Annotated in this window: 179 protein-coding genes and 4 pseudogenes (2 of these 183 cut by a window edge); 103 read left to right on the top strand and 80 right to left on the bottom strand. The window is 34.1% G+C overall.

The window, feature by feature from the left end:
• The 7 genes from ABDW27_RS11455 to ABDW27_RS11425 all read right to left on the bottom strand — a co-directional run.
• A protein-coding gene (locus tag ABDW27_RS11455; RefSeq protein WP_343696025.1) for a PhzF family phenazine biosynthesis protein crosses the window boundary here: on the bottom strand, window positions 1–79 show its start. Its footprint begins 821 nt before the window's first position; 79 of the gene's 900 nt are visible here — the first part of the coding sequence; the start codon lies at window positions 77–79; its stop codon lies beyond the left edge, outside the window.
• A gap of 73 nt (window positions 80–152) precedes the next feature.
• Complete coding sequence (locus ABDW27_RS11450; protein WP_343696024.1) at window positions 153–710, bottom strand: YdeI/OmpD-associated family protein; 558 nt, start codon at window positions 708–710, stop codon at window positions 153–155.
• 182 nt (window positions 711–892) lie between these two features.
• The gene (locus tag ABDW27_RS11445) at window positions 893–1,225 is read right to left on the bottom strand and encodes a hypothetical protein (RefSeq protein WP_343696023.1); all 333 of its coding nucleotides are present in this window, start codon (window positions 1,223–1,225) and stop codon (window positions 893–895) included.
• 8 nt (window positions 1,226–1,233) lie between these two features.
• Window positions 1,234–1,512 carry a hypothetical protein gene (locus ABDW27_RS11440; protein WP_343696022.1) on the bottom strand — a complete coding sequence of 93 codons (279 nt, stop codon included), beginning with the start codon at window positions 1,510–1,512 and terminating at the stop codon, window positions 1,234–1,236.
• Window positions 1,513–2,043: 531 nt separating this feature from the next.
• Window positions 2,044–2,733, bottom strand: coding sequence for an outer membrane beta-barrel protein (locus ABDW27_RS11435; RefSeq protein WP_343696021.1), 690 nt, complete (start codon window positions 2,731–2,733; stop codon window positions 2,044–2,046).
• A gap of 11 nt (window positions 2,734–2,744) precedes the next feature.
• On the bottom strand, window positions 2,745–3,335 hold the full coding sequence (locus ABDW27_RS11430; protein ID WP_343696020.1) for a hypothetical protein: 591 nt from the start codon (window positions 3,333–3,335) through the stop codon (window positions 2,745–2,747).
• Window positions 3,336–3,337: 2 nt separating this feature from the next.
• Complete coding sequence (locus tag ABDW27_RS11425; protein WP_343696019.1) at window positions 3,338–3,844, bottom strand: hypothetical protein; 507 nt, start codon at window positions 3,842–3,844, stop codon at window positions 3,338–3,340.
• Between the two features lie 403 nt (window positions 3,845–4,247).
• On the opposite strand from ABDW27_RS11425, the gene ABDW27_RS11420 reads away from it, so the two are divergent.
• From ABDW27_RS11420 to proC, 12 genes and pseudogenes are all read left to right on the top strand, one after another.
• Window positions 4,248–4,790, top strand: a complete 543-nt coding sequence (locus ABDW27_RS11420) for a hypothetical protein (RefSeq protein ID WP_343696018.1) — start codon at window positions 4,248–4,250, stop codon at window positions 4,788–4,790.
• Window positions 4,791–4,935: 145 nt separating this feature from the next.
• Complete coding sequence (locus tag ABDW27_RS11415) at window positions 4,936–6,480, top strand: patatin-like phospholipase family protein (protein WP_343696017.1); 1,545 nt, start codon at window positions 4,936–4,938, stop codon at window positions 6,478–6,480.
• A gap of 91 nt (window positions 6,481–6,571) precedes the next feature.
• Entirely contained in the window at window positions 6,572–7,468 is an 897-nt protein-coding gene (locus tag ABDW27_RS11410) for a hypothetical protein (RefSeq protein ID WP_343696016.1), read from the top strand.
• A 25-nt stretch (window positions 7,469–7,493) separates the two neighbouring features.
• Window positions 7,494–8,903: a T9SS type A sorting domain-containing protein gene (locus ABDW27_RS11405; RefSeq protein WP_343696015.1), complete on the top strand. Its 1,410-nt coding sequence runs from the start codon at window positions 7,494–7,496 to the stop codon at window positions 8,901–8,903.
• Between the two features lie 153 nt (window positions 8,904–9,056).
• A complete protein-coding gene (gene serS, locus ABDW27_RS11400; protein ID WP_343696014.1) occupies window positions 9,057–10,328 on the top strand; it encodes a serine--tRNA ligase in 1,272 nt (423 codons plus the stop codon).
• An 89-nt stretch (window positions 10,329–10,417) separates the two neighbouring features.
• The gene (locus ABDW27_RS11395) at window positions 10,418–12,199 is read left to right on the top strand and encodes a tetratricopeptide repeat protein (protein WP_343696013.1); all 1,782 of its coding nucleotides are present in this window, start codon (window positions 10,418–10,420) and stop codon (window positions 12,197–12,199) included.
• A 141-nt stretch (window positions 12,200–12,340) separates the two neighbouring features.
• Window positions 12,341–12,652 (top strand): DUF4286 family protein, encoded by a 312-nt coding sequence (locus tag ABDW27_RS11390; protein WP_343696012.1) that lies wholly within the window; start codon window positions 12,341–12,343, stop codon window positions 12,650–12,652.
• A 36-nt stretch (window positions 12,653–12,688) separates the two neighbouring features.
• Window positions 12,689–13,009: a hypothetical protein gene (locus ABDW27_RS11385; RefSeq protein WP_343696011.1), complete on the top strand. Its 321-nt coding sequence runs from the start codon at window positions 12,689–12,691 to the stop codon at window positions 13,007–13,009.
• A gap of 13 nt (window positions 13,010–13,022) precedes the next feature.
• Complete coding sequence (locus tag ABDW27_RS11380; RefSeq protein WP_343696010.1) at window positions 13,023–13,214, top strand: hypothetical protein; 192 nt, start codon at window positions 13,023–13,025, stop codon at window positions 13,212–13,214.
• Window positions 13,215–13,336: 122 nt separating this feature from the next.
• A pseudogene (gene rsmA, locus ABDW27_RS11375) lies at window positions 13,337–14,121 on the top strand (16S rRNA (adenine(1518)-N(6)/adenine(1519)-N(6))-dimethyltransferase RsmA).
• Window positions 14,105–15,454, top strand: coding sequence for a magnesium transporter (mgtE, locus tag ABDW27_RS11370; RefSeq protein ID WP_343696009.1), 1,350 nt, complete (start codon window positions 14,105–14,107; stop codon window positions 15,452–15,454). Before rsmA ends, mgtE begins: the two are co-directional and overlap by 17 nt.
• Before the next feature lie 115 nt (window positions 15,455–15,569).
• Window positions 15,570–16,347, top strand: a pseudogene (gene proC, locus ABDW27_RS11365) (pyrroline-5-carboxylate reductase).
• Window positions 16,348–16,424: 77 nt separating this feature from the next.
• Here proC and ABDW27_RS11360 read toward each other — a convergent pair.
• The 3 genes and pseudogenes from ABDW27_RS11360 to nhaA form a co-directional block, all read right to left on the bottom strand.
• Window positions 16,425–16,673: pseudogene (locus ABDW27_RS11360) on the bottom strand (c-type cytochrome); the annotation flags it as partial.
• A 192-nt stretch (window positions 16,674–16,865) separates the two neighbouring features.
• On the bottom strand, window positions 16,866–17,405 hold the full coding sequence (locus tag ABDW27_RS11355) for a hypothetical protein (protein ID WP_343696008.1): 540 nt from the start codon (window positions 17,403–17,405) through the stop codon (window positions 16,866–16,868).
• A 46-nt stretch (window positions 17,406–17,451) separates the two neighbouring features.
• Window positions 17,452–18,597 (bottom strand): Na+/H+ antiporter NhaA, encoded by a 1,146-nt coding sequence (gene nhaA, locus ABDW27_RS11350; protein WP_343696007.1) that lies wholly within the window; start codon window positions 18,595–18,597, stop codon window positions 17,452–17,454.
• Window positions 18,598–18,810: 213 nt separating this feature from the next.
• Here nhaA and ABDW27_RS11345 point away from each other — a divergent pair, with 213 nt between their 5' ends.
• The 5 genes from ABDW27_RS11345 to ABDW27_RS11325 all read left to right on the top strand — a co-directional run bounded on the left by ABDW27_RS11345 (window position 18,811) and on the right by ABDW27_RS11325 (window position 22,206).
• Window positions 18,811–19,758, top strand: a complete 948-nt coding sequence (locus ABDW27_RS11345; protein ID WP_343696006.1) for a 2-hydroxyacid dehydrogenase — start codon at window positions 18,811–18,813, stop codon at window positions 19,756–19,758.
• Between the two features lie 208 nt (window positions 19,759–19,966).
• Entirely contained in the window at window positions 19,967–20,338 is a 372-nt protein-coding gene (locus tag ABDW27_RS11340) for a DUF805 domain-containing protein (protein WP_343696005.1), read from the top strand.
• A gap of 24 nt (window positions 20,339–20,362) precedes the next feature.
• Window positions 20,363–20,641: a TM2 domain-containing protein gene (locus ABDW27_RS11335; RefSeq protein ID WP_343696004.1), complete on the top strand. Its 279-nt coding sequence runs from the start codon at window positions 20,363–20,365 to the stop codon at window positions 20,639–20,641.
• A 67-nt stretch (window positions 20,642–20,708) separates the two neighbouring features.
• Window positions 20,709–20,948 carry a TM2 domain-containing protein gene (locus ABDW27_RS11330; RefSeq protein WP_073415405.1) on the top strand — a complete coding sequence of 80 codons (240 nt, stop codon included), beginning with the start codon at window positions 20,709–20,711 and terminating at the stop codon, window positions 20,946–20,948.
• A 247-nt stretch (window positions 20,949–21,195) separates the two neighbouring features.
• Entirely contained in the window at window positions 21,196–22,206 is a 1,011-nt protein-coding gene (locus ABDW27_RS11325; RefSeq protein ID WP_343696003.1) for a suppressor of fused domain protein, read from the top strand.
• 66 nt (window positions 22,207–22,272) lie between these two features.
• Here ABDW27_RS11325 and ABDW27_RS11320 read toward each other — a convergent pair whose 3' ends face one another.
• Window positions 22,273–24,075 carry a lysophospholipid acyltransferase family protein gene (locus ABDW27_RS11320; RefSeq protein ID WP_343696002.1) on the bottom strand — a complete coding sequence of 601 codons (1,803 nt, stop codon included), beginning with the start codon at window positions 24,073–24,075 and terminating at the stop codon, window positions 22,273–22,275.
• A gap of 119 nt (window positions 24,076–24,194) precedes the next feature.
• On the opposite strand from ABDW27_RS11320, the gene ABDW27_RS11315 reads away from it, so the two are divergent.
• The 3 genes from ABDW27_RS11315 (at window position 24,195) to ABDW27_RS11305 (ending at window position 27,331) form a co-directional block, all read left to right on the top strand.
• Window positions 24,195–24,956 carry an exodeoxyribonuclease III gene (locus ABDW27_RS11315; RefSeq protein WP_343696001.1) on the top strand — a complete coding sequence of 254 codons (762 nt, stop codon included), beginning with the start codon at window positions 24,195–24,197 and terminating at the stop codon, window positions 24,954–24,956.
• A gap of 140 nt (window positions 24,957–25,096) precedes the next feature.
• The gene (locus ABDW27_RS11310) at window positions 25,097–26,041 is read left to right on the top strand and encodes an OmpA family protein (protein WP_343696000.1); all 945 of its coding nucleotides are present in this window, start codon (window positions 25,097–25,099) and stop codon (window positions 26,039–26,041) included.
• Between the two features lie 252 nt (window positions 26,042–26,293).
• Entirely contained in the window at window positions 26,294–27,331 is a 1,038-nt protein-coding gene (locus ABDW27_RS11305) for an aldo/keto reductase (protein WP_343695999.1), read from the top strand.
• Between the two features lie 88 nt (window positions 27,332–27,419).
• On the opposite strand, the gene ABDW27_RS11300 is transcribed toward ABDW27_RS11305, so the two are convergent.
• The 4 genes from ABDW27_RS11300 to ABDW27_RS11285 all read right to left on the bottom strand — a co-directional run bounded on the left by ABDW27_RS11300 (window position 27,420) and on the right by ABDW27_RS11285 (window position 32,006).
• A complete protein-coding gene (locus ABDW27_RS11300) occupies window positions 27,420–29,060 on the bottom strand; it encodes a DUF4139 domain-containing protein (RefSeq protein WP_343695998.1) in 1,641 nt (546 codons plus the stop codon).
• A 61-nt stretch (window positions 29,061–29,121) separates the two neighbouring features.
• Window positions 29,122–29,745: a murein L,D-transpeptidase catalytic domain-containing protein gene (locus ABDW27_RS11295; protein ID WP_343695997.1), complete on the bottom strand. Its 624-nt coding sequence runs from the start codon at window positions 29,743–29,745 to the stop codon at window positions 29,122–29,124.
• A gap of 21 nt (window positions 29,746–29,766) precedes the next feature.
• A complete protein-coding gene (locus ABDW27_RS11290) occupies window positions 29,767–30,930 on the bottom strand; it encodes a vWA domain-containing protein (RefSeq protein WP_343695996.1) in 1,164 nt (387 codons plus the stop codon).
• Window positions 30,931–31,037: 107 nt separating this feature from the next.
• The gene (locus ABDW27_RS11285; protein WP_343695995.1) at window positions 31,038–32,006 is read right to left on the bottom strand and encodes an SIMPL domain-containing protein; all 969 of its coding nucleotides are present in this window, start codon (window positions 32,004–32,006) and stop codon (window positions 31,038–31,040) included.
• Between the two features lie 146 nt (window positions 32,007–32,152).
• Between ABDW27_RS11285 and ABDW27_RS11280 the strand changes: the two genes are divergently transcribed.
• Window positions 32,153–33,979 (top strand): histidine kinase, encoded by a 1,827-nt coding sequence (locus tag ABDW27_RS11280; protein WP_343695994.1) that lies wholly within the window; start codon window positions 32,153–32,155, stop codon window positions 33,977–33,979.
• Window positions 33,976–34,725: a LytTR family DNA-binding domain-containing protein gene (locus tag ABDW27_RS11275; protein WP_343695993.1), complete on the top strand. Its 750-nt coding sequence runs from the start codon at window positions 33,976–33,978 to the stop codon at window positions 34,723–34,725. The genes ABDW27_RS11280 and ABDW27_RS11275 overlap by 4 nt, the downstream gene beginning before the upstream one ends.
• 220 nt (window positions 34,726–34,945) lie before the next feature.
• Here the strand turns inward: ABDW27_RS11275 and ABDW27_RS11270 are convergent, their stop codons facing one another.
• From ABDW27_RS11270 to panC, 6 genes are all read right to left on the bottom strand, one after another.
• Entirely contained in the window at window positions 34,946–35,401 is a 456-nt protein-coding gene (locus ABDW27_RS11270; protein ID WP_343695992.1) for a DUF4262 domain-containing protein, read from the bottom strand.
• A gap of 10 nt (window positions 35,402–35,411) precedes the next feature.
• Window positions 35,412–37,379, bottom strand: coding sequence for a biosynthetic peptidoglycan transglycosylase (locus ABDW27_RS11265; protein ID WP_343695991.1), 1,968 nt, complete (start codon window positions 37,377–37,379; stop codon window positions 35,412–35,414).
• Between the two features lie 19 nt (window positions 37,380–37,398).
• A complete protein-coding gene (gene radA / locus ABDW27_RS11260) occupies window positions 37,399–38,760 on the bottom strand; it encodes a DNA repair protein RadA (protein ID WP_343695990.1) in 1,362 nt (453 codons plus the stop codon).
• Complete coding sequence (locus ABDW27_RS11255; protein WP_343695989.1) at window positions 38,760–39,914, bottom strand: alpha/beta hydrolase-fold protein; 1,155 nt, start codon at window positions 39,912–39,914, stop codon at window positions 38,760–38,762. Before ABDW27_RS11255 ends, radA begins: the two co-directional genes overlap by 1 nt.
• Window positions 39,915–40,114: 200 nt before the next feature.
• Entirely contained in the window at window positions 40,115–40,465 is a 351-nt protein-coding gene (gene panD / locus ABDW27_RS11250; RefSeq protein WP_008465481.1) for an aspartate 1-decarboxylase, read from the bottom strand.
• Window positions 40,466–40,479: 14 nt separating this feature from the next.
• Complete coding sequence (panC, locus tag ABDW27_RS11245) at window positions 40,480–41,358, bottom strand: pantoate--beta-alanine ligase (RefSeq protein ID WP_343695988.1); 879 nt, start codon at window positions 41,356–41,358, stop codon at window positions 40,480–40,482.
• 78 nt (window positions 41,359–41,436) lie between these two features.
• Between panC and ABDW27_RS11240 the strand changes: the two genes are divergently transcribed.
• The 15 genes from ABDW27_RS11240 (at window position 41,437) to ABDW27_RS11170 (ending at window position 60,225) form a co-directional block, all read left to right on the top strand.
• Window positions 41,437–42,243, top strand: coding sequence for a glycogen/starch synthase (locus tag ABDW27_RS11240; RefSeq protein WP_343695987.1), 807 nt, complete (start codon window positions 41,437–41,439; stop codon window positions 42,241–42,243).
• Window positions 42,244–42,264: 21 nt separating this feature from the next.
• On the top strand, window positions 42,265–43,896 hold the full coding sequence (locus ABDW27_RS11235; protein ID WP_343695986.1) for a DUF4270 domain-containing protein: 1,632 nt from the start codon (window positions 42,265–42,267) through the stop codon (window positions 43,894–43,896).
• A gap of 7 nt (window positions 43,897–43,903) precedes the next feature.
• Window positions 43,904–45,754 carry a glutamine--fructose-6-phosphate transaminase (isomerizing) gene (glmS, locus tag ABDW27_RS11230; protein ID WP_343695985.1) on the top strand — a complete coding sequence of 617 codons (1,851 nt, stop codon included), beginning with the start codon at window positions 43,904–43,906 and terminating at the stop codon, window positions 45,752–45,754.
• Window positions 45,755–46,071: 317 nt separating this feature from the next.
• On the top strand, window positions 46,072–48,864 hold the full coding sequence (locus ABDW27_RS11225) for a carboxypeptidase-like regulatory domain-containing protein (protein ID WP_343695984.1): 2,793 nt from the start codon (window positions 46,072–46,074) through the stop codon (window positions 48,862–48,864).
• A 79-nt stretch (window positions 48,865–48,943) separates the two neighbouring features.
• Window positions 48,944–50,506: a G-D-S-L family lipolytic protein gene (locus ABDW27_RS11220; RefSeq protein WP_343695983.1), complete on the top strand. Its 1,563-nt coding sequence runs from the start codon at window positions 48,944–48,946 to the stop codon at window positions 50,504–50,506.
• Between the two features lie 236 nt (window positions 50,507–50,742).
• A complete protein-coding gene (gene atpD, locus ABDW27_RS11215) occupies window positions 50,743–52,254 on the top strand; it encodes a F0F1 ATP synthase subunit beta (protein ID WP_343695982.1) in 1,512 nt (503 codons plus the stop codon).
• 82 nt (window positions 52,255–52,336) lie between these two features.
• Window positions 52,337–52,618 carry a F0F1 ATP synthase subunit epsilon gene (locus ABDW27_RS11210; RefSeq protein WP_343695981.1) on the top strand — a complete coding sequence of 94 codons (282 nt, stop codon included), beginning with the start codon at window positions 52,337–52,339 and terminating at the stop codon, window positions 52,616–52,618.
• A 200-nt stretch (window positions 52,619–52,818) separates the two neighbouring features.
• A complete protein-coding gene (locus tag ABDW27_RS11205; protein ID WP_343695980.1) occupies window positions 52,819–53,457 on the top strand; it encodes an NAD(P)H-binding protein in 639 nt (212 codons plus the stop codon).
• A gap of 78 nt (window positions 53,458–53,535) precedes the next feature.
• Entirely contained in the window at window positions 53,536–54,672 is a 1,137-nt protein-coding gene (locus ABDW27_RS11200; protein WP_343695979.1) for a pyridoxal phosphate-dependent aminotransferase family protein, read from the top strand.
• Between the two features lie 211 nt (window positions 54,673–54,883).
• The gene (locus ABDW27_RS11195) at window positions 54,884–55,744 is read left to right on the top strand and encodes a TraB/GumN family protein (protein ID WP_343695978.1); all 861 of its coding nucleotides are present in this window, start codon (window positions 54,884–54,886) and stop codon (window positions 55,742–55,744) included.
• 6 nt (window positions 55,745–55,750) lie between these two features.
• On the top strand, window positions 55,751–56,254 hold the full coding sequence (locus tag ABDW27_RS11190) for an RNA polymerase sigma factor (protein ID WP_343695977.1): 504 nt from the start codon (window positions 55,751–55,753) through the stop codon (window positions 56,252–56,254).
• Window positions 56,244–56,861 (top strand): hypothetical protein, encoded by a 618-nt coding sequence (locus ABDW27_RS11185; protein ID WP_343695976.1) that lies wholly within the window; start codon window positions 56,244–56,246, stop codon window positions 56,859–56,861. Before ABDW27_RS11190 ends, ABDW27_RS11185 begins: the two co-directional genes overlap by 11 nt.
• Before the next feature lie 158 nt (window positions 56,862–57,019).
• Window positions 57,020–57,652 (top strand): dethiobiotin synthase, encoded by a 633-nt coding sequence (gene bioD, locus ABDW27_RS11180; RefSeq protein WP_343695975.1) that lies wholly within the window; start codon window positions 57,020–57,022, stop codon window positions 57,650–57,652.
• 27 nt (window positions 57,653–57,679) lie between these two features.
• A complete protein-coding gene (bioA, locus tag ABDW27_RS11175) occupies window positions 57,680–58,951 on the top strand; it encodes an adenosylmethionine--8-amino-7-oxononanoate transaminase (protein ID WP_343695974.1) in 1,272 nt (423 codons plus the stop codon).
• Between the two features lie 104 nt (window positions 58,952–59,055).
• Window positions 59,056–60,225 carry a beta-ketoacyl synthase N-terminal-like domain-containing protein gene (locus ABDW27_RS11170; protein WP_343695973.1) on the top strand — a complete coding sequence of 390 codons (1,170 nt, stop codon included), beginning with the start codon at window positions 59,056–59,058 and terminating at the stop codon, window positions 60,223–60,225.
• 73 nt (window positions 60,226–60,298) lie between these two features.
• On the opposite strand, the gene ABDW27_RS11165 is transcribed toward ABDW27_RS11170, so the two are convergent.
• A complete protein-coding gene (locus ABDW27_RS11165; protein ID WP_343695972.1) occupies window positions 60,299–66,409 on the bottom strand; it encodes a T9SS sorting signal type C domain-containing protein in 6,111 nt (2,036 codons plus the stop codon).
• Between ABDW27_RS11165 and ABDW27_RS11160 the strand changes: the two genes are divergently transcribed.
• From ABDW27_RS11160 to ABDW27_RS11135, 6 genes are all read left to right on the top strand, one after another.
• Window positions 66,408–66,560: a hypothetical protein gene (locus tag ABDW27_RS11160; protein WP_343695971.1), complete on the top strand. Its 153-nt coding sequence runs from the start codon at window positions 66,408–66,410 to the stop codon at window positions 66,558–66,560. The two genes, ABDW27_RS11165 and ABDW27_RS11160, sit on opposite strands and share 2 nt — an antisense overlap.
• Window positions 66,561–66,804: 244 nt before the next feature.
• Window positions 66,805–67,284 carry a regulatory protein RecX gene (locus ABDW27_RS11155; protein ID WP_343695970.1) on the top strand — a complete coding sequence of 160 codons (480 nt, stop codon included), beginning with the start codon at window positions 66,805–66,807 and terminating at the stop codon, window positions 67,282–67,284.
• Between the two features lie 397 nt (window positions 67,285–67,681).
• Entirely contained in the window at window positions 67,682–72,259 is a 4,578-nt protein-coding gene (locus ABDW27_RS11150) for a T9SS sorting signal type C domain-containing protein (RefSeq protein WP_343695969.1), read from the top strand.
• Between the two features lie 168 nt (window positions 72,260–72,427).
• A complete protein-coding gene (locus ABDW27_RS11145; protein ID WP_343695968.1) occupies window positions 72,428–75,490 on the top strand; it encodes a T9SS sorting signal type C domain-containing protein in 3,063 nt (1,020 codons plus the stop codon).
• 159 nt (window positions 75,491–75,649) lie between these two features.
• Complete coding sequence (locus ABDW27_RS11140; RefSeq protein ID WP_343695967.1) at window positions 75,650–79,501, top strand: T9SS sorting signal type C domain-containing protein; 3,852 nt, start codon at window positions 75,650–75,652, stop codon at window positions 79,499–79,501.
• A gap of 497 nt (window positions 79,502–79,998) precedes the next feature.
• The gene (locus ABDW27_RS11135; RefSeq protein ID WP_343695966.1) at window positions 79,999–85,209 is read left to right on the top strand and encodes a T9SS sorting signal type C domain-containing protein; all 5,211 of its coding nucleotides are present in this window, start codon (window positions 79,999–80,001) and stop codon (window positions 85,207–85,209) included.
• Window positions 85,210–85,270: 61 nt separating this feature from the next.
• Here ABDW27_RS11135 and ABDW27_RS11130 read toward each other — a convergent pair whose 3' ends face one another.
• The 4 genes from ABDW27_RS11130 to ABDW27_RS11115 all read right to left on the bottom strand — a co-directional run bounded on the left by ABDW27_RS11130 (window position 85,271) and on the right by ABDW27_RS11115 (window position 89,151).
• The gene (locus tag ABDW27_RS11130; RefSeq protein ID WP_343695965.1) at window positions 85,271–86,137 is read right to left on the bottom strand and encodes a cupin-like domain-containing protein; all 867 of its coding nucleotides are present in this window, start codon (window positions 86,135–86,137) and stop codon (window positions 85,271–85,273) included.
• Window positions 86,138–86,218: 81 nt separating this feature from the next.
• Entirely contained in the window at window positions 86,219–87,307 is a 1,089-nt protein-coding gene (gene bioB, locus ABDW27_RS11125; protein ID WP_343695964.1) for a biotin synthase BioB, read from the bottom strand.
• A gap of 171 nt (window positions 87,308–87,478) precedes the next feature.
• Window positions 87,479–87,916 (bottom strand): hypothetical protein, encoded by a 438-nt coding sequence (locus ABDW27_RS11120; protein WP_343695963.1) that lies wholly within the window; start codon window positions 87,914–87,916, stop codon window positions 87,479–87,481.
• 302 nt (window positions 87,917–88,218) lie between these two features.
• Window positions 88,219–89,151: a bifunctional riboflavin kinase/FAD synthetase gene (locus tag ABDW27_RS11115; protein ID WP_343695962.1), complete on the bottom strand. Its 933-nt coding sequence runs from the start codon at window positions 89,149–89,151 to the stop codon at window positions 88,219–88,221.
• A 198-nt stretch (window positions 89,152–89,349) separates the two neighbouring features.
• On the opposite strand from ABDW27_RS11115, the gene ABDW27_RS11110 reads away from it, so the two are divergent.
• Entirely contained in the window at window positions 89,350–92,013 is a 2,664-nt protein-coding gene (locus ABDW27_RS11110) for a reprolysin-like metallopeptidase (RefSeq protein WP_343695961.1), read from the top strand.
• An 86-nt stretch (window positions 92,014–92,099) separates the two neighbouring features.
• Here the strand turns inward: ABDW27_RS11110 and ABDW27_RS11105 are convergent, their stop codons facing one another.
• Window positions 92,100–92,783: a ComF family protein gene (locus tag ABDW27_RS11105; protein WP_343695960.1), complete on the bottom strand. Its 684-nt coding sequence runs from the start codon at window positions 92,781–92,783 to the stop codon at window positions 92,100–92,102.
• A 98-nt stretch (window positions 92,784–92,881) separates the two neighbouring features.
• On the opposite strand from ABDW27_RS11105, the gene ABDW27_RS11100 reads away from it, so the two are divergent.
• From ABDW27_RS11100 to ABDW27_RS11080, 5 genes are all read left to right on the top strand, one after another.
• The gene (locus ABDW27_RS11100) at window positions 92,882–94,423 is read left to right on the top strand and encodes a glycine--tRNA ligase (RefSeq protein ID WP_343695959.1); all 1,542 of its coding nucleotides are present in this window, start codon (window positions 92,882–92,884) and stop codon (window positions 94,421–94,423) included.
• 262 nt (window positions 94,424–94,685) lie between these two features.
• Window positions 94,686–95,543, top strand: coding sequence for a LytTR family transcriptional regulator DNA-binding domain-containing protein (locus ABDW27_RS11095; RefSeq protein WP_343695958.1), 858 nt, complete (start codon window positions 94,686–94,688; stop codon window positions 95,541–95,543).
• A gap of 176 nt (window positions 95,544–95,719) precedes the next feature.
• Window positions 95,720–95,953, top strand: a complete 234-nt coding sequence (locus ABDW27_RS11090) for a hypothetical protein (RefSeq protein WP_343695957.1) — start codon at window positions 95,720–95,722, stop codon at window positions 95,951–95,953.
• A gap of 96 nt (window positions 95,954–96,049) precedes the next feature.
• Entirely contained in the window at window positions 96,050–98,107 is a 2,058-nt protein-coding gene (locus ABDW27_RS11085; RefSeq protein WP_343695956.1) for an ATP-binding protein, read from the top strand.
• Window positions 98,097–98,795: a response regulator gene (locus ABDW27_RS11080; RefSeq protein WP_343695955.1), complete on the top strand. Its 699-nt coding sequence runs from the start codon at window positions 98,097–98,099 to the stop codon at window positions 98,793–98,795. Before ABDW27_RS11085 ends, ABDW27_RS11080 begins: the two co-directional genes overlap by 11 nt.
• A gap of 138 nt (window positions 98,796–98,933) precedes the next feature.
• Here the strand turns inward: ABDW27_RS11080 and thiL are convergent, their stop codons facing one another.
• A complete protein-coding gene (gene thiL, locus ABDW27_RS11075) occupies window positions 98,934–99,980 on the bottom strand; it encodes a thiamine-phosphate kinase (protein WP_343695954.1) in 1,047 nt (348 codons plus the stop codon).
• A gap of 267 nt (window positions 99,981–100,247) precedes the next feature.
• On the opposite strand from thiL, the gene ABDW27_RS11070 reads away from it, so the two are divergent.
• Window positions 100,248–100,727: a DinB family protein gene (locus tag ABDW27_RS11070; RefSeq protein ID WP_343695953.1), complete on the top strand. Its 480-nt coding sequence runs from the start codon at window positions 100,248–100,250 to the stop codon at window positions 100,725–100,727.
• A gap of 44 nt (window positions 100,728–100,771) precedes the next feature.
• Window positions 100,772–101,269 carry a DinB family protein gene (locus ABDW27_RS11065; protein WP_343695952.1) on the top strand — a complete coding sequence of 166 codons (498 nt, stop codon included), beginning with the start codon at window positions 100,772–100,774 and terminating at the stop codon, window positions 101,267–101,269.
• Between the two features lie 37 nt (window positions 101,270–101,306).
• Here the strand turns inward: ABDW27_RS11065 and ABDW27_RS11060 are convergent, their stop codons facing one another.
• The 4 genes from ABDW27_RS11060 to ABDW27_RS11045 all read right to left on the bottom strand — a co-directional run bounded on the left by ABDW27_RS11060 (window position 101,307) and on the right by ABDW27_RS11045 (window position 106,028).
• Window positions 101,307–102,266, bottom strand: a complete 960-nt coding sequence (locus ABDW27_RS11060; RefSeq protein ID WP_343695951.1) for a YafY family protein — start codon at window positions 102,264–102,266, stop codon at window positions 101,307–101,309.
• A 328-nt stretch (window positions 102,267–102,594) separates the two neighbouring features.
• Complete coding sequence (lepA, locus tag ABDW27_RS11055; RefSeq protein WP_343695950.1) at window positions 102,595–104,391, bottom strand: translation elongation factor 4; 1,797 nt, start codon at window positions 104,389–104,391, stop codon at window positions 102,595–102,597.
• 163 nt (window positions 104,392–104,554) lie between these two features.
• A complete protein-coding gene (locus ABDW27_RS11050) occupies window positions 104,555–105,289 on the bottom strand; it encodes an NUDIX domain-containing protein (RefSeq protein ID WP_343695949.1) in 735 nt (244 codons plus the stop codon).
• A 22-nt stretch (window positions 105,290–105,311) separates the two neighbouring features.
• Window positions 105,312–106,028 carry an NUDIX domain-containing protein gene (locus ABDW27_RS11045; protein WP_343695948.1) on the bottom strand — a complete coding sequence of 239 codons (717 nt, stop codon included), beginning with the start codon at window positions 106,026–106,028 and terminating at the stop codon, window positions 105,312–105,314.
• A gap of 461 nt (window positions 106,029–106,489) precedes the next feature.
• On the opposite strand from ABDW27_RS11045, the gene ABDW27_RS11040 reads away from it, so the two are divergent.
• The 11 genes from ABDW27_RS11040 to ABDW27_RS10990 all read left to right on the top strand — a co-directional run bounded on the left by ABDW27_RS11040 (window position 106,490) and on the right by ABDW27_RS10990 (window position 129,862).
• Entirely contained in the window at window positions 106,490–109,594 is a 3,105-nt protein-coding gene (locus ABDW27_RS11040; RefSeq protein ID WP_343695947.1) for a TonB-dependent receptor, read from the top strand.
• A gap of 12 nt (window positions 109,595–109,606) precedes the next feature.
• Window positions 109,607–111,187 (top strand): RagB/SusD family nutrient uptake outer membrane protein, encoded by a 1,581-nt coding sequence (locus ABDW27_RS11035; RefSeq protein ID WP_343695946.1) that lies wholly within the window; start codon window positions 109,607–109,609, stop codon window positions 111,185–111,187.
• 18 nt (window positions 111,188–111,205) lie between these two features.
• Window positions 111,206–112,060, top strand: a complete 855-nt coding sequence (locus ABDW27_RS11030; RefSeq protein ID WP_343695945.1) for a hypothetical protein — start codon at window positions 111,206–111,208, stop codon at window positions 112,058–112,060.
• 94 nt (window positions 112,061–112,154) lie between these two features.
• The gene (gene galB / locus ABDW27_RS11025) at window positions 112,155–114,641 is read left to right on the top strand and encodes a beta-galactosidase GalB (RefSeq protein ID WP_343695944.1); all 2,487 of its coding nucleotides are present in this window, start codon (window positions 112,155–112,157) and stop codon (window positions 114,639–114,641) included.
• Window positions 114,642–114,773: 132 nt separating this feature from the next.
• Entirely contained in the window at window positions 114,774–117,173 is a 2,400-nt protein-coding gene (locus ABDW27_RS11020) for a TIM-barrel domain-containing protein (RefSeq protein ID WP_343695943.1), read from the top strand.
• Window positions 117,174–117,471: 298 nt separating this feature from the next.
• Complete coding sequence (locus tag ABDW27_RS11015) at window positions 117,472–119,478, top strand: glycoside hydrolase family 97 protein (RefSeq protein ID WP_343695942.1); 2,007 nt, start codon at window positions 117,472–117,474, stop codon at window positions 119,476–119,478.
• A 367-nt stretch (window positions 119,479–119,845) separates the two neighbouring features.
• On the top strand, window positions 119,846–121,417 hold the full coding sequence (locus ABDW27_RS11010; RefSeq protein ID WP_343695941.1) for a glycoside hydrolase: 1,572 nt from the start codon (window positions 119,846–119,848) through the stop codon (window positions 121,415–121,417).
• Between the two features lie 38 nt (window positions 121,418–121,455).
• A complete protein-coding gene (locus ABDW27_RS11005) occupies window positions 121,456–123,690 on the top strand; it encodes a glycoside hydrolase family 3 C-terminal domain-containing protein (RefSeq protein ID WP_343695940.1) in 2,235 nt (744 codons plus the stop codon).
• Between the two features lies 1 nt (window position 123,691).
• Window positions 123,692–125,197, top strand: coding sequence for a cellulase family glycosylhydrolase (locus tag ABDW27_RS11000; protein WP_343695939.1), 1,506 nt, complete (start codon window positions 123,692–123,694; stop codon window positions 125,195–125,197).
• 113 nt (window positions 125,198–125,310) lie between these two features.
• Complete coding sequence (locus ABDW27_RS10995) at window positions 125,311–127,257, top strand: sialate O-acetylesterase (RefSeq protein WP_343695938.1); 1,947 nt, start codon at window positions 125,311–125,313, stop codon at window positions 127,255–127,257.
• Window positions 127,258–127,456: 199 nt separating this feature from the next.
• Window positions 127,457–129,862 (top strand): glycoside hydrolase family 95 protein, encoded by a 2,406-nt coding sequence (locus tag ABDW27_RS10990; RefSeq protein ID WP_343695937.1) that lies wholly within the window; start codon window positions 127,457–127,459, stop codon window positions 129,860–129,862.
• Window positions 129,863–130,111: 249 nt separating this feature from the next.
• Here the strand turns inward: ABDW27_RS10990 and ABDW27_RS10985 are convergent, their stop codons facing one another.
• On the bottom strand, window positions 130,112–130,657 hold the full coding sequence (locus ABDW27_RS10985; protein WP_343695936.1) for a CvpA family protein: 546 nt from the start codon (window positions 130,655–130,657) through the stop codon (window positions 130,112–130,114).
• Window positions 130,658–130,900: 243 nt separating this feature from the next.
• Here ABDW27_RS10985 and ABDW27_RS10980 point away from each other — a divergent pair, with 243 nt between their 5' ends.
• The 3 genes from ABDW27_RS10980 (at window position 130,901) to ABDW27_RS10970 (ending at window position 132,920) form a co-directional block, all read left to right on the top strand.
• Window positions 130,901–131,257, top strand: a complete 357-nt coding sequence (locus ABDW27_RS10980; RefSeq protein ID WP_073415540.1) for a hypothetical protein — start codon at window positions 130,901–130,903, stop codon at window positions 131,255–131,257.
• Window positions 131,258–131,392: 135 nt separating this feature from the next.
• Window positions 131,393–132,412: a phenylalanine--tRNA ligase subunit alpha gene (gene pheS / locus ABDW27_RS10975; protein ID WP_343695935.1), complete on the top strand. Its 1,020-nt coding sequence runs from the start codon at window positions 131,393–131,395 to the stop codon at window positions 132,410–132,412.
• A 100-nt stretch (window positions 132,413–132,512) separates the two neighbouring features.
• Window positions 132,513–132,920: a hypothetical protein gene (locus ABDW27_RS10970; protein ID WP_343695934.1), complete on the top strand. Its 408-nt coding sequence runs from the start codon at window positions 132,513–132,515 to the stop codon at window positions 132,918–132,920.
• Window positions 132,921–133,073: 153 nt separating this feature from the next.
• Here the strand turns inward: ABDW27_RS10970 and ABDW27_RS10965 are convergent, their stop codons facing one another.
• From ABDW27_RS10965 to ABDW27_RS10955, 3 genes are all read right to left on the bottom strand, one after another.
• Window positions 133,074–134,069, bottom strand: a complete 996-nt coding sequence (locus tag ABDW27_RS10965) for an NAD(P)H-dependent glycerol-3-phosphate dehydrogenase (protein WP_343695933.1) — start codon at window positions 134,067–134,069, stop codon at window positions 133,074–133,076.
• Window positions 134,070–134,427: 358 nt separating this feature from the next.
• A complete protein-coding gene (locus tag ABDW27_RS10960) occupies window positions 134,428–135,585 on the bottom strand; it encodes an iron-containing alcohol dehydrogenase (protein ID WP_343695932.1) in 1,158 nt (385 codons plus the stop codon).
• Between the two features lie 181 nt (window positions 135,586–135,766).
• Complete coding sequence (locus tag ABDW27_RS10955) at window positions 135,767–136,528, bottom strand: type 1 glutamine amidotransferase domain-containing protein (RefSeq protein WP_343695931.1); 762 nt, start codon at window positions 136,526–136,528, stop codon at window positions 135,767–135,769.
• A gap of 86 nt (window positions 136,529–136,614) precedes the next feature.
• On the opposite strand from ABDW27_RS10955, the gene ABDW27_RS10950 reads away from it, so the two are divergent.
• The 10 genes from ABDW27_RS10950 (at window position 136,615) to ABDW27_RS10905 (ending at window position 144,072) form a co-directional block, all read left to right on the top strand.
• Window positions 136,615–137,520 carry a LysR family transcriptional regulator gene (locus ABDW27_RS10950; protein ID WP_343695930.1) on the top strand — a complete coding sequence of 302 codons (906 nt, stop codon included), beginning with the start codon at window positions 136,615–136,617 and terminating at the stop codon, window positions 137,518–137,520.
• Between the two features lie 95 nt (window positions 137,521–137,615).
• Window positions 137,616–137,975, top strand: coding sequence for a PKD domain-containing protein (locus ABDW27_RS10945; protein WP_343695929.1), 360 nt, complete (start codon window positions 137,616–137,618; stop codon window positions 137,973–137,975).
• A gap of 110 nt (window positions 137,976–138,085) precedes the next feature.
• Complete coding sequence (locus ABDW27_RS10940; RefSeq protein ID WP_343695928.1) at window positions 138,086–138,778, top strand: NUDIX domain-containing protein; 693 nt, start codon at window positions 138,086–138,088, stop codon at window positions 138,776–138,778.
• A gap of 74 nt (window positions 138,779–138,852) precedes the next feature.
• Window positions 138,853–139,680 carry a ribose-phosphate diphosphokinase gene (prs, locus tag ABDW27_RS10935; protein ID WP_343695927.1) on the top strand — a complete coding sequence of 276 codons (828 nt, stop codon included), beginning with the start codon at window positions 138,853–138,855 and terminating at the stop codon, window positions 139,678–139,680.
• A complete protein-coding gene (locus ABDW27_RS10930; RefSeq protein WP_343695926.1) occupies window positions 139,677–140,495 on the top strand; it encodes a TIGR02452 family protein in 819 nt (272 codons plus the stop codon). Before prs ends, ABDW27_RS10930 begins: the two co-directional genes overlap by 4 nt.
• 55 nt (window positions 140,496–140,550) lie before the next feature.
• Window positions 140,551–141,078, top strand: a complete 528-nt coding sequence (locus ABDW27_RS10925; protein ID WP_343695925.1) for an NADAR family protein — start codon at window positions 140,551–140,553, stop codon at window positions 141,076–141,078.
• 7 nt (window positions 141,079–141,085) lie between these two features.
• Window positions 141,086–141,499: an ADP-ribosylation/crystallin J1 gene (locus ABDW27_RS10920; protein ID WP_343695924.1), complete on the top strand. Its 414-nt coding sequence runs from the start codon at window positions 141,086–141,088 to the stop codon at window positions 141,497–141,499.
• Window positions 141,496–142,002 (top strand): O-acetyl-ADP-ribose deacetylase, encoded by a 507-nt coding sequence (locus tag ABDW27_RS10915; RefSeq protein WP_343695923.1) that lies wholly within the window; start codon window positions 141,496–141,498, stop codon window positions 142,000–142,002. Before ABDW27_RS10920 ends, ABDW27_RS10915 begins: the two co-directional genes overlap by 4 nt.
• Window positions 142,003–142,028: 26 nt before the next feature.
• Complete coding sequence (locus ABDW27_RS10910) at window positions 142,029–142,571, top strand: RNA 2'-phosphotransferase (protein ID WP_343695922.1); 543 nt, start codon at window positions 142,029–142,031, stop codon at window positions 142,569–142,571.
• Window positions 142,572–142,602: 31 nt separating this feature from the next.
• Window positions 142,603–144,072 (top strand): nicotinate phosphoribosyltransferase, encoded by a 1,470-nt coding sequence (locus ABDW27_RS10905; RefSeq protein WP_343695921.1) that lies wholly within the window; start codon window positions 142,603–142,605, stop codon window positions 144,070–144,072.
• 252 nt (window positions 144,073–144,324) lie between these two features.
• On the opposite strand, the gene nadD is transcribed toward ABDW27_RS10905, so the two are convergent.
• The 4 genes from nadD to ABDW27_RS10885 all read right to left on the bottom strand — a co-directional run bounded on the left by nadD (window position 144,325) and on the right by ABDW27_RS10885 (window position 147,017).
• Window positions 144,325–144,906 (bottom strand): nicotinate (nicotinamide) nucleotide adenylyltransferase, encoded by a 582-nt coding sequence (nadD, locus tag ABDW27_RS10900; protein WP_343695920.1) that lies wholly within the window; start codon window positions 144,904–144,906, stop codon window positions 144,325–144,327.
• Between the two features lie 112 nt (window positions 144,907–145,018).
• Entirely contained in the window at window positions 145,019–145,591 is a 573-nt protein-coding gene (gene gmk / locus ABDW27_RS10895; RefSeq protein ID WP_343695919.1) for a guanylate kinase, read from the bottom strand.
• Between the two features lie 113 nt (window positions 145,592–145,704).
• Window positions 145,705–146,565, bottom strand: a complete 861-nt coding sequence (locus tag ABDW27_RS10890) for a YicC/YloC family endoribonuclease (RefSeq protein ID WP_343695918.1) — start codon at window positions 146,563–146,565, stop codon at window positions 145,705–145,707.
• Between the two features lie 104 nt (window positions 146,566–146,669).
• The gene (locus ABDW27_RS10885) at window positions 146,670–147,017 is read right to left on the bottom strand and encodes an arsenate reductase family protein (protein WP_343695917.1); all 348 of its coding nucleotides are present in this window, start codon (window positions 147,015–147,017) and stop codon (window positions 146,670–146,672) included.
• A 79-nt stretch (window positions 147,018–147,096) separates the two neighbouring features.
• Between ABDW27_RS10885 and ABDW27_RS10880 the strand changes: the two genes are divergently transcribed.
• The gene (locus ABDW27_RS10880; protein WP_343695916.1) at window positions 147,097–147,552 is read left to right on the top strand and encodes a DinB family protein; all 456 of its coding nucleotides are present in this window, start codon (window positions 147,097–147,099) and stop codon (window positions 147,550–147,552) included.
• 31 nt (window positions 147,553–147,583) lie between these two features.
• On the opposite strand, the gene ABDW27_RS10875 is transcribed toward ABDW27_RS10880, so the two are convergent.
• The 6 genes from ABDW27_RS10875 to ABDW27_RS10850 all read right to left on the bottom strand — a co-directional run bounded on the left by ABDW27_RS10875 (window position 147,584) and on the right by ABDW27_RS10850 (window position 154,635).
• Entirely contained in the window at window positions 147,584–148,069 is a 486-nt protein-coding gene (locus ABDW27_RS10875; RefSeq protein WP_343695915.1) for a septal ring lytic transglycosylase RlpA family protein, read from the bottom strand.
• Window positions 148,070–148,154: 85 nt separating this feature from the next.
• Window positions 148,155–148,577: a hypothetical protein gene (locus ABDW27_RS10870; RefSeq protein ID WP_343695914.1), complete on the bottom strand. Its 423-nt coding sequence runs from the start codon at window positions 148,575–148,577 to the stop codon at window positions 148,155–148,157.
• 107 nt (window positions 148,578–148,684) lie between these two features.
• The gene (locus ABDW27_RS10865) at window positions 148,685–151,498 is read right to left on the bottom strand and encodes a TonB-dependent receptor (RefSeq protein WP_343695913.1); all 2,814 of its coding nucleotides are present in this window, start codon (window positions 151,496–151,498) and stop codon (window positions 148,685–148,687) included.
• Window positions 151,499–151,815: 317 nt separating this feature from the next.
• Window positions 151,816–153,459 (bottom strand): glucose-6-phosphate isomerase, encoded by a 1,644-nt coding sequence (pgi, locus tag ABDW27_RS10860; protein WP_343695912.1) that lies wholly within the window; start codon window positions 153,457–153,459, stop codon window positions 151,816–151,818.
• Window positions 153,460–153,578: 119 nt separating this feature from the next.
• A complete protein-coding gene (locus ABDW27_RS10855; RefSeq protein ID WP_343695911.1) occupies window positions 153,579–154,064 on the bottom strand; it encodes a lipocalin-like domain-containing protein in 486 nt (161 codons plus the stop codon).
• A 187-nt stretch (window positions 154,065–154,251) separates the two neighbouring features.
• The gene (locus ABDW27_RS10850) at window positions 154,252–154,635 is read right to left on the bottom strand and encodes a hypothetical protein (RefSeq protein ID WP_343695910.1); all 384 of its coding nucleotides are present in this window, start codon (window positions 154,633–154,635) and stop codon (window positions 154,252–154,254) included.
• 95 nt (window positions 154,636–154,730) lie between these two features.
• On the opposite strand from ABDW27_RS10850, the gene ABDW27_RS10845 reads away from it, so the two are divergent.
• Window positions 154,731–155,576, top strand: a complete 846-nt coding sequence (locus ABDW27_RS10845; protein ID WP_343695909.1) for an AraC family transcriptional regulator — start codon at window positions 154,731–154,733, stop codon at window positions 155,574–155,576.
• 14 nt (window positions 155,577–155,590) lie between these two features.
• Here the strand turns inward: ABDW27_RS10845 and ABDW27_RS10840 are convergent, their stop codons facing one another.
• The 8 genes from ABDW27_RS10840 to uvrC form a co-directional block, all read right to left on the bottom strand.
• Window positions 155,591–156,211: a hypothetical protein gene (locus ABDW27_RS10840; RefSeq protein WP_343695908.1), complete on the bottom strand. Its 621-nt coding sequence runs from the start codon at window positions 156,209–156,211 to the stop codon at window positions 155,591–155,593.
• A 12-nt stretch (window positions 156,212–156,223) separates the two neighbouring features.
• Complete coding sequence (locus tag ABDW27_RS10835; protein ID WP_343695907.1) at window positions 156,224–157,444, bottom strand: peptidoglycan DD-metalloendopeptidase family protein; 1,221 nt, start codon at window positions 157,442–157,444, stop codon at window positions 156,224–156,226.
• A 23-nt stretch (window positions 157,445–157,467) separates the two neighbouring features.
• Window positions 157,468–158,409: a tryptophan 2,3-dioxygenase family protein gene (locus ABDW27_RS10830; protein WP_343695906.1), complete on the bottom strand. Its 942-nt coding sequence runs from the start codon at window positions 158,407–158,409 to the stop codon at window positions 157,468–157,470.
• Window positions 158,409–159,179 (bottom strand): DUF3108 domain-containing protein, encoded by a 771-nt coding sequence (locus ABDW27_RS10825; protein WP_343695905.1) that lies wholly within the window; start codon window positions 159,177–159,179, stop codon window positions 158,409–158,411. Before ABDW27_RS10825 ends, ABDW27_RS10830 begins: the two co-directional genes overlap by 1 nt.
• A 296-nt stretch (window positions 159,180–159,475) precedes the next feature.
• Entirely contained in the window at window positions 159,476–160,636 is a 1,161-nt protein-coding gene (gene hppD, locus ABDW27_RS10820) for a 4-hydroxyphenylpyruvate dioxygenase (RefSeq protein WP_343695904.1), read from the bottom strand.
• 211 nt (window positions 160,637–160,847) lie between these two features.
• Window positions 160,848–162,005 (bottom strand): homogentisate 1,2-dioxygenase, encoded by a 1,158-nt coding sequence (locus tag ABDW27_RS10815; RefSeq protein WP_286965720.1) that lies wholly within the window; start codon window positions 162,003–162,005, stop codon window positions 160,848–160,850.
• Between the two features lie 258 nt (window positions 162,006–162,263).
• The gene (locus ABDW27_RS10810) at window positions 162,264–164,555 is read right to left on the bottom strand and encodes a patatin-like phospholipase family protein (protein WP_343695903.1); all 2,292 of its coding nucleotides are present in this window, start codon (window positions 164,553–164,555) and stop codon (window positions 162,264–162,266) included.
• A 9-nt stretch (window positions 164,556–164,564) separates the two neighbouring features.
• Complete coding sequence (gene uvrC / locus ABDW27_RS10805; protein ID WP_343695902.1) at window positions 164,565–166,358, bottom strand: excinuclease ABC subunit UvrC; 1,794 nt, start codon at window positions 166,356–166,358, stop codon at window positions 164,565–164,567.
• A 136-nt stretch (window positions 166,359–166,494) separates the two neighbouring features.
• On the opposite strand from uvrC, the gene ABDW27_RS10800 reads away from it, so the two are divergent.
• From ABDW27_RS10800 to ABDW27_RS10790, 3 genes are all read left to right on the top strand, one after another.
• Complete coding sequence (locus ABDW27_RS10800) at window positions 166,495–167,475, top strand: succinylglutamate desuccinylase/aspartoacylase family protein (protein WP_343695901.1); 981 nt, start codon at window positions 166,495–166,497, stop codon at window positions 167,473–167,475.
• Entirely contained in the window at window positions 167,462–168,031 is a 570-nt protein-coding gene (locus ABDW27_RS10795; RefSeq protein ID WP_343695900.1) for a 5-formyltetrahydrofolate cyclo-ligase, read from the top strand. Before ABDW27_RS10800 ends, ABDW27_RS10795 begins: the two co-directional genes overlap by 14 nt.
• 286 nt (window positions 168,032–168,317) lie before the next feature.
• Window positions 168,318–169,868, top strand: coding sequence for a VWA domain-containing protein (locus ABDW27_RS10790; RefSeq protein WP_343695899.1), 1,551 nt, complete (start codon window positions 168,318–168,320; stop codon window positions 169,866–169,868).
• A gap of 297 nt (window positions 169,869–170,165) precedes the next feature.
• Here ABDW27_RS10790 and ABDW27_RS10785 read toward each other — a convergent pair whose 3' ends face one another.
• The 9 genes from ABDW27_RS10785 to ABDW27_RS10745 form a co-directional block, all read right to left on the bottom strand.
• The gene (locus ABDW27_RS10785) at window positions 170,166–170,912 is read right to left on the bottom strand and encodes a tetratricopeptide repeat protein (RefSeq protein ID WP_343695898.1); all 747 of its coding nucleotides are present in this window, start codon (window positions 170,910–170,912) and stop codon (window positions 170,166–170,168) included.
• A gap of 60 nt (window positions 170,913–170,972) precedes the next feature.
• A complete protein-coding gene (locus ABDW27_RS10780; RefSeq protein WP_343695897.1) occupies window positions 170,973–172,733 on the bottom strand; it encodes a BatD family protein in 1,761 nt (586 codons plus the stop codon).
• 106 nt (window positions 172,734–172,839) lie between these two features.
• Window positions 172,840–173,616, bottom strand: coding sequence for a tetratricopeptide repeat protein (locus ABDW27_RS10775; protein WP_343695896.1), 777 nt, complete (start codon window positions 173,614–173,616; stop codon window positions 172,840–172,842).
• A 41-nt stretch (window positions 173,617–173,657) separates the two neighbouring features.
• Window positions 173,658–174,692, bottom strand: a complete 1,035-nt coding sequence (locus tag ABDW27_RS10770; RefSeq protein WP_343695895.1) for a VWA domain-containing protein — start codon at window positions 174,690–174,692, stop codon at window positions 173,658–173,660.
• A gap of 50 nt (window positions 174,693–174,742) precedes the next feature.
• The gene (locus ABDW27_RS10765) at window positions 174,743–175,747 is read right to left on the bottom strand and encodes a VWA domain-containing protein (RefSeq protein WP_343695894.1); all 1,005 of its coding nucleotides are present in this window, start codon (window positions 175,745–175,747) and stop codon (window positions 174,743–174,745) included.
• The gene (locus tag ABDW27_RS10760; RefSeq protein ID WP_343695893.1) at window positions 175,747–177,378 is read right to left on the bottom strand and encodes a hypothetical protein; all 1,632 of its coding nucleotides are present in this window, start codon (window positions 177,376–177,378) and stop codon (window positions 175,747–175,749) included. The genes ABDW27_RS10765 and ABDW27_RS10760 overlap by 1 nt, the downstream gene beginning before the upstream one ends.
• A 75-nt stretch (window positions 177,379–177,453) precedes the next feature.
• Window positions 177,454–177,810, bottom strand: a complete 357-nt coding sequence (locus ABDW27_RS10755) for a four helix bundle protein (RefSeq protein WP_343695892.1) — start codon at window positions 177,808–177,810, stop codon at window positions 177,454–177,456.
• A 58-nt stretch (window positions 177,811–177,868) separates the two neighbouring features.
• Window positions 177,869–178,732, bottom strand: a complete 864-nt coding sequence (locus tag ABDW27_RS10750; protein ID WP_343695891.1) for a DUF58 domain-containing protein — start codon at window positions 178,730–178,732, stop codon at window positions 177,869–177,871.
• A 79-nt stretch (window positions 178,733–178,811) separates the two neighbouring features.
• Complete coding sequence (locus tag ABDW27_RS10745) at window positions 178,812–179,816, bottom strand: MoxR family ATPase (protein ID WP_343695890.1); 1,005 nt, start codon at window positions 179,814–179,816, stop codon at window positions 178,812–178,814.
• A 212-nt stretch (window positions 179,817–180,028) separates the two neighbouring features.
• Between ABDW27_RS10745 and ABDW27_RS10740 the strand changes: the two genes are divergently transcribed.
• The 3 genes from ABDW27_RS10740 to ABDW27_RS10730 all read left to right on the top strand — a co-directional run bounded on the left by ABDW27_RS10740 (window position 180,029) and on the right by ABDW27_RS10730 (window position 183,044).
• A complete protein-coding gene (locus ABDW27_RS10740; protein WP_343695889.1) occupies window positions 180,029–180,901 on the top strand; it encodes an aldo/keto reductase in 873 nt (290 codons plus the stop codon).
• Window positions 180,902–181,041: 140 nt separating this feature from the next.
• Window positions 181,042–181,794, top strand: coding sequence for an SDR family NAD(P)-dependent oxidoreductase (locus tag ABDW27_RS10735; protein WP_343695888.1), 753 nt, complete (start codon window positions 181,042–181,044; stop codon window positions 181,792–181,794).
• Between the two features lie 104 nt (window positions 181,795–181,898).
• A complete protein-coding gene (locus tag ABDW27_RS10730; protein WP_343695887.1) occupies window positions 181,899–183,044 on the top strand; it encodes an ATP-binding protein in 1,146 nt (381 codons plus the stop codon).
• Between the two features lie 45 nt (window positions 183,045–183,089).
• Here the strand turns inward: ABDW27_RS10730 and ABDW27_RS10725 are convergent, their stop codons facing one another.
• Window positions 183,090–183,830, bottom strand: a complete 741-nt coding sequence (locus ABDW27_RS10725; protein WP_343695886.1) for a DUF4163 domain-containing protein — start codon at window positions 183,828–183,830, stop codon at window positions 183,090–183,092.
• A 104-nt stretch (window positions 183,831–183,934) separates the two neighbouring features.
• Between ABDW27_RS10725 and ABDW27_RS10720 the strand changes: the two genes are divergently transcribed.
• The gene (locus tag ABDW27_RS10720) at window positions 183,935–185,077 is read left to right on the top strand and encodes a cystathionine gamma-synthase (RefSeq protein WP_343695885.1); all 1,143 of its coding nucleotides are present in this window, start codon (window positions 183,935–183,937) and stop codon (window positions 185,075–185,077) included.
• Between the two features lie 148 nt (window positions 185,078–185,225).
• Here the strand turns inward: ABDW27_RS10720 and ABDW27_RS10715 are convergent, their stop codons facing one another.
• The gene (locus ABDW27_RS10715; RefSeq protein ID WP_343695884.1) at window positions 185,226–186,020 is read right to left on the bottom strand and encodes a glutamate dehydrogenase; all 795 of its coding nucleotides are present in this window, start codon (window positions 186,018–186,020) and stop codon (window positions 185,226–185,228) included.
• Between the two features lie 323 nt (window positions 186,021–186,343).
• Here ABDW27_RS10715 and gdhA point away from each other — a divergent pair, with 323 nt between their 5' ends.
• The 5 genes from gdhA to ABDW27_RS10690 all read left to right on the top strand — a co-directional run bounded on the left by gdhA (window position 186,344) and on the right by ABDW27_RS10690 (window position 194,817).
• Window positions 186,344–187,687: an NADP-specific glutamate dehydrogenase gene (gene gdhA, locus ABDW27_RS10710; RefSeq protein ID WP_343695883.1), complete on the top strand. Its 1,344-nt coding sequence runs from the start codon at window positions 186,344–186,346 to the stop codon at window positions 187,685–187,687.
• A 127-nt stretch (window positions 187,688–187,814) separates the two neighbouring features.
• Window positions 187,815–190,097 (top strand): T9SS type A sorting domain-containing protein, encoded by a 2,283-nt coding sequence (locus ABDW27_RS10705; protein ID WP_343695882.1) that lies wholly within the window; start codon window positions 187,815–187,817, stop codon window positions 190,095–190,097.
• Window positions 190,098–190,180: 83 nt separating this feature from the next.
• Entirely contained in the window at window positions 190,181–190,894 is a 714-nt protein-coding gene (gene recO / locus ABDW27_RS10700) for a DNA repair protein RecO (protein ID WP_343695881.1), read from the top strand.
• 130 nt (window positions 190,895–191,024) lie between these two features.
• Window positions 191,025–194,426: an isoleucine--tRNA ligase gene (ileS, locus tag ABDW27_RS10695; protein WP_343695880.1), complete on the top strand. Its 3,402-nt coding sequence runs from the start codon at window positions 191,025–191,027 to the stop codon at window positions 194,424–194,426.
• Between the two features lie 10 nt (window positions 194,427–194,436).
• Window positions 194,437–194,817 carry a TraR/DksA C4-type zinc finger protein gene (locus tag ABDW27_RS10690; RefSeq protein ID WP_012022792.1) on the top strand — a complete coding sequence of 127 codons (381 nt, stop codon included), beginning with the start codon at window positions 194,437–194,439 and terminating at the stop codon, window positions 194,815–194,817.
• A gap of 241 nt (window positions 194,818–195,058) precedes the next feature.
• On the opposite strand, the gene ABDW27_RS10685 is transcribed toward ABDW27_RS10690, so the two are convergent.
• Together ABDW27_RS10685 and ABDW27_RS10680 are read right to left on the bottom strand one after the other, a co-directional pair.
• On the bottom strand, window positions 195,059–195,439 hold the full coding sequence (locus tag ABDW27_RS10685; RefSeq protein ID WP_343695879.1) for a hypothetical protein: 381 nt from the start codon (window positions 195,437–195,439) through the stop codon (window positions 195,059–195,061).
• A gap of 32 nt (window positions 195,440–195,471) precedes the next feature.
• Complete coding sequence (locus ABDW27_RS10680) at window positions 195,472–195,828, bottom strand: roadblock/LC7 domain-containing protein (RefSeq protein ID WP_343695878.1); 357 nt, start codon at window positions 195,826–195,828, stop codon at window positions 195,472–195,474.
• A 180-nt stretch (window positions 195,829–196,008) separates the two neighbouring features.
• Here ABDW27_RS10680 and ABDW27_RS10675 point away from each other — a divergent pair, with 180 nt between their 5' ends.
• From ABDW27_RS10675 to ABDW27_RS10650, 6 genes are all read left to right on the top strand, one after another.
• Window positions 196,009–196,215 (top strand): hypothetical protein, encoded by a 207-nt coding sequence (locus ABDW27_RS10675; RefSeq protein ID WP_343695877.1) that lies wholly within the window; start codon window positions 196,009–196,011, stop codon window positions 196,213–196,215.
• A gap of 121 nt (window positions 196,216–196,336) precedes the next feature.
• A complete protein-coding gene (locus ABDW27_RS10670) occupies window positions 196,337–196,936 on the top strand; it encodes a lipoprotein signal peptidase (RefSeq protein ID WP_343695876.1) in 600 nt (199 codons plus the stop codon).
• A gap of 144 nt (window positions 196,937–197,080) precedes the next feature.
• Window positions 197,081–200,239 (top strand): UvrD-helicase domain-containing protein, encoded by a 3,159-nt coding sequence (locus tag ABDW27_RS10665; protein ID WP_343695875.1) that lies wholly within the window; start codon window positions 197,081–197,083, stop codon window positions 200,237–200,239.
• A gap of 81 nt (window positions 200,240–200,320) precedes the next feature.
• Complete coding sequence (kbl, locus tag ABDW27_RS10660; protein ID WP_343695874.1) at window positions 200,321–201,514, top strand: glycine C-acetyltransferase; 1,194 nt, start codon at window positions 200,321–200,323, stop codon at window positions 201,512–201,514.
• Between the two features lie 113 nt (window positions 201,515–201,627).
• Window positions 201,628–203,094: an OmpA family protein gene (locus tag ABDW27_RS10655; protein ID WP_343695873.1), complete on the top strand. Its 1,467-nt coding sequence runs from the start codon at window positions 201,628–201,630 to the stop codon at window positions 203,092–203,094.
• A 64-nt stretch (window positions 203,095–203,158) separates the two neighbouring features.
• Entirely contained in the window at window positions 203,159–205,921 is a 2,763-nt protein-coding gene (locus tag ABDW27_RS10650) for a PD-(D/E)XK nuclease family protein (RefSeq protein WP_343695872.1), read from the top strand.
• A 432-nt stretch (window positions 205,922–206,353) separates the two neighbouring features.
• Here the strand turns inward: ABDW27_RS10650 and ABDW27_RS10645 are convergent, their stop codons facing one another.
• Window positions 206,354–206,497: a hypothetical protein gene (locus ABDW27_RS10645; protein WP_343695871.1), complete on the bottom strand. Its 144-nt coding sequence runs from the start codon at window positions 206,495–206,497 to the stop codon at window positions 206,354–206,356.
• Window positions 206,498–206,781: 284 nt separating this feature from the next.
• Between ABDW27_RS10645 and ABDW27_RS10640 the strand changes: the two genes are divergently transcribed.
• Window positions 206,782–207,102: a roadblock/LC7 domain-containing protein gene (locus ABDW27_RS10640; protein ID WP_343695870.1), complete on the top strand. Its 321-nt coding sequence runs from the start codon at window positions 206,782–206,784 to the stop codon at window positions 207,100–207,102.
• A gap of 25 nt (window positions 207,103–207,127) precedes the next feature.
• Window positions 207,128–207,502, top strand: a complete 375-nt coding sequence (locus ABDW27_RS10635) for a hypothetical protein (protein ID WP_073415656.1) — start codon at window positions 207,128–207,130, stop codon at window positions 207,500–207,502.
• A gap of 73 nt (window positions 207,503–207,575) precedes the next feature.
• On the opposite strand, the pseudogene ABDW27_RS10630 reads toward ABDW27_RS10635, so the two are convergent.
• Both ABDW27_RS10630 and ABDW27_RS10625 read right to left on the bottom strand, forming a co-directional pair.
• Window positions 207,576–208,351: pseudogene (locus tag ABDW27_RS10630) on the bottom strand (alpha/beta hydrolase).
• A 181-nt stretch (window positions 208,352–208,532) separates the two neighbouring features.
• The gene (locus ABDW27_RS10625; protein ID WP_343695869.1) at window positions 208,533–209,825 is read right to left on the bottom strand and encodes an aminopeptidase P family protein; all 1,293 of its coding nucleotides are present in this window, start codon (window positions 209,823–209,825) and stop codon (window positions 208,533–208,535) included.
• Window positions 209,826–210,477: 652 nt separating this feature from the next.
• Between ABDW27_RS10625 and ABDW27_RS10620 the strand changes: the two genes are divergently transcribed.
• A complete protein-coding gene (locus ABDW27_RS10620; RefSeq protein ID WP_343695868.1) occupies window positions 210,478–210,942 on the top strand; it encodes a transglutaminase domain-containing protein in 465 nt (154 codons plus the stop codon).
• Between the two features lie 127 nt (window positions 210,943–211,069).
• Here the strand turns inward: ABDW27_RS10620 and ABDW27_RS10615 are convergent, their stop codons facing one another.
• The gene (locus ABDW27_RS10615) at window positions 211,070–212,431 is read right to left on the bottom strand and encodes a hydroxymethylglutaryl-CoA synthase (protein ID WP_343695867.1); all 1,362 of its coding nucleotides are present in this window, start codon (window positions 212,429–212,431) and stop codon (window positions 211,070–211,072) included.
• 321 nt (window positions 212,432–212,752) lie between these two features.
• Here ABDW27_RS10615 and ABDW27_RS10610 point away from each other — a divergent pair, with 321 nt between their 5' ends.
• From ABDW27_RS10610 to ABDW27_RS10595, 4 genes are all read left to right on the top strand, one after another.
• A complete protein-coding gene (locus ABDW27_RS10610; protein ID WP_343695866.1) occupies window positions 212,753–213,418 on the top strand; it encodes a succinate dehydrogenase cytochrome b subunit in 666 nt (221 codons plus the stop codon).
• Between the two features lie 11 nt (window positions 213,419–213,429).
• A complete protein-coding gene (locus ABDW27_RS10605) occupies window positions 213,430–215,430 on the top strand; it encodes a fumarate reductase/succinate dehydrogenase flavoprotein subunit (protein ID WP_343695865.1) in 2,001 nt (666 codons plus the stop codon).
• 95 nt (window positions 215,431–215,525) lie between these two features.
• Window positions 215,526–216,272: a succinate dehydrogenase/fumarate reductase iron-sulfur subunit gene (locus ABDW27_RS10600; RefSeq protein ID WP_343695864.1), complete on the top strand. Its 747-nt coding sequence runs from the start codon at window positions 215,526–215,528 to the stop codon at window positions 216,270–216,272.
• Window positions 216,273–216,429: 157 nt separating this feature from the next.
• The gene (locus ABDW27_RS10595) at window positions 216,430–216,834 is read left to right on the top strand and encodes a hypothetical protein (RefSeq protein ID WP_343695863.1); all 405 of its coding nucleotides are present in this window, start codon (window positions 216,430–216,432) and stop codon (window positions 216,832–216,834) included.
• 2 nt (window positions 216,835–216,836) lie between these two features.
• Here the strand turns inward: ABDW27_RS10595 and ABDW27_RS10590 are convergent, their stop codons facing one another.
• Window positions 216,837–219,140, bottom strand: a complete 2,304-nt coding sequence (locus ABDW27_RS10590; protein WP_343695862.1) for a family 20 glycosylhydrolase — start codon at window positions 219,138–219,140, stop codon at window positions 216,837–216,839.
• A gap of 190 nt (window positions 219,141–219,330) precedes the next feature.
• On the opposite strand from ABDW27_RS10590, the gene ABDW27_RS10585 reads away from it, so the two are divergent.
• Window positions 219,331–220,107 carry a DeoR/GlpR family DNA-binding transcription regulator gene (locus ABDW27_RS10585; RefSeq protein ID WP_343695861.1) on the top strand — a complete coding sequence of 259 codons (777 nt, stop codon included), beginning with the start codon at window positions 219,331–219,333 and terminating at the stop codon, window positions 220,105–220,107.
• Here ABDW27_RS10585 and ABDW27_RS10580 read toward each other — a convergent pair.
• The 8 genes from ABDW27_RS10580 to ABDW27_RS10545 form a co-directional block, all read right to left on the bottom strand.
• A complete protein-coding gene (locus tag ABDW27_RS10580) occupies window positions 220,104–221,174 on the bottom strand; it encodes a membrane dipeptidase (RefSeq protein WP_343695860.1) in 1,071 nt (356 codons plus the stop codon). The two genes, ABDW27_RS10585 and ABDW27_RS10580, sit on opposite strands and share 4 nt — an antisense overlap.
• 18 nt (window positions 221,175–221,192) lie before the next feature.
• A complete protein-coding gene (locus tag ABDW27_RS10575; RefSeq protein ID WP_343695859.1) occupies window positions 221,193–222,308 on the bottom strand; it encodes a D-TA family PLP-dependent enzyme in 1,116 nt (371 codons plus the stop codon).
• A 3-nt stretch (window positions 222,309–222,311) separates the two neighbouring features.
• Complete coding sequence (locus ABDW27_RS10570; protein ID WP_343695858.1) at window positions 222,312–222,959, bottom strand: aldolase; 648 nt, start codon at window positions 222,957–222,959, stop codon at window positions 222,312–222,314.
• 6 nt (window positions 222,960–222,965) lie between these two features.
• The gene (locus ABDW27_RS10565) at window positions 222,966–223,997 is read right to left on the bottom strand and encodes a sugar kinase (protein WP_343695857.1); all 1,032 of its coding nucleotides are present in this window, start codon (window positions 223,995–223,997) and stop codon (window positions 222,966–222,968) included.
• A gap of 176 nt (window positions 223,998–224,173) precedes the next feature.
• Window positions 224,174–224,641, bottom strand: a complete 468-nt coding sequence (locus ABDW27_RS10560; protein WP_343695856.1) for a RidA family protein — start codon at window positions 224,639–224,641, stop codon at window positions 224,174–224,176.
• 4 nt (window positions 224,642–224,645) lie between these two features.
• On the bottom strand, window positions 224,646–225,965 hold the full coding sequence (locus ABDW27_RS10555; RefSeq protein WP_343695855.1) for a gluconate:H+ symporter: 1,320 nt from the start codon (window positions 225,963–225,965) through the stop codon (window positions 224,646–224,648).
• Window positions 225,966–226,160: 195 nt separating this feature from the next.
• Entirely contained in the window at window positions 226,161–227,690 is a 1,530-nt protein-coding gene (locus ABDW27_RS10550; RefSeq protein ID WP_343695854.1) for a SusD/RagB family nutrient-binding outer membrane lipoprotein, read from the bottom strand.
• Window positions 227,691–227,725: 35 nt separating this feature from the next.
• Window positions 227,726–230,686: the 3' portion of a SusC/RagA family TonB-linked outer membrane protein gene (locus ABDW27_RS10545; protein ID WP_343695853.1), read on the bottom strand. It continues 195 nt past the right edge of the window; the window shows 2,961 of its 3,156 coding nt (coding positions 196–3,156); its start codon lies beyond the right edge, outside the window; it ends in the stop codon at window positions 227,726–227,728.

Raw genomic sequence — 230,686 nt, 5'->3', positions numbered from 1 at the left:
CCGAAAGTGGATTTCCTTTGTAGCTTTCGTTTGAAAACACATCTAAAACGTAATATTCTAATGCTTTTCTTCCTTCCATTCCTTTTCTTTTTTAGCTGAGACTTTTTTAACGGAATAAAATTACGGTTTATAAAACATCAAAACAATAATCTTTATAACATTCGTTTTCCTTCGGCGCTAAATTTTATTGCTTTTTCGAGTCTCGCAATTCTGGTTTTTTCTTGTTTTGCACTCATAATTACATGAATTATTACTTTTCTGTACGATGGAGCCTGATTACTGAAATATTCCCAAGCTGTTTTATTAGCTTTAAATTGTTTTTCGAGTTCCGGATCAAGTACATAAGCTTCATTTTCATGCGAGTAAATTTTAGATCTTTCTTCAGATCTTAATTCGTAAGCTTTTATTCCGGCTTCTTTCATCAATCCGGCTTTTGTGAGTGCTTCAACTTTTTTAATATTTATAGCACTCCAAATACTTGATTTTTTTCTCGGTGTAAATCGTATCGTATAACTTTCATCATCAATAGTTTTTCGAATGCCGTCGATCCAGCCAAAACAAAGCGCCTGATCTACAGATTCTGACCAGGTCATACATGGTTTTTTGGTGCTTACTTTATAGAAACCAACTACAAGTTCAGTTTCTTTTTGATAATGCTTTTCCAGCCATTCTCTGAATTTTTCTTGTGTTGCGAAAAAAGTTGGGGTCATGTTATTTTGTTTTTATTGGAGAAAGCGGAGGAGTGGGTGGAAGAATTGAACTTAAATTACCAAAGTCAATAACTTGTTTCGTTTTTATAAACTTCAAATTTTCTTTAAATGTACTTAATGAATTTATATAGACATAAAGTTCTTTAGGTGCATTATCTCCATGTATATAAATTGATTTTTTTTTATTTTTTTTCCTTGATATTGATTAGATAGTCCTGACCATCTTCAAGATTTTTATCATAATATAGAGAATCATATTTCTTTAAGTTTAAATTTTGAAGAAACGTATTTAATTTAATTTTTTCATCATTTGAAATTATTGCATAAAAATTTTGTTTAGGATTAGGATAATTTCTTTGAAGGTATATTGTATCACTCTTTGTAAATTTAATAGAATTAATCTCTGCTAAATTTGAAGAAGATAAAATCAAACTGTCAAATGGATATTCTATTGTTTCTTCTTTTTTGCAACCAAAAAAAGTAATTAAGATTAGTAAAAAAGCTTTTTTATTCATGACTTAAATTATAGATTAGCAATAAATCTAACAATCCATAAAAGTATAATAAATAACAGAAAAGAAAACTGAACCTTATTGACTTTTTGATTTCCAAACCTTTTTACCAATAATCGATCAATCAACAAAACAAGAAAAACCGGAAGCAAACCCATTAAAATGTAAATCCCTAATAATCCATCTTGCGCTGAATTTCCGGTTATCAGGATTATAGCATAAATTATTCCTGCTAAAATCGAGATAATTCCTAAGAGAAAAAATAGGGTTAGGTTTTTTGTAAAGCTCATATAGTTGTTTTGATTATTTTTCTTGCACGAAAGAAAATTATAATTGAAATAATAAAGTTAGCAAAAAGATAAAGTCCAGTTATGGCTTCGGATCTAATTATTTCAAAGCATGCTGTAATTATCAGTGTTATTGAAAAGAAGATATTAAGCCAGTCAATTAGTAATAGAAAAAAAACTTTTGATTGATTTGATTTCCAAATTTTTAAAAATGAAAGTAAGAAAACCAATAATCCCAATCCAGAAGTAATCCAGCAACTATAAATGTAAATAAAAAGTGTTTTTAATGCGCCAAATGAACTAGAGTTGTCAAAATAATAGATAAAAAATATAGCAACCGACCAGATATTGGTAATTAAAAGTGATAATAATAAACTTTTGTAAATAGTGTTTTTCATGGTTTTGGTAGTTTTGGTTAATAGAATTAACACTATACATTTATCATGCCGAAGGATAAAAGTTTCTTTTTTCAACTATTTATTAAAAGAAAACCCGATAACAAAATGAATGTTATCGGGTTTGATTTAAAGTTTTCTATTTTCTAAAATGAAATATATTATAACTTATTCCAAATGATATCGTACTTGTTTTACCTTGCAGAGTTGGTCCTGTATAATTGTGGTTTTCGTCAAAACTATTTATCTGAACATCTTGTAATACGTTAGCCATACCTAAACTATATCTCAGATCAAATCTAAAATTATTATATCCGCCTGTAAAACCCAATCCAACACCGTAATTATATTTTGCAGAATTCTGTAAATCAGATTCGGTTACTAAATAAGGCAGATAATATTGGTAAGTCACATCGTCACCTTTTGATGGTGTAATTGGATCAACAATTGAGGCAAATACTCCAGCCTGAGGCCCGAAGAAAAATTTATCTTCTTCAGGTTTTAAAATATAGTAGTTAAAGTAAAAACCAAAGTTAATTTCAGAGTATTTATATTTTGATATTTTTGCTTCTTCAAAACCGCCTTCTACATATTTTAAATCGAGTGTACTTTGTTTGTAAGTTGCTTCCAGTTGAAAATTATAAGTTTCATGGTAACCCATAAGACCATTTATTCCAACATAAAATCCCGGTTTAGATTCGCTTAATAAATCTGATGATTTTAAATTGGTTTGCGAAAGCCCCGCTGCAACGTAAAACCCTCTTGGTGCCTGACTGTATATTGAGAGATTAAAAAATAATGCAATTATAAAAAGTAATGTTTGTTTCATTATTAAGGATGTTATTTACAATTAATATATCTTGTGTCTGAGAAAAAGCCTAAAATCGATTCGTTTCTTTCATCAGGGTAATCGTATTTGTCAACTTTTGCCATTAAACTAGGACAGTCAGAAAAATATGTTCTAATAAATGGAGCTATTTTTAATCGGGTTTCTATTTTTGCATCTGATTTTCCTGATCTGGTAGAAATTTGATCAATAATAGTTTCACTATTATCAATAACATATAATTCATAAGATGTTACACTAGAAGACATTGAGCCATGAACGGTAGTTGTAGTTATAGCTAAACCAATAAGTTTTCGATCTGGTTTTTCTGCGTAAACAAAATAAACCTCAGCTCTTTTTTTCTGATTTAAATGAAATGATTTTAGCAGACTCGGACCAATTAATGCCTGATCAAGATCTTCAAACTTAATATACTTTTCCCAAGTCTTACCCACATTTACATAAGATATTCTTTTGTCAATTAATAAAACATCTGTAAGTTCTGGTCTAATAAATGATTTGTTTCCTTTTTTATCAACGATGTATGAATTTTGCGCAAAAGTTCCTGTAAAAGTAAATAACAGAATTATTAATAGTTTTTTCATAATTATCTTACGGTTACTTTAGATGATACATTATAAGTCCTAGAATAAAAGTCCATTTTTAAATCGCAAAACTGTAGAGTAAGTTTTCCATTTATATTAGATATATATACAAAACCTTCATTAGGATAACTGTAATCACCGCCATAATAAGCAGTCATAGAAACATATTTACTATCTGCAGATGTAAATATTGGGCAGTCATCATTGCAAATAGTATAAATTCCAGGTTCCACAACTACGTTGTCAGGAAAATATAATATAAAAGAAGCTCCAGAACCATTGACAGTGATCTCATATCTATCCATGACAGAAGATAAGTATCCAGAAGAAAGTGTTTTTTTATCACCATTCAGAACAATAGTATTGTCGTCGATATTACATGGAATATTTGGAGCATTCACTTCAACAACAACAGAGGTTTCAAAACTTTCGCAAATTCCTTTAGTCGTTTTTAATTTATATTCTCCAGCCATAGCTGTAGTTACGTTTGTAATAACCGGATTTTGCAAATTTGATTGAAAATTATTTGGCCCTGACCAGTTATATTTCGTGTCTGAACTCTGTTCTGGTGTGTACAGTTTTAATGTCCCGCCAGGAACTAAAGGCGAATTACTCTTAACTGTATTAGAGGGAAGATAGCATGTGACTGCTTCATTTGAAGAACAGCTAAATAAGCAAATAATGCAAAAAAAGCTAAATAGAAAAACTATTGTTTTTTTCATAAAAATTTAGAATAATGATTGTTTTTGGTTAAAAAAGTGCTAAAGTATAATACATTGTTATGAATTTTCAGCAGGTATTTTCACCTAAAAATGATTGGTAATTTTAGAAAGATTTAGATTTAATCAGTTTTTAACCGTTGTTCTTCATTTTTATTCGAAATTTGTATTCTTATTTTATAAACAAAACCCAATGGAAGAATTCGGCAGAATACTAGTTTCAGAAACAGCAGCAAATAGCGAAAATCCGCAGGATATTATCAATTCAAATATTTCGATAATAAATTTAATTCGTGAAGAAAAAGTAAACGACGACTTCATTCACGAAGATGCTTTATTGAGTTATTATTTAGATTATTATGCTTCGCAATATTCGGCTGGCAATTTTTCTCAGTTTGTATATAATTCTGGATGGAATAAGGAACTGAACGAATTAATAGAAGAAGGTCTGGCTTTAATTGGTGCCGAAAAACATTTAGAATTATTTCAGGCGCAGTCAAAAAGAGTTAAACTGCTGAGTTCTGTTAAAATTGGTAAATTTTTAAAAGGAAAGCTGGAAGGCGTAAACCCTACAAGAGATTTGCTGAACAACAATACTTTTTTTGAATTGGATGAAAATCTGGTTCAGCTTAATGCTAATTTCCTAAAAAACCATCCTGATTTTGAAGCACTTCCGGTTGAAGAGATATTTGCCGTTTTAGAAGAATTTATTGGGCATGAAATTAAAAGGGCTTAGATTTTTAAGGTTCAAAGAAGCAGAGTAACAAAGAGTCAGAGGTTTTTTTGGTAAAATTTAGCTAATCTTTTCTGTCTTCACCCAGCATTTGCAATTTCTTTATTAATTTCGCTTTGAGTGATTTATCTATTTTAAAATAGTCAAAATGAGAAATAAATACTGCCAGATTCTGCTTGTTCTTTTTGCTCAAACCGTAATTTCTCAAAATAAAATAAACCTTTTTTCGGAGATCAATTATAACTCCATTCCTGATGTTTCTTTAGCTGATTATAAATCGGTTCAGGAAAGAGATCAAAAATTTCAAAATCCGAATATCGCTCTCGGAATCGGAATTTCCGGCGGCGGTTCGCGAGCCCAGTTTTTTAGCATGGGTGTTCTCCTCGGACTTGAAGAAATTGATGAAAATTATCTGCAGCGCAATTTTTTAAATGAAATCGATTATTATTCAACCGTTTCCGGCGGCTGTTTTTCGGCCGGATATTATTTAACGGTTCTTAAAAATAAACTCCAGCATGATAATTGTTCTTTCAACGAATTTTACTTTTCAAAAGCTGATGCTTATAAAGATTATGTAGATAAATCGGCTAATATTTTATCACTTTTAAATAACAGCCGAAACGAAAAAGGGGATAAAATCCCGATGACGCAGCGCATCGATGCTGATATTTTGCAATACGATGCATTAAATCCTGATAATAAAGATAAGTTTAATACTCAAATGCTGCTGTCTGATTTTTTTGTTCCAAAAGAAAGTAAAACAGAACCTTCGCTGCCCATGTTTGTAGCCAACGGAACTGCTTTTAACAATGGCGAACGAATTGCGTTTATGCCTCACGTTATTAAAGGACTTGGAATAGATGAATCTCTAGCACCCAATAAAGCAGATCTTGTATTGAATGAAAGCAAAATTAACGACGGTTACAATTTTCCTGTAACGTATGGCATAACGGCAAGTTCAGCTTTTCCGGGTGTTTTGCCAAAGGTTAAATTTGGCATCAAAAATCAGGATAAAATTTTATGCATTATTGATGGAGGCGCTTCTGATAATACGGGTTATAAAACTCTCGCAGAACTGCTTCATTCTGATACGAGAGTGGAGGACAAAAATAAAAAAGCACTTTTTATCGATTGTCTCGGACAAGGCAAAAAGGAACCGTACATCAACGATACAAAAATCGGACTTCTTTCATTATTCGAAACAGCTTCATTATATACAGTTCAAACACGTTATATGACTTTTGATAAAGATGTCGAAAACACTTTTGAACGCTACAAAATTCCAGTAAAAAATTATCAGATCATTGGTTTTACTACAATTCGGAATCATTTGCAAAAAATGAAAAAGGATGAAAAGTACGAAGAACTCGTTTCAGAATTAAAAAACACAACGGATGATTCTAGCGGCTGGTTTAAATTATATACAGATTTTAAAAATGATATCGTAGAGAAATTCGGCGAAAGTGCATTCAAAAAAAATAAAGATGGAGAAATTATCGCCGCAACGCTTCAAAAAGATAAGTTTCAGGAACTTTCGGCGGGAGAAGTTTTGCTAATGTACGAGTATGCATCGCATATTGAAACCAAATTGCGGATAAAACCAGAAGAAAGGGATATCTTATTATTGGCCGGAAGATATGCTGTATTTTTAAAAACTCCCGAACTAAAAGAATTGCTTGTAGAATATAAATAAAGTACTGATTTACTTGTTTTTTTGGTTTTATTGAAAAAATTTAGCTAAAATATTTTATATTTGATAGCCCTAATTTTAAAACCAAGAACCAATGAAAATTAAAACCTACTTAATTCTCAGTGGCATTTTTCTATTTCTATTTTCCTGTGGAAAAAATGAAAAACAGCTCATTGACGAAAACGCCCCTTCGTTAGCCGTTCAGTCTGAAACCCCAAAAGCAGCAGAACAGCTTATTTTTAAGAAAAGTGAAGACATCGTTCCTTCTGATGAACTAGACTTGGGTCTGTTGCAAAAAACGGCCAAAAATCTGAATGTAAAATATTCCAGTATTAAAATTGAAGATGTAAGTTCGATTCGGTACAACGAAAAAGTGACTTTTTTTGTAATTTGTATTATCAAAAAAAATAGCAAATCAGTTTCTAACGAAGAAGATTTAGGTAATTTTTACGAAAGAAAATACGTGTTTGTAAATAACGAAGACGGAAAAATTCTGGATCAGTTAACAGATCAAAATCTTGGCTATCATGAAAATGAAGGTTTAAGAGTTTCGAAAACCTACATTTTGAAAGATTTACTACATCTCAACGACAAAACAACTGCCATTGCATTAAGCACAGAAGTATACTCAAACAGCAGAGTTGTCATGTATTCTGAAGAAAAGTTTACGATTGTAACTTTTGACGGGAATAAAATGAATAAAGTCTTATACGAATACCCAATTCGATCTGCAAACGGTGACTCAAACGGAGGCGGAACCTATCAAATAGAAACTTTAGAAACCGGAATTAGTCTTTCAGATTCGCAAACAAACGGATTTTATGATTTGTTAGTTTCTAAAATCTTTACTTATGAAGACGCCGCCGAAGAAGATCTGGAGAATGATATTCAGCAAAAAAGTGATTTAAAAGTCAAAAAAGAATTTCAAAAACTAAAATTTAACGGAAAAACATATTCTTTTAAGAAAGACGATCGCAACCGATTTTTGTAATTTCGCATTTACTGAAATTTAAAAAATGTTGAAAAAGATATTTCTTGTTGTATTAATTTGGCCCTTTTTCTTGCTGGCTCAGGAAAAACAAAAAGAAGTGTCTGAAAATGTTACGCAGTATTTTTATAATAATCATACTGTTTCTGCTGCTATTTGGTTCGGGGAAGATAAAAAGCCAGACAGTTCGAAAACATATTATTCAAACGGAAAACTAAATGAAGTTTTTTATTTTGATAAGGACGGATTGAAAGACGGAGATGGTTTTCAATACAATCCGCAAGGCGAAAAACTGGTAACGTGGAGTTTTACACACGGGAAAATGACTGGAAGAACAGACCACAAACTTCCGTATGGAAAAGACCGTGAAGAATCGGTTAAAAAGGCATTAAAAATGCTGACTGAAATCAATGCAAAAACCAATTTTAACCCAACAAGCGTTAACGATTTATACAACCGCGGCGTTTTAGGAGTAAGTTTAGGGAATAATACACTGGCAATTGAAGATTTAAAAAAGGTTGAATTTGCCATTGATAAAGATCCAAAAAATAAGAATTTGGTTTTATCAGATTCGGCCCAAAAGAAAACATCGGCTTTTAGGAGTAAACTTTATGACCGAATGGCAAGTGTTTATTCTATTCTTGAAATGGACGGTTTTGCATTCAACTATTATTTCAAAGCAATCAAAAATGCACCCGATGATTATCGCATTTTATATAATTTTGCAACACTGTTGCAAAAAAGAAAAATAAACGATCTGGCACGTTTTTATTTAGAGAAAATTGTAACAGAAAAACCAAATCAATCCCAAGCATATCAAGCACTTTCCAGCTTATTGGCAGGAATAGGAGAATATCAAAAAGCATTAGAAAATATTGAAAAAGCATTTGAATACAATAAAGAAAATGACAGAAAATCACCTTCGCGAACGGAAGAAGATTTAAAGACAATTCGCGGTTTATTGTATCATAAACTAGGAGAATCTAAAAAAGGAATTGCTGATTTAAAAGCTGTTTTAGAAACAGACAAAAACAATTCTTATGCAATGAAAAATCTTGGAATTATTTATCTCGATCAGAAAAAATATGACAACGCCTGCGAGTTGTTTCAAAAAGCTAAAGAGCTTAATTATGCTTTTGTTTATGATGAAAATGATTTAGAAGATCTCTTAGAAAGTGCCTGTAATAAACATCCATTAGAAAAAACAATCAAAAAACAGCCTTTCGTTTCTCCAAATCCGGCAGTAAATACCATCTCAATTGAGAATTGGGTAGATAAAAACTTTGATTTTGAGTTTTTTAACTTCGAATCAAAATCAGTTTTAAAAGGTAAAACCAGTGACGGCACAATAAATGTCATTGGGCTGGGTTCAGGGTTTTACTTTTTAAAAGTGAGTTCGGGCAACTCTGCAGAAATTTTTAAAGTGATTAAAGAATAAGCAAAAACTCTTCGCAGATCTTTCCGCCAACTTCGTGTATCTCTGTGAAATCATAGAAATAACTTTAGACTAAACTTTCTACCTAATCTTAGCAAACATTTCATTAAATTTGCTTCCGTTATTAAAAAATACAATAGTTATAAAAAACAAGCTATGTTACAAATTGCATTTATTAGAGAAAATCAGGAGAAAGTAATCAAGGCTTTGGCAAAACGAAATATCGATGCCAAAAGCATTGTTGAAGAGGTGGTGAAACTAGATGAAAATCGTCGTGCTGCACAAGTGGAGCTTGACAATACTTTGTCTGAATCTAATAAATTGTCCAAAGACATTGGCGAATTAATGAAAGCTGGAGAGAAAGCCAAAGCAGCGATCTTAAAAGAAAAAACAGCGACATTAAAAGAAAAAAGCAAAGAACTTGGCGAAAAAGCAGAAGCTTTGGCAGTTGAGTTAACCAATAAATTATACACTTTACCAAACCTTCCGGCAGATATTGTTCCTGAAGGAAAAACTCCGGATGACAATTTGAATGTTTTTCAGGAAGGTGATATTCCGGTTTTACATGAAGGCGCACAGCCGCACTGGGAATTGGTAAAGAAATACGATATCATCGATTTTGAGTTAGGTGTAAAAATTACCGGCGCAGGTTTTCCTGTTTACAAAGGAAAAGGAGCAAAGTTACAGCGTGCTTTAATCAATTATTTTTTAGATAAAAATACAGCTGCAGGATACAATGAAGTTCAGGTACCGCATTTGGTAAACGAAGCTTCAGGTTACGGAACAGGGCAATTGCCGGATAAAGAAGGGCAGATGTACCACGCAGGAGTTGATGATTTATATTTAATTCCAACCGCTGAGGTTCCTGTTACGAATTTATTCCGCGATGTTATTTTAAACGAAAGCGAACTGCCGGTTTTGCAAACTGCTTATACGCCATGTTTCCGTCGTGAAGCAGGTTCATACGGAGCACACGTTCGCGGATTAAATCGTTTACACCAATTTGACAAAGTAGAAATTGTTCGCATCGAGCATCCTGAAAAGTCTTATGAAGCACTTGACGGAATGGTTGAGCACGTAAAAGGTATTTTAAAAGAATTAAAACTCCCATACCGAGTTTTGCGTCTGTGCGGTGGCGATATGGGTTTCACATCGGCTTTGACTTATGATTTTGAAGTATTTTCTACGGCACAGGATCGCTGGTTAGAAATCAGTTCTGTTTCTAACTTTGAAACTTTTCAGGCAAACCGCTTGAAATTACGTTTCAAAGACAAAGACGGAAAAAACCAATTGGCACACACATTAAACGGAAGTTCATTAGCCCTGCCTAGAGTTTTAGCCGGAATTTTAGAAAATTACCAAACGCCGGAAGGAATCGTAATCCCGGAAGTTTTACGTCCTTACTGCGGATTTGATATTATAAACTAAATTTTTTGTAATTTAGAGTTAAACCTGACGGGCTTTTAAAACCCGTCAGGTTTCTTAATTGTTTAAAATACCACATTAAAAACTGAAATATGAAAAACATCTTTATCTATATCGTTTTGTTGTGGTCGGGTTTTGCATTTTCGCAAAACGAACAGTTAGCAAACAATTACTACGACAAAGGTGATTTTGAAAAAGCCAAAATCATTTACGAAGACCTTTTAAGAAGTTCTCCATCCAATACCCAATATTTTTTACGAACTATAGATTGTTATCAGCAGCTGCAGCAGTTTGATCTTGCTGAAAAAACAATTTTAAGCCGTTATAATGCATACAAGCAAGGCGCTTTTCTGGTTGAATTAGGGTATAATTATCAATTACAGAAAAACGAATCAAAAGCCAAAAATTACTACGATCAGGCAATCGAAAAAATAAAAACCAATCCAAATGATGTTTATGGAGTTGGGAATGCTTTTGAGAAAAAAGTATTGTTGGAATATGCTTTAAAAGCATATCAAACTGCAATGCAGATTCAGCCGAATTATAATTTCAATTTCCAGATTGGAATGTTGTATGGTCAATTAGGTAAAACCGATTTAATGATTGATCTTCTGCTGACAGAATCATATAACAATCAACAGAATGCTAATTTAATTCAAACGCAGTTATCCCGTTTTATGAATGGCGAAACGGATAACACCGCTTTTAAAGATGCCATGCGAAAAGCCCTGATTTTAAGAACACAAAAAGATCAGGATGTTTTCTGGAATCATTATTTAAGCTGGTTTTATGTACAGCAGAAAGAATTTGGAAAAGCCTTTATTCAGGAAAAAGCCATTTATAAACGCGAACCTGAATCTTTAATCAGTATTGTCAATTTAAGTCAGTTTGCTTTAAATGAAGATGACACCGAAACGGCTTCTGAAATTCTCAACTTTATTCTGCAAAACACAAAAGATCAGGATTTACTAATTCAGACCAATGCCAATTTAATGCAGATTAAAATCAATAAGGCACAGGAAAAAGATTATCCCGCAATTACTGCTGAACTGCAGCAATTACTGATTACTTACGAAATAAATCCTTTTACGTTATCTTTGCAGTTAATTCAGGCTCGTTTTTTAGCTTTTAATTTAAAAAAGACAGAAGAAGCCAAATCAGTTGTAAAAAGAGCTTTAGAATTAAATTTGAATGCTTATCAACAGGCTGATGCAAAGATGGAGCTGGCAGATATCCTTCTTTTAGAAGAAAAATTTAATCAGGCGCTTATCTATTATTCGCAGATTCAAATGGATTTAAAGAATGATGTTATGTCGCACGAAGCAAGTTTGAAAGCCGCAAAAACAAGTTATTACAAAGGCGATTTTGAATGGGCTTTAAAGCAGTTTAAAGAATTAAAATCGGCCAACACTCAGTTAATCGCCAATGACGCTCTAGAATATTTTTTACTGATAAACGACAACACCGCTGCTGATTCAACTCAAACAGCTTTGAAACAATTTGCAAAAGGCGATTTTTTACTTTATCAGAATAAAAAACCAGAAGCCATTACACAGTTTCAGAGTATTTTAAAGAATTTTAAAGGACAGGAAATCGAAGCGGTTACATTGTTGCGTTTAGGAAAAATATATGAAAGTCAAAAAGATTATCCTTTAGCTTTAAGTCAATACCAGCAAATCATTGATAATCACAGCGACGGAATTTATGTAGATGAAGCGCTGTTTTTCTCAGCAGAAATTTACAACGACGAACTAAAAGATATAGAAAAGGCCAAGCCTTTGTATGAAAAGGTAATTTTTAACCATCAGGACAGTATTTACTTTGTTGATGCCAGAAAAAAATACCGAGAATTGAGAGGAGATAAGAATTTATAATTTGGTTTAATCGGTTATTTGTTTATCCGTTTATTCGGAATTATCAATTGAATTAAATGAATTAGTAATATGAGATGTATTTTAAGATTCTAAAAAAAACTTAGAACCTTAGCGCCTTAGTATCTCAGAACCTTAAAAAAAATGATAATTTTCAACGTTACTACCAATATACACGAAAGTGCACACGATCAATGGTTAAAATGGATGCAGGAAAAGCACATACCGGAGATCCTCGCAACACAAAAATTTTCTTCGGCAAGAATTGTAAAAGTTTTGGTTGAAGAAGAAATGGGCGGAGTTACCTATTCTGTACAATACATAACCGATAGCAAGGATACTTTAGAAAAGTATTATTTAGAAGATCAGCCCAAGTTTGACAGAGAAGCATTAGAATTATTTGCAGATAAAATGCTTTCTTTTAGAACGGAGCTTGAGGTTATTTCGGAACATTAATTAGTTTTCAGTTGCAAAAAAACTATTTGGATTTATATGAATTATAAAAAACTAACTGATTACGATATTTCTTTAAGAGGACAATTGACGATCAATTTACCGGTTATATTTATAATACTTACAACAGGCTTTGGATTAAGTATGTATGCTGATCTACATTTTAAAATAGCAATGTTGATTGGAGTTGCTTTAGGATGGATTTACTGGAGTTTTTCTGTAAAGAGATGGATTGAGTGGGCAGTTGCAAATAATGTTGAAGAGGAAAGATTAGTGAATATTGGAAAAAAAGGATTATTGGTTTGGAGTAAAAATACTGTTGAAACAGTTACTAAACACAACAAAATTCCTTTCATGTAAACTTTTTTAAGTTATGGAAATTCGATTTCAAACAAAAGAAGAAAGTAATAAACAACAGCAAGAAGAATTTCTAAAGTTATCAAAAGCAGAGAGGTTTTATAGTTTTTTACGCTTAAGTGAGAGGATGAGTAGATTTCCTGTAAAAAACAAAATAGATAAAAACAAGGATAATTTTCAGATTGTTATTGAGCCAAGAAACAAATGAGTTTGACTATAGTAAGTTTGTGGCAAAAAAAATCTAGAATAATAAAAAATAAAGCTTTGAGTCTTTGACCCTTCGCATTAAAAAGAATACTTTTGCACCCTCGTGGCAAAACAGGTAAGAAAATGGAAAAAGTAAAAGCCAAAAAACATTTAGGACAGCATTTCCTTAAAGACGAAAGCATAGCAAAAGCAATTGCCGATACTTTAAGCTTAAAGGGATACGATGAGGTTTTAGAAATAGGACCAGGGATGGGTGTGCTTACTAAATATTTACTTGAAAAACCAGTTCATACCCGGGTAATTGAAATAGATACAGAATCTGTTGCTTATTTAGATGCAAATTATCCAAAATTAAAAGATAATATTATTTCAGAAGACTTCCTGAAATACAACATAAACCAGGTTTACGAAAACAAGCAGTTTGCTATAATTGGTAACTTCCCTTATAATATCTCTTCTCAAATTGTTTTTAGAACATTAGAATTTAGAGATCAGATTCCCGAATTTTCAGGAATGTTTCAAAAGGAAGTTGCAGAACGCATCTGCGAAAAAAAGGATCAAAAACCTACGGAATCCTGTCTGTACTGGCACAGGCTTTCTATGATACTGAGTATTTGTTTACTGTAAGCGAAAATGTTTTTATTCCTCCGCCCAAGGTCAAGTCGGGTGTGATGAAAATGACCCGAAAGGAAGATTATAGCCTTCCGTGTGGCGAAAAGTTATTTTTTACAGTTGTAAAAACGGCTTTTCAGCAAAGAAGAAAAACATTACGTAACAGTTTGAAAACATTAAATTTATCAGACAAACTGCGAGAAGACACTATCTTTGATAAACGTCCCGAACAGCTAAGTGTTGACGAATTTATTGTTTTGACTCAAAAAATAGAAGCCGATGGAGTTCAAAGTTAGCAGAGAATTTATCCACCAATTAGAGGAACTAATCGTTAAGAAAAATGACAATGAACTTGAAATTTTACTTAATGATCTTCACCACGCTGATATCGCTGAAATTCTTGAAGAATTAGATTTTGACGAGGCGACATACATTTTCAAAGTTTTAGATAGTGATAAAACCGCCGAGATTCTTCTTGAACTGGAAGAAGATCTGCGTGAAAATATCTTAAGCAGACTTTCACCAAAAGAGATTGCCGAAGAGCTTGATGAGCTTGAAACGAATGACGCCGCCGATATCATCGCCGAACTTTCGCAGGAAATAAAAGCGGAGGTTATCTCGGAGATGGTCGATGTGGAACATGCCAAAGACATTGTCGAGTTATTGCGCTACGACGAAAACACGGCAGGTGGTTTGATGGGAAAAGAGCTTGTAAAAGTCAATGAAAACTGGAACGTTTTGACCTGCGTAAAAGAAATGCGAATTCAGGCTGAAAATGTTTCAAGAGTACATTCTATTTATGTAGTCGATGATGAAAACCGTTTAAAAGGGCGCCTATCTCTTAAAGACTTACTAACTTCTTCCACTAAAACTCAGATTGGAGAAGTTTATATCCGAAAATTGAACTTTGTAAATGTTGATACCGAAGACGTAGAAGTTGCGCGTATCATGCAGAAATACGATTTAGAGGCAATTCCGGTTGTTGATGAACTCGGTCGTTTAGTTGGGAGAATTACCATTGACGATATCGTAGATGTTATCAAAGAAGAGGCCGATAAAGATTACCAGTTAGCAGCGGGTATTACGCAGGACGTTGAATCGAATGACAGCGTTCTTGAATTAACCAAAGCACGTTTGCCATGGCTTTTAATCGGGATGGTGATCGAAATTGTAGCTTCTTTTGTTTTAAAAGATAACGAAACTGCTTTTCAGAAATATTCAACCCTGATTATTTTCGTGCCTCTGCTTTCGGCTACAGCCGGAAATATTGGAGTTCAGGCATCGGCAATCGTTGTGCAGGGTTTAGCAAACGGAACTTTAAAAGAATTCAGCAAAAGTTATTTCAGTAAAGAAATTACCGTTTCGATGATTTCCGGAAGTATCATTTCACTTCTTCTTCTTGGTTATCATTCTCTTATGTATCAGCAATATTTAGTGGGAATGGCAATTTCGATTTCTATGATTGTGGTTATTATGTTTGCTGCAACTTTAGGAACTTTAGTACCGCTTTTTCTTCATAAAAATAAAATTGACCCCGCAATAGCAACAGGGCCGTTTATTACTACAACGAATGATGTATTTGGAATTATGCTCTATTTTGGAGTTGCCAAATTGATTCTCGGATTTTAATTTTTTGCCACAAATTAATAGATTACAGTGATTTAAAATCTGTAAAATCTGCGTAATTTACACGCCGAAAAAATCTGCTATTCAGCAGCCAAAAAATAAATTAAAACCAAGCAGGATGAAAGTACACATTATAGGGGGAGGAAACCTTGGCGTTTCTATTGCCTTGGGAATCGCAAAATTTTCTAAAAATAATCAGGTAACTGTAACCAGAAGAAACACGGCGAGTATTCAATATTTAGCCGAATACGGAATTACGGTTTCTAACGATAATAAACACAACATTCAGGAAGCCGATGTAGTGATCCTAACCATAAAACCGTATCAGGTTGATACAGTTTTGGCAGAGATTCTTCCGGTAATTCAAAACAAAACTATTGCTTCTGCAGTAAGCGGATTGTCTTTAGATGTTCTTCAATCTAAAACAAATAATGAATATCCGGTTGTGCGTATTATGCCAAATATTGCGAGCACAGTTTGGAGAATCGGCAACTTGTATTTCTTTTCCTGAAAAAGACAGAGAAAAAGCATTGCCAATTGTTGACTTGTTTCAGGATTTAGGAACGGCTCCGGTAATCGACGAAAAATTGATGGATGCAGCGACAGTTTTAGGTGCTTGCGGTACTGCATATGCTTTACGTTATATTCGTGCTTCTATGCAGGCCGGAATTGAAATTGGGTTTGATTCTAACACTGCTCTGGCAATTGCGGCACAAACGGTAAAAGGAGCTGCCAAAATGCTTTTAGAAGAGAGAGTTCACCCGGAACAATTAATTGACCGCGTAACGACGCCTCAGGGCTGCACAATTGTTGGTTTAAATGAAATGGAACACAATGGTTTCAGTTCATCTTTAATTAAAGGGATTAAAACTTCTTTGAAACAAATCAAAGGTTAGTTTTAAAGAAATTACAATATTTGAAATTCCAAATTCCAATTCTTGATGGGATTTGGAATTTTTGTTTTTTGAAACTTTTAGTAACGCGGTCTTGAGCAATAATCAATTATTAAAGGAAGATTTTCTTTATTTATGTATTCTTTAAACATAGTTTTGTGATAATCAATTCCTAATTTTTCAATTTTAATGCTGTCTATTTTATAGTTTTTTTGAAGTATCCATTTTGCAAAAACAAGCGAATCTCTATTGCGTAATGGTGGTCCAGTGCTTCTGTAATCTAGTTTATGGCAAGCAGCGCAATTAGAATTAAATAGTTCTCTTCCTTTTTCTTGGCTTTCTGTTAAAGGAGGAGCATTGGTTCCACAAAAAGGAACAGGGATTTGACAAACTAAATAATCGGCTTGTGTTTCATATTTTATTTGATAAAATATAAAACCTACAAGCAATATTATTAGAGATATTGATGTCGTAAGTATTTGTTTTATTGTCTTCATTTATGAAGATTGGGATTTGGAGTTTTACTTTTGTAATTTAATCAATCGAATATACTTTCTTCCACACTCTGAAAGCTTTGTATAGGAATTCATCGAGTTGCCATAATTTTGAATAGTCAGTGTATCTTTTACATAACCAGCAGTAATTCCAACCGGAATTTCAAGTTCTGGTTTTTCTAAACTTGCAATAGAATCATTTTCTTCCTCTTCATGACTTATGTCACCTTCGTATTCATCCCATTTTATGCCTTCCAAAACCAAATATTTTTCACCAGATTCTTCTGTGGTGAAAGTTGCAATTCCTTTTAATTGTCGTGTTTTTGTTTTCAGGAAATAAGAATAACCATCTTTTGTTTTGGTCATTTTTAATGAAATTGCGCAGTCATCTGAATTATTTTCTTCAGCTTGAGTTTCATAAATTCCTTCAATTACATTTTCATTATTGCCCGTTTGAAGAGCAATTGTATCTTTAGAAATATTTGCTTTTGATAGAGTTTCAGGCTTTTTATCGTTACATGACGATAATAAAACAAGGATTGCAAACAAGGAATAATACTTTTTCATTTATTAAAATTAATCTGTTTATATCTGCTAAATCTGTGTGCGAAAACTAAACACTTTTCTTTTTCGTCAGAACAAGCTTTAAATAAGCAAATCCAAATGCGCCAGAAAGAACAGAAGCAATAAGAATTGATATTTTAGAATAGAGAATAGTTTCAGGATCATTAAAAGCCAAAAGAGTTATAAAAATAGACATCGTAAAGCCAATTCCTCCCAGCATTCCCGCACCTAAAATATGCGCCCATTTTAAACTTTTTGGCAAAGCGCACAACCCCGCACTTACTCCAATAGAAGAGAAAAGTGCAATTCCTAAAGGTTTTCCAACTACTAAGCCCAGGATTATTCCAAATGCATTAGGATGATTCAGTCCCATATGCCAATTTGAATCGATGGCAATACAAGTATTTGCAATTGCAAACAAAGGTAAAATTACAAATGCAACAGGTTTATGTAAAAAGTGCTGCAATTTGTATGAAGATGTTTTTTCGCCACCATCTCCAAACGGAATTACAAAGGCCAAAATAACTCCGGTTATGGTGGCATGAATTCCCGAGTTTAGCATAAAATACCACATTACTGCCCCTCCAATTAAATACGGAATGAGATTATGAATTTTCATTCGGTTTAAAACAAATAACAAAATCCAAATTCCGAGAGCTATTCCCAGGTTTACAAATGAAATTGCAGTAGTGTAGAATATTGCAATTACAATTATGGCGCCTAAATCGTCTATTACAGCAAGAGCCGTTAAAAAGACTTTTAGCGAAGCAGGAACTTTATCTCCTAATAGCGATAATATACCAATCGCAAAAGCAATATCAGTTGCCATCGGGATTCCCGCGCCGTTTTGAGTTGGTGTTTTAAAGTTTAAAGCAAGAAAAATTGCAGCCGGAATAAGCATTCCGCCAAGAGCCCCCATAATAGGCAGCGAAGCATTTTTGATGTTTGATAATTCGCCATGATAAATTTCACGTTCCAGCTCTAAACCAATCAACAAAAAGAAAATGGTCATTAGCCCGTCATTAATCCAGTGTGTAATGGAGTGACCGCCCAAATCTTTTTCCCAAAAAGCGATATAATTTTCAGCGAATGAAGAGTTGGCTGCATAGAGAGAGAGGATCGTAACAAATAATAAGAGCAATCCTCCTGATTTTTCATTTTCAAAAAAGGCTTTAAAAGTCTTGGTTAATTTCATGAGGAGAGATTGTAATGATTTATAAAGAAGGAATTTCTTTTGAGGCTTATTTTTCAAAGTTAAAAAAAATCTGACCAATAAAAAAGGAGGGATAGAGGAACAGAGAAACAAAGCAACAAAGATGCAAGGTGTATGTGATTTCTGAAATGACAATTTTTAAAACTAAAGAATTAATATTTAGCCGTATTTTTGTTTTTATAAAATTGAATAAAAATGAGCATAAAAATTCTTCATATCGACAGCAATCATCCGGTTCTTTGGAATCAGTTAGAAGAAGCTGGTTTTGAAAACCACGCCGATTTTAAATCTTCTAAAGAGGAAATTGAAGCTAAAATCCAGCATTATAACGGAATTGTAATTCGAAGCCGATTCAAGATCGACAAAACCTTTTTAGATAAAGCCACAAATCTTCAGTTTATTGCCAGAGTAGGCGCGGGTTTAGAAAGTATTGATTGTGATTATGCCGAAACAAAAGGAATTCATTTAATTGCAGCGCCTGAAGGAAACCGAAATGCAGTTGCCGAACATTCGCTTGGCGTAATTCTTTCTCTTTTTAATAATTTGAATCAGGCTGATGCCGAAGTTAAAGCCGGACACTGGAATCGTGAAAGTAATCGCGGTCATGAATTAGATGGTAAAACGGTTGGAATTATTGGTTATGGAAACATGGGTAAAGCTTTCGCCAAAAAACTTCGTGGTTTTGATGTTGAGGTACTTTGTTATGACATTCTCGATAATGTAGGGGATGATAATGCAAAACAAGTTACTTTAAAAGAATTACAGGAAAAAACAGATGTGCTGAGTTTACATCTTCCGTGGACTCCCGAAACGGATAAAATGGTTGATGCTGCTTTTATAAATGCTTTCGAAAAACCATTTTGGGTTATAAATACTTCACGAGGAAAAAATATCGTAACAGCTGATTTAGTTGAAGCCATGAAAACCAAGAAGGTTTTAGGTGCCGGTTTAGATGTTTTGGAATATGAAAAATTGTCTTTTGAAACCCTTTTTCAGGATAAAAATACTCCTGAAGCATTTCAATATTTGCTAGAAGCGAAGAATTCTTTATTAACGCCGCATATCGCGGGATGGACTTTTGAAAGTCATGAACGATTGGCTCAGGTTATAGTTGATAAGATTAAGAAGATTTATTCTAAATAATTATAAAATTCAAAATTAAAATACCACTTCTGCATAATATAATCAATTTAGTTTTTAATAACAAGGGATTTCTGTAAAAGTAACTTACAGAATTAGTTTTTAATATAATTTTTGTTTAATATTGTTTCCGATTTTTTTAACAAAATTTTATAAAGGAGGAACTGAAAATCCTTAAAAGAGTAGGAATAAACTAACTAATTGATTAATTATGATTGAATGGTACAAAAAAGTGGTTTTTGAAAACTATGCAAATTTTAATGGAAGAGCAAGAAGAAAAGAATATTGGATGTTCTTTTTAGGACACATAATTATTGTTTTTGCTTTAGCTTTTATTGCCGGATTAATTTCTCCAGCTTTAATGTTACTAATAAATGTCTATACTTTGGCAGTTTTTGTACCTGTGCTTGCTGTTGGCGTTAGAAGAATGCATGATGTTGGTAAAAGCGGATGGTTTATTCTTATTCCTATTTATAGTTTAATATTAGCTTGTACAGAAGGGGATAAAGGAGTAAATGAATATGGACCAGATCCTAAAAACGAGTTTGACGAAGTTAACGAAATAGGAAAAGTTGAATTATAATTTTAAATATTAGTAATAAAGAAGATGGAGACTACAAAACCAGAATCTTGGAATACACCATCTGGACCAAGACCAGAAAATAAAAAAGTTGCTGCCGGAGTTTTAGGTATCTTATTAGGCGGATTTGGAATTCACAAATTCATCTTAGGATATACACAAGAAGGAATTCTTCAAATTGTAATAAGCGTTGTTACTTGCGGAATCGGTAGCATTATTGGTTTCATTGAAGGAATCATTTACCTGACAAAATCAGATGAAGAATTCTACCAAACTTACCAAGTAGGTAAGAAAGGCTGGTTCTAAAAATATATTTAATCCCATTTGTGTAAAAGCAAATGGGATTTTTTTATCAATTTTAAATAATCACAATATGGAAGGCACTCAAGAGAATAAAAAAATAACGGCAGGAATTCTGGCTATTTTATTAGGAGCATTAGGAATTCATAAGTTTTATTTAGGATATAGTAAAGAAGGAGTGATTCAGCTTCTTTTAGGTCTTTTATGCGGAATTGGAGGCTTAATTGGTTTAATTGAAGGAATTATTTATCTCACAAAATCGGATGAAGAGTTTTATCAGACGTATCAGGTTGGTCAAAAACCTTGGTTTTAAATAAAAGCTATAAATTAAAAAAGTCCCATCTGCTATCACGGATGGGATTTTTGATTTAATGGAATAAAGGTAAAGAGTTTTTGTTGAGGATAATGCTTTTTTAAAATAAAAATCTTTACTTCAATATGAATTTTAATCTGAAAAAAAATAATAAAGAAATATGGGATTATTTAGCAGAAAAAATAAGATTGAAAAACCGAGGGTTCTTCTTGAATTAAGAAGTCCTAACTGTCCAATCACAGCAATTGTGGAACAAGACAATAGAACAGCTTATTTTTATTTGTTTGGTGATAATGAAGATTTTGGTATGAAAAGCTGTTGGATTAGAAATTTAACTAAAGCGCCAGAAGAAATAGAGGTAAAACTGATGGAAAAAGGTATTCCTCCTATGTTGACTAAAGAATTTTGTAAATTTCCTGAAGGCCAGGAAAGCCTTAATAAGAAGAATTTAGAAATTGTCTGGATGGAAGAAGGAGATGGAGCAGCATTGTTGGAAAATGGAGAGATTTTATGTGTAATTCCAAGCTGGGGAGGAGACAGAGGATTCTGTGGATACGCCCGAGATTGTAATGGTCAGGGTGGTTTTGCCTGGGAGCTTTCCGAAGATAATGAGATCAGAAAACGTATAAATAATGCAATCTCTTTTATTAAAGAATGGAATGAAGAAGTGAATCCTTTTCAGTCTTTACAGCCTCAAATTCTAGATTATTATGAAGACATATTTGGAGAAAGTGAGAAGTATTATGCAATCGATAATTCAGATTGGCCTCCAAAAGGTCTTTATGTTTACGAAGGAACAGAAAAGATTGTATTTGCAACTGTAGCAGTTTCATTAAGACCGCAGCCAAAAGTAGAAATGTATTATGAAGATGCTAGCAAGGTAAATAGAATTGAACTTGGAATTATTTTGAAATCAGGATTGACAAATGATGAAATAAATAATATAGCAAGTCTAATAAGCGGAATTACAGCAATACCTTGGGATTATATCACATTTGTAGCAGAAGGACATACAGTAGAATTTGAGACAATTGCTAGTGAAAAATTTAAGTATGCAGTTCTGACGAATAAATTAAAACTTCTGCCTGAAATGAATGTACCTGCTTTTGGAAATTCACATACTAATTTTTTATGGATAGTACCTGTTTCTGATAAAGAATGGAAGATGATGAAAGAATCTGGTTCTAAAGTTATACTGGATAAACTGGATACTATTGGTGAAGAAATATTTAGTTTGGAGCGACAAGAAGTTGTTTAAGAATAGTATAAAAAAAGAAGACTCATAAATCTAAATTTATGAGTCTTCTTTTATATGATTAATCATTTAATCTTCCTTCTCAGATAATTTCTTTTCCAATTCAATCTGAAATTCCTCGATAACAGGCTTCATTGTACTTTCCGGAATATCTGCAATTCTGATGTACATTAAGCCGTCAATTGCGTTATTAAAAAGCGGATCAACGTTAAAAGCAACTACACGTGCATTTTGTTTGATGTACTTTTTAATTAAAACAGGTAAGCGTAAATTTCCTGGTTCTAATTCGTCAATGATTTTGTCGAATTTATTTAAATCAGATTCTGCTTCGTCGAAGATAAAATCTTTATCAGCATCTTTTAATTTTACTTTATAAGCCTTTTTCGGATGGATATACTGCGCAATATAAGGGTCATAATAGTTAGACTTCATGAACTCAATCATAAGCGATTTAGAGAAGTCAGAAAACTGATTACTGATACTTACTCCTCCAACCAAATATTTGTGTTCAGGGTGACGCAGAGTAGTATGAATAATACCTTTCCATAAAAGGAATAATGGCATTGGTTTTTGCTGGTATTCTTTTACAATAAATGCACGGCCCATTTCGATAGATTTGTGCATCATATCGTGAAGTTCCGGTTCAAATCTGAAAAGATCAGTTAAGTAGAAACCTTCGATTCCGTATTTTGGATAAATCTCAGAACCTAATCCCATACGATAAGCTCCGGCGATTTTTTTGGTTTCATCATCCCATAAAAACATATGGTGATAATATTGGTCGTATTCGTCTAAGTCAATAGATTCATTGGTTCCTTCGCCTACTTCACGGAAAGTAATTTCGCGTAAACGTCCTATTTCGTGTAAAATATTCGGAATTTGCTTTGCGCTTGCGAAGAATACTTCGTAGTTTTTGCTTTGTAAAAATCTCGAATCACTGTCTCTTAAAGCCTGAACTTCATCAATCAATTTTGATTCATTTGCCGGCGTAACGATTTTTTTAGGCGCTTTAGGAATTTTTAAACTTGCTGTGTCTATCAATTTCGTGTCTTTCTCAAAAGGATTAGCAAGCATATAAGTTTTACGTCTTAAGAATTCTGAATATTCTTCAAACGATTCTATTTCATTTTGTTCACTTACAGAAATAGGTTTTCCAATACGAACTTTTATAACGCGGTCTTTTTGTGTAAGCAATTCAGACGGCAGTTTTGCAGTACGCAAAGTGTCATCAATTTTAGAAAGCCAATAGAATAATTTACTGTTTTTGGCGTGAAAGTAAATAGGTACAACCGGAACTTTTGCTTTTCTGATCAATTTCAGAGCGCCTTCTTCCCAAGGTTTATCAACAACTAATTTACCATCTTTATAAGTAGAAACTTCACCTGCGGGAAAAATCCCTAATGGTTTTCCGTCGCTTAAATGACGTAAAGTTTCCTTAATACCAATTACGCTCGATTTTGCATCCTTATGATTTTCAAAAGGATTAACCGGCATAATGTACTTTTTCATCGGAACGATTCTGTGTAATAGAAAGTTGGCAATGATTTTGAAATTTGGTTCTCTTTCAAGCATCAATTTCAAAAGCAAAATACCATCAATACCTCCAAGCGGGTGATTTGAAATAGTAATATACGCACCATCTTTCGGCAGACGTTTCAAATCTTCTTCCGGGATTTCGAATTTAATTTCCATTTCATCCAAAATTCCGTTTAAAAACGCAAGATCCTCCAGATGCTTATTACGGTCGTAAATTTTATTAAGGGTAGAGATCTTAAGAACCTTCATAAGAATCCAGCCTGAAAAAGTACCAAATACTCCGTACTTTTCAACATTTATTGCCTTTGCAACTTCTTTCGCGGTAACTAAACCCATTTACTATTTTTAAATTATTAAGCAGCGAACAAAGATAACAAAAAACTCTACTTTTCCTTTATTCAATTATAAACTTTCCACTTTTTTATTACATTTGAAATCCTAAAAAATACAATCGGATGAAAATTATTTCTTATAATGTAAACGGAATTCGTGCTGCAATTACCAAAGGTTTTATTGAATGGCTGCAAGCGGCCAGCCCTGATGTTATCTGTCTTCAGGAAATTAAAGCAACTCAGGATCAAATTCCTGTAGAAGCAATAACGGCTGCGGGCTATCCTTACCAATATTATTATCCTGCGACAAAAAAAGGTTACAGCGGTGTAGCAATATTATCTAAAATAGAACCTAAAAAAGTAGTATACGGAACCGGAATTCATCATATGGATTTTGAAGGACGTAACCTTCGTGCTGATTTTGATGATGTTTCTGTAATGAGTTTATATCTTCCGTCAGGAACAAATATTGAAAGACTGGATCATAAATTTATGTTTATGGACGATTTTCAAAAATATATTAATGAGTTAAAAGTTACGATTCCAAATTTAATTATCTGCGGAGATTATAATATCTGCCATGAAGCAATTGATATTCATGATCCTGTTCGTAACAAAACAGTTTCAGGATTTTTGCCGGAAGAACGCGCCTGGCTGGATGCTTTTATGAAATCCGGATTTATAGATAGTTTCCGTCATTTTAATAAAGATCCGCATCATTATTCGTGGTGGAGCTATCGCGCAGGAGCCCGAGGAAATAATAAAGGCTGGCGTATTGATTATAACTTAGTAAGTGAAGTAATGGGGCATCGTTTAAAACGTGCCGTAATTCTTCCGGATGCTGTTCACTCAGATCATTGTCCGGTTTTAGTTGAGATTGATTAAAGTTTGGTATTGTTCTTGTTGAGAAAATAGCGATTCTAAAATGTAAATCCAGATTCTATAAAACTATGAAACGGTCTGGATTTTAATTTTTTAGAATTTGAAAATTATTAATAGCCCCAAATAAAAAACCGAAAAGTAAAATGATTAAAAAAGCCTCCATTGGATTAGTTGTTTTAGCATTGTCTGCAACTTCATGCGTATCCAAAAAGATTTACAATGATCTGGAAACAAAATATTCAGATCTAAAAAAAGAAAATCGTTCAATTGCTGACGAAAACGAAAGTTTAAAAACAGCAAAAAATCAATTAGAATTAGATCGTGATAAACTGACTAAAGATTTAGCAAACACAAAAGACGAACTGGCTAAACAAAAAGCAGATTTAGCAGCAGAACAAAAGAAATACAAAGTTTTGCAGGATTCTTATAATGCTTTAGAGAAAAACAGCAACGATGCATTAGAAAGTAACATGGCTAAAAACCGTGATTTATTGGCACAATTAGAAGCAAAATCTAAAAAATTAGCCGATGAGCAGGCTCGTTTGGATAAAACAGCAAATCGTTTAAAAGAGCTTGAAGATATGATTGCTGCTAAAGAAGAATCAATGCGCAAGCTGAAAGAAACTTTATCTAAAGCTTTAAATGGTTTTGAAGGCAAAGGTTTAACAGTTGAACAGAAAAACGGAAAAGTATATGTTTCTATGGAAAATAAATTGCTTTTCAATTCAGGAAGCTGGGCTGTAGGAACAGAAGGTAGAAAAGCGGTTGTAGAACTTGGAAAAGTATTAGGTGAAAATCCAGATCTTTCAGTTCTTATTGAAGGCCATACTGATGATGATCCGTATGCTGGTTCTGGGCCAATTGCAAACAACTGGGATTTATCTACAAAAAGAGCAACTGCAATTGTGGCTATTTTAAGTGAAAATACTAAAATCAACAAACAAAAACTTACGGCAGCAGGAAGAAGTGAATTTTCTCCTTTGGCAAGTAACGCAACTCCGGAAGGAAAAGCTAAAAACCGTAGAATCGAAATCATCTTAACGCCAAGATTAGATGAAATTGCTGATATGCTTAATAGCATAAACTAAGGTTCAAAGTTGCAAAGTGACAAAGATACAAAGGCTCAAAGGTTTTACTTTTGAGCCTTTTTGTTTTCCTGCAAGGTTTCCAAAACCTTGTAGGTATAAGTTTATTTTTTGTAAAAAAAAACACCCACAAGGTTTTGGAAACCTTGCAGGAGAGAAAAAAATCTTGTACTTTTTTTAACCTTTGTCAAATTTAAATTTGAAAAATCCCTTTGTACCTTTGTCACTTTGCAACTTTGAACCTTAAAGAGAAAAATGAAATACACAACACTACCCAACACCGACATAAAAGTTAGTAAAATCAATCTTGGAACAATGACTTTCGGGCAGCAGAATACCGAAGCTGAAGGACATGCTCAAATGGATTACGCTCTGGAAAGAGGAGTTAATTTCTTCGATACAGCCGAAATGTATTCAGTTCCGGCGAGTGAAGCAACTTACGGAAGTACAGAAAAAATTATTGGAACCTGGTTTAAAAAATCAGGAAATAGAGATAAAGTGGTTCTGGCATCTAAAATCGCCGGTCCAAATCCGAGTTTTGGATACATGCGTGAAAAACTGGATTTTTCTCCGGCAAGTATTAAATACGCTTTAGAAAATAGTTTAAAAAGACTTCAGACAGATTATATCGATTTGTATCAAATGCACTGGCCGGAAAGAAAAACTAATAATTTCGGACAGCGTGCTTTTCACGGACACAATGATGCCTGGGAAGATAATTTCAGAGAGATATTAGAAACTTTCGACGGATTAATCAAAGAAGGGAAAATTAAACATATTGGTGTTTCTAATGAAAATGCGTGGGGAATGATGCGCCTTTTGGAAGAAAGCAAATACAACAATCTGCCAAGAATTAAAACCGTTCAAAATCCTTATTCTTTATTGAACCGTTTGTTTGAAGTAAATTCTGCCGAAGTTTCAAAATACGAAAACGTTGGTTTATTAGGATATTCACCTTTAGCATTTGGAGTTTTAACCGGGAAATTTTTAACTGGGGAAAGTCACCCAAAAGCAAGAATTAATCTTTTTCCACAATACAAACGTTACAATAGCGAACAATGTACGCAAGCAACAAAATTGTATCAGGAAATCGCCAAAAAACATGGTTTAACGCTAACACAACTTGCTATGGGATTTGTATTGCAACAGCCATTTTTGACAAGTGCAATTATTGGTGCAACAACTTTAGAGCAATTAGAAGAAAACATCGATACTATTGATGTTGTGCTTTCTAAAGAAATTTTGGCAGAAATCGATGCTGTTCAGGCAATAATTCCTGATCCGGCGCCTTAAGAATGTTTACAATCAAACCTGTTAGGTTTCCAAGTAAATACAAAATCCCGATAACCTTGATTATCGGGATTTTTTTTGATAAGAAGTTTTATAAATTTAAAACTTGATCTTTTGGATATTTCACTTTATAGCTAATTCTGAATTTCTTGGTTTCATTTGGTTTCAGCTGTAATTGCCAGGTCAAGATTCCAGTTTCTGCATTTATTTTAGCACTGTCGTTCTGCAGTAATTCAACTTCGATTTCCTTATTTGTGCTAAGCGGATATTGGTCTTTTAGCAATAATTCTACAGGTTCTTTTTTATTATTTCTAACGGTAATATCATAAGTAAAAGTTTGTTCTTTTCTAGCAGATAAAAACTTAGTTCCTGATTTATCTGCAACTTTTTCACGTTTAATTGATACTTTTTTATCGCGCCCCATACTTAAGTTCAAAGTATCACTGGTCTGATTTGGTTCTATGAATGTTTTACCAACATACATTCCTTCAAAAATAATATTCGCTTCACCTCGCAGTAAATTGTATTTGCTGTAGTCTGCAATTTCAGCAAGTAAAAAAGCATCATTTTCAGCTTTTGGAACAGCATAATATTTATATGTTGCCGGAAGTTTTATTTCTTTTAAAGATACGCTGTGAATTTTTCCATTTGATAAAATGTCATACGGGATATCAATATCAAAAGAAATATTAAGCTGGTTTTCTGCCACAGTTGTGTAATTCGAAACCGAAGATTCTGCCATGACCGGTGCAGCCATCTCCATTTCATTACTTACTTTTTTATCTTTATAGATACTTCCCTGTATCTGATTTCTTTTGTTGATTCCATAAGCAGTAGCAGTAATAACTTGATCAATATATGCCTGATTCGCCAGAAACCAAGAACTCAATATTGGAGCTTGATTATTTTGATTTGGATAACCGCTTGACAGAGTCAGTTTTACTTTTTTCCAGTCAATTCCTGTATTTTGAACCACTTGCGCTTTGTACATCATATTAATTGGAGCCGCAACGCTTTCGGTGCGTAAATCATAAAAAGTAGACCAGCCGGCATTATTGGTTAAATAAGATATTTCTAAAGGAACCTGCCCTGCAGCATTGTTCATTACCTGAACAATCAGTTTTCCAGATGAAGTTTTTTCTTCTTTACTTGTATCAACTTCAAGTTTGTTGTTTAGTTTTTGAAGTGTTTCATCTAGCTTTTGCTTTTTCTCAGTCAGTGTATTTATGTTGTTTGCAATTTCTATTTGCTTGCTTTTATAATAATCGACCATTTTCATTAATTCGGCAACATTTAACCCAGAATTTGTGCCGGAAATCTGTTGGTTTTTATCTAATAACTGAATGGTTTTTGATTCAGAATTTATGCTATTATTTACTTTCAGAATTTCCTTCTGAACCAAAACAATACTGTCACGAACTTTTTTCAATAAAGGCGATTTAGGATCGGGTTCATATTCTGAAATATAATTATTAGTAAATTGAACCGAAAGTACCGTTACAGTCGCCGGCGTACCAATTTGGATTGAACTTTCATTTAAATTTACGGCCACATTTTTAATCACAATTTCACTTGTTCCTAACGGTAAAATTGTATTTGCAATTTGAGAAATTTCGGCAGCATTAAAATATACTGTAGCAGCTTTTACCTTTGCTGTAGTAAAAATTGGTTTCTGCGCAAAGGCAAAAATGCTAAAGAATAATAAGAGTGCTGTTGCTTGTTTTTTAATCATTGGAGTATAATTTAAAGTCTTTTATAAAAGTATAGATGACAAAAATGGCTGAAAGGTTGTATTAATAATACATTACCAAAATGATTTTCTTTTTTGAATTGTCAATCAGCTTTTCAAGAACACTGAAAAACTTTTCGTTTACCATCGGGCAGCCTAGACTGTTGCAGATAGGGTAGGGCTGTTCTTCAAACGGAATTTCAGAGTATTTGTGCAATACTATATTTCGATTAAAAGCATTATTGTTGGTTTTGTCTAAACCGTATAATTTATAGGCTTTTCCAAATGTTCCAGAATAAGAACCTCCAATAGCATATTTACCCAGCGAACTGCAGTGTGAATTTTCGACATTGCTAAATTTCAATTCGCCTCTAATTCCAGTTTCTGAACCAGAACCATGCCCGACCAAACCTTTGTTTAGCAATTTGTTGTTTTTTAAATCATAAACAAAAAACCGATTTCTTCCAGATTCTATCTTCATGTCTAAAAAGAAAACTACGTCTGAATTGTATTTCGGAGATTTCCCCAAAAAGCTCCTGATGGCAGCAATCTCACTTTTTAGTTTCTCTTCGTAGGAATAAATCGGTTTTGATATTTTGATCTTTATTGGTTTCTCTTTTTTGTTTTCACAGCTTAAGGAAATAACTGGAATCAGTAAAAACAGTATAAAGCAGAGAATCTTTTTCATTAGATTTAGAAATTCAATTGACTATTCTTTCTCAACAGTATAGCCTTTCACTTTTGCAAAAGCTACAATAGAACTGTTTATCGTGTTGCCCAAATCGTCTTGCTTTTTGGTTTTTTTAGCTTCGGCATTAATATATTCCTGACGTTTTTTTGCCAAAACACTAACCTCTTTTTGAATAGCTTCTCGCTCTTTTGTTTTCTCGCTTATAATTGTTTTAATTTCAGCTTCCGATTTATCTTTAAGTTCGTCAGGCAGTTCCTCTTTTTTCATTTTAGAAATCGCATTAGGATCCTGTTTTGCTTTGTCAACCAAGTCCCAGCTTTCGTTTTTATAAACCGCTTTTGATTTACTTACTGCACGATTGGTGTAATTGGCGTTTGAAACTTTTTTAGCATTTTGGTCCTGCATAACCTGATTCATTTTTTTCTCAGCTCCTTTAGCACCATAATTAATGTACGTTTTGTTTATTTTTTCATCACACTTTGTGATTTCTTCGTCATAAGGTGTTGCAATATATTGAACCGCTTTATCTGAATCTATATTGAAATACTTTCCTTTTCCACGGTCGGCACCGTCTTTCCAGAATGTGTTAATGCCTTCCGTTTTGTTACCGCAAAAAATAGTATTCACATAAATATCATTTTTCAAAGCAGTGCTGATTGCTTCTTTATAACTGATTTTTCCTTGATTGAATTCTTCGTTTCCGGCAATGTAAATCAGTTTCATGCTGCTGTTTTCCGGAGCCCATTTTAATTCTTTTGTCGCGTCCTGAATTACCGCCCCGCAATATTCGTTTCCGCCATTGGTTCTCAAAGCAAATAGTTTTTCTGAAATCAAATCAAGATCTGTCGATAAAGGCGTTATTTGTCTAATGTAATTTGACTTTTCAGATAAACCATCATTTCCATATTCATATAAAGCAATTTCAATTTCGGGAGTTTTTCCTTCGTATTTTAATGTTGTCAGTGTGTTTACAATTTCCCATAATCTCGATTTTGCCTGATCAATTAGTCCGTCCATACTGCTTGAAGTATCCAATAAAAGTGCTACCTGAATTTTGGTTGCATTGGCCGTTTCCGTTTTTTTGATTTCAATTTTGTTTTTCGGACTTGCATTAGAAGTGTTGCAGCCCGCAAAAGAAAATACAGTGGCAAAAAGTGCAGAAATAAAAAGATTTGATTTCATAATTTTAGTTTTAATTGATTGATTTTTAATCAAACTTAGAAACTAAAAAAGCTCGTTTTATGGACAAATGGTGAAACGGTCTTTTGACTTGGTGAAATACTTTAGAACTAATAAGTTTGTTTTGGTGAAGACACATTAATAGGTCTTAAATCGCCATTTGGAGTAACAAGAATATATTCTTTGTCTGTTTTGGCAATCTGTTTCTTTTCTTTTTCTCTGTTGATGAAAATTTTAACTTCATATTGCACTTGAATAACAGGTTCTAAAACAGCGGGATTTATAATAAAATCAAATTCTTTATTAAAAACAGGCTGATAATAAAGCGTAGTAGATTTACTGACTTGGTTAACATTGGCTGATTTTTTCAAATTTAAAGAAGAGCTGTTGTAAGCCTCATACGATTTGTACATTTCTACAGGCAAATTGACAACAAAATCATCGGCGATTCTTTTTTCAGCATTTGTAAAGGTTTCTCCAAGCAGTGTTTCATAGTTTTTGATTTTTTCCTGAGTCAGAAGTCTTGCCTTGGTCATCATTTCTTTTTTAATGGTTTCTAAGGCATTAGAGAAATAATCAACGCGAACCAAATCGTATATTTCGTAATTAGATAAAATCGAAATAAAATCATTAAGCTGATTTGGATCTGAGAATTTGATATGGATGTTCTTTTTTAATTCAAATCCAACAGGAACTTCATTGTAAGTTTTACGATTAAAGACTTTTTTCTCGACTTCATATTCATAAACCGGAACAAACGAAATCATATCGACAAAAGTTTCAACGGCTTTTTTAAGTTTGATTTCGCTGAGCGATTTATTAATTCGCTGATCAATTAACTCATTAACTTCTTTGGTTGTTTTACCAGTTTGGGTAGTGCTGAAAATTGCGGTGTATGAATCGGCCTTAACGTTGGCGAGCCCTTTTATACTTACCACAATTCCTTCATTTGAAGGGAAATTAATATCAATAGTATTGCTGGCTTGATATTGATTTTGATAATTGACATTTCCAGAGGCTTGTCCAATTATAAATGGAGAAAATAATAATGTCAAAAAGAAAGAGAATAGTTTTTTCATGATTATTGTTTTAAGATTACGAAGCAAATGTATTGAGTGAAAAAACGTATTTTTGGGAGAATGGGTCAATCACCAGTTTGACTTGGTGAAAGATATAGGATAGAAATTCGAAATTAAGTTACTTTACACTTCTAAATAAACTATTTGTGAAACGTCATTTATTACTTGGTTTTGGTCTGCTTTTTTTACTGCTGTTGTTTCCGCAGGGAATAACTGCGCAGGCACTTCCTGAAAAGAAAATGGAAAGCAGTAAGAGTAAAGCTAAAATCAGCAAAGCGGCTGAAGATTTATCTAAATCACTGGATGAAAACGATGAATCTAAAATTGCGGCCAATTACGAAAAATTAGCAAACGAATTTCTGAACAATGGAGACAATGCTAAAGCCGAAGAATATTATAAAAGGGCTTTAAATACTTATGCCAAATTAAAACTTGCCGAAGATAAAACCAGAGTTACAAGAAGTCTTGCCAAAGCGCAGGAAAACCAAAAAAACTTTGATTCGGCAATAAAAAATTACGAAGCGGCAGGTTCTTTAACAAAAGATGCTGCTGAAGAAAAAATCAATCTTAACGATGCCAATCGATTAAAAAATCAATCAGATCCGGCAAGTCAGACCAATTATGTTGATTCTAATATCGAACTGTTCAAAAGAGAAAAGAAAAGCCAGGAAGTTAAAGAAGCTTATGTTCAAAAAGCACAAAATTCTTTGGACCTGAAAGACAAAAAAGAGGCTATCGAAAGTTATAAAAAAGCGTTGGTCTATGCCAAAGACAAACCAGAAGAGGTCGTTAAAATCAAAAATGAAATTGCCAAAGTTTACGTTGCAGATAATCAATTTGACAAAGCGCTCAGTATTAACCAAAAACTGCTTGCGGATGCTAAAACAAATAATGATTATACGACCGAAATAAAACAATTACAATCTATAGCTTCGCTTTATTTTGAAAAACAGGAACCACAAAAAGCGATTTCTTCCTTGAAAGAAGCTTACGATTTATCATTTCAAAAAGGAAATTCGGCAGAAGCCAAAAAGAGTTTGTCTTCATTGATTAAATATTACAAGACAAAAGGCGAAGACAAAGAAAGTATGGCGTTGTACGAGCAGTTTTTTGATAATTTCGAAAAGTTAATCAAGTCTGATACCACGCTTATTGATGCTAAAACATTTCAGATTACCGAAGACAAAATTCGACAGCTTGAAAAAGAGAAAGTTCTAAAAGACGAACTGATCTCAAAGAAAAATACATTTAATTACTTTCTTTTAGGATCGGTTGGTTTACTGCTTCTTTTGTTTTTCTTTATTGCAAAAGCTTTGTATTCAATCAAAATCAAAAACAAAGAAATCGCTTTGCAGTCGCTTCGTCGTGAAATGAATCCGCATTTTATTTTCAACAGTTTAAACAGCGTGAACCAATTCATTGCAGAAAATAAGGAATTAGAAGCCAATAAATACCTGACTTCGTATTCGAATTTGATGCGAAACATGATGGAAAACTCGAATAAAGATTTTATTTCTTTGGATAAAGAAGTCGAACAGCTTAAAAAGTATCTGGATTTAGAACATCTTCGTTTTCAGGATAAATTTGATTTTGAAATTGTTGTGGATGATTCGCTTGATGCCGAAAGGGTTTTGGTTCCGAATATGATTATTCAGCCCAATCTGGAAAATGCAATCTGGCACGGACTGCGTTATTTGGAGAAAAAAGGTTTTTTGTCTTTGCGTTTTGAATATAAAAACAAAAAAATAAATGTTTTTATTGAAGACAATGGAATTGGTTTAACGAAAAGCCGTGAACTTAAAACAACGAACCAAAAAATCTATGAATCGCGCGGTTTAAACAATACAAAAGAACGAATTGACCTTTTGAATGAATTGTATAAAAAGGATATTGTGTTTACAATTTTAGAAAAAGGGCTGCCAGAATCTGGAACAATTGTTCAAATTGTTTTTCCATTAATTGATAAAATATGATGACAATCCAAAAGATAAAAAGTGTAATTGTCGAAGATGAATTGGCTGCGCGCGAAGTGCTTAAAAATTATTTGAGCAAATACTGTCCGCAGGTTGAGGTAGTCGGTGAAGCACAGAATATTAAAGAAACGGTTCCGTTGCTGCATGAAATTAAACCACAGTTGGTTTTTCTGGATGTAGAAATGCCTTTCGGAAATGCTTTTGATGTTTTGGAAGCGTGTAAAGATCTTCAGTTTGAAACCATCTTTGTAACGGCTTTTTCGGAGTATTCGCTAAAAGCGTTAAACCAAAGTGCGGCATATTATCTCCTGAAACCAATTAGCATTGAAGAACTGATTGTAGCGGTTAATAAGGTGCAGCATCAGATTCTAAATCATGAAATCTTCAATAGAAATAAAATTATTGTCGAAAATTTTCATGAACAAAAACCCGAAAAGCAACAAGTTATTTTACCCACGCTTGAAGGTTTTGAAGTGGTAAAAATGGAAGAAATCGTACGTCTTCGCGGTAACGGAAACTTTACCGATTTGTATTTGAATAATGGAAGTAAAAAAATGGTCTGCCGATTTTTAAAACACTTTTCAGAAATTCTGCCTCTGCCATTTATCAGGGTTCATAAATCACATATTATTAATTTGAATTGTGTAAAATCATATAATAAAGGCGGAATTGTAACACTTAATGATAATACTGAAATCGAAGTTTCGCCAACTTACAAAGAAGAGTTTTTGAAGAATTTTAAATAGTTTTTTTAACCGCAAAGTCCGCAAGGATTTACGCAGAGAACGCAAAGTTTTTCAATAGCCCCTAGCTTCAGCTAGGGGAATAAGATCGAAATAGAAAAAGGCTTTAGCAAAGCAAATACGTTTGGCTAAAGCCTTTTTCTTAGCGTTTATATTTCGATCCAGCTAAAGCTGGACGCAATTGAACTTAAAAAATTAAATTTTGTGACTTTTTGAGCAAATTTTACAAGGTCAGATCTCCAATTATTTTTTGATCATAATCATAATTAGGTTCATTTGGAAAATTTCCCTTTAAATCAGGAAATACCAATTGTAAATATTCATAATCTCGATCTTTATAGAATTTAATCGAAGTCAGAACATAGTCTTCCAAATCTATTTTATTAACTTTTATAAAGTAAATAGGAAATCTATCAGTGAGGTCATAATTTTTTGTGTTTAAGGGGATTTTTTCGAATTTATATTTGTCTGCATAGTTTTTAATTAACTCTCCTGATAAATTTGGCCCGAGTCCAGAAATAAATAATTCAGGTATTTTAAAGTTTTCAAATATTCCGGTAGAATATGCAAAAGGTGTAAAATCCTTTTCTTCCATTATTGCTGTTGTGTGATAGCCAATGTTTTTTATATTGTCATAAACTCGCTTAAAATATATTTCTTTTTTGTTCTCTTCTGCCATTTTTATTTAATTACAAATCAAACTCATCTCTAGTCGCCAAAGAATCAACCTGAACAGCTGTTGAATCTGGAGCTTTTATTTTTATAAGCGAACGCGCATTTCCAGAAATATAAACAGGAAGAATACCAATTGTATCTTCAGGAACTAATAAACCTCTACGGAACATTAAATTCTTTAAAAACTTTTGATTTTTTATCGCGTAGTCTTTTAGATTTCCTTCATCATTAAACTGATACATGAATTTTCGCGGTTTCGGAATAATCGTTGCCAAGTACAAACATTCGTCAACATTTAAAGCCGAAGGACTTTTTTGGAAATAAAAATGACTCGCTTCGCCAATTCCGTATACATTTGGTCCCCATTCAATAATGTTGAAATAAACTTCCAGCATTCTTTCTTTGCTTACAATTCGGTTATTTTCTAAAATATAAACCAACAAAATTTCTTCCAGCTTTCGCGAAAGCGTTTTTTCTCTTGTAAGGAAAACATTCTTAATCAACTGCATGCTGATTGTACTGGCGCCGCGTGAGAATTTTTTGGTTCTGATGTTTTTTAGAATCGATTGTTTAAATGCTTCATTGATAAAACCTCGATGAGAAAAGAAAGAAGGATCTTCAGTTGTTAACACACATTTTCTCAAATAAGGCGAAATTTGATCGAGCGGTGTGTAATTTGGATTTCCTGTTCCAACTAAAACCGGGCGCTGCAACACATTTTGAATAATGGCACGATACACGAATTCGCCATTTAGTTTGTTCAAATCCGCTTCACCATATTTCGTAATTCGTAAATCTTCTTTGTTGAGTTTACTGTCAAAAACAAGTGTATAAGGTTTATTTTTATTGAATTTGAAATCGAGTTTATAATCGAAATTTCCTGTTGCCTGCATTCCTTGGAAATGTGTAAATAAACCATCAGGAAGCGAAACGATAAAATCCTGCGCTTTCATTTTCGGAATATCGACTTTCAAAGTATAAACGGTATCTTTTTCAGTGTCATACGAAATATACGGACGCAGCTTGATTTTGTTCAACGTCATAGTTGAGGTACTGTCAATCGAAATAAAATCATCACCCAATAAAAAACGATAATCAAAACGAGCGTTTTTTATGATCACATCTTTGCTGGCAATTTTTGGATGATTGATTTTTAAGTTTACGATAGAAGTGAAGCCGTCAAGATGAAATTCACTTCCGCTTTTATCAATATTTTCAACATTTAAACGTATCGAATCAAAACTTGCTTTTAAATTATACCTTTCATCTAAGTAAGGAACTCTGATTGCTCCTGTATCTAAATTGAAGAAACGAATATCAGCTTTTTGATTTCTAGGATCAGCAAAACCTTTTAAGTTCCAGCGCTGATCAAAATCTTTGCTTACAACATGAATATTCGTTTCAAGCTTTTTGTCGCTTAAAACCAATTTATTTATGGCTACAGAAGTTTTTTTGCCATTGTCGTCAATTTTGAATTGGAAGTTTTCCAAATTCATATCAGTTGGAACTAAATTCAGTAATTTTGAAATGATGCGATAAGCAAAAGTTCCGTATTTTCTCTTTTCATTTTTTTCAGAATCGTCATCTCTGTTTCTTTTTAAGAAAGCATCAAAATTGCGGACTTTTCCTTTTTTTACTAATTGAATATAGCCCTTATTAACGTTTAAAGTTCCAACCTGAACGTCACCAATCAATAAATTACTTAGACTGACGCTGGTTTCGATTTTGTTAATTTTTAAAAGCGTGTCGGCATTTTTGGGAACCAAAACAACATCTGTAAGTTTAATGCTTGAAAGTCCGTTAAAAGAAGCTTCTTTTATAGAAAAATCACTGTTATAATCAACAGCCATTTTGTGGGTTACTTTTGCAATTGCCTGTTTTAGAAGCGAGTTGCGGAAAAAATATAATCCGATGCAAAGCAAAACGACTATTACAGCCAGTATTTTTAAAGCTTTATAGATTTTTTGTTTGGGAAAATTCATAGTGGTATTTTTATCAGAATCAACCAAAAAGAATGCTTGCAACATCCTCAATTTTTGCTACAAGTTCAATTTTGATTCCTGTATTTTTCAAAGCAATTTTATTGTATTTAGAAACAAAAATAGTATCGAAACCTAATTTTTCGGCTTCCTGAATGCGCTGGTCTACGCGATTTACGGGACGAATTTCTCCCGAAAGTCCAACTTCGCCGGCAAAACAAAAACCTTTTCCAACCGGAATATCTTCGTTTGATGATAAAATCGCAGCAACAACGGCAAGGTCAATTGCGGGATCGTCAACAGAAATTCCTCCGGTAACGTTTAGGAAAACGTCTTTTGCGCCTAAACGGAATCCGGCTCTTTTTTCTAAAACCGCCAAAATCATGTTTAAACGCTTGGCGTTATATCCTGTTGTGCTTCTTTGTGGAGTTCCGTAAACAGCGGTACTTACCAAAGATTGTATTTCGATCATTAACGGACGCATTCCTTCAAGCGTAGTTGCGATTGCGGTTCCGGATAATTCTTCGTCTTTATGCGAAATCAGAATTTCTGACGGATTACTGACTTCTCGCAAACCGCTTCCGAGCATTTCGTAAATTCCGAGTTCAGAAGTTGAACCAAAACGGTTTTTAAGCGAACGTAGAATTCGGTAAATATGGTTTCTGTCGCCTTCAAACTGAAGAACTGTATCGACCATGTGTTCCAGAATTTTTGGTCCGGCGATATTTCCATCTTTAGTAATATGTCCGATCAAAATAACAGGAATATTGGTTTCTTTAGCAAATTTGATCAATTCTGCGGTTGTTTCTCTAATTTGAGAAATACTTCCGGCGGTTGATTCAATATAATCGGTATGCAAGGTCTGGATTGAATCGATGATTACGATTTCAGGCTCAATTGCTTCAATTTGTTTGAAGATATTTTGCGTTTTTGTTTCCATCAAAATATAGCAGTTATCGCTATTTGGCGTTATTCTTTCGGCACGCATTTTTATTTGTTTCTGACTTTCTTCACCAGAAACGTATAAAGTTTTATAAGGTAATTTTAATGAAATTTGAAGCAAAAGCGTACTTTTCCCGATTCCCGGTTCACCGCCCAAAAGCGTTAAAGATCCCGGAACAATTCCGCCTCCCAAAACACGATTCAATTCACCGTCAGTAGTATCCATTCGGATTTCCTGAGCCGAATCAATTTCGGTTATTTTTAAAGGTCTTGGCGCTTTACTCGTTGAGGTTGGTTCGCTTTTCCAGGCTACTTTTTCCTGTTTTTGAATAATTTCTTCGGCGATAGTATTCCATTCTTTGCATGCGTTGCACTGTCCCTGCCATTTAGAATACTGGGTTCCGCAATTTTGACAAAAAAAAGAAGTTTTAACTTTTGACATTATTTGGTTTTTTTGGCAAGCGTATTCATTTCGTCAATTTTCTCATACATCAAATCTTTATTCAAATCCCCAATAGGTTCCATTTGAGAAGCATTTTGGTATTTTTTTGAAGCATGTTTCGGATCGCCCATTTTTTCGTACATCAAGCCCAATTCATATTCTCCCAACATGGCTTTGGGATAATTTACATTTCCAATTTCAGCCATTTTTCCTAATTCATCGTAGGCGTTTTTCTTTAAAATAAGAGTTTCGATTACTTTAAAATCGCTTATTCTTACCGGAATCTGTACGCCTAAAACTTCAGACATTGTATTGTATTTTTTTTCCAGATAATCTGCATAACCTGTTTCAAGAATCGCAATTTTATCATTGTATTCTGCAGAATTTATGGGTCTGTAAACTTCAAAAATCTGGTATAATGCACTTGGTATAGAATGCAAAACTTCCATATAGTGTGTTGCATTTTTGAATACATCATATTTATAATTCACTAACGGATTATTTGCAATTTTAATATTACTGTCTAGTTTTTCAATTGGTTCTTTAATTTTTTTAATATCTCCGCCGCCGGCAGAAAGATAGTAGAATATAGGCTGTTGTATTTTGGCAAATTTTTCTGCAATACGAACTTCCATTTTTGGTGCTAACTCCGGACTTAAACAAATGTAAGCGTTGAAAAGCGGATTTTCTTTATACAAATAAAAATTGGCAAAACTTGCTGTTACATCGTGACCTGCAATCATTCTAAACGGTGAAGTGCGGTACTTTTTTTCAATGTATGGAATCAATTCAGAACCTATAAATTCAAAAAACTTTGCTCCTTTTTCAAAAGGCAAACCTTCGTTTTGATCTATTGTGGTATCGTCATAACGTTCTTCATCTTTATTTTGATGTATGCCAATGATGATCATTTCCGGAATATCATCCCAATAATTACCATAACTAACAGCTCCGTAAAACGGATCAAATAAATAATCTCCGTCTAATAAATACAAAACCGGATATTTTTTATCTGATTTTGCATCGTAAGAAGCGGGCAGTCCAATTGTTATTCTTCTTTCTTCTCCCAGTTTTTCAGATTGAATATTGTCAAATTTTTTCTGAGAAAAAACAGAAACGGAAATTAATGTAATTAGTAGGTAAACTTTTTTCATGATTTGTGGCATTTCAGTGAATTAAAAAGTATTCAAAATAGTGTAGCAATATACTATTTTATTTGCTTTTTGTGATTTTGGAGGAATAAAAAAAGCAATGATTTCTTACTTTCAATAAATTCTCGATTTGGGGAAAAGGAAATTGGTTTGTGCAAAAAATATTTTGACAAACTAAGATTGAAAATAAAGATAAGGTTTGATTATGTTAACGAATTATCGTTTTCATTCGGGAAAATAATCCATGGTTTGAAGGTTTTTGCTTCTTCAAAATCCAGGGTTGCATACGAAATGATAATAATAATGTCGTCTTTTTGAACTTTTCTGGCTGCAGGACCATTCAAAGTGATTTCACCTGAATTTTTTTCTCCTTTAATAGCGTAAGTTTCAAAACGTTCACCATTATTAATGTTAACAATAGATACTTTTTCGCCTTCAATAATGTTTGAAGCCTCTAGTAAAGTTTCATCAATAGTAATACTGCCAATATAATTTAAATCAGCTCCGGTAACTTTTACTCGATGAATTTTTGATTTTATAACTTGAATTTGCATGGAGCAAAGGTAATTTAATTTAATGAAATGGTGTCTATCAGTCTTATAGAATTAACAAATACTGCTATAAACGCACGGTATTTTTTGTCGTTTGTTTTATGATCGATAGGTAATAATGTCGATTCATCAGCAATGACGAAATATTCTAATTCAAATCTTTCGTTGTTTTTGAATGCATTTTCGACAAATTCGATTGTTTCCTGAGGCGTACTGTTTTGGAATATTTCTTTGGCTTCAGTCAAGGTTTTGTAAATAATTGAAGCTTCTTTTCTTTCTTCCGGAGTTAATCTTTCGTTACGAGAACTCATCGCCAAAAGATTATCTTCTCTAAAAATAGGGCAGCCTACAATATTTACCGGTAAATTATTTTTTTCTACCAGTTTTTTAACAATTTGAAGCTGCTGAAAATCTTTTTCGCCAAAATAAGCATTGGTTGGAGTAACGATTTCAAACAATCGTTTTACGATGGTTCCAACTCCATTAAAATGCCCCGGACGGAATTTTCCTTCCATTTGATTTTCTAAACCATCAAAATCAAATGACTGCGAAATTGTGTTTCCTTCATAAATATCATCTACAGAAGGAGCATATAAGATTATTTTGTCACTTAATCCTCTCATTTTTTTTACGTCTTCTTCAAGAGTACGAGGGTATTTTTCAAGATCTTCAGGGTTGTTAAACTGCGTTGGATTCACAAAAATACTAACAACAGTATCGTCATTTTCTTTAAGTGATCGCTGCATTAAAGCCAGATGTCCTTGGTGTAAAGCTCCCATGGTTGGGACAAATCCGATAGTTGAATTTGCGGTTTTGATAGTTTTTAAATAAGCTATCAGAGCTACTTTACCGTAGAAAATATGCATGGCGGTATTATTAAAATTTAGTGCAAACATAATATATTAGTTATAAACTGCATAAATTTTTGTAATTTTGCGACGTTTTTATTACCAAAAATTAAGTAAAATACTATTATGAAAGATAAGAGGATATTATACGTATCATCTGAAGTCGTGCCATATTTGGCTGAAAATGAAGTTTCTTTAATGTCTTATGACGTTCCAAAAATGATTAATGATCAGGGCGGACAAATAAGAATTTTCATGCCAAGATATGGAAATATCAACGAGAGAAGACATCAATTACATGAGGTAATCAGACTTTCAGGGATGAATTTGGTAGTGAATGATCTAGATATGCCATTGATTATCAAAGTAGCTTCGATTCCTAAAGAAAGAATTCAGGTTTATTTTATTGATAATGATGAATATTTTAAACGTAAAGCCACTTTTGCAGATGAAGAAGGAGCTTTATATCCTGATAATGACGAACGTGCTATATTTTTTGCCAAAGGAGTTGTTGAGACTGTAAAAAAATTAAATTGGGTTCCGGATATTATTCACGTACACGGATGGCTTGCTGCTATGCTGCCAATTTATATGAAACACTACTATAAAAACGAAGCTTTATTTAACGATACAAAAATCGTTACTTCGGTTTATGGCCAGTCTTTCGATGAAAACCTGGATATGGAAATGATTAACAAAGTCAAATTCGACGGTGTTCCGCATGAATCCATTGCAGATCTTGAAGTGCCTAACTACGAAAATATTTTAAAAGCAAGTATACTACATTCAGATGCAGTAATCATTGCGTCAGAAAATGTTTCTCCAAGTTTAACAAAATTTATAGAATCTTCAGGAAAACCTTTTTTACCTTTCGCCACGAAAGATGCATTCGCTGAGGCGTATACAAATTTCTATAAACAGATGGGTCTTTAAAATTTAACTTTATTATTAAACATGTACAATACTTCTTTTATTAAGAAAATTCTATTAGCCTTAACGGTTGTTCTTTTATATTCTTGCGACAAAGATTTTAATGCAATTGGTGATGATTTGATTGGTGATGATCATTTTGGTCTGGAATCTGAAAAGTATGATGTTATAGCTTATAATCAAGAAGTAACTCCAATTCAGTCAAACTCTCTAGTAACGAATGCACTTGGGATTTATAATAATCCGGTTTTCGGAACAACAACAGCAAATTACAATACACAAGTTGGTCTTGCTGCTTATGCTCCGTCAGTAGGTGATGCGCCTGTAGTAGATAGTGTAGTGGTTAACATACCTTATTTCAGTCATGTTAAACAAATAGATACTAATGGAAAAAATGTTTATGTACTAGACTCTATTTACGGAAAAGAGTCAGACGCAGCTTTAAATCTAAGTATTTACGAGTCAAAATATCAAATGAGAAGTTCTTATTTTGATAATGGCGGACAATTAGCGCAGCTTTATTATACAGATCAAAATAATGATTTTGATACTAATAGAGGAACAACATTATTAAATGATGATCTAAATCAATTAGAAAACAGTAAATTCTTTTTTAGTTCAAAAGAAATTAATGAGGTAACATACGACAAGGATAATAAAAAGGTTAACACTTTGTCAGTGCCTGCAATGCGTTTAAAATTAAATAAGGCATTTTTTCAAACTAAAATTTTGAATGCCCCAAAAGAAAAACTTTCTGCGGCGGATGTATTTCAGGAATATTTTAGAGGATTGTATTTTAAAGTTGGACAATCTGGCAGCAGCCCGACTAATATGGCATTAATGGATTTTTCTAAAGGAAAAATTACAGTTTATTATAAGGCAAAAACAGATGTTACGACAGACGCTGATGATGTAAAAGAGAACAGAACTATAGTGATTAATTTAACAGGAAGTAATGTTGATTTACTTCAGGATGTTAAAAATGCCACTTATCAAAATGCTGTTGCTTCAAGAAATACAACAACAGGAGATAAAAACCTTTATTTAAAAGGAGGCCAAGGTTCTTTGGCGATTATTGAACTTAAAGATTTTGCTTCTAAATTAGAGGAAATCAGAACTAATAAATGGCTTGTAAACGAAGCAAATTTAGTTTTTAATGTAGATTCAGAAAAAATGGCCGTAAAAGGAGCTGGAGATTTACAAGCTATAGAGCCAAAAAGAGTTTATTTATACGATTTTACAAATAGTACCGTTCTTTTAGATTATTCTGCTGATGGAAGTTCAAGTATAACACCAGATGCCAGAATGTCAAAAGTTATTTTTGGAGGAATAATAAATGTTGATGCAACAACAAAAAGAGGAACCAGTTATAAAATTAGAATAACAAATCATATTCGAAATCTTATAAAAACGACTACTGCTACTAATGTAAAATTAGGACTTGTTGTATCGGATGATATAAGTGTTATAACATCAAACAAATTGAAAAATAGAATTGCGACAGACGATCCAAACAACTATTTTTCGCAAGCACCAAGAGCATCAGTTATGAATCCGTTAGGGACAATATTATTTGGTAATAATATTCCGTCTACAGATTCAAATTATGATAAACGACTGAGACTTGAGGTTTACTACACGAAACCAAATAAATAAGTAATATATGTGTGGAATTGTTGGATATATCGGCCATCGAGAGGCCTATCCTATCGTTATCAAGGGCTTAAAGCGACTTGAATACAGAGGATATGATAGTGCCGGCGTTATGTTGTATGATGACGAATCAGGTATCAAAGTTTGTAAAACAAAAGGTAAAGTTTCAGATCTTGAAGCTAAATCTCAGGAAGGTTTTACAATAAATGGTAATATTGGAATTGGACATACCCGTTGGGCAACCCACGGTGTTCCAAATGACGTGAACTCACATCCTCATGTTTCAAATTCAGGCGATTTAGTAATTATCCATAACGGGATTATCGAGAATTATGCTCCGCTTAAAGAAGAATTAATTAAGAGAGGATACACTTTTAAATCTGATACTGATACGGAAGTTTTAGTAAACTTAATTGAAGAAGTTCAGAAAAATGAAAAAATTAAACTTGGAAAAGCAGTTCAAATTGCTTTAAACCAGGTTGTAGGAGCTTATGCAATTGCAGTTTTTGACAAGAAAAACCCAAATGAAATTGTCGCTGCACGATTAGGAAGTCCATTGGCAATTGGAGTTGGTGAAGGGGAATTCTTTATCGCTTCTGATGCATCTCCATTTATTGAATATACTTCGAATGCAGTATATTTAGAAGATGGTGAAATGGCAAATATCAGACTTCATAAGCCTCTAAAAATCAGAAAAATTAAAGATGACTCTTTAGTAGATCCTTATATTCAGGAACTTCAAATGAATTTGGAGCAGATTGAAAAAGGAGGTTACGACCATTTCATGCTAAAAGAAATCTACGAACAGCCAAGCGTAATTAAAGATACTTACAGAGGAAGACTTCATGCCAATGAAGGAATCGTTCAAATGGCTGGTGTTGAAGATAACATCGAAAAATTCTTAAATGCAAAAAGAATTCTAATCGTAGCTTGCGGTACTTCATGGCACGCAGGTTTAGTTGCAGAATATATCTTTGAAGAATTTACACGTATTCCGGTTGAGGTAGAATATGCTTCTGAGTTTAGATACAGAAACCCAATCATCAATAAAGATGATGTAGTAATCGCTATTTCTCAATCTGGAGAAACTGCAGATACTATGGCAGCTATTAAATTAGCCAAAGAAAACGGAGCGTTTGTATTTGGAGTTTGTAATGTTGTAGGATCGTCTATTTCAAGAGAAAGTCATGCAGGTGCTTACACGCATGCAGGACCTGAGATTGGAGTAGCTTCTACAAAAGCATTTACAACTCAAATCACGGTTTTAACTATGATTGCGTTAAGATTAGGAAAAGCAAAAGGAACGTTGTCAAATCCTGATTTCCATGCTTACTTGCAAGAATTAGAATTAATTCCTGAAAAAGTTGCCGAAGCTTTAGAAACAAACGAAAGAGCAAAAGAAATTGCTGCTAAATTTAAAGATGCGCCAAACTGTCTTTATTTAGGTAGAGGATATAATTTCCCAGTAGCATTAGAAGGAGCTTTAAAACTTAAAGAGATCTCTTATATTCATGCTGAAGGTTATCCTGCAGCCGAAATGAAACACGGGCCAATTGCTTTAATTGATGAGCAAATGCCAGTAATTGTAATTGCACCAAAACAAGGTCATTATGATAAAATTGTAAGTAACATTCAGGAGATTAAATCACGCAGCGGAAAAATTATTGCTGTTGTTACAAAAGGTGATATTCAGGTTCGCGAATTAGCTGATTATGTAATTGAAATTCCTGAAACTTCAGATGCATTATCACCGCTTATTACGACGATTCCATTGCAATTACTTTCATACTACATTGCAGTTATGAGAGGATGTAATGTCGATCAACCACGTAACCTTGCAAAATCTGTTACGGTAGAATAGATATATTTCAAAATATAAATAATGTTAAAAAAGCGAGATTTAGGTCTCGCTTTTTTTTATTGTCATATTTTTTTCTTGCATATGTATTTTTATTAAATCCTCAGAAAAATATTAAAAATTTATATGTATGCATAGTATTGTGGTTTTTCTTTATTTAATATTTGATTTTTATCTAATAAAATCAATTACGAAATAGTTAAAATAGTTTTAAAAATAGTGTTGAATATGAATTTTTTTTAACGTTTTTTTATTAATATTAAAAATATTTGTATTTTGGCTATACAAACTAATATAGAACTAACCAAAAACTAACCCTAATGAGAGTCTACTTGCTAATTATGTTGTTTTTCAGCGGAATATCCTTTGCGCAAAATACAATTACAGGTTCGGTTACTGATAGTAACAAACAATCTATTCCAGGTGCTAACGTTGTTGTGCTCGGATCCAGCAGCGGTGTATCAACTGATTTTGACGGAACGTTTAAATTGACTACAAATGAAAAACTGCCATTTTTGATAAAGGTATCTGCCGTGGGATTTGAAGCTCAAACAATCAATGTTACATCTGCAAATCAAAAAATAAACGTTACTCTAAAAGATGAAGAAACCAAACTTGATGAGATTGTGGTTTCGGCTTCCAGAACTCCTGAAAGAGTTATTGAATCACCTGTTACAATTGAAAGAATGGGTATTCAGGAAATTAAAAACACAACAGCTCCCACTTTTTATGATGGATTGGAAAATTTAAAAGAAGTGCATTTCAATACGAGCAGTATTTCTTTTAAATCAATAAATACTCGTGGTTTTGCTACTGTTGCTAATACCAGATTTATGCAATTGGTTGATGGTATGGACAACTCTTCCCCAGCTTTGAACTTTGTGTTAGGAAACTTAATTGGGGTTTCTGATATCGATGTTGCAAGCGTTGAACTTTTGCCGGGAGCATCTTCTGCTCTTTATGGTGCAAACGCTTTTAACGGAATTATGTTTATGAATAGTAAAAGTCCTTTTACAAATGAAGGAATAAGTGTTTACTATAAATATGGGCAAACTAGTCAGGACATAGCAGGAACTAATGACTACAATGATTTCGGAATTAGAGCGGCAAAAGCGTTTACAAAACATTTTGCTATGAAAGCGAACTTTACTTATATGACTGCTACGGAATGGATCGCAGGTGATAAAAGAAGTATGACTGCGGGTGGAGACAGCCATGCGGTTAATCAAAATTATGACGGATTAAATATCTATGGTGACGAGGTTACAACTTTTATCTCAAATGTTGGACAAGTAAGTAGAACAGGATATCGTGAACAAGATTTAACTGATAATAAAGTTAAAAGTATGAAGGCTGATTTCAGTGCTCATATTAAACCGTGGGCTAATGATACAGAATTTATACTACAATATAAAATAGGTACAGGAAGTACAATTTATCAGGGAGCTAACCGATATGCTTTAAAAGATTTCTTAATGCAGCAAGGTAAATTTGAAGTAAAAGGGAAAAACTTCTTTGGAAGAATCTATTTTACAAGTGAAGATGCCGGAGATTCTTATGATATGAGATTTGCAGCATGGAACGTTAACAGAGCGGCTAAATCAGATACAGAATGGTTTACTAACTATGCAACAGCTTATCAATATGCTGGGGCTGTTATGGGAACGAATGCAAATGAATCTGCAGCGATTGCAAGAAACTTTGCTGATTACAATGTGCTTCCGGCAGCGATTTCTTTTATTCCAAAACCAACAGGTTCTCCTAGATTTGAGCCAGGTTCAGCTCAGTTTAACAGTGCTCTTAAAACGGTTATTTCAAACCCTGATTTGACACAAGGAGCAAAATTCATAGATCATTCAAAATTATATCACTCAGATATCAACTATAATTTTAAAGATATCATTAAATGGGCAGAAATTCAGGTTGGAGGTTCTTGGAGAAAATATATCATGAACTCTGAAGGAACAATCTTTACAGATTACGACGGACCAATTGATTATAAAGAGTATGGAGCTTATACTCAATTACAGAAAAAATTTATTGATGATAGGTTAAAGCTTACAGGATCTATTCGTTATGATAAAAGTCAAAACTTTGACGGAAATGTTTCTCCAAGACTTTCATTGGTATATTCTGCAGGAGAATCAAAAAGACACAACTTTAGAGTTTCTTACCAAACAGGTTTCCGTAACCCAACAACACAAGATCAATATATAGGTTTAGATTTAGGGCCATTCGCATTAATTGGATCTGCAGCTGAAAACTTAGACCGTTTTCAGGAAACTGTAAATGTAAGTTCAGCAGGTCAGGCAATTGCAGGTCAGCCGGCAACAATTCAAATGTCAGGTCAAAATGCTTATCACAATGCGTATACAGTAGCTTCTGTTCAGGCATTTGCTGCTTCTTCGAATCCAAACGACCTTCAGGTGGCAAATATTGGTTTAGTAAAACCAGAACAAGTGCAGGCATTTGAGGCAGGATATCGTTCAGTAGTTCAAAACGATTTATCAATTGATATTAACGGATACTACAATATTTACAATGACTTCATGAATACGGCGAGAGTTATTTCTCCTTACTATGGAACAGTAGGGACTAATCCAGCTGACGCAGAAGTGCAAAAAACCTATCAGGCATTAGCTTTTGGTGACAGAAGAGTGTATCAGGTTTACACAAATACTACTGCTCAAATTTCTTCTTTAGGATTTGGTGTTGGTTTGTCTAAAAAAGTATATAAAGATTTTGAATTAGGAGTAAATTATAATTATGCTCAATTTAATTTCGATCAAAAAGATGACCCTGATTTCGTAGCAGGATTTAATACTCCAAAACATAGAATTAAAGCCTCTTTAGGAAATTCTAAAGTAACTAAAAACTTAGGTTTCAATGTTAATGTGAGATGGAATACAGAATATTTATGGGAATCTTCTTTTGGAGATGGTATGATTCCTGAAAATACAGTTCTTGATGCTCAGATAAACTATGCACTGCCAAAACTTAAATCAGTAATAAAAGTTGGTGCAACAAACCTTTTCGGATCAGATTATCTTCAGGTAATTGGAGCAGGTATGATAGGTCAGCAGTGGTTTGCTTCATGGACAATTAATCCTTAAGTAATAATTATTTGAGAAACTGAATCAGCTCTTTTAAGCTGAATGAAAATGAAGAGGTAATAATTTAAAAAGTACTAACATGAAAAAAAATATAAAATGGCTATTAATGGTTTCTTTAACCTTTATGGCAGCTTGTAATAGTGATGACAATAATACGCCGGAAGAAGTTCCTGTAGTTCCCGGCTCGGCAGTATTTACAAAATATGTTGCGCTTGGAGATTCTTTCGCAGCAGGATATAGTGATAATGCTTTGTTTAAAAGAGGACAAGAAGGGGCATATACTAATATTTTAGCACAGCAGTTTGTGGCTGCTGGCGGCGGAACTTTTACAACACCGCTAATGAATGATAATCTGGGAGGATTATTATTAGGCGGGAATGTTGTCGCTGGAACCCGATTATATTTCAATGGTCAGGCACCCGTAAGCGTAACAGGAAAACCAACAACAGAAATAACAGCTCATCTTACGGGACCATTTAACAATTTAGGTGTGCCTGGAGCAAAAAGTTTTCACTTAGTAGCGGCTGGTTACGGAAATGTTGCCGGAGTAGCAACAGGAGCAGCAAATCCTTACTTTGCCAGATTCTCAAGCTCGCCTTCAACAACTGTTCTGGCAGATGCAATAACGCAGGCACCGACTTTCTTTTCGTTATTTATTGGTGGAAATGATGTTTTGAGTTATGCGCTTTCTGGAGGAGTTGGTAAAGATCAAAAAGGGAATTTAAATCCGGCTACTTACGGAGGAAACGATATTACAGATCCAACTGTTTTTGCAAATGTTTACACTACATTGGCAACAAGTTTGACGGCTAATGGTGCAAAAGGTGTTGTGGCAAATCTGCCATACATTACCGCTTTGCCGTATTTTATAACCGTACCTTATAATCCTCTTACTGCTTCAACTCTTGGTGGTGGTAATCAGGCTGTAGGAGTGGCTACTATTAAAGCATTAAATGCACAATTATATGGCCCTCTAAAACAAGCATTGACAGCTTTTCAGGCAGGAGATAGAATTAACTTGTTGTCTGAAACGGGTTCAAACCCAGTATTAATAAAAGATGAATCACTTCCTAATCTTTCTGCTCAATTAACTGCGGCGTTTACACCTTCAATGGGAGCACAGAACGCAGCGTTTTACGGAGCTGTTTTTGGACAGGCTAGACAAGCAAGAGCAACAGATTTAGTGGTTCTGCCAACTAGAACAGATATTGGAGCTGCGCCAAAAGCATCAGATTCAGGACTTGGTTTTGCACCTCCTGCGCCATTAGATAAATTTGGAATAACATATCCTTTACAAGATAAACACGTTTTGATTCCAACTGAAATTTCTGAAATTAAAGTTGCAACAGATGCATACAATACAACTATAGAGGCGGTCGCTAAAGAAAAAGGCTTAGCTTTTGTTGATACAAGAGCAATCTTAACACAATTAGCAAGCGGCGGATATAGATTTGGAAATTATACAATGTCTTCTACTTATGTAACCGGAGGAGCTTTTTCTTTAGACGGAGTTCATCCAAGTGCAAGAGGATATGGTTTAATTGCAAATATTTTTATAGATGCCATAAACGCTAAATACGGTTCAACACTTCGTCATGTTGATTTAGGTGCATATCCTATTCAATATCCGGCGTCATTATAATATACCATTTTTTTAATTAAGAAAGCCACTCGTTTTTGTAAAATGTAGTGGCTTTTTTATTTCGTTAAAAAATGACATAAACGACAGTTTAAAAGTCTGTTTTTATGAATCAAACAAAATCATGCTATTTTTTATGAAAAAAAAATTGATTTTATATTTTAAAAAATTATCTTTGCGCTCTGAAAAAAGAGGTGTTTTCGATAAACCTAAATAGCTATTTAATAAATACATAAGTAATGTCAAAAGTAATAGGAAAAGTTGCTCAAATCATTGGACCAGTAGTAGACGTAGTTTTCAACGGTAAAGATGTTGAACTTCCAAAAATTTATGATTCACTAGAAGTCACTAAAAAAGACGGAACTTTATTAGTTCTAGAAGTACAATCACACATCGGTGAAAACACTGTTCGTACCATTTCTATGGATTCAACAGATGGTTTAAGCAGAGGATATGAAGTAGTTGGAACTGGAAATCCAATCCAAATGCCAATCGGTCCAGACGTATATGGAAGATTATTTAATGTTGTTGGAGATGCCATTGACGGTTTAGGTAATTTACCAAAAACTGGAGAAAACGGTCTGCCAATTCACAGACAAGCTCCAAAATTCGAAGATTTATCAACTTCATCTGAAGTTTTATTTACAGGTATTAAAGTAATCGATTTGATTGAGCCTTATGCAAAAGGAGGTAAAATTGGATTGTTTGGTGGTGCTGGTGTTGGTAAAACAGTATTGATTCAGGAGTTGATCAACAATATTGCAAAAGGTCACGGTGGACTTTCAGTATTCGCTGGAGTAGGTGAAAGAACACGTGAAGGAAATGACTTGCTTCGTGAGATGTTAGAGTCAGGAATTATTAAATACGGTGAAGATTTCATGCACTCTATGGAAAATGGAGGATGGGATTTATCTAAAGTAGATATGCCAGGAATGAGAGAGTCTAAAGCTACTTTCGTTTTCGGACAAATGAATGAGCCACCTGGAGCTCGTGCACGTGTGGCACTTTCAGGATTATCTATCGCTGAGTATTTCCGTGATGGAGCTGGATCTGATCAAGGAAAAGACGTATTGTTCTTCGTTGATAACATCTTCCGTTTTACACAAGCAGGTTCTGAGGTATCAGCACTTTTAGGACGTATGCCATCTGCGGTAGGTTACCAGCCAACATTAGCAACTGAAATGGGTGCTATGCAAGAGCGTATTACATCTACAAACAAAGGATCTATTACATCTGTACAGGCGGTTTACGTTCCTGCGGATGACTTAACTGACCCGGCGCCGGCTACAACTTTCGCGCACTTAGATGCTACAACTGTATTGTCTCGTAAAATTGCTGAGTTAGGTATCTATCCTGCGGTTGACCCGTTAGATTCTACTTCAAGAATTTTAACTCCACATATCTTAGGAGATGAGCACTACAACTGTGCACAAAGAGTAAAAGAAATTCTTCAAAAATACAAACAACTTCAGGATATCATCGCGATCTTAGGTATGGAAGAGTTATCTGAAGAAGATAAACTTTCTGTATCAAGAGCTCGTCGTGTACAACGTTTCTTGTCTCAGCCATTCCACGTTGCAGAGCAGTTTACAGGTATTCCGGGAGTTTTAGTAGATATTAAAGATACTATCAAAGGTTTCAACATGATTATCGATGGTGAATTAGATCACCTTCCAGAAGCAGCTTTCAACTTAAAAGGTTCTATTCAGGATGCAATTGAAGCTGGAGAAAAAATGTTAGCTGAAGCATAAAAATAAAGTTAAAAGTTAGAAGTTAAAGGTTATATGTTTCGTAACTTTTAACTTTTAACAAATAACTTCTAACTTAAAAAATATGATTTTAGAAATAGTATCACCAGAAGCAAAATTATTTTCAGGAGAAGTAACTGCAGTTACACTTCCTGGAGTTGATGGAAGCTTTCAGATTTTGAATAATCACGCTCCTATCGTTTCTATTCTAGAAAAAGGAACAATTAAAATTGCAGCGTCTAGTTTCAATTTTTCTAAAGAGGTAGCAGATAAATTTACGAAAGTGAATGACCAAACTTACACATTAGAGATTACGTCAGGAACAATCGAAATGAAAGATAACAAGATAATTGTTTTAGTAGACTAAAAAACAATTTCGAAATAATCTTAAAAGCCAAACAGAAATGTTTGGCTTTTTTTATTTTTTAAAATTCTTATCTTTGAGGTATTAGAATCTCTTTATAAAATATTGATCGTATTGATAAAAGCACAGTAAGCTTTTATGTTTTCGCTTTATTCGTTTCATAAAGCGCAAATTATTTATGTCAAATTTTATAAAGAATATCTATGAAAAATATATCAAAAATTGCCGTTTTGGGCGGTGGCGGAAGAACTGGAAATTATCTCGTAAACCAGTTGTTAAAAGAAGGATTTAGTATAAAACTTTTACTGAGAAATCCTCAAAATTTCGAAATTCAAAACCCTAAAATTGAAATCATTCAAGGCGATGCACTCGATTTAGAATCCATAAAGTTATTGCTAAAAGATTGTCAGGCCGTTATAAGTACTATTGGTCAGAGAAAAGACGAGCCTCTTGTTGCAAGTGAAGTAACAAAAAACGTTTTAAACGTAATGAATGATTATAAAATCGAACGTTATGTTCTTCTTGCTGGTCTTAACATTGATACACCATTTGATAAAAAAAGTCCAAAAACAATTATGGCTACAGATTGGATGAAAAACAATTTTCCGTTAATTCAGGAAGATCGCCAAAAAGCCTATGATCTTTTGGTAAAAAGTGAGGTAAACTGGACACAAGTTCGTGTTCCGTTTATAGAGTTTACAGCTAATAGTTCTGAAATAGCTGTTGATCTTCAAGACTGTTCAGGTGATAAAATCAGTGCATTTGATATCGCCGTATTTATGGTGAAAGAATTAATTCAGTCAAATTGCAGCAGGCAGTCGCCGTTTATATGTGCAATTTAATATTCAGTTTAAAAATAGCGGGAATATCAAATCCCGCTGTTTGAATGTATCAAATTTCAATTTCATAACTTTGTTTTTATGGAATTACCTGAAAACCTTAATAAAAAACTCGAAAATAGAAAGCAGAATAATTCGCTTCGGAAACTTCCTGTGTTTAATAATCTGGTTGATTTTTCATCAAATGATTATATCGGATTTTCAAAATCAGAAACTATTTTTAAACTCACGCATGCTTATCTGCATGAAAATGAAATTTTTCAAAACGGAGCAACAGGTTCAAGATTAATTTCAGGAAATCATTCTTTGTATCAAATAGCCGAAAGTTTTATCTCTCAATTTCACGATGCAGAAGCTGCTTTAATTTTCAATTCGGGTTATGATGCCAATTTGGGTTTTTTTAGCGCTGTACCGCAAAGAAATGATGTTATTTTATATGATGAGTTAAGTCATGCTTCAATTAGGGATGGAATTGTAATGTCAAACGCAAAATCGTATAAATTCAATCACAATGATTTTGAAGATTTAGAACGACTTATTTTAAAGTTTCCCGACACAAATATTTACATCGTTACAGAAACTGTTTTCTCTATGGATGGCGATAGTCCAAACTTAGAAGAATTAGTGCAGCTTTCCGAAAAATACAATTGTTATTTGATAATTGACGAAGCCCATACTTTAGGTGTTTTTGGTGATAAAGGCGAAGGACTTCTGCAATATCTGAATTTACATAACAGAATTTTTGCCCGAATTATGACTTTTGGAAAAGGACTGGGCTGTCACGGTGCAGTTGTACTCGGAAGTCCTCAACTCAAAGAATATTTAATAAACTTTGCCCGAAGTTTTATTTATACAACCGGATTATCTCCACATTCAGTTGCTACGATTTTAACAGCTTATCAGCAATTAGAAATCGAAAAAGAAGCTATTGAAAAACTGCGTCAAAATATCGTGTTCTTCAATCAGCAAAAAAACTTGTTGGGTTTAAAGCCAATGTTTGTTCGAAGTAAATCTGCAATTCAGTCCGCCATTGTTCAGGGAAATGAAAATGTGAAGAAATTAGCGCAGCAATTACAGGACAAAGGTTTTGATGTAAAGCCAATACTTTCTCCAACAGTTCCCGAAGGTCAGGAACGTTTGAGATTTTGTATTCATAGTTATAATTCAGAAGAAGAAATTAGTTCTGTATTAGAACTTTTACGAGATTTCATATTTTAGATTTTTTTTGTCAGGCTGAGCGAAGTCGAAGCCAATTTTAGTTAGCGAGCCCTTGGACTTCGCTCAGGGTGATATTTGGTTAATGAAATCTTATATCTTATCAGTGGCCTAAAATAATTTCTAATATTTTTTGTAACGTTTTGATTAATCTTATACTTACGGGTAGTAATTACAAAATGAGTTTTAATCATTAACTAAACCAATCTCAAAAATGAAAAAAATAGTAAGTCTATCTATATCAGTAATACTTCTTGTTTTTGGAGTAAAAACACAAGCTCAAACATCTCCTAAATTAGAAAATTCTCTTTTATGGGAAGTTTCGGGAAACGGACTTTCCAAACCTTCTTACTTGTACGGAACGATTCATATGATTTGTTCTTCGGATTATTTTTTAACTGACAAAACGAAAAAAGCTTTAGAATCTGCTGAAAAATTAGTTCTGGAAATTAATTTTTCTGATCCGAAAGAAATGTCACAAATGCAGCAATTGGCGATGGGAAAAGAACTTTTGAGTAAAAAACTAAATCCCGAGCAGTTAGCAAAATTAGATGCCATATTGAAAAAAACTACCGGAATGACGGTTCAGCAGGTTGACAGTTTTAGTCTGTTGACTGTAATGAGTTTGATTTCGATGAAAAGTTTCGGGTGTAATGATTTAAAATTCTACGAAATGGAATTTATAGAGCAGGCTAAAAAAAGGAATATTGAAATTGGCGGACTTGAAACGGTAAAACAACAATTTGATATGTTTGAAAAGGCATATACAGATGATGAAACGATTGCCATGCTGGAAGAATCTACGCCTGAAGAATCTTCCAAATTAGTATCAACTTATAAAGCCGGGAATGTAGATGAAATGTATGATTTTACAACTGACAAAAAATATACAAGCGAAAAAACTAAAAAGATTATTCTTGACGAAAGAAATCAGAATTGGGTTAAAATTATGCCTGAATTAATGAAAAAACAAAGTGTGTTTTTTGCAGTTGGATCTGCGCATTTGGCTGGAGAATCCGGAGTGATTAATTTATTAAAAAAAGCAGGTTATAAAGTAAAACCAATTCTGAATTAACAGATTTTGAAAGAAAGGGAACAAGAATTTTTGAATCGGATTGAAAGTCATAAAGGAATTTTGTACAAAGTTTCTAAAATGTACATGGATACGCATGACGATCAACAGGATTTGTTTCAGGAAATTGTTTGTCAGCTCTGGAAATCGTATGATTCTTTTCGAAACGAAAGTCAGTTTTCGACCTGGATGTACCGTGTTGCGGTAAATACGGCCATAGTTTTCTTAAGGAAAGAAAAACGAAAAGTTGACAAATATGAAATTGCTTCAGAAAATATAAAAGAAGACGAAGGTGATTCGCAAATCAAAGAAAGTCAGATTGAACATTTTTATAAAGCCGTTCAAAAGCTTGATAAAATAGACAAAGCCATTATTTTTTATCAGTTAGAAGGATTTTCACACAAGGAAATTGGAGAAAATCTCGGAATTTCTGAAGGAAATGCCAGAGTAAAACTGAACAGAGCAAAAGAAAAATTAAAAGAAATTATAAAAAATCAAGGATATGGATTTTGACGAAATACAAAAAGCATGGAATAATGATAAACCTGAGAATGTTATTGTTCCTAATAATTTGGAAAAAATACAATCGGCAAATACACCTTTGGATAAAATTAAACAGAATCTAAAAAAGGAATTTTATTACCAGATTATATCCATAATCATAATTGGCATAGTTCCTTTAATTGGCGACATGCCATTAAAAATGATTTTCTTTTATTATTTACTTTTTAGTCTGTTTGTAGCGGTTTGTATTTATTATTTAATGAAACTTTCTTTCTTTTATAAAAGGCTTAACAATACAACTTTAACCACAAAAGACAGTTTATATGAAACCTATTTTGATATCAGGCTGAATATGGAATTGTATAAAACGTTTGGTTTTGCACTAACGCCGTTTTTAGTTTTGTATTTTTTGGGATTTTATTATTATACATTTTATAAAATCTCCGGATTTTTTGATAATGAATTTTCTAACGGACAGTTAATAGGATTCTTTTTAGTGGTCGTTTTTACGGTTCTTTTCATGGGAATTTCACTGGAATGGTGGGTTCATAAATTTTATGGAAAGTTTGCCAAAGAAATAAAAAAAGTAATAGACGAATTAAAAGAAGAAGAATAAACAGAACCCATCATTATGATGGGTTTGTTTTTTTATTGGTATTTTTGAAGAGATTATTACACAGAGATACACAAAGAAAAACGCAAAACAGCGCAAAGTAAAAAGGAACTTTGTGAATCTTAGCGGTTCTTTGTTTATCTCTGCGAAACAACACATTCATGAAAATATTCGTAACAGGAATTTCGACAGATGTTGGCAAAACAATCGCCTCTTCTGTTATTGTAGAAGCTTTAGAAGCTGATTATTGGAAACCAGTTCAGGCCGGTGATTTAGATAATTCAGATACTGATAAAGTAAAAGCCAGAATCTCCAATGAAAAAACTCTTTTTTTCGAAAACAGTTATAAACTCAATACACCCGCAAGTCCGCATTTAGCAGCAGCAATTGATGGAATAAAAATCGAATTAAATCAAATTCAGGAACCTAAAACAGAAAACCATTTAGTTATAGAAGGTGCGGGCGGAATTTTTGTTCCATTGAATGATGAAGAAACAATTATAGATTTAATAAAACCAGATTATAAAATTGTTGTTGTTTCAAGACATTATTTAGGAAGTATCAATCATACTTTATTAACGATCGAAGCCATTCAGAATCGAGGTTTTAAAGTTGCCGGAATTATCTTCAGCGGAAGCGAAAACAAATCAACAGAAAGTTTAATTTTAAATAAAACCAAAATCAACTGCATAGGAAGAATCGACGAAGAACCATACTTTGACCAAAACGTAATTAAAGAATACGCCGATTTGTTCAGAGATAATTTACTGGCTTTGGAAAAATCTAAACTCTAAACTCTAAACTCTACAATCTAAAATCAAATGAGCTTAACAGAAAAAGACAGCCAATATCTTTGGCATCCGTATACACAGCATAAAACATCACAAACGCCAATTGCAATAACTCGTGCAGAAGGTGCATTACTTTGGGATGAAAACAACAAAGAATATATTGATGCAATTGCTTCGTGGTGGGTAAACCCGTTTGGGCACAGTAATAAATTTATTGCCAATGCTATTTATAAACAGCTTACAACTCTTGAACATGTTTTGTTTGGAGGTTTTACACACGAACCAGCGGTAAAAGTTGCCGAAAGATTAATGGAAATTCTGCCGAAAAACCAACAGAAAATTTTCTTTTCAGATAATGGTTCAACAGCTGTTGAAGTAGCTATAAAAGTGGCACTTCAGTATTTTTTCAATAAAAATGAAAAACGCACTACAATTATTGCTTTTGAAAATGCTTTTCACGGAGATACTTTTGCGGCAATGGCAGCAAGCGGAATCTCTTTTTACACGCAGGCTTTTCAGGGAATGTTTATAGATGTAGTTCGAATTCCGGTTCCGGTGAAAGGACGTGAACAGGAAAGTTTTGAAGCTTTAGAAAATGCCATAAAAAATAATAATTGTGCCGGCTTTATTTTTGAACCTTTAGTACAAGGAGCGGCCGGAATGGTAATGTATGAGCCGGAAGCTTTGGCTAAATTGATACAGATTTGTAAAAAATATAATGTTCTTACCATCGCCGATGAAGTAATGACGGGTTTTGGAAAAACCGGAAAAACCTTTGCAATGGATTATGTATCGGAAGAGCCGGATATGATTTGTCTTTCAAAAGCCTTAACGGGAGGGACAATACCTATGGCGATTACAACTTTTACACAAAATATTTTTGATGCTTTTTATGATGACGATATCAATAAAGCGTTGTTTCATGGACATACTTTTACCGCAAATCCAACGGGTTGTGCCGCAGCTTTAGCAAGTATCGATTTATTGCAGACAGAGGAAATGCAGCAAAATATTAAAAGAATAAATAAAAGCCATTTAAAGTTTCAGCAGAAAATCGAAAACCATCCGAAAGTAAATACTGCCAGAACTTTGGGAGTTATTTTTGCTGTTGAAATTAAATCCGTTTCAGAAGAAAGTTATTATGGATCTATGCGCACAAAACTCTACAATTTTTTTATTGAAAAAGGAGTGGTTTTGCGTCCGGTAGGTAATATCGTTTACATTTTACCTCCTTATATTATGACCGATGAACAGCTTCAAAAAGTATACACAACAATTGAAGAGGCTATAGAAATGGTATAATTTTAACTAATCAAACAAAGAATAATGATTCTGTGTAAATCTGTTTTATCCGTGTTATCTGTGTGCCATTTTTTTTACAGACCTTTGCTGGAAATTAACTATTTGTGAAAACACCAAAAATTGCCATAACTGCTTTCTCTTCTATTTCTCCTTTAGGAAATAATAGTGCCGAAATCTGGGAAAACTATCTCAATAAAAGACATTGTTTTTCGAAACAATTTCTTGACGGACAAGAAACTTCTGTTGCTGTTCTGGATACAGAGTCAAAGCAGATTATAAATGAAATTCGGGAATCTGACAGTAAATATAAATTTTTAGACGATTCGGTTTTATTTGCTTTTGCAGCCTCACGAAAAGCAGTTCAGAAGGCAGGCTGGAATTCAGATGATGTTTTCGGAATCAATATTGGATCTTCAAGAGGCGCTACAGATTTATTCGAAAAACACTACAAGGAATATCTTGAAACAGGAAAAGCGCAGACTTTGGCTTCACCAACAACAACTTTAGGAAATATTTCTTCCTGGGTGGCGCATGATTTACAAAGTGAAGGCCCTGAAATTTCACATTCGATTACCTGTTCGACCGCTTTACACGCCTTGTTGAATGGAGTAGCCTGGTTAAAATCAGGAATGGTCAATAAATTTCTGGCTGGTGGAAGTGAAGCTCCCTTAACCGATTTTACGATTGGACAAATGAGAGCTTTGAAAATTTATTCGAGAATAGATCAGGATACTCATTCATGGCCCAATTTAGCCTTAGATTTTGAAAAAACACAAAATACAATGGTTTTGGGTGAAGGCGCCGCAGTTTGTTGTTTAGAAGCTGGAGAAAAAGACAATGCAATTGCTTATGTGATTGGCGTAGGTTATGCTACTGAAATTTTAGAACATAATATTTCAATTTCTGCAGAAGCAGACTGTTTTCAAAAGTCTATGAAAATGGCGATGAAAGATATTGATTTAGAGAGTGTCGATGCCATTGTAATGCACGCACCCGGAACAATTAAAGGAGATTTGACAGAATTGCGTGCCATTGAAAAAGTTTTTGGATCGAAGCTTCCGTTATTGACAACGAACAAATGGAAAGTTGGGCATACTTTTGGAACATCCGGAATGTTGAGTTTAGAATTGGCGCTTTTAATGATGCAGCACAATACTTTTATTGAAACCCCTTTTTCGACAATAAAAAATGAAAATAAACCAATCAATACAGTTTTGGTAAATGCAGTAGGTTTTGGCGGAAATGCCGTGAGTATTTTGGTGAAAAAAGCATAATTTACTTTCTATATAAAACAAAAAATCCTTTTGCTGAAAGACAAAAGGATTTTTTGTTTAGAGAAATATATTTTTATTTGAATATAATTTTTCGTGTTACTTCGGCTTTGTTTTCAAGAGTAACTTTTACTAATAAAACCTGTTCAGCAGCCTGAAGATTTGAGATTGATAATTCTAAACCTCCAACTTTCTTTTTGTTGTATAAAAGTCTTCCGTTAATATCAAAAATAGAAACCTCTTTAATGTTTTCTTTTGATGAAAGCACGTTTATGACTTTATCTTTTACAGAAATTAAAAGACCGTCTTTTACATTTTCAAAATCTCCTGTACCTAATGTTTTGTTAGTATAACGAAGATTAAAACGATCTGTAAAAGTTCCAATTTCGGTTGTAAATTTATAATCTCCAGCTTTTAAGTCATAAACTGTACTGTTTAATTTATCTTCTAAATATACTTTTTGCCCGTCAAACAATCCATCAGTATGATCGATTGCAATTGTAAATTCTCCTGCTACAGTTGTTTTGTAACCTAAAGGAATTACATCTTCTTCTTCAAAAGGAATAGCACGACCCTGAACAGTTAGTTTTTTAGCATCATTGATACTGTAAAAATCTACATAAGTATTTCCGTTAAGAGTGGCTGCGTCATAGTTTTGATCAAAGCTGTTTGTCGCTCCGTCGATATAACCAATCAAAGCTTGTTTGAAAGCACCTTCTGCATTTGAGAAATTCAGCCATAAACGGTTTTTCTCGATATTAGTTTCAGTAGTTTTAAAGAACTGGCTGTTGTTTCCAGCTACCCTCATACTGTTTGTGAAAACAATATTACTTCCTGTACTTGCTTTAAAGAAGAAAGCCTGACCCGCTGCAATTTTTCCTAACATCGTGGCCGCACCACTGGCAGTTCCTGTACTTCCAGTTAAAGTATAAACAGCATAGTCATTCGTAGTATAGTTGTATTTAGCATCTCCGGCCACACTTCCGTTTGGAGGTGAATTGTGTGTCCAGAAATACAAAGCTCCAGTTCCGGTATTGCTAATTAATAAATCGGCATCAATTGCAGATGGATATGGATTTCCGATTAAATTCCATTTTGTAGCTATCGGAGTAAAAGGAATATCTCCATTGTTTGGAACTCCTGTAAAAGTTGCAGAGTAAACCGCTGATGATACGATATCAAATCCCTGTGGAGCTCTTACGATATATCCTTGTCCAGGCATCATTTCTAAAGTTCCATTATAATCAATTACCCACGCAGATGAAGTCGCATTATACCAGTAATATTTATCGGCCAGTGTAGTTGATGATAAATCATAAAGTGTAAATTTAGGAGTCGCTTTTACCGGCGCTGACCAATATGTAAAATCATAACGACGCACTGGCTGTGTATCTCTTTTATAAACAATGTTTCCGCTGTTAACAGCATTTGTAGTCTGCACTAAACTCGCATTATTTTCAAAAGTTAAAGTACTTCCGGTATTAACAGTTACAGAGCTAGTAATTGTTAACGTGTTTGTACTTTGTACAGTAAGTAAACTGTTGTTGTTTAGATTAAGAGTATAACCTTGAGCAACAGTATTCGTTCCTGTTATTTGAGGTTTATTTGTTATAGCTGTTAAATCTGGAATTGTAACACAGTCTGCAGAAGTTGGTACACCGCTTGGTGTCCAGTTTCCTGCTGTATTCCAGCTTGTACTTACACTACCATTCCATGTTTTTCCTGCATAAGCATTTATAGTTACAACAGTAATTGGAGATTCGCATCCTGAACTGTTTTTAGTTGTAACATTATATGGTCCAGCTGCTAATCCTGTAAATACACCAGTTGTATTGGTGAAAGTTGTTCCGTCAACACTATAAGTAATTCCCGCTGCTGGAGCTGGACTTGAAACCGTAATTGTTCCTGTAGGTGCAGCACAAGTTGGCTGAGTTGTAACAGAAGCAGTAGGTGCTACCGGAGTTGGATTTACTGTTAAAAGAGCTGAATTTGAGTTGCTTGAACAAGTTCCTACCGTAACAATACAACGAACATAATATCCTGAATATGATAATGCAATGTTAGAAACACTTAACGAAGCAGTTGTATGTCCCGTTGCACCAGGAGCTCCATTTGTATTAGTCCAGGCTGCATTATCCGGAGAATACTGCCATTGGTAAGTTGGGCTTCCTGCAGATGTAACAACAGTGAATGTATGTGATTTGCCTTCGCACACCGTAACTGTTTGCGGATGTGTTGTAATAGCTGGGAGAGCGTTTACAGTAGTTGTAGATGAAGCTGCAGTAGTAGCGGTACAGCTGCTCGCATTTGTATAATTAACAGTAACCGTTTTACTTCCAGCTGTTAGCCATCTTAGAGTAACTGTATTGCTTCCTGTTCCAATTCCACCAGATGTGATAGTATAATCTGTTCCGGCAGTACCTGGAATAGTCCAGATATAATTACTCATTGCTGATTGTGTTGTATAAGTCACATCGCTGCTAGCACAAGTTGATGCTCCCGGAGAGGCTGTAAAAGTTACAGTTGGTCGCAAATTAACTGTTGTAGCCGATGAAGCAGTAGTAGTTGCAGTACAGCTATTTCCATCAGTATAATTAATAGTAACGGTTTTATTTCCGGATGTCAACCATCTTAAAGTAACAGTATTGCTTCCAGTTCCAATTCCACCAGATGTAATAGTATAATCAGTACCAGCGGTACCTGGGACAATCCAAGTGTAATTTGTTTGTCCTGTCTGAGTTGTATAAGTTACATCAGTATTAGAACAAGTTGATGCACCCGGTGAAGATGTAAAAGTAATAGTTGGACGTAAATTTACTGTAGTTGTAGATGAAGCTGCAGTTGTTGCATTACATCCACTTGCATTAGAATAATTTACAGTAACAGTTTTGCTTCCTGCTGTTAACCATCTTAGCGTAACCGTATTGCTTCCTGTTCCAATTCCGCCAGATGTGATAGTATAATCAGTACCAGCAGTTCCCGGAACAGCCCAGGTATAATTTGTTTGACTTGGCTGTGTAGTGTAAACAACATCAGTATTAGAGCAAGTTGCTGCCCCAGGTGAAGCTGTGAAAGTAGCAGTTGGTCGTAAATTAACCGTTGTCGCTGTTGAAGTTGCAGTAGTTGCTGTACAGCTATTTGTATCCGTATAATTAATTGTAACTGTTTTACTTCCGGCAGTTAACCATCTTAGGGTTACAGTATTGCTTCCAGTTCCAATTCCGCCAGTTGTAATAGTATAATCAGTTCCTGCAGTTCCCGGAACAGTCCAGATGTAATTGCTCATTCCTGATTGTGTTGTATAAGTTACATCAGTGTTAGAACAAGTTGCTGCTCCCGGCGATGCGTTGAAAGAAACAGTTGGACGTAAGTTTACAGTAGTAATTGATGTTGTAGCAGTAGTTGCGTTACAGCTGCTAGCGTTTGTATAATTTACAGAAACTGTTTTGCTTCCGGCTGTTAACCATCTTAAAGTAACGGTGTTGCTTCCAGTTCCAATTCCGCCAGCTGTAATTGTATAATCAGTACCTGCTGTACCCGGAACTGTCCAAGTATAACTTGACTGCCCAGTTTGAGTCGTATAAGTTACATCAGTATTAGAACATGTATTTGCACCAGGAGAAACTGTAAAAGTAACCGTTGGACGAAGATTTACTGTTGTAGTCGATGAAGTTGCAGTAGTTGCAGTACAACCATTAGAATTTGTATAATTAATAGAAACTGTTTTGCTTCCCGCCGTTAGCCATCTTAAGGTTACGGTATTGCTTCCCGTTCCAATTCCGCCAGATGTAATGGTGTAATCAGTTCCTGCAGTTCCGGGAACTGTCCATATATAATTGGTTTGACTTGCTTGTGTTGTATAAGTTACGTCAGTATTTGAGCATATATTTGCTCCAGGTGAAACTGCAAAAGTAGGTGTTGGTAATGCATTTACAGTTAATGTAACTGCGTTTGATGTTACGCTTGTAGAACAAGCATCGCCTATAACTACAGTATAACTACCTGCATTTGCCGCTGTAGGATTTGTTAAAGTGAGTGTGTTTGTGCCTTGTCCGGAAATTACTCCTCCGTTAGTAACGACTGTTCCTCCTAATCTCCAAGAATAAGTTTGGCCAGATCCTGTTGCAACGACAGAAATAGTACGTGTACCAGATCCTGTACATACTGGTGTTGGTGCAGTAGGCTGTGTTGTGATTACTGCAGTACTCATATCAACAAGAACAGATGTTGTTGTTATGGTTGTACCACAAGTTACTTGTACACGATAATACGTTTTTGCAGTTTGAGTAGTCGAAAATGTTGAATTTGAATTAGCTATATCCTGATATCTTATTAATAAATTATCAATAATGTGGTTGTCATTTGAACCACCTGTTCTTGCAGCAAACTTAAATTTCCATGCAGATTTATTAGTTGAAAGATAGGCTGCCGGAAGTGCTAAATCTGAAACAACTATTGACCCATTAACTCTTAAAGTTAGTTTTCCTTTTGAATCTACTGTTAAAACTACTGGGGTATTTCCTGTAGTTGGTCTTAAGGCAGGAACATCAATTGCTGAGTTGAAAAGTACATTCCCAGCATATAATACTCGAATACGGCTACCAGTTGCTACACCTTCATTATCATAAGTGTCAAATTGAACAATGATACCAGATCCTTGTCCGCCTTCACCTCCTGCGGCATCACTTGTTATATCATCTGCATAGCTTAAACTAAAACCATCTGCTCCTGTACCTCCCGAAGCTTGATAATCGAAGTTTACAGTAAAGGCATCCATATTGGTTCCAGGAATATTTTGAATTACAAAAGCTCCGTTTAAACTATTTGTAGCTGGTGTTAAAAGTAATTGATTTCCTGTTACAGAAGCACTACCGTAAACGTTTGTATTTGCTGGTAATGAGTTAAAAGCTTCTGTTCCAAAAAAGGTTATTGGAGCTGGAGTCGCATTACTCCAAGTTGCATTATCTGGAGAAGTCTGCCATACATAAGTTGCTCCATCGGATAATGTACTGCTTGGTAAAGAAATTGTAAAAGGAACATTTGGACATACAGTAGAGACCGTGCTTACTGGGGCTCCTGCAGTTCCAGTACATCCAGATTGAACGGTTACTTTATAATCTTCCATTTGCCCGCTGCTTCCGCTTATGGCACATGGAGTATTGTTATAGCCAGTTAGACGACCGATAATTCTCATTTTTATATTGCCGGTAGTAACGCTTGGTACAGTAATATAAACTGAGGCAACCCCTGTTGTTCCAGTTGAATTTCTAATAGTTCCGATTTGGTAATATTCACCTGAATCATCAAAATCACCATCATTATTCCAGTCAAAAAATGCAGAATAATAAACATTTTGATCTCCACCTGTGTTTCCTTTTACTGTTAAAGAATATCCTTTCCCTTGAGTAATTGTAGTTGGAGTATCTGCGGTGAAATCTTCATACCCAGTTGTTCCTGAACTTGTTTTTGATAATGTGTTTAAACTTACATTGGTAATTTGTAATACTGTAGAAAAATTAGCGCAAGTACTTGAAGATACATTTATTTGCCCTGTTGTGGCAGCAAAATAAGTGTCACTTTTATTGGTTGCTGCAGAACTTGAACTACCCCAAGAACCAGGAAGAGATTGAGTAGACCCGAGAAACAATGTGTTTGCAGTATGAGTTTGTGTCCCTAAGTTAGCAACTATGCCTGAGTTAATTGTTAAAGTGTTTGCTATTGTAGTAGCTCCTGTGGAAGTAAATGTTTTAGTTCCACTTCCAGAAAGAGTAAGAGCATAAAAATTAGTTGTATTAAAAGATTGATTTGCACCATTTAATACTGTTGTAGCTGTTGCTGTACCAATATTCATGTTAAAAGTTCCACTGTTAGTTATATTTCCGGAAACATTTAAAATATTGCCTCCATCTCCAGCAGTAATAAATTGACCTCCAGTATTAATGGTTACATTTCCAGAAACAGTAATCGTTCTGTCTGCATTACTATTTCCTATTGTAAGTATTCCGCTAATATTAAGACTTTTAGCGGTTGCATTTGCATTAATTACTGGACTATTAGATGTTCCAGATGGGATAACGACATCATATGTGTTGTCTGGAACTCCGCTTGGACTCCAGTTTCCACTTGTATTCCAATTACTGTTTGATGAACCAGTCCATGTTTTTGTCTGTGCAAGACCAAAATTCATGAAAAAAAACATCCCCAAACAAAATAATCTTAAACTAAAAGTGAAAGATTTTTCTTTAGGAAAATTGGGGGAAAATAAAAATAAAGAACGGGCATTCAAAAGTAGTTTTCGAATCATAGTAGGCGTGGTATTAAATTTGTTTTGGCATTAATTCAAATAAAAAATCTCATATTTCGTTATCAACGAAAACTAAATTTTGAACTTAAATTCTTATTAATAACTGTTTAAGAAACCGGGCAGTTTAACAAACAGAATTTACGCACAAAATTATTATAAATCCTGATATACACAAGTGGTTTTTAAAAGTCTTTTGTGAAATAGGGAATAAACAAGTGATAATTTAACATTTAAATGATTATTTTTACCATTAATAGTTAAAAAGAAAGAAAAAACTCATGAATTCATTTTGTACTCCAAAAGAAGCTTTACAGAAATTAGAACGTTATTGTGCCTATCAGGAACGCTGTCATGACGAAGTAGTTTCTAAACTTTACAGCTTAAAAATGACTTCTGATGAAATAGATTCTATTGTAGTTCAATTAATTGAAAATAATTTTTTGAATGAAACTCGTTTTGCCTGCAGCTTTGCAAGAGGTAAACACAGAATCAAACATTGGGGCAAAATTAGAATCACAAATGAACTTAAACTCAGAAATATTTCTTCAACAAATATCAATCTCGCTTTAAAGGAAATTTCTCCAGAAGAATATTTTGAAACTTTTGAAAATCTTTCACAAAAATGCTGGGATACGATATTAGAAATAAATACGTTAAAAAAGCGAAAAAGGTTTTGCGATTATCTTCTTCGAAGAGGTTATGAAAGTAATTTGGTTTACGAAAAAGTAAAAGAATTGGAGCAAGATTCCACCTCATAAATTGTATTTAAAATCTTATTTTTTGATCGTTTCAAAATTTCTGAAAAGCACTAAAAACTACTTTAAATTTCTTACGGAATAAAAAATAACCATTAGTTGTAAAATATTGCTTTTCTGAGGATTTTTTACAAAACAAGACGTTTTTTCGATTATTTTCCCAAAAACACAGTCTAAAATCAGATCATATTACGGATTTTTCTTATTTTTAACAAGCTTTTTTTATAAGAAATTCCATAAATTCGTCATTTTTACTATGCATTTCGTCGAGTATTTTTTCGCTTCATCGATTATATGCCACTTCTAAAAACCCTGATAAATACAAGCACGTATATGTCTCTATCTTTGTGGGTGATACAAATCTTATGCTCGCATAACAACCTGATAGAAAACATATAACATGATGAGAACTCTACTTTTATTTTTGTTTTTACCTTTTTTTGGATTTGCACAAACTGTTGATTTAGCTTCCTGGGCTTTAACAACAGATGGCAATATTACAACCAAACAAAGTTATGTTCAGTCTGGTACTTTTACATCGGATCAAAATCCTATTGCCTATGGAAGTACAGGAGCGTTAGTTACAGGATGGAACAATTCTGGTTTTGTACACTATCGTTATATTGAAGTGTCAATTGCACCCACTACAAATAATGTAATTTGGGTTTCAAATTTAGTTTTTCAACAGGCAAGTATTCCTAACGGAGGTACACCTGGTCCATCTACTTACATTGCAAAATATTATATTTCTCAAAACGGAAATGTTCCTTCAACGGATCAATTTTTCAATACAGCGACAAATTTAGTTGCTGAAGAATCTATTTCAGGAAACCCTTCGAAGAGCATTAAAATCAATGAATCTTTAAATTCTAATCAAAGATTAATTGTTCGTCTTTACACAAAAGGAAGCGATTATAATAATATCAAATGGCAGATCTTAGCCAATACATTAAAGTTTACAGGTAAACTAATGGGGCCATTAGCAGGACCATATGTAGTTGGAAGTGGCGCAGCAGCAGATTTCGGTACACTAACATCGGCTGTAAATACTCTTAACAATGTTGGTGTTTCTGCTGCCGTAACATTTTTACTTGATAATACGGCATATAATGTTTCAACTTCAGAAATTTTTCCTCTTGTAATTAATCCTTACACAGGAAATACTGCCTACAAAGTAACTTTTAAACCCAACACAGGCAGAACAGTAACTATCGAATCGAGTAATACTGCCAAGAATACAGAAGCAGTTTTTAAATTAAACGGTGTTGATAATGTCGTTTTTGATGGAAGTAATACCACTAATGGTACTACCAAAAACATGACTATTTATAATAATAACCAGTCAAATAATGATAGAGCTGTTATTTGGATCGCAAGCCAAAACACGACTAATGGTGCAAATAGTAATGAGGTTAAGAATTTAATTTTACAGCAATATTCACGAGGTACATATGATTACTCGATTGGTGTTTTTGGTGGAGGAACGAGCAGCGCATCAAGTGCGGCAGAAACGGCAAACTCATCAAATATTATTAGCAATAACACTTTTACAGGGATGGGACATCCGGTATATTTGAATGGACTTGCAACTTCACTATCTACAGGCTGGAAGATTCAAAGCAATTTGATTGGGGGAACAACAAATACAAATAAACCGCATGTTGGTATTAGATTAAATAATGCTAAAGATTACGAAGTATCTCAAAATACTATTACAGGTGTTTATAAAGAAGATTCACAAAGTGCAACAGCTCATCATGCTGGTATTTCAGTTTATGGAACGAGTAATGGTAACATCTTCAGCAATAAAATTAGTGATGTATATGATGCAACTGGTAATGGTATGACATATTGTGCAGGAATTTATGTTGATAGTGGAAATAATACTATCTACAACAATTTTATCAATAATGTCCGTACTAGCAATACAAATGATAGTAACTCTAATTTTAATTATAAAGGTCACGGTATTTATATAAACAGCGGAGCTTCTAACAAAGTTTATTTCAATACTGTTTCGATGGATGCATCTGGAGCAGGAGGGAGATCTTCTTGTTTATTTGTAAACGGAGGTTCAGCATTAGATGTTCGAAATAATATATTTTATAATAGCCAGACATCAGGAACGCAATATGCAATTTTTACAAGAGTTGCAGCTTCAGTATTTGCTACTTTAAGTTATAATGATCATTATGTAGCGAAATATGCATCATTCTTTAATTCAAGAATTCAGGATAATGCAGATTCTACAACATTGGCAGCTTGGCAGACTTTAACTGGAAAAGAACAAAATTCTATTGTAGTTGAACCAAAATTTATCTCGGCATCAGATTTTCACTTAGCACAGAATACAACAAACTCTGGAATTCATGCTAAAGGTACTCCAATAACAGGTTTTACAACAGATATTGACAGCGAAACAAGAAGCACAACTGCACCAGATATGGGAGCAGATGAAATCATTATTTGTCAGCAGGGAGATCAAACAACTTTTGGTGTAGATTCATGGATTGGATATGTTTACAAATGGAATACAACTACTCCAAATCCTGCATTGGCAGCTTCACCGGCAACTTCAACAAATGTTTATATTGGTAATGTAACGGAATCTATAAATTTTGATCGAAATGTTGGAGCAGGAGCCGTAAGTGGAGCTACAACAAACATATGCGGAACTCCTCCGACTGATAACTTTTTTGTTCGCTACAAAATGAGAACAACTACTGCAGCCGGAACTTACAATATTACTATTGGATCAGATGACGGAATTAGATTGTATATTGACGGAACTTTGGTTTTAACCAGATGGAATGACCACAGCTATATCTTAGATGCAACTTTATATACATTAACAGCAGGTTCTCATGATTTTGTTTTAGAGTATTATGAAAATGCGGGTTCATCACGTACTACTTTCTCATATGGTTTAATTAAAGGAGATAATGTTAATTTACCATATGGAGATAATGTTTGGAATGTTTATGGTTTTACAAAAAACAATTTAGATTTAGCACAAACTGTGTACGCAGGAAATTTAGTTGATTCAAGTTTAAATATTAACACAACCACAAAATGGGCAGCTGATAAATCTCCTTCTTCTGCAACTGCATGGCAAGGTGCGCCAATTCCGGTTGATAACTATTCTGTAACTTATAAACGTCAGGGTTTCCCTTGTGGGAATTATCAAATTCAGGTTGTAAACTGTGATGATGATATGAGAATTTATGTAAATGAAGTTCTGGAATATACAGCTGGACAAAATATTGGAACAGCAGTTTTAATAAAATCTGGTCAGATTTATACTTTAAATAAAAATTCAAAAATCGAAGTTCGATTAAGAGAAGATGCGGGTGATGCAAAAATGGCTGTTAACTTTATAGCTATTCCAACTGTTTATGATGGATCATCAACCCCTGCAAGCGGTTCAGCAATAACTGTAAATACGAACACAACCTTAAATTCAGATTTACAAGTTTGTTCATGTACAATTAGCCCTGGTGTTACATTAACCATACCGGCAGGCAGAACATTAACTGTTGATGAAACAACAACTGTAGGAGCGGGTGGAAAACTTTTGGTTAAAAATTCTGGTTCATTATTGCAAAATAGTACAAGTACAACAGCTTATCAGGGAGCAACGAATTCATTTGAAATTCAAAGAGATACACAATTAGTTCGTCGTTATGACTTTACTTACTGGTCAACACCGGTGTCAGCAACTCCGGGAGTAACGCTTCATGATTTATCTCCAACAACATTGGCTGATAAATATTACAGCTATAATGCAAGCGGATCTGCGTGGGTAATTAATTATAACGGAACATTAGTAATGACACCTGGACAAGGTTACATTGTAAGAGCTCCTCAGGAATTTGATATTAATACTGGAGCTATCTATCATGCTTCTTTTACAGGAATTCCAAATAATGGAAATATTACAGTTACTCCGGTAGCTACAAAATGGAATTTAATTGGAAATCCATATCCATCAGCAATTGATGCTGATTTGTTAATCAAAAACACAGGAACAGGAGCTTTATATTTCTGGACACACAATTCGCCTCCAAGCGGAACTGTTGTGGGAGACGCTAAATACAATTATACCACTAATGATTATGCAGTATATACTTTAACAGGAAGTACAGGAACTTCAAGTGGTGCAGCTAATCACTTAGGAAAAATTGCAGCAGGTCAGGCTTTTTTCTTTAAAGCGAGTACAGGAAACAATATTGTATTTACAAACAGTATGAGAGTAGCTGGAAACAACAGCCAGTTCTTTAAAACTACAGAAACCAATATCGAGAAAAACCGTTTATGGCTGAACTTCTCAAACGATCAAGGAGCCTACAAACAAGCTTTAATTGGTTACATTGAAGGTGCTACAAACAGTTTTGACCAAAATTATGATGCGGCAACTCTTAACGGAAATACGTATATAGATTTTTATAGTATCAATGATGCTAAAAAACTAACAGTTCAGGGCCGTGCCATTCCTTTTGAAGAAGAAGATGTGATTCCTTTAGGTTACAAAACAACTGTAGCAGGAGAATTTACAATTGCAATTGATCATACTGATGGATTGTTTGACGGTCAAAAAGTATATTTAGAAGATAAAACAACCAGCACAGTTTTTGATTTAAAAGCTGGGGATTATAAATTTACAACCGAAATAGGAACTTTTACAGATCGTTTCCAATTGCGTTACACAAATAAAACATTAGGAACAGGCGATTTCGAAAATGTAAAAGACGGTCTTTTAGTATCAGTAAAAGATAAAGTTGTAAAAGTTACCTCTTCAAATGAAAATATTAAAGGAATAAATATTTATGATATTAATGGAAAACTTTTATTAAGTAAAAATAAAGTTGGAGAATCAGAATTATCAATTTCAAATCTGCAGTCTTCTAATCAGGTTTTATTAGTAAAAGTTACACTTGAAAATGATTTCACAACAACAAGGAAAATTATTTTCAACTAATAAGAATAAAATATAATAAAAATCCGACAGCGAAAGCTGCCGGATTTTTCCATGTAATAACATGACTAAAAACAAAAAAGAGATTATTAAAACAATATAAAAATTAAATTTTTTAAGAAAGCTGTAAATCATTAACAAACAACCAAATCAACCCCAAACACAAATTGTATGCCCCAAAAATTACTTTTGTTTACCCGTTCTTTACTAAAAAGAATAGCATTTGCATTCTTATTGATTTCCTTAAAAACATCAGCTCAGTTAACAGCGTCTTCCAGAATCTATACGGATTGGAATGGCTATTGGACTTCAAATTCTACAACTGGAGTTGGTAATCGCCCAGACAGAGAAAACAACTTATTAGGTTTTAGCTGGAATGGCACAACGTATTCAACTGGTGTAAATGATGCAGTCCTTACCTCGCATTCTGTAACATTCAGTGCACAAAAATTTAGAGCTTTAAAAATTCAGACACTTGGTTCAACAACAAGTTCTTACTTTCTGCAAGGTTCAATGATAGACGGATCAGCGAGTACAGCAACTTTAATTCCTGCTTTAGCCGGTTCAACAGCTACAGGTGCAGAACTTGCCTCAAGATTAACTGATGGCGCAAGCGGTCTGTCAATTGGTACAGGAGTTGCGAATATAAAAGCCGGAACAGCAGAATTTAAAGTAGGAACCAATAACCTGAATCTTGCCGGTATTGGCGATGGAGTTCCTGATTTAATTGTAACACAGGTTGCAGATCCAGGAGGAACACCAGATACTTTTAAATTTATTGATGCCTCAGGAAATACTGTTGGAACTGAATTGTCTATAAAATTTGACGCGGTTACCGCAATAGGTACATATAGTCTAGACCTTTTTAAAATGGATGGTACTTTAGGATTTGCTGCAGCATCAACCAGAGATATCAGAATGTTAGCGATTGAGACCAGCCAATTTGGAATAAACTCTGGAAATGCCGCTCAGGTTGATCGTTTCGTTGTCACTTTTTCAGGAAGTTCAGATTGTGCTTTTATTGCGTTCAATACGAATTCATTAAAAATTGCAGAATTAAGTCTTATAAAAACGGCTTCTATCGCAACTTGCGGTAAAGTTGGAGATGTAATCAACTATACTTTTAATGTAAAAAATACAGGAGAAGTTCCTATTACTGATGTTCATGTATCCGATCCTATGCCGGGTGTAACGATAACCGGAAATCCAATTGCCAGTTTGGCAGCAGGAGCAACAGCAACTTTAACCGGAACTTATACCATTACCGCTGCCGATGTAAATTTAGGAAGAGTCGTTAATTCTGCTAAAGTTATGGGAACAGATCCATCATTAAACGTAGTTGAAGATATTTCCGGACAAACTTATACAGACAATATTTCAACTTCTATAGATTTATTAGCACCACCAACTATTGGCACTGTAAGTGATATTACATGTACAGCTTTAGGAAGTATAGTACTAAATAATCTTCCATCAACAGGAACCTGGACTATCGAAAGAACTCCCGGAGGTACTACTTATACAGGTACTGGAACTAGTACCACAATTTCCGGACTTGCCGCAAACACTTATACTTTTAGAGTAACCAATAGTACAGGCTGTAAGTCACCAGCAAGTTTGGGAGGAACTGTTACAGATCAGTCTTCAACAACATGGAACGGAACAGCTTGGTCAAACGGAACTCCAACAGCTTCAAAAAGAGCTGTTTTTGCGGGAGCTTTTCCAATAACTGCAGATTTAACTGCCTGCTCTTGTACTATTAACAACGGCGTAAATTTAACTGTTCCATCAGGACGAACGTTAACAATTACAAATGCAGTAACCGTAAATTCAGGCGGCTCTTTAACATTCGACAACAATGCAAGTTTGGTGCAGACTACAAATGCAGTAAACAGCGGAAACGTTACTTATAAAAGAGATACACAGCCGGTACGCCGTATGGATTTTACATATTGGTCTACACCAGTAACTGCAACCCCATCTTATACACTACATGATTTATCGCCAACAACACTGGCTGATAAATATTACAGCTATAATGCAAGCGGATCAGCGTGGGTTATTAATTATAACGGAACTTTACCGATGGTGCCTGGACAAGGATATATTGTAAGAGCACCACAGGGATTTGATTTGGTAACATCATCCGTTTATTCAGCAACTTTTACAGGAGTTCCAAATAATGGAAATATCACAGTTACTCCAGTTGCCACAAAATGGAATTTAATTGGAAATCCATATCCATCAGCAATCGATGCTGATATGGTTATTACGAATACAGGAACAGGAGCATTATATTTCTGGACACACAATTCACCGCCAAACGGAAGCGTAGTTGGAGATGCTAAATACAATTATACTACGAATGACTATGCAGTATATACTTTAACAGGAAGCACAGGAACAGCAAGTGGCGCAGCTACTCACTTAGGAAAAATTGCTGCAGGTCAGGCTTTTTTCTTTAAAGCGAGCACAGGAAATAATATTGTTTTCACAAACAGTATGAGAGTTGCCGGAAACAACAGTCAGTTCTTTAAAACTACTCAAACTAATATCGAAAAAAATCGATTATGGCTGAATTTCTCTAATGCAGAAGGAGCGTACAAACAAGCCTTAATTGGTTATATTGAAGGTGCAACAAACAGCTTTGATCAAAACTATGATGCAGCTACTCTTAACGGAAATACTTTCGTAGATTTTTACAGTATCAATGATGCTAAAAAATTAACCGTTCAGGGGCGTGCCATTCCTTTTGAAGAAGAAGACGTGATTCCGTTGGGATATAAAACAACCGCAGCAGGAGAATTTACAATCGCAATAGATCACACAGACGGATTGTTTGACGGTCAAAAAGTATATTTAGAAGATAAAGTAAACAGCGTTATTCACGATTTAAAAGCTGGAGATTATAAATTTACGACCGAAATAGGAACTTTTACAGATCGTTTTAATCTTCGTTATACTAACAAAACATTAGGTACAGGAGATTTTGAAAATGTAAAAGACGGTCTTTTGGTTTCTGTAAAAGATAAAATCATAAAAGTAACTTCTTCAAAAGAAAACATTAAAGAAGTAAACATATACGATATTACCGGAAAGCTTTTATATAATAAAAAGAAAGTAGGAGCTTTAGAATTATCAATCTCAAATCTGCAATCTTCTAATCAGGTTTTATTAGTAAAAGTTACGCTCGAAAATGATTTTACTACTACAAGAAAAATCATTATTAAATAAAAAATGATTTCATAAAAACATAAAAATCCATTTGTCTGTAAAGGCAAATGGATTTTTTTATTGAATCAAAAATCACCAAAAGTGGGTATTGTGATTTCTAATCAGGCTTTTTAATTTCGGTTAATTCTTACAAAATACTTAACAGACATTTTTTCAACTTTGATAAAAAAATTACTCTACACATTAACTTTTCTGGTTTCTTTTTATAATCAGGCGCTATTTGCCCAGCAGGGAAAAGTAGATATCACATTCAATACTATCGATGATGGACAAAAAGGCGATGGGTTTAACAGTATTGTACGAACCCTGCTTTTACAACCCGATAATAATCTCATCGTAGGAGGTGATTATACAAGCTTAAACGGAATTCCCTGCTCCCACTTAACCCGTTTGCTGCCCGACGGAACAATAGACGAAAGTTTTAATACAGGAACAGGTTTTGTAGGTAACGTTTACTCTTCTAATGTGCAGCCAGATGGAAAAATATTAGTGGGAGGAAACTTTTCCAGTTACAACGGAACTAACGCAGGCCGACTCATTCGCTTAAATCATGACGGTACACAAGATCTTACTTTCAACACTTCGATAGGAGCTCAAACAGGGATAATCCATGACATTGCTTTACAATCTGACGGTAAAATTATTATTGTCGGAACTATTACTAAATACAACAATACAACCATAAACAGAATTGCCCGCCTTTTGCCAAACGGCTCTTTAGATTCTTCTTTTTTAATTGGAACAGGAGCTTCAGTCAGTATTACAAATGTTAAGGTTTTACCTGATGATAAAATCCTGCTTACCGGAAATTTTGAATCATTCAACAACATTCCTTCAAAAAGAATCATCCGTTTAAACGCTGATGGAAGTGTAGATTCAAGTTTTGATACAGGAACCGGTTTCGATAATAATGTAAATGCCATAGAAATACAAACGGATGGTAAGATACTTTTAGGCGGAAGTTTTACATCTTATAATGAAATTACGGCGAATAGAATTGTGCGTTTAAATCCTGACGGTACACGAGATCTCAGTTTTCTTGGGTCAGGCTTTAGTAATAACGTGGTTCAGGTAATCAAAACAGATAGTTCAGGAAATATAATGATAGGCGGATCTTTTACAGGAAAATATGAAGGATCAGATGCCCCCAGACTCATTTTTTTAAATCCAGACGGAACTCCTAAAACTAATTTTGATTTAGATGCAGGCCCGGCAGCGACCGTTTGGGCTCTTGCTAATGATGCAGAAGGATCATGGTTTATAGGAGGAACATTTTCGGTTTTTGATGGCCAAAATCAGGGAAGACTGGCAAAGGTTAATTTTGAAGGAGAAGCAGATACAGGCTATTTGGCATCCGGAATTGGCTTTGATAATTCGGTTTTTAAAATCATTGCTTTACAGAACAAAAAGGCAATGGTATTTGGCAGTTTTACAAAATTTAATGATAACCCGGCTTTTAGAATTGCCAGACTTTTAGAAGATGGTTCTTTTGATAATGAATTTAATTCAGGAGGAAAATCAGCAAATAACATAATCAAAACAGCAGTTCTGCAATCAGACGGCAAAATGATTTTAGGCGGGAACTTTACTTCTTATAATGAACAATTGTATAATCGTATTGTTCGAATTTTTCCAGACGGATCGATAGACAATACCTTTAATGCAGGTTCAGGATTTAACGGTCAAATTAATTCGATGGCATTACAATCTGATGGTAAAATTATAATTGCAGGAAGCTTTACCCGCTTTAATAATGACTCTTCTGTAATAAGAATTGTGAGGCTTATGCCAGACGGATCAAGAGATTTTAGTTTTAATCCGGGTACAGGAACTGAAGCTGCCATAGAAGAAATGCTGATTCAGCCCGATGGAAAAATTTTAGTAGGAGGGCGATTTACAACTTTTAACGGACGTGATTTTCTGCATTTAGTTCGTTTAAATACTGACGGAAGTATCGATACAAGTTTTAATATCAGAGAAGGATTCGATAAAAATGTCTACTCACTAGCCTTACAGTCAGACGGAAAAATAATTGTAGGAGGCTCTTTTCTAACCTATAATAAAGTCTCACAAAAGAGAATACTTCGATTAAATTCAGATGGAAGTTTAGATACTGGTTTTGACTCTGGAATTGGGTTTAATAAAGGAGAAGTTCGTTCTATTTTAGTTCAGCCCGATGATCGCCTTTTAGTGGGAGGATCTTTTTCAGGAACTTACAAAAACAAAACATCTTTAAGATTAATCAGGTTATTAAAAACAGGAGATTATGATCCTTCTTTTGATGCAGGTCTCAATAATAAACTTTTCGCATTAAGTATTACAGCAGATCATAAACTTTTGATAGGCGGAAATTTTAATTCCGTTTCAGGAATTTCTAAACACAGAATCTGCCGTTTAAAACTCTGCTTGGAATCGACTACATGGAATGGAATTTCGTGGTCAAACGGCTATCCTTCCGGAGGAAAAGAAACCTTTTTTAAAGAAAGTTTTCCAAATTTAATTTCCTCGAATGTTTGCAGCTGCACAATTGATGAAGGAAAAAAAGTAACGCTTTTAAGCGGAAACACTTTAGGAATTGAATTTTCATATACAGGTTTGGGGACTTTAATTTTAGAAGACTCGGCAAGTTTATATCAATACGATGATGATATTGTAAACACAGGAGGTATTCAGGTAAAAAGGAAAACAAAACCGGTTTTAAAATTCGATTATACCTATTGGTCTTCTCCTGTACAAAATCAAACTTTATTTAACCTTTCACCAAACACATTATCGGATAAATATCTTTCATACAATTCTATTTATAATGGTTGGATAATAGAAGATCCTCAAACCAATATGATTCAGGGAAAAGGATATGCTGTAAGAGCACCTCAGGAATTCTCTAATACTGATCGTTCTGTATACGAAGCTGTTTTTACAGGAATTCCGAATAATGGTAAAGTGGAAATTAATTTTGAAGAAGCCAATAAATTTCAATTAATAGGAAATCCGTATCCATCGGCAATTAATGCAGATCTTTTTCTTAATAAAAATGAATTCAAAACCAAAGGAGCACTCTATTTCTGGACACACAATACGCCCATTGCCAATAGAGAATATACATCAGATGATTATGCCGTTTATAATTTAGTGGGCGGTGTTGGTACAAAAGCGGTATCAAACGGAATAAACGAAACAGTTCCGGATGGAAAAATAGGCTCTGGTCAGGCATTTTTTGTAAAAAGTAATCAAACCGGAAAGATTGAATTTAGTTGTAGTATGAGAATACCTGAAAAAAGCAATACTTTCTTTAAACCGGCAGCACTAGAAACAAATGAAAACAAAACCGAGACAGAAAAGCATCGTTTATGGTTGAATCTTAAAAATGAAAAAGGAGCATTTAAGCAGATTTTAGTAGGATACCTTCCAAAAGCAACCAACAATTTTGATATAAATTATGATGCTGAATCTTTTAACGGAAACAGTTATGTTGATTTTTATAGCATTTGCGATAGCAAAAAATTAGTCATTCAGGGTAGAGCATTACCATTTGAAGAAAACGATGAAATTATTTTAGGGTATAAAACCGTAATAGCAGAAAGCTTCATTATTGCAATAGATCATGCCGATGGAGATTTGAAAAATCAAACTATTTATTTAGAAGATAAACTAACAAATAATATATCCGATCTTACCTCAAAAGATTACACATTTAATAGTGAGATAGGAACATTTACAGACAGATTTGTTCTTCGTTTTGAAAACAAAAAACTCAATACAGATCATTTTAATGAAACTAAAGACGAAGTTTGGATTTCTGTAAAAAACAAAATTATTACAATAAAATCAGAAAGTACTGTTTTGAATAGTATAATGATTTACAATATAAATGGCGAGATGATTTACGAAAAAAACAAACTAGATGATACTCAGTTTGAAATATCAAATTTAAAATCAGCTGATAACGTTTTACTTATCAAAACAAACTTAAAAGACGGTCGTTCGATAGTGAAAAAAGTAATTTTTTGATATCAAATTACTTAAAAAACACTGAAATCCGTTTACAGAGCCGTAAAATAATTTTTTCGCTTAAGGATATTAATTTCATGTAATTTTCTTTCTTATGGCTTTATTTTACTGGTATTTAACAATTTAACCTAAAAGCAATTTTTGAACTGTTGTCAGATAAAAAGTGTTAAAGTTTTAAGTTTTAACTATCCTTTTAAAATAACATTGTAAATAAAATCGTACCTTGTTGTAATGGTTGTCGACTAAAGACAATAAAACCCGTCAAAACACACATTTTTTATATCCTTGTTTGAAAGCCAGAATACATTTATTTTTTTATAAGCCAGAAATATTGATTGCTATTTTAAATACCACAAAAAGTATTGCCAGTATTATTTTGGTTTTGATTTTCAAAACCATTTTTCAAAATCAGAATTTATTTTTTAAGGTATTTAGAAATTTTCTTAATCAATATTTATTTGAATTTGAGCATTTCTCCTAATTTAAAAAATAATACGATGGAAAAAAAACTACCTGCCTGGTTTATTAACCCACAATTTTCAATCTTTTGTTTTTCTTTATCGAATAGTACTTCTCAGTTTTCGTTTTCTAAAGTAAAACTTTCTATTCTATTTTTATTTTTTAGTATTTCAATCTGGGCTCAGCATCCACCATTTACAGCAAGTGGTTCTATGGTTGTTCCTGCAGGTATTGATAAAGTCACCGTACAGGCATGGGGCGGAGGCGGTTCAGGAGGAGGCGCTTCTCCAACTGCAATAAACGGAAGAAGCGGCGGAGGCGGAGGCGGAGGTGCTTACGCTACCCGTGCAGATATTCCGGTAATAGCAGGGAACACTTTAAATGTTGTAGTGGGAACCGGAGGGGCAGCTGCCCCGGGAAATGGAAATGCAGGTGGTAATTCTACCATTACAGGTTTCGAATCTACCATTCTTGCAGAAGGTGGTGCAGGAGGCGGTGGAAATGGAGGAACTGGAGGTGCAGGGGGATCAACATCTGTTTCAAAAGGATCTACAGTAACAGCCGGAGGTACAGGAACCAATGGTGGAAGTATTGCTCTAGGGCTGCTTCTTGGTTCTGGAACAGGAGGAAATGGAGCGACTCCTAATCCGGGTACCGGTGCCGGTGGTGCCGGTCATCCTACAGTAGCATTAACAACTTTACCAGGTAACCCGGGAAGTATAGCAGGAGGAGGAGGAGGAGGAGCTATTAGTGCTTCGAGTGTACAAAATGGTGGTGCAGGTGCTAATGGTCAGGTAAATGTAATCTTTACTTGTCCGACTTATAGTTTAGCCAGCCCTACTACTGCTTCCAATGTTTGCGTAACTTCAGGTACTTCGACAGTATTGTTAACATCAACTGCGGCTGGTTTACCTACAGGTCCTTATACCGTAACATATAGTACAACCAACCCAACACAAACGAATTTAACTGCTTTAATGACTGTTATCACGGGAGGTACTGGTACTTTTACAGCTACGGGTTTAACAACAACCGGAACCAGTACAATTACGATTACAAGATTAACATCCTCAGTATGTATTACAAATATATCAACTAATAATACTGCAAGCGTAACAGTTTCACCAGCTACAGTTGGAGGAACAGTAAGCGGAGGAACCACAATATGTGCGGGAGCTACCAGCGCCGCATTATCTTTAACTGGTAATGTAGGTTCAATATTAAAGTGGCAGTCTTCAACAGATAGTTTTGCTACGTCTACTGATATTGCAAATACAACAGCATCTTATACTTCTGGGGCTTTAACACAAACCACTCAGTTTAGAGCGGTAATTCAAAGCGGAACTTGTTCTGTTGTAAATTCAGCTGCAACAACTGTAACGGTTAACCCTTTACCACAGGGAAGTTTAACAGCCAATGGTCCGTTTTGTGCCACAGGTTCAGGACAGTTGACTTTTACAGCAACAGCCGGAACAGGACCATATACAATAGTTTATAAGGAAAACGGTGGGGCTGATCGTACTCAAACAGGAGTTGTAAGTGGAACACCATTTAATACATTCACCACACCAGTAACCGCTACAACCGTTTATACCTTAGTTTCTGTAACTGGAGCAAATACCTGCAGCCGTAGTACAGGTTTTACAGGAGGCTCTGCAACGATAACAGTAAATCCATTACCACAGGGAAGTTTAACAGCCAATGGTCCGTTTTGTGCAACAGGTTCAGGACAGTTGACTTTTACGGCTTCGGCCGGAACAGGACCATATACAATAGTTTATAAAGAAAACGGTGGGGCTGATCAAACAGCGACAGGAGTCGTAAGCGGAACACCGTTTAATACATTTACTACACCTGTTACGACAACTACTACTTATACTTTAGTTTCAGTAACTGGAGCTAATACATGTTCAAGAAATACAGGTTTTACAGGCGGTTTAGCTACGATAACCGTAAATCCTTTACCACAGGGAAGTTTAACAGCAAATAGTCCTTTTTGTGTAACAGGTGCTGGACAGTTAACTTTTACGGCTTCGGCAGGAACAGGACCTTTTACTGTGGTTTATAAAGAAAATGGAGGAGCAGATCAAACAGCATCAGGCGTTATAAGTGGAACTCCGTTTAATACATTTACTACACCTGTTACGACAACTACTACTTATACTCTAGTTTCAGTAACTGGAGCTAATACATGTTCAAGAAGTACTGGCTTTACAGGTGGTTCAGCCATGATAACCGTAAATCCTTTACCACAGGGAAGTTTAACAGCTAATGGTCCTTTTTGTGCCACAGGTGCTGGACAATTGACTTTTACCGCAACAGCTGGAACAGGACCATATACAATTGTTTATAAAGAAAATGGAGGAGCAGATCAAACAGCAACTGGGGTTGTAAGTGGAACTTCGTTTAATACATTTACTACACCTGTTACGACAACTACTACTTATACATTAGTTTCAGTAACTGGAGCTAATACATGTTCAAGAAGTACAGGTTTTACAGGCGGTTCAGCAACGATAACCGTAAATCCGTTGCCGCAGGGAAGTTTAACAGCCAATGGTCCTTTTTGTGCCACAGGTGCTGGACAATTGACTTTTACGGCAACAGCAGGAACAGGACCTTATACAATTGTTTATAAAGAAAATGGAGGAGCCGATCGCACAGCATCAGGTATAGTAAGCGGGACACCATTTGCTCCATTTACCACACCAGTCACGACGACTACAGTTTATACATTAGTTTCGGTTACGGGAGCGAATAGTTGTGTTCGCAGTACTGGTTTTACAGGCGGTTCTGCTACTACAACAATTAACCCAATTCCGGTACCAACGTTTACAACACAGCCTGCTGCTTCAGTTTGTGTGAATACAGATGTTATCTATACAACACAAGCTGGGCAATCTAATTATGTTTGGAATGTTCCGGGAGTTTTAAATACAGATTACATTATCACTGCAGGAGCAACTTCGACAGCAAGTAATTCCGTAACTGTACAATGGCTCACTATTGGGAACAAAACAGTTACGGTGGGTTATACTTCAACAGGATGTGCCTCAAGTACAAGTGCAAGCAATACAACGACAGTTATAAAAACAGAGCGTGGTGCCGTTCATGGCGGAACTCATATTTGTGCCGGAGATCCAAGTCCGTTATTAACGCTGACCGATTATACAGGAACAATTGTACGCTGGGAATATGCAGAAGCTATTCCATACGTTTGGCAGCCTTTTGCTCACACATCAAACACGTATCAGCCGGGAGTATTAACCACGAGCACTAGTTACAGAGCCGTTGTCAAAAACGGAATTTGTCCGGAGGAATTTGCCATAGAAACAAGAATCGATGTCGAACCTAAACCTTCAACGCCAATATTGGCAGTTATTACGCAGCCAACTTGTGTGACACCAACCGGAAGCGTGCAGTTGACTGGTTTGTTGTCATCTCCTAATTGGACTATTACGCAAAATGGAACTGTTGCTCAAACCTATATGTCTACAGGAACCACTTATACAATATCAAATTTAGCTCCCGGTAATTATACTTTTACGATACATGATATAAACATCTGCCCTTCTTTGCCAACGATTAATCTTGAAATAAAAGCACCTGTTACAAATGTTTGGAATGGTACCAGCTGGTCAACAGGAAGTCCGCCAATTGCAACCGATGCTGTTCGTTTCTCAGGAAATTATTCTACAACTGGAAATCTAAGCGGATGCTCTTGTATCGTAGATCCGGGAGCGAATGTTACAGTAAATTCTAATCATACACTCACCATCACAAATTCGGTAAGCAATAATGGAGGGTTATTAACTTTTGAAAACAATGCCAGCCTTTTGCAGATTAATGATGTTGTAAATACGGGAAATATCATATACAAACGAAATACAACGCCGGTTAGGAGATATGATTTTACGTATTGGTCTTCGCCAATTGTTCGTACGCCGCCTTTTACTCTGCACGATTTATCGCCCAATACACTTTCTGATAAATATTACAGTCATAGTGCAATTAGCGGATGGATAATAAACTATAATGGAACTCTCGAAATGAAACCAGGTTATGGCTACATTGTTAGAGCGCCTCAGGATTATGATATAAATTCTCCTGTTGTTTATAATTCATTTTTAGAAGGAGTTCCCAATAATGGAACAATTACGGTTCCTTTACTTGCAGCTGAGAAATCACATTTGTTAGGGAATCCTTATCCGTCAGCCATATATGCAGATCAGTTTATTTTTGATAATTCGGCTAGTTTGTATGGTACGTTATATTTCTGGACTCATAACTCTGCACCTAGCAGTTCTGTACCGGGAGATGCCCAATTTAATTATAACAGTGATGATTATGCGATTTACAATTTAACAGGAAGTACAAGCGTTGGAAACCTTACAGGTCAGGGCGCAGGAACACCAGGAAATCAAATACCGCCTTTGGGATACATAGCAGCGGGTCAGGCATTTTTTGTAAAAGCCAGAAATACCACTACAGCCGTCTTTACTAATTCGATGCGCGTTTCGGGCAATAACAGTCAGTTTTTTAAAGCAGCTGAAACCAATAAAACAAATGTCGAAAAACACAGAGTGTGGCTAAATATGACCAATACACAGGGAGCTTTTAAACAATTATTAATTGGATATATTGAAGGAGCAACTAATACCTGGGATAATAATTATGACGGAGTTACGATCAATGGTAATATTTATTTGGATTTTTACAGTATTAATGAAGGAAGAAAATTAACCGTTCAGGGGCGTGCGCTGCCTTTTACTGATGCTGATATAGTTCCTTTAGGATACAGGTCCGGCATCGAAGGGGAGTTCTCAATTGCTATTGATCATGCTGATGGTAATTTGTTGAATCATCCTATTTATATAGAAGATAAAATGACAAATACTACGCACAACCTACAGGAGAGTGATTATAAATTTACTACTTCAACCGGAACTTTTCTGGATCGTTTTGTGTTGAAATATAATTCATCAACATTAGGAGTTGATGATTTTGAAAATCAGCAAAACAATGTTTTGGTTTCTGTAAAAAACAAAAACATAAAAGTAAATTCAAACAGCGATTTTATAAAAGAAGTTTCCATCTTTGATATAGGAGGAAAATTAATTTATAATAATAAGAAGATAGAAAATACCGAATTGCAGATTTCAAATCTTCAGTCTGGCAATCAGATTTTGATTGTAAAAGTAACTTTAGACAACGGAAAAACAGCAACAAGAAAAATTACATTTCATTAAAAACTTAAATGGATATAAAGTAAAAAACCGGCTGTAAAATTAATTCTACAGCCGGTTTTTTTTAAGCACTCTTTCGTAAGTTTTGATGAGTGTTTTGAATTGCTTTTTCGTTTTTATAATCAATCCATTTCTGACCTTTAAACTTTCGCATCAGAATATCAAAATAACGCATGATAAAGACATTATATGCGGCTTTAGATAAGTTGGTAATGTTTTTAGGGAAAGAACGTAAACTCATTGAAAATCCAGGCGTTAAATATTTCATATAATGCCAATATCCTTCAGGCATATACAATACTTCTCCATGTTTAAGATTCGTGATATACCCTTCGGCATTTTTCAACGCTGGAAATTTTTCATAATCAGGATTGTCAAAATCAATATCTTCTCTTGAAATCAATGCATGTGGAACTTTATACATGTATTTTGACTGATCCGGCGCAAAAATCATGCACTGTTTTTCTCCATGAAAATGAAAATGAAGAATATTCGAATAATCAATATCATAATGCATAAACACTCTTGCGTTTTCACCTCCAAAAAACAGCATTGGTAACTGCCTGACTAATTTTAATCCTATATCAGGCCATAAAAAGTCGTCTTTTAATGCAGGAACATCTTTCATTAAGTTGTAAAGAAAAATGCGGTAATTGGTTGGTTTTGATTCTAAAAGATGAATATAGTCGCTCATTTTCATTGTAAGGTGAGCTTCATTAAATCCTTCTTCATGATTTACAGGACGATCATCGTATAAAGGAACAGTAACATCGCCTGCAATATCATTAATATAAGACAATTTCCATTTGTGATAGGCAGGCCAGTCTTCTGTCAGCTGCTCAATCACAACGGGAATTTGCTTTTTTACATATTGGGAAATAAAATCTTCTTTTGAGATTTTTTTGACCCGTTCTATTTGTTTTAACTTCATTTTTATAAATAAAAAAATTGCTTATAACTCTGTGTCATAAGCAATTTAAAAATATTTATCGAGATTTTTTAACTCTTTTACTTAAATTTTTGATTTGATCGAAGCTTCAACATTTCTTTCAATAGTATGTCCCGGTCTTGACCACTTAGGTTTTTCTCCTAATGAAGCAAACTGAGAATCAGCGGCTTCAACAGTTTTTGGCTGAGAAACTTTTATAAAAGGTTTTTGCGGAATCAATCCTAACATTTCAAACATTTTCATGTCTTCATTTACATCAGGATTTGGAGTTGTAAGTAATTTATCTCCTGCGAAAATCGAATTGGCTCCTGCAAAAAAGCACATAGCCTGACCTTCACGTGTCATATTGGTTCTTCCGGCAGATAAACGAACCTGAGTTTCCGGCATAACGATTCGTGTAGTTGCCACCATACGAATCATTTCCCAAATTTCAACTGGTTTTTCTTCTTCCATCGGAGTTCCTTCAACCGCAACTAATGCATTAATAGGCACAGATTCCGGCTGCGGATTTAAAGTTGAAAGTGCCACAAGCATTCCGGCTCTGTCTTCGATACTTTCTCCCATCCCAATAATTCCGCCGCTGCAAACCGTAACATTTGTTTTACGAACATTTTCGATAGTTTGTAAACGGTCTTCAAAACCACGTGTTGAAATAACATCTTTATAATATTCCTCAGAAGTATCTAAGTTATGATTGTAAGCATATAAACCGGCTTCTGCCAAACGCTGAGCCTGATTTTCAGTAAGCATTCCAAGAGTACAGCAAACTTCCATATCAAGTTTATTAATAGTACGAACCATTTCTAAAACCTGATCAAATTCTTCACCATCTTTTACATTTCTCCAGGCAGCTCCCATACACACACGGGAAGATCCGTTTGATTTTGCACGCAAAGCTTGAGCTTTTACCTGACTTACAGTCATTAAGTCATTTCCTTCAACTCCGGTATTATACCTCGCAGCCTGAGGGCAATAACCACAATCTTCAGGACATCCACCTGTTTTGATTGATAATAAAGTAGAAACCTGAACGACGTTTGGGTCGTGTTTTTGTCTATGAATCGTTGCTGCTTCGTAAAGCAAATCCATCAAAGGCTTATTGTATATGGCTATAATTTCGTCTTTAGTCCAATTGTGTTTTGTAATGCTCATGGATAACTTGTTTTTTGTAACTTCAAATGTAATTAAATTTTTCAACCAACAACACGGAGTGCTTTAATTGAATATTTGATGGTTATTTTAAAAAAAGAAGCACTTAAAAATCATACAATTGTGTTTTTTTATGATTTTTAAGTGCTTAAATGAGTTTTTTATTCGGAATAATTAATCAGCAGCATATTTATTGTTCCAATACAGCATTGTCATTAAAGTAACAATTACCGAAGAAGCAAGTCCTTCAAAAAGCAGACAAATACAATAAGTTGGTACAGAAGGATTTCCTCCAAACATAAAAGTTTTCGATAACGTTTCTACATAAGCATCGCCGCCTCGGGCGTAACTGTAAACTAATAAACCAAAAACGCTTAACGCAACACCCACTACCGAAGTAGCCATTGCCGAAACAGCGTTTGATACGAAGCTTGTTTCTCCCTCGTGAAGGTTCATCTGCATTGTTTTATTCACGCCATAAAATATAAAAAATACGTTAAGCGTACGCAGGTAAAACAAATCTGCTAAACCTAAAACATTCATCAATAAAAAATAAAGTCCAATTCCGAGGAATATTAAAAAACCGTTTGTTATTTCTTTAGGTAATTTCATAGTGGTTATTTTTTAGGAAGTTAATAGTAAACGTTTGTAAAACAGAGTTCTATATCAAATTTACTAAAAAAATAACTACGATGATCTAAAATGGGTAAAATGTTGCGAAACAGATTAGTACTTTAAAAAATAAAGTATTTCGCCTTAGAAATGTAGTATTTGCAAGACATTTGCGAGTAAAAGCCACATTTATTAATAATGTTTAATCGTGCAAAATATATCTCGTAGAGATTTTATATCGGTAGAATTATAAACGTATAATGAGTTGTCCCATAGGGACTAAAAATGAATGCAATTAAAAATTATTGAAGCCTGCTTACAAAGTCTAAAGCATCTCGTTTATCTTGATTTAACTGAGCTTTTAATAAATCAAGCGAGCCGAATTTTTGTTCTTCACGAAGATATTGCAATAACGAAACTTCGACCTTTTTGCCGTAAATATCAGCATCAAAGTCAAAAAGATTTACTTCGATGGTTTGTTTCTGTCCGTTTACAGTTGGGTTGAAACCAATATTCATCATTCCAAAAACTTCTAAATCATCGATAAGAGTTTTTACAACATAAACACCATTTTTTGGAATCAATTTGTACTCTTCTTCAATTTGAATATTTGCAGTAGGAAAACCTATTGTTCTTCCTAATTGTTTTCCCTTAACAACTTCACCGCTTAAGAAATAATCGTAGCCTAAATATTCGTTGGCCAAATCCATGTTTCCTTCCGTTAAAGCTTTTCTGATTTTGGTAGAACTTACAGAAACATCTTGAATTTCTTCGGCAGAAATCTGTTCAACTTCAAAACCATATTCAAGTCCAAAAGCAATTAAATTGTCAATATTTGCCGTTCTGTTTCTTCCAAAACGATGATCGTGTCCAATGATAATTTTTTGAATTTGAAACTGATTTACCAAAATGGTATGAACAAATTCTTCTGCGGTTAATCTCGAAAAACTTTCATTAAAAGGATGAATGACTAAATTTTCAATTCCGGTTGCTTCCAGAAGTTTTGTTTTTTCAGAAATAGTATTGAGAAGTTTTATTTCTGATTTCTCTTGTAAAACCATTCTAGGGTGCGGAAAAAAGGTAAGTACCAGACTTTCGTATTTTCCATTTTCCGTGTTTTGAGTAATCCTTTCCAGAATTTTTTTATGACCAATATGTACGCCATCAAAAGTACCAAGAGTTAAAATTGTTTTCTTGGTCGAATGGAAATCGTTTATAGAATGAAAGAGCTTCAAAACAAATTATTTAAGATGGTGCAAATTTATACTATCTATTTTAAATTTTGTACTAAGGCGAATTGATTTTTTAGGAATATTATGCTTCTTTTGTCGAAAAAATAACGGACTCGTCGACTAAAAAACGTTAAATGTCGTTTATATGTAAGAATTTGATTTAATTCAACTAAATTTGATTTCATAAAAATATCACACAGCATGAAGAAACAACTACTTTATTTTCTGATACTATTTTCATTTATAAAAATTCATGCCCAAAGTGATGACTTATGGCAAAAAGTAAATTCGGTTTCTGCTAAAAGAGCAGCAATATCTGATTCTGAAAAATTGTATTATAAACTAAATGCAGAATCTTTAACGGCTAAGCTTGCTCAAACAACACAAAAATCTTCTTTAAATGCTAATGTTGAAGTTACAATTCCTAATAAGCAGGGAGTTTTAGAAAGATTTCAGGTTTGGGAATCTTCAAATTTTGATCCTGAACTACAGGCAAAATATCCAGAAATCAGAGCTTATGAAGGAAGCGGTTTAGACGATAAATCAGCAAAAATACATTTTAGCCTTTCTCCAAGAGGAATTCAAACTATGGTTCTTAGAGCTGATAAAGCCACTGAATTTATTGAAGAAAATCCAGACGACAAGAGCGAATATGTTTTGTTTTCATCAAAAGATGCGGCTTCAAAACTAAAATTAGAATGTAAAACTTTAGATGCAGTTCTGGATAATAAAACTTCCAAAACGGCTAAAACAGCTTCAAATAATAAAGTTTTTAAAACACTGCGTTTAGCATTATCCTGTACCGGAGAATACACAACTTATTTTGGTGGAACAAAAGCCGGAGCATTAGCGGGTATGAATGCTACAATGACAAGAGTAAACGGAATTTTAAATAAAGATTTGGCAATAAAATTAGTTTTAATTGCCAACAATGATGCTGTAATTTATACTGATGCTTCTACAGATCCTTATTCTAATGCTTCTGCCGGTGCAGATGGAGCCTGGAATCAGGAAGTTCAAACGGCTTTAACAACTACAATTGGTAATAACAATTATGATATTGGACACTTATTTGGAGCTTCTGGCGGCGGCGGAAATGCTGGCTGTATTGGCTGTATTTGTACAAATCCAACTACTGGTGATCCATTAGCAAAAGGAAGTGCTTATACATCTCCTTCTAATGCAAAACCTGAAGGAGATACTTTTGATATTGATTTTGTAATTCATGAATTTGGGCATCAACTTGGTGCCAATCATACTTTTTCTTACGATGCAGGAGAAAGAACTTCTGTAAATGTTGAGCCAGGAAGTGGTTCTACAATTATGGGTTATGCCGGAGTAACGGGCGATTACGATATACAAAATAATTCAGATGATTATTTTGCTTATGCCAGCATTTTACAAATTCAAAACACACTTGCCGGAAAAACCTGTCCGGTTAGTGTAGCTTTAACAAACAATCCTCCGGTAATAAATGCCGGTGCCGATTATACAATTCCGTTTAATACACCATTTGTTTTGAAAGGAAGCGGTTCAGATCCTGAAGGAGATACCGTTACCTATAACTGGGAAGAATATGATAATGCCACAACAACAGCCGGAGGGAATAGTGTTGCGTATCCTGCAAAACCAGACGGGCCATTGTTTAGATCCGTAGTGCCAACAAGTTCGCCAATTCGTTACATGCCAGATTTTAATTCGGTACTTCAAAATAAATTAACGACCACTTGGGAATCTGTTTCGTCTATTTCCAGAACATTAAATTTTACTTTAACAGGAAGAGATAATGCCGCCTTAGGAACTGCCCAAACGAATACCGATGCTATGGCTGTAAACGTTGTTACGACTGCCGGACCTTTTACCATAACCTCTCATAATGTAAACGATGTAAGCTGGCAGCAAGGCACAGCTCAAACGGTTACATGGGCTGTAAACAATACCAATACGCTGCAAGGATCATCAACAGTAAATATAAAATTATCTACAGATGGAGGTTTGACATTTCCAACGACTTTGGCGGCTAATACTTCAAACGATGGATCAGAAGTTATTACACTTCCAACTAGTATAACATCTTCAACTAATTGCAGATTGCTTATTGAGCCAACTGCCAATATATATTATGCTTTAAACAGCAAACCATTTGCAATTGGATATACTGCAATAACAAATTGCAATTCATATAGTTTTGGAAACGCTTTTAGTATTCCTTACTCAACAAGTTATACATCAAAAACAGTAAGCGTGCCTTCTTCAACAGGAAATATTTCTGATGTGAATGTTTCTGTAAATGTTACACATACCAGATTATCTGACTTAGAAATTCAAATAATAAATCCGCAGGGAACTATTGTTCGTTTATTTAATAAATCATGTGGAGGAACAAGCTCAACTCTTGCGCTGCAGTTTGATGACTCAGGAAATGCTTTAGATTGTAGTTTGACAACAGAGCAAATTGTTATTCCTGCCGAAGATTTAATCGTTTTTAATGGTCAAAGTCCGGCAGGAACATGGACATTTAGAGTTCGTGATGCTGTTTCAGGAATGTTCGGAACCATAAATTCGGCTTCAGTAAATATTTGTACACAAACTTTTACTTTAGGTACAGATGATTTTGAAAGCCTGAATTTTGCGCTTTATCCAAACCCAAACAAAGGAAACTTTACCATTCAGTTTGCAAGCGAATCAAATGCAGTAAAAGTATATGTGCATGATGTTTTGGGTAAAAATATTTATTCAAATACTTTTCAGGTTTCGGGAGATTTTAATCAAAACATTCAATTGCCAAATGTTTCGGCAGGAATGTATTTGGTAACGGTTGTGGATGGAAACAGAAGAACAGTAAAGAAAATAATAGTGAACTAAAGATTTAAATTCCAATAAAAAAATTCCAAATTCCAAGAAAAACTAAGTTTTGGAATTTGGAATTTTTTTATTGATTTTTTTCTAATTTAAGAGTTTGCCATGGCCATACAGACGATGCTGATTTTAGTTCCCGGAATTTTTAATAATGCTCTGGAACACGCTTCGAGCGTAGCGCCGGTTGTGAGAACATCATCAACAATTAGAAAATGTTTGTTTTGATTTTCTTCTGTTGAGGTTACATCAAAGATATTTTCGATATTTTCAGATCTTCCTAAAAGATTTTTCTTCGATTGGGTTTTAGAATATTTCTTTCGATATAAAACCGAATCATTGTAAGGAATTTTTAAACCTTCGGCCAAAGCCTTTCCAAAAGTTGTTACCTGATTATAACCGCGTTCCTTAAACTTTCGCGGATGCAGCGGAACCGGAATTATGGCATCAAAAGGATTTTCAAGTTTTAATTCTTTCAAATCTTCAACATACCAATTTCCTAAAACAACTCCAATTTCTTCATGACCTTTATATTTCAGGTTATGAATGAGTTCCTGAACAATTCCTTTTTTGTTGAAATAAATAAAAGCAGAAACATGCTGGGTTTCGATTTTGCCGTAAAACTTCTTAACGGCTTCATTTTTTGAATCTAAATGATATTGAGTAAGAGGAAGTTCATGACGACAATTAGTACATAAAACAGTTTCATTTGTCATTAAAACAGAGCGGCATCCGGAGCAAACTTTAGGGAAAAAGAGATCAATTATAAAATTAAACACAAATAGAAAGAATTTAGTTACAAAAATAGCTAAATTTAAGCTTCAAACTTTTTTATTTTTCTTTTTTTTATAAGTACTTTTTATATTTTTGCATCACTATGGCAAAACAAGAAGATATATTTAAGAATGTGGTTTCGCACGCAAAAGAGTACGGATTTATTTTTCCGTCGAGCGAAGTTTACGATGGATTGAGTGCAGTGTATGATTACGCACAAAATGGTGTCGAATTAAAAAAGAATATCCGTGAATATTGGTGGAAATCAATGGTTCAGATGAATGAAAATATTGTCGGCCTTGATGCTGCAATATTAATGCATCCAACAACCTGGAAAGCTTCAGGCCACGTTGATGCTTTCAATGATCCGTTAATTGATAATAAAGATTCTAAAAAAAGATACAGAGCAGACGTTTTAGTTGAAGATTTTGCTGAAAAAATTCATCAAAAAGCGCAAAAAGAAATTGACAAAGCAAAAGCTCGTTTTGGCGATGCATTCAACGAACAGGAATTTGTAACAACAAATGCCCGTGTAATTGAATATTTAGCACGCGAAAAAGAAATTAGAGAGCGTTTAGGACGTTCTTTAGGAAATGGCGATTTAGAAGATGTAAAAGCTTTAATCGAAGAACTAGAAATTGCTGATCCTGAAACCGGTTCTAAAAACTGGACAGATGTAAAGCAATTCAACTTAATGTTCGGAACTAAATTAGGTGCATCTGCAGAAAATGCAATGGATTTATATTTACGTCCTGAAACAGCACAAGGTATTTTCGTAAACTTTTTAAATGTTCAGAAATCTGGTCGTATGAAAGTTCCTTTTGGAATTGCTCAAACGGGTAAAGCATTTAGAAATGAAATCGTAGCAAGACAATTCATTTTCCGTATGCGTGAATTCGAACAAATGGAAATGCAGTTTTTTGTACGTCCGGGAGAAGAAATGAAATGGTATGAGCATTGGAAACAAACTCGTTTAAACTGGCATTTATCTTTAGGATTAGGAAAAGAAAATTACCGTTTTCACGATCACGAAAAATTAGCGCATTACGCAAATGCGGCGGCAGATATTGAATTTAATTTCCCATTCGGATTCAAAGAATTAGAAGGAATTCACTCTCGTACCGATTTCGACTTAAAAGCGCACGAAGAATATTCTGGAAGAAAATTACAATATTTCGATCCTGAACTAAACGAAAACTATGTGCCATACGTAGTAGAAACGTCTGTAGGTCTTGATCGTATGTTCTTAGCGGTTTTTGCAACATCATTGCAGGAAGAAACTTTAGAAGACGGTTCTGAAAGAACAGTACTAAAACTACCTGCAGTTTTAGCACCAACAAAAGCAGCAGTTTTACCATTAGTTAAAAAAGATGGATTACCAGAAATTTCTAAAAAAATCATCGAAGATTTAAAATGGGATTTCAATGTTGCTTATGATGAAAAAGATGCTGTAGGTCGTCGTTACAGAAGACAAGATGCATTGGGAACTCCGTTCTGTATTACAGTAGATCATCAAACTCTTGAAGACGAAACAGTAACAATTCGTCATAGAGATACAATGAAACAAGATCGTGTAAAAATATCTGAATTAAGAGGTATTATTGAAAACGAAGTTTCGATGAAAAACTGGTTGATGAAAATGTAATTATTATAATTTACATAATATAAAATCCCAAATTCCGTGGCGGAGTTTGGGATTTTTTTAATTTTAGACCCAATGTATTTTGCCGAATATTTATGTATTTCGTCTTTATGTATCAACATTTGGCTTCAATATATTAACAATGAGATTTTTAGATGTGCGAATTGCGTAACTTTATTTGGGCATCTTATTTAAAATAATTTTTTAAAGAAAATGATGAAACGATCATAGTCGGGAATTCATGAAAAATAAGTAAAAGTTTAAGTTGAAAAAATACACATACATTATTGTTGACAATGACGCCGAAAGTGTTTTGAAAACCAGAATCGTTGCAGAAGGTTTTTCAGAATTAACCTTTATAGCTTCGGCTACTAATTATCAACAAGGACTTAATCTGGTTTTAGAACACCGGCCTTCGTTTGTATTTTTAGAAATTGATCCCGAAGAATCTTTCAGTAATTTATCACTTTCATTTATTGGAGAACTGTACCGGTATTTATCAGCAATTCCGAAAATTATTATAACTACAACAAAAAAAGACCTGGCTTTTGAAGCCATTCAATATTGCGTTTTAGATTATATCATAAAACCTTTAACCCATGTAGATTTAGTAAAAACACTTTTGAAATTTGAAAAGGATTTTGCAGAACCTAAAGAACCAAAAATTTTAACAGCCAAACCAGATAATATTATCGCAAATGAAATCCCTGTTTTAAAGCAGGAAAATATTCCGGTAACAAGTTCAAGTCTAAGCATACAGCAGGAAGCGCAGAAACCGCTTGTAATTTGCATTAAATCATACGGAGATCATCGTTATATACATGCAGATGATATTTGTTATTTTCAGGCGGATAATAATTCTACCGATATTTATTTGAATTCCGGCGAAATGATAACGGCATTTAAGACATTAAAACATTTTGAGCAGGTTTTAAGCTATCCATTTATCCGTATTCATAATAGCTATATCATTAATAGAAATTATATAGCGAGAATTCATAACGGAAACTCACTTTGTTATATAAGAAACTCCACAAAAAAAATTCCTTTCTCAAAAACCTATAAATCAAACGTTGATCTAATTATTGCTGATTTTTCTGCAGGAAATTACTTAGAAGTCTAGTAATTAGGTAATTACATAAATTTGGTACTCATTGACTATCAATTGGGTATGTTTCACCACGAAGCTATTTTTTCATATAGATTTTTTTTGATTCCGGTAGTAGTTTTACACCCTGATTCGCTGATAACAGCAATCAAAGGCCCCAAATAAAAAAATCAAATTAAACACATTAAGTTATGAAAAAGACAGCTTTAACATTCGGATTATTTTCTTTAGTAGCAGTAGCAACTTCATTTGCAAACCCAAATATTGTTTCAAATGCAGAATCAAGAATTGTACCGCCATTTGACATTGACGGAGGAGCAACAGGAGGACAAAAGAAAGCAGATTTTCATGCGTCAAACGGAAACAAACAACTAGGTTTTTCAAGTGTTAATCAGTCTATCGGAACAGATAAAAAAGTAGATTAACTACAATTTTAAATAATTTTTGAGGCTGTCAATTTTTTTGACAGCCTTTTTTTGTGTGTATAGTTTTACTATTTTTGGAAAAACACAAAACCACAATTGAAAAAAAATTGTAAAATATTATTACTATTAGTCTTTGTTTTTGTGGCTTGTAACCAAAAAACAGAATTAGATAAAAATACAATTTCTTCAGTAGATAGCCTTTCTACCTATCTTTCATTAGCTAATGAAAATAATCTGCCCTTAGATGTTAAACAGAATTACAATAAAAGAGCATTAAATATTATTTTAAACCAAAAAGATGATTCGCTTAATAAAGTAAATCTTTTTAAAGTTGCTAATCGCTATTATAATATGAGCGATTTGAAAGATTATTTAAAAATTACCAAACTAATTTTAGACCGAACACAAAAGTCTAAAGATTCCTTACATATGGCGAAAGCCTATACTTATCTTGGCGATTATTATGCCTCTCAAGCAGTTTCAGATAGTGCTTTTATGCATTATTATAAAGCAGAAAAACTTTATTTAAAATTAAACGACCCCTATAATCTGGCGAAAACATTTTTAAACAAAGCAAGTCTGCAATATAACGAGGGTGATTTTTTTGAAAGCGAAATTGCTGTTTTTAAAGCTTTAAACAGCTTAAAAAGTTTGGATAAGGCAAACGACCTTTATTATGAAAGCTATAATTTGTTAGGAATATTATACAATGAAAGAGAAGAGTATACAAAAGCCTTAGAGTTTCAAAATAAAGCTTTAAAAACGTTAGAAGACAAATCAATACCTTCAATATTTCAGTATAAAGCCGCTTCATTAAATAATGTTGGCTTTATATATTTAAAAATGGAGAACTATAAACAGGCAAAAGTTTTTTTTGAAAGAGGTTTAAAACAGGAAAATCTTTTTGAAGACAGAGCTAGTTTATACGCAATTTTGCTAGATAATCTTGGATATTCTAAATTCAAACTAAAAGAATCTGAAAAGTTACCTGATTTGTTTTATGAATCTTTAAAAATTAGAGACAGTCTTGATCTCGCATCCGGTGTAGTTTCAAGTAAAATACATTTATCTGAATATTTTGCATTTAAAAAAGATACTTTCAAAGCATTACAGTTTTCAAAACAAGCTTTAGCATTATCACGAACAAGCAGTAAATTAATTAACACTTTAGAAGCACTTAAACAAACCGCAATTGTCGATCCTAAAAATGCCTCAAAATATTCTAAAGAATATATTCAGCTTAACGACAAAATGCTAAAAGCCGAACGTAAAATGGGAGAAAAATTCTCTCGCATAGAATATGAAACCAATGAAATAAAAGATCAAAACTCCAATTTACAAGAGAAAAACAAAACACTTATTTATGTTTTTAGTATTTGTACCTTGTTAGGCTTGTTTTTTTATGTCTACAAAACGCAGCAGGCCAAAAACCGGGAATTACTTTTTAAGCAGCAGCAGCAAATTGCTAATGAAGATATTTACAATCTGATGATTTCGCAACAAAACGAAATTGAATCAACCCGAATTAAAGAAAAGAAAAAAGTGGCTCAGGAATTACATGATGGTGTTTTGGGCCGAATGTTTGGTATTAGGATAAGTCTCGACAGTTTGGATAAAATGGATGAAGAGCAGGCGGCAGCTAAACGGAAAAAGTACTTAGCCGAGCTAAAACATATTGAAGAAGATATTCGGGAAATTTCGCACGATTTAAATAGAGAAAAATCAGAATTAATAAATAATTTTGTTGTAATTTTAAAAAAACTATTTGAAAATCAAAGAACTACATACCCTTCAAAACTCATAACTTCTTTTGATTCGCATATAAAATGGGAGCTCGTAAACAATATGGTCAAAATTAATTTGTACCGGATTGTTCAGGAAGCACTTCAAAATTGTAATAAATATTCAAAAGCAGCAACAATAAGAGTCGAGTTTAAAAGCGAAATAGATCATTTGGTTCTATCGATTATGGATGATGGAGTTGGTTTTAATACCAAACGAACGAAGCACGGAATTGGATTGCATAATATTGAATATCGAGCGGCAGAATGTAAAGGTACAGTTACTATAAAATCTGCTAAAGGAGAAGGAACACTCTTGGTAATAAAAGTTCCTATTGATCAAAAAATAAACCTACAAACAAATGATACTTAATTTCAAAGCCCCAAATTCGGAATTAATTCAGCCAAACATTCTGATTGTTGATGATCATCCTTTTATAATCGAAGGATATAAGAATGCTATAACCCGGTATAATCCAAAAGAATATGATTTTATAATTGCTCAGGCTCATGATTGTAAATCGGCTTATGATTTGCTGGAAGATCAAAGTACACCTGAATTTGAAATCGCTTTTCTGGATATCAGTATGCCGGCTTATGAGGAGAAAAACCTTTTTTCAGGAGAAGATCTGGCAAAGCTGATTTTAAAGAAAATGCCGTATTGTAAAATCGTCCTGCTCACGATGTACACAGAACTGCTGAAAATAAAAACGATCATTAGAACAATAAACCCAAACGGGCTTATTATTAAAAACGATCTAACTTTTGATGAATTGCTTTTTGCGTTTGATAAAGTAATGAAAAACGAGAAATATTACAGCCAGTCTGTCGTTAAAATGTTAAATCAGTCGCCTCACAATTCTATAGAAATTGATGAATTTGATAAACAGATTTTATTTCACCTTTCAAAAGGCACCGAAATTCAGGAAATGCCTCAATATATTCCTATTTCTCTAACAGAAATTGAAAAGCGCAGAACGGGTCTGAGAGAATTACTTAAAATAAAATCTGGTTCTGATGATGATTTGGTTAGAGAAGCCAAAAGCAAAGGGCTCTTTTAGAATTTTAGATTTTAGAATTTTAGATTTTAGATTTTAGAATGTAGATTTTAGAATTGATGATATAAAAAATCCTAACAGATTTTAATCTGTTAGGATATATAAACTGAGACTGAAATACTGAGACTGAAAACTAAAAATTTATTCACTCAAAGCATCCCATCCGCGTGCTTTTAAAGCGATTTTTGTATTCGCACGGGTTACAAGATGTATTCCTTCATTTTCTTCGGTCATATGACCAATAATTGAAAAGTTTGGATTTCCTTTAATTTTATCAAAATCATTAATATCAATCGTAAAAAGAAGTTCATAATCTTCTCCGCCGTTAATTGCAACTGTAGTACTGTCGATATTAAATTCTTCGCAAGTCGAAATAAACTGTGGGTCAAGCGGCAATTTATCTTCATATAAATTACAACCTACTTTTGATTGTTTACACAAATGAATAATCTCTGAAGATAATCCGTCAGAAATGTCAATCATCGAATTTGGTTTTATTTCAAGAGCATGTAAAAGCGTACGAACGTCAGTTCTGGCTTCTGGTTTCAATTGTCTTTCGACCAAATACGTATAAGCATCTAAATCCGGCTGACTATTTGGATTTACCTGAAAAACCTGTTTTTCGCGTTCTAAAACCTGTAATCCCATATAGGCAGCGCCAATATCTCCGGTTACAACTAATAAGTCAGTTTGCTTGGCGCCATTTCTATAAACGATTTCATTTTCATCAGCTTCACCAATTGCCGTAATGCTTATGATTAATCCTTTTTGAGATGAGGTAGTATCTCCGCCAATAACATCAACTTTATATTCTTTTGCGGCGTGTGTAATTCCCTCAAATAATTCTTCCAGAGCTTCTAAAGGAAAACGATTAGAAACTGCAACAGAAACCGTAATTTGAGTTGGTTTTGCATTCATCGCGCAAATATCAGACAGGTTTACCACAACGGCTTTATAACCTAAATGTTTCAATGGCATATAAGCCAAATCAAAATGAACGCCTTCTATTAATAAATCTGTAGAAACAACGGCTTTTTTGTCTTTAAAATCAAGTACAGCAGCATCGTCTCCAATACTCTTTAAAGTAGATGATTGTGTAACATCAAAGTTTCGGGTTAAATGGTCAATAAGGCCAAACTCGCCTAATTGTGCTATACTGGTACGCTGCGGATTTTTATCTTCGATCATTTTTTTGAGTTCCAAAGTTTGTGAGGGGCAAAGGTACAAAGGTTTTTTTTATCGGGGATATTCTGTAGAGACGCATTTTAATGCGTCTATCATTTTAATGCGTGTACGCAAAGAAGGGTATGTGTATTGTTTAAAAAAATGGGGTTACGTTGCGGCGTCTCTACAGCAGGAAAAAAATATTTTTTAAAATATTTTTTTCCTGCTGACAAACTGTTGTCACCAGCCCATTTTACCTTTGAATTATAGAAATTTTAAAACTTAAAAATCATGAAAACATTAGAAGCACAAGTAATTACTTCAGAAGATTTATTAAAACACTGGCAAGGTCACCGCGCACTTACACGTCGTTTAATTGAGCTGTTTCCAGAGAAAGATTTTTTCGAATTTTCGATTGGCGGAATGCGCCCATTTGCAAAATTAGTTGATGAACTTTTGGCAATTGCGGTTCCAGGTTTAAAAGGAATTGTAACTAAAGAAACCGCACCATTCTCAGAAGGAGAAGAAAAACTGATTTTTAAAGCGCAGTATCTTGAAAAATGGGATGAAGCTACAGCTGAAATCAACAAATATTGGGAACAATTATCGGTTGAAGATTTTAGCGAGACCTTTAATCTTTTTGGACAATATGAATTTCCAATTATTCAGAATATTTTATATTTTATTGATAATGAAGTTCATCACCGCGGACAAGCTTATGTGTATTTAAGAGCTTTAAATATTGAACCGCCATTTTTTTGGGAAAGATAATCCTATAATTTTTATAACTTTATAAAAAACTAAAATCTACAGCTATGAGTTTAAAAAAGATAATGACTAATTATGCAGATTATAATTTATGGGTAAATCAGCAATTCGTAAACTGGCTTTCGCCGAAATCTGATGAGCTGCTTTATACAGAAGTACCTTCAAGTTTTTCAACCATCATCAAAACTCTCGACCATATCTGGTCTACGGAAGAATATTGGTTCTCAGTAATTTCTGAAACCGCTATGGCCGAAAAAAAATCAGAAAACGAACTTTCAAAAGAAGAAATCTTTGCAGGCTTATTAAATTCATCTACAAAATTAAAGCATCTTATCAATTCATTGTCTGAAGAAGATTTAGCTAAAGAAGTGAAAATTATAAATCCGTGGTTTGAATGCGAACTTCCTGTATCAGATTATCTACTGCAGGTTGTCAATCATGGTACGTATCACAGAGGTCAAATCGTAACGATGGGGCGAAATGTGGGAATTACAGACGCCTCAAATACAGATTATAATTTTTATAATGTTGTAAAACAGAAATAAATCAAAAACTCCCGAGAGAATATCTTCGGGAGTTTTTTTATAAAAGTCTTTGTTTGTTTATTTCCAATAATTCTAAGGCTCGTGTTTTTAATCTTTCCGGTTCCAAAATTTCGGCATAATCGCCAAACATTAAAAACCAGCGTGGAAAAGCACTTTCGATATCGCGTGACATAAAAGTCATTTCTATTTTTTCGCCGATTACTTTTTCAGAAATAAAACCATGATATTTTCTTTCGGTTGATAAATATCGGGAGATTTTTTTATCAATTAAAATTCTAACTTTTGTTGTCGGACACGTTTCGGTTTTATTCAAATAGGTTTCTAAAGCGTCGTGTTCAATGGTAAAATCACAGTCTGTTTTTTTAATACCCTGAATTCGATCTGTCCTAAACTGACGATAATCTTGCCGCAAATGGCAATATCCTAAAAAATACCAATTGTTATTATCATGAAAAACGCCAACAGGTTCGATATTTCTTTGTGTAGTTTCGTCAGCATCAAACGTTTTGTATGAAAGTAAAATTTGTTTTTTCTCTGCAATACCTTCAAAAAGCAACGATAAAGTATTGGGTGAATTATCATTGAACATTGGTTCAGCCGTACTCATTACCACTCTCGACTCAACATTCGAAACCCAATCTTTATCAGTACTTCGCAGAACCGATTTCAGTTTATACATTGCCGATGCATAATGATTTCCTAAAGAAGGATCAGTAAATTTCTGCATTAGTTTTTCAGCAGCGATAAAACTACTGACTTCTTCGCGCGTGAACATTACGGGAGGAAGTCGGTAACCTTCCATTAAAGCATAACCAACTCCGGCTTCGCTGTATATAGGAACTCCGGAAGCTTCAAGAGTTCGAATATCTCTGTAAATAGTTCGTAAACTGCAATCAAAACGATCTGCCAATTCCTGAGCTTTTACAATTTTTTTAGATTGTAATTGAATCAGAATGGCAACAATTCGGTCAAATCGTTTTGGGCTTTCGTCGAGCATTTTTTTCTTTTGAGGTTCGGAGATTCAAAGATACAAAGGTTCAGAGTTTAAATAAATAAGAAGTTTGTTCCAAATTGGGACAGATTTATTGGTTCTCATCGTTGTCGGCATACTTTGTGTAGACGCACTGCGGTGCGTCTCTACAATTCTGCATGGTGAAATAGGACGTGATAGAAATATATTTTTGCGAAGTTTATCCGTAGAGACGCACCGCTGTGCGTCTACGCAATCCAAATCCACAACAAAAAAACAAAAAACCCGATAACATAAGTCATCGGGTTAAATCTATATTCTTTGCTTTTTATTCTTTCTTCTAAAATAAAAAAATCTAATCGTTCAATTTCAAAACAGCCATAAATGCTTCTTGCGGAATCTCAACGTTTCCTACCTGACGCATACGTTTTTTACCTTTTTTCTGTTTTTCAAGAAGTTTACGCTTACGCGAAATATCTCCACCATAACATTTTGCGGTAACGTCTTTACGAAGTGCTTTAATCGTTTCACGAGCGATAATTTTTGCTCCAATGGCAGCCTGAATCGGAATGTCGAATTGCTGTCTTGGGATTAATTCTCGTAATTTCTCGGTCATTTTTTTACCGATGTTGTAAGCGTTATCTTCATGGATTAATGCAGAAAGTGCATCGACAGTTTGTGCATTTAAAAGAACGTCCAATTTAACTAATTTCGAAGTTCTCATTCCGATAGGAGAGTAATCAAAAGAAGCATAACCTTTAGAAACTGTTTTAAGACGATCGTAGAAATCGAATACAATTTCCGCCAAAGGCATATCAAAATTCAACTCAACTCTTTCAGTCGTTAAATAGGTTTGGTTCGTAATTAAACCACGTTTTTCGATACATAAACTCATTACGTTTCCAACGAAATCAGATTTTGTAATGATGGTTGCTTTTATAAATGGTTCTTCAACTCTGTCAAGTTTTGAAGGTTCAGGTAAATCTGAAGGGTTATTTACAACGATTGGCGTTTCTGGGTGTTTCTTAGTATAAGCCAAGTACGAAACGTTAGGAACCGTTGTAATTACAGTCATATCAAATTCACGCTCTAAACGTTCCTGGATAATTTCCATATGAAGCATTCCTAAAAATCCGCAACGGAAACCAAATCCTAACGCCGCAGAACTTTCAGGTGTAAAAACTAAAGACGCGTCGTTCAATTGTAATTTTTCCATTGACGAACGTAAATCTTCATAATCTTCAGTATCAACAGGATAAATTCCGGCAAATACCATTGGTTTTACGTCCTCAAAACCAGTAATCATATTCGTAGTCGGAACTTTTGCATCCGTAATTGTATCACCCACTTTTACTTCGCGTGCTTCTTTAATTCCGGAAATCAAATAACCAACATCTCCGGCAGAAACTACATTTTTAGGAACTTGGTTTAATTTTAAAGTTCCAATTTCGTCAGCAAAATATTCATTGTCTGTAGCCATGAATTTAATTTTCTGACCTTTTTTGATTTCACCATTTACAACTCTAAAGATTACCTCAATACCACGAAATGGATTGTAAACCGAGTCAAAAATCAAAGCTTGTAACGGTTCATCAGGATTTCCTTTTGGAGCAGGAATTTTTTCGATAATTGCTGCCAAAATATTTTCAACACCAAAACCGGTTTTTCCAGATGCGTGAATAATATCTTCTAATTTACATCCTAATAAATCGATAATATCGTCGCTTACTTCTTCCGGATTTGCACTTGGTAAATCTACTTTATTTAAAACCGGAATAATTTCCAGATCATTTTCTAAAGCCAAATACAAGTTCGAAATAGTCTGCGCCTGAATGCTTTGTGCCGCATCAACAATCAAAAGCGCACCTTCGCAGGCAGCAATCGATCGTGAAACTTCATATGAAAAGTCAACGTGGCCCGGAGTATCAATTAAGTTCAGGATATATTCCTCGCCTTTGTATTTATATTCCATTTGAATGGCGTGACTTTTTATGGTAATTCCACGCTCACGCTCCAAGTCCATATTGTCAAGCAATTGTGCTTTTTCTTCACGGGCCGAAACAGTTTGAGTTGCGCTCAATAATCGGTCTGCTAATGTACTTTTACCGTGATCAATGTGTGCAATAATGCAAAAATTACGAATCTTCTTCATTTTAATATATCAGTTCTCTATCGAGTTTAAGTATTTTTTGAGATGTAAATTGCGCTATAACAATTGTTTTATAGCATCTTATTAAAGGGCAAAGATAGCGCAAAGTTTTGGATTCTGGAATGATGTATGACTGATAGTTAAATCACAGGAATCAATTTTTAATTTAAAACTCAAAATTAAAACCTTTTTCAGTCAGTTTCTTGTAGATTTCGGCGTCAAATTTATAGAGTTTTGCGGCTCTGTGCGACACATCCTGCTGTTTTTCATCGAGTGCCAAAAGGAGTTTCATGTGAAGGATTTTTCTTCGGAAATTAGATTTATCCAGTTCAATTCCGAGGATTTCTTCATAAAGATGCATGAGCTGTAATAAAGTAAATTTTTCAGGAAGCAAATTAAAACCAATTGGTGCCTGGCGAACGCGGTTTCGAAGCTGCATCAAACTGAAATTTAAAATTTCATTATGATCAAAAATTAAATTGGGAACCTCATTTATCTTGCACCATTTTGCTTCACGAACCGCTATACTTGCTCTAACATTATAGTCTTCCTGATTGACAAGTGTATAATATCCAATAGTTACAATGCGGCGATCGTGAACACGTGTTGGATTTGTAAAGGCTTTTAACTGCTCCAGATAAATATTATCCAGACTCGTAAGTTCATACAGAATTCGCTGTGCAGCATCATCGGCACTTTCTTCTCTTTTCAGCCAGCCTCCTAAAACTCCCCAGCTTCCTTCACTTTCTCCGCCGGCGTGCTGCACTAAAAGTACTTCAAGACTTTCTTTTTTAAAACCAAAAATGACACAGTCAATTGAAATTCCGTCAATTGCTGTCGCATTATTTGAAGCAGATTTGCTTTCGGTTTTAGAAGTTTTTTTAGAAGATACTGCTGCCATTTTTAGCTATTATGCTTGTTTTTTAAAATTCAAAATTGAAACCTTTTTCAGTTAGTTTATTATAAATATCCGGATCGAATTTGTACAGTTTTGCTGCCCTATGCGAAACATCCTGTTGTTTTTCGTCTAAGGCAACTAATAATTTCATGTGCAGAATTTTTCGGCGGAAATTAGATTTATCCATTTCAACGCCAAGAATTTCCTCATAAAGCTGCATTAACTGCAATAATGTGAATTTTTCCGGCAATAAATTAAATCCAATAGGTGCCTGACGAACACGGTTCCTAAGATTTTTTATACTGTAAGATAAGATTTCATTATGGTCGTAAATTAAATCAGGAATAGTATTGATTTTATACCACTTAGCATCAGAAGCCGTAAAACCAGCTTTAATATTATAATCTTCTCTTTTTACAAGAGCATAATATCCTATCGTAATAACGCGTCGGAGCGGAAAACGATCCGGATCTCCAAACGCTTTTAACTGCTCCAGATATATATTATCAAGACCTGTAAGTTCATTCAATAAACGATGTGCTGCATCATCAGTACTTTCTCTTTTATAAATCCATCCGCCGGGAAGTCCCCATTTTCCTTTACTGATACCTTCTGCGTGCTGAACCAAAAGTACTTCTAGACTGCCTTCATCAAAACCAAAAACAACGCAGTCAATCGTGATTGCATTCATTGCATTTTGTTCGCTTTTTGCAACTGAGTCGGCATCTACTTTTTTATCCATATGCGAAATAAATTTTGACAAATTAAACAAATAAAATGCATAACTGTCTTTTTTGATTACTTAATATTTTTTTAACAGATCAAAAAATTGATAATCAGCTGTTTGAAAAACTAATAAAAAATAAATTTTAAAATAAATATTCTTTAAACGATTGATTGTCAAAATACTAAAACACAATTTTTTCAATATTTTTCATTTCACTTTAAGATCAGTTCTTGTTAGATTAATAAAAATGACTCCCTATAAATTAGAATTGAAAAAAAATAACCTTAATATTTTGCTAAAATAGAAAAAAAGTTTTACACTTGTAGTCAAATTTACCATAAGATATTTTCAAAATGACTATAAGTTTAAAAAGATGATATTTTGAAATAGCAGAATGAGGTAATTTTTTAAATAAACGAAACTTACACTTGATTATATAAACTACAACTAACTTAATTTAAACCAACTCTTTTACTATGAAAAGCAAATATTGTATTAAAACAACAATGCTCTCGTTTTGCACGACTCTGTTGTTTGGCTTATTTATGATGCAGTCGGCTTTTGCTCAGGCACAATCCCGATCTGTAAGTGGAATTGTAACATCGGCTGTTGACGGAATGGGAGTTCCGGGAGCAACTGTTGCAGTTGAAGGAACAAAAATTGGCGCCGCTACCGATTTTGACGGGAATTATAAAATAGAAGCAAAAATCGGAGACGTTCTTGTTTTTACTTTTATCGGATTTAAAACACAGAAAGTAACAGTAGGAACTCAAAAAACTATCAATGTTACCATGCAGGAAGAAACAGCAGAACTTAAAGAAATTGTAGTTATCGGATACGGTACACAAAAGAAAAAGGTAAATACTGCCGCAACTTCATTAGTTTCAGGAAAAGACATTCAGCAGGTTGCGAGTCTTGATGTTGTAAATGCTTTACAAGGTCAGGCTTCGGGAGTTTCTGTAACGTCATCTTCTGGTCAGCCTGGTGCAAACATGGTAGTAAACATTCGTGGTGCGGGAACGGCAGGAAACAGTGATCCGCTTTATGTTGTTGACGGTGTTGTGGTTGATAACGGAATTGGATATCTTGATCCGTCGGTTATTGAAAGGGTGGACGTTCTTAAAGATGCTTCGGCTGCTTCTATTTACGGTGCCAGAGCAGCAAACGGAGTTATTTTGGTAACAACCAAAAAAGGAAAAGACGGAAAAATGAATGTTTCTCTTAATTCATATACAGGTTTTCAGCAGGTTGCTAAAAAACTGGATTTAATGAATACTCAGGAATACACAACCATCGCAAACGAAGCTCGTGTAAATTCTGGTTATGCGCCTTTGTATACACAAGCACAAATTGCTGCATTTCCTAATCACGACTGGCAGGATGATTTGTTCAATGACGGAGCAATCAAACAAAACCACTCCCTTTTGATTACCGGTGGTGATAAAAAATCGACTATTGCAACTGGATTATCGTACTACGGACAAGAAGGAATGATTGGCGGAGCTGCGAATCAGTCACAATATGATCGTATTACTTTCAGTGTAAACTCTACTTCTGAAGTTATTGAGAATCATTTAAAAATTGGAGAAAACTTCACTTTTGCAAATGTAAAAAGCAGCGGAATTGCTGATGACGGAATTTACAGCAATGGTATTAGAAGTTTCTTAAACGCTGCACCAATTGATGCTGCGTACGATGCAAATGGAGATTTTGCTCATTCAGTTATTTCAGCAGATATCAGCAACCCGGTTGGATCTTTATACTATAACAACTTTAATCAAACGAAGAACAATCGTTATGTAGGGAACGTTTTTGCAGAATTAAAATTCTTAAAAGATTTTACGTTCAGAACAAGTTTTGGTGTTGATATGACAGATAGTAATTATCGTTCTTTCAGGCCTGTTTATTCTCTTTCTTCAAATGATAATAACACCGTTTCGAGCGTTACACAAAGTGCTACAAAAAGTTCAGGATGGATTTTTGAAAACACACTTCAATACAAAATTACGGTTGCAAACGCTCATAATTTTGATGTCTTAGTAGGTACATCGGCAAAAAAGAATACTTCTGACTATATGGAAGGACAGGGAAGAAATTTAATTTTTGACGATTTTGCCCACGCTTATCTTGACAATGCAAAAGATCCGACATCAAATGTGGTAAAAGGAAATCGTAAAGATTATGCGATTCAGTCTTACTTCGGACGTTTATTGTACGATTACAATAATAAATATTTGTTTTCTGCAACAGTTCGTCGTGATGGTTCTTCAGAATTTGGTCCAAATAACAAATATGCAGTTTTCCCATCTTTCTCTGCAGGATGGAATGTTGACAAAGAAAATTTCCTTGGATTTTTATTCTCAGAAAAAAATGGTTTAAATACTTTAAAACTTAGAGGAAGCTGGGGACAAAACGGTAATGACCAGTTTGCAAGACGTTTTGCTTATATGTCTACAGTAAACTCAACAGATAAAACCTATCATTTCGGAACTGGAGATGAAACTTTATTAGTAGGTTCAAGCCCGGACCAGTTAGCAAACCGCAATTTAAAATGGGAAACTTCAGAACAGTTAGATTTAGGTTTTGATGCTGTGTTGTTTAACAACTTTACTTTGACATTCGATTATTACGATAAAAAAACAAAAGACTGGTTAGTTCTGGCTTCGATTCCAACTTACGCAGGAGCAACAGCACCTTATATAAATGGTGGAGATGTAAGTAATAAAGGTTTCGAGATTGCTTTAGGATATCGTAATCATATCGGCAAAGACTGGAATTTTGGTATCAATGCCAACCTTTCTCGCAACACAAACAAAGTACTTAGAATTGCCAACAACGAAGGCATTATTCACGGAGAAACAAACGTATTGTTTCAAGGTTTAGATGAGATGAACCGTGTTGAGGTTGGAAAACCGATGGGTTATTTCTATGGATTAAAAACCGATGGAATTTTTCAAAATGCGGCTGAAGTTGCAGCGGGAGTCCAGCCAAATGCACAGCCGGGAGACGTTCGTTTTGTGGATTTAAACGGCGATGGAAAAATTGATGCTAATGATAAAACACAAGTTGGTAACCCGAATCCGGATATTACGTATGGTGTAAACTTTGACATTTCATACAAAGCATTTGATTTCTCAATTAATACTTACGGTACAGCCGGAGGGCAAAATGTTTTTGGTATTCATGACTACACTCGTGCTTACACAAACAATACAACAGATATCTTAAACAGATGGACAAGCGAAGGAACTTCAAACAGAACTCCTAGAGTTACTTACGGAACTGACGCTAACGGTAACTACACTAAATTCTCTGATTTATATATTCAAAATTCTGATTTCTTCAGAATCAAGAATGCTACGTTTGGATGCGACTTAACAAAGCTTACAAACAAACTTAGTTTCTTCACTAAATTCAGATTATATGTTGCCGGAAATAACATTTACACATTCACAAAATATCAGGGAATGGATCCGGAAATTGGTTTTGGAAACGTAAACCAGTCTTGGGCTAAAGGAATTGATGTTGGATATTACCCACAGCCGCGTACATACATGATGGGTCTAAATGTTAACTTTTAAATTATGAAAACAATGAAACGATATATAAAATTATTTGCCCTTTCAAGCCTTCTTGTTTTAGGCTCTTGTTCGGAGGATTTTTTAGAAAATGAACCATACACAGACAAAGTAACTGAGAATTTTTATAAAACTCCATCAGATGCTTTTGAAGGATTGGTTGCAGTTTATGATGTATTGCAGCGTGAAGCTTACGGCGGGCCTTTATTAATTAGCGAGCAGGCTTCTGATGATTGTTTTGGTGGTTACGGAATTGCCGACGGTCAGGCCGATATTGAATGGGACCGATTTTTATATGTATCTGATAAAGACATGAATAAAGATGTTTGGTCAAATGCTTATTTAGGAATTTACAGAGCCAACATTTTATTAGAAAATCTGGATAAAGTAGAATGGGGATCAAACATTGCTTTAAAAACTCGTTACGAAGCAGAAGCTCGTTTCTTAAGAGCGCACTTTCATTTTACAGCAGCAAAAATGTTTGGAGATATTATTCCGCTGGATCATACTGTAACAACGAGTGAATTTGAATTACCAAGACAATCTCCGGAAGTTACCTATGCTTTAATTGCAAGTGATTTAAAATTTGCAGCAGACAACTTAAACTCTGATAATTATTCACAATACGGAAATGCAAATTTCGGACGTATTACGAAATGGGCTGCCGAAGCTTATCTGGCAAGAACATTTTTATTCTATACCGGAGTGTATGGTAAATCAGATTTGGCTGGAGTAGTTACAAAATCTCAGGCAGTAACTTATATTAATGATGTTGTAAACAATAGCGGACATGGTTTAGTTCCTGATTTTGCGAATCTTTGGTTAGCGGCTTCTTTTGAAAATTTTGTTGGAGAAGACAATACCGAAATGGTTTGGGCTGTTCGTTTTAACGGTTCAGGAAAAGGAAACTGGGATTTACACGAAGGAAACCGTTTTCAGGTCAACATTGCACCACGTGGAGGAGCAATCGGAAAATATGCAACAGGTTGGGGAGGAGCAACCGTGAATCCAAAACTGGTTGCAGCTTACAGCGCAGCAGATACCAGAAAAGGAGCTTCATTTATTGATTACGCTGGAGAAAATCTAAATTTTGATGCACAGGCTAGAGAACAGCGTCAATACACAGGATATTCATGGAAAAAATACTGCCCAATTACCAATGCAGCAGGAGTAAGTGTTGTGGAAGCAAATGGAGGAAATTTCCAAATTGATAACTATCAGGATTATGCTATTATTCGTTTTGCCGATGTATTGTTAATGGCAGCAGAATTGAACTTAGAATCAAACCCGGCGGTAGCACAAACAGATTTAGACAGAGTTCGTGATCGTGCTTTCAAAAACACAACAAACAGAGTAACGGCAAATATTCCAAACATCATGAAAGAGCGCCAGTTAGAATTAGCTCTTGAAGGACTTCGTTACTTCGATTTATTGAGACAAGGTATGTCGACAATGAAACAAGCTATCGATAACAACACAGGAGACTCTCAGTTTGGCGTAACTTTTAGAACAGAAACTCAAGGCTGGTTTCCATTACCTCAGTCGCAGATAATACTTTCAAACGGAACTATTACGCAAAACCCAGGCTGGAATTAACTTTAAAACAAAATAATTATGAAACGTATATTATATATAATAGTAGCTGCAGTAACTATTGGGTTAACGTTATTTTCGTGCGAACCTGTAGAAGACAGAGATAGTTTGCCAGCAGTAACTCTAACACCGTCTACGCTTAAGTTTTCGGTAACACAAAATCCTTCAAACACAAATGAAGTTATATTGAATAATCCCGATCCAACGATAATTCCGTATTGGAAATATGTGGACAGCAACGGAAATGAGTTAGGACATTCAAATAAAAGCGATGATAAAATCGTATTTCCTTTTGCCGGAAAATATACAATTTATTACACAGCGTATACAAGAGGAGGTTCTGTAGATGCAGCTCCGGTTGAAGTTACGGTAACTAAAAATGACGAAGAATATTTCAGTGATCCAAGATGGAATATGCTTACTAACGGTGTAGCCGGAAAAACATGGGAATTGAATATGGCAGATCCTGTAGGATGGGCTGGTTTAGATTATCCTGCAGCTTCTGGAGACAACTGGAACTGGTTTCCGGATTATGCAAGCAACTCTTGGGTAATGCCAAATAAAAACTGGGGCGAAATGCATTTTGATCTTAACGGAGGTTACAACACAAGCGTAACACAAACCGCATTGGCAAGCGCTCAGCAAACTACAAAATCAGGCACTTACAATTTTGATATTGCAAATAACAAACTAATTTTTAACGGAGGTGTTGAAATGCTTTATGGAGGAGATTATTATGGAGACGTAAGTAACTGGTATAGTGTAAAAGTGGTTGAATTATCAGCAACATCATTACGTTTAGCAGTGATCAGAGATAAAAGTAGAACTGGTGAAGGCGTTTGTTTAATAGTTTTTCACTATAAACCAAAGTCATAACCTGTTATAAAAAACCAAACTACCGGTAGGTGATCGATACAGATGCCTATCGGTATGTTTATATTTGTTATAAAAACCACAAAAACTACTATCTATGAAAACCACATTTAAATATCTAAGCAGAATTTCCGTATTGATTTTTTCTGCGATGTTTTTATTAAGTTCCTGCAGTAAAAAAGAAGATGCTTTTGCAAACCGAAAAATCTCTTTTAATGCCGATTGGAGTTTTCATTTAAATGATAGTATAACAGATAAAGATACGATTGGCACTTCAACTAAATGGAGAACTTTAGATGTTCCGCATGATTGGAGTATAGAAGGTAAATTTGATGAGAAAAGCCCAGCAGGATATGGGGGCGGCTCGCTAAATGGAGGTTTAGGATGGTATAAAAAAATATTTAAAATAGATTCTTTAGATATAAATAAAACTATATCAATAACCTTCGACGGCGTTTATAAAAACAGCGAAGTCTGGATAAACGGACATCATTTAGGAAAACGTCCAAACGGATATATTGGCTTTCAATATGAGCTTACCCCATACTTAAATTACGGAGAAAAAACCAACGAAATAATCGTTAAGGTTGACAATTCAAAACAACCTAATTCACGCTGGTATTCCGGATCAGGAATTTTTAGAAATGTTTGGTTAGAAACCACAGACAAACTTCATGTTGGACAATGGGGAACTTATATTACAACTCCAAAAGTTACGGCCGATAAAGCTTCTATAAGTATTGAAACAACAATTAAAAATCAATACAAAGAAAGCAAGAAAGCAACGGTAACGACCACTATTTTTAAAGAAGATAAAAAAGTAACGTCGGTTACTCAAGATATAACCATCAATGCCAACGAAAATCAAATTCTGAATCAAGCGGCAGAAGTTGAAAATCCAATTTTATGGTCAGTTGAAAATCCGGAATTGTATACAGCAGTTACCGAAATTTCGCTTGACGATAAAATCATTGATCAATACAAAACCACTTTCGGAATTAGAGATTTTAAATTTGACTTGAACAAAGGTTTTATTTTGAATGGAAAGCAAGTCAAAATAAAAGGAGTCTGTATGCATCACGATTTAGGACCTTTGGGTTCTGCAATCAACACGCGGGCAATCGAACGTCAATTGGAAATTCTGAAAGAAATGGGCGTAAACGGAATCAGAACTTCGCACAATCCTCCCGCTCCTGAACTTTTAGATTTATGCGATAAAATGGGTTTCATTGTTATGGATGAAGCTTTTGATATGTGGAAACAAAACAAAACCAAATACGATTACGCAAATGATTGGGATAAATGGCATAAAAAAGATTTAATTGATCAATTGCGCCGCGACCGAAATCACCCAAGTATTTTTATTTGGAGTATCGGAAATGAAATACCCGAACAATGGAATGAAACCGGAGTTGAAATTGCAAAAGAACTAGCCGGTATTGTACGCAGTTTTGATAAAACCCGACCACTTACGGCAGCGATGAATCCGCCGGTAAATATGAATATTGATGCCGTAACATTGCAATTCGAAAAAAAGAACGTTCAGTTTAATGCCATTGCAAAATCTGGAATTTTAGATTTAATCGGATACAATTATGCGCATCAAACATATGAATATCATCAAAAAAATTTCCCAAACACACCTTTTATAGCAACCGAAACTACTTCAGGTTTAGAAACACGTGGTTATTATGATGCTGTTTCAGATACCATTAAAAAATGGCCCGTAAGATGGGATCTTAAATTTACAGAAGGAAATCCCGGAAATACGGTTTCTGCTTACGACCAAGTGCAGGCGCCTTGGGGTTCAACGCACGAAGCAACCTGGAAAGTCATTAAAAAACACGATTTCCTTTCTGGAATGTACATCTGGACAGGTTTCGATTATATCGGAGAACCAACTCCGTACGAATGGCCGTCGGTAAGTTCGTATTTCGGAATTGTAGATTTAGCCGGTTTCCCGAAAGATGTGTATTATATGTATCAAAGCGAATGGACAGACAAAACGGTTCTTCACATTTTCCCGCATTGGAATTGGAAATCAGGACAAACTGTTGACGTTTGGGCTTACTATAATAAAGCCGATGAGGTTGAACTTTTCGTAAACGGAAAATCAGTTGGAAAGAGAAGCAAAAAAGGAGACGATTTACACGTAATGTGGAGAATTCCTTTTCAGGCAGGAACGTTAAAAGCAGTTTCTCGTAAAAACGGAAAAGTGGTTTTAGAAAAAGAAATTAAAACAGCTGGAAATCCATCTCAATTAAAACTGACTGCCGACAGAAGCACAATAAAAGCAGACAAAAACGATTTGTCGTTTGTTACTGTAGATATTTTAGATGAGAAAGAAACTCTGGTTCCAAATGCCAATAATGAAATCAATTTTTCATTAACAGGAAACGGAAAAATAGTGGGAGTTTGCAGCGGAAATCCGGTAAGTCACGAATCGTATAAAGGAACAAAACATACCGCTTTGGCAGGAAAATGTTTAGTAATCGTTCAGTCTGGAGATAAAACAGGAAGACTGGAATTAACAGCAAAAGCAAACGGACTAAAACCAGCAACAATTGTAATTACAACAGAATAAAAAAATGCAACATCAACATTCCTGCAAGGTTTCCAAAACCTTGTAGGTATAATGAGATTTTAAATAGAAGAAAAAATATAAACCTACAAGGTTTTGAAAACCTTGCAGGAAGGAAATACAAAAACTAAACTAATGAAAAACTCACAACTAACCACTTTGTTTTCAGTCCTTATGTTTGGATTGCTGCTTTCGCCAAAAGCATCGGCACAAATCCAAAATGCAGATGTGTTAAACGCACCAATTGACATCAGCAAAGATTTTCAGAATTACCTGAACACTTTTTATTTTGCCGATGAATTAGCTTCTTTTGATCCTGCAACGGGAAAAGGAACAATTAAATATCTAAGATACAATTATAAAACACGTCAGGCTTTCAACAACATGATGATGAAACCAGACGTTGAAAAAGCAAACGAATTTCCAACAACAGAATATGAAGAATCACCAGTTTTGCCGTTCGAAATTCAATTTGTTTCAGATAGAACCATCAGAATAAAAACAACTTCAGGACCGCAATTTCATCCACAAAAAGAATCTTTAATGTTAGTTGACGGCGTTGCGCCAAATCATCCTGAATTATGGAAATATTCTAAAATTGAAGGCGGTCACAGTTATACAAGCAAACACGGGAAAGTTGAAATTTTGACAAAACCGTGGCATGTAAAAATCTACGATGAAAATGGAAAATTGCTGACAAGTACACTTCATGATACCGATTTTAAAAACTCTTATACACCAACACTTCCGTTCTCTTATGTTCGCAGAAACAGCGATTATTCAAGAAGTATGGGCGCGGCTTTCAGCTTAGAACCAGACGAAAAAATATTTGGCTGCGGAGAATCATTCACACAATTTAACAAACGCGGACAAAAAGTAGTTTTATGGACGGATGATGCAAACGGAATCCAAAATGAAACCATGTACAAACCAATTCCGTTTTACATGAGCAGCCGCGGTTACGGAGTTTTCATGCATCATTCAACACCAATTACAGTTGACTTTGGAAAATATTTTGGAAGTGCCAACGAAATGTACATTGGCGATGACGAAGCCGATTTATTTTTCTTCATTGGAGAACCGAAAGACATTTTAGATCAATACACGAATTTAACTGGAAAAGCCGCCATGCCGCCGCTTTGGTCATTCGGTTTCTGGATGAGCAGAATTACTTATTTTACAGAAAAAGAAGGTCGTGATGTAGCAAGAGATTTGCGTAAATACAAAATCCCAACCGATGTAATTCACTACGATACAGGCTGGTTTGATGTAGACTGGAGAAACAATTACGAGTTTGCCAAATCTCGTTTCCCAGATGCTAAAAAAATGATGTCAGATTTAAAAGAAGATGGTTTCCATGTGTGTTTATGGCAATTACCCTATTTCACACCAAAGAATACTTTGTTTCCTGAAATTATGGACAAAAATCTTGCGGTAAGAGACCGAAAAGGAAATCTTCCGTATGAAGATGCTGTTTTAGATTTCTCAAATCCGGAAACAGTTTCTTGGTACCAAGGAAAATTGAAAAAATTATTCGATGAAGGCGTTTCAGTTTTCAAAGTTGATTTTGGAGAAGCTGCTCCACCAGACGGAATTTATCATTCTGGAAGAACAGGTTTTTATGAACATAATTTATATCCGTTACGATATAATAAGGCTGTCGCCGAAATTACTCAAAAAGAAAAAGGATACACTTTAATCTGGGCAAGAAGTACTTGGGCAGGAAGTCAACGTTATCCGTTGCATTGGGGCGGAGACGCCGAAACTTCAAACGGAGCGATGTCGGCAGAATTACGCGGCGGACTTTCATTAGGCTTAAGCGGATTCAGTTTCTGGAGTCATGATGTTGGAGGATTTGCAACAAAATCTCCTGAGAATTTATACAGAAGATGGGCGCCATTCGGAATGTTTACTTCGCATGTAAGAAGCCACGGCGAGCCTCCGCGCGAACCTTGGTTATACAGCAAAGATTTCTTGGAAGGATTTAGAAAAGCCGATAATATGCGTTATGAATTAATGCCATATATCTACGCTCAGGCAAAAGAAAGTTCACAAAAAGGTTTACCAATGATGCGTGCTTTATTTGTAGAATATCCAAATGATCCGGGAGCTTGGTTAGTAGATAATGAATATTTATTCGGATCAAGTATTTTGGTTGCACCGCTTTTTGAAGAAGTTACAGAAAGAGATGTTTATCTTCCGGAAGGAACCTGGATTGATTATCAAACTAAAAAAGTATATCAATCAGGATGGCATAAAATCAAAGCGGGTGAAGTGCCAATTGTAGTTTTGGTAAAAGACGGAACTGCATTGCCACACATCGGTTTAGCACAGTCTACAAAAGATATGGATTGGAGTAAATTGACGTTGAAAGTTTATGCAAGTGATAAAACCACTTCGGCGACAGCCAAAGTTTTTTTACCAAATGATACCGCAGTTCAGGAAATAAAAGTGACCAAAAACGGAAACAAGTTCGACGTAACAGCAAATCCATTAAAAGGAAAAACCACTTTTAAAACAGAGTGGATAAAATAAAGATATATGCCACAGATTGCACAGATTAAAAGGATTATTACTCTCGCAGATTTAGCAGATCATGCAGATTTTTTTTATCTTTTAAATCAATAAAAAAATAAAATCGGCTCAATCTGCAAAATCTGCGAGAACAAAAACAGACAAAGAATTTAAAAAAAAATCCTTTTAATCTGTGCAATCTGTGGCCTAAAAAAACAAATCCCAACTAAGGATAAAAATAAGTTTTTGTTGAGTTTCTAAATCGGGCGAAAGCCCTGCCGATGCCCGATTTATTAAAAAATGAATTAAGAAAATGACCATGAAAAAACACCTCATTCTTCCCGCTTTATTGCTTTCAGTTTCCATTGGCTACAGCCAAAAAGCAAAAAACGCTTACGAACTAGCTTCGCCAAACGGACAAAATAAAATCAAATTTGAGCTTGTAAAAAATGCTCCAAAATACTCCGTTTCACACGGAAAAACGGAAATAATCACACCATCGGATTTAGGATTTTTATTGAAAGGAAATGAAGATTTTAGTACCAATTTCGAAATCAAAAATGTAAAAAAATCCACTTTTGATGAAACTTGGGAACAAGTTTGGGGAGAAAAGAAAAACATTAGAAATCACTACAATCAGCTTTCGGTAGAATTACAGCAAAAAAGCGGAAATAAGAGAAAGTTAGAAATTCAGTTTCGCGCTTTCGATGACGGAGTTGCCTTTCGATATGTGTATCCAAAACAAAATGTAAAAGACAGTATTTTCATTATGGATGAAAAAACGACTTTTAATTTAAAAGAAGACGGAAAAGCATGGTGGATTCCTGCAAACAGAGAAAACCGTGACGAATATCTTTTTAAAGATTCTCCGGTAAGTACTTTGGATACAGTTTTAACTCCGCTTACAATCGAAAGTAAAAGCGGATTAGCCTTGAGTTTTCACGAAGCAAATTTGATCGATTACGCCAGTACAACTTTGGTAAATAATGAAGGCACACAATTGAAAACAGATTTAGTTCCGTGGGCGGATGGTGTTAAAGTTCGTGTAAAAGATACTTTCACATCTTCTTGGAGAACAATTCAAATTGGTGAAAAACCAGCAGATTTAATTATGTCTTATTTGATTTTAAATCTGAACGAACCAAACAAATTAAAAAACACAAACAGCTATTTCAAACCTTATAAATATTTAGGAATTTGGTGGGGAATGCACATTGGAAAATATACTTTTTGGGAAAGCGATAAACAAGGCGCAACCACAAAACACGCCGAAGAATATATTGATTTTACGGCAAAAGAAGGTTTTCATCATTTATTGATCGAAGGCTGGAACAAAGGCTGGACGCCGGGCTGGTATGAAAACAGAATGCACATGTTCAGTTTTACTCAAAATGCCGACAATTTCGATTTAGAAAAAGTAGTTGAATATGGCAAGAAAAAGAACATCGAATTAATCGGTTATCATGAAACAGGTTCAAACCTGATTAATTACCTAAAACAAGTTGACGAAGGTTTTGCTTTATACAAAAAACTCGGAATTCATACCGTAAAAATTGGTCACGTGGGTTCTAAATTAAATATGAAACAAATGCATTTTGGGCAGTTTGGAGTAAATTATTTCAGATATATTTTAGAAAAAGCAGCACAATATGATTTAGCCGTTTTATACCACGAATCCATAAAAGATACCGGAGAAAGAAGAACTTTTCCAAACATGGTTTCGAGAGAAGCAGCACGCGGACAAGAATACAATGCATGGAGCGAAGGAAATCCGCCGAATCATTTAAGTATTATTCCGTTTACAAGATTACTTTCTGGGCCAATGGATTTCACGCCTGGAATTTTTGATGTTGAGGTAAAACAAGGTTATCCGGGAAAAAGAATTCAGGGAACAGTTGGACAGCAATTGGCAATTTATGTAACCACATATTCTCCAATTCAAATGCTTGCTGATCTTCCTGAAAACTACGAAGGAAAACCAGCTTTACAATTCCTAAAAGATGTTCCGACAGATTGGGAAGACACAAAAGTTTTAAATGGAGAAATTGGTCAATACATCACAACAGCACGTAAAGACAGAAACAGCGCCGATTGGTTTTTGGGAAGTATCACAAATGAAAACCCAAGAGAATTGGAAATTTCACTTTCATTTTTAGATAAAAACGCCACGTACGAAGCACAAATTTATGCCGATGCCGAAGGAACAGATCAAAAACACAATCCAGAAGCAGTTGCAATTTCAAAGAAAACAGTAAAAGCTTCCGATTCACTAAAAATAAAATTAGGCGGAGCTGGCGGAACAGCAATTCGATTTAAAAAATTGTAATTTGGGTTAGAAGTTAAATGTTAAAAGTTAGACGTTAAACCCGACAGGTTTTAAAAACCTGTCGGGTTTACTCAACACAACGATATCCGCAAAGCAATTTGTAGAGACGCACTGCAGTGCGTCTAACATATAGTTAGAAAATAAAACATTTAGCTACAGATTAAAAAGATTAAAAAGATTTTTATGTTCTCGCAGATTTAGCAGATAACGCAGATTTTTTATTCTAATTCTGTGTAAATAAAATATACACACAGTTTAAAATGATTTAAATCTGCGTTATCTGTTAAATCTGCGAGAGTAAAAAAAAGAAAAAAACCTTTAGAATCCTTTTAATCTGTGGCAAAAAAATAAATAAAACCATTTCCAAATGAAAAAACTTTTAATAGCAATAGTTTTAATTCATTCAATCCAAATTATTGGACAAAATAACAATGCTGAAAACCGAATTATAAAAGTCGATTACAGAAAAGAAGGAGGAAAACTAAACACCATGTTTAAAGAATGCATTGGCGCCGGAAGAGCAAACGAAGGCCTTCGCGCCGAGTGGCAGGAACAACTGGCATTGGTAAAAAAAGAATGCGATTTTAAATATATCCGAATGCATGGTTTACTAACCGATGACATGGCGGTTTATCGCGAAGACGAAAAAGGAAATCCCGAGTATAACTATCAATATGTTGACGTTTTATTTGATTATATTGTAAGTCTGAAAATGAAACCATTTGTAGAATTAGGTTTTATGCCGAATGCTTTAGCAAGCGGAAAAGAAACTATTTTTTGGTGGAAAGGAAATGTAACGCCTCCAAAAGATTATAAAAAATGGGAAAATTTAATTAAAAATTTAGCTCAGCATTTTACTGAAAGATACGGAGCAAAAGAAGTAAAAACATGGTATTTTGAAGTTTGGAATGAACCCAATTTATCTCCGGGTTTTTGGACAGGAACTCAGGCAGATTATTTCAAATTATATGAATATAGCGCACGTGCTGTAAAAAGCGTAAATCCAGATTACAAAGTTGGCGGACCTGCAACGGCGGGCGCGGCATGGGTTCCTGAAACAATAGATTTTTGTGCAAAAAATAACGTTCCGATGGATTTTGTTTCAACTCATACTTACGGAGTAAAACACGGATATCTGGATGAATTCGGAACATCGGGAACAATTTTAAGTCAGGATGAATTCAGTGTAAGCGGCGATATTTTAAATTCAAGAAAACAAATTACAGCTTCGGCAAAACCAAATTTAGAATTGCATTATACAGAATGGAGCACATCGTATACTCCGGCAGATCCAATTCACGACAGTTACCATTCGGCGGCGTATATTTTGCAGAAAATAAAACAAGTCGGCAATGCGGCAAACTCCATGTCGTATTGGGTTTTCACCGATATTTTTGAAGAAGCCGGACCAAGATTTACCCCTTTTCACGGCGGTTTCGGATTGTTAAATACGCAGGGAATTAAAAAGCCGGCTTATTTCTCGTATTATTTAATGAATAAACTGGGAGAAACAGAACTTCAAAATACCGATAAAAATTCGTGGATAACCAAAAATAAAAAAGGCGATGTTCAGCTTTTATTTTGGGATTTTACCAATACACATCCGGGCGATAAAGTTTTAAATCAAACCTATTATCTTCAGGATTTGCCTTCGAAATCAAAAGGAATTGTAAAAATCGAATTAGACAATTTAGCAAAAGGAAAATACGATTTAGAAATCTACAAAGTTGGTTATAAAACACACGATGTTTATGCCGATTATCTGGAAATGAAAAGCCCGAAACAATTGAGTAAAGAACAGGTAAAACTGCTCAAAGAAAAAAATAGTAATTGTCTTCTTTCATCAGAAAAAATAAAAATCGACGCAAAAGGAACATTCAACAGAGAAATTGCAATTAACGAAAATGACGTTTATATGTTTAGATTTGTAAAACAGTAAACTATCTATAAAATCTAAAAACTAAAAAACCACAATCAATGAAAAACAAATTTATATACTTCTCAGCGGCACTAGCGGTGATGTTGTTTGTTTCGTGCAAAAATGAAGTACAAAATTCAGAATCTGAATCAGCTCAAAAGGAATATTTAGGAAAAGAAATCGGCACAGAACATGATGCCGAAATAGATAAATTAATTTCTCAAATGACACTTGAGGAAAAAGTTGGAATGCTGCACGGAAACAGCATGTTCGCCAACGCAGGTGTAAAACGTTTAGGAATCCCAGAATTAAAAATGGCCGACGGTCCGCTTGGAGTTCGCGAAGAAATTTCAAGAGATAATTGGGCCCCGGCAGGCTGGACAAACGATTTTGCAACTTATTATCCTGCGGGAGGCGCTTTGGCAGCAACATGGAATTCTGAAATGGCACATACTTTCGGAACTAGTTTAGGTGAAGAATTACGAGCAAGAGACAAAGATATGTTACTTTCTCCGGCAATTAATATGGTAAGGACGCCGCTTGGAGGAAGAACTTACGAATACATGTCTGAAGATCCATTTTTGAATAAAAAAATCGCCGTGCCTTTGATCGTTGGTTTACAGGAAAAAGATGTAATGGCGTGCGTAAAACATTTCGCCGCAAACAATCAGGAAACGAATCGTGATTTTGTAGATGTGCAGATTGACGAGCGTACACTTCGTGAAATTTACCTTCCTGCTTTTGAAGCTTCTGTAAAAGAAGCAAAAGCCTACAGCATAATGGGCGCTTACAATAAATTTAGAGGAGAATATTTATGTGAAAATGATTATATGCTGAATAAAATCCTTCGTGACGAATGGGGATTTAAAGGAATTGTGGTTTCAGACTGGGCTGCGGTGCATTCTACAGCAAAATCATTAAAAAATGGTTTAGATATTGAAATGGGAACGCCAAAACCTTTCAATGAATTTTTCTTAGCCGATAAATTAATCGCTGCAGTAAAATCCGGAGAAGTTTCAGAAAAAGAAATTGATCTGCATGTAAAACGCATTTTACGAGTTTTATTCCAGGTTAAAGCAATGGGCGGCGGCGAGCGTGCAAAAGGAAGCATAGCAACCGAAGCACATTATCAAGATGCTTATAAAATAGCAGCAGAAGCAGTTGTTTTATTGAAAAATGAAAATAACGCATTGCCATTAAAATTAGACGGAGTTAAATCTATCGCCGTAATTGGAAATAACGCAACAAAGAAAAACGCTCTTGGCGGATTTGGCGCCGGAGTAAAAACGAAAAGAGAAATCACGCCGCTTGAAGGTTTAAAAAACAGACTTCCATCTTCCATAAAAATCAATTATGCTGAAGGATATTTAGAGCGTTACGATAAAAAGAACAGAGGAAATTTAGGAAATATTACGGCTAACGGTCCAGTTACAATTGATGAACTAGATCCTGCAAAAGTGCAGGAAGCGGTAGATGCTGCTAAAAACTCTGATGTTGCAATCATCTTTGCGGGTTCCAACCGCGATTACGAAACAGAAGCTTCAGATAGAAGAGATTTACATTTGCCTTTCGGACAAGAAGAATTAATTCAGAAAGTATTGGCAGTAAACCCTAAAACAATTGTAGTTTTTGTTGCCGGAGCACCTTTTCAAATAGAAAATATCAGCCAAAAATCGCAAGCTGTAGTTTGGTCTTGGTTTAACGGTTCTGAAGGAGGAAATGCTTTAGCCGATGTATTATTAGGAAAAGTAAATCCGTCAGGAAAATTACCTTGGACAATGCCAAAACAGTTAAAAGATTCTCCTGCACACGCTACTAACAGTTTCCCTGGAGACAAAACGGTAAATTATGCAGAAGGAATTTTAATAGGATACCGTTGGTTTGATACTAAAAATGTTGCGCCATTATATCCTTTTGGTTACGGATTATCATACACGACTTTTGCTTTTGGAAATGCAAAAACAGATAAAACTTCGTATGCTCAAAACGAAACAATCTCCGTTTCTGTTGAAGTAAAAAACACAGGAAAAGTAGATGGAAAAGAGGTAGTTCAATTATATACTTCAAAATCAAATTCTAAAGTAACACGTGCAGCGCAAGAATTAAAAGGATTTGCAAAAGTATTGGTAAAAGCCGGAGGAACTGAAACCGTTACGATTAAAGTTCCGGTAAAAGAATTGGCTTATTATGATGTTGCGGCCAAAAAATGGACAATTGAACCGGGAAAATACACTTTAAACGTGGGGAATTCTTCAAGAGATTTAAAATTCAAACTTGATGTAACAATTAAATAAGATGAAAAATACAATTAAAACTTATTTATTGAGTACGTTTTTATGCTTTTCATTTTTAAGTATTTGGGCATGCAGTTCTGATAAAGAAGATGAAAAAACTGTTGCAAAAACACTTACAATCGATACTAATAAAATTGATTTTCTCAGCAAAGGAAGCGAAGCCAGCGTAAAAATTACAACAAATGTTACAGCATGGACAATTAGTAATCCAGGTTCAAGCTGGATTCAGTTAAGTCAGGCGGGAGGAACTTCTGGAACAATTTCCGTTAAAATTACAGCTTCAGAAAACACAAGTACAGAAGCAAGAACGGCAACCATTACAATTAGTTCGAGCGAAACTTCGTCCATACAAATTGCGGTTACACAGGCTGGAGCAGCTGTAGTTACAAGTTTATATCCAAGTTACAATACCAATCCAATTGCAGCTGATGCATCAGGAATGTCGAGTACAGCGGCTCAATTGGCAGCGAAAATAAAATTAGGCTGGAATATCGGAAACACCTTAGAAGCAACTGGTGGAGAAACCGCGTGGGGAAATCCAAAAGTGACAAAAGATTTAATAGATGCCGTTAAAGCAAATGGATTCAATGCGATAAGAATTCCGTGTTCATGGAATCAATATTTAGAAAATGCTGCAACGGCAAAAATTAAAGCAGAATGGCTGGACAGAGTTAAAGAAGTCATTCAGTATTGTGTTGATAATGATATGTATGTTGTAGTGAATATTCACTGGGACGGCGGCTGGCTGGAAAATAATATTACCGAAGCCAAAAAAGTAGAAAACAATGCCAAACAAAAAGCTTTTTGGGAACAAATCGCAACACATTTACGCGGATTTGACGAACATCTTCTTTTTGCAAGTGCCAATGAACCAGCAGTTGAAGATGCAGCACAAATGGCAGTTTTAACTTCGTATCATCAAACATTTATTGATGCCGTTCGTTCTACCGGCGGAAAAAATGCAAATCGTGTTTTAGTTATTCAGGGACCAACGACAGATATCGAAAAAACGAATAAATTAATGACCACATTACCAACAGATAAAGTGGCCAATAAAATGATGGTTGAGGTTCATTATTACGCTCCGTGGAATTTTGGCGGATTAACTAAAGATGAAACTTGGGGAAAAATGTTCTATTATTGGGGAGCAAATTATCACTCAATAACAGACACAGAACGAAATGCAACTTATGGAGAAGAAGCTGATTTGGAGAAAAATTTCAAATTAATGAAAACCCAGTTTGTCGATAAAGGAATTCCGGTTTTGCTTGGAGAATTTGGAGCAATTCGTAGAACGACTTTAACTGGAGATGCCTTAACTTTACATTTAGCTTCGAGAGCGTATTATTTAAAAACGGTCGTAAAAACGGCAAAAGCAAATGGATTATTACCTTTTTATTGGGACGAAGGAAGTATTGGAAACAACGGTTTCGGAATTTTTAACAGAACAAATAATACCGTTTTTGATACTCAGGTTTTAACAGCTCTGAAAGAAGGATTACAGTAAGAAATTTTTATAAAACCATATAAGTGATATAAGATAATTTAAGTTTTTGTTTAATCCAAAGCTTGTTTTACTTATATCACTTATGTGGTTTAAACAATTTAAATTGAGAAGAAATGAAAAAAAGTATTGTATTTATTTTTCTGATAATAAATGTTTTAGCTAATGCTAATGTCAAAATGCCTTTGCTGTTTTCTGATGGAATGGTATTGCAAAGAGATAAAAAAATTCCAATTTGGGGTTTTGCTGATGCAGATGAAAAAATCGAGGTTCATTTTAACAAACAAATTCAAAAAACAACGGCCGATAAAAACGGAAAATGGACTTTAAATCTTAATTCTGAAAAAGCAGGCGGACCTTTCGAATTAATAATTATCGGAAAAAATAAAATCACGATCAAAAATGTTTTGGTTGGTGAAGTCTGGATTTGCAGCGGACAATCGAATATGGAATTTCAGGTTTCTAAAACGATGAATGCCGAAAAAGAAATTGCAAATTCTGATTATTCAATGATTCGTCATTTTGGAGTGGCACAAGATTTAAGCGGAAAACCAAAAGACGATTTAAAAGCCGGAAAATGGGAAGCAGCAAACAAAGAAACGGTTGGCAATTTTACAGCAGTTGGGTATTATTTCGCCAGAAAATTATATGCTGAATTAAAAATTCCAATTGGAATTATAAATACTTCTTGGGGAGGAACAAATGTTGAAACCTGGACAAGTCGTGAAGCTTTTCAAAAAAGCGACGATTTCAAATCTATGATTGCTGAAGTTCCTTCACTAAATGTAGATTCTATTTCAAAATTGTACGCCAAAAACATGAAAGAAAGAGTCGAAAGAATTCAGGGAACTCCGGTAAGTACAGAAAATGAAAATACTTTTAAAGATTTAACTTTTGATGATGCTTTTTGGGGCGAACTGAATACGCCAAGTTTATGGGAAAATCAGCCGTTGGGCGATTTAGACGGCGTAGTCTGGATGCGAAAAACAATTACACTTTCTGCAGAAGATATTAAAAACAAAGCAGTTTTAAGTCTGGCTAAAATCGATGACGAAGACATTACGTATGTAAACGGAATTGAAGTTGGTCAAAACACACAATGGGACGCTAGACGTGTTTATGAAATTCCGTCGAATATTTTAAAAGAAGGAAAAAATGTAATCGCAGTTAGAATAGTTGATAACAGCGGCGGCGGCGGAATTTATGGCGAAGCAGAAGATTTAAAATTAACCGTTGGAAGTAAAGTTCTTCCGCTTGACGGGAAATGGAAATTTAAAGTTATTGTAGTAAAAACATCTTTATCGCCAAATAGTTATCCGTCATTATTATACAATGCAATGGTAAATCCGCTGGTTCCGTATGCTATTGAAGGCGTTTTATGGTATCAGGGCGAAGCCAATGTTTGGAGAGCGAATCAATATAAAAAAGCATTTCCGTTAATGATTACAGACTGGCGAACAAAATTTAAACAAGGTGATTTTCCTTTTTATTTTGTTCAATTATCGACTTTCAACGAATTTGGAGGAAACAGCCAAAAAGGAAGCCGTTGGGCAGAACTTCGCGAAGCGCAATCTCAAACTTTAAAATTGCCAAACACAGGAATGGCAGTTACGACAGACATTGGAAACGCAAAAGATATTCACCCAACCAACAAACAAGATATTGGTTTACGTTTGGCTGCAGTTGCTTTAAATAATATTTACGGCAAAAAGCAAGTTCACAGCGGACCAACTTATAAATCTCAGGAAATAAAAGAAAATCAAATCATTTTGACTTTTGATAATATCGGCAGCGGATTATCAACGGCAAATAACGATGAATTAAAAGGTTTCGAAATCGCCGGAACAGACAAAGTTTTTCATTCCGCGAAAGCGATAATAAAAGACAACAAAATAATTGTTTCAAGCGATCAGGTTCAAAATCCCGTTGCAGTTCATTACGGCTGGGCAGATGATGATACAGAGATTAATCTTTTTAATAAAGAAAAATTTCCGGCATCACCATTTAGAACCGATAATTGGGAAATGATTACGGCGAATGAAGTTTATAAAGTGAGTAAATAGCTCTTAGTGAGTAGTAATTAGTGAGATGTAAAAAGTCTTTGAAAACTATTTTTTGAAACTTGTTTGAATGAAAATAAATTAAAAATGTTCCGTTAGGAACAATTCATCGGTAGTAACGGATGAAATCCGTTGATAAAAAAATAAATATTGTAATTATGTTCCATAGGAACATTTGAAAGCAACATAAAAACGCTCCAAAATGAACTCAAACCTCATAAAAACATTTCTCATTTTACTTTTCACATCTTACTATACAAACATTTCAGCACAATCCAAACACGTTTTGTGGTACAATAAGCCCGCAGAATTCTTTGAAGAAACCTTAGTTTTAGGAAACGGAAAAATGGGCGCAACTGTTTTTGGAGGCGCCAATTCAGATAAAATTTATTTAAATGATATTACACTTTGGTCAGGCGAACCCGTAAATGCGAATATGAGTCCGGAAGCTTACAAAAACATTCCGGCAATTCGTGAAGCTTTACAAAATGAAAACTACAAACTGGCAGAAGAACTCAATAAAAAAGTTCAGGGAAAAAACTCCGAATCGTATGCGCCTTTGGGGACATTAGAAATCAATAATTCAGAAAAGGGAAAAGCAGTAAATTATCATCGTGAACTGGATCTTTCTAATGCGATTTCAAAAGTAAGTTACGAAATGGCGGGCATAAAATATACGCGCGAATATTTTGTATCTGCTCCGGATAAAGTCATGATTATCAAATTGACAGCCGATCAAAAAGGAGCTTTAAATTTCGATATTAATTTAAAAAGTCTTTTAAAATCAAATGTTGAGGTGCGAAACAATATTTTAGTAATAACAGGTTCTGCGCCAATTCACGAAAATGGAGGATATAATGTTCCCCAAAAATATCTGAATTTAAAGGATAGAGGAACAAGATTTACGGGTTTAGTCCAAATCAAAAAAACAGATGGAAAAATTACAAGTTCGAGAGAAACTTTAACTTTAAAAGATGCGACAGAAGCGATTATTTTTGTTTCGGTCGCAACAAGCTTTAACGGTTTCGACAAAAATCCAGCATCAGAAGGTTTAGATGACGTTTCAATTGCTTTGCAAAATCTCAATAAAGCATACGAGAAACCATTCGACAAATTAAAAGAATCTCACATTGCCGATTATCAAAAATTCTTTAATCGTGTCAATTTAGATTTAGGAAAGACAACCGCTCCAGATTTACCAACAGACGAACGTTTATTGCGCTACGCAGATGGAAAAGAAGATAAAAATCTCGAGATTTTATATTTCAATTTCGGACGATATTTATTAATCAGTTCTTCAAGAACTTTGGGAGTTCCGGCGAATTTACAAGGACTTTGGAATCCGTATGTGAATCCGCCCTGGAGCAGTAATTATACAATGAATATCAATGTAGAAGAAAATTACTGGCTGGCAGAAAATACCAATCTTTCTGAAATGCATTCTTCGCTTTTGAGTTTTATTAAAAACCTTTCGGTAACAGGAAAAGTAACGGCTAAAACTTTTTATGGAGTAGATAAAGGCTGGGCGGCGGCACACAATTCGGATATCTGGGCAATGACTAATCCGGTTGGACAGTTTGGAAAAGAAGATCCAATGTGGGCTTGCTGGCCAATGGCAGAAGCTTGGCTGAGCACACATATTTGGGAACATTATACTTTTACTCAGGATAAGGATTATTTGAAAAAAGAAGGTTATCCGTTAATGAAAGGCGCAGCCGAATTTTGTTTGGGCTGGCTTGTGACCGATAGAAACGGAAATTTAATTACTTCGCCATCCACTTCTCCAGAAAATCAATATAAACTGGCTGACGGATTTGTGGGCGCAACATTATATGGCGGAACTGCAGATTTGGCTATGATTCGCGAATGTTTTGACAAAACAATTAAAGCTTCAAAAGTATTAAATACGGATACTGATTTCAGAAAAAAACTGGAAACAGCACTTTCAAAACTGCATCCATATCAAATTGGTAAAAAAGGAAATCTGCAGGAATGGTATTTCGATTGGGAAGATAATGATCCAAAACACCGTCATCAATCGCATTTATTTGGACTTTTCCCTGGTGATCATATTACACCTTTAAAAACTCCTGATTTAGCGGAAGCTTCTAAGAAAACATTAGAAATAAAAGGCGACGAAACCACAGGCTGGTCAAAAGGATGGAGAATCAATCTTTGGGCAAGACTTTGGGACGGAAATCGCGCTTATAAAATGTATCGTGAATTATTACGTTACGTAGATCCGGACGGAAAGAAAACAGAAAAACCCAGAAGAGGAGGAGGAACGTATCCGAATTTATTTGACGCGCATCCGCCGTTTCAAATTGATGGTAATTTTGGTGGTGCAGCTGCTGTTGCCGAAATGTTAGTGCAATCAGACGAGAATGAAATTAGATTACTTCCTGCTTTGCCAGATGCGTGGTCAGAGGGTTCTGTAAAAGGAATTTGTGCAAGAGGAGGATTTGAAATTGAAATGAATTGGAATAATAAAAACCCTGAAAAAGTAATTATTTCTTCTAAACTTGGAGGAAAAACAACTTTGTTTTTTGGAGATAAAAAACAAGAAATTGTTTTGAAGAAAGAAGAAAAGAAGGAAATCAATTTTTAAAAACAATATTTTAATTATAGATAGGTAAGCTTCGGAGAAGCGAAATATTTATAGAAAAAAAGACATTTACAATATAGAGCTCCAGCGGAGCGACATATAGTTTTTCGCAATCTTATATGTCGCTCCGCTGGAGCTTTTTTACATTTGCGTGATTTAATTTCTATAAATATTTAGCTTCTCTGAAGCTTTTAATAACAAACCCGACAGGTTTTTGAAACCTGTCGGGTTTAATTCTAAACGATCGAGCTATTAATTCTCTGTCTGTTCTTTTTCTTCTTCTGTTTTCTCAGAATGTTCTTTTTTAAACGTTTCGTACCATTTTTCGATCGAAGGATAAACAAAAGCGGCAACTTTTTTTACCGGATTGTAGAAAATAGATTTATCTAAAGTTTCCTTTTTTGCAAAAGTATTATTGAAGTTGATTTTTTCGAATAAAGCAATAAAAATACTCAGAATCAGAATGGTTTTTAAAACTCTAAAGAAACCTCCGCCTAATTTATTCATCCAGCCTAACATAGCAAAATCGGCAATTCCGGTTAAAATTTTCGCAAGGAAATAAACACCAATTACTACCAGAATAAAGGTTAAGATAAAAGCTGTAATTTGAATATTAGTCGGATTCCAGGAAACATGTTTTGAAATCATTCCGGTCATTAGTGAAGAAAATTTAATGGCAAGATAAATTCCCAATAATAAAGAAATAAAAGAAGCAACTTCTACAAAAAGGCCGTTTTTAATTCCTTTATACAAACTGTATCCTAAAAGCGCGGCAACGATAATATCAAAAAAACTCATGATTGGGTTTGGTGTTTTATGAGGCGCAAATATAGATTTTTTTTAGGTTCAGAGGTGCATAGAGACAAAGGTTCAGAGGTTTTTACAAAGCATAATTTTATGTGTTTAATTTTTTTAGTCACATTGAATCTGAACTCTGTATCTTTGCAAATCAAATTTTAGAATTCAGATTGCGATTCTGCCCCCTTCAGAATTGAATTTTAAACAATCTAATATCTAAAATCAACAATCTAAAATCATACAATGTCTAGAGATATACAGTTAAAAGAACGATGGGAAAAGCTCGTCGATATACTTTCAAATCAATTTTCGCAGGGCGAAGACTTAGATTTGGATGCCATAATTTACCTTATTGGAGTTCAGGAACTCGGAAAAATACATCGTCAATTTAAGAAAGACGAAAAATTAAATCTAATGCATATTGCCATTTGCAGATTGTTAGAACCTTATGGTTATTACGAATTTGATTTTTTTGATAGCGAAGGATGGCCGCATTATAAAATAAAAGAGCAATTGCCAGCGTTAAAAGCGGGTGAACAATCGGTTTTGATGAAAGAAGCAATTGTGAATTATTTTTTGGAACGAAAACTTATTGAGTAAATAATTTTAGATTTTAGGGCGTAGATTTTAGATTTTGGACTAAAAATATTAGAAAAGTTAAGAAATACTTCTTACGTCTAACCTTTAACATCTCACTTTTTTACTTAAATTTGTACTCTCAACTATTGAAGGAAAATGATAGATAAGATAAAACAACATATAGAGGAAGCGAAAGCCTTTAATGAAAAAAACAAAGAATCTTTAGAACAATTCCGTATTAAATATCTTGGTAGCAAAGGTTTATTAAAAGAGCTTTTTACTGAGTTTAAAAATATTCCAAACGACCAGAAAAAAGATTTCGGACAAGTAATCAATACTTTAAAAGCGGTTGCTGAAGAAAAAGTAAAGCAGATTCAGGAAGAACTTGAAAGCAAAGAAGAATCTAAAGGAATTTTTGGTGATTTAACACGTGCTGAAGAACCGGTATTAATTGGTTCGCGCCACCCGATTTCTATCGTAAAAAATCAAATCATCGATATTTTTGCTAACATCGGATTCAACGTTTCTGAAGGTCCGGAAATCGAAGACGACTGGCATAACTTTACAGCATTGAATTTACCGGAATATCATCCGGCGAGAGATATGCAGGATACCTTTTTCATTCAGACAAATCCTGATGTGTTGTTGCGTACGCATACATCATCTGTTCAGGTGCGTTATATGGAAAATCATAAACCGCCAATTCGTACCATTTCTCCGGGACGTGTTTTCCGTAATGAAGCCATTTCATCACGTTCGCACTGTATTTTCCATCAAGTAGAAGGATTGTACATTGACAAAGATGTGTCTTTTGCCGATTTAAAACAAACATTACTTTACTTCACAAAAGAAATGTTCGGAAAATCAAAGATTCGTCTTCGTCCGTCATATTTCCCATTTACAGAGCCAAGTGCTGAAATTGATATTTATTGGGGACTAAAAACAGAAACCGATTACAGAATTACAAAAGGAACTGGCTGGTTGGAGATTGGAGGCTGCGGTATGGTAGATCCAAACGTTTTGAAAAACTGTGATATCAACCCAGATGAGTACAACGGTTTTGCTTTCGGAATGGGAGTAGAGCGTATTGCAATGCTTTTATATCAAATTGGTGATATTCGTATGTTTTATGAAAATGATGTTCGTTTCTTAGAGCAGTTTAAAGCAAATATATAATTCTAAGTCTAAAAGTCATAAAGTCGAAAGTTGAAAGTCCCAAAATATTGGCTTTTGATTTTCGACTTTATGACTTTCGACTTTAAAACTTTTGACTAACATGAAAAAAGATATAATAATCCCGGAAGTCGAAAATGTATTTCTTGCAGCAGTGCAGGAATGGAACGACGATTTTATGGAAAAAGTGTGGTACGCTTATTTAGTTAACGATAGTGATTTTAACTTAGACAGCGTTATGGTGGTTTCAAAAGCGTTTGGAACTATTGATGGCGAAATGAAAAAAACTTCAATCCTGCGTCATGCTTTTGTTGAGGTTCCTTCAGTTTCTGTTGTAAAGATAGAATTGATAGAAAAGAGCCTTTTGGCGCTTAATAATGAGTTCATGGTAACTTTCTTCATCGGAAATACTTTGTACGATAAAAAGTTCATTTTTAAAGCTAATTCAATTAATGAAAACGATACTGAAGAAGTGCCAATTTTGTTTGTTGAAGGAGTTATGGTGAAGTAGAGTTTAAAAGAAGCAAGAAGCAAGAGGAAAGACTAAACGAAGAATTAATAGAATAAAGAAGAAAGAGCCAAGACTGAAATTCAGTTTGGCTCTTTTTTTATTTTTAAGATAAGTCTTGCTTCTTGCTTCTTTCTTCTTTTCACTAAAAAAAAATCAATCCAAAGACTCAGTCAATTTCCAGAAAACTGTTTTAGCATCTTTTCCTTCATATAAAACAGCATAAACAGCATTTATAATTGGTGTTTTTGCTCCGTAGCCCTGATTTAGTTTGTAGGCACTTTTTGTTGCGTAATAACCTTCGGCAACCATGCTCATTTCCATCATAGCACTTTTTACTGTATAGCCTTTTCCAATCATATTTCCGAACATTCTGTTTCTTGAGAAAACGGAATATCCTGTAACCAATAAATCGCCTAAATAAGCAGAATCATTGATGTTACGTTTCATTTTGTGCACTTTTCTGATGAATTTCTTCATTTCGCGAATCGCATTACTCATCAAAACCGACTGAAAGTTGTCGCCATAACCTAAACCGTGTGCGATTCCGGCAGCGATAGAGTAAATGTTTTTTAGCATTGCAGCGTATTCTGTACCAATAATATCGTCTGAAATTTTTGCTTTAATGTAATTTCCAGATAATGATTTGGCAACTGTAGATGCTTTTACAGGATCACCACAAGCGATGGTTAAATAAGAAAGTCTTTCTAAGGCAACTTCTTCTGCGTGGCAAGGACCTGTAATTACGCCAATATTGTAATAAGGAATATCGTATTGAATATGGAAGTGTTCTCCAACAATTAAACTTGTTTCCGGAACAATACCTTTAATAGCTGAGAAAATAATTTTATCAGATAAGGAAACCGTCATGTTTTTTAATTCGGCATCCAAAAAAGCAGATGGAATTGCAAAAATGATATAATCTGCATATTCTATCGCTTCGTTTATATTGCTTGTTAATTTAAGTTTGTTCGTGTCAAACTCAACAGAGCTTAAATAATTTGGATTGTGCTTATATTTTTGAAGATGCTCGATTGCAGATTCATTACGCATATACCACGCAATTTCTGAAAGATTAACGCATAACATTTTTGCAATTGCCGTTGCCCAGCTTCCTCCTCCAATTACTGCAAATTTTAATTTTTCGCTCATTATTTTATTAATTTGGAACAAAAGTACTTAATAATGTAATAATAACATAAAATCTGATTTAAGAAATTTGTTAAAAGCCTTTCATTGCTATGGTTTTCAGAGCCTTTCAAAAAAATAAATAATATTTTATAAGTCTTACACAATAAAAATTAACTCCTTGCGTTATAACTCTTTAGAAATTAGAATTTTAATGAATTTATCAAAATTTGAGTTAGTTAGTTTTGTTTTAGTATTTTAAAAAGGCGTTCCTAAACTTGTTAAGAACGCCTTTTTTTATGAAATTCCAATAAAAAAAAATCCAAATTCCAATCTTAGACTTAATTGGAATTTGGATTTTTTAAAATTTGGAATTTATACTTTAATAACTAAGTTCAACGATAGATTTTACTTTATCTAAAGTTACTAATTGATTTTCGCCCAAACCTTTCCAGCCTCTTTCGTCGAAACGATTTACAATAAAATCTGCGGTATTGCTGTAGTTTTCTGTGTATTGAGAAAGTTTAGTGTCCATTCCCATTGTATGGAAAAATTCCACAGTTTTATTAATCGCTTCTTTAGCCACTTCTTCGTCAGAACCAGAAAGATTAAAAATACGTCTTCCGTATTGAGCCAGTTTTCCCTTTTTGGTTTCAAACATGACTTTATATAAACTTGGGCCAATAATTGCCAAAGTTCTCGCATGATCAATTCCATAAAGCGCCGTCAATTCGTGGCCAATCATGTGCGTTGCCCAGTCGCTTGGAACACCTTTTTGAATTAATCCGTTTAATGCCATTGTACAGCTCCACATAAAGTTGGAAGCCAAAGCATAATCTGTTGGATTCTCAACCACTTTTGGACCAACTTCAATTAGAGTCTGCAAAATTCCTTCTGCGATTCTGTCTTGCAGAAAACCTTCGTGCGGATACGTTAAATATTGTTCCATAACGTGTGTATAAGCATCAACAACTCCGTTTTGAATTTGTCTTTTTGGTAAAGATTCAATTACGGTTGGATCACAAATTGAAAATTTTGGAAATAAAGCGCTTCCGCCAAAAGCCAATTTTTCCTGTGTAGAAGCAATTGTAACTACAGAACCGGAATTCATTTCGCTTCCTGTTGCCGGAAGAGTTAATACAGTTCCGAAAGGCACCGCATTTTCCTTAATCAGAATTCTTTTTTGTAAAATATCAATTGGATTTCCTTCGAAATTAACAGCTGCCGAAATAAATTTTACCCCATCAATTACAGATCCGCCACCAACGGCAAGAATAAAGTTGATTTTCTCAGCTTTAATAACTTCAACAGCTTTCATTAAAGTTTCAAAATGCGGATTTGGTTCAATTCCGCCAAATTCTACAATATCAAAACCTTTTAAGTTTGCGATTACCTGATCGTAAACACCATTTTTAAAAATACTTCCGCCACCGTAAGCCAAAAGGATTTTTGCATCTTTTGGAACTAAAGTCGAAAGTTTTTCAATTTGTCCTTTTCCGAAAACTAAATTTGTCGGATTGTATAATTCAAAGTTGAGCATGATTTTTTTGAGTTTCTAAGATGCTAAGCTACTAAGGTTCTAAGGCTTTTCTTTGAACTTATCTGTAGCCTAGCATTATTGTTTATTTAATTTTTTTATGATTTTTGAGTAAGAGATTGAATTTTTAAGCAACTAAGAAAAACCTTAGAACCTTAGTATCTCAGTCCCTTAGAACCTTTATTTACTTTAATTGATCTAGCAATTTTCCAGCTACCAATTTAGATGATGCCGGATTTTGACCTGTAATTAAAAGTCCGTCTTCTACAGCATAAGGCTGCCAGTTTGCTCCTTTAGAGAATTTAGCTCCGTTTTGAGTTAAAGCATCTTCCAGTAAAAACGGAACAACTTTAGTTAAGCCTACAGCTTCTTCTTCAGTATTAGTAAATCCGGTAACTTTTTTACCTTTTACTAAATATTGTCCTTTTACTTTTACGTTTTTCAAAACTGCTGGAGCGTGACATACAAAAGCTACCGGTTTGTTGTGTGTGTAAAAAGATTCGATCAAAGCGATTGAATTTTTATCTTCAACTAAATCCCAAAGCGGACCATGACCTCCAGGATAAAAAACAGCATCATAATCTTTTTGATTAACGGTTGAAAGTTTTAAAGTGTTTTTTAATTTTTCCTGTAAAACTTTATCAGCATCAAAACGTTTTGTGTCTTCAGTTGCCGATGCAGGATCGGCACTTTTTGGATCAATTGGCGGTTGTCCTCCAAGCGGAGAAGCAATTGCAATTTCTACACCCTGATCTAATAATTCATAATAAGGAGCAGCAAATTCTTCAGACCAGAATCCGGTTTTTTCTCCGGTATTGCCCAGCTTATCGTTGCTGGTAACAACAAATAATACTTTTTTCATACCTTTTTTATTTGATTTTTGAGCTACAGCCGAAGTGCTTACAGCTGCAAATGCAATTATTGCGAGTAATGCTATTTTTTTCATAAGTTTAAAATTTTTAACAAATTTACAGCTAAAGTGATATTAGTAAAAATAAAATAAACTATGTTTGCTATAAACAAATTTATATCATGGTAAATCTAGAATGGTACAGAACTTTTAAAGCAGTTTACAAAAACGGCAATTTTTCAGTTGCCGCAAAGGAATTATTTATGAGCCAGCCTGCGGTAAGTCAGCAGATATCTATGCTCGAGGCTCATGTGGGGAATAAATTGTTTAATCGGAAATCAAAAGGAGTTGAGCCTACCGAATATGCTAAGTTACTGAATAATTTGATTATAGATGCACTTGACAGACTCGAAAGTGTCGAAGCTGGTTTTAGAGCCAAAGCCGAAGATGCCAATCGCTTAATTTCTGTTGGGGTTTCAAAAAATCTATTTGATTGTATTGGAAACTTGTTAATTGCTAAGTTTGATTTAATCGATTTTACATTTGCAGAAAATGACGAACTTTTTGCATTGGTCGACGCAAAAAAACTTGACTTTGCGATTACCACAAAAAGGTTCGATACTTTTGATACTACTTATGAGATTATTGGGAAAATTAAATTAATTCTGGTTGCTCCCACTTCTTTAGATATAACAGAATTTCGCCAGAGATTAAAAGCCGATAATTTTACGGAAATAGAACAATGGCTGAATGCACAAAAATGGTACAGCCATGATGCAAGAATTCCGCATATAAAATTATTCTGGCTGCATGCATTCAATAAAAAAAGGCCTTCAATGGTTCCTAATTACATTATTCCATCAGAATCTGAAATGCTTAGACTTTTATCTAAAAATACGGGTGTAGCAGTAACATGGAATTGTAATGCAAGAAATTATATCAAAGAAAACAAATTACAGCTGGTTTGGAACAGTTTCCATGTTCCGGAAGAATTTGTGTATTTGCTAGCGCCAAAAAACAATAATTTGAAATCATTTTTTGATATTATTGAAAAGGAACTGAAATTGTTTTTTGGAAATAGATTATAATTAATTTCTGTATCGTATTTAAAACCAAGAATTTTCCTTCGAATTTGATTCTAAATTTAATATATTTGATAGACAACTTTCTAAATATTTTAAATATGAAAAAAGCAGCAGGAATTTTAATATTGGGAGCATTCTTTATGGTTTCTTGTGGTAAAGATGTTGAAGAATCTGTTGTAGATTGTTTGGGAGAATCTATTTTGGTTTCTTCAATAGAGCATTCTGCAGATGCAAATAATCCTAAGATCATTAATTATTCAATTAGTTATTCAGGCGAAGGTTCTGTAAATTCAATAACCTGGACATTTGGAGATGGAAAAACTGAAACTGTAAATGGATTGACAGTTTCGCATACTTATGCTGCAGCAAATGGTTACAATGTTCAGGCTGATGTTCAAGTCAAAATAAATAAATCGACTTGTACAGTTACCAAAAAGAAAGGTGTTACAGTAAATTAAAAAAATAATATTTATATTTAGTTGAGAGTCAATTTTATAATTTATTGCAGAAGCATTAGATTATAAAATTGGCTCTCATTCGTTATATTTGTTTGATACGATTTTTGATTATGGAAAATTTACAAAATATTAGAATTGCTGTAGATGCGATTGTTTTTGGCTATAAAAACAATGGTTTATATGTTTTATTGATTGAACAGCAATTTGGCACTTCAGAAAAATATTGGGCTTTACCGGGCGGTTTAGTTCAAAATTCAGAATCTTTAAGCGATGCCGTTATTCGCGAGCTGCATGAAGAAACCAATGTTAAGCTTACTTTTATGGAGCAGCTGTACACCTTTGGAGATGATATTTACAGAGACTCCAGAAATCGTGTTATTTCGGTTGCTTATTATGCTTTAGTCGATGCATCTAATTTAGATATTAAAGCAAATACCGATGCTGAAAGAGTACAATGGTTTAAAATTGATGAAATTCCGCCTTTGGCATTTGATCATAATTTAATTTTAGAAAAAGGGATTGAAAGATTAAAATCAAAATTGACATACGAACCAATCGGCTTTGATTTACTTCCGGAAGAATTTCTTTTTTCAGATCTTGAAAACCTGTATTGTACGATTTTAGAAAAAGAAATTGACCGCAGAAACTTCAGAAAAAAAATACTCAGCTACGGAATTTTAGAAGAAACCGAAAAATTTTCACCAATCAAAACCGGCCGTCCAGCCAAACTTTTTAAGTTTAATAAATTGAAATACAATGAATTAATTGAAAAAGGTTTTCACTTCGAAATAAAGTTTGCGTAATTTTTACACAAAATAAATTGTTTATTTAAAATTTAATTCTACATTTGCGTATAATTAACGCAAACTAAAAAACTATGATACTAAATCTCGACCCAAAATTTGCTCCTATTCAAGATCAGGAAGAAATCAAATTTCAAAGTTTTACCTTTTCTGGAGGAGAACCACATATCAAAATTAATCCGGATTTTGATGTAAACCAGAAAGTAACAATTACACATAGATTAAATTCTTTCAATGATTTGGGATTATTGTGTATCACAGTAGATGCGTTACGCAGAATGGACGTTAAGATTATCGATCTTTTTATTCCGTATTTTCCAGCTGCGAGACAAGATCGTGTTATGATTCCCGGTGAGCCATTATCTGTAAAAGTATATGCTGATATTATCAATGCCATGCAATTGAATAAAGTATTTGTTTTTGATGCTCACTCTGAAGTAACTCCGGCTTTGTTGAATAATAGTACAGTGATTCCGAACTATACTTTTATCAAAGAAGTGCTTAGTAAAATTGGCCAAAACGTAAAACTGATTTCTCCAGACGGCGGCGCTTTGAAGAAAATCTACAAAGTTTCTGAATATTTAGGCGGAGTTGAAGTTGTAGAATGCAGTAAAAGCCGAGATGTAAAAACAGGAAAACTATCTGGTTTTAAAGTTTATGAAGAGGATTTGCAGGGAATGGATTGTTTAATTGTAGATGATATCTGCGACGGCGGCGGAACCTTCGTTGGTTTAGCAGAAGAACTAAAAAATAAAAATGCCGGAAAACTTTACTTAGCCGTAAGCCACGGAATTTTTAATAAAGGTTTCGAAGTTTTAAATTGCTTTGACGGCATTTTTACAACAAACTCTTTTAAAGATTTTGATGGTGAAACGGTTGAGGTTGTAAAATTAAAATTATGAATAAAAATTATAGAGTAGAAATAGCAAATAAAACATTAGAAATCATAAAAGATGGTTTCTATGATTACAAAGGAAAAAATATTGATATAAAAAAAGAACTCGAAGAGTCTATAAAGAATACGTTTACAATTACACCAAACGATTGGGATACATTTTTGAAAACTCCAATTGAAAATAAGTTTCAAACTCAAATTGTTACAAAAAACTGTTCGACAATTGAAGCCATTGTTCAGGAGCAAAATGATAAAATGTGTGTTTTGAATTTCGCTTCTGCAAAAAATCCAGGCGGAGGATTCTTAGGAGGTGCTTCTGCTCAGGAAGAAAGTTTGGCGAGATCTTCCAATCTTTATGAAACACAGATCAAAGACAAAACAATGTATGATTTTAATAGAAATCAGTCTTCATTTTTATATTCAGATTACATGATTTACAGTCCAAATGTTTTGTTTTGGAATGATGACAATGGAAATTATTTTGAGAAACCATTTGTTGTAGACGTAATCACTTCAGCTGCACCAAATAAAGGTGCAATGCTGCAGCATAAAAGAAATGAAGAAATTGCCGAAATAGAAGATACTTTTAAAAAGAGAATGGATAAAGTATTAGCCATTGCAGCAAAGCAAAAATGTGACACCTTAATTTTAGGAGCCTGGGGCTGTGGTGTTTTTAGAAATGAAACTAAAGATGTAGCTCAATTATTTAAAGAAATTATTACAGAAAAATATTCAGGTGCTTTTAAGAAAATAGTTTTTGCAGTATTTGACAATTCTGAAAAAAAATCAAATTTTAAGTATTTCCAAGATACATTTAATTAGTTTCAAAGTTTCAAGTTCATTACTTGGAACTTGAAACCTAAAACTTAAAACAAAAATGAAATATAATATACAAGATATAGCTTCAGAAAGTAAGTTTTTATTTTTCTGGGGACATCAACCAAATAAAGACGGAAAAATTACCAAAACATGTTTTAGTCAATGGTGGTTAAGTTCTTTTAAAGTTGAAAAAGTAACCTACAAAACAGCCGAACACTGGATGATGGCTAAAAAAGCAGAATTGTTTCAGGACGAAGAAATCTTAGAAAAAATCCTTGAAGCCGATTCTCCAGCTGAAGCTAAAAAGTTAGGAAGAGAAGTTAGAAACTATGATGATAAACTGTGGTTAGAAAACAGATATGAAATTGTAAAACAAGGGAATTATCATAAGTTCAGTCAAAATAAAGATTTAAAAACATTTCTGTTAAATACAAAAGACAGGGTTTTGGTTGAAGCAAGTCCTGTTGATCCAATTTGGGGAATCGGAATGGCAAGCGATCATAAAGATGTTTTAATTCCTGAAAAATGGAAAGGCTTGAATCTTTTAGGTTTTGCTTTGATAGAAGTTAGAGATGAATTGAGATAAATTGATTATGGAAACAACAAGATTATATCGCCCGGTTGGATTAAAAGAAATGGAATTAATCGCAGAGTCCGATTATAAATCATTTCCGCCAAGATTAGAATGGCAGCCTATTTTTTATCCGGTAATGAATCAGCAATATGCAGATCAAATTGCTTTTGAATGGAATACAGTTGATGAATTTTCAGGATTTATTGGAATTGTAACTGCTTTTGAAGTAAAAACTGCTTTTCTGGATAAATATGAAATTCAAAATGTTGGTGATAAGAACCATAATGAACTTTGGATTCCGTCAGAAGAATTAATTGATTTCAATTCCAATATAGTAAACGGAATTGAAATTGTAAATGTGCATTTTACAGATCGTTCTTTGGTAAGTGAAAACAATGAACTTAATGAGAAACTAGATAGTTTTCGAAAATGATTTTAGAATTATTAAAAGCAGACATAACAGAAATTCAAGTTGATGCAATAGTGAATGCTGCTAATACTTCCTTACTTGGCGGTGGAGGTGTTGATGGAGCAATTCATAGGAAAGGAGGAAAAGCGATTCTAGACGAATGTATCCAAATTAGAAATAAACAAGGAGGTTGTAAAACCGGAGAGGCTGTTATAACAACGTCAGGAAATCTGCCTTCTAAATATGTTATTCATACAGTCGGACCAGTTTGGAATGGTGACAAAGAAGAAAAATCAAAGTTGCTGGCTGATTGCTATAAAAATAGTTTGAAACTTGCTATTCAAAATGGAATAAAAACTATTGCTTTCCCTAATATTAGCACTGGAATTTATCATTTTCCAAAAGATAAAGCCGCCGAAATTGCAATACAAACAGTAAAAGATTTTGAAAAAAAGATTGAAATAGAAAAAGTAATATTTGTCTGTTTTGATGATGAAAATTACAATATTTACAAAAGCCTTTTGTAAAATGTTGATAGAAAAAAATATTAAAAATGAATGAACAAACAGCAAAAACCGTAAGCAAATTTCTAAGTCTCGTACTTAGACATTCGCCGGAAAAAATCGGTTTAAAATTAGACGAAAATGGCTGGGCAGATGTAGAAGAATTGATTTTGAAATGCTCACAAAAAGGAAATAAATTAGACGCAGTTGTTTTAGACTACGTGGTAGAAAATAACGATAAAAAGCGTTTTGCTTATAACGAAGATAAAACCAAAATCCGTGCAAGTCAGGGACATTCGATTTCGGTTGAATTAGACTTACCTGAAACAGAACCTTCAGAATATTTATACCACGGAACAGTTGGGGAATTTATGGAAAGCATCAGAAAAGAAGGTTTAAAGAAAATGAGCCGTCAGCACGTGCATCTTTCAAAAGACAAAGAAACAGCAGTGAAAGTAGGAAGCCGTCGTGGAATTGCTCAAATCTTAACTGTTAGAAGCGGCGCCATGCATAGAGACGGATTCAAATTTTATTTGTCTGAAAACAATGTTTGGCTGACAGATGAAGTTCCGGCAAAGTATATCGAATTTTAAAAAACTATTATAAAGCCTAAATTATAAATATATGAACCCATTATTATTAACCGACGGTTACAAAGTTGACCACAGAAGACAATATCCAGACGGAACAACCTTAGTTTATTCTAACTGGACACCTCGTAAATCAAGAATTGAAGGTCTTGACGAAGTTGTATTTTTCGGATTACAGTATTTCATTAAAAAATATATCATTCACGATTTTGAAGAGTATTTCTTTAAAAAATCAAAAGAAGAAGTTGTTGCAAAATACGCTCGCAGAATCAATAATTATTTAGGCGAAAACCAGGTTGGAACTAAACATATCGAAGATTTACATGATTTAGGATACATTCCGATGGTGTTTAAAGCTTTGCCAGAAGGAGCAAGCGTTCCATTGAGAGTTCCAATGTTTACGATGTATAATACAATTCCGGAGTTTTTCTGGCTGACCAATTATTTCGAAACGTTGCTTTCAGCAGTAATCTGGCTTCCTTGTAACTCAGCAACAATTGCAAAAGAATACAGAAAAGTATTGGATAAATATGCAGGAGAAACTTCTTCTGTTCCGGAATTTGTAGACTGGCAGGCGCATGATTTCTCAATGAGAGGAATGGGCGGAATTGAAGCTGCGCTGACTTCTGCAGCCGGGCATTTATTAAGTTTCACAGGATCTGATACGATTCCGGCAATTGATTTCTTAGAAGAATATTATAAAGCCAATTCAGATCAGGAATTGGTTGCAGGTTCAGTTGCCGCTACAGAGCATTCTGTAATGTGTATGGGAACTACAGAAGGTGAGTATGAAACTTTCAAAAGATTAATTACAGAAGTTTATCCAAAAGGAATCGTTTCTATCGTTTCTGATACCTGGGATTTATGGAAAGTTTTAACCGATTATCTTCCAAGATTGAGAGAAGATATCGTTTCAAGAGAAGGGAAAGTGGTCATTCGTCCTGACAGCGGTGATCCGGTTGATATTATCTGCGGAAATCCAAACGGAAAAACAGAACAAGAAAAGAAAGGTGTTATCGAATTGCTTTGGGATGTTTTTGGCGGTACAACAAATACGAAAGGATTTAAAGAATTGGTTCCGCAAATCGGTGCTATTTATGGAGATAGTATCACCGTAGCCAGAGCGACTCAAATCTGCGAAAGACTAAAAGAAAAAGGTTTCGCTTCTACAAATGTTGTTCTTGGAATTGGTTCTTTCACATATCAATACAACACCAGAGATACTTTTGGTTTTGCGATGAAAGCAACTTACGGAGAAGTAAACGGAGAGGGAAGAGCTATCTTCAAAGACCCGATTACTGATGACGGAACGAAAAAATCTGCCAAAGGATTGATGAAAATCGATTTAATCGACGGGAAGTATCATTTAACTGATAATGTTTCTTGGGAAGAAGAAAAACAAGGTGAATTGAAAGAGGTTTTTAGAGATGGAAAACTTTTGGTTGAGCAATCGCTTAATGAAATCAGAACGAGAGTAAAAAGTGAAGTAAGCATAGAAGCTTAATTAAAAAAAGAAAGCCTGAATGTAAGTTCAGGTTTTTTTTTGAATTTATAAATGTAATGAGACCTTTGTCAAAGTTTTGAACTTTGACAAAGGTTATTTTTTGAAATGAATTGCCTCCAGTTTTAACTGGAGGTTTAAAAATATCGCGATCTTCATCGGCTTTAGCCAAATTGCGACAGTTAGGCTAAAGCCATTTACTGTATAAAACAAAAACCTCCAGTTAAAACTGGAGGCAATTCAAATTTGATAATCTTATTTCTTATAAAAATTATTATGATCAATATATTCCCAAACTTTTGGCGGTAACAAAGGCTGAATATTTTTACCTTCTTTAATATTGTTCCGAATAAAAGTTGAAGAAATTTCTACAATTGGCGCATCAATTACATGAATTTTTGGATGCGATTTTAATTCCACATTTTCTGGTTCGTCAGAAATTCTCGGATACACATATATATCATGATTTTCCAGAATCACTTCATAATTTCTCCATTTATGAAGCGTTTTTAAGTTGTCTTCACCCATAATTAAAGAAAACTCATGTGTTGGATATTTCTCTTGTAAATGAGCGAGTGTAATAACCGTATAACTCGGTTGAGGTAATTTAAACTCAATATCTGATGGTTTTATTTTCGGATAATCTTCTGTTGCCAGAAATACCATTTGGAGACGCTGTTGATCGTCTAATAAAGTTGCTTTTTTCTTCAACGGATTATGAGGCGTAACTACCATCCAAATCTGATCTAAACCAGCATATTCTGCCATATGATTGGCAATTATCAAATGACCAACATGAATGGGATTATATGTCCCGAAGTAAAGACCTATTTTCATTTTTTATAGTTTCACTGAGATTTGCTAAGATAGCACAAAGATTCGCAAAGTTTATATAAAAGCTTTTGCGAATCTCTGTGTTTTTTCTTTGTGTATCTCTGTGGAATAAAAATTATTTATTTACGAAATCTTTAACCAATTGATGCGCTTCTTCCAAAGCTACTGGTAAATCATAGTTTTTGATAATCACATCAAATTGAGGAGCTGTTGCTAATTCTACAGAAGCTTTAGCAATTCGCATATTGATTTTGTCATCACTTTCAGTAGAACGTTCTTTTAATCTTCGTTTAAGTTCGTCAACACTTGGCGGTTTTACAAAAACAGCTAAAGTTTGCTCTGGAAATTTATGTTTAATACGAAGTCCGCCTGCAACGTCAATATCAAAAATGACATTCTTTCCTAAAGCCCAGATTCTTTCAATTTCAGATTTTAAAGTTCCATAGAAGTTATCACGGTAAACTTCTTCCCATTCCAGGAAATCTTCTGCTTTAATGTGTTTTTTGAATTCTTCTAACGAAATAAAATAATAATCTTTTCCGTTAACTTCCTCACCACGAGGCGCACGCGAAGCAGCAGAGATAGAAAATTCTAAATTTAAATCTTCTTGTCCTAATAAATGCTTTACGATAGTTGTTTTTCCAGATCCAGACGGTGCCGAAAAAACAATTAATTTTCCTTTGTTCATTATTGTTATGCTTTAAGCTTTTTTTATGCTTTAAGCTTTAGGCATTATGCTTTAAGCTTTTGTTTGAATTTTTTAAATTTTGCTTACAGCTTATTGCCTAAAGCCTACAGCTTTTATAAAACATTCAAAACCTGTTCCTTAATCTTCTCTAATTCATCTTTCATCATTACAACAAGCTTCTGCATTTGTGCATGATTAGATTTTGAACCCATGGTATTGATTTCACGGCCCATTTCCTGAGTAATAAAACCAAGTTTTCTACCGTTAGCTTCATTTCCGTTTAAAGTTTCTAAGAAATAATCTAAATGATTCGTTAAACGTACTTTTTCTTCAGTAATATCTAGTTTTTCAAGATAATAGATTAATTCCTGTTCAAAACGATTTTCATCAACGTTTACCTGCAATTCTGAGATTGCAGTTTGTAAACGATCTTTAATAGCTTGCACACGTTCCGGATCAAGTGCTAAAGTATCGTTCATTAACTGACGAATGTTTCCTATTCTAAGGTTAAATTCTTTTTCAAGAGATTCTCCTTCGTCTTTTCTGAAGCTTAAAATGTTTTGTAATGCTTCATCAATGATAACCTGAATCTGCTCCCAGTCGTTTTCATCGATTTCTTCGCGTTCTGTTTTTAATGTATCAGGCATGCGAACCGCCATTTTCATTAATTCAGTTTCATCAGCATCAGCATATACTTCTCTCAATTGGGCGATATAACTTTTTACAACAGGAACATTTACTTTAGTTGAGGTTTGTTCAGCTGTACTTTCTACATAAATAGCAAAATCAATTTTTCCTCTTTCAAGTCTGGTCGAGATTTGAGTTCTCAAACCTAATTCCATTTCACGGTAAACAGATGGCATTCTTACGTTTAAATCTAAACCTTTACTATTTAGAGATTTTACTTCAACGGTAATTTTTTTTGTAGGCAATTGCAAAGAAGCTTTGCCAAACCCTGTCATAGATTGTATCATATAATTGAGTATAAAGGCGCAAAGATAAATAAAACTTTTCTGTATTCGATTGCAAATTAGTGTTCAGACATAGTTTTAAGTTACACAGAAAAAATATCAGGTTTTTAAGTTAGAGCATTTATTACTTCGGTTACATTTTTTTGGCTGTTGCCGATGTAAATTTTACCATCAATAATAAAAACCGGACGGCTTAAAAACGTATAATGTTCTAAAATATATCTTTTAAAATCAGCTTCAGTCAGAGATTGATCTTTTAATCCCAATGATTTGTATAATTGCGCTTTTTTGCTAAAAAGAGCTTCATAGCTTCCTGAAAGTTGATACATTTCTTCGAGTTCGGCTTCGGTAATTGGATCTTGTTTAATATCGTGAAAAACCAAATTATTTTCAGGAAGGCTTTTGATGATTTTACGACAAGTATCGCAAGACGAGAGGTAATATATTTTGTTCATTATTTAGAGAATTTGTTAGAATACAAAGAAAATCCATTTAAAACTTAAAATTGTCTAATTTTAGAAAAAAAATAAAATTATGAGTTCAGTTTTTGAAACACAGAAAACCATTAGAGAAATTTTGGTAAAGATTTTAGATAATCATTCATTAGACCAGTTAAATAAGATTCCGGAAGGATACAAGAATAATTTAATCTGGAATGTCGCACATTGTGTGGCTTCACAACAAGTTTTAGTTTATAAATTATCAGGTCTTCCAATGCTTGTTTCTGATGAATTTGTTGGGAAATATTCAAAAGGGACAAAACCTGAAAGAGATGTTACGCAGGAGGAAGTTGATGAGGTTAAAGAATTATTGATTAAGACTTTGCATCAAACTCAAAAGGATTATGAAAATAGTGTTTTTAAAAATTATAACGAATACAAAACCAGCATGGGCTTTGATTTGAGAAATGTTCAGGAAGCTTTAGATTTTGTTAGTTATCACGAAGGAATTCATACCGGAATTATAATGGGTATTAAGAAATTCATTTAATAAAAAATCCCGCTATTAGCGGGATTTTTTATTATTCTATAATTGTTTCGATTGTAACTTTCATAGCACCTGCTCCTTTAAATTTGGTAATTTCCATAAAGGCCCTTTTAGAAAGATCAATTTCTCGGGTTTTTACAAATGGACCACGATCGGTAATTTTTACAATAACAAATTTTCCATTAGCTTCATTGGTTACTTTAACTCTTGTGCCAAATGGAAGTTTCTTGTGTGCGGCAGTGTATTTGTTATTATTAAATCGGCTGCCGTCGGCTGTTTTTTTACCATTAAAACGATCCGCATAGTAGGAGGCATGAGCGTTTTTTTTATACGGTTTTAATTTTAAACCTTTATCCGTAAATACTGAGTCTGTAGGTAAAGCAATAATGTTAGGTTTTGCTACAGTATCCTGAATAATTTTATTAGGTTCGGTAGGTTTTGTTTGGCTTATAACATACGTAAAACAACTTATAAAAGTCAATGCAAACGTTGTTAATAGAATGATTTTTTTGTTTTTCATGGGTTATTTTTTTCAGACTTGGGGAGTTTGTACAAATAATATGCCATCATAAAAAAAGTCCTACATGCTTAGGACTTTTAATCAATTAGAACCAAAGGTTCCATGGTATTCTGCTTAAGATAAGGATTAATCCTAATCCGTAGAAAATAGCAAACGTTTTAAATTTAGCATCGCTATTTATTAATTTTTTATGTTTTGACCATCCAATAGTAATTAAAACAATAGCTATTAAATTGATTAGAGGATGTTCTAATGAAGTTAATCTTAATGCAGCGTTCGACATTTGACCGAAAGCATCTTTTCCTAAAGGAGAAACAAAATAAAGAATTAAACCGATCAATAATTGAGTATGCGTCCCAATTAAAGCAAATAAAGATATTTTGCGATCTTTTGCTGTGAATTCTTTTTTAGAAGTCAGACCAATAATAGAATTAATAACGGCAAACAATAAAAGCAATAATGCTAAGTATGCCCAGCCTGAGTGTAAATGTTGTATAGTTTGATACATGAATTGTGTTTTTTTGTTAAAAACAAATATAACAAAAATGGTCATAAAAAAACGGCATTGAACTTAAAAGTCAATGCCGTTTATAGTATTTATTTAGATTCTAAATATTAGAAATCGTAACGTAGTGCGAAGTTCCAAGTTCTTCCGAAACCGAAGAATACTTGGTTAGCATCAGCTACACCTTTATATAATCTGTTGTTTGAAACATAAGTTCCTGCAGCAGCATTTGAACTTACATTGTCATCAGCAAAAATGTTTGTTCTAGATTCAGCAATATAAATTTTGTCAAATAAGTTGTTTACGTTCAATCTGAAGTTAACTGATTTGTCTTTGTCTTTACCTACTAACATTTTGTATGAGAAACCTGCATCAAATAAACCATAAGAAGGTAATTCTAAAGCTCCTTTGTTGTTTGGATCTGCAAAGTTAATAGGGCTTAATCCAGCATATAATTTATCATTATAGTTGTAGTTAGCGTCAACAGTTACTCTAGTTAAAACCTCGTAAGAAGCTCCTAAAGAAGCTGTCATTTGAGCAGCGTCACCAACTTTTACTTTATCCATATATACAGTAGTTGCAGTATATCCTGCTACAGGTGTATTATCTGCCTGGTAGTAAGCATTAACAGTAGCATTACCTTTATATTCCCAAATTCCATAAGAGAACATAGCGTTAAGCTTTAATTTATCTGTAATGTTAGAGTATGCTTCTAACTCAACTCCTGAGTGAACTTCGTTAAGACCAACATATTCTGTATATGTAGTTGCGTCACTTGGTAATGCATTACCTTTTAGGTATCGGTCATTCCAAGTAGTGTTGTAAACGTTTAAAGTAGCATTTAAGAATCTAGAACGGAAACCATATCCAGCTTCAAATCCAATAATTTTCTCGTTAGTAAGGTTAGGGTTTACTGTAGATCTGTTGTTTGGATAAACTGAGTTAAAGAATGGTTGTCTTGAATAATAACCAGCGTTAACATAAACATTGTTTTTTTCGTTAAGGTTGTAGTTAGCACCACCTTTTACGTTTCCACCTAAGATATTTTCGTAATCAGTAGAAGACAATGGATCTGTTGGCAAGTAAACGAAATTATCTTCTCTTTTAAACCCTTGTTGAGAAATTGCACCTTGTACAAATGCAGTTAAATTATCTTTAGAATACTCTAATTGAGTAAATGCGCCATACCATCTAACTTTTCCAGTACTGTTAAATGAGATTTTTTCGTAATCTTTTTTATCGAAAACATTCCATTGAACATCTGTAGGGTAAGTAGCAGTAATATGTCTTCCAGCTGGTTTTAAACTAGCAACAGTATTATCATAAAATTCACTAGCTCCTAATAAATCATTTACTACTGTAAAGTGGTATCCTGTGTAAGTTCTAGCATCAAGACCGAAATCTAAAGTTAAGGTGTTTGATAATTTTTTATTCAGGTTAATTACAGCTCCATACCAGTCATGAGAGTTGATAGAAGAAGTTTGTGAAATACCTGAAGTAGTGTTGTAGACATATGGAGATGCAGTAGTTCCTGCTCCAGATCTACCTGTGTTTGAGCTATTTTGGTAAACACCACCAATCATTGTTCTAGTTCTGTTTTGTCCATTGAAGAAAACTTGTCCTGTACCATTATTCCATGCTTGGATTTTGTCATAATTAACCATACCGTTTGGTAATAAGAAAACAGAAGCGTTGTAAACATTTCCTCCAATACCACCAGTAGCACTTGCACCAGCTCCACGACCCATAGAAGCGTAAAGAACAGTAGAAAGTTTAGTAGTTTCGTTGATTTTATAATCCCAGTTAAGAGAAGCAATTGGTTTGTGGTAGTAGTTTTTTCTGATGTTATATTCCTGACCATTTAAATAACCAGCATCAGCATTATATCTAATGTTTGGCTCGTCAAGAGAACCATATTTTTGGTATGTAGCGATTGTAGATACAGTAGATCTTTGGTTATGCCATTGTGGCGCTCCTGTTACTGTTAATTGAAAATCGTGTTTATCATTTTTAGTGCTATATCCTAAAGCAACGAAATAGTTTGAACCTTCAAAAGGAGTTCCATTAACATATCCATCTCCCATTGTTTGAGATAGTAAGATAGAAGCAGAAAGTCCATTTTCTAATTTACCAGTATTGTACGAACCTTGAATTTTAAAGTTTCTTGCGTTACCAAATCCAGAAGAAAATGATCCTCCTTCTTTCATGTCAGAAGATTTAGTAACAATGTTGATAGTACCTCCTACAGATGGAGTTGCTAATTTAGAAGAACCTAAACCTCTTTGAACCTGCATAGCAGATGTTACATCTGATAAACCAGCCCAGTTACTCCAGTAAACAGAACCATTTTCCATGTCGTTAACCGGCATACCGTTAATCATAACAGCAATGTTGTTTTGGTTAAATCCACGAATGTTAATTCTTGAATCTCCAAATCCACCACCTGATTTAGTAACGTAAACTGACGGAGTGTTTCTTAAAATTTCAGGAAATTCTTGAGTACCAAGCTTTTGCTGAATTTCAGCAGCTTTAATTGTAGAAACAGCAACCGGAGTTTTTCTGTCTTTAGCAATATCTACTACTGTACTTTTAACAACAATTTCACTTAGTTCGTTTGAGTTTGATGTCAAAACGATAGTTCCTAAGTTAGTAGTTGCACCATTTGAAACTGAAAATTTAACAGTTTGGTTTTCGTAACCTAAGTAAGAGATAACAATTTCTCCTACACTTGTTGTTGAATTGAGGGTAAATTTACCATCAAAATCTGTTGAAGTTGCCGTAGAAGATCCTTTGATCTGTACGTTTGCTCCTGGTAATGAACCTGTACCATCGGTAATAGTACCAGTAACTTTTCCTTGAGAAAATACGGTTGAAACTATCATAAAAAATAGTCCAGTAAGTAACCAATTTTTCATTTTCTTCATTTGTTCTTAAAGTTTATTGTTTTTGGCAAAATTATAACAATTAAATCAGATAATGTTATCAAAATGTTAAGAAAAATCAGTTTTACACTTTGTGCGCGTATTAAAATGAATTTGTTGATTTTCTTTAACTAAAATCATGTTTTATTGAATTTAGATATTTGTATTTTGTTAAAATGATAATATTTTGCACAGTGTTGTAGCGCTAAACCTTCAATAATTCTTAAAAAAGGGGATTTTTGCTGCTGTTTTATACGAAAAAACGCCTTAATTTTTGTGAATCAAGGCGTTTCATATTTTGATGGAAATTTTCTCTATTCTTATTTATTTTTCAAAAAATGGTTTAATAAAAACGAAGTTGAACTGTCATGACTTTTAACCGTTTTTGAATTGATTTCATCTAAAATTGAATTCGCCAATTGCTTTCCTAATTCAACTCCCCATTGATCAAAACTGAAAATATTCCAGATAACTCCCTGAACAAAAATCTTATGCTCATATAATGCAATCAATGAACCTAAAGATTTTGGTGTTAATTTTTGGATAAGGATTGTATTCGTTGGTTTGTTTCCTGTGAAAACCTTAAATGGCAACAAGTAAGAAGCTTTCTCTGCAGATAAACCTTGTTTGTCAAATTCAGCCTGAACCTGATTCTCAGTTTTTCCGTTCATTAAAGCTTCGGTTTGAGCGAAGAAATTTGACATTAATTTATCATGGTGATCTTCATTTCCGTAAAGTGGTTTTACGAATCCAACAAAATCTGTTGGAATCAATTTTGTTCCCTGGTGAATTAATTGAAAAAAGGCGTGCTGAGAATTTGTTCCCGGCTCTCCCCAAATAATAGTTCCAGTTTGATAGTTAACAGGTTTTCCGTCACGACCAACACTTTTTCCATTACTTTCCATAAATGCCTGTTGCAAGTAAGGGGCTAATTTTGATAGATATTGTGTATACGGAATCAAAGCTTCACTTTCAGCTCCAAAGAAATTATTATACCAAATGCTTAATAAAGCTAATATTACCGGAATGTTTTCATCAAATTCTGCCGATTTAAAATGCTCATCCATTTCGTTAGCGCCTTTCAATAAATCATTATAATTATCAAAACCAACAGCCAGAGCAATGCTTAAACCAACGGCACTCCATAAAGAAAATCTTCCCCCAACCCAGTCCCACATTGGAAAAACATTTTCAGGATTAATTCCAAATTCTGTTACTTTTTGAATATTAGTTGAAACCGCCACGAAGTGTTTTGCAATATCTTCCTGTTTTGCCGATTTTAAAAACCATTCTTTAATAGTTTCAGAATTTGAAAGCGTTTCCTGAGTTGTAAAAGTTTTAGAAACAATAACAAAAAGTGTTGTTTCAGGATTTAATTTTTTAATAATTTCATTTACGTGGTCACCGTCAACATTCGAAACGAAATGTGTATTCAGATGATTTTTGTAAAATTGTAAAGCTTCAACAGCCATAACCGGACCAAGGTCAGATCCACCAATTCCAATATTTACAATATCAGTAAAAGCTTTTCCTGTAAAACCTTTTCTTTCTCCCGAAATAACTTCGTGTGTAAATTTTTTGATTTTATTTTTTACTTCGTAAACTTCTTTGATTACATTTTCTCCATCAACATTAATTACTGCCGATTCTGGAGCACGCAAAGCTGTGTGAAGAACAGCACGGTTTTCGGTCTGGTTAATTAATTCCCCGCCAAAATATTGTGCAATTGCATCTTTTAATCCAATTGAATTTGCTAATTCTAGTAAAAGAGAAATCGTTTCCTGACTAATATTGTTTTTAGAATAATCTACTAAAAAGTCATTCCATTGTAAGTGAAATTTTTCAGCACGAGCACCATCCTGCTGAAATAATTCTTGTATCGTTGTCTCGTGAATAGCGTTAAAGTGATTTTGGAGATTTTTCCACGCTTCAGTCCCGGTTGGGTTTGTTGTGTTTAAAGCCATTTTATTTTATTATTGAGGTTGTTTTTTTTAGAAACACAAAAATACTGAAATAACTTTTAAATGGCTCAACCTTGAGAATTATATAACAATAAGTTGCGAAAACGTTTTATGAATCTCAATTACAATTTTTTCCAGACTACTTCGGCTGTTACTGATTTTCCGCCTTGTGTAGTATTGGTTACGATGTATTTAAGTTCGTTGTTTTTGAAAATATAAGATCGTTTTTGAATTGTGTTTTCCCAATTCGGAAAAGATGCTGTTTTTATTTTGAATGTAATTGTGTGATTCGTTTCGTCAATTTCATATTCTCCAAAATGCGAATTACTTCCTTGTACAATCGCTGTATTTTCTTCAGGAGTACATTTATTTTTATCACCCGAAACAATTTTTACTCTTTCGCTTTTGTAAATCTGAATGGCGTAATTTCCTTTTTCATCAAAAAACAAAAAGCCTTTGGGATTTACATCATAAGGGAGATTTTTAGTTCTGTCCTGATTTATATTTTCTACTGAAACCAAAGTCCATGAACCTAAAAAATCAGATTTTTTTTGTGCGTTTACTGAATTTACTATCAAAAGCAAAATCATCAAAATTGTGTTTTTCATCTTTAAATAAATTAATAGTTTACTTTAATAATCTCTCCATTTATAATTCCTTCAACACTTTTGTTGTAAGCGTTTATTAAATCCTGAATTGGAATATCAGCAACTTTTGCCGGACTAATGGCATTTATTCTGATTCCTCTTTCTAATTCAAGTGAAGAGGCAAGAACAAAACTGTTGATTCCGCCATTTACAATTGCTTTGCTGATATTTTTTTTACAGGTTTATCGGCCATTTTTCCGGAAGTCAAGGTAAATGATCCGTTGTCGTTTAAATATTTCTGACCAATCAAAACTAAATTTATCTGTCCCAATAATTTATTTTCAATGCCAATATTTAATTTTTTTTCGTCAAGCGAAAGTAAATCTCCCGTATAACAATCTCCTGCAACACAAAGACAGGCATCAATGTTTTTAATTTCTTCGAATAATTTTTGTATCGAATTTGAATCTGATAAATCGATTCTGAAGTCTCCACTGTTTCTTCCTGCCGAAATTATTTCATGATTTTTTGCCAGAGCCGGTTGCAGTATTTTGCCAATTTCTCCATTTGCCCCAATTAAAAGTATTTTCATTTTGTCCATTTTTAGTTTGTTATCTGAAACAAAATTAAGAAGTTAGCTTTCGCTGAAAATTGTACTTATTGGTACTAAAATTGTATTTTAGCCTAATGACAAATAAGAATTTATATCATCCTTTTGAAGTAGATTTTAAAGAACTCGAACAGTTTCCGAAAACAATTCGGAAGAACAATTTCTTTGAACTGATTTACATCGTCGACGGAACCGGAATTCAGATTATAAATGATAATAAATTTCAATATCGAAAAGGAAATCTTTTTTTGGTAACACCGCAAGATGTTCATTTATTTGAAGTTTTAACGCCAACGAAATTCTTTTTTCTTCGGTTTAATGAATATTATATCAAAGCAAATTCTCAAAACGGACAATATGAAACGGTTTTGCGAATGGAATATATACTTCAAAATGCAAGTCATCGCCCGGGATGTATTCTGAAAAATAAAATTGATAAACCTTTAATCGCGTCATTAATTGAAAATATAATCAGCGAACAAAACAATCAGCAGATTTACCATCAAAAGATTATTGAGCAGATTGTAAATACCATAATTACAATTGTAGCGAGAAATATTGCTTTAAAACTTCCGAAGAATATTAAAGAAACAACCGGAGAAATGGTTCTCGAAATCCTGCATTATATTCAGGAAAACATCTACAATCCAAAACAATTAAAAGCAGAAAAAGTAAGCGAGCATTTTAATATCACGCTTAATTATTTAGGAAAATATTTTAAGAAACAAACGGGAGAAACGCTTCAGGAATATATCGCAAATTATAAATTGCGATTGATTGAAGCCAGACTTTTAAACAGCGACATGCGTATTAACGAAATTGCAGACGAATTAAATTATTCAGACGAAAGTCATTTAAACAAAGTTTTTAGAAAACATAAAGGAATGAATCCGTCTGAGTTTAGGAAGAAATATGCTAAATAAGTCGAAAACTTTAATTACCAAACCTTCCACCAAGGCTTTTTATTAACTTCAATAGTTTTCTTCTCGATATTGATTTCGATTCTTTTTGGCGATTCAACTTTGATTCTTGAATCATCAAAAAACATTTCACCGTTTTCATTCATTCCGAGAGGAGATTTCGTTCTTTCTTTCCAGCTTTCCGTTTGCAATTCTGGAACTAAAGCCAAATTTATTTTGGTTTCAAATTTTTTTCTTGCTTTTTCTATAATTTCATCTTCCAGATTTGAAGATGAATTTTTTAAAAGCGAAATTGAATTGTCTGGAATGTTTAAAAGAAAAACTTGTGTTTTGTTACCGATTTTCTGAATATCCAATACTTTAAAATAAGCAATCGTGTCTAAAAGAAAATGACCAATTTTTGCCGAATCCGGATTAAATTTCGATAAGTCTTTGGCATGAGCACTTGCAATTAGATACCTGAAATTACCAGAAAGTCCTCCACCGATAGAAGTCATATCTGTAAAGCCTTTTTCCTGAATTATTTGTCCAATTTTATAATTTGAAATTAAATTTTCAGACAAATCAGTATCTCTGTAATATAACTTTAAACCTGAAAAAGTATCATTGTAAATTGCCTTAAGACGCGCATTTTTCATTTGATTTAGATATTACAAATTCCCAATACTATCCAATTCTCTTTTCAAAGGTTCGATTTGTTTAAAGAAACGAGTTTTGTCATTTCCGGTTAAAGATTCTCCGGTTGGTAAATTCAATCGAAGCGCATCTACCTGAACACCATTTTTCCAGAAACGGTAACAAACATGCGGGCCAGAAGCTAAACCTGTACTTCCAACCAAACCAATTGTTTGTCCTTGTGTAACACGCTGCCCGCGTTTTACCAAAATTCTCGACATGTGTAAATATTGAGTAGAATAAGTTCCGTTGTGTTTTACTTTTACAAAGTTTCCGTTTCCTGCTGTATATCCAGTTGCTTCAACAACTCCAGATGCCGTTGTAGAAATTGGGGTTCCGGTTGGAGCCGCATAATCAGTTCCTTTGTGGGCTTTCCAGGTATGCTGAACAGGATGAAATCTGTTCATTGTAAATCTTGAAGTAATACGGCTGAACTTAATTGGCGTTTTTAAGAAGAAGTTTTTCAGCGTTTTTCCTTCGTCATCATAATATTCGATTTTTCCGGAAAGCGTGTCTTTTTCAAAAGGAAAAGCATAAACGATTTTTCCTTTATATTCAAAAAACGCAGCTTCAAGATCTTCAACGCCATCGTAAGTTTTTCCGTTAATGAATCTTTCTGTAAAAATTAAACCGTAACGATCTCCTTTTTTTAGTTTGAAGAAGTCAATTGACCACGAAAATACTTTTGTAATTCTGCTGGCCAATGCTGTTTCTACATCTTCATCGCCTAAAGTTTCGGATAATGAAGTTTTTAAAACGCCGCCAATAATTTTTCTTTTTAATGTAACCGGTTTTATTTTTTTATAAGCTTTTGCAATGCTGTCTCGTAAATCGATTACATAATACGTTAAAGCATCGGGCTGATAAATAAAAACCTGAAGATTATTTGTTTTGTTTTTTGCGCGAAGTAAAGTAAAAGGTTTGTTGTAGCGAATGGTTCTTACATCAAAAGTATCTTTAACTTGTTCTACAATGTCATATACTTTTTTGTCGCCGATATTTTGACTTTGTAAAATGGATCCAAAAGAATCTCCTTTAGATATTGTATCGTTAACAACATTAAAATCAGCGTAATTAAAACCAAATTCTATTTTTTTAGTTTTTGGTTTTGTAATTTTAATTTCAACTTTTTCCTCTGTTTTGTTGCATGAAAATATTGAAAATAATACTATTATAATTACGAATGCTTTTTTCAAACTCTTAAAATTTTTGCAGGAGATTAAAGTAAATCTTCATTTCCCCAATTGGACAATTCTTCTTCGGTCCACAATTTAGGAAAAAAGATGCGTCTTTGGTATTTTGGATGCATATATTTTTGCCAGTCGCTTCCTCCGGTTGCTTCACCGTTACCTTTTCCGCTTTCTAAAATGTATTTTCTTGCAGTATTAAGATGCTGCATAACCCAGGTGATATTTACGGTTTTGTCGTAGTGGCGCATTGCCTGAATTAATTCTTCATTTTGTTGATCTTCAATAGGTAATTGAGTAAATTTCTGCCAAATGTTTTTCGTTTTAAACGAAGCCATTTGTCTTAAAAACTGATCTTTATATTTCTTTTCGAATTCATTTAACAAATATGATTTTTCGCCAGTTTGATAATCTTTTCCGGCAGCCTGCCAGTACAAATGTTCGAAAGTAGTTTCAGGATTTGTATTTTCATCAAAATTTGCTTTGTATCTTCTGTCTGTCAAATTGATAACATCTGTAGAAGCAAATTCAATCAGCCTGTATTGCGCACTTTGAAAACCGCTTGCCGGAGTTAAAGTGTTTCTGAATTTCATATATTGGTCAACTTCCATTCCGTTTTCCATAATACTGAATGAATTTGTCAGCATATCAAAATAACGGGTAATTCTGGAAAGTCTTTCGCTGAAAAAATCAACCTGAATATTTTGTGTGTCGGCAATTTGATCGATTTCCCACAAAATCATTTTAAAAATCAATTCATTAACCTGATGATACATGATAAAAACCATCTCGTCAGGAAGCGTTGTGCGTTGTATTTGTAAATTTAAAAGAGCGTCTGTTTGTATATAATCCCAATAAGTAATTGGTTTTGACCAAAGTAATCCTTCTAACTGAACGTCAGTTTTTTGATTTATGGCTTGGAATTTTTGGTCAATTTCTTTTAAAATTGATTCTGAATGATCAGTAGGGTTCATTATTTTTTAACTTTTAATGGATTTTTCAATCCTTTATATTCATCAAGATCTGCTTTCAGCGATCCGACAGCTAAATCCGCTTTAATTCTTATCGGAACTTTGTTGTCGTCATCTGTTATCCAGAGCGTTAAACTTTCTTTTTCTTTAAAAACTCTTCCGGTCTGAACAAGTGGTTTAAAAACCATCGTAGAAACTGCCCCAAATTTAGTCGTAATATCTTGACGGCCTACATATTTTAACTTAAATTTTGTGATTTCATCATCAAAAAACATGTCAATTGTAATCGCCTCGCCGGGTTTTAATTTGTCAATACTTGGATGGTTTCTTAAAAAGTAAAATGCCGAAACAATATCCTGCACATGATCAGTAATTACAATCGTTTTTTCGGTTTTTCTTTTATAGTCTTTTACTAAAACTTTGTTTTCACTTTGATTAAAAAAGCCTTCCTGATTTTTGGTGTATCCACCTTCGTCAATTTTTCGAACGAAGCGATAAGGATCACCATTTTCTTTGTCAAAATAACTTTCGTATAAATCTTCAACTTTGAAGAAAAATTTAGACATTCCGGTTGTATATCCTTTACCCACAGCATGATGTACTTTTTTGTTGTTGATGGTAGCATCTTTAACTTCAAGAGTAGCATAGCCGGCATTTACAATTCCGTAATGAATTCTGAATTTGAAATATTCTCCTGTGCCAAAAGCGTCTTCCTTTTGTGTGTCGAAACTAAATGCAGAGAGAATTAATATAGTGAGGATGAACTTTTTCATAGTACATTTTTTACATTCTATTATAAAGATAGAGAAATGCAAATTCTATTCCAAATGTACAAAAACAAAAAAACTCAGCCACGAAGACTGAGTTTTTATGCTATTAACTAACCAAAAAACTATAAATTATGAAATTTATATCAATTCAGAAGGAAACCACCCCTTCTTGATTTGCGAGTGCAAAGATAGATAGAAAGTTCAAAAATAAATAGCAAAAGTCAAGTTTAACATAACATTTGCATAAAAACCAACGTTTTACGGAGAATTTTTTTGCATAATGCAAAAATAATGCGTTTTTATAGAGTTCCTCTCAATTCTTGTTCTCTCTCAATTGACTCAAAAAGAGCTTTAAAGTTCCCTGCACCGAATCCTTTTGCACCCATTCTTTGAATAATTTCGAAGAAAAGGGTAGGACGGTCCTGAACAGGCTTCGTAAAAATCTGTAAAAGGTAACCATCTTCATCGGCGTCGACCATAATGGCAAGCTTTTCAATTTCGTTTAAATCTTCTTTCATCATATCCATGTGAACACCTAATCTTTCCGGGATTGCTTGGTAATATGTATGAGGAGGAGCTGATAAAAATTCTACACCACGCGCTCTTAGCTGCGATACGGTTTTGATAATATCATCTGTTGCAATAGCGATATGCTGAATTCCAGGCCCGCCGTAGAAATCTAAATACTCTTCAATCTGTGATTTTTTCTTTCCTTCTGCTGGTTCATTAATTGGAAATTTAATTCTTCCATTTCCGTTTGACATTACTTTACTCATCAATGCTGAATATTCTGTAGTAATTTGTTTGTCGTCGAAAGAAAGGAAATTTACAAATCCCATAACTTCTTCGTAGAATTTAACCCAGGTATTCATTTCGTTCCAGCCCACGTTTCCAACCATGTGGTCAATGTATTTTAATCCGGTAGATTCTGGGTTAAAGTCAGATTTCCATTCTCTATAACCAGGAAGGAAAACTCCGTTATAATTTTTTCTTTCCACGAAAATGTGAACAGTTTCTCCGTAAGTATAAATTCCAGAACGAACCACTTGTCCAAATTCATCTTCCTCAACAGTTGGTTCCATGAATGAACGCGCGCCGCGTTTCATAGTTTCTTCGTATGATTTTGTAGCATCTTCAACCCAAAGCGCAGCCACTTTTACACCGTCGCCATGTTTTTTTAAATGTTCGTTGATTGGAGAATCAGCCGTTAATGGCGTTGTCAAAACAATTCTGATTTTATCTTGTTTTAAAACATAAGATGCTCTGTCTTTTACTCCGGTTTCTAATCCTGCGTAAGCCAAAGACTGATATCCAAATGCAGATTTGTAATAATGTGCAGCCTGCTTTGCATTTCCTACATAAAATTCTACATAATCTGTTCCTAATAATGGAAGGAAATCCTGCGCTCCTTCAAATATTTTTTCTAATCCGTATTCTACTGATTTAACTTCTTTACTCATGATGTTTATTTGTTTAATCGGTTATTTGGAAAAACCGAATGTTGTGTTTAATTTTTTTTAACGCAAAGGGCGCAAAGATTTTTTTAAGTTAGATTTTATAAAATCATGAAGAACGCAAAGCTTTGTGAACTTAGTTTGATAAAACTTCTTTAAAAAATCTTCGTGAACTTTGCGAAAAATCCTTTGTGAACTTTGCGTTACAAGACAGAAACTACTCCGTCCAGGATTTGTAATATTGACCGTCGTCTAATCCCATAGCTTCTTCAGTAACCATTAATGGTCTGAAAGTATCAACCATAACGGCTAATTCCTGAGTTTCTTTATGACCAATGCTGCGTTCCATCGCGCCTGGCGCCGGACCGTGTGGAATTCCTTTTGGATGTAAAGTAATATGACCTTGCTCAATATTATTACGGCTCATAAAATCGCCATCTACATAATATAGAACTTCGTCAGAATCTATATTGCTGTGATTGTACGGTGCTGGAATGGCTTTTGGGTGATAATCGTAAAGTCTAGGACAGAATGAACAAACAACAAAAGCTGCTGTTTCAAAAGTCTGGTGTACCGGAGGCGGTTGGTGAACACGTCCCGTTATAGGTTCAAAGTTGTGAATCGAAAATCCGTATGGGAAATTATATCCGTCCCAGCCCACAACGTCAAAAGGATGTGTGGCATAAACCACTTCGTGAATCATGCCTTCTTTTTTGATTTTAATTAAAAAATCACCTTTTTCATCGTGTGTTTCCAATTCGTTTGGCAAAATAAAATCGCGCTCGCAAAATGGAGAATGTTCTAAATGCTGACCCGATTGGTTTTTGTATCGTTTTGGAGTATAAAATGGAGAATACGATTCTACATAAAATAGTCGGTTATCTTCTGTTTCGAAATCGATTTGATAAATAATACCGCGCGGAATAATTAAGTAATCACCATATTCAAACGGAATATTTCCTAACATGGTTCTTAATTTTCCTTTTCCTCTGTGGATGAAAAGCATTTCATCGGCATCGGCATTTTTGTAGAAATAATTTCGAAGCGATTCTTTCGGCGCAGCCAAACCAATAATACAGTCTTTATTGACTAACATTGCTTTTCGGCTGTCCAGAAAATCATTTTCAGGTTTTAATTCAAACCCTTTAAAAAGAAGTGATTTTATATTTTTTCCGATTGCAATTTTAGGTTCAACCGAATAAGAGTTTAAAATTTCTTTAACCTGTGTTGGTCTGTGAACATGGTAAGACAGAGACGAATGTCCGTGAAAACCTTCTGTTCCAAATAACTGTTCGTAGTAAAATCCGCCGTTTGGTTTTTCGAATTGCGTGTGTCTTTTTTGAGGAAAATCCCCAAGTTTATGATATAGTGGCATGGCTTTTTCAATTAGATAATTTGTAAATTAGATAATTCGAAAATTTGAATTGAAGAAATAGATAATCGGTTCAATCTTTTTGACTGACTAATCATCTCAATTCGATAGAGCCATTATTCCGGATTTCTCTTAATGAGGAATTGAAGATACTCTAATAAACCTGTCCAATTTGTTTTCATTATAACAAATGTCGTAAATTTTATTGACCAAAATTACATATTATATTATTTATAACATAAAATATTTATAAAAAATCAACTAAAATATAAACCCAATGCTAAACCATGTAAAACTCTTAGATGTTTGAGGCGACCAGGATTGTTTTACTTCGATTGGGCCAATTATAGTTTCGAGACCATAGCCTAGTGCATAACCGGTGTATTTAGGCATAGAAACCCAGTCTACATTTGTAAAAATATCATCACCAAGATTCGCAAAATTAGCAGAAAAATTTACGTGGTTCTTTTTTAAAATTTCGTAATCAAGCTTAATATCTGCTTTTATAAAACTATTTGCGGCAATACTTAGAAAGTCATATCCGTAAAAATAATTGAAATTATTGATCTTGCTATATCCGTAACCTCCAAATATAAAATCGAAAAACGGAACGCTGTCACTGCCAATATTAAATCCGGCATCGGCACCAATTTTTACAGTGGCTTTTTTGAAAAAAGTTTTGACAAGAGAGACTTCGGCTTTTGCTATAGAAAATGGCTTAAACTTATTCGTATAGTCTGATGAAGCCATATAAGTCTGTAAATCTGTAGAAAAATACAATCCTGAACTTGGAAAATATTTGTCGTCAAATGAGTCATATTTTAAATAAGCAAAAGCACTAAAATAATTGCTTTTATCAATTATGTTTCCTTCGCCGGTAAGTGTAGGAGAGTTTATTTTTAGATATTTATATTCTAAACCACCACCCATTAAAAATTTCTGAACAAAAATGGTTTGAAAATAAGCCTGATTGTTCAAATCAAGAAAATCTACATTTATAAGGTTTAAATTAGGGTTTTCTGAAACCAGACCGCCCAAACTTGTGGTTACATTTCTGTTGAACTGACTTAGTCTGGAACGAAAACCAAAGCTGATATTAAAACCGTTTTCGACATAATAATTAAAATCATACCTAAAATTATCTCCTAAAATGATATCCAGAGAAGTAACGTCATTTTTTAGAAATGTCTTTTTATGAGTAAGATTCAGCAAAACAGCACTTTTGTAAAGACCATCATAATGAAGTCCCAGTTTTAAAAAAGTCTGCGTTGGGTTTTCTTTTAAAACCAAATCCAGATCATCTTTATCACCATCAGGCTGCAGACAATATGAAATAGTGCTAAAGTTTTGAGTCGCATTCAAATTATTAATACCCGTTTTTAGATCATCATAAGTGATAGTGCTTCCGGGTTTAAAACGGAGTTTACCTCTAATGTATTCTTTAGTATAATTATCTAATCTGTCGGTATTTATTTTTTGAATCTCAAGGGTATCTGTAGCAACTTTTAGCTTAGGTTTTTTATAGAAATTGTCTTCGGTTACCAATGATTTGATTTTTTCGTAAACGGCAAAAGCGGCTTCTTCGCCTTTTCGGATGATTTCTTCACCTTTATCAAATGAAATTACGCCATAGTCACGAATGTCTGGTTTTATGTAAACATCAGTGTCTTTAATTTTGCTTTTCATTTTTTCGATAGACTGAAGATTGGTAATCTGTACCAAAATTCTTGTTGCGTTTTTAAGGTTTTTTCGCTTCATCAAATCGTCCTGAACGTCTACACCAATAATAATATCAGCTCCCAGATTTCGAACTTCTTTAATTGGATAATTGTTTACAACGCCGCCATCTACCAATAAATTTCCGTCAATTTCTACGGGAGTAAACAACGAAGGAAAAGCAGCACTCGCCATCATAGCCTGAACTAGATTTCCTTTATTAAGAAGTACTTCTTCACCGGTTTCAATATTGGTTCCGATGCATAAAAACGGAGTAGGCAGTTGATTGAAATCACGAACATGGCGAACGTTTCTCGTTAAACTGCTCAATAAATTATAATTGTACATTCCTTTTGAAAGTGCTTCAGGAATGCCGACTCTAAATTTGCTAAATGGTAAAACGATGGCATATAATTCATCATTTTTTTTACCATAAAAGTTTTTTGATGAACGCGGAATATAATCGTTTATCAATTCGTCGAAATTGGTTTTCTTAAAAATAGAATCAATTTGAGAAGCATTGTAGCCTGAGGCGTAGAGTCCGCCAATAACAGATCCCATACTGGTTCCGCCAATATAATCGATTTTGAGTCCGGCTTCTTCCAGAACTTTTAAAACACCAATATGTGCAAAACCTTTGGCGCCGCCGCCGCTTAATACCAAACCGATTTTTGGTCTTTTTACGCTGTCTTGTTTTACTTCTTGCGAAAATGTTTTTGCAGAAAAAAGCAAAAAGAAACCAGAAAACAGGAATACAGTGTTCCATACCTTAACAGAGGCATTGGAATAAAATCCTTTTGACCTGATATTTGAAATGGACAACTGATTTAGGCGCATAAAAATTTGCTAATTGGTTTTGTAAAATTCGACAATTTTTTTGGCTTTTGATACTCCAACAACGGCAGATATTTCTTTTTCTGTTGCTAATTTCAATCTTTTAACACTTTTGAAATGTTGTATTAACGTAAGCATCGTTTTTTCTCCAATTCCCGGAATGCTTTCTACTGAGGAATTTAGCGCAGCTTTACTTCGTTTATCTCTGTGAAAAGTGATTCCAAATCTATGGGCTTCGTTTCGCAATTGCTGAATCACTTTTAACGTTTCTGATTTTTTATCAAGGTACAACGGAATCGAATCTCCGGGATAAAAAAGTTCTTCCAAACGTTTTGCAATCCCGATAACAGCCACTTTTCCTCGTAAACCTAATTCGTCAATACTTTTTAAGGCAGAAGACAATTGTCCTTTTCCACCATCAATAATAATTAATTGCGGCAGAGGTTCATTTTCGTCTAATAATCTTTTGTAACGGCGATATACAATTTCTGTCATCGAAGCAAAATCATCGGGACCTTCAACCGTTTTTACATTAAAATGACGGTAATCTTTTTTACTCGGTTTTCCGTCTTTAAAAACTACGCAGGCCGCAACCGGATTAGTTCCCTGAATATTCGAGTTATCGAAACATTCAATATGGCGAGGCTCAACCGGAAGACGTAAATCTTTCTGCATCTGTGCCATAATTCGGTTTACGTGACGATCCGGATCTACAATCTGAAGTTGTTTCAGTTGTTCAATTCGGTAGAATTTGGCATTTCGAATCGATAAATCCAGAATCTGTTTTTTATCGCCAAGCTGCGGAACGGTTACTTTTATTTTTTCGCCCAAATCCAATTCAAACGGAACAATAATTTCTTTAGATAATAATTGAAAACGTTCACGAAGTTCAACAATAGCGAGTTCTAATAATTCTTCGTCGCTTTCGTCTAGTTTTTTCTTGATTTCTAAAGTATGAGAACGGATAATCGAACCGTGGGAAATCTGCAAAAAGTTGATATAAGCCGCACTTTCATCTGAAACAATCGAGAAAACATCAATATTGGTAATCTTCGGATTTACAATTGTTGATCTCGATTGGTAATTTTCCAGAATTTCTATTTTTTCTTTGATTTTCTGCGCTTCTTCAAATTGCAAATTCTGCGCATATTGATTCATTAAACGCTTGAAATCTTTCATACTTTCCTTAAAATTTCCTTTCAAAATTTCGCGGATTGCATCGACTTGTCTTTGGTAATCTTCCAAAGATTCTATGCCTTCGCAAGGACCTTTGCAATTGCCAATATGATATTCCAGACAAACTTTAAATTTGCCTGAATTAATATTCGATTCACTTAAATCATAATTACAGGTTCGCAGCGGATACAATTCTTTTATTAAATCCAGAATCGTATATACCATTTTGAAATTGGTGTACGGTCCAAAATATTCAGAGCCGTCTTTTATCATTCTTCGGGTTAGAAAAATTCTCGAAAAAGGTTCTTTTTTGATACAAATCCAAGGATAACTTTTATCATCGCGCAGCAAAACATTATATCTGGGCTGAAGCGTTTTTATTAAATTGTTTTCCAGTAAAAGTGCGTCAGTTTCTGTTGGAACTACGATGTGTTTTATGGTTACAATTTTTCTAACCAGAACATTTGTTTTTCGGGTATCGTGAATTTTATTGAAATAAGAAGAAACCCTTTTTTTTAAATTTTTGGCTTTGCCGACATATAAAATTTTCCCGTCTTTATCGTAATATTGATACACACCGGGATTGTCCGGCAGGGTGTGAATTTGTAAATCTAAGGACGGTTTTGACATTCTGTTTTGTTTCTGAAGATAGTTGAAAAGCGATTTCAAAAACCATTCCGATTTCTGAAAAAAGCTTAACAGTGATTTAGTTTCAAATTTACGAAATCAAAAGAATAATTTCTATATTTAGCTTTTATAATTCTACATGAAAAATAGTAAGCCCCTTGTTATTTTTGGTGAATCGATTTTGCCGGGAGAACATAAAACCATAAATGTCGAAATTGCACGATTACACACCACAACAAAATTAAATATTCCTGTAATTGTGCGCCGTTCAAAGCTTGAAGGTCCAGTTGTTTTATTTTCGGCAGGAATTCACGGCGACGAAATAAACGGAGTAGAAGTCGTTCGGCAGATCATCAGCAAAAAAATAAACCGTCCGCAGAGAGGAACTATAATTTGTATTCCGATTATCAACATGTACGGATTTGTCAATAAATCCCGCGAATTTCCTGACGGTCGTGATTTAAACCGCGTTTTTCCGGGAAGTAAAAAAGGTTCTTTGGCAAGCCGGTTTGCGTATCACATTGTGGAAGAAATTTTACCCATTATAGATTATGCAGTCGATTTTCATGCCGGCGGTGCAAGCCGTTTCAATGTTCCGCAGATTCGAATTACCGAAAATAATATGGAATTGAAATTACTGGCAGATATTTTTAATGCGCCCTTTACTTTGTATTCCAGAAATATTGGCGGTTCTTTTAGAAATACTTGCGAAAAAGCCGGTATAAAAATGTTACTTTTTGAAGGAGGAAAATCTCTCGATATAAACGATGCTGTTGCAAATGAAGGAATAAAAGGCGTGAAACGTTTACTGGATTATTTGAATATGCTCGATCCAAAACACCTTATTGAACCTGCTGTAGAATCTTCTATTTATATAAAATATTCGGTTTGGCTTCGTGCAAAATGTTCCGGTTTGCTCCATGATTATAATATGGTTGGTAAATTTGTAACCAAAGGAACTATTTTGGCAATTATTACAGATCCGTTTGGGAAGTTTGAGCAGAAAGTAAAAGCGCCGCACGACGGATATGTTATTAATGCCAATCATTCGCCGATTGTTTATGAAGGCGATGCGATTTATCATATTTCTAAAAATTCTCCTGTAAATGACGACGAGTAAAAAAGAATTACGACTTCATTATAAAAATCTTCGTGCAACATTTTCTGAAAATGATATCGAAGAAAAAAGCCTGGCTATTGCCAATAATTTAATTCAATTACCTATTTGGGATAAAACTTATTATCATGTTTTTCTGCCAATTGTAGAACAAAAAGAAATTGATACCGAATTTATTCTGCATTTGCTTTCCGGAAAAGATAAAGAAATCGTAATCTCAAAAAGCGATTTTGAAACCAGAGAAATGACTCATTTTTTATTGACGGATAATACCAAAATCAAAAAAAACGAATATAATATTCCTGAACCTGTAAACGGACTTCCGGTTCCGGTAGAAAATATTGAGGTTGTTTTTGTACCGCTTTTGGCTTTTGATGTTTTTGGAAATAGAATTGGTTACGGAAAAGGTTTTTACGATAAGTTTTTGGCAAACTGCAAACCTGAAACTGTAAAAATTGGTCTTTCTTTTTTTGAATCAGTAAATCAAATTGATGATATTTTTGAATCTGATATAAAATTGGATTATTGCGTTACGCCTCAAAAGATTTATACATTTTAATTATCTCATATTTATTGATATTTCCAGCTTAGACGCACTGCGGTGCGTCTCTACAGTATGCTGGTGCGGATATTTTGGTATAATAAAAAACATTGCCTTAATCACATAAAACTTAAATTTTCTTATATCACTTATATGGTGAAAAATCTTCATGATTAATTTTTAGGAATCTTGGCATCAATTTTGGATTGCCGAAAATTGCAGATAATTTTCTTAGTACATCCGGAATGCTAGTTATTATTTGAGAGAACAAAATCAAATTATTAATTCCTAAAATTTATTTTAAATGAAAAATAAAACTTTTTATTTGTTAGCATTCCTTTTCCTTGTTTTGGCAAGTTGTAAAAAACAAGATGCAGCCGCTTATGAAACAGTAGATTCGACAGCTGTTGCTGCTGATGTGATTGATGAAATTCCAGAAGAAAATATTTCAGATCCTAATACTGAAAGTTACGCCGGACTTGAAGAAAATCCTTTTGAGTCGCCGCAAAAGTCTCCTCTTTCTACTTTTTCTATAGATGTTGATAATGCATCTTACACCAATATCCGCCGATTTATAAACGAAGGTCAAAAAGTTCCTAAAGATGCCGTTCGTATAGAAGAAATGATGAACTTTTTTAAATACAAATATCCACAACCAGAAGGTCAAAATCCGTTTTCTATCAATACAGAAGTAAGCGAAAGTCCGTGGAATAAAAATTCCTTATTGCTGAAAATTGGTTTGCAGGGAAAAAATATTCCAATGACAAATCTTCCAGCTTCGAATCTTGTTTTCCTGATTGATGTTTCGGGTTCGATGAATGACTCTAATAAACTTCCATTATTAAAAGAATCCATGAAGATTTTGGTGAATGAACTGCGTTCGAAGGATAAAGTTTCGATCGTGGTTTACGCAGGTTCTGCAGGCGTTGTTTTAGAACCAACTTCAGGAGATAATAAAGATGAAATTATGGATGCTTTTGATAAACTAAGCGCAGGCGGAAGTACGGCTGGCGGTGAAGGAATTGAATTAGCATACAAACTGGCACAGGAAAACTTTATTAAAGAAGGAAATAATCGTGTGGTTATTGCTACCGATGGTGATTTTAATGTTGGCGCATCGACTGATCAAGACATGGAACAACTGATTGAAGAGAAAAGAAAATCAGGTGTGTTTTTAACTGTTTTAGGTTTCGGAATGGGAAATTATAAAGACAGTAAAATGGAAATCCTGGCTGATAAAGGAAACGGAAATTATGCTTACATTGATAATATTCAGGAAGCAAATCGTTTTCTTGGAAAAGAATTTAAAGGTTCGATGTTTGCCATTGCAAAAGATGTAAAAATCCAGATTGAATTTAATCCGAAACATGTTCAGGCGTATCGATTAATTGGTTACGAAAACCGAAAACTAAACGATGAAGATTTTAAAAATGATGCGGTCGATGCCGGAGAATTAGGCAGCGGACATACGGTTACGGCGCTTTATGAAATTATTCCAGCCGGAGTTGAAAGCGATTACGTTCCATCTGATTTAAAGTATACAAAAGTAAAAACTAACGAGTCTAATTACAGCGATGAACTGGCAACGATTAAATTCCGTTATAAAAAACCTGATGGAGACAAGAGCATCGAAATTGTAAATACTATTGCAAACAGAAAAGTTTCTCTTGACAGAAGTTCTGCCGATTTTAAATTTACAACCGCTGTTGCCTGGTTTGGATTAAAATTAAGAGATTCAAAATACATCACAAATTCAAATAGTGATGATATTAAAAAGCTGGCAAAATCAGGATTAGCATACGATGACGAAGGCTATCGAGCTGAGTTTGTTCGTTTAGTTGATGCAGTGAATTGATTTTAAATTCCAAAAAAGAAAAATTCCAAATTCCAATTTAAAGTTGGGATTTGGAATTTTTTTATTTGAATTTTTTAATGGTTTATTCTGTAGAGATGTTTAATGTAACGGTTTTTATATGCTGGACGTAGACACACAGCAGTGCGTCTCTACGATTTTGATTGTCAAAATATTCGTTGCAAAAATTAGAAGCCTTTATACATAATTTATCTTCACCCCAGTATATCGTAGAGACGCACCGCAGTGCGTCTACGCAAAGTTGGTGGACAAAGATTTTTTTTTAGAATTTAAAACTTCTTATTTAACTTCTTTAATTGTCGAAGCATCAATCCAGCCTTCCTGACCGTCGGTTAATTCAATTTTTTTCCAACTTCCCACAGTTTCTATAACATAAACTTTAGCACCTTCGTGAAGTAAAATTATAGCAGAACCTGCTTTTTGAGGTTCGCTTCTAACTTCGCTTAATTCTGAAAAAACAATTGCCGGACGATCATTATTGAAATGATCTTTTTCGGATATTCCTGCCGAAACGCTTAATACTAAAGCAACTAAAAGAACAAACATCCCGATGAAATAAATTCTTTTTGTAATAGTAAGCTGTGAAAAATAATAACCAATAAAACTCAGCAAGAATAAAAAACTAATTCCAACAGAAATTTTTGCCCATTGGTTATAATCAAAAATGCCAGTAAAATTCTGAATCAATTTTGCAAAGCCAACTTTTGGCACTTCTTTAATCTCGTCGATTGTTAGTTTTTTAGCAAATTTTAAGTTGTTTAAAGTTTCAGGATCATTTGGTTTTAATACCAAAGCTTTTTCATAATTATAAATTGAAGGCGCAACTTTATTGAGTTTATAATAACTGTTTGCCAAATTAAAATACAATTCTGCAGATTGCTGTTTGTCTTCTTTAATAATATCTTCATAAACCTGAACAGCTTCCTGATATTGTCCCTTTTGGTACAATGCATTTCCTTTTTCAAAGCTGCTTTGAGCAAAGAAAACCTGTGAGATTAGTAAAAAGAGATATAGTATATTTTTCATTCTTATTTTATTAAACCTAACAGGTTTTTAAAACCTGTCGGGTTTGATTTAAGTTAAAAACTAAACGATTTGTTTTTCTAATTCTGAAATAATCAAAACAGCTTTATCATAATCCTGCTGAATCGAAGCACTTGATGCCGGGGCGTAACGTGCAAATTCGCAGTTTTCGGTTAAGTTGATAAAATTCTGAACCGTTTCAGGATTTGAATTTCTGGATAACAGCAGTTCACGAATATTATCTTTACTCATTTCAGAAGTTTCGATATGCAGTTTTGCTTTTAGGAAATTATGCATAGCTTTTTCAAGAGCAATATAAAATGCCTCTTTATTATTAAGCTGTTTTTTAGCCTGCGATAAATATTTCTTCGCCAGCTTATTGTTCATTCTGATTCTGTTTCCGGTTACATCACTGTCAATCGCTTCTTTTTTCTTCTTAGCCAAAATTATAATCGGAATAATGGCAAAAGGGAAGAATAATAAAGCATAATATAAATTAGAACCGTAAAAATCATCTTTAGCGATGCTTGCTAAAGTTGTTTTTGATTTAATATATTTAAACTGTTCAGCTTTTGTAATTACATTTTTAGCCGCTGTCGAAGGATTTGCCTCAGCCAAAGTTGGACCGTCTAAAACATCAATCATAATTTCACGAGAAGTGATTGTTTTATAAGTGCCTGTACTCAAATCAAAATAAGAGAACGTCATTGGTTTTATAGCATATTTTCCTTTGTACTGTGGAATAATGGTGTACTTATCTGAGATTTTTCCTGACATTCCTGACAATGAGGTTGTAACTTTTTCATCGTGAACAGGATCATACATCTCTAATGCATTTGGTACAACAGGTTTTGGAAGTGTGAATAATTTCATGTTTCCTGTACCTGCAGCGCTCACGATTAAGTCTAAACCTTCACCACTTTTTAAGGTTGTTCGGGATGGTGTAACAGTAAAATTGAAGTTACCAACTGCACCTGTAAATCCTTCTGGTTTTCCTGTTTCAGGAAGCGGCCTTACGCTAATAGTTCTGGCGCCGGTTGTAACCACTTTATTGTCTTCGGCAATAATCATTTGGCCAAACATATCACGACGATTTGTTGGCAATTGTACCCCAATATCTAATGAAAGAGGTTCAATTGTTAATCGGCCTGATTTCTGTGGATATAAAATAGTTTTCTTTAATACTACATAATGACATCTTTGACCCTGGTAGTTACCCTCTTCCATGACCAATTGTTTGATGTCGATATTTTGATTCCAGAAATCATTATATTTTGGTTTAGCAAGTTCTCTAAATCCGGTAACTCCGATTTCGTTAAAGTATAATTTGTAAACAACCGTAATTGGTTCATTTAAGTACGGCGTTGTTTTAGAAACTTCGGCAACGAGCTGCAGCAATTGATCGCCATAGTTTCCGGCTCCGCCTTGCTGTCTCGGATCGTTAGGATCTCTTTCCTGAGCAACGGCATTAGTAACGGTAACTTTTATTGGAGATGTTTTATAAATCTGCCCATTATATTCTATCGCCGCCTGTTTAATAATAACAGTTCCTTTTTTCTCCGGCTGTAAAATATAAGAGTATATTTTTTGAAAAGAACTTCGGCCATTTACCCAAGACTGGCTTATTTGCTGGCTTGGCCCTGCAACAAGTTTAAAGCCTTCAAATGCAGGCTGATCAAAATTATCTCCGTCAACATTCATTATAAAATCAATGCGGAGTCTTTCGTTAAGTCCAAGCGTATTTTTGCTGACTCTGGCTTCAAACTGAACCTGAGCCATAAGTCCTTGAAAAGTGAATAGTAATAGAATTAAATATCTTTTCATTTAAGCGTTTAATCGTTTATTTGTTGAACCGTTAATCGTTTAACTATTATTTGTCTGGATTATGAAACCCATTAAACAAATAAACGGTTAAACGATTAAACTTATTTTACCAGTCTTTCTCCGGTTTTTTAGGATTAGGTTTTATTTTTTGAGCGTTTACTTTATCTTGAATTTTCTTTTCTTCATTGTTTACAGCATCTAACAAGTTCTGAACACGTTCTTTTGAAATTCCGCCAGGCATAGGTTTTGGCTCTCCTTTATTATCAGAGTTGTCGTCTTTCTTCGGATCATTTTTGCCATCCTTTTTATCTTTGTCTTTATCGCCTTTATCGTCTTTTTTATCCTTGTCTTTGTCCTTATCTTTATTTTGGTCCTTGTCCTTATTTTTATCTTTGTTTTTATCCTTGTCTTTGTCCTTATCCTTATTCTTGTCTTTGTTTTTATCGTTTTTAGGAGGATTTTCTTTTAGTTTCTGTTTAGCATACGCATAATTGTAACGCGTTTCATCATCAGTTGGATCGTTGCGTAATGCTTCTTTATAAGCTTCAACTGCCTGCGTATAATCTTTCTCTTTCATAAAAACGTTACCAAGATTATGATAGGCTTTGTGTTTTTCCGGACGTGTTTTAGCTGCTTTTATAGCATTTGCATAAGCGTACTTAGCTTCAGAAGGCTGATTTTGTCTGTAAATCGAGTTTCCAAGATTATAAGATCCGGCAGCACGTTTTGAAAATTTTGATGCCGAAATTCTATAATTAGCTTCAGCCTCAGAAAATTTATTCTGCTTATATTCTTCATTGGCATCAGGCAATGTCTTGTCTTTTTCCTGTGCAGCAACTGCAAAAGGAAGCGTTAGTAAAATATAAAGAAGTAAATTTTTCATTCTAATTTTTTTATTTTTTTTCCGTGTTTAAAGCGGAATCTTTATTTTTTTTCGTTGAATAAATTCAACTCTTTAATCCAGTTTGTTTTTCTTTCTAAAAGGAAAATATCTACAAATAATAATACAAATCCAAACCCGATGAACCATTGAAACTGAGATTGATAATCGGCCATTTGTGTCGACTCAAATTCTGTTTTCTGGATTTTGTTTAAAGTGTTTTTAATAAATTCTAAAACTTCTTTAGTATTTCCTCCATAAACATAATCTCCTTTTGTTGCCTTTGCAATACTCTTAAGTCCTTCCTGATTTAATTTTGTAATAACAGTTTGCCCGTTTTGATCTTTTTGATAACTCTTTACGATGCCGTTTTCTTTTAAAGGAATTGTTCCTCCTCTTTCGGTTCCAACTCCAATCGTGACGATTTTCATGCCAATTTTGTTTGCTTCTTCGGCAGCAGCGGCTGCTCCTTCAGAATGATCTTCTCCATCAGAAATCAGAATTAAGAGTTTACTTGTTTTACTTTTTTCATCAAAATAAGTTGAAGAAAGTCTTATAGCTTCGTCTAAAGAAGTTCCCTGAGAAGAAACCATATCCGGACTCATACTCTGCAGAAACATTTTAGCAACGCTGTAATCTGATGTGATGGGCAAAACCGGGAAAGCACTTCCTGCATAAGCCACAATACCAATTCTGTCGCTTCCTAAAGAATTTATAATTTGCGAAACCAGCTGTTTACTTTTGTCTAAACGGCTTGGTGCCACATCTTCGGCAAGCATACTTTTAGAAACGTCTACGGCAAAAACAATATCAATACCTTCACGTTTTACAGTTTCCATTTTGGTTCCAATTTTCGGATTTACTAACCCGATAATTATACAGGCAAGAGCTAAAAGTAAAATTGATAATTTTAAAACGGGTTTAAAAACAGACCTGTCCGGACTTAGTTTTTTCACCATTTCTAAATCACCAAATTCACGTTGTTTTTTCCTTTTCCAATACATATTGAAAAGAAAAATGCACACCACAATTGGGAGTAATAGTAAGAGATATAAATATTTTTTTTCGTCTAATTCCATTTTAAATTTTAGATTTCTGAATTTAGATTTTAGATTTTTTTAATCTAAAATTAAATGAAGCTTCTGTAAACTGTATTTCTTAAACCAACTTCAAGCAGTAATAAAAATGCAGCGGCTAAAACAAAAATTCTGTATTTTTCGTCGTAATCGTAGAATTTTAATTCCTGAATTTCGGTTGTTTCTAATTTGTTAATCGAATTGTATATTTCGGCTAATTTATCATTACTTGTTGCTCTAAAATAAGTTCCATCTGTTTTACGGGCAATGCTTTTCATTAATCTTTCGTCGATTTCCACTTTCTGCATTTTAAATAAGAAACCTCCATTTGGCGCATAAGCGTATGGTGATTCAGCCATTCCGTTTGTACCAAGGCCAATTGTATATACTTTAATTCCGTATTGTTTTGCAATATCAGCAGCGGTTTCAGGTTCTATAAATCCAGCGTTGTTTACACCATCTGTCAATAAAATAATAACGCGGCTTTTTGCTTTACTGTCTTTTAAACGATTTACAGCTGTTGCCAATCCCATTCCAATTCCGGTTCCGTCTTGTAAAACTGTATCGTATCGAATTCCTTTTATAGCTTCTAAAATAATCGGTTTATCGCTCGTAACCGGCGTTTTGGTATACGCTTCAGAAGCATATAAAACCAAACCAATTCTATCGTTTGGACGTTCTCCAACGAAATCCGCAGCCACTCTTTTTAAAGCCTCCATACGGTTTGGCTTTAAATCTTTTGCCAGCATACTTCCAGAAACGTCAATTGCCATTACAATATCAATTCCTTTTGTTGTTTTAGTCTGATTGCTGATGTCAACCGTTCTTGGTCTTGCCAAAGCAATAATTAAACAACTTAAAGCAATAATTCTAAAAACATATAAACAAGGTTTTAATTTGGTCAGCAGCGACTGACTGTTTTTAAAACCTACTGTTGAACTCATTTTTAACGTTGCAGACTGCTGGTTTCTTTTCCAGAAAAACCAACCGATTGCAATTGGAATCAAAAGAAACAACCAAAAGAATTCCGGATTTAAAAAAGTGATCTGATTATTCATTAGTTACTTGCTTTTTTAAGTTCAACAGAATTCAAAATTCGGGTTGTAATTTCGTTGGCATAAGTATCACCTTCTTCATGCAAAATGATAATTTGCTGTAATCCCTGATCTTGTTTAAAAAGCAAAATTTCATAATATGCTTTTAAACTTGTTTTATTGGCCGGGTTTATAACTGTCATTGTTCCATAACCTTTTATTCCCTGAATGCCCTGATTGGTTTGAAAATCTTCTTGTTTAACAATAATATTCTGTCCGCCTTGAAGTTCAATTACTTTTAAGCTTCCTTCCAATGCTTTTGATAAATCGATATCAGTTGGATTTTTGAATTTAGTAGTCGAAACGGCAACAGAAAAATTATCAATCATACTTCCGTATGCAAAAAGCTGCATTTCTTTAATCAACGCCATTGTTTCTTTTGGAAGTGCTTTCAGCGGATCCATACGTTTTAAAACTTTTGGAGTTTCAATTATTACGCCCGGATTTCCGTATTCACTTTTTACCCATTCTCCTTCTAATAATTCTTTAGACGGATGACCGATAATATTATCTTTTACGTACGTAAAACCTTTTGTTACAACAAAAAATGCTGTGGTAGCTAACAATAGAAATGCAACAGAACCAACAGCGATTCCGATTCTTTTATTTCTTTGTTTTTTTAATTGAAGCTGAATTTGTTTTTGTCTTTGTGCTTCGTTTAATAATTGATCTTCTTCCTCTGTAGAAACTTCCGTTGGGATTGCATTATCAAGGGTTAAAATAACTCTTTGGATTTTATTTCGGTCTTCGGTAATTTCAAAATCTAATGGTTTCGATTTTGCAAATTTTACCAAATCGGCCTGACGTAAAACACGCTCCAGATTTTCGACAGTTTCCGGAGTTAAAGTCATTTTCTTTTTAGTAGAAGCTGTTCGTATTGCCTGAATTAATTCAGAAGTTGTACTTTCCATTGCCGGAATGTGAATTGCTTCTTCTATATAATTACGGGCAATATCAGTAAGTTCACTATAATATTCTTTAATTTCTCCTTTTTGAACTAGTTCTTTCGATTCTAAATTGTTTAATAAACTAGTCGCTTTTTCAATTGGTGTCTTATAAACTTCTTCTTCAATTTTCTTTTTCTGATGTTTTTTTACATACCAATAAATTCCTGCGCCAATTGCCAGAATAATTACTAACGCCAAAATGTATTTCCACCAATCGCCAATACCACTATCTGCACCGGTAATATCTTTAATGTCATACATTTTTTGCTGTAAAGTATCGACTTTTACATTGGCAACTTCAACGCGAATAGAATCTGAGAAATAAGGTTTTTTGTCAATAAGAATTTTTACACTCGGAATTACATATTTTCCTGAATCAAATTGTGTTAAGCCATATTTTTTGATTAATTCGTAAGTGTCATTTTTCTTAACAGTATCAACCGGATACGATTGAATAACTTCAAGCGCTCCAAATCTTTTGTCTTTTGGGAAAACAACTTTAGTTTTAGAACTTACGACCGTTTTAAGCGTTAATTTAAATTCGGCTCCAATTTTATTTTTTGTGGTATCAATACTTGTTTCGACTTGTTTTTGTGCAAAAACAGCCGTAGAAAGTAAAAATAAAAATATGTAAAACTTTAATTTCATTATGATTAACGATTGAAGATTAACGATTTTTGATTTCAGATTTTTTGCGAAACTTAAATGTTAATCTTTGTTCTTTTATGAATTATTTTTTGATGTTTTAATACTTGAAACAAAAATCGAGATTAATTGATTAGCTTCTGTTTTTGCTCGTATTAAACTTTCATGATCTGTTGAAAGATTTGCTTTTTCAATTATTTTTAAACAAACAAATGTTTCTCTTAATTCTTTCAGGCAAATTCCCATTTTATGGATAAAATCTTTTTTACTTTCTGCACTTTGTGCTTCACCATAATTTAAAGCTGGTGAAGTACTGGAACGAGTTATTTGTCCTAATAAATGATTTCCTGCATAGTTTTTCTCAAGTGTAATTGTTAATGATATTATACTCGCAGCAAAATCAATTAATCTATTTTCTAATTCTTGTTTGGTCATTCCTTAATTCTTCCTTCTAATCATAAATCAAAAATCGTTAATCAAAAATCTTAAATCTTTATCTTGATTTGAAATAGCCTAATAATTTAGTAACATAATTTTCGTCGACTCTTGTATGTACAATGCCGGCACCGGATTTTCGGAATGTATCTTTGAAATAATTTACTCGTTCCTGATAATGTTTTTCGTAATTCATTCGCACCGTTTTCGACCCGGTATCCACTAAATGTGTTTTACCAGTTTCGGCATCAAGCATAGTTACCATTCCTAAATTCGGAATTTTTTCTTCGCGAATATCATATACACGAACACCTGTAAGGTCATGTTTTTTTGAAGCAATTTTTAAATTATGCTCGTAGTTTTCAGACATGAAATCTGAAATCATAAAAACAATTGCTTTCTTTTTTTGAGTGCCTGATAAAAACTTTAAAGCTTCAGAAACATCTGTTTTATTGCTTTTAGGTTCAAATTCGATTAGTTCACGAATGATTCTCAAAACATGTGATCTTCCTTTTTTTGGCGGAATATATAATTCAACATTATCAGAGAATAAAATCAGACCAATTTTGTCATTATTTTGTGTAGCCGAAAAAGCCATCGTTGCCGCAATTTCGGTTACGATGTCTTTTTTAAACTGACTTTTTGAACCAAAACCTTCAGAACCCGAAATATCAACCATTAAAACCATGGTTAATTCGCGTTCCTCTTCAAAAACTTTTACGTGGGCTTCATTATAGCGTGCGGTTACATTCCAATCGATGTTACGAATATCATCTCCGTATTGGTATTGACGCACCTCGCTAAACGTCATTCCTCGTCCTTTAAATGAAGAGTGGTATTCACCAGAAAAGATATGATTGCTCAGTCTTTTGGTTTTGATTTCTATTTTCCGTACTTTTTTTAAAAGCTCTTTTGTATCCATTTTTTGTTTGGTTTATGGTTTATGGTTGTTGGTTGATGGCGTATGAACCATCAACAAAAAACTATCAACCATCAACTTTTTAAGGTACTTCAATCTCGTTTACGATTTTGTTGATAATGTCTACAGAAGTAATATTTTCGGCTTCGGCCTCGTATGTTATTCCAATTCTGTGACGTAATACATCATGCACAACAGCACGAACATCTTCTGGAATTACATAACCACGACGTTTAATGAAAGCATAACATTTTGCAGCATTTGCTAAGTTAATACTTCCACGTGGAGAAGCTCCAAAACTGATGAGTGGTTTTAAATCGGCTAATTTGTATTTTTCTGGGTAACGTGTAGCAAAAATGATATCAAGGATATATTTTTCGATTTTTTCGTCCATGTAAACTTCACGAACAGCTTCCTGCGCACGTAAAATCTGATCTACAGAAACTACCGGATTTACTTTTTCGAAACTTCCTTTTAAGTTCTGACGAATTACAAAACGCTCTTCGTCAATTTTTGGATAATCAATAACAGTTTTTAGCATAAAACGGTCAACCTGTGCTTCAGGAAGTGCATAAGTTCCTTCTTGTTCTACAGGATTTTGTGTTGCCAAAACTAAAAACGGACGGTCTAATTTGAATGTTGAATCTCCAATCGTAACTTGTTTTTCCTGCATCGCCTCAAGTAAAGCAGACTGCACTTTTGCAGGCGCACGGTTAATCTCATCGGCAAGTACGAAATTGGCAAAAATAGGTCCTTTTTTAATAGAGAATTCGTTTGCTTTAATGTTGTAAATCATGGTTCCGATAACATCGGCAGGAAGTAAGTCCGGCGTAAACTGAATACGGCTGAAAGAACCCTGAACCGCTTGAGACAAAGTATTAATCGCCAAAGTTTTTGCTAAACCCGGAACACCTTCAAGTAAAATATGTCCCTGACCTAAAAGACCAATTAATAGACGCTCGACCATGTGTTTCTGGCCCACAATAACTTTGTTCATTTCCATTGTAAGAAGGTCTATAAAAGCACTTTCTCTCTCAATTTTTTCATTTATCGCTCTAATGTCTAAAGTTGTTGTATTTTCTTCCATATAAATATTTTTAAAACCTTGATTTTTACGCCTAATTTTTGAGAGTGCAAATTGAATATTTTTTGAGAAGTAAGATGTTAAAGAATGGTTAAAACTTCGACCAAACAGCTAATTTTAAGGACGAATTGTGAATCTATTTTTATATTTTTAAGAACTTTGGTGATTATGTTTTATAAAAGCATATTTATTAGCAAAAATAACTCAAGATAACCATGAGCAAAACAGTATTATCGCCTATTATTTCGGGCACTATGAATTGGGGAATTTGGGATAAAAACCTTACACCAAAAGAAATGGAGAACATGATACAGATCTGTATCGAAAACAAAATCACAACTTTTGACCACGCCGATATTTACGGTGATTATACCACCGAAGCCGATTTTGGTAAGGCATTTAAAGCGAGTAAAATTTCGCGCGAAAAATTACAATTAATTACCAAGTGCGGTATTCAGTTAGTAACGCCAAACCGTAATAATACAATTAAACATTACGACTATTCTAAAGACTATATAATCTGGTCTGTTGAAGAATCTTTAAAGAAACTGAAAACCGATTATGTAGATGTATTTTTACTGCACAGACCAAGTCCGTTGATGCAGGCAGATGAAATTGCAGAAGCCGTTGAAAAATTAAAAGCAGAAGGAAAAATTATTGATTTCGGTCTTTCGAATTTTACAAGTTCTCAAACTGAATTAATTAGACAAAAAACAGAAGTAAGTTATAATCAGGTACAATTCTCAGCAACTCATTTTGAACCAATGGTTGACGGAAGTTTAGATTATATGCAGACAAACGGAATCCGTCCGTTATCATGGAATCCGCTTGGAACTGTTTTTAGAGAAGATACGAAAAAAACGCGTCGTTTGAAAAAGTTGTTTTCGACTTTACTTGAAAAATATCATTTAGGTGCAGATACACTTTTATTGGCATGGATTTTAAAACATCCGGCAAACGTTATTCCAATTGCAGGAACGGTTAACGTTGCCAGAATTCAGTCTTTAGTAAAAGCTGTTGAACTAGAAATGGAAAAAGAAGACTGGTTTGCCATCTGGACAGAAAGTATGGGTGACGACGTTGCTTAAAGAAGTTTTCAGTCTCAGTTTTCAGTAATCAGTTAACGGGACTATTTTCAAGTTTGCCTTTTTATAGAAAATATTTTGCCACAGATTAAAAAATCATTGAAATCATTTTAATCTGTGGCAAAAAAATAAAAAAAAATATAATGAAAAAAACAGTTTTAATTACCGGGGCAACAAGCGGAATTGGAAAAGCAACCGCTCAGATTCTGGCAAAAAACAATTATAAAGTTATTCTTTGCGGAAGACGTAAAGAACGTTTAGAAGAATTAGAAAAAGAACTTTCTGTTTTTACAGAAGTGCATTCACTTTCTTTTGATGTTCGTGATAAAAATGATGTTTTGGAAAAAATTGGCGCTTTACCAGCTCAATTTTCAGATGTAGATGTTTTAATCAATAATGCAGGAAATGCACATGGTTTAGATCCAATTCAAACTGGAGATTTGGATGATTGGGATGCGATGATCGATATAAATGTAAAAGGACTTTTATATGTTTCAAAAGCGGTAATTCCGAAAATGACAGCAAAAAACTCAGGACATATAATCAATATTGGCTCAACCGCTGCAAAAGAAGTATATCCAAACGGAAATGTATATTGCGGAACGAAACATGCTGTTGATGCCATTACGGCAGGAATGCGAATCGATTTAAATCCATTCGGAATTAGAGTTGGAGCCATTCATCCCGGAATGGTTGAAACAGAATTCAGTGAAGTGCGTTTTAAAGGGGATGTAGAAAGAGCTTCAAATGTGTATAAAGGATTTGATCCGCTTCAGGCAGAAGATATTGCAGATATAATTCATTTTGTGGTTTCAAGACCATATCATGTAAATATTGCTGATTTGGTCGTGATGAGTACCGCGCAGGCATCTTCGACGATTGTAAAAAGAGACTAACTTAGATTTTTTTAGACTAACTTAGACTTCTTAGATTTGAAGTTTATTATAAGTTGAAATCTAAGAAGTCTAAAATCTAAGCTAGTCTAATAATCTAAAAAAGAATGATTAATAAACGCCTTTTAATAAAAAACCTATTAGCTCACAATGACGAGAGCAGTTTTTATGATAAAAAAAGGCAGTTGAACCTTCATTCAAGAGAAGGTAAAGCCAAGTTTTTAAAACACATTTGTGCGTTATCCAACTCAAATCCGGCGAATAATTCCTATATCGTTGTTGGAGTAGAAGATCAGGATAACGAAATTGTCGGTGATGATTTCTTCGATGACAGCCGAATTCAAAATCTGGTTAATGCCTTTTTAGAAAACCCTCCTAAAATTCAGTACGAGAACGTACCATTTCCCAATCTTCCAAAAGATAAAGTAGTCGGATTAGTAACGATAAAACCCAAAAGTCAGATTTCATATTTTAAAAAAGGAATTCATACCATAATTGCCAATAGTGTTTTCATGCGCAGGGGCAGTAATTCAATTCCTTTGGAAGCACATGAAGAAGTCGAAAAAAACAATCAAAATACAGAAACGGTAATTGGGATTGAAAATAATTCCCGAAACAGTATTCAATATACTCTCGACGGCGTAATCGATTTTATGAATTTCAGGCACAAAGACATGTCGCCGAAATATTATGTTTTTAAGGAATTATTTGTGATTTGCTGGGCTGGAGTTCCAAAAAAATCCCGTGACAAAACCTTTCTGTCTCGTGTAGATATTGAGTTAATTAACGAACAGGTAAAACTTTTTTATTCGGCTCAGGATGTTGTGACTATTTTTTATGATGATAATAGTTTTACAATTACAGAATATGTTCCGTTAGGATTAAATGATAAAACGAGTTATTATCCGCTTGAAGAGCAAACGATTCATTTTTTTGATAACGGATATTATAAAATTGATCGTCAAATTCTTTTTCAGCCTCCGGAATTCAATAAGCGAATGTTGTTTCATATCTACAATTCAAACATTGCCATACTTCAAAAATTGCAAAAAGAAATTTCACTTTCTGATCGTGAATTAAAAGATTTAGGAAATCTGCCTTCGACTTTTATGATTTGTTATTTGAATGGTTTCGATGATGCCAAACAAAAATTGATTGATGCTAAATTACTTTTAAAACCCTTTCCAAACGTTTATTTGTCGTTTAAAGAAGCTTTGCGCGTTTTGAGAAAAATGAAATATGATGTTCAGTGAAAGAGCTTCTAAGTTGCTGAGACGCTAAGGTTCTGAGGTTTTCTATTAAAATCTTAAATATTTACTCACTTTATCATACGGAAATACTATTTCTTTTGGTCCATCGGCATAAGATGCGGCTTCATAAGAGTTGTAATATAAAAGTAAACCTTCTGAAGTGTAAAAAATATTTTGCGGCAGCTGAAAAGTATCGTTTTCAAACATTAATCCCGTTGCATTTATATTTGCCTTTTCGGGAATGTGATATTTGAGTCTGAATTCTTTTTCGGCGAAAGCCTTAAATTCTTTTTCGTTCTTGAATAATTGATTGTTTAAAATAGTTTTACCGGTTTCTTTATTAAATAATAAAGATCGAAAACCCTGGTAACCATGCGCGCCGCCGGTAAAGGTGTAATGATCTATTTTGATATTTATGATTTTTTCAGATTGAAATTCTATATCGCCTTTGATTTTTCCTTCCCAGCCAAAAGTGTCATGTGGGAATTTTTTATGCATTTCTTCATATGAGGAAATAAAAGATTTAGACAACGATTTGTAATCATTGACTTTGGCTGAATCTTCTCCAAAATAAACAATCTCTTTTATAACATTAAAAACTCTTTTATTGATGCTGTCGGCGACAATTTTTTTATTTTTTGCAATTGGGATTTCTATTGTAATTTTAGGGCAATCATTTTTGCATGGTATAGTGGACTCTTCTTCAAATGTTTCATTCTCAAATGAAAGCTCTTTTTTGCAACTTGTAAAAATCAAACACAAAAAGATTATAAATATGTAATTTTTCATATCAAAAAGTGTTAATTATCTACAAAGGTAAGAAGTTGTATCAGGATAAAATAAATTAAACGGTAAATTTGTACGACAATTATAGACTTAAAATTTATAACCATATGAAATTCAATACAAAAGTAATACATGGTGGTCAGCATCATGATCCAAGTACCGGAGCGGTAATGCCTCCGGTATATCAAACGTCAACTTTTATTCAGACAAGCCCTGGGAAACCTTTGGCGGATTATGAATACAGTCGTGCTTCAAATCCAACCCGTACCGCTTTAGAAGAAGCTTTGGCAAGTATTGAAAATGGTACCCGCGGATTGGCTTTTTCTTCTGGTTTAGCAGCGACGGATTGTATCTTAAGATCGTTTAAAGCAGGAGACGAAGTTATTGCAATGGACGATTTATACGGAGGAACATATCGTATGTTTTCGAGAATTTATAAAGATTCCGGAATTAAGTTTCATTTTGTTGACATGACAGATCTTGCAAAATTGAAATCGTTAATTAATGAAAACACAAAATTGGTTTGGGTAGAAACGCCAACAAACCCATTAATGAAATTGGCAGATATTGCCGAGGTTGCAAAAATCACTAAAGAACATAAAATCTGGTTTGCTGTAGATAATACTTTTGCAACGCCATATTTGCAAAAACCACTTGATTTAGGCGCAGATATTGTTATGCATTCGGCAACAAAATATTTAGGCGGACATTCTGATGTTATTGCCGGAGCTTTAATTGTAAAAGACGCAGCTTTAGGAGAACAATTACATTTTCAACAATTTGCAACTGGTGCAACTTTAGGGCCAATGGATAGTTTCTTGGTTTTAAGAGGAATTAAAACTTTGGCACTAAGAGTTCAGAGACATTGTGAAAATGGTGAAAAAGTAGTAGAGTATTTAAGTAAACATCCAAAAATTAATGCGGTTTATTATCCGGGATTAGAAAATCATCCGTTTCACGAAATTGCAAAGAAACAGATGAAAGCTTTTGGGGGAATGGTTTCTTTTACATTCAAATCGGGTAAAAAAGAAGATTCTATTGCGTTTTTAGAAAAATTAAAAGTATTTACTCTGGCAGAATCTTTAGGAGGTGTAGAATCGCTTGCAAATCATCCGGCTTTAATGACTCATGCCTCAATTCCTGCAGATAAAAGAGCAGAAGTAGGTATTACAGATGATTTAGTTAGATTAAGTGTTGGTATTGAAGATGCAGAAGATTTAATCGCAGATTTAGAACAAGCTTTATCTTAAAAAGATAAATTCCAAAACAATAAATCCCAAATTCCAATTCTTTTGGAGTTTGGGATTGTTTTTTTGATTTGTATTTAAAGAAAAATCCCAAATTCCACAGTTTTTAAAATTGGAATTTGGGATTTTTGTTATTTGAGTTTTAAATATCTTAGAATTCTAGGTAGTAAATATATCCAACATTAAACCAAACCTGCCAGTCGTTAGATTTGTTTTCCGGATAATAATCCTTGTTTGGGTTTAAACCATCTAACCAGTCTGTGCTGTATGCCTGAAAACGAGTTTCGAACATTACGTCGCTCATTTGAGTTAATTTAAGATGAAATCCAACACCTGCAGTGGCTGCTATAGCAACTCCATTTTCGCTAGAAAACCCATATTGATGTCCATCAGATGGAGTTAAATATTTTGGGAAAGTTGTTGATGGAAGTCCTAATTCACCCATAGCCGAAGTAACTTTCGTAGAATAATAAGTAGCAAGGAATCCCACACTAAAATACGGGCTAAAACCACCAGCAGTATTTTCGAAATCATGAATTTTCATGAAAGGAGAAAATTCTAACTGCGCTCCTAAATTTAATAAAGTAGATTTTCCACTCATTGCCTTTAGCTGTGAAACGGCCAGTTGGTTTTTAGCTGTTTCTATATAGCCACCAAAATGGTTAAGGGTTGTCGTATTAAAAGATAATTCTGATCTAACTTTGAAATGTTCTGTAAAGAAACTTTCTCTGTTGTTATTTGCAGAAAAGTTAATGAAGTGAACAATCCCGACACCAAATCCGGTGTTTCCGATGTTTGTATCAAAATTATGTCTTTCTCCAAAATCGGACTGAAAAGTTACAGGACCGAAAATTATTCCTACTTCTTGTGCAAGATCTGACTGAGCGATGGCAGTTGTCGAGATGCCAAATAAGGCGAAAATCGTGAAATATAGGTATTTAAACATTTCTTAGGGCTTTCAAAATATTGGCAAATATATAAAAAACATACTCTAAACAAAATATTAAATAGTTGTATTAAAAAATTAATAACAAAACACTTAATTTTCTGACTTTAACTGTGATGAATTGCTGTAAATTCGGAGGTGTAAAATCGTAATCTTATTTTTGTTTAAAAATTACACAATTCTTTTTGAAAAACGAAAAAAAATAACAAATCATCGTTAAATTGCCATATCTTTGTATGTCTTAACGAAAACGTTTTCTTAAAACGTATTTTCTTATGTAACAGATTAAGTTTAAAACTATTATTTGAATAATTTATTTTAAAATGGAACAAAAAATAAATGAATTTATGGCTCTTGTTGAGTCAAAAAATCCAAACGAGCCAGAATTTCTTCAGGCTGTTAGAGAATTTGCAGAAACAGTAATTCCGTTTATCGCGGAAAGAAAAAAATATGATGGAAAAAATTTACTTCTTAGAATCGCAGAGCCGGAAAGATCTGTAATCTTTAGAGTTCCATGGGTTGATGATAAAGGAGAAATCATTGTAAACAGAGGTTTTAGAATTCAAATGAACTCAGCAATTGGGCCATACAAAGGAGGAATCAGATTTCATCACACTGTAAACCTATCAGTTTTAAAATTCTTAGCTTTTGAACAGGTTTTCAAAAATAGTTTAACAACACTTCCAATGGGTGGAGGTAAAGGAGGTTCTGATTTTGACCCGGAAGGAAAATCTGATGGTGAAATCATGCGTTTCTGCCAATCATTTATGACTGAATTATGCCGTCATATTGGTCCGGACTTAGACGTTCCTGCCGGAGATATTGGAGTTGGTGCAAGAGAAATTGGTTATTTATTTGGTCAATACAAAAGAATCAGAAATGAATTTACTGGAGTTTTAACCGGTAAAGGTTTGGCTTACGGAGGTTCATTAATCAGGCCAGAAGCTACTGGTTATGGAGTAGTTTATTTTACAGATCAAATGCTTCGTACTATCGGGCATGAAATTAAAGGAAAACGTGTTGCAATTTCAGGTTTCGGAAACGTAGCTTGGGGAGTAGCGTTGAAAGTAAATGAATTAGGAGGAAAAGTAGTTACTCTTTCTGGTCCTGACGGATATATTTACGATGAAGAAGGAATTTCCGGAGAAAAAATTGACCACATGCTTGAAATGAGAGCAACTGGTGATAACAGAGCAGAAAGATATTTAGAAAAATATCCAAATGCTGTATTCCATAAAGGAAAAAGCCCTTGGGAAGTAAAAGTTGATATTGCTATTCCATGTGCTACTCAAAATGAATTGAACGGAGAAGATGCTAAAAAACTTATCGATAATGGCGTTTTATGTGTAACTGAAGCGGCTAATATGCCTTCTACTTTAGATGCAATTAAACTTTTCTTAGATAATAAAGTATTATTTGCTCCTGGAAAAGCGGCTAATGCTGGTGGTGTTGCGGCTTCTGGATTAGAAATGACTCAAAACTCTATTCGTTTAAACTGGACAAGCGAAGAAGTAGATTTAAGACTAAAAGATATCATGGTTGGAATTCACAACCAATGTAAAAAATACGGTGCCGAAGAAGACGGATATGTTAACTACGTAAAAGGAGCTAACATTGCCGGATTTGTTAAAGTTGCCGATGCTATGCTTGCTCAGGGTGTAGTTTAAGATTAATTACAATTGAAAAATGCTCTCATTTATCCTGCGATAAATCGAGAGCATTTTTTATTTAATAGCAGAACAAAAATCAAATACTTTCGTTTGTAGTATATTTGTCTATCTGATATTTGTAAAAATGATAAGAAAGTTTCTTTGCGTTTTATTTTTATTGCTGGTTCAATTGGGCTTTTCGCAAAGTCAATTGTCATGGCAGGGCTATTTTTCATTTAATGAAATAAAAGATATTTCAGAATCTTCTACAACCGTATTTGCAGCCTCAGAAAATGCTTTGTTTTCTAAAAATGCGGTTACAAATGCTGTAAAAACCACTACGACTGTCGATGGACTTTCTGGTCAGACGATTTCGGCAGTATATTACAGTGAAGCTTTCAAAAAAACAATCGTAGGTTATGAGAACGGATTGTTAATCGTAATAAATGAAACTGACGGCAGTATTATAAAGAAAGTAGACATTATAAACAAACAACTATCCGCAAGTATCAAAAAAATCAACCATTTTATGGAACATAATGGATTACTATATGTTTCTTGTGATTTTGGAATTGTACAGTTTAACTTAACAACATCGCAATTTGGAGATACTTATTTTATTGGTGATAATGGTGCCGAAATAAGTGTAAAACAAACTGCTTTTTTTAATGGATTTATTTTTGCAGCAACTTCTACAGGCATTAGAAGAGCAGACAGTACAAATCCGAATTTAATTGATTTCAGCCAATGGGCTCTGGTAAATTCTGGAGACTGGTCAAGTGTTGCAGCTTTAGATACTGAACTAATAGCAATAAATTCGACAGGAAATATCCATAGATACAACTCAAATAATTTTGTTAGTTTTCTACAGCTTTCATCTGCAGCTGTCGATATGAGAGCAGTAAATCATAATCTGTTTATTACCACTGCAAGTTCTGTTTATGTTTATAATAGCCAAATGACATTGAATCGAACTATTGTAAATACACAGCTTCCGGATATTAATTTGAATTTTTCCTGTGCCACAGCAGTTGGAGATTTAATTTACATCGGAACCAAAGAAAATGGTTTGTTTTCATCTACTCTTTCCGCAGTTGGAAGTTTTGAAAATATAACTCCCGAAGGTCCTTCCCGAAATAATATTTTTTCAATCGATGTTTCGTCTAATTTAATTTGGGCAGTTTATGGAGATTACGATACTTATTATAATCCTTATAACTTAGATAGCTATGGTATAAGTAAGTTTAATAACTCAAAATGGTTAAATATTCTATACTCAGAAGTTTACGATGCAAAGTCAATAACACGTATAATTATTAATCCGAGTAACGAAAAACAGGTTTATGCCAGTTCATTTTTCTCCGGATTGCTGCGAATTGAAGATGATGTTCCGAATTTTTTATACAATCAAACCAATAGTGGTTTAGAAAGTTTGACATATGAAGGGCCAACTTATATTGATGTTCGTATCAACGGAACTGCGTTTGATAAAAGTGGAAATCTTTGGGTAACCAACAGCAGAATTAAAAACGGATTAAAAGTTTTAAAAAAAGACGGACAGTGGCTGAGTTATGCCACAAGTACAATTTTAAATAATGCTGAGGCGACTAGTTATGGAAATATTGTTATTGATAAAAATAATGTAAAATGGATTTCTACCAACAGCGATGGTGTAATTGCTTTTAGCGAAAGCGGAAATGTATTTAAAAAAATAACCACAGGATCTGATACAGGAAATTTACCAGTTACTGATGTAAGATCTGTTGCACTTGATACAAAAAATCAGCTTTGGATAGGAACCACAAAAGGATTGAGAGTTTTATCTAATGTTGGTAATTTTCAAACCGATAATCAGTTAAAAGCAAATCCGATTATTATAACAGAAGATAATCTGGCTCAGGAATTAATGTACGAGCAGTTTATTACCTCAATCGTAGTTGACGGAGCCAATAATAAATGGATTGGTACTGCAGATTCTGGTGTTTTTATGGTTTCGCCAAATGGTCAGGAAACCAAATATCATTTTACAATCAATAATTCGCCACTGCCAAGTAATACTATCAATGATATCAAAATTAACAGTACAACGGGAGAAGTCTTCTTAGTGACTAACAAAGGAATGATTTCTTTTAAAGGAATTGCAACCGGAGCAAATGAAGATTTAAATAATGCATATGTTTATCCAAATCCCGTAAGGCCAAACTATTCCGGAACTGTAAAAGTTGCCGGTTTAATCGATAAAGCTAATATTAAAATTACAGATATTGAAGGAAATTTAGTTTTCGAAACCACTTCAGAAGGCGGAACCATCGAATGGGACACAACCGCTTTTGGAAAATATAAAGTTGCATCTGGTGTGTATATGATTTTTATTTCTGCTCAGGATGGAGGCGAAACAAAAGTTAAGAAAGTGATGATTATTCGTTAGTCTTCAAGTCGAAAGTCAAAGGTCTAAAGTCAAAAGTGAAAAAATCTAAGATGTCTAACGTCTAAGAAGTCTAATAATCTAAAATGCTCGTCAAAACAAAAGCCATAGTAATTTCTTCTTTAAAATTTCAGGAAAAAAGTTTGATTGTAAAATGTTTTACACTTTCAAACGGACTGAAATCCTATTTTGTGCGCGATGCTTTTTCCAGTAGAAAAGCAAGCCAGAAGATTGCTTATTTTCAGCCTTTGTCAATTTTAGAAATCGAAGCCATTCATAAAAACAAAGGAACTCTGGAGAACTTCAAAGAAATAAAAAACGGAATTCCTTTTCAAACCATTCATGCAGATATTGTGAAAAGTACGATGGTAATGTTTCTTTCAGAAATATTGCATTATTCAATTCAGGAAGAAGAAAAAAACGAATCGCTTTTTTTGTTTTTAGAAACAGCATTAACCTGGTTGGATACTCACGATGAAATTTCGAATTTCCATTTAATTCTGCTTTTGGAAATCACAAAATATTTAGGTTTTTATCCCGATATTTCAGAAATCGATCTGCCTCATTTTGAATTGAATGATGGTATTTTTACATTTTTTAATAAAGGAAATGTGCTTACGGAACACGAAACAAATTTGTTCAAAAAACTAATTGATTTAAAATTTGATAACGATCAAAAAATCTTTCATGTTTTAGAAAGACAAATACTGCTAAAAATCCTAATTGACTATTATAGTTTTCATTTGGAAGGATTCAAAAAACCAAAATCATTAGAGATTTTAAAAGAAGTTTTCTCTTAAATCAGCCAAAAGACCAATAATTGTTGCGGAATCTACCTGAAATTTCTTCAAATCGGTCTTTTTTCCTTCATCTTTTATCTATTTTCCTCAAAATTCCTTACTTTCGCACCTCGTTTAAGAAAAGGATAAAATGAGTACAAAATTTACTGAATACAAAGGACTTGACTTACCAACTGTAGCGTCTGAAGTTCTTGATTTTTGGAAGAAAGAAAATATATTTGAAAAGAGTGTAACTACTCGCGAAGGTGCTGAGCCTTTCGTATTTTTTGAAGGTCCGCCTTCAGCAAACGGATTACCGGGAATTCACCACGTAATGGCGCGTGCGATTAAAGATATTTTTTGCAGATATAAAACTCAAAAAGGTTTTCAAGTAAAAAGAAAAGCCGGTTGGGATACTCACGGTCTGCCTGTAGAATTAGGTACCGAAAAAGAATTAGGAATTACAAAAGAAGATATTGGCAAGACAATTTCGATCGAAGAATATAACGAAGCGTGTAAAAAAACCGTAATGCGTTATACGGACGTGTGGAATGATTTGACCGAAAAAATGGGATATTGGGTAGATATGGATGATCCATATGTAACTTATAAACCAAAATATATGGAATCTGTTTGGTGGCTTTTGAAACAAATCTACGATAAAGGTTTGTTGTACAAAGGATACACAATTCAGCCATATTCTCCAAAAGCAGGAACAGGGTTGTCTTCTCACGAAGTAAATCAGCCTGGAGCTTACCGTGATGTAACTGATACTACAATTGTGGCGCAGTTTAAAACACTTCCAGAAACTTTGCCTTCATTCTTGCAAGGATTTGGAGATATCCACATTTTAGCTTGGACGACAACTCCTTGGACGCTTCCGTCAAATACAGCTTTGACAGTTGGTCCAAAAATCGATTATGTTTTAGTTAAAACTTTCAATCAATATACTTTTGAGCCAATCAATGTGATTTTGGCTAAAAACTTAGTTGGAAAACAATTCGGAAAAGGATATTTTGTAAGTGAAGATGACGCTGATTTTGACAATGTGAAAAATGGCGACAAAAAATTGCCATACAAAATCTTAACCGAAGCAAAAGGAGCAGATTTAGTAGAAATCCGTTACGAACAATTATTGCCTTACGTATTGCCGTACCAAAATGCTGAAAATGCATTTAGAGTAATTTCGGGAGATTTCGTTACAACAGAAGACGGAACAGGAATTGTGCATACAGCTCCGACTTTTGGTGCTGATGATGCTAAAGTAGCAAAAGAAGCAAAACCAGAAGTGCCGCCAATGTTAGTTCTTGACGAAAACGGAACTGCAGTGCCTTTAGTAGATTTACAAGGAAAATTTACTTCTCATGTAGGTGATTTGGCTGGTAAATACGTGAAAAACGAATATTACGATGCGGGACAAGCTCCAGAGAAATCTGTAGATGTGGAAATCGCTATTCGTCTTAAAGAAGAAAACAAAGCATTTAAAGTTGAAAAATACGTGCACAGTTATCCACACAGCTGGAGAACAGATGAGCCGTTATTATACTATCCTCTAGATTCATGGTTCATCAAAGTAACCGATGTAAAAGATAGAATGTTCGACCTGAACGAAACTATCAATTGGAAACCTAAATCTACTGGTGAAGGACGTTTTGGAAATTGGCTTAAAAATGCTAATGATTGGAACTTATCTCGTTCTAGATATTGGGGTATTCCATTGCCAATTTGGAGAACAGAAGATAAAACGGAAGAAGTTATTATCGGTTCTGTTGAAGAATTGTACAATGCGATTGAGAAATCGATCGAAGCAGGTTTCCAAAAAGAAAATCCGTTTAAAGGATTTGAAATCGGAAATATGGCTGAGTCAAATTATGATTTAATCGATTTGCATAAAAACGTTGTTGATGCTATCACTTTAGTTTCAGCTTCTGGAAAACCTATGAAGCGCGAAAGTGATCTAATAGACGTTTGGTTCGATTCTGGAGCAATGCCTTATGCACAATGGCATTATCCTTTTGAAAACAAAGACAAAATTGATGGAAACAAAGATTTTCCTGCAAATTTCATTGCTGAGGGAGTAGATCAAACTCGTGGATGGTTTTATACATTGCACGCAATCGGAACTTTGGTTTTTGATAAAGTAGCGTATAAAAACGTAGTTTCAAACGGTTTGGTTTTAGATAAAAATGGAATTAAAATGTCTAAGAGTAAAGGAAATACGATAGACCCGTTTAAAACCATTGAAGAATACGGTCCTGATGCCACACGTTGGTACATGATTATGAATGCAAATCCGTGGGATAACTTGAAGTTTGACCTTGAAGGAATTGCTGAGGTTCGCCGTAAATTCTTCGGAACTTTATACAACACTTATTCTTTCTTTTCGTTATATGCTAACATCGACGGATTTAAATATGCTGAAGCAGAAATTCCATTAAACGAAAGACCAGAAATCGATCAATGGATTATTTCTGAGTTGAATACTTTAGTGAAATTTGTTGACGAATGTTATGAAGATTACGAGCCAACAAAAGCGACAAGAGCTATTTCTGAATTCGTTCAGGAAAACTTAAGTAACTGGTACGTTCGTTTATGCCGTCGTCGTTTCTGGAAAGGTGAATATGCAAAAGATAAAATTGCAGCGTATCAAACGCTTTATACTTGTTTATTAACGATAAGCAAATTAAGCGCTCCGGTTGCTCCATTTTTTATGGATAAATTGTACCGCGATTTGACTGCTTCGACGGGAACCGAGGATTTTGCTAGTGTTCACTTGGCAGAATTCCCAAAATTTGTCGAAAACTTTGTTAATAAAACGTTAGAGAGCAAAATGCAGAAGGCGCAAACTATCTCTTCTTTGGTTTTATCACTTAGAAAAAAGGAAATGATCAAAGTACGTCAACCTTTGCAAAAGGTAATGATTCCGGTACTTGACGAGAATCAGAGAGCTGAAATTGAAGCGATTTCTGACCTTGTAAAAGCCGAAGTAAACGTGAAAGAAATCGAACTTTTAGACGATGCTTCTGGTATTTTGGTTAAACAGATTAAACCTAATTTTAAAGCTCTTGGACCACGTTTTGGAAAAGACATGGGCTTGATTTCTAAGGAGATACAAGGTTTTTCTGCAGATCAGATCAACCAGTTAGACAAGCAAGGGACGCTAGATATTGTTATTTCTGGAAATAATGTAACTTTATCATTAGAAGACGTCGAAATAACATCTCAGGATATTGAAGGATGGCTGGTTGCAAATTCAAACGGAATTACTGTTGCGCTTGACATTACAATTTCTGAGGAATTAAAAAATGAAGGTATCGCGAGAGAATTGGTAAACAGAATCCAGAATATCCGTAAAGATTCAGGATTTGAAGTTACAGATAAGATTAAAGTACAAATAAAAAGAGACGGTATATTAGAAAATGCCGTATTAAAAAACGAAGAGTATATTAAGTCTGAAACATTAACAGACGATTTGGTTTTTGTAGACGCTTTAGAAAACGGCACAGAAATTGAGTTTGATGATATTAAAACAATGATATTAATTTCAAAATAAGTATAATACCATGATAGATGAAATTACAAGATACTCTGACGCTGATTTGGCAGAGTTCAAAGAAATAATCCAGGCAAAAATAAAAAAGGCACAAGAAGATCTTGATTTGATTAAAAGTGCTTATATGAACGATTTGAATAACGGAACAGACGATACTTCTCCAACTTTTAAAGCTTTTGAAGAAGGAAGTGAAACAATGTCTAAAGAAGCAAACTCTCAGTTGGCTATCAGACAAGAGAAGTTTATTCGCGATTTAAAAAACGCGCTTTTCCGTGTAGAAAACAAAACGTACGGTATTTGCAAAGTAACGGGTAAATTAATTAGCAAAGAAAGGCTTAAAATCGTTCCTCATGCAACAATGAGTATCGAAGCTAAAAATTTGCAGAGATAACAAAATAAGCATCAAAATGAAACGCTCCTTTTTAGGGGCGTTTTTTGTTTAATGTTTGTTGAGGCTTGATTTTACTGACAAAACAAGTAATTGAAAGAAATTATTTATAATTAGTCAAAATAAACCGATTTATAAGTATGCCTTTTTTGTAAGAATCAGGCGCGTATAATTACCTAAGATTTTTTTGAGCTGAACACAAAAAAAACCACCTTTTTGAGTGGCGGTTTTATAAGTAAAGTTGTTACGCTAGATTTTTTTCTAAGTCACTTTTGTGTTTTCTTAAAACAGCTCTAGTCATTCCAAGATTAGCTTTGCTTGCATCGGCAGCAAGATAAATCATGAATTTTTTGTTTGGTGAAATGTCAATAATGTGAATTTGGTTTGAAAGCGTAATCAAAATATCTTCAATATCCTGATTTAAACCTAATGCTTTTACGGCATTCAATTTTGCTTTTACAACTTCAAGATTATAAGCAGCCGCAAGCTCAGGATCAAAAGCCGAATCTACACTTATGTTACCAAAGCTTAATCCTGTTTCAATTTCGGTTACAGCCACAGCAATAAAGCCGTTTACGTTAGTTTTCATTTCGTTCAAAAACACGTTTAAAAAATCATTACTCATAGTTTTTGGGGTTTGTGGTTAATAAATGTATGTTATTTTAATAGGGAATTCTTGCTTAACTCTGTAGATAATTCTTCCGTAGAATGCATTAATATACCGAGATTGCTTCCTTCTCTGGAGAAGGCAATTACGAAATTTGAACCACTTATTTTATTTCCGACGACAACCCCATCGGAACTTTTTAAGTAAAGTTGTTTTAAAGAACCTTTTTCGAGATCAATTAGAAATTTCTCGCTCATTGATAAAATTCCTGCACTCATGGCAGCGATGCTGTCACTGTAGTCCAGATTAAGAGATGTGATAAGTTTTCCCTTTCCGTTTAAAATTAAAGCAGCGCTTGCTTTTGTTTCGACCAGGAAGTTGTTTAGAATAGTAGTTATTTCATTCATAATTTTGTAAGGTTTGAGGGGAATGTTAAAATTAATTTGTTTTTGGTAGGTATTTTGGGTTACAGTTGTGATTTGTCCTAAACAATTGTTAATTCTTATTAACAAATATAAATTAAATTATGTATTATTGTAGAACCAAATCGTTAAATATTTTATTTTTTTACTTAAAAAACTTACACTATGGCTAAAGTATTGAAATTCAAAGATGTAAATTCTGATGTGGAAAACAGAATGAAGGAATTTGAAAAGTTACGTGTCAAATTCAAAGCAGAAGTAAAAAAGGCAGAAGCTAAAAGGGCTGCAGCCGGAAAACCGAGTAAAGGGATATTCAGATCTCTCTCAGATTTCTTTACTGACAGTCCGGCAAAAGCGGTCGCTAAAAAATAGATCTAATACAGAAAGTTGGAACAAATTGTTCAACTTTAATATTATTACAAAACAATTAACGTTCCTAATGGAGCGTTTTTTTTGATTTAATTGTTACTTTTGCGCATCAAAAAATCATAAAATGTCATTAAGAAAAGCGTATTTCCTTATATTTTTAGTTTTAATTGTCGACCAGCTTTCAAAAATCTATGTAAAAACAAACTTCGTTTTAGGAGAAGAAGTTGTTATTTTTGATTGGTTTAAAATTCATTTCATTGAAAATGAAGGAATGGCTTGGGGAACAAAAATACCGGGTGCATACGGAAAATTGATTTTGACTGTTTTTAGGATTTTTGCCGTATTCGGAATTGGGTACTGGCTTGCAGATGCAGTTAAGAAACGTCATTCGACTTATTTAATCGTTTCAATTGCCTTAATTTTTGCCGGAGCCGCAGGAAATATTATTGATTCTGTTTTTTACGGAGTTATTTTCGACGGCAGTGAGCATAATCTGGCAACAATGTTTTCTCCACAACCATACGGAACCTGGTTTCACGGTTTGGTAGTGGATATGTTTTATTTTCCTATCTGGGAGGGCGAACTTCCGCAATGGCTGCCATTTTTTGGAGGAAAACATTTTGCATTCTTTAATGCTATTTTTAATGTTGCCGATATGGCAATTTCTACAGGAGTCGGAATCTTGTTAGTCTTCAATAAAAGAGCATTTCCTAAACACGCATAATTAGGTTTAAATATCAAAAATTAAAATTCCAAATTCCAATATCAGCTTTAGATCTTAGAATTTGGAATTTTTCATTATTGGAAATTTTTTAATTATTGAGGTTTGATATTATTGTATTATTTTTACGATACAAAAATCAACCTTATGCAAAGTCCGTCTTTTTCGATTTATGATGCTTCTGCAGGATCAGGAAAGACATATACTTTGGTAAAAGAATATCTCAAAATTATTCTTTCCTCTCCTAAAAACGATGCTTATCGAAATATTTTAGCTATAACTTTTACCAATAAAGCAGTTCATGAAATGAAAAGCCGAATTGTTGGAAGTTTATCTGAGTTCGCCAAAGAAGAACCTTCCGCGAAAGCGATAGATTTAATGGAAGATTTGTCTCGTGAAACCGGACTTTCGATAATTCAGCTAAAGGTTAAATCTCAAAGTATCATCAAGCATTTAATTCATAATTATGCGGCTTTTGATATTTCTACTATTGACAAATTTACCCATAAAGTAATTAGAGCGTTTGCGCACGACTTGAATCTTCCAATGACATTTGAAGTTACTCTGGATACTGAAAATTTATTGATTGAGGCCGTTGATGCTATTATTGCCCAGGCTGGACAAGATGAAACGCTGACGAAATTGCTCATCGATTTTACGATGGAAAAAACCGATGACGATAAAAGTTGGGATATTTCGAGAGAAATTCTCGAAACCGGCCGTTTGGTTTTAAATGAAAATAATCGGAATGAAATTCAGCATTTTAATGATAAAACAATCGAAGAGTTTGTTGAGATTAAAAAGAAAATGCTGGCTTTGTGTAAAGATTTAGAATCGGAAAACGAACAATTTGCAATTGAGGCACTTTTTTTAATTGATAAAAACGGAATCGATTTGAAATCTTTCTCGAGAGGGACATTTCCAAATCATCTAGAAAATATTCGTGACGGGAAATTTAATCCGAGAAACAAAACCTTTCATGAGTTTGATGATATTGCCATTAATAAAACGGCAAAAGACAAATCTTTAATCGAAAATATAATTCCGGAACTGCTTCAAATATTAGAAAAGGTTTATAAAAATTTTGGGAAAAGAGATTTTTATAAAGCTTTCTTGAAGAACATAACGCCGCTTTCTCTTCTTAATACAGTTAGTAATGAGCTGACGAAAATTCAGTCAGAACAAAATATTTTATCTATCTCAGAATTTAATGCCATTATTCACCGAGAGATTCAAAATCAGCCTGCTCCATTTATTTACGAAAGATTAGGAGAGCGTTACCGACATTTTTTTATTGATGAATTTCAGGATACTTCCGAAATGCAGTGGCAGAATTTGATTCCGCTTATAGATAATTCACTTTCAGGATTAGATGATTTGGGAAACAAAGGAACTCTTATGATTGTTGGCGATCCTAAACAATCTATTTATAGATGGAGAGGAGGAAAAGCAGAACAGTTTATAGAACTAAGTAAAGATGTTAATCCTTTTAATAATCCGGATAAAGCAATTAAACATTTGAATACCAACTATCGTAGTTATAGTGAAGTGATTGAGTTTAATAATGCTTTTTTTAAATTGATTTCTACAGAATTTTTAAATACTGATTACAAAGATTTGTATGAAAATCACAGCTTTCAGAATACAAATTCAAAAAAAGGAGGTTATGTAAATATTTCTTTTCTGCCCATAATTGAAAAGAATGATTTTGCAGACGAAGAAGATGTGATTGAAAAATCAGATTTGTATGTTTTAGCAGCATTAAATACAATTCAGAAAGTAATTCGTGAAGGATTTGAATACAAAGATATTGTGATTTTGACTCGTAAAAGAGATCAGGGAATTGCGATTGCAAATTATTTAACAGAACAAAATATTCCGCTTTTATCATCAGAAACATTGATGATAGAAAATGCTACGGAAGTTCGTTTGATAATTAATCTTTTAAAATATTTGAATAACAGCGCTGACCTGGAGTCAAAAGCTTATTTTCTTCATTTTTTGGCGGAGAACAAAGAAATTCAAATGCCGGTTCATGATTTTATTGCTGAAGGTATGCGGCAGAAATTTGAAGAAGATTTTGAAAATTGGCTTTTAACTTTTGATGTTTCTCTTTCGTTTGAAAATGTTAGAAAAAAATCACTTTATGAAGCAGTAGAAATAATTATTTCAAAATTTATACTTCCGTCAGAAGGAAATGCTTATGTTCAGTTTTTTCTGGATATTGTTTTAGAAAGAGATATGCGAAATCAAGCCGGAATTGCTGATTTTCTGAATTACTGGGATAAAAATTCGCAGAAATTCAGTATTCCTTCTCCAGAAGGAAATAATGCGGTTCGAATTATGACAATACATAAATCGAAAGGGTTGGAATTTCCGGTTGTAATTATGCCTTTTGCCGAAGAAGATTATAATCGGAAACCAAAAGATAAATTATGGCTTGATGCTGAAGAAACTGATTTAGGAGTTCCAAAAGCTTTGATTGACAACAGTAGTGCGGTTGAGGGTTTTGGGGAAAATGCTTCGGTGATTTTTAATTTGAAAAAACAAGAAGAATTATTAGATAATATAAATGTGTTATATGTGGCGCTGACCCGTGCCGAAGAACAATTATATATTATCTCGCAATCACTTCAGGAACGAAAAGATGGAGAATTGCCAAATAATATGGCTTCATATTTTATAAAATTTCTAATGCATAAAGGAGTTTATGATCCTGAATTGTTGGAATATGAGTTTGGAAATAAAACAAAACTTTCAAAATCTGAAAAAGCAGTCAATTTGGTAAAAACAATTCCGATTGTCAAAGAAGTTTTAAATCCGAAAAATATTAAAATTGCTCAGCGGGAAGCATTAATGTGGGGAACACATCAGCAGGAAGCGATTTCGTATGGAAACGTTGTGCACGAAATTATGGCATTCATTAAAGATAAATCAGATGTTGATTTGGCTGTTATAAAAGCACTTGAGAACGGTCTTATAACAATCGATCAGTCAGAAAAAGTTACAAAAACGCTTCGTGAAATTGTAAATCATCCTGAATTAAATATTTGTTTTGAATCGAATTACAAAGTTTTGAATGAGCAGACGATTGTTCAGAAAATAGGAAAAATTCTAAAACCAGACCGGGTAGTGTTGACAAATAATCAGGAAGCCTATCTTTTAGATTATAAAACTGGAGCAGTTAATTCAAAATATCAGCAGCAAATTCAAGAATATCAAGATGCTATTGAGGATTTAGGATACAAAGTGTTAAAAAAGGCTTTGGTGTATATAGGATCGGAAATTGAAGTGGTAAATTTGTGAAAAAATTAATCAGATGTTAAAGAAATAACTTCACTTTTTACGGGTTAAGTTGTTAATTTTTAACGTTTTAAATAGATAAAAATGTACGGTAAAATTAAAGAACATCTGCAAAGTGAGCTGCAGACAATCGAAGAAAATGGAATTTTTAAAAAAGAGCGAATTATAACGTCAGCTCAAGGTGCAGAAATTACAATTTCTACAGGAGAAAAAGTTTTAAATTTTTGTGCTAATAATTATTTAGGGTTATCATCGCATCCCGAAGTAGTTCAGGCTGCAAAAGATGCAATGGACACACACGGTTTTGGAATGTCGTCTGTACGTTTCATTTGCGGAACGCAGGATATACATAAAGCATTAGAAAAAAAGATTGCAGATTTTTATGGTACAGAAGATACTATATTATATGCAGCGGCATTTGATGCAAATGGTGGTGTTTTTGAACCTTTATTAGGAGAAAATGATGCAATTATTTCTGACAGTCTGAACCATGCTTCTATTATTGATGGGGTTCGTTTATGTAAGGCGGCACGCTATCGTTATGAAAACAGCAACATGGAAGATCTGGAGCAGCAGTTAATAAAAGCAAATGAGGCAGGCGCTCGTTTTAAATTAATTGTAACGGATGGTGTTTTTTCTATGGATGGTTTAGTAGCGCCTCTGGATAAAATCTGCGATCTGGCTGACAAATACGATGCTTTAGTAATGGTTGATGAATGCCATGCTGCAGGATTTATTGGTGCAACAGGAAAAGGTACGCTTGAAGCAAAAGGAGTAATGGGTCGTGTAGATATTATAACAGGAACATTAGGTAAAGCTTTAGGTGGAGCTATGGGAGGTTATACAACAGCTAAAAAAGAAATTATAGAAATTCTACGCCAGCGTTCAAGACCATATTTGTTTTCAAATTCTTTAGCACCTTCAATTGTAGGAGCATCTATTAAAGTTTTTGAACTTTTAGAAAAAGATACAACACTTAGAGATAAATTAGAATGGAATACTAATTACTTTAAGGAAGGAATGAAAAAAGCAGGTTTCGATATTATTGATGGAGATTCGGCAATAGTACCAGTTATGCTCTATGATGCAAAGTTATCGCAGACAATGGCTAATGAACTTTTAAAGCAAGGTATATATGTTATAGGCTTTTTCTTTCCGGTAGTTCCTAAAGATAAAGCGAGAATCAGAGTACAGCTTTCAGCAGCTCATACGAAGGAACATTTAGACAAAGCGATCGAAGCATTTATATTAACAGGTAAAATGTTAAAAGTTATATAATTACCACATTCGAGTAATTTTTGTAGGTTTTTTTTAACATTTGATTTTGTATTTAAAAAATTTGGTGTTACTTTTGCTTGTAATTAACTAAATTGTAATTAAAAAAATTAAGTATGAAACATCTTAACAAACTTTTAGTTGCTGTATTGATGGCGATGGGGTTAAGCTCACACGCGCAAGACAGTAACAATCCATGGGCGATCTCTTTTGGGGTTAATGCTGTGGATACAAGGACTAGTGCAAGTCCTGAGCACGTTGACTTTTTCCCGGCACACTTTTCTCAACCATTCGATGTAAAAGGTAACTGGAATATCCTTCCTTCTTTATCTTACATTGGTGTGTCTAGATACGTTGGTAGCGGTTTCTCAGTTGGTTTACAAGGTTCTGTAAACAAAATTGATAAATATGTTGTTTTCGCTCCAGATGCTGCAGGTCATGATGGAAGAGGTATGATTGTTACTAATCCTGGTGATTTAATGTACTACGGAATTGATGCTACTATCAAATACAGCTTCCAGGAATTAATCAAATCTAAAGTGATTGATCCTTCGTTATCTGTTGGTGGAGGTTATACTTTCTTCGGAGATAGCAGCTACGGAACTGTTAACCCAGGTGCTGGTTTAACTTTCTGGTTTACTGATGCTATTGGTCTTGAGTTAGCTACAAGATACAAATGGTCTGTAAGTGGTGATAGAGAAGATGCTGCTGGTGTTCCAGATGCTCCATCTCACTTCCAACACACTGCAGGTTTAGTTTTCAAATTCGGAGGTAAAGATACTGACGGAGACGGAATCTATGACAAAGACGATGCTTGTCCAGATGTTGCTGGTTTAAAACAATTCAACGGATGTCCTGATACTGACGGTGACGGAATCGTTGATGCTTCTGACGCTTGTCCAGATGTATTTGGTTTAGCTGCATTAAACGGATGTCCAGATGCTGACGGTGACGGAATCGCTGATAAAGATGATGCTTGTCCAGATGTTGCTGGTTTAGCTGCATTAAAAGGTTGTCCTGATACTGACGGTGACGGAATTGCTGATAAAGACGATAAATGTCCTACAGTTGCAGGTCCTAAAGAAAATGGTGGTTGTCCTTTCTTAGACGCTGATAAAGATGGTGTTTTAGACAAAGATGACGACTGTCCTACAGTTGCTGGTCCAGCTAGTAACAGAGGATGTCCTGAAGTATCTTCTCAAGCTTTAGAAGATCTTAAAGTTCAAGCTAGAGCAATCTACTTCAACTCAGGAAAAGCTACTTTCAAAACTGGTGACAAAGAAACTCCAGCTAGATTAGATGCTATTAAAGAAATCCTTAAAAACTATCCAAACGCTAAATTCAGCATCGAAGGTCACACAGATAACACAGGTTCTGCAAAAGTTAACCAAAAATTATCTGAAGACAGAGCTAAAGCTGTATTAGATGCATTAGTTCAAAGAGGTGTTAACCCAGAAAACTTAGAAGCTAAAGGATTTGGATCTTCTCAACCAGTTGCTAGTAACAAAACTGCTGCAGGTAAAGCTCAAAACAGAAGAACTGAAATTAAACACGTAGGTTCTAAATTCCAAGGTAAACTATAATTTACTTTTGTAAATAAATAATAAAAGCCATTCTTAATTGAATGGCTTTTTTTATTTTTATAAAATGATAAATACTTCTTTTTTAGAAAAAATTGCAGCTGTTGTAATTCAGGGATATTCAGATAAACTTGCAGAAACTACTATTGTTTTACCAAACAAAAGGGCTAAGGTTTTTTTAATTGAAGCATTAAAAAAAGAAACTTCACGAACAATTCTTTCACCTGAAATTATTAGCATTGAAGATTTTGTTCAGGATGTTGCTTCAATACGATCTGTAGATTCTATTGAACTATTGTTTGAATTTTATGAAGTATATTTATCTGTTACCGAAAAGCAGCATCAACAGTCTTTCGAGTTATTTGCTAATTGGGCCAAAACACTTCTGCAGGATTTTAATGAAATTGATCGTTATCTTTTAGATCCTACTCATGTTTTGTCTTATTTGAAAGATATCGAAGATATTAAAAGATGGGGAATCGAAGTTGAAAATAAGACGAAGCTTTTAGAAAATTATATTGACTTTTGGAAACTTCTCCCTCTTTATTATGATTCGCTTTATAATCATCTTCTCAATAAGTCTATCGGTTATCAGGGCTTGATTTACAGAGAAGCCGTAAATAATCTGAATCATTTTTCAAATACGATTTCAAACCGTAATTTTATTTTTGCAGGATTCAATGCTTTAAATGCGGCCGAAGAGAAAATTGTACAACATCTTTTGGCTTTAGATCAGGCAAAAATTTACTGGGATGTAGATCAAACATTTCTTAACGATCCTTTTCATGACGCAGGACTTTTTGTACGTCGATTTAAAGAAAGCTGGAAACATTATAAATTCCATCCTTTTGAATGGATCGTTGATGATTTTTCTCAAGCGAAAAACATCAAAATAATTGGGACTCCAAAAACTATTGGCCAAGCCAAAATTGCAGGAAGCATTATTGAGGATTTAATTAATGAAAATCCAGAATCTTCTCTTGATAAAGTGGCGGTTGTTTTAGGGGAAGAAAATTTATTGGTTCCTGTTTTATATTCGCTTCCTTCTTCTGTTGGGGCTTTAAACATTACGATGGGATATTCAGGAAAGAACAATCCTTCGCAAATATTAGTAGCTAAGTTTTTTAAAATGCATACAAGTGCTCTTTCCAGATCTGGAGGAAGCTATGTGTTTTATTATAAAGACGTTTTGGATGTTCTTACTCATCCTCTGGTTGAGCCTTATGCCAAAACAAATCATATCGTTAGAATAATAAAAGAGAATAATTATACTTTTATTACGCTTAACAAGATTTTAGAACTCAATCAAAATCAATCTGAATTGTTTTCTCTGTTATTTCAAAAATGGGAGAATGGATCGATTGCAGTTCTTGAAAATATAGCCGCAATTCTGCTTCTTATAAAACAAAATTTCAGCAATGATAATGAAGAAGAGAAAATTGCAAAAACTTTTGTTTATTCTGTTTATAAAGTAATCAATAAGCTTATTAATTACTATTCACAGCATAAGCATATTGATAACATCGATACTCTGCATGCCATTTATAAACAAATAATTGATATTGCAGAAGTTTCATTTGAAGGAGAACCTCTGCGCGGTCTTCAAATTATGGGAGTTCTTGAAAGCCGTGTTCTTGATTTTGAAACCGTTATTGTTACTTCGATGAATGAAGGGAAATTCCCGGCTGGGAAATCTCAAAATTCATTTATTCCTTATGATGTTAAAAGGGAATTAGGTCTGCCTACTTTTAAAGAAAAAGATGCAATTTATACCTATCATTTTTATCATTTGCTACAGCGTGCCAAAAACATTTATTTAATATATAATACTGAAAATGATGGTTTGGATGCAGGTGAAAGAAGTCGTTTTATAACGCAGCTCGAAGTTGAGAAAAAATCAAAACACAATATAACTTTTGATATTTACAATCCGGTATTGCCAGCAACAGCATATCAGCCAATGGTTATTCCAAAATCTGAAGCTGTTTTAGAACGTTTAAAAGAAATTGCATCGGTTGGTTTCTCTCCTTCGGCATTGACAAGCTATATTCGTAATCCGATAGAATTTTATTTTCAAAAAATTCTTCGCATTCGTGAAGTCGAAGAAGTGGAAGAAAATATTGCTTTAAATACACTTGGAACAATTATTCATGAAACTTTAAAAGCATTATACGAACCATTTATTGGGAAATTTATTTCTGAATCAGATATTGCAAACTGTTTCAAATTGTTAGATGATGAAGTTTTGAAACAATTTAAACTCGTTTATAAAGAAGGCGAAATTAAAAAGGGACGTAACCTTTTGGCTTTTGAAGTTGCAAAGCGAAATGTATCTAATTTTCTCAAAATTGAACTCGAATCAATCAAGAATGGAGATGCGATTAAAATTGTCGCTTTAGAACAAACTTTTGAGCGTAATCTGGTTCATCCTGATTTGCCGTTTCCGGTCTTGATAAAAGGAAATGTTGACCGAATTGAGCTTCGCAACGGAAAAATAAGAATTATTGATTATAAGACAGGAAAAGTTGAAAAAGCGAACGTTGTGCTTAAATCGTGGAATGGATTAACTCAGGAGCTTAAAAACGATAAAATCATTCAGGTATTAGCTTACGCTTTTATGTTTGAAGAACATGCTGGAGATATTCCTATAGAAGTGGGGATTATTTCGTTTAAAAATCTTAAATCAGGATTTTTACCTTTTGGATTTAAAGAAGAGAAAGATTTAGATCAAATAGTTAGTAAAGATATTTTGAACAGCTATTTAGAAGAAATCGTTTTGCTCTTAAAAGAGATTTTCGATACCAATATTCCTTTTGAGGAGAAAATATAATTGATTTAATGTTATTTCCTTTTCATTAAATCAATCGTGTGTTTTTGCTTTTTTCGGCATTTTTAAAAGTGCCAAATTGTGCGCCGCTAAACAAAATAATGCCATTTTTAACATTTGTATTTTTATTCTTATAATTTTAAATTGACAATAAAAAAGCTGAATTAGAAGAAAATTCTTTTGTTTAGAAATCAAAAAAGTATTCCTTAGAGTTGTTTGATTTTTTTAAGCTGTAGTAAAAGTTTTAGAATGGATAAAGAAAAAATTTTTTGAAGAAAAAATTTTTAAAATGTCAATTCTTCAAAAGCATGATTTTTAAAATGTAATCCTCATTAGGCGAAATTTTCCTTTAAAAGGAAAAGATAAACTTCACAAAGTAAAAGAAAAAGCTGCGATTATTATTAAATAATTACTGCAGCTTTTTGTAAGTAGTTTTTAGCTGAATATTTTTTTGAAGAAACCTTTCTTTTCAGATTCTTTTGAATTCGTATCGTTTATTGGGCCGTTTTCAAAACGAAATCTTCTAAACTTCATCAGTTTTACATTTAAATCAAAGCGTAATTCGTCAACTGTTTTCATTTGAATAATTTTATACAAATTTAATAAAAACTTCTATTAAACTGATTATCTGTACTTACCAAATAAGCGTTTTGAATTTTATGAATTAAAATGTTTGATTTTTGAATAAATTTCTTTTTTCTGTTAAATATTTTTGAAGATTTCTTTTTAAAGATTGGCTTAAATTATACTATAAATAAAAGTGAGTCAGATAGTTGTGTGATCTTGTTTTTTTAACAAGTGTTTATCAAACAATTCTTTTTATTAAAAATAACTTTGAATTTCTTAAAATAATTAATACCACTATGATTGATTTAAATACATTGGTTGAAGAAACAGGAGCGGAGTCTGGAATTGCTTTTAATATAGACGGAATTTTATTGGAATCTGTTAATTTAGAGTATGATGGAAATGTTGCGGCCATGATAGGCATGATTTTGAAAATGTGTTCAGAAATGACAGAAGATGTTAATAATGGTGACTTAAAACAAGTTATGATTAAAAACAATGACGGAATTGTGGTTGCTAACAAAAGTCAGGACGATAATTGTATCGCATTACTTTCTAAAGATACCAGCAAAATGGGACTTTTACTTAGAAAGATGGATACGATTTTCAGCAACTAATTAAACCAATTATATATATATACACATGTCAGATTTTTTACAAAATTTTCAAAATGATTTAAAAGAGAATGTTAGCGGATTTATTGCAGTTTCTGTAACTGAAGTTGAGACAGGGATGTCTTACTGCTCACTTTCTGTAAGACCAGATTTTGATCCTGAATTGGCTTCTGCTTATAATCTAGAAGTTGTAAAAGCAAAAATAAACGCCATTAAAGCTTTAGGATTAGATCAAAAAATCAACGATATTTTAATTACATTAACGGATCAAATACATATTATAGATGTTTCTGAAGATGGTCAGTATTTTATTTACCTGGCTGTTGATGCTAAAAAAGCAAATCTTGGATTAACAAGAGCTACTTTAGGGAAATTTAAGAAAGATATTATTTCAAAACTATAACTTTTTTGCCCCCAAAATGAAGAAAAGGCTGTTTCGTTTATACGGAATGGCCTTTTCTGCTTTTAATACTTTTTTAGTTGAAGAAATCAAGTAAAATTGGTTTTAATTCTTCTTTATTTTCGATGTGACTCATGTGTCCGTCTTCAAAAGAAATTAATTCTACGGTTGTATCTTCAATTTGAGAAAGACTGTCTTCGTAATTTAAAACCGGATCTTTTTTTCCTAAAATCAATAACACCGGAAATCTGTTTTCCTGCAAAAGCCATTCACGGTCTTTGCGTATTTTCATTCCTTCCAGCGAAGCTATAATTCCCTGAAGAGGAGTTTTTAAAGCTTGTTCTCTCACTTTTTCGATTTCATTTTCTAAACGAAGCCTGTTGTTTTCGCTAAATAAATTCGCAATCGCTAAACTTACAAAGTTCACATAGTTTTGTTTTACGGCTTTTATGGCGCGTGTTCTGTTTAGCTTTTTTCGGCGCTGTCTTCTTTAGAAGTAGAATTTAATAAAACTAATTTCTGAATTTTCTGCGGATATAATTCGGCGAAAGCCAAAGCAACATAACCGCCCATTGAATGTCCGAGAATAATAGCTTTTTCAATTTTTAAATTTTCCAAAACTTCATTTACTGCATTGGCATTTTCTTCCATTTCATGAACATAACCCAAAGAGTCTGATTCTCCATGACCTAATAAATCGATTGTAATAACACGATATTTTTTCGAAAAAAGTTCAACATATTCTGTCCACATTTTTTTGTTTTCCAAAAAGCCGTGAAGCAATACAATTGAATTTCCTTCTCCAGAATCTGTAAAAGATATTTTAGTGTTTTTATATAGGATATTTTTCAAAACAGGTTTTTTAATGTAAAGTGCAAAGATAAAAAAGGCAAAACCATATAAGAAATATAAGTTCGTTTCAGTTAAAAATAATAAGCAATTGAGATCAAATTAATTGACTCATTGACTAAAAAAAAGACGATTTCTATTCAAAGAAACCGTCTTTTGTCTATAGTCTTGATTCTGTTTTCTGTTAAGAATTCATCAAGCTTTCAATTTCATCAGCTTCAACCGGAATATTGCGCATTAAGTTAAAAGGTTCTCCTTTTTCTTGAACCACAACATTATCTTCTAAACGGATTCCGAATTTTTCTGCCGGAATGTAAATTCCCGGTTCAACTGTGAAAACCATATTTGGTTTCATTGGTTCGTGAAGCAATCCGTAATCATGCGTGTCAAGTCCCATGTGGTGAGAAGTTCCGTGCATGAAATATTTTTTGTAAGCCGGCCATTCCGGATTTTCGTTCTGAACATCGGCTTTGTCAATTAAGCCTAAACCAAGCAATTCAGAAGTCATAATTTTACCAACTTCAACATGATATTGTTTCCAAAGTGTTCCTGGCGTAAGCATTTTTGTAGCTTCGTTTTTTACTCTCAAAACGGCATTGTAAACCGCTTTCTGACGATCTGTAAAACGACCAGAAACCGGAATTGTTCTTGTCATGTCGCTTGAATAGTTTGCATATTCAGCAGCAACGTCTAATAATAATAAATCACCGTCTTTACATTGCTGATTGTTTTCGATATAATGTAAAACATTTGCATTGTTTCCTGAAGCAATAATTGGGGTATAAGCAAAACCTTTAGAACGGTTACGGATGAATTCGTGAGCCAATTCGGCTTCAACTTCATATTCGGTAACATTTGGTTTTACGAATCCTAATAATCTGCGGAAACCTTTTTCTGTAATATCACATGCGTGCTGAATCAAATCGATTTCTTCGCTTTCTTTTACTGAACGAATGCGTTGTAAAATTGGATTACTTTTCGCAACGTTGTGTGCAGGATAACGTTCTTTCCACCATTTTACAAAACGCGCTTCGCGAGTTTCTACTTCAACAGTTGCGCGGTAATGTTCATTTGTGTTGATGTACATCGTATCGGCATACGTCATCATCTCGTTCAAAATTTTATGAAAATCCTGTAACCAATAAACTGTTCTAATTCCAGAAACCTGAAATGCACGTTCTTTAGTCAGTTTTTCACCTTCCCAAACTGCTATATGATCATTAGTTTCTCTTAAAAAAAGAATTTCTTTTTGACTTTCGTAAGGCGCATCCGGAAACAAAAGCAAAACACTTTCTTCCTGATCTACACCGCTCAGATAAAAAATATCTCTGTGTTGCGCAAATGGTAAAGTACTATCGGCACTAATTGGGTAAATGTCATTTGAATTGAACACGGCAACTGAATTTGGTTTCATTTCTGCCATGAATTTTTTGCGGTTTTTTACAAAAAGAGCGCTGTTTATTTGATGATATTTCATAATTATTTCGTTTTTGAACTTCGAATTTCAAAATTAGTGATTTTTGAATAAGTGGCGTATAATTGATTTATTAAAGTTTTCTTATTTGTTTTGGTTCTATTTTTTTGGTGTTTTTTTGGCCACAGATTTACACAGATTTGAACAGATTTTTATTTTTGAAAATTGATATTAACCACAATATTGTCATTTCTTCTTCCTCGAAATGACAATATTGAGAAAATCTCATAATCTTAATTTGGACGTGCCCCTCCGGGTCGGGCTTTCGGCTATATCTTTTATTATGCTTCGCTACATAAATGGATACCGCCTGAATCTCCTACATAAAACTCGGATTAACATAAAGTTGATAATGAAAATCATTTCAATTATGGGAATTTGTATATTGCTATTCTTAAAACGCTCTTGATATAAACAACTACAAAATAAAAGTGAAGGCAAACAAACTTATAATATTAATGATTCTATTTATTTCAATTTCTGGTTATTCTCAGATTAAGAATTTTCAAGAGATAGAAAAATATGTCAAAGAGGTTCCGAAATCTGAAACATCAAGTGTAGAATCTTTAGCCCTTTATCTTAAGAAAAACGCTAAAACAAAAACCGAAATTTTAGCAAGAATTTATTTTTGGATAATAGAAAATATAGAATACGATTGGGATACTTTTTTAATAACAAGGACATTGATGTTTCTCCTGCTGCAACTTTAACAAACAGAAAATCTGTTTGTTCCGGATACGCGAATTTGTTTAAAGCAATTTGTGATATTGCCAAAATAAAATCTGCTGTAATTACTGGTTATGCTAAAGGATATGGGTATAAAGGCGAAAAACTAAGTGACACAAATCATGCATGGAATGCGGTAAAGCTTTATGATAAATGGGAACTTATCGACGTGACATGGGGAAGACAAACTATTATTACTGATGAAGGAGAAGGGGAATTATGGAATGCCAGATATTTTTTAGATGATCCAAATGATTTTATTCTTGAACATTTTCCCCAAGATGAAGTATGGCAATTATTAGATAATGAAATAAGTATTGATGCTTTCTTTAGTGCTGAAATGGAAGAGAAACGGAAAGCGAGATTACAACAGGATTTTTTAATTATAGAATAGATAGCAGAACTTGGAGATCTATAATTCCGTGCTTTTAGAAAAATTATATAAAAAAAACCGAAGCAAATCGCTTCGGTTCTGTATTTATTGGAATTTGGAATTTTTTTATTGAAATTTTAAAAAAAAATTAATCCACCCATTTATAATATCTCGCTCCAATCAAAACTGGAATTTCTTTTTCAATTCGGTCTAAAACCCATTCATTTTTTGGAGTTCTCACACTTTGTTTTTGTTCTTTTTTATGAAGACTTTCGTAAGTGTTGAAATCAATTTCTACGCTTTCTGCTAAATTTTCAAAAAGTTTTACGTTTTCTAAAGCCGATTTCCATTCGGGCTGAATTGTTCCTTCAAAAACCTTAGACTTCGATCCACTTCCGTAAGCTAGAAAACCGAATTTAGTTCCGGCAACTTCTTTATTCGTATCATAAAAATGAGCCAAAGTCGATAACAATCCCATAAAAATAGAACCAGTATAAAGATTTCCAATTAATGACGAAGCCAATTCTGCAGGCTGTAATTTCTCGGTTACAAAACTTCTGTAATCATCAGATTTAGCAACTTCTTTAATTTTTGTCTGATAATCTGCAGGCGCGATATCATCAGCAATAATTTTTTCGGCACTGTCTAAAGCGTAGATTTCAGACAACATTCTTCTTCCCTGGAAAGAATATGGCAAATGCATCACGATACTGTGCCAAGTATTATATAAAGTTTCGGTTGTGTTTTTTAATTTTTTGAATGAAAAGTAAGCATTGCGCGTACGATCCATATAACATTGATTTGAATATTGGCCGTCAAAAACTGGTTGATCTTTGTGGATTTCGATTTCGGCTTCTAAATTGTCAAACCAGGAATCGTTGTTAGTGTTTTTTGTGATTTCTTCTTTAGATATAGTTCTGTACGGTTTAAAAAAGTCAAAAACGCCTTTTGTGCTGGTTGCCCAATTTTCATCAAAAGCAATTATTTTTGGATTTGCAGAAATCAACATCGCAACAGCTCCAGCGCCCTGCGTATATTCGCCGCCAGAATTTAAATCGTATTTTGCAAAATCAGAAGTAACAACGATTGCTTTTTTCGTTGGATTTAATTTTACGAAATCCAAACAGTTTTGCAAAGCGTCTACACCGCCAATACAAGCGAAAGTAAAATCTACAACATCACATTCAGCTAAAGAATCTTCGCCAAATTTTTGTTCAATTAAACTAATTAAGTAAGAAGCAATTGGTTTCGAGCTGTCGACGCCGCTTTCGGTGCCAACATAGATTCGGCTGATTTCTTTTAAGTCAATTTTATTATCAATGATAAGCTTGGTTAAAGCATTTGCTCCAAAAACAACTGCATCCTGATGAACGTCCGGAAAAGTCATTTTTAATAATCCAAGACCTTTTTCTAATTTTTCTGGTTCGATATTTCTGGCAACTGCCAAAGTTTTTATGGGTAAGTGTATGTTTGCGACATCAAAAGCGATGGCATCAATTCCTGTTTTCATTCTGTTATTTTTTGAAGCCGATAAAGGTAAAATTATGCTTCTAAAATATCGAAGCTTTAGCCGATTAAAATTTAATTCTGAGCCACTTTTGAGGAAAATAAATCAAAAAGCTGGAAAAAATAACAATTTGGTAATTATATAAAAATCAGGATTTAGTTAAAATGCGGAGAGAAAAAATCCTATTTTCTTGTTTTTAAATAATTTGCAATAATGTAATTCAAGGCTCTTTAAAATCATTATAAATAACAACGAAATGGTTGTAGTTCTTTTGTAATTGAGTTATTTTTGTCTAATTTTTTAAAACAAACTACTTAAACACTTATGGCACAATCTGCACTATTGAATGCTTCCATCTTAAAGAAAGTAGCTATGGCTCTTTCGGGAATATTCTTAATCACGTTTTTAGCGCTGCATGTTTCCTTAAATTTCATTTCTATTATTAGTGAAGATGTTTTTAACGAAGCTTCTCACTTTATGGGATACAATCCGCTGATACAATATGTAATGCAGCCAATTTTGGCATTCGGAGTAATTTTTCACTTCGTAATGGGATTTGTATTGACTGCTCAAAACAGCGCTGCAAGGCCAATTGCTTATGCAAAATACAACGGAGCGGCAAATGCTTCTTGGAGTTCTAGAAATATGATTATTTCTGGATTGGTTATTTTGGCTTTCTTAGGATTGCACTTTTATGATTTCTGGTTTCCTGAAGTTAGCTATAAATATATAGCAGGTACAGCGCCAGATGCTACAAGGTATTATGGAGAGTTAGTTCACAAATTTCATGACCCAATCCGTACAGCATTGTACTGTGTGTCTTTCATCCTTTTAGGATTTCACTTATGGCACGGGTTCGCATCTTCTCTTCAATCAGTAGGGATGCACAACAAATACTCTAGATTTTTAGCGAAAGTAGGTTACTGGTTTGCAGTTGTAGTTCCGGCAGCTTTCGTAATTATCGCTTTATTTCATCATTTCAATAATTAATATCAATTATAATGGCATTAGATTCAAAAATTCCAAATGGTCCTATAGCGGACAAATGGACAAATTATAAAGATCATATTAATTTAGTAAACCCTGCTAACAAACGTAATCTTGATATTATTGTAGTTGGTACAGGTTTGGCTGGAGGTTCGGCTGCGGCTACTTTGGCTGAGTTAGGATATAACGTAAAAGCATTCTGCTTCCAAGATTCTCCACGTCGTGCACACTCTATCGCTGCACAAGGAGGTATCAACGCTGCAAAAAATTATAAAGGTGACGGTGACTCAGTTTACAGATTGTTCTATGATACTGTAAAAGGTGGTGACTACCGTGCACGTGAGGCAAACGTTCACCGTTTGGCTGAAGTTTCTGCTAACATTATTGACCAGTGTGTGGCTCAAGGGGTGCCATTGGCTCGTGAATATGGCGGACTTTTAGATAACCGTTCTTTTGGAGGAACTTTGGTTTCTCGTACATTTTACGCACAAGGACAAACTGGACAACAATTATTGCTAGGAGCTTATTCTGCAATGAACCGCCAGATTGGTCGTGGAAAAATCAAAATGTACAACCGTCACGAAATGCTTGACATTGTAATCGTGAACGGAAAAGCGAGAGGTATTATCGCTCGTAACTTAATCACTGGAGAAATAGAAAGACATTCTGCTCACGCGGTAGTAATTGGTTCTGGAGGATACGGAAACGTGTTTTTCCTTTCAACAAATGCTATGGGAAGTAACGCAACAGCAGCTTGGAAAATTCATAAAAAAGGAGCATTTTTCGCAAATCCTTGTTATACGCAAATTCACCCAACATGTATTCCGGTTTCAGGAGATCACCAGTCAAAACTGACTTTGATGTCAGAGTCTTTACGTAATGACGGTCGTATTTGGGTACCTAAAAAATTAGAAGATGCTCAGGCAATTCGTGAAGGAAAGAAAAAAGCAATTGATTTATCTGAAGACGAAAGAGATTATTTCTTAGAAAGAAGATATCCTGCTTTTGGTAACTTAGTGCCTCGTGACGTTGCGTCTCGTGCGGCTAAAGAAAGATGCGATGCTGGTTTTGGAGTTAACAAAACTGGAGAAGCGGTTTATTTAGATTTCGCTGCCGCTATCGAACGTTACGGAAAAGAAGCTGCTCACGTAAAAGGTTTGAATGAAAATGACAAAGCTTTAGTTACTAAATTAGGAACTGATATCGTAAAAAGTAAATACGGAAACTTATTCCAAATGTACTTGAAAATTGTTGACGAAGATCCTTATGTAACACCAATGATGATTTACCCTGCGGTTCACTATACAATGGGTGGAACTTGGGTTGATTATAACTTAATGACTACAATTCCTGGATGTTTCTCAATTGGAGAATCTAACTTCTCTGACCACGGAGCAAACAGACTTGGAGCTTCTGCTTTGATGCAAGGTTTAGCTGATGGATATTTCGTATTGCCTTATACTATCGGAGATTATTTAGCTCCGGATATTAAAATGGGACCAATTTCTACAGACTTACCAGAATTCGTTGAAGCTGAAAAAGCGGTTGTAGATCAAATCAACAAATTTATCAACAACAACGGTAAACATTCTGTAGATTATTTCCACAAAAAACTTGGAAAAATTATGTGGAATAAAGTAGGTATGGCTCGTAATGCTAAAGGTTTAACTGAGGCTATCGAAGAAATTGCTGCTTTACGTGAAGAGTTTTATAAAGATGTAAAAGTTCCTGGAAGCGCTTACGAATTTAATCAGGAATTAGAAAAAGCGACTCGTGTTGCCGATTTCTTAGAGTTAGGAGAATTGTTTGCGAAAGATGCTTTACACCGTAACGAATCTTGTGGAGGTCACTTCCGTGAGGAATATCAAACAGAAGAAGGAGAAGCACTTCGTGATGACGAAAACTTTGCATACGTTGCCGCTTGGGAATACAAAGGAAAACCAAGTGATGCCGTATTACACAAAGAACCTCTTAATTACGAAAACATTAAATTAGTTCAAAGAAGTTATAAATAAGAATTTGGTCGAAAGCCCAAAGTCTTAAAGTCAAAAGGCAAAATGTGCCAAGCGACTTTCGACTTTCGACTTTATGACTTTCAAACGAAAAAGGTATGAAACTTACATTAAAAATATGGCGTCAAAAAAACGCTCAAGATAAAGGAGGGATTGTAGAATATCCTATCGATGGAATCGAACCAGACATGTCTTTCCTTGAAATGTTAGACGTTCTTAACGAAGGTTTAATCAACAAAGGAGAAGAGCCAGTAGCATTTGATCATGATTGTCGTGAAGGAATCTGCGGAATGTGTTCTTTATTCATCAACGGAGAAGCGCACGGACCAGACAGAGGTGTTACAACTTGTCAGTTACACATGCGTATGTTTAAAGATGGCGATACGATTTTTATTGAGCCATTTAGAGCAAAAGCTTTCCCTGTAATTAAAGACTTAGTTGTTGACAGAAGTTCTTTTGACAGAATCCAGCATGCTGGAGGATTTATCTCTGTAAACACTTCAGGAAACACAATTGACGCGAATGCTATTCCAATTCCAAAAGACGATGCAGATAAATCATTTGATGCTGCTGCATGTATCGGTTGTGGAGCTTGTGTTGCAACTTGTAAAAACTCTTCAGCAATGTTATTCGTTTCTGCAAAAGTTTCTCAGTATGCATTATTACCACAAGGTAAAGTAGAAGCAACTGACCGTGTATTAAACATGGTTCACCAAATGGATTTAGAAGGTTTCGGTAACTGTACAAATACAGGAGCTTGTGAAATCGAATGTCCAAAAGGGATTTCGCTTGAAAATATTGCACGTATGAACCGTGAATATTTAGCAGCGAGCTTGAAAGGTTAATACCAAAAACAATTTAGTATATTTAAAAAAACCGCATTCATTAATTTGGATGCGGTTTTTTGTTTTGGTCGTAGAACAATTTAATTTCATTAGAAATGATGATGCGGGCTAATATGCTGAATTATACATTTGATTTTATTTTCAGAAGATTATCAAAATGGATATTAATAATTTTAATGCATCATTTTTTACCAACAGCAATTATCTGTATTATCAATTGACTGTTACATCAGCTTCGTTGCTGTTTATACTTTTAATTAGTTGGTTTTCTGAGCCGGCAATGGTAAAATACGGTTCCTATGTTTATGCCGGATGTATTATTTTTAGTTTTCTACTTTCGTTTTTTGCTAATGATTATTGGCAGTTTGTATTGCATTGGTTTTTACTGTCAATAGCACAATTTATTTTCTGGGCAGTTTTGATTTTTATCTGCGGTAAATATGGAAAACCTCATAACGGAGACGGCTGGATCATACTTTTACTGCCGGGTTATTTTCTGCCATTTTTAATATTCATTTCTGTATTAGTAAAAATCATTAAAATAGCAATCAGTAAATTTTAATGTTATTCATAAAACAACTGCGATTCGCTGATTTCCTGTTTTTCTTTTCCTTCCTGCTGAATAAAACAATTTAAAGTAGTACCTCCAATTTGATCAAAATAACTGATATTGAGTTTATGAAAACCTTTTTCGAGTTTAACAACTCCATAAGCTTCATTAAGCCAATGAATGCCGTCATTATTCACAACAAGTTCATTATCTATAAAAAGCTTAGATCCGTCGTCTGAAAGCGTCGAAATTGTATAATTTGCTGTTTCTGGGATAAAGATGTATCCGTCAAATTTTAAACCGATATAACGCTCTAATTTTGTTTTCCATTTTTCACTGCTTATTTTGCCTTCAAAAATGCCTGAATTAACTGGTTTTGCCAATTCCAAATCCTGAACCTGCTGAAATAATGTTCCCGTAAAATAATCGAACTTTAAACCTTTTTTGGTTGGCTTTACTGCCAAAGCTGGTTTCAATTCCGGATTTCTAACCAATATTTTGCTGATCGAGCTTTTTCTGCCGCTCGGACTAATTTGAACGGTTTTGATAATTCTGAATTCGCCTTTTGGAATATGTATCGTTACAGGTTTTGTGTAAAGTTCAGCCGTTTCATCTGGATTGTAACCATCAATTGTGTAGAAAATCTGTCCGTTTTTAATTGTTGGTTTTAAATTTAAAATATATTTTGAAGCAATTAAAGCTGTTTCTTCTGAACCAAAGGGAATTGGAACTTTATACATCCTTTTTTGAGATTCCAGTTTTTCTAAATGATGTGGAATCTGATTCAAAATAAAACTATTGTAATTTTTATTCTGAGGTTCTGTCCACGCAATTTCTGACAAGGCAAAAACTCTCGGATAAATCATGTAATTTAATTTCGCCGGACTTGTCAAATATTCCGACCAAAGATTAGACTGAACGCCCATAATATATTTTTGTTCTTCAACTGTTAAACTGTCTATGGGCGTTGGATTATAATTATAGATTTTTTCAACTGTTGTTAATCGTCCAATTGTTAAAGGTTCTTGCGGAGAATAACCCTGATTATAATCTAAATATAAAACCTGCTCTGGGTTCATGATTACAAAATGCTTTTGTTTCGCCGCGCTGATTCCGCCAGATTCACCTCGCCAAGACATTACCGCTGCATTTGGCGCTAATCCGCCTTCGAGCATTTCATCCCAGCCCAGAATTTGTCTTCCGTTTGCGTTTAGGAATTTTTCGATTCTGGTTGTTAAGTAACTTTGTAATTCATGTTCGTTTTTTAAGCCTAAGTCTTTAATGCGTTTTTGGCAGTTTGGACATTCTTTCCATCTAGCTTTTGGACATTCGTCTCCGCCAATATGAATATATTTACTTGGAAATAAAGCCATAACTTCGGTTAGAACATTTTGTAAAAAAGTAAATGTTTCTTCTTTTCCGGCGCAAAAAATATCTTCAAAAACACCCCATGATTCTACCACTTTATAATTTCGATCAGGAAAACAAGATAAATTTGGATAAGCCGTTACGGCTGCAGTTGCATGACCCGGCATTTCGATTTCGGGAATAATATTTACATAATGGTCTTCGGCAAATTTTACAACGTCTTTAATTTCTTCCTGAGTATAAAAACCACCGTACGGATTTCCATCAAAAAAATAAGGAGATCTTTCAAATTTATTGCCTACTAAAGTCTGCGCTCTTTTCGAACCAACTTCGGTCAATTTTGGATACTTTTTTATCTCAATTCTCCAGCCCTGATCGTCGGTTAAATGCCAATGGAAATTATTTAATTTATAATAAGACATTTGTGCAATAAAATCTTTTATAACATCAACAGAGAAAAAATGACGGCAAACATCGAGGTGAAGCCCGCGGTAGTCGTATCTGGGCTGATCTTCTATTGAAACACAAGGTAATTTTATTTCCTGATTTTTGGGTTGATTGGGCAAAAGCTGCAATAAACTCTGAACCGCATAAAATAATCCTTCTTCACTTCCGGTAACGGTTATTTTTTTAGAAGAAATATTGATTTTATACCCTTCTTTTTTTGAAGTTGCAGACGGTTTTTCAGCAATAAATAAAACTTCAATATTGCTTTTTTTATTTGATATATTGGAGTTAATAGCCGACTCAAAAATCTGCGCCGTTTTCAATTCTTTTGCACTGTATTTATTTTTATCAAATACAACTTTAATTTTTCCGCTTATGCGAATACTGTCTCCATTTGTTTTATAAAAATTTGGCGCAGGAATTATCGAAATATTGCCCGAAGTATTTTGTGCATTTCCGAAAGAAAAACAGAAAATCAAAAAGAGAAATAAACTTTTTTGCATGATTACTTTTTTGTTTTGTTAAACAAATTTAAGGTTTGTATGTTAGTCTGCATTTTTTTTGCAAAAGGTATTTTGGTTTAAATGTCTTTAAAATAGTGTAATTAACTTTTTAATTACGTTGTGTTATAATTTGTTTCGCAAGAATATTGCATTTATTGTTTACATTTGTCCATAATAAAAATGAATTCGCATGAATAATGAAAACGAAGTGGTTAATTACACTAAGGAAGAACGTAAAAATCTTATTTTAAAAGAGATTAACTTGCATACCCGTGTAAGTTTTGAAACCCTTTCGGCTAAATTATTTGTTTCAGAAGATACTGTAAGACGTGATATTAACGAGCTTGAGTCAGAATCTTTGTTGATTAAAGTAAAAGGCGGTGCGATGACAAAAGCGTATCACCATACTTCATCTAATCAAACTTATGCGGGTGAATCCAAACAAATTATTGCACAAAAAACGTTAGGACTTCTACGTGATGGAATGGTTTTACTAATCGGCGGCGGAACGACAATTCGCGAATTCATTCGTTTAATTCCTAATGATTTAAATCTGACTATTTTTACGGTTACTGTTTTATCTGCAGTTGAACTTTTAGATAAACCCAATGTAAAAATTATCATGATTGGCGGCAGCATTTCTTCGTACAGCCAAATGTGTGTGAGCGGCGATGTTTATAATCAGCTGGCTAATATTAAAGTTGATTTATTAATATTAGGAACCAATGCTCTTGATATCGAAGGCGGTTTCTCAGATTCTGACTGGGAAACAGTTCAGGTTAAAAAAGCAATGATTCAGGCTTCAGAAAAAACAGCGATTCTTACGATTTCTGAAAAACTGGATACGGTTTTAAAAATGAAAATTGCCAACTTATCTGAGGTTGATTACGTTGTAACGGAAGTTGATCCGAGCGACGAAAAATTACAAGCATATAAGAAAGCAGTTCCAAGTTTAGTTTTTATTTAATCCCAATTCTTTATTAAAAAGTTGATCCAGTTTTGGTGAAAGATTTTATCTAAATCTTCATCAGAATAGCCGTGGTTTTTAAAAATCAGAACCAATTTTTGTAAATCGGCTATGGTATTTAAATCATAAGGAGATTGTTCTGTACCAAAAGCACCGTCTAAATCTGAACCTACGCCAATGTGATTCGCGTTTCCGGCCAATTGACAAATGTGATCCATGTGTTTAAAAACCGTTTCTAAATCACAATTCATTTCTAAAGGCATTGAAATACCTCTCTGCCAATTCGGAACTAACATCCACGCATCTAAAGCGCCTCCGATTACAGCTCCTCTCGAAATTAAAGCTTTAATCATTTCATCGCTGTATTGACGATTATGATCAACGAGACTTCTGCAATTGTTATGACTTGCCCAAACTGGTCCGTTATAATGATCTAAAGCCTGCCAAAAAGCATCATCGCATAAATGCGTTGCGTCCAAAATGATATTCAAACGTTCCATTTCTTTTAATAAATCAATTCCGTTTTGATTCATTTTTCCCGTTGCGTCTGTTCCATTTGCGTAACGTCCGGGGCCGTAATGAGCAGGGCCAATCGCTCGTAATCCGTAATTGTATGCTTTTTCTAAATATGAAATATCAATTATAGAATCAGCGCCTTCTAAACTTAAAATATAGCCAATCGGCTTTTTATCGTTTGGCGTTCCATCGTTCCATAAATCAATTTGTTTTAAAAGCGATTTTTTATCTGTAATCTGCGTTATTTCTCCGGCTTCTTCCATGGCTTTGTACCACGCCAGCTGACCTTGTGTTTGTGCCCAGGCTTGTTCAGGAGAATTCCAACCCGGAATAATGCTGCCCGGTTTTACAAATCTTGCAATTTGAGTTGCCACAACAATTCCGATATTTCCCTTTCTCAAATCAGGAAATGAAACCGTCGCACGTTCGCGATCGGGTTTATCGGTCATTCCTTTTTCTAAACTGCGCAGCGTGGGAACATCATTTCTTAAATCACGATTCCATTCCATCGCATTCATGCTCAGGTCTAAATGGGCGTCTATTATAAACATATTTTTTGACTTAAATTTTTATATAGTAATTTCTCTGCTTCGGGCAGCAACTTTCCATTCATCACAAATTTGATGTCCTTTGTTTACCACCTGAACAGAGTCATAAAGTGCACAGGTAGGGCAGACGTGATAAGGAAGCGCATAAACAAGATCGCCAATTTTATACTCGTTTTTCCCTCGATTTTCTAAAATCAAATGTTCTTCAGAATGTCCTGTCGGAATTAGATTTTCATCATTTAAAATCACTAATCTTTTATCAATTGGATTTTCAGATGAAACAGCTTTGTAGCCAATATCAATACAAAGTGTTTCATTTGTTGGTTTTGAAATTATAGTTCCAACGATAACTAAAGCAGGTTTAAAATTTTGTTCCGGTAAATGAATCTGATAATTAGAATCCCAAAAAACAAATGTTCCCGGACTGCATTCTACATTTTCCTGCGTGGCATAAAACGGAAAAGTATTTGAACCTCCGGCAACAATTTTTAATTCGTAACCTAATTTTTGTTCAATTAATTCTGTTTGTTTTTTTATTTCAGAAAATGAGTTTGAAGCAATTTTTGTTCGTTCTTCAACAGTTCCTTTTAAATGCCCGTCGTAAATATGGATTCCTTCAAAATGAAGATTTTTTAACTTCATAATTTTATCAATTAAAGTCGTCCAATCTTCTGAAATCGAAAATCCGGTTCTGTTCATTCCGGTATTTAAATCCAGATAAATATTCAATTTTAAATTGTTTTCTTTAGCAATTTCATTTAAGGCTTTCGCCGAATCCAGATTGTCAACAATGGTCGAAAAGTAAATATCCTGATATTTTTGAATCAGCGAAATCCATCTTTCTTTTTTAATGCCAATTGGCTGATAGGCGAGAAGAATATCCGGAATTTCGTGAATTGCTGCCAATTCAGCTTCGGCAATTGTGGCGCATTTTATCTTTTTGATGTTATAGATTTTGAACAATTCCAGAACTTCGCCAATTTTATGTGTTTTAATATGAGGTCTTAATTTTTGAGTATCGCCATTTACAGAACGAATAAGACGCTCCAGATTAAACCGGACACGATCTTCGTAAACGGCTAAAAAAGGCGTATCAATTAAGATATCAGATTTAATTTTCCACCAATTTTCTTCCATAACTTAGTTTCTTGATTTTTCTACCACTTCAATTAAATTTTGAAAAGCCTGCAATGCCTGCTCATAATTTAAATTCAAAAGCATTTCTTTCGAAAATAAATTAGAACCAATTCCCACGCATACAACTCCAGATTTAAACCAGGATTTTAAATTGCTTTCTTCGAGCGTTACGCCTCCGGTTGGCATTATTTTTAAACCTGGAAAAGGCGCTCTGATTGCTTTTACATATCCGGGACCACCGATTTTATCAGCCGGAAAAAGTTTTACAACTTCGGCACCTAATTTATTGGCGTGTAATATTTCGTTTAACGTAGCAGCCCCGGGAATCCAGTAAATATTATTTTTAAGGCAGTAAGCTCCAATTTCGGGATCAGTATGCGGACAAACGATACAATCTGCTCCTAACTGATGGTAGGTTTCGGCTTCGGCCAAACTTAAAATGGAACCAACAGCAATTTTTACATCTAAATTATTTTCTTTTCGAAAGCTTATCATTTGCGTAAAAACCTCTTTTGAATCTTCTGCGCGAGCTGCAAACTCGATAATTTTTATGCCAGCATCAGCCGCGGATTGTAATACGATTTGGGCTGTTTGGATATTGATTTGGGTTACTAACGGAAGTACGCCCTGCGTTTTTAAAATGCTGTACATATTCTTTTATCTATTAATTCTATTACTTGAGCCGTTTTTTATAAAATGGCTTATTTCGTCGAGACTGCTTATAGCAAAATCTCCATGTATACTTTGTTTGATAACGCCGCAGGCTGTTGCCCATTCGATACATTCCTGACCGGATAATTTGTTGGATAATCCGTATAATAATCCGGCGTTGAAGGCATCTCCGGAACCAATTTGGTCTGTTACAACATGTATTTTGTGTTCTGGCGTTTGGTAAAAATTTCCTTCGTGAATCAATAAACCTTTGTATAAATGCGCCGGACCGTCTGATTTTCTAAAACTCATAGCAAGTGTTTTTAAAAAAGGCATTTTTTGTTTTAATAATTCGAATGTTTTTTGGAAACGATTTTCATCAGATTCTTTGCTGTCGGTTTTAATTCCGAAGTAAATTTCAATGGCGTCTAAATCGGCAACCGTAATTGTGCTGTATTGCAATAAATCGGGCATAATTTGAGACGGATGTTTTCCGTACTGCCATAATTTGGAACGATAATTAAAATCAGAAGAAATTGGTAAACCTTTTTTATGTGCAGTTAGAATGGCTTCTTTACAAGCTAATCCAGCTTCATGAGAAACACCTGGGCTTATTCCTGACCAGTGAAAGTGTGTAACATCTTTTAAAGCTTCATCCCAGTTAATTTGATCTTTTTGAATAGTTGCAAAAGAAGAATTGCTTCGGTCGTAAATAACCTGCGATTGTCTGATTTGATTTCCTGATTCAACAAAATATAAGCCCAGACGTTCTCCTCCATAAACACATTTTGAAGTATTTACTTTGTATTTCTGAAGTTCATTTAAAGCCAGCTGCGCCAAATCGTTTTCGGGCAATCGGGTGATATAATCGGTTTGGATTCCGAGTTGTGAAAGTAAAACACAAACATTGGCTTCGGCACCGCCCACATGAATTTTTATTTCATCTGCCTGTGTAAACCGGTTTCCATTGGCAACATTCATCCGAAGTAATAATTCTCCAAATGCTGCGATTCTTGTTTGTGGGATATTTGTATTCATGTTTAATTTTTTTTAGCCACGAATTCACGAATCAGTACGAAATAATTTAAGCATAATGCTTTGTAATAATTCGTGAATTCGTGGCAAATAACTTTTTTAACCACAGACTTAGAATCAAAGTATTTCTTAACCAATTCAGATTGCTCTTTAATCTTTATCGTCTGTGGCCTATTTTTTTAGAATAATTCGAAAACAGCTTCAACTTCGACAGGAATATTGTCCGGTAAAGAACCCATTCCTACTGCGCTTCTTACGCCAATTCCGTTTTCCTGTCCCCAAACTTCAGCAAATAATTCACTGCAGCCGTTTATTACATACGGATGTCTGAGGAAATCGCCGTTGCAATTCACCATTCCAAGAACTTTAATAACTCTTTTTACTTTGTCCAGACTTCCAAAATTGGTAACAATTGTCGAAAGCATCGTTAAGCCCACTTGTCTCGCAGCCAGTTTTCCTTCCTCGATATCTAGGTCATCGCCAATTCGGCCAATGATTAAGGATTTGTCGTCTCGTACAGGACCGTGACCAGAAAGGTATAAATATTTACCATCAACTAAATAAGGTTTATAAATACCAAGAGGCTGAGGTGCCGGAGGTAAAGACAAACCAAGAGTTTCAAATTTTTCTTGAGGTAATAAATTCATGATATTAATGTATTATAGAGTTTAAAATAAAAACGAAAACAATTCCTAGAACAGATACTAAAGATTCCATGACAGTCCATGATTTGAAGGTATCTTTCAGGCTGATATTAAAATATTCTTTGAACATCCAAAAACCTGGATCGTTTACATGTGAGCACATTAAGCTTCCTGCTCCAACAGAAAGAACTAAAAGATTGGCATCGAGTCCGGTAGTTTGTAATAAAGGTAATAAAACGCTGGCTGTCATTAATCCGGCTGCGGTTGCAGAACCCACACAAACACGAATAATCGCTGCCATCATCCAGGCCAATAAATACGGATGAATGTTTATTTGGGTTAGCGCAGCAACGATGGTTTCGTTTACACCACTTACAATCATTACTTCTTTTAAACTTCCGGCACCGCCCACAATTAAAACAATCAGAGCAACGTCTTTTATGGCAAGAGCATAGTCATCCATTATGGAAGTTATACTTCGGTTCATTCTGATTCCTAAAGTGTAGGTGCAGAATAATAAAGAAATAAGCATAATCATGCTTGGATCTCCTACTGTTTTGCAAATTTCAATTAATGTTTCATTAGTTGAAATTAAAGGCAATATTGAAGTTATGGTTAAACCAAAAACCGGAAATAAAGCCGAAAATATGCTAAGTGAAAAACTCGGAAGTTTACCTTCGTTTACAACTTCTTCGACATTTAAAATTTCATTATCAGATTCGGTTTTGATGTTTTTAAGCAAATTAGAAAATAACAAACCGGCAATAAAAATGGTAGGAATGGCAATTATAATTCCGTATACTAAAACAAGTCCAATATCTGCATTTAAAATACTACTTAAAGCCATAGGAGACGGATGTGGGGGCAAAAAACCGTGTGCTGCTGAAAGCGACGCCAGCATTGGAATTCCAAGATATACTTTTGACAGTTTGAACTGATGGGCTACTGAAAAGATCAGAGGTACTAACAAAACAAATCCAACACTATAAAATAGAGGTATCCCAACAATAAATCCGGTAATCATTAATCCTAAACGTACGTATTTTTCGCCCGTCCATCCCATAACAGTTTTGGCAATAACATTGGCGGCTCCTGACGAAACGGTAAGTTTGCCAATACAGGTTCCAAAAACAATAATCAGCGTGATAGATCCTAACATTTCGCCCAAACCTTTTTGAACGGTTTGTGACAAAGTGCTTATTGGCAGTCCTAAAAAAAGACCCGCTAATAAAGCTGTTATGATAAAGGCAATAAACGGATTTATTTTAAGCCAGGCTATCTGAATGATTAAAAACGCAATGCATGCCGTAAGAATTAAAATGCTCATTTATCTTTTGTGTTTTTTATCTTAATTTGTGCCGCTAGGCATTTAATATCGGTAGAAAATAATAACCATAATATCCAGCGTGCCGTAGGTACGCAATAGTTGTGTTTTGTGTCGTACCTACGGCACGCCAACGAATTTGAAACTAATTTTCTACCGATATTAAGTGCCTATGGCACATTTCAGTTCTCGATTCTATTATTTATCCCACCATATTCTTGTTGTAAAAGCGTCTTCGCCCTGGCGTTTAACTGCTTCTGCTAAGTTAGCTGAATTAACTGAATATTCGCTGGTTGGATATTTTAAACGTCTTGGTATTGTGCCGTTTGTAACATTTCCGGGAAAATTTACCGGAACTAAAACCGGATATCCTGTTCTTCTCCAGTTGGCATAAACTTCCTGTTCGTCTACAAATAAAGCAATGTAAATCTGGGTATGAATTTGATTCATTTTTTGAGCAAAAGTTCCTGCTGCATTATATGGGTTAAGTGTTAAGTAGGCTGTAGCATCTGTAATTGCGTAAGCAGAACCATAAATTCCCATGTTTAAGAAAGAAGCCTGAACACCTTTTTCATATAAATCTTTATCAGATGCAGCGTACCAGCCTCTTGCTGCGGCTTCGGCTAAATATAAATTAGTTTCAGCATTGCTGATTAATACAAGTGGAGCATCGTATTTAAAAACGGTACTTTGGTTTGGCTCAGAATAAGTCGCTTGTTCTGCTGGTGTTGGAGCAGTTTTAGTTCCGTTAGGAAAACCTTTTTGAACGGCAAGTGCTGTATTTTGAGTTGTTCCCTGCCAAACTCCTGCGTAAACACTAATTCTTGGATCGGCAGTTGATTGTAATAAATCGATAAATGTTTTGGCTAATTTTCCGCCTTCTACATTTTTTGTACCATAAGAACCTGCTGTAAAATCTTGCCTTCTGGCATCAAAACCAACCGGATTTCGGTTAAAATCATTTGGTCCGTCGGTGTATTTCATGATCGCATTATCTGCTGAATTTAAGATTACGCCTCCGGCAATTGCTTTTGTCACCCAGGTTTGTGCCAAAGCAGCATCAACTTTTGTTAATCTTAATCCTAAACGAAGCATCAAAGAATAAGCAAACTTTTTCCATTTGGCAACATCTCCGTCATAAATAAAATCAGATTTTCCGAAGCTTGGTTTTGCCGGATCTAATGCGGTGGCAGCTTCATCCAGTTCTTTCAATAAATCTTTATAGATAAATTCCTGAGTGTCATATTTGGGAAGAAAGATCTGTGTGCTGTTTGCTTTTGCTGCTTCAGAATACGGAATATCTCCATACAAATCAGTCAATTTATGGTACAAATAAGCTTTCCAGATTCGGGCAATTTGAAGTTTATTGCTTTCGTTCGGATTATTTTTTACTTCATTTATTACAATTTCAGTTTCATTTAAAGCTGTTGGATAAGCCTGATTGAAATAAGCAGAAAAATAAACTTCGTTGCTTAAATATTTATCTCCCACGCCAGAAGCTTCTTTGTATGTTGCATAATGCTGCACTAATCCGCCGCATTCCAGAATATTAGTGAAAAAATAATTATTGTTTAGTCCGTCAAGCTGTGCTTTGCTGAAAATGTAATTTGCTGTTGGTTTTTCAACCACATTTGGGTTCGTATTGATTTCTTCAAAACCATCGGTACAAGCTGTCATGCTTCCTAAAAAAAGCGCGCTTGTCATATATAAAAGGGTTATCTTTTTCATGTCTTTTAATTTAAAAAATTAGAAATAATGCGAGCTTAGAATTTTACATTTAAGTTTAAACCGAAACTTCTTGTTTTTGGAACTCCAAATTGTTCTACACCCTGAGCATTTCCGGCGCTAAATACAGATTCCGGATCTACGTTTGGCGTTTTCTTGTAAAGAATGAATAAGTTTCTGGCAACAAACGAAATCGAAGCGCCCTGAAGTTTTGATAATCCTTTCATTTTTTCAAGAGGGAGATCATAGCCTAAAATAATTTGTCTCAGTTTGATGAAACTTGCATCATACACAAATTCAGATGAAATATTTCTTAAACCATCATAATACGTTCTAAGATTTTCCGGAGCAATAACCATATCAACCGGGTTTCCGTTAACATCAACACCTTTAATTGGCAAGCCGCTTTCACGTCCTTCAAGCGTTAATTTTGTCAATCCCATACGAGTTCCGTATAAGTTAGTTCCAGAGTATAAACTTCCTCCAAATTTACCGTCGATTAAAAAGCTGAATGAAATGTTTTTGTATTTGAATTCGTTGCTAAGTCCCGCTGCCCAAGGATGAACTCCCTGACCTAATTCTTCAAGTGGTCCCTGCGCAATAGATGCAGATCCGCCGCTTACGTTGTAAACCGTATTTCCGTTAGCATCTTTACGAGGTCTGTAACCTTTTATGATACTGTACGGACGGCCAACATCACTTGTAATCGTAACATATCCGTTTACAGAAGTTGTCATTGTAATAGAGTTTAACTGATCTGTAAGTGCTTCAACTTTATTTTCGTTATAAGATCCGTTGAAACTCGCGTCCCAGGTGAATTTATCAGAATTAATGATTTTACCGCTAAGTAAAAACTCAACCCCTTTATTTCTCATTTTTCCTAAATTCAATAAGGCTGTGTTTGCGCCCGAAGCTGTAGAAATTGTAGTTTCAACAATATCGTTTGTAGTGGCACGGTTGTACCATGCAAAATCAAGATTTAAGCGATTATTGAAAAATCCTAAATCAGTTCCAACCTCAATTGTTGTCGAAGTCAACGGACTTAAAGTGGCATTTGGAACTCTTGAACTTGTTGGTCCCTGCACTTGCTGGCCATTATGTCCGCCCTGAATCATTGAGTACGATTGGTTCAAAGCGTATGGATCCGGCGTTGCGCCTCCAACTTGTGCCCAAGAACTTCTAAGTTTAGCAAACGAAACAAATTCCGGCATTTTTATAATATCTGAAAGAATTATACTTGTTCCGATTGATGGATAAAAAACCGTATTATTTTCTTTTGAAAGTGTAGAAAACCAATCCTGACGACCAGTTAAGTTTAAAAACACAATATTTTTATAATCAAAATCAGCAGCGCCGTAAACAGAATTTGTTTTGGTTTTTCCGTAAGGATAACTATAAGTCAAAGTAGATAAATTGCTTAAAGCATAAAAATTATCCAGTACAAAATTTGAACCTTCAACTCTGGTTTCATCTCGTAAAGTGGTACGGGAGTTAACGCCAACCAAAGCATTTAAAGAGAAATCATTGTAGATGTTTTTCTTAGTATAATTTAAAATTGCTTCAGAATTTATGTTTGATAATTTCATTTTTGAACCCTGCGCATAACCTACCGGATTGTTTAAAGTTGTTTTTGGAATATATCCAAAGAAATCATAATCCGTATAATCTTGTCCAATTCTACCTTGAAGGAATAATTCAGGAGTGAAATTAACTTTCACATTCAACATCCCGATAAAACGATTTTTAGTATCGCTGTTTTTAATTTTATTAACTACAAAATAAGGGTTTGTAGCCACCGCAACTGGGTTCCATGCTTCTTCAACTCCGTTTTCATCATAACCTGGGGCAAGATTTCGAATATCTACGGTGTTGGCGATCATGTAAGTTCCCCAGTTTGGGTTGGCTTCAGCATCAGAAACAGTAACTCTATTGTGTGATTTTTCTAAATTATACTGCGCCACAATATCAAATTTTAACCAATTTGTCAAGTTGACATTACTCGCAATATTGACACTTTTTCTATTAAAATCAGAATTAGGAACAACACTTTCATTATCCATGTTTGAGAACGAAAGTCGGCCTGTAGCTTTTTCATTTCCTCCGGATAAAGCCAGAGAGTTAATAAAAGTCGTTCCGGTTTCGTAGAAATTTTTAATATTATTTTTTTGAGGAACATAAGGTCTGGCAACTCCGTCAAACTGAATTACATTGCTTCCGTCCATTTTTGCACCCCACGACCAGCGTCCGGCAGCAATAGCTTCTGCCTGTGTAGTTGGTTTTTTTCCGTTTGCTCCGGAACCATATTCATACTGCCAGTCCGGAATTATCGAAGGTGTTTCAAAAGTAAAAGATGAATTATATTCAACTCCAATTCCTTTTTGGGCGGAACCTCTTTTTGTCTGAATTAAAATAACACCATTTGCAGCATTTGCACCGTAAAGTGCGGCTGCCGTTCCACCTTTTAAAACTGTAATGGTTTTAATATCATCAGCATTTATGACAGATGTTCCGTCACCACGATCCACATTAATTCTGGTAGATCCGGCACCGTTTCCAATTCCCGGTAAATTCAATTGTGTATTGTCAATTGGTAAATCGTTCACTACATACATCGGCTGGTTATTTCCGTTAAGTGAACCATTTCCACGTATTACAACTCTTGTCGAACCATTTGCTCCGGTTGAAGTACTGCTTACGTTTACACCGGCAATTTTTCCAACCAATGCATTCGAAATATTGGTTTCTTTCGCTTTTGTAAATTCAGTTCCTTTAAGTTCAGTTACTGCATAAGCTACCGCTTTAGTGCTTTTTTTAACCCCTAATGCGGTAACTAAAACTTGTTCCAGAACATTTTCGGCAGGTTTTAATCTGATCGTTAAATTTGAAGTATTGATTAAGGCAAATGATAAAGTTTCATAACCCATATAAGATACAATGATATGAACTTCGTGTTCCGGAACATTTAATTTAAATTTTCCGTTTTCATCAGATATCGTTGC

This window comes from Flavobacterium sp., from assembly GCF_039595935.1.
Lineage (GTDB): Bacteria > Bacteroidota > Bacteroidia > Flavobacteriales > Flavobacteriaceae > Flavobacterium.
This window is presented reverse-complemented; position numbering and strand designations above follow the sequence as displayed.

Bases quoted from the DNA above. Each gene is read 5' to 3' on its own strand.
- ABDW27_RS11450 (WP_343696024.1), bottom strand. From the start codon at position 710: ATGACCCCAACTTTTTTCGCAACACAAGAAAAATTCAGAGAATGGCTG.
- ABDW27_RS11445 (WP_343696023.1), bottom strand. From the start codon at position 1,225: ATGAATAAAAAAGCTTTTTTACTAATCTTAATTACTTTTTTTGGTTGC.
- ABDW27_RS11440 (WP_343696022.1), bottom strand. From the start codon at position 1,512: ATGAGCTTTACAAAAAACCTAACCCTATTTTTTCTCTTAGGAATTATC.
- ABDW27_RS11435 (WP_343696021.1), bottom strand. From the start codon at position 2,733: ATGAAACAAACATTACTTTTTATAATTGCATTATTTTTTAATCTCTCA.
- ABDW27_RS11430 (WP_343696020.1), bottom strand. From the start codon at position 3,335: ATGAAAAAACTATTAATAATTCTGTTATTTACTTTTACAGGAACTTTT.
- ABDW27_RS11420 (WP_343696018.1), top strand. From the start codon at position 4,248: ATGGAAGAATTCGGCAGAATACTAGTTTCAGAAACAGCAGCAAATAGC.
- ABDW27_RS11415 (WP_343696017.1), top strand. From the start codon at position 4,936: ATGAGAAATAAATACTGCCAGATTCTGCTTGTTCTTTTTGCTCAAACC.
- ABDW27_RS11410 (WP_343696016.1), top strand. From the start codon at position 6,572: ATGAAAATTAAAACCTACTTAATTCTCAGTGGCATTTTTCTATTTCTA.
- ABDW27_RS11405 (WP_343696015.1), top strand. From the start codon at position 7,494: ATGTTGAAAAAGATATTTCTTGTTGTATTAATTTGGCCCTTTTTCTTG.
- serS (WP_343696014.1), top strand. From the start codon at position 9,057: ATGTTACAAATTGCATTTATTAGAGAAAATCAGGAGAAAGTAATCAAG.
- ABDW27_RS11395 (WP_343696013.1), top strand. From the start codon at position 10,418: ATGAAAAACATCTTTATCTATATCGTTTTGTTGTGGTCGGGTTTTGCA.
- ABDW27_RS11390 (WP_343696012.1), top strand. From the start codon at position 12,341: ATGATAATTTTCAACGTTACTACCAATATACACGAAAGTGCACACGAT.
- ABDW27_RS11385 (WP_343696011.1), top strand. From the start codon at position 12,689: ATGAATTATAAAAAACTAACTGATTACGATATTTCTTTAAGAGGACAA.
- ABDW27_RS11380 (WP_343696010.1), top strand. From the start codon at position 13,023: ATGGAAATTCGATTTCAAACAAAAGAAGAAAGTAATAAACAACAGCAA.
- mgtE (WP_343696009.1), top strand. From the start codon at position 14,105: ATGGAGTTCAAAGTTAGCAGAGAATTTATCCACCAATTAGAGGAACTA.
- ABDW27_RS11355 (WP_343696008.1), bottom strand. From the start codon at position 17,405: ATGAAAAAGTATTATTCCTTGTTTGCAATCCTTGTTTTATTATCGTCA.
- nhaA (WP_343696007.1), bottom strand. From the start codon at position 18,597: ATGAAATTAACCAAGACTTTTAAAGCCTTTTTTGAAAATGAAAAATCA.
- ABDW27_RS11345 (WP_343696006.1), top strand. From the start codon at position 18,811: ATGAGCATAAAAATTCTTCATATCGACAGCAATCATCCGGTTCTTTGG.
- ABDW27_RS11340 (WP_343696005.1), top strand. From the start codon at position 19,967: ATGATTGAATGGTACAAAAAAGTGGTTTTTGAAAACTATGCAAATTTT.
- ABDW27_RS11335 (WP_343696004.1), top strand. From the start codon at position 20,363: ATGGAGACTACAAAACCAGAATCTTGGAATACACCATCTGGACCAAGA.
- ABDW27_RS11330 (WP_073415405.1), top strand. From the start codon at position 20,709: ATGGAAGGCACTCAAGAGAATAAAAAAATAACGGCAGGAATTCTGGCT.
- ABDW27_RS11320 (WP_343696002.1), bottom strand. From the start codon at position 24,075: ATGGGTTTAGTTACCGCGAAAGAAGTTGCAAAGGCAATAAATGTTGAA.
- ABDW27_RS11315 (WP_343696001.1), top strand. From the start codon at position 24,195: ATGAAAATTATTTCTTATAATGTAAACGGAATTCGTGCTGCAATTACC.
- ABDW27_RS11310 (WP_343696000.1), top strand. From the start codon at position 25,097: ATGATTAAAAAAGCCTCCATTGGATTAGTTGTTTTAGCATTGTCTGCA.
- ABDW27_RS11305 (WP_343695999.1), top strand. From the start codon at position 26,294: ATGAAATACACAACACTACCCAACACCGACATAAAAGTTAGTAAAATC.
- ABDW27_RS11300 (WP_343695998.1), bottom strand. From the start codon at position 29,060: ATGATTAAAAAACAAGCAACAGCACTCTTATTATTCTTTAGCATTTTT.
- ABDW27_RS11295 (WP_343695997.1), bottom strand. From the start codon at position 29,745: ATGAAAAAGATTCTCTGCTTTATACTGTTTTTACTGATTCCAGTTATT.
- ABDW27_RS11290 (WP_343695996.1), bottom strand. From the start codon at position 30,930: ATGAAATCAAATCTTTTTATTTCTGCACTTTTTGCCACTGTATTTTCT.
- ABDW27_RS11285 (WP_343695995.1), bottom strand. From the start codon at position 32,006: ATGAAAAAACTATTCTCTTTCTTTTTGACATTATTATTTTCTCCATTT.
- ABDW27_RS11275 (WP_343695993.1), top strand. From the start codon at position 33,976: ATGATGACAATCCAAAAGATAAAAAGTGTAATTGTCGAAGATGAATTG.
- ABDW27_RS11270 (WP_343695992.1), bottom strand. From the start codon at position 35,401: ATGGCAGAAGAGAACAAAAAAGAAATATATTTTAAGCGAGTTTATGAC.
- ABDW27_RS11265 (WP_343695991.1), bottom strand. From the start codon at position 37,379: ATGAATTTTCCCAAACAAAAAATCTATAAAGCTTTAAAAATACTGGCT.
- radA (WP_343695990.1), bottom strand. From the start codon at position 38,760: ATGTCAAAAGTTAAAACTTCTTTTTTTTGTCAAAATTGCGGAACCCAG.
- ABDW27_RS11255 (WP_343695989.1), bottom strand. From the start codon at position 39,914: ATGAAAAAAGTTTACCTACTAATTACATTAATTTCCGTTTCTGTTTTT.
- panD (WP_008465481.1), bottom strand. From the start codon at position 40,465: ATGCAAATTCAAGTTATAAAATCAAAAATTCATCGAGTAAAAGTTACC.
- panC (WP_343695988.1), bottom strand. From the start codon at position 41,358: ATGTTTGCACTAAATTTTAATAATACCGCCATGCATATTTTCTACGGT.
- ABDW27_RS11240 (WP_343695987.1), top strand. From the start codon at position 41,437: ATGAAAGATAAGAGGATATTATACGTATCATCTGAAGTCGTGCCATAT.
- ABDW27_RS11235 (WP_343695986.1), top strand. From the start codon at position 42,265: ATGTACAATACTTCTTTTATTAAGAAAATTCTATTAGCCTTAACGGTT.
- glmS (WP_343695985.1), top strand. From the start codon at position 43,904: ATGTGTGGAATTGTTGGATATATCGGCCATCGAGAGGCCTATCCTATC.
- ABDW27_RS11225 (WP_343695984.1), top strand. From the start codon at position 46,072: ATGAGAGTCTACTTGCTAATTATGTTGTTTTTCAGCGGAATATCCTTT.
- ABDW27_RS11220 (WP_343695983.1), top strand. From the start codon at position 48,944: ATGAAAAAAAATATAAAATGGCTATTAATGGTTTCTTTAACCTTTATG.
- atpD (WP_343695982.1), top strand. From the start codon at position 50,743: ATGTCAAAAGTAATAGGAAAAGTTGCTCAAATCATTGGACCAGTAGTA.
- ABDW27_RS11210 (WP_343695981.1), top strand. From the start codon at position 52,337: ATGATTTTAGAAATAGTATCACCAGAAGCAAAATTATTTTCAGGAGAA.
- ABDW27_RS11205 (WP_343695980.1), top strand. From the start codon at position 52,819: ATGAAAAATATATCAAAAATTGCCGTTTTGGGCGGTGGCGGAAGAACT.
- ABDW27_RS11200 (WP_343695979.1), top strand. From the start codon at position 53,536: ATGGAATTACCTGAAAACCTTAATAAAAAACTCGAAAATAGAAAGCAG.
- ABDW27_RS11195 (WP_343695978.1), top strand. From the start codon at position 54,884: ATGAAAAAAATAGTAAGTCTATCTATATCAGTAATACTTCTTGTTTTT.
- ABDW27_RS11185 (WP_343695976.1), top strand. From the start codon at position 56,244: ATGGATTTTGACGAAATACAAAAAGCATGGAATAATGATAAACCTGAG.
- bioD (WP_343695975.1), top strand. From the start codon at position 57,020: ATGAAAATATTCGTAACAGGAATTTCGACAGATGTTGGCAAAACAATC.
- bioA (WP_343695974.1), top strand. From the start codon at position 57,680: ATGAGCTTAACAGAAAAAGACAGCCAATATCTTTGGCATCCGTATACA.
- ABDW27_RS11160 (WP_343695971.1), top strand. From the start codon at position 66,408: ATGAAAAAAAACATCCCCAAACAAAATAATCTTAAACTAAAAGTGAAA.
- ABDW27_RS11165 (WP_343695972.1), bottom strand. From the start codon at position 66,409: ATGAATTTTGGTCTTGCACAGACAAAAACATGGACTGGTTCATCAAAC.
- ABDW27_RS11155 (WP_343695970.1), top strand. From the start codon at position 66,805: ATGAATTCATTTTGTACTCCAAAAGAAGCTTTACAGAAATTAGAACGT.
- ABDW27_RS11150 (WP_343695969.1), top strand. From the start codon at position 67,682: ATGATGAGAACTCTACTTTTATTTTTGTTTTTACCTTTTTTTGGATTT.
- ABDW27_RS11145 (WP_343695968.1), top strand. From the start codon at position 72,428: ATGCCCCAAAAATTACTTTTGTTTACCCGTTCTTTACTAAAAAGAATA.
- ABDW27_RS11135 (WP_343695966.1), top strand. From the start codon at position 79,999: ATGGAAAAAAAACTACCTGCCTGGTTTATTAACCCACAATTTTCAATC.
- ABDW27_RS11130 (WP_343695965.1), bottom strand. From the start codon at position 86,137: ATGAAGTTAAAACAAATAGAACGGGTCAAAAAAATCTCAAAAGAAGAT.
- bioB (WP_343695964.1), bottom strand. From the start codon at position 87,307: ATGAGCATTACAAAACACAATTGGACTAAAGACGAAATTATAGCCATA.
- ABDW27_RS11120 (WP_343695963.1), bottom strand. From the start codon at position 87,916: ATGAAATTACCTAAAGAAATAACAAACGGTTTTTTAATATTCCTCGGA.
- ABDW27_RS11110 (WP_343695961.1), top strand. From the start codon at position 89,350: ATGAAGAAACAACTACTTTATTTTCTGATACTATTTTCATTTATAAAA.
- ABDW27_RS11100 (WP_343695959.1), top strand. From the start codon at position 92,882: ATGGCAAAACAAGAAGATATATTTAAGAATGTGGTTTCGCACGCAAAA.
- ABDW27_RS11090 (WP_343695957.1), top strand. From the start codon at position 95,720: ATGAAAAAGACAGCTTTAACATTCGGATTATTTTCTTTAGTAGCAGTA.
- ABDW27_RS11080 (WP_343695955.1), top strand. From the start codon at position 98,097: ATGATACTTAATTTCAAAGCCCCAAATTCGGAATTAATTCAGCCAAAC.
- thiL (WP_343695954.1), bottom strand. From the start codon at position 99,980: ATGATCGAAGATAAAAATCCGCAGCGTACCAGTATAGCACAATTAGGC.
- ABDW27_RS11070 (WP_343695953.1), top strand. From the start codon at position 100,248: ATGAAAACATTAGAAGCACAAGTAATTACTTCAGAAGATTTATTAAAA.
- ABDW27_RS11065 (WP_343695952.1), top strand. From the start codon at position 100,772: ATGAGTTTAAAAAAGATAATGACTAATTATGCAGATTATAATTTATGG.
- ABDW27_RS11060 (WP_343695951.1), bottom strand. From the start codon at position 102,266: ATGCTCGACGAAAGCCCAAAACGATTTGACCGAATTGTTGCCATTCTG.
- lepA (WP_343695950.1), bottom strand. From the start codon at position 104,391: ATGAAGAAGATTCGTAATTTTTGCATTATTGCACACATTGATCACGGT.
- ABDW27_RS11050 (WP_343695949.1), bottom strand. From the start codon at position 105,289: ATGGCAGCAGTATCTTCTAAAAAAACTTCTAAAACCGAAAGCAAATCT.
- ABDW27_RS11045 (WP_343695948.1), bottom strand. From the start codon at position 106,028: ATGGATAAAAAAGTAGATGCCGACTCAGTTGCAAAAAGCGAACAAAAT.
- ABDW27_RS11040 (WP_343695947.1), top strand. From the start codon at position 106,490: ATGAAAAGCAAATATTGTATTAAAACAACAATGCTCTCGTTTTGCACG.
- ABDW27_RS11035 (WP_343695946.1), top strand. From the start codon at position 109,607: ATGAAACGATATATAAAATTATTTGCCCTTTCAAGCCTTCTTGTTTTA.
- ABDW27_RS11030 (WP_343695945.1), top strand. From the start codon at position 111,206: ATGAAACGTATATTATATATAATAGTAGCTGCAGTAACTATTGGGTTA.
- galB (WP_343695944.1), top strand. From the start codon at position 112,155: ATGAAAACCACATTTAAATATCTAAGCAGAATTTCCGTATTGATTTTT.
- ABDW27_RS11020 (WP_343695943.1), top strand. From the start codon at position 114,774: ATGAAAAACTCACAACTAACCACTTTGTTTTCAGTCCTTATGTTTGGA.
- ABDW27_RS11015 (WP_343695942.1), top strand. From the start codon at position 117,472: ATGAAAAAACACCTCATTCTTCCCGCTTTATTGCTTTCAGTTTCCATT.
- ABDW27_RS11010 (WP_343695941.1), top strand. From the start codon at position 119,846: ATGAAAAAACTTTTAATAGCAATAGTTTTAATTCATTCAATCCAAATT.
- ABDW27_RS11005 (WP_343695940.1), top strand. From the start codon at position 121,456: ATGAAAAACAAATTTATATACTTCTCAGCGGCACTAGCGGTGATGTTG.
- ABDW27_RS11000 (WP_343695939.1), top strand. From the start codon at position 123,692: ATGAAAAATACAATTAAAACTTATTTATTGAGTACGTTTTTATGCTTT.
- ABDW27_RS10995 (WP_343695938.1), top strand. From the start codon at position 125,311: ATGAAAAAAAGTATTGTATTTATTTTTCTGATAATAAATGTTTTAGCT.
- ABDW27_RS10990 (WP_343695937.1), top strand. From the start codon at position 127,457: ATGAACTCAAACCTCATAAAAACATTTCTCATTTTACTTTTCACATCT.
- ABDW27_RS10985 (WP_343695936.1), bottom strand. From the start codon at position 130,657: ATGAGTTTTTTTGATATTATCGTTGCCGCGCTTTTAGGATACAGTTTG.
- ABDW27_RS10980 (WP_073415540.1), top strand. From the start codon at position 130,901: ATGTCTAGAGATATACAGTTAAAAGAACGATGGGAAAAGCTCGTCGAT.
- pheS (WP_343695935.1), top strand. From the start codon at position 131,393: ATGATAGATAAGATAAAACAACATATAGAGGAAGCGAAAGCCTTTAAT.
- ABDW27_RS10970 (WP_343695934.1), top strand. From the start codon at position 132,513: ATGAAAAAAGATATAATAATCCCGGAAGTCGAAAATGTATTTCTTGCA.
- ABDW27_RS10965 (WP_343695933.1), bottom strand. From the start codon at position 134,069: ATGAGCGAAAAATTAAAATTTGCAGTAATTGGAGGAGGAAGCTGGGCA.
- ABDW27_RS10960 (WP_343695932.1), bottom strand. From the start codon at position 135,585: ATGCTCAACTTTGAATTATACAATCCGACAAATTTAGTTTTCGGAAAA.
- ABDW27_RS10955 (WP_343695931.1), bottom strand. From the start codon at position 136,528: ATGAAAAAAATAGCATTACTCGCAATAATTGCATTTGCAGCTGTAAGC.
- ABDW27_RS10950 (WP_343695930.1), top strand. From the start codon at position 136,615: ATGGTAAATCTAGAATGGTACAGAACTTTTAAAGCAGTTTACAAAAAC.
- ABDW27_RS10945 (WP_343695929.1), top strand. From the start codon at position 137,616: ATGAAAAAAGCAGCAGGAATTTTAATATTGGGAGCATTCTTTATGGTT.
- ABDW27_RS10940 (WP_343695928.1), top strand. From the start codon at position 138,086: ATGGAAAATTTACAAAATATTAGAATTGCTGTAGATGCGATTGTTTTT.
- prs (WP_343695927.1), top strand. From the start codon at position 138,853: ATGATACTAAATCTCGACCCAAAATTTGCTCCTATTCAAGATCAGGAA.
- ABDW27_RS10930 (WP_343695926.1), top strand. From the start codon at position 139,677: ATGAATAAAAATTATAGAGTAGAAATAGCAAATAAAACATTAGAAATC.
- ABDW27_RS10925 (WP_343695925.1), top strand. From the start codon at position 140,551: ATGAAATATAATATACAAGATATAGCTTCAGAAAGTAAGTTTTTATTT.
- ABDW27_RS10920 (WP_343695924.1), top strand. From the start codon at position 141,086: ATGGAAACAACAAGATTATATCGCCCGGTTGGATTAAAAGAAATGGAA.
- ABDW27_RS10915 (WP_343695923.1), top strand. From the start codon at position 141,496: ATGATTTTAGAATTATTAAAAGCAGACATAACAGAAATTCAAGTTGAT.
- ABDW27_RS10910 (WP_343695922.1), top strand. From the start codon at position 142,029: ATGAATGAACAAACAGCAAAAACCGTAAGCAAATTTCTAAGTCTCGTA.
- ABDW27_RS10905 (WP_343695921.1), top strand. From the start codon at position 142,603: ATGAACCCATTATTATTAACCGACGGTTACAAAGTTGACCACAGAAGA.
- nadD (WP_343695920.1), bottom strand. From the start codon at position 144,906: ATGAAAATAGGTCTTTACTTCGGGACATATAATCCCATTCATGTTGGT.
- gmk (WP_343695919.1), bottom strand. From the start codon at position 145,591: ATGAACAAAGGAAAATTAATTGTTTTTTCGGCACCGTCTGGATCTGGA.
- ABDW27_RS10890 (WP_343695918.1), bottom strand. From the start codon at position 146,565: ATGATACAATCTATGACAGGGTTTGGCAAAGCTTCTTTGCAATTGCCT.
- ABDW27_RS10885 (WP_343695917.1), bottom strand. From the start codon at position 147,017: ATGAACAAAATATATTACCTCTCGTCTTGCGATACTTGTCGTAAAATC.
- ABDW27_RS10880 (WP_343695916.1), top strand. From the start codon at position 147,097: ATGAGTTCAGTTTTTGAAACACAGAAAACCATTAGAGAAATTTTGGTA.
- ABDW27_RS10875 (WP_343695915.1), bottom strand. From the start codon at position 148,069: ATGAAAAACAAAAAAATCATTCTATTAACAACGTTTGCATTGACTTTT.
- ABDW27_RS10870 (WP_343695914.1), bottom strand. From the start codon at position 148,577: ATGTATCAAACTATACAACATTTACACTCAGGCTGGGCATACTTAGCA.
- ABDW27_RS10865 (WP_343695913.1), bottom strand. From the start codon at position 151,498: ATGAAGAAAATGAAAAATTGGTTACTTACTGGACTATTTTTTATGATA.
- pgi (WP_343695912.1), bottom strand. From the start codon at position 153,459: ATGGCTTTAAACACAACAAACCCAACCGGGACTGAAGCGTGGAAAAAT.
- ABDW27_RS10855 (WP_343695911.1), bottom strand. From the start codon at position 154,064: ATGAAAAACACAATTTTGATGATTTTGCTTTTGATAGTAAATTCAGTA.
- ABDW27_RS10850 (WP_343695910.1), bottom strand. From the start codon at position 154,635: ATGAAAATACTTTTAATTGGGGCAAATGGAGAAATTGGCAAAATACTG.
- ABDW27_RS10845 (WP_343695909.1), top strand. From the start codon at position 154,731: ATGACAAATAAGAATTTATATCATCCTTTTGAAGTAGATTTTAAAGAA.
- ABDW27_RS10840 (WP_343695908.1), bottom strand. From the start codon at position 156,211: ATGAAAAATGCGCGTCTTAAGGCAATTTACAATGATACTTTTTCAGGT.
- ABDW27_RS10830 (WP_343695906.1), bottom strand. From the start codon at position 158,409: ATGAACCCTACTGATCATTCAGAATCAATTTTAAAAGAAATTGACCAA.
- ABDW27_RS10825 (WP_343695905.1), bottom strand. From the start codon at position 159,179: ATGAAAAAGTTCATCCTCACTATATTAATTCTCTCTGCATTTAGTTTC.
- hppD (WP_343695904.1), bottom strand. From the start codon at position 160,636: ATGAGTAAAGAAGTTAAATCAGTAGAATACGGATTAGAAAAAATATTT.
- ABDW27_RS10815 (WP_286965720.1), bottom strand. From the start codon at position 162,005: ATGCCACTATATCATAAACTTGGGGATTTTCCTCAAAAAAGACACACG.
- ABDW27_RS10810 (WP_343695903.1), bottom strand. From the start codon at position 164,555: ATGCGCCTAAATCAGTTGTCCATTTCAAATATCAGGTCAAAAGGATTT.
- uvrC (WP_343695902.1), bottom strand. From the start codon at position 166,358: ATGTCAAAACCGTCCTTAGATTTACAAATTCACACCCTGCCGGACAAT.
- ABDW27_RS10800 (WP_343695901.1), top strand. From the start codon at position 166,495: ATGAAAAATAGTAAGCCCCTTGTTATTTTTGGTGAATCGATTTTGCCG.
- ABDW27_RS10795 (WP_343695900.1), top strand. From the start codon at position 167,462: ATGACGACGAGTAAAAAAGAATTACGACTTCATTATAAAAATCTTCGT.
- ABDW27_RS10790 (WP_343695899.1), top strand. From the start codon at position 168,318: ATGAAAAATAAAACTTTTTATTTGTTAGCATTCCTTTTCCTTGTTTTG.
- ABDW27_RS10785 (WP_343695898.1), bottom strand. From the start codon at position 170,912: ATGAAAAATATACTATATCTCTTTTTACTAATCTCACAGGTTTTCTTT.
- ABDW27_RS10780 (WP_343695897.1), bottom strand. From the start codon at position 172,733: ATGAAAAGATATTTAATTCTATTACTATTCACTTTTCAAGGACTTATG.
- ABDW27_RS10775 (WP_343695896.1), bottom strand. From the start codon at position 173,616: ATGAAAAATTTACTTCTTTATATTTTACTAACGCTTCCTTTTGCAGTT.
- ABDW27_RS10770 (WP_343695895.1), bottom strand. From the start codon at position 174,692: ATGGAATTAGACGAAAAAAAATATTTATATCTCTTACTATTACTCCCA.
- ABDW27_RS10765 (WP_343695894.1), bottom strand. From the start codon at position 175,747: ATGAATAATCAGATCACTTTTTTAAATCCGGAATTCTTTTGGTTGTTT.
- ABDW27_RS10760 (WP_343695893.1), bottom strand. From the start codon at position 177,378: ATGAAATTAAAGTTTTACATATTTTTATTTTTACTTTCTACGGCTGTT.
- ABDW27_RS10755 (WP_343695892.1), bottom strand. From the start codon at position 177,810: ATGACCAAACAAGAATTAGAAAATAGATTAATTGATTTTGCTGCGAGT.
- ABDW27_RS10750 (WP_343695891.1), bottom strand. From the start codon at position 178,732: ATGGATACAAAAGAGCTTTTAAAAAAAGTACGGAAAATAGAAATCAAA.
- ABDW27_RS10745 (WP_343695890.1), bottom strand. From the start codon at position 179,816: ATGGAAGAAAATACAACAACTTTAGACATTAGAGCGATAAATGAAAAA.
- ABDW27_RS10740 (WP_343695889.1), top strand. From the start codon at position 180,029: ATGAGCAAAACAGTATTATCGCCTATTATTTCGGGCACTATGAATTGG.
- ABDW27_RS10735 (WP_343695888.1), top strand. From the start codon at position 181,042: ATGAAAAAAACAGTTTTAATTACCGGGGCAACAAGCGGAATTGGAAAA.
- ABDW27_RS10730 (WP_343695887.1), top strand. From the start codon at position 181,899: ATGATTAATAAACGCCTTTTAATAAAAAACCTATTAGCTCACAATGAC.
- ABDW27_RS10725 (WP_343695886.1), bottom strand. From the start codon at position 183,830: ATGAAAAATTACATATTTATAATCTTTTTGTGTTTGATTTTTACAAGT.
- ABDW27_RS10720 (WP_343695885.1), top strand. From the start codon at position 183,935: ATGAAATTCAATACAAAAGTAATACATGGTGGTCAGCATCATGATCCA.
- ABDW27_RS10715 (WP_343695884.1), bottom strand. From the start codon at position 186,020: ATGTTTAAATACCTATATTTCACGATTTTCGCCTTATTTGGCATCTCG.
- gdhA (WP_343695883.1), top strand. From the start codon at position 186,344: ATGGAACAAAAAATAAATGAATTTATGGCTCTTGTTGAGTCAAAAAAT.
- ABDW27_RS10705 (WP_343695882.1), top strand. From the start codon at position 187,815: ATGATAAGAAAGTTTCTTTGCGTTTTATTTTTATTGCTGGTTCAATTG.
- recO (WP_343695881.1), top strand. From the start codon at position 190,181: ATGCTCGTCAAAACAAAAGCCATAGTAATTTCTTCTTTAAAATTTCAG.
- ileS (WP_343695880.1), top strand. From the start codon at position 191,025: ATGAGTACAAAATTTACTGAATACAAAGGACTTGACTTACCAACTGTA.
- ABDW27_RS10690 (WP_012022792.1), top strand. From the start codon at position 194,437: ATGATAGATGAAATTACAAGATACTCTGACGCTGATTTGGCAGAGTTC.
- ABDW27_RS10685 (WP_343695879.1), bottom strand. From the start codon at position 195,439: ATGAGTAATGATTTTTTAAACGTGTTTTTGAACGAAATGAAAACTAAC.
- ABDW27_RS10680 (WP_343695878.1), bottom strand. From the start codon at position 195,828: ATGAATGAAATAACTACTATTCTAAACAACTTCCTGGTCGAAACAAAA.
- ABDW27_RS10675 (WP_343695877.1), top strand. From the start codon at position 196,009: ATGGCTAAAGTATTGAAATTCAAAGATGTAAATTCTGATGTGGAAAAC.
- ABDW27_RS10670 (WP_343695876.1), top strand. From the start codon at position 196,337: ATGTCATTAAGAAAAGCGTATTTCCTTATATTTTTAGTTTTAATTGTC.
- ABDW27_RS10665 (WP_343695875.1), top strand. From the start codon at position 197,081: ATGCAAAGTCCGTCTTTTTCGATTTATGATGCTTCTGCAGGATCAGGA.
- kbl (WP_343695874.1), top strand. From the start codon at position 200,321: ATGTACGGTAAAATTAAAGAACATCTGCAAAGTGAGCTGCAGACAATC.
- ABDW27_RS10655 (WP_343695873.1), top strand. From the start codon at position 201,628: ATGAAACATCTTAACAAACTTTTAGTTGCTGTATTGATGGCGATGGGG.
- ABDW27_RS10650 (WP_343695872.1), top strand. From the start codon at position 203,159: ATGATAAATACTTCTTTTTTAGAAAAAATTGCAGCTGTTGTAATTCAG.
- ABDW27_RS10645 (WP_343695871.1), bottom strand. From the start codon at position 206,497: ATGAAAACAGTTGACGAATTACGCTTTGATTTAAATGTAAAACTGATG.
- ABDW27_RS10640 (WP_343695870.1), top strand. From the start codon at position 206,782: ATGATTGATTTAAATACATTGGTTGAAGAAACAGGAGCGGAGTCTGGA.
- ABDW27_RS10635 (WP_073415656.1), top strand. From the start codon at position 207,128: ATGTCAGATTTTTTACAAAATTTTCAAAATGATTTAAAAGAGAATGTT.
- ABDW27_RS10625 (WP_343695869.1), bottom strand. From the start codon at position 209,825: ATGAAATATCATCAAATAAACAGCGCTCTTTTTGTAAAAAACCGCAAA.
- ABDW27_RS10615 (WP_343695867.1), bottom strand. From the start codon at position 212,431: ATGAAAACAGGAATTGATGCCATCGCTTTTGATGTCGCAAACATACAC.
- ABDW27_RS10610 (WP_343695866.1), top strand. From the start codon at position 212,753: ATGGCACAATCTGCACTATTGAATGCTTCCATCTTAAAGAAAGTAGCT.
- ABDW27_RS10605 (WP_343695865.1), top strand. From the start codon at position 213,430: ATGGCATTAGATTCAAAAATTCCAAATGGTCCTATAGCGGACAAATGG.
- ABDW27_RS10600 (WP_343695864.1), top strand. From the start codon at position 215,526: ATGAAACTTACATTAAAAATATGGCGTCAAAAAAACGCTCAAGATAAA.
- ABDW27_RS10595 (WP_343695863.1), top strand. From the start codon at position 216,430: ATGGATATTAATAATTTTAATGCATCATTTTTTACCAACAGCAATTAT.
- ABDW27_RS10590 (WP_343695862.1), bottom strand. From the start codon at position 219,140: ATGCAAAAAAGTTTATTTCTCTTTTTGATTTTCTGTTTTTCTTTCGGA.
- ABDW27_RS10585 (WP_343695861.1), top strand. From the start codon at position 219,331: ATGAATAATGAAAACGAAGTGGTTAATTACACTAAGGAAGAACGTAAA.
- ABDW27_RS10580 (WP_343695860.1), bottom strand. From the start codon at position 221,174: ATGTTTATAATAGACGCCCATTTAGACCTGAGCATGAATGCGATGGAA.
- ABDW27_RS10575 (WP_343695859.1), bottom strand. From the start codon at position 222,308: ATGGAAGAAAATTGGTGGAAAATTAAATCTGATATCTTAATTGATACG.
- ABDW27_RS10570 (WP_343695858.1), bottom strand. From the start codon at position 222,959: ATGTACAGCATTTTAAAAACGCAGGGCGTACTTCCGTTAGTAACCCAA.
- ABDW27_RS10565 (WP_343695857.1), bottom strand. From the start codon at position 223,997: ATGAATACAAATATCCCACAAACAAGAATCGCAGCATTTGGAGAATTA.
- ABDW27_RS10560 (WP_343695856.1), bottom strand. From the start codon at position 224,641: ATGAATTTATTACCTCAAGAAAAATTTGAAACTCTTGGTTTGTCTTTA.
- ABDW27_RS10555 (WP_343695855.1), bottom strand. From the start codon at position 225,965: ATGAGCATTTTAATTCTTACGGCATGCATTGCGTTTTTAATCATTCAG.
- ABDW27_RS10550 (WP_343695854.1), bottom strand. From the start codon at position 227,690: ATGAAAAAGATAACCCTTTTATATATGACAAGCGCGCTTTTTTTAGGA.